Origin of the sequence: Vibrio sp. T3Y01 (assembly GCF_013114525.1) — a bacterium.
Classification (GTDB): Bacteria; Pseudomonadota; Gammaproteobacteria; order Enterobacterales; family Vibrionaceae; genus Vibrio; species Vibrio chagasii_B.
This window is the reverse complement of sequence record NZ_VTXJ01000007.1, coordinates 1-230,686: the sequence shown is the minus strand read 5'-3', so window position 1 is coordinate 230,686 and position 230,686 is coordinate 1. Positions and strand designations below refer to the sequence as shown.

181 protein-coding genes, 2 tRNA genes, 1 other RNA gene, 1 pseudogene, 1 riboswitch and 1 other annotated feature (1 of these 187 cut by a window edge) are annotated in these 230,686 nt (G+C 45.2%); of the genes and pseudogenes, 64 read left to right on the top strand and 121 right to left on the bottom strand.

The features are described from left to right. The 5 genes from lysS to xerD all read right to left on the bottom strand — a co-directional run. Window positions 1-431, bottom strand: the 5' portion of a protein-coding gene (gene lysS, locus F0232_RS10090) for a lysine--tRNA ligase (protein WP_061033349.1). It extends 1,087 nt beyond the left edge of the window; 431 of the gene's 1,518 nt are visible here — the first part of the coding sequence; it begins with the start codon at window positions 429-431; its stop codon lies beyond the left edge, outside the window. A gap of 64 nt (window positions 432-495) precedes the next feature. Continuing rightward, window positions 496-1,594, bottom strand: a protein-coding gene (prfB, locus tag F0232_RS10085; protein WP_171750749.1) for a peptide chain release factor 2 whose coding sequence is annotated in 2 segments (ribosomal slippage) — window positions 496-1,518 and window positions 1,520-1,594 — 1,098 coding nt in all. Because the reading frame shifts where the segments join, the coding sequence is not laid out codon by codon here. Between the two features lie 236 nt (window positions 1,595-1,830). Then, a complete protein-coding gene (gene recJ, locus F0232_RS10080) occupies window positions 1,831-3,567 on the bottom strand; it encodes a single-stranded-DNA-specific exonuclease RecJ (protein WP_171750748.1) in 1,737 nt (578 codons plus the stop codon). Window positions 3,568-3,686: 119 nt separating this feature from the next. Further along, complete coding sequence (locus F0232_RS10075) at window positions 3,687-4,466, bottom strand: thioredoxin fold domain-containing protein (protein WP_105058975.1); 780 nt, start codon at window positions 4,464-4,466, stop codon at window positions 3,687-3,689. 26 nt (window positions 4,467-4,492) lie between these two features. Then, a complete protein-coding gene (xerD, locus tag F0232_RS10070) occupies window positions 4,493-5,407 on the bottom strand; it encodes a site-specific tyrosine recombinase XerD (protein ID WP_008224436.1) in 915 nt (304 codons plus the stop codon). A gap of 150 nt (window positions 5,408-5,557) precedes the next feature. Here xerD and fldB point away from each other — a divergent pair, with 150 nt between their 5' ends. Next, window positions 5,558-6,079 carry a flavodoxin FldB gene (gene fldB, locus F0232_RS10065; RefSeq protein ID WP_061033352.1) on the top strand — a complete coding sequence of 174 codons (522 nt, stop codon included), beginning with the start codon at window positions 5,558-5,560 and terminating at the stop codon, window positions 6,077-6,079. Between the two features lie 124 nt (window positions 6,080-6,203). Here the strand turns inward: fldB and brnQ are convergent, their stop codons facing one another. After that, on the bottom strand, window positions 6,204-7,517 hold the full coding sequence (gene brnQ / locus F0232_RS10060; protein WP_105058976.1) for a branched-chain amino acid transport system II carrier protein: 1,314 nt from the start codon (window positions 7,515-7,517) through the stop codon (window positions 6,204-6,206). A gap of 314 nt (window positions 7,518-7,831) precedes the next feature. Between brnQ and F0232_RS10055 the strand changes: the two genes are divergently transcribed. Beyond that, on the top strand, window positions 7,832-8,560 hold the full coding sequence (locus F0232_RS10055) for a tRNA1(Val) (adenine(37)-N6)-methyltransferase (protein WP_105058977.1): 729 nt from the start codon (window positions 7,832-7,834) through the stop codon (window positions 8,558-8,560). 107 nt (window positions 8,561-8,667) lie between these two features. After that, window positions 8,668-9,933: an ATP-dependent RNA helicase SrmB gene (gene srmB, locus F0232_RS10050; RefSeq protein ID WP_061033355.1), complete on the top strand. Its 1,266-nt coding sequence runs from the start codon at window positions 8,668-8,670 to the stop codon at window positions 9,931-9,933. Window positions 9,934-10,046: 113 nt separating this feature from the next. Here srmB and yaaA read toward each other — a convergent pair whose 3' ends face one another. Both yaaA and F0232_RS10040 read right to left on the bottom strand, forming a co-directional pair. Further along, complete coding sequence (gene yaaA / locus F0232_RS10045; RefSeq protein ID WP_105058978.1) at window positions 10,047-10,823, bottom strand: peroxide stress protein YaaA; 777 nt, start codon at window positions 10,821-10,823, stop codon at window positions 10,047-10,049. Window positions 10,824-11,045: 222 nt separating this feature from the next. Further along, window positions 11,046-12,473, bottom strand: coding sequence for a sodium:alanine symporter family protein (locus F0232_RS10040; protein WP_105059060.1), 1,428 nt, complete (start codon window positions 12,471-12,473; stop codon window positions 11,046-11,048). 712 nt (window positions 12,474-13,185) lie between these two features. On the opposite strand from F0232_RS10040, the gene F0232_RS10035 reads away from it, so the two are divergent. Next, window positions 13,186-13,374 (top strand): DUF3545 family protein, encoded by a 189-nt coding sequence (locus F0232_RS10035; RefSeq protein ID WP_004739567.1) that lies wholly within the window; start codon window positions 13,186-13,188, stop codon window positions 13,372-13,374. Between the two features lie 145 nt (window positions 13,375-13,519). Here F0232_RS10035 and F0232_RS10030 read toward each other — a convergent pair whose 3' ends face one another. From F0232_RS10030 to nfo, 3 genes are all read right to left on the bottom strand, one after another. After that, window positions 13,520-14,071 (bottom strand): hemerythrin domain-containing protein, encoded by a 552-nt coding sequence (locus F0232_RS10030; RefSeq protein WP_105058979.1) that lies wholly within the window; start codon window positions 14,069-14,071, stop codon window positions 13,520-13,522. 86 nt (window positions 14,072-14,157) lie between these two features. Next, complete coding sequence (gene ung / locus F0232_RS10025) at window positions 14,158-14,838, bottom strand: uracil-DNA glycosylase (protein WP_105058980.1); 681 nt, start codon at window positions 14,836-14,838, stop codon at window positions 14,158-14,160. 393 nt (window positions 14,839-15,231) lie between these two features. Next, window positions 15,232-16,140: a deoxyribonuclease IV gene (nfo, locus tag F0232_RS10020; protein WP_171750747.1), complete on the bottom strand. Its 909-nt coding sequence runs from the start codon at window positions 16,138-16,140 to the stop codon at window positions 15,232-15,234. Window positions 16,141-16,466: 326 nt separating this feature from the next. Here nfo and grcA point away from each other — a divergent pair, with 326 nt between their 5' ends. Next, window positions 16,467-16,844: an autonomous glycyl radical cofactor GrcA gene (gene grcA / locus F0232_RS10015; protein ID WP_004739575.1), complete on the top strand. Its 378-nt coding sequence runs from the start codon at window positions 16,467-16,469 to the stop codon at window positions 16,842-16,844. Window positions 16,845-16,939: 95 nt separating this feature from the next. Here grcA and F0232_RS10010 read toward each other — a convergent pair whose 3' ends face one another. From F0232_RS10010 to thrA, 4 genes are all read right to left on the bottom strand, one after another. Next, window positions 16,940-17,599 (bottom strand): NADPH-dependent FMN reductase, encoded by a 660-nt coding sequence (locus F0232_RS10010; protein ID WP_105058981.1) that lies wholly within the window; start codon window positions 17,597-17,599, stop codon window positions 16,940-16,942. A gap of 173 nt (window positions 17,600-17,772) precedes the next feature. Further along, window positions 17,773-19,059, bottom strand: coding sequence for a threonine synthase (thrC, locus tag F0232_RS10005; RefSeq protein WP_105058982.1), 1,287 nt, complete (start codon window positions 19,057-19,059; stop codon window positions 17,773-17,775). Further along, window positions 19,056-20,012 carry a homoserine kinase gene (gene thrB / locus F0232_RS10000; protein ID WP_008224344.1) on the bottom strand — a complete coding sequence of 319 codons (957 nt, stop codon included), beginning with the start codon at window positions 20,010-20,012 and terminating at the stop codon, window positions 19,056-19,058. The genes thrC and thrB overlap by 4 nt, the downstream gene beginning before the upstream one ends. 17 nt (window positions 20,013-20,029) lie before the next feature. Beyond that, window positions 20,030-22,489 (bottom strand): bifunctional aspartate kinase/homoserine dehydrogenase I, encoded by a 2,460-nt coding sequence (gene thrA, locus F0232_RS09995; protein WP_008224342.1) that lies wholly within the window; start codon window positions 22,487-22,489, stop codon window positions 20,030-20,032. Window positions 22,490-22,518: 29 nt separating this feature from the next. Continuing rightward, window positions 22,519-22,637: a sequence feature (Thr leader region), on the bottom strand. 319 nt (window positions 22,638-22,956) lie between these two features. Here thrA and F0232_RS09990 point away from each other — a divergent pair. Then, window positions 22,957-23,415: a ribonuclease regulator gene (locus tag F0232_RS09990; RefSeq protein ID WP_032498815.1), complete on the top strand. Its 459-nt coding sequence runs from the start codon at window positions 22,957-22,959 to the stop codon at window positions 23,413-23,415. A gap of 64 nt (window positions 23,416-23,479) precedes the next feature. On the opposite strand, the gene F0232_RS09985 is transcribed toward F0232_RS09990, so the two are convergent. After that, complete coding sequence (locus F0232_RS09985) at window positions 23,480-23,965, bottom strand: putative 4-hydroxy-4-methyl-2-oxoglutarate aldolase (RefSeq protein ID WP_061033359.1); 486 nt, start codon at window positions 23,963-23,965, stop codon at window positions 23,480-23,482. A 578-nt stretch (window positions 23,966-24,543) separates the two neighbouring features. On the opposite strand from F0232_RS09985, the gene arcA reads away from it, so the two are divergent. Further along, complete coding sequence (arcA, locus tag F0232_RS09980) at window positions 24,544-25,260, top strand: two-component system response regulator ArcA (RefSeq protein ID WP_004741534.1); 717 nt, start codon at window positions 24,544-24,546, stop codon at window positions 25,258-25,260. Window positions 25,261-25,384: 124 nt separating this feature from the next. Here the strand turns inward: arcA and F0232_RS09975 are convergent, their stop codons facing one another. The 4 genes from F0232_RS09975 to F0232_RS09960 form a co-directional block, all read right to left on the bottom strand. Continuing rightward, window positions 25,385-25,828: a hypothetical protein gene (locus F0232_RS09975; RefSeq protein WP_008222882.1), complete on the bottom strand. Its 444-nt coding sequence runs from the start codon at window positions 25,826-25,828 to the stop codon at window positions 25,385-25,387. A 7-nt stretch (window positions 25,829-25,835) separates the two neighbouring features. Beyond that, the gene (gene arcB / locus F0232_RS09970; protein WP_105058983.1) at window positions 25,836-28,187 is read right to left on the bottom strand and encodes an aerobic respiration two-component sensor histidine kinase ArcB; all 2,352 of its coding nucleotides are present in this window, start codon (window positions 28,185-28,187) and stop codon (window positions 25,836-25,838) included. 150 nt (window positions 28,188-28,337) lie between these two features. Next, entirely contained in the window at window positions 28,338-30,089 is a 1,752-nt protein-coding gene (locus tag F0232_RS09965) for a diguanylate cyclase (RefSeq protein ID WP_105058984.1), read from the bottom strand. Between the two features lie 91 nt (window positions 30,090-30,180). Next, window positions 30,181-31,134, bottom strand: a complete 954-nt coding sequence (locus tag F0232_RS09960; protein ID WP_105058985.1) for a TIGR01212 family radical SAM protein — start codon at window positions 31,132-31,134, stop codon at window positions 30,181-30,183. A 530-nt stretch (window positions 31,135-31,664) separates the two neighbouring features. On the opposite strand from F0232_RS09960, the gene gltB (F0232_RS09955) reads away from it, so the two are divergent. From gltB (F0232_RS09955) to F0232_RS09905, 11 genes are all read left to right on the top strand, one after another. Beyond that, a complete protein-coding gene (gene gltB, locus F0232_RS09955) occupies window positions 31,665-36,212 on the top strand; it encodes a glutamate synthase large subunit (RefSeq protein WP_105058986.1) in 4,548 nt (1,515 codons plus the stop codon). Further along, entirely contained in the window at window positions 36,212-37,681 is a 1,470-nt protein-coding gene (locus tag F0232_RS09950; RefSeq protein WP_105058987.1) for a glutamate synthase subunit beta, read from the top strand. Before gltB (F0232_RS09955) ends, F0232_RS09950 begins: the two co-directional genes overlap by 1 nt. A 426-nt stretch (window positions 37,682-38,107) precedes the next feature. After that, complete coding sequence (gene gltB, locus F0232_RS09945; protein ID WP_105058988.1) at window positions 38,108-42,571, top strand: glutamate synthase large subunit; 4,464 nt, start codon at window positions 38,108-38,110, stop codon at window positions 42,569-42,571. 16 nt (window positions 42,572-42,587) lie between these two features. Beyond that, window positions 42,588-44,000: an FAD-dependent oxidoreductase gene (locus tag F0232_RS09940; RefSeq protein ID WP_105058989.1), complete on the top strand. Its 1,413-nt coding sequence runs from the start codon at window positions 42,588-42,590 to the stop codon at window positions 43,998-44,000. Window positions 44,001-44,170: 170 nt separating this feature from the next. Next, window positions 44,171-44,599 carry a DUF1499 domain-containing protein gene (locus F0232_RS09935; protein ID WP_008222873.1) on the top strand — a complete coding sequence of 143 codons (429 nt, stop codon included), beginning with the start codon at window positions 44,171-44,173 and terminating at the stop codon, window positions 44,597-44,599. Between the two features lie 127 nt (window positions 44,600-44,726). Then, on the top strand, window positions 44,727-45,422 hold the full coding sequence (mtnN, locus tag F0232_RS09930; protein ID WP_004741524.1) for a 5'-methylthioadenosine/S-adenosylhomocysteine nucleosidase: 696 nt from the start codon (window positions 44,727-44,729) through the stop codon (window positions 45,420-45,422). 10 nt (window positions 45,423-45,432) lie between these two features. Continuing rightward, window positions 45,433-46,386, top strand: a complete 954-nt coding sequence (locus F0232_RS09925; RefSeq protein WP_105058990.1) for a cobalamin biosynthesis family protein — start codon at window positions 45,433-45,435, stop codon at window positions 46,384-46,386. A gap of 1 nt (window position 46,387) precedes the next feature. Next, window positions 46,388-47,242 carry a vitamin B12 ABC transporter substrate-binding protein BtuF gene (gene btuF, locus F0232_RS09920; protein WP_008222870.1) on the top strand — a complete coding sequence of 285 codons (855 nt, stop codon included), beginning with the start codon at window positions 46,388-46,390 and terminating at the stop codon, window positions 47,240-47,242. A 74-nt stretch (window positions 47,243-47,316) separates the two neighbouring features. Further along, window positions 47,317-47,934, top strand: a complete 618-nt coding sequence (locus tag F0232_RS09915; protein WP_061033370.1) for a TRIC cation channel family protein — start codon at window positions 47,317-47,319, stop codon at window positions 47,932-47,934. A gap of 200 nt (window positions 47,935-48,134) precedes the next feature. Further along, window positions 48,135-48,716 (top strand): flavodoxin family protein, encoded by a 582-nt coding sequence (locus F0232_RS09910; protein ID WP_105058991.1) that lies wholly within the window; start codon window positions 48,135-48,137, stop codon window positions 48,714-48,716. Between the two features lie 62 nt (window positions 48,717-48,778). Next, a complete protein-coding gene (locus F0232_RS09905) occupies window positions 48,779-49,624 on the top strand; it encodes a LysR family transcriptional regulator (RefSeq protein ID WP_105058992.1) in 846 nt (281 codons plus the stop codon). Here F0232_RS09905 and F0232_RS09900 read toward each other — a convergent pair. From F0232_RS09900 to rsmI, 22 genes are all read right to left on the bottom strand, one after another. Beyond that, window positions 49,575-50,354: a TSUP family transporter gene (locus F0232_RS09900; protein ID WP_061033373.1), complete on the bottom strand. Its 780-nt coding sequence runs from the start codon at window positions 50,352-50,354 to the stop codon at window positions 49,575-49,577. The genes F0232_RS09905 and F0232_RS09900 overlap by 50 nt on opposite strands. A 203-nt stretch (window positions 50,355-50,557) precedes the next feature. Then, on the bottom strand, window positions 50,558-53,788 hold the full coding sequence (gene carB / locus F0232_RS09895) for a carbamoyl-phosphate synthase large subunit (protein ID WP_105058993.1): 3,231 nt from the start codon (window positions 53,786-53,788) through the stop codon (window positions 50,558-50,560). A gap of 16 nt (window positions 53,789-53,804) precedes the next feature. Beyond that, window positions 53,805-54,944 (bottom strand): glutamine-hydrolyzing carbamoyl-phosphate synthase small subunit, encoded by a 1,140-nt coding sequence (gene carA / locus F0232_RS09890; RefSeq protein WP_004740731.1) that lies wholly within the window; start codon window positions 54,942-54,944, stop codon window positions 53,805-53,807. A 502-nt stretch (window positions 54,945-55,446) separates the two neighbouring features. Continuing rightward, window positions 55,447-56,271, bottom strand: a complete 825-nt coding sequence (dapB, locus tag F0232_RS09885; RefSeq protein ID WP_081090357.1) for a 4-hydroxy-tetrahydrodipicolinate reductase — start codon at window positions 56,269-56,271, stop codon at window positions 55,447-55,449. Between the two features lie 92 nt (window positions 56,272-56,363). After that, window positions 56,364-56,762: an 8-oxo-dGTP diphosphatase MutT gene (gene mutT, locus F0232_RS09880; RefSeq protein WP_008222857.1), complete on the bottom strand. Its 399-nt coding sequence runs from the start codon at window positions 56,760-56,762 to the stop codon at window positions 56,364-56,366. A 309-nt stretch (window positions 56,763-57,071) separates the two neighbouring features. Further along, window positions 57,072-59,798 carry a preprotein translocase subunit SecA gene (gene secA, locus F0232_RS09875; protein WP_105058994.1) on the bottom strand — a complete coding sequence of 909 codons (2,727 nt, stop codon included), beginning with the start codon at window positions 59,796-59,798 and terminating at the stop codon, window positions 57,072-57,074. Window positions 59,799-60,186: 388 nt separating this feature from the next. Beyond that, on the bottom strand, window positions 60,187-61,104 hold the full coding sequence (gene lpxC, locus F0232_RS09870) for a UDP-3-O-acyl-N-acetylglucosamine deacetylase (RefSeq protein ID WP_004740735.1): 918 nt from the start codon (window positions 61,102-61,104) through the stop codon (window positions 60,187-60,189). Between the two features lie 96 nt (window positions 61,105-61,200). Continuing rightward, on the bottom strand, window positions 61,201-62,430 hold the full coding sequence (ftsZ, locus tag F0232_RS09865) for a cell division protein FtsZ (protein ID WP_061033376.1): 1,230 nt from the start codon (window positions 62,428-62,430) through the stop codon (window positions 61,201-61,203). A 31-nt stretch (window positions 62,431-62,461) separates the two neighbouring features. Beyond that, entirely contained in the window at window positions 62,462-63,730 is a 1,269-nt protein-coding gene (ftsA, locus tag F0232_RS09860; RefSeq protein WP_004740737.1) for a cell division protein FtsA, read from the bottom strand. Next, window positions 63,723-64,502 (bottom strand): cell division protein FtsQ/DivIB, encoded by a 780-nt coding sequence (locus F0232_RS09855; protein WP_032498757.1) that lies wholly within the window; start codon window positions 64,500-64,502, stop codon window positions 63,723-63,725. Before F0232_RS09855 ends, ftsA begins: the two co-directional genes overlap by 8 nt. Before the next feature lie 191 nt (window positions 64,503-64,693). Further along, on the bottom strand, window positions 64,694-66,154 hold the full coding sequence (murC, locus tag F0232_RS09850; RefSeq protein WP_008223697.1) for a UDP-N-acetylmuramate--L-alanine ligase: 1,461 nt from the start codon (window positions 66,152-66,154) through the stop codon (window positions 64,694-64,696). Window positions 66,155-66,167: 13 nt separating this feature from the next. Continuing rightward, window positions 66,168-67,229: an undecaprenyldiphospho-muramoylpentapeptide beta-N-acetylglucosaminyltransferase gene (murG, locus tag F0232_RS09845; protein WP_105058995.1), complete on the bottom strand. Its 1,062-nt coding sequence runs from the start codon at window positions 67,227-67,229 to the stop codon at window positions 66,168-66,170. A gap of 12 nt (window positions 67,230-67,241) precedes the next feature. Then, the gene (gene ftsW, locus F0232_RS09840; RefSeq protein ID WP_061033378.1) at window positions 67,242-68,438 is read right to left on the bottom strand and encodes a cell division protein FtsW; all 1,197 of its coding nucleotides are present in this window, start codon (window positions 68,436-68,438) and stop codon (window positions 67,242-67,244) included. 22 nt (window positions 68,439-68,460) lie between these two features. Continuing rightward, a complete protein-coding gene (gene murD, locus F0232_RS09835) occupies window positions 68,461-69,777 on the bottom strand; it encodes a UDP-N-acetylmuramoyl-L-alanine--D-glutamate ligase (protein WP_061033379.1) in 1,317 nt (438 codons plus the stop codon). 58 nt (window positions 69,778-69,835) lie between these two features. Next, complete coding sequence (gene mraY, locus F0232_RS09830; protein WP_008223690.1) at window positions 69,836-70,918, bottom strand: phospho-N-acetylmuramoyl-pentapeptide-transferase; 1,083 nt, start codon at window positions 70,916-70,918, stop codon at window positions 69,836-69,838. Further along, window positions 70,915-72,288 carry a UDP-N-acetylmuramoyl-tripeptide--D-alanyl-D-alanine ligase gene (murF, locus tag F0232_RS09825; protein ID WP_171750746.1) on the bottom strand — a complete coding sequence of 458 codons (1,374 nt, stop codon included), beginning with the start codon at window positions 72,286-72,288 and terminating at the stop codon, window positions 70,915-70,917. The genes mraY and murF overlap by 4 nt, the downstream gene beginning before the upstream one ends. Continuing rightward, window positions 72,288-73,772, bottom strand: coding sequence for a UDP-N-acetylmuramoyl-L-alanyl-D-glutamate--2,6-diaminopimelate ligase (murE, locus tag F0232_RS09820; RefSeq protein ID WP_105058997.1), 1,485 nt, complete (start codon window positions 73,770-73,772; stop codon window positions 72,288-72,290). Before murE ends, murF begins: the two co-directional genes overlap by 1 nt. An 18-nt stretch (window positions 73,773-73,790) precedes the next feature. Beyond that, window positions 73,791-75,548 carry a peptidoglycan glycosyltransferase FtsI gene (locus F0232_RS09815; RefSeq protein WP_008223684.1) on the bottom strand — a complete coding sequence of 586 codons (1,758 nt, stop codon included), beginning with the start codon at window positions 75,546-75,548 and terminating at the stop codon, window positions 73,791-73,793. Beyond that, window positions 75,545-75,862, bottom strand: coding sequence for a cell division protein FtsL (gene ftsL, locus F0232_RS09810; RefSeq protein ID WP_017062901.1), 318 nt, complete (start codon window positions 75,860-75,862; stop codon window positions 75,545-75,547). The genes F0232_RS09815 and ftsL overlap by 4 nt, the downstream gene beginning before the upstream one ends. A 3-nt stretch (window positions 75,863-75,865) precedes the next feature. Continuing rightward, complete coding sequence (gene rsmH, locus F0232_RS09805) at window positions 75,866-76,816, bottom strand: 16S rRNA (cytosine(1402)-N(4))-methyltransferase RsmH (RefSeq protein WP_008223680.1); 951 nt, start codon at window positions 76,814-76,816, stop codon at window positions 75,866-75,868. A 228-nt stretch (window positions 76,817-77,044) separates the two neighbouring features. Further along, window positions 77,045-77,484: RNase P RNA component class A (gene rnpB, locus F0232_RS09800), an RNA gene on the bottom strand. Window positions 77,485-77,697: 213 nt separating this feature from the next. After that, window positions 77,698-78,564: a 16S rRNA (cytidine(1402)-2'-O)-methyltransferase gene (gene rsmI, locus F0232_RS09795; RefSeq protein WP_105058998.1), complete on the bottom strand. Its 867-nt coding sequence runs from the start codon at window positions 78,562-78,564 to the stop codon at window positions 77,698-77,700. 61 nt (window positions 78,565-78,625) lie between these two features. On the opposite strand from rsmI, the gene F0232_RS09790 reads away from it, so the two are divergent. Genes F0232_RS09790 through F0232_RS09775 form a run of 4 tightly spaced genes read left to right on the top strand, consistent with a single transcriptional unit; the run spans window position 78,626 to window position 82,043 of the window. Continuing rightward, window positions 78,626-80,443: a penicillin-binding protein activator gene (locus tag F0232_RS09790; RefSeq protein ID WP_105058999.1), complete on the top strand. Its 1,818-nt coding sequence runs from the start codon at window positions 78,626-78,628 to the stop codon at window positions 80,441-80,443. Next, window positions 80,430-80,828, top strand: a complete 399-nt coding sequence (locus tag F0232_RS09785; protein WP_061033384.1) for a YraN family protein — start codon at window positions 80,430-80,432, stop codon at window positions 80,826-80,828. The genes F0232_RS09790 and F0232_RS09785 overlap by 14 nt, the downstream gene beginning before the upstream one ends. 2 nt (window positions 80,829-80,830) lie before the next feature. After that, window positions 80,831-81,421: a phosphoheptose isomerase gene (locus F0232_RS09780; protein WP_004729817.1), complete on the top strand. Its 591-nt coding sequence runs from the start codon at window positions 80,831-80,833 to the stop codon at window positions 81,419-81,421. A gap of 16 nt (window positions 81,422-81,437) precedes the next feature. Continuing rightward, window positions 81,438-82,043 (top strand): BON domain-containing protein, encoded by a 606-nt coding sequence (locus F0232_RS09775; protein WP_061033385.1) that lies wholly within the window; start codon window positions 81,438-81,440, stop codon window positions 82,041-82,043. Between the two features lie 98 nt (window positions 82,044-82,141). Here the strand turns inward: F0232_RS09775 and sspB are convergent, their stop codons facing one another. The 8 genes from sspB to zapE all read right to left on the bottom strand — a co-directional run bounded on the left by sspB (window position 82,142) and on the right by zapE (window position 88,483). Continuing rightward, the gene (gene sspB / locus F0232_RS09770; RefSeq protein ID WP_061033386.1) at window positions 82,142-82,636 is read right to left on the bottom strand and encodes a ClpXP protease specificity-enhancing factor; all 495 of its coding nucleotides are present in this window, start codon (window positions 82,634-82,636) and stop codon (window positions 82,142-82,144) included. 5 nt (window positions 82,637-82,641) lie between these two features. Then, on the bottom strand, window positions 82,642-83,277 hold the full coding sequence (sspA, locus tag F0232_RS09765; RefSeq protein WP_004740754.1) for a stringent starvation protein SspA: 636 nt from the start codon (window positions 83,275-83,277) through the stop codon (window positions 82,642-82,644). 97 nt (window positions 83,278-83,374) lie between these two features. After that, on the bottom strand, window positions 83,375-84,112 hold the full coding sequence (locus tag F0232_RS09760) for a cytochrome c1 (protein WP_061033387.1): 738 nt from the start codon (window positions 84,110-84,112) through the stop codon (window positions 83,375-83,377). Further along, window positions 84,109-85,374 (bottom strand): cytochrome bc complex cytochrome b subunit, encoded by a 1,266-nt coding sequence (locus tag F0232_RS09755; protein ID WP_008223666.1) that lies wholly within the window; start codon window positions 85,372-85,374, stop codon window positions 84,109-84,111. The genes F0232_RS09760 and F0232_RS09755 overlap by 4 nt, the downstream gene beginning before the upstream one ends. After that, on the bottom strand, window positions 85,374-85,964 hold the full coding sequence (gene petA / locus F0232_RS09750) for a ubiquinol-cytochrome c reductase iron-sulfur subunit (RefSeq protein ID WP_004740757.1): 591 nt from the start codon (window positions 85,962-85,964) through the stop codon (window positions 85,374-85,376). The genes F0232_RS09755 and petA overlap by 1 nt, the downstream gene beginning before the upstream one ends. A gap of 331 nt (window positions 85,965-86,295) precedes the next feature. Next, window positions 86,296-86,688, bottom strand: coding sequence for a 30S ribosomal protein S9 (rpsI, locus tag F0232_RS09745; RefSeq protein WP_004740758.1), 393 nt, complete (start codon window positions 86,686-86,688; stop codon window positions 86,296-86,298). Window positions 86,689-86,703: 15 nt separating this feature from the next. Continuing rightward, window positions 86,704-87,132 carry a 50S ribosomal protein L13 gene (gene rplM, locus F0232_RS09740; RefSeq protein WP_004740759.1) on the bottom strand — a complete coding sequence of 143 codons (429 nt, stop codon included), beginning with the start codon at window positions 87,130-87,132 and terminating at the stop codon, window positions 86,704-86,706. Between the two features lie 247 nt (window positions 87,133-87,379). Further along, entirely contained in the window at window positions 87,380-88,483 is a 1,104-nt protein-coding gene (gene zapE / locus F0232_RS09735) for a cell division protein ZapE (RefSeq protein ID WP_061033388.1), read from the bottom strand. A 219-nt stretch (window positions 88,484-88,702) separates the two neighbouring features. Here zapE and zapG point away from each other — a divergent pair, with 219 nt between their 5' ends. The 3 genes from zapG (at window position 88,703) to degS (ending at window position 91,865) form a co-directional block, all read left to right on the top strand. Then, complete coding sequence (gene zapG, locus F0232_RS09730) at window positions 88,703-89,158, top strand: Z-ring associated protein ZapG (protein ID WP_105059000.1); 456 nt, start codon at window positions 88,703-88,705, stop codon at window positions 89,156-89,158. Window positions 89,159-89,285: 127 nt separating this feature from the next. Beyond that, window positions 89,286-90,641, top strand: coding sequence for a DegQ family serine endoprotease (locus F0232_RS09725; RefSeq protein ID WP_105059001.1), 1,356 nt, complete (start codon window positions 89,286-89,288; stop codon window positions 90,639-90,641). 159 nt (window positions 90,642-90,800) lie between these two features. Continuing rightward, window positions 90,801-91,865 (top strand): outer membrane-stress sensor serine endopeptidase DegS, encoded by a 1,065-nt coding sequence (gene degS / locus F0232_RS09720; protein WP_105059002.1) that lies wholly within the window; start codon window positions 90,801-90,803, stop codon window positions 91,863-91,865. A 104-nt stretch (window positions 91,866-91,969) separates the two neighbouring features. On the opposite strand, the gene parC is transcribed toward degS, so the two are convergent. From parC to nudF, 6 genes are all read right to left on the bottom strand, one after another. After that, on the bottom strand, window positions 91,970-94,228 hold the full coding sequence (gene parC, locus F0232_RS09715; RefSeq protein WP_105059003.1) for a DNA topoisomerase IV subunit A: 2,259 nt from the start codon (window positions 94,226-94,228) through the stop codon (window positions 91,970-91,972). Between the two features lie 3 nt (window positions 94,229-94,231). Continuing rightward, window positions 94,232-96,112 carry a DNA topoisomerase IV subunit B gene (gene parE, locus F0232_RS09710; protein WP_008222567.1) on the bottom strand — a complete coding sequence of 627 codons (1,881 nt, stop codon included), beginning with the start codon at window positions 96,110-96,112 and terminating at the stop codon, window positions 94,232-94,234. 239 nt (window positions 96,113-96,351) lie between these two features. Further along, window positions 96,352-96,957: an esterase YqiA gene (gene yqiA / locus F0232_RS09705; protein WP_061033393.1), complete on the bottom strand. Its 606-nt coding sequence runs from the start codon at window positions 96,955-96,957 to the stop codon at window positions 96,352-96,354. A gap of 15 nt (window positions 96,958-96,972) precedes the next feature. After that, window positions 96,973-97,797 carry a 3',5'-cyclic-AMP phosphodiesterase gene (cpdA, locus tag F0232_RS09700; RefSeq protein WP_061033394.1) on the bottom strand — a complete coding sequence of 275 codons (825 nt, stop codon included), beginning with the start codon at window positions 97,795-97,797 and terminating at the stop codon, window positions 96,973-96,975. Window positions 97,798-97,856: 59 nt separating this feature from the next. Next, a complete protein-coding gene (locus tag F0232_RS09695) occupies window positions 97,857-98,297 on the bottom strand; it encodes a DUF1249 family protein (RefSeq protein ID WP_008222561.1) in 441 nt (146 codons plus the stop codon). Between the two features lie 4 nt (window positions 98,298-98,301). Continuing rightward, a complete protein-coding gene (gene nudF / locus F0232_RS09690) occupies window positions 98,302-98,931 on the bottom strand; it encodes an ADP-ribose diphosphatase (RefSeq protein ID WP_061033395.1) in 630 nt (209 codons plus the stop codon). A 227-nt stretch (window positions 98,932-99,158) separates the two neighbouring features. Here nudF and tolC point away from each other — a divergent pair, with 227 nt between their 5' ends. Then, the gene (gene tolC / locus F0232_RS09685) at window positions 99,159-100,478 is read left to right on the top strand and encodes an outer membrane channel protein TolC (protein WP_061033396.1); all 1,320 of its coding nucleotides are present in this window, start codon (window positions 99,159-99,161) and stop codon (window positions 100,476-100,478) included. A 110-nt stretch (window positions 100,479-100,588) separates the two neighbouring features. On the opposite strand, the gene hldE is transcribed toward tolC, so the two are convergent. The 3 genes from hldE to F0232_RS09670 all read right to left on the bottom strand — a co-directional run bounded on the left by hldE (window position 100,589) and on the right by F0232_RS09670 (window position 106,456). Further along, a complete protein-coding gene (hldE, locus tag F0232_RS09680; protein WP_048658013.1) occupies window positions 100,589-102,019 on the bottom strand; it encodes a bifunctional D-glycero-beta-D-manno-heptose-7-phosphate kinase/D-glycero-beta-D-manno-heptose 1-phosphate adenylyltransferase HldE in 1,431 nt (476 codons plus the stop codon). Between the two features lie 120 nt (window positions 102,020-102,139). Next, on the bottom strand, window positions 102,140-104,989 hold the full coding sequence (gene glnE, locus F0232_RS09675; protein ID WP_105059005.1) for a bifunctional [glutamate--ammonia ligase]-adenylyl-L-tyrosine phosphorylase/[glutamate--ammonia-ligase] adenylyltransferase: 2,850 nt from the start codon (window positions 104,987-104,989) through the stop codon (window positions 102,140-102,142). Between the two features lie 210 nt (window positions 104,990-105,199). Further along, on the bottom strand, window positions 105,200-106,456 hold the full coding sequence (locus F0232_RS09670; RefSeq protein ID WP_105059006.1) for a methyl-accepting chemotaxis protein: 1,257 nt from the start codon (window positions 106,454-106,456) through the stop codon (window positions 105,200-105,202). 96 nt (window positions 106,457-106,552) lie between these two features. Between F0232_RS09670 and F0232_RS09665 the strand changes: the two genes are divergently transcribed. Next, window positions 106,553-107,302 (top strand): potassium channel family protein, encoded by a 750-nt coding sequence (locus F0232_RS09665; protein ID WP_105059007.1) that lies wholly within the window; start codon window positions 106,553-106,555, stop codon window positions 107,300-107,302. 39 nt (window positions 107,303-107,341) lie between these two features. Here F0232_RS09665 and F0232_RS09660 read toward each other — a convergent pair whose 3' ends face one another. Further along, window positions 107,342-108,859 carry an inorganic triphosphatase gene (locus F0232_RS09660; RefSeq protein ID WP_061033574.1) on the bottom strand — a complete coding sequence of 506 codons (1,518 nt, stop codon included), beginning with the start codon at window positions 108,857-108,859 and terminating at the stop codon, window positions 107,342-107,344. Between the two features lie 207 nt (window positions 108,860-109,066). Between F0232_RS09660 and F0232_RS09655 the strand changes: the two genes are divergently transcribed. The 3 genes from F0232_RS09655 (at window position 109,067) to F0232_RS09645 (ending at window position 111,955) form a co-directional block, all read left to right on the top strand. Continuing rightward, window positions 109,067-109,747 carry a TIGR00153 family protein gene (locus tag F0232_RS09655; RefSeq protein WP_008222549.1) on the top strand — a complete coding sequence of 227 codons (681 nt, stop codon included), beginning with the start codon at window positions 109,067-109,069 and terminating at the stop codon, window positions 109,745-109,747. A gap of 128 nt (window positions 109,748-109,875) precedes the next feature. Next, window positions 109,876-111,138: an inorganic phosphate transporter gene (locus F0232_RS09650; RefSeq protein ID WP_061033573.1), complete on the top strand. Its 1,263-nt coding sequence runs from the start codon at window positions 109,876-109,878 to the stop codon at window positions 111,136-111,138. A 205-nt stretch (window positions 111,139-111,343) separates the two neighbouring features. Next, the gene (locus F0232_RS09645) at window positions 111,344-111,955 is read left to right on the top strand and encodes a TIGR04211 family SH3 domain-containing protein (protein ID WP_008222545.1); all 612 of its coding nucleotides are present in this window, start codon (window positions 111,344-111,346) and stop codon (window positions 111,953-111,955) included. A gap of 124 nt (window positions 111,956-112,079) precedes the next feature. Here the strand turns inward: F0232_RS09645 and F0232_RS09640 are convergent, their stop codons facing one another. Both F0232_RS09640 and F0232_RS09635 read right to left on the bottom strand, forming a co-directional pair. After that, entirely contained in the window at window positions 112,080-113,000 is a 921-nt protein-coding gene (locus F0232_RS09640) for a general secretion pathway protein GspB (RefSeq protein ID WP_105059008.1), read from the bottom strand. Continuing rightward, window positions 113,000-114,670: an ExeA family protein gene (locus F0232_RS09635; RefSeq protein ID WP_171730862.1), complete on the bottom strand. Its 1,671-nt coding sequence runs from the start codon at window positions 114,668-114,670 to the stop codon at window positions 113,000-113,002. Before F0232_RS09635 ends, F0232_RS09640 begins: the two co-directional genes overlap by 1 nt. Window positions 114,671-114,706: 36 nt before the next feature. On the opposite strand from F0232_RS09635, the gene F0232_RS09630 reads away from it, so the two are divergent. Further along, window positions 114,707-116,023, top strand: coding sequence for a multifunctional CCA addition/repair protein (locus F0232_RS09630; protein ID WP_061033570.1), 1,317 nt, complete (start codon window positions 114,707-114,709; stop codon window positions 116,021-116,023). 87 nt (window positions 116,024-116,110) lie between these two features. Here F0232_RS09630 and F0232_RS09625 read toward each other — a convergent pair whose 3' ends face one another. Genes F0232_RS09625 through folB form a run of 3 tightly spaced genes read right to left on the bottom strand, consistent with a single transcriptional unit; the run spans window position 116,111 to window position 117,768 of the window. Further along, the gene (locus tag F0232_RS09625) at window positions 116,111-116,914 is read right to left on the bottom strand and encodes an undecaprenyl-diphosphate phosphatase (protein ID WP_061033569.1); all 804 of its coding nucleotides are present in this window, start codon (window positions 116,912-116,914) and stop codon (window positions 116,111-116,113) included. 15 nt (window positions 116,915-116,929) lie between these two features. Continuing rightward, window positions 116,930-117,412: a 2-amino-4-hydroxy-6-hydroxymethyldihydropteridine diphosphokinase gene (gene folK / locus F0232_RS09620; protein ID WP_061033568.1), complete on the bottom strand. Its 483-nt coding sequence runs from the start codon at window positions 117,410-117,412 to the stop codon at window positions 116,930-116,932. After that, window positions 117,409-117,768 carry a dihydroneopterin aldolase gene (folB, locus tag F0232_RS09615; protein WP_105059010.1) on the bottom strand — a complete coding sequence of 120 codons (360 nt, stop codon included), beginning with the start codon at window positions 117,766-117,768 and terminating at the stop codon, window positions 117,409-117,411. Before folB ends, folK begins: the two co-directional genes overlap by 4 nt. Window positions 117,769-117,906: 138 nt before the next feature. Between folB and plsY the strand changes: the two genes are divergently transcribed. Continuing rightward, complete coding sequence (gene plsY / locus F0232_RS09610) at window positions 117,907-118,503, top strand: glycerol-3-phosphate 1-O-acyltransferase PlsY (RefSeq protein WP_061033566.1); 597 nt, start codon at window positions 117,907-117,909, stop codon at window positions 118,501-118,503. 44 nt (window positions 118,504-118,547) lie between these two features. Here the strand turns inward: plsY and F0232_RS09605 are convergent, their stop codons facing one another. Continuing rightward, a complete protein-coding gene (locus tag F0232_RS09605; protein WP_061033565.1) occupies window positions 118,548-119,363 on the bottom strand; it encodes an alpha/beta fold hydrolase in 816 nt (271 codons plus the stop codon). Between the two features lie 106 nt (window positions 119,364-119,469). Continuing rightward, complete coding sequence (tsaD, locus tag F0232_RS09600) at window positions 119,470-120,486, bottom strand: tRNA (adenosine(37)-N6)-threonylcarbamoyltransferase complex transferase subunit TsaD (protein ID WP_004740786.1); 1,017 nt, start codon at window positions 120,484-120,486, stop codon at window positions 119,470-119,472. Between the two features lie 255 nt (window positions 120,487-120,741). Between tsaD and rpsU the strand changes: the two genes are divergently transcribed. The 6 genes from rpsU (at window position 120,742) to F0232_RS09570 (ending at window position 126,964) form a co-directional block, all read left to right on the top strand. Then, window positions 120,742-120,957, top strand: a complete 216-nt coding sequence (gene rpsU, locus F0232_RS09595) for a 30S ribosomal protein S21 (protein WP_004396009.1) — start codon at window positions 120,742-120,744, stop codon at window positions 120,955-120,957. A gap of 25 nt (window positions 120,958-120,982) precedes the next feature. Continuing rightward, window positions 120,983-121,426: a GatB/YqeY domain-containing protein gene (locus F0232_RS09590; protein WP_008222517.1), complete on the top strand. Its 444-nt coding sequence runs from the start codon at window positions 120,983-120,985 to the stop codon at window positions 121,424-121,426. Between the two features lie 119 nt (window positions 121,427-121,545). Beyond that, entirely contained in the window at window positions 121,546-123,297 is a 1,752-nt protein-coding gene (gene dnaG, locus F0232_RS09585) for a DNA primase (RefSeq protein ID WP_061033564.1), read from the top strand. A gap of 99 nt (window positions 123,298-123,396) precedes the next feature. Beyond that, window positions 123,397-125,241 (top strand): RNA polymerase sigma factor RpoD, encoded by a 1,845-nt coding sequence (gene rpoD / locus F0232_RS09580; RefSeq protein ID WP_008222514.1) that lies wholly within the window; start codon window positions 123,397-123,399, stop codon window positions 125,239-125,241. A 163-nt stretch (window positions 125,242-125,404) separates the two neighbouring features. After that, window positions 125,405-125,480 (top strand) — tRNA-Ile (locus F0232_RS09575). A 215-nt stretch (window positions 125,481-125,695) separates the two neighbouring features. After that, on the top strand, window positions 125,696-126,964 hold the full coding sequence (locus F0232_RS09570; RefSeq protein WP_105059011.1) for an O-acetylhomoserine aminocarboxypropyltransferase/cysteine synthase family protein: 1,269 nt from the start codon (window positions 125,696-125,698) through the stop codon (window positions 126,962-126,964). Window positions 126,965-127,057: 93 nt separating this feature from the next. Here F0232_RS09570 and glmS read toward each other — a convergent pair whose 3' ends face one another. Beyond that, window positions 127,058-128,890 (bottom strand): glutamine--fructose-6-phosphate transaminase (isomerizing), encoded by a 1,833-nt coding sequence (gene glmS / locus F0232_RS09565; RefSeq protein WP_105059012.1) that lies wholly within the window; start codon window positions 128,888-128,890, stop codon window positions 127,058-127,060. 107 nt (window positions 128,891-128,997) lie between these two features. Then, the gene (locus tag F0232_RS09560) at window positions 128,998-129,768 is read right to left on the bottom strand and encodes a DeoR/GlpR family DNA-binding transcription regulator (RefSeq protein WP_061033552.1); all 771 of its coding nucleotides are present in this window, start codon (window positions 129,766-129,768) and stop codon (window positions 128,998-129,000) included. A 429-nt stretch (window positions 129,769-130,197) separates the two neighbouring features. On the opposite strand from F0232_RS09560, the gene pykF reads away from it, so the two are divergent. Then, complete coding sequence (gene pykF / locus F0232_RS09555) at window positions 130,198-131,610, top strand: pyruvate kinase PykF (protein ID WP_008219975.1); 1,413 nt, start codon at window positions 130,198-130,200, stop codon at window positions 131,608-131,610. 176 nt (window positions 131,611-131,786) lie between these two features. Then, entirely contained in the window at window positions 131,787-132,458 is a 672-nt protein-coding gene (locus F0232_RS09550; protein WP_081090364.1) for a GntR family transcriptional regulator, read from the top strand. 604 nt (window positions 132,459-133,062) lie between these two features. Here F0232_RS09550 and F0232_RS09545 read toward each other — a convergent pair. From F0232_RS09545 to F0232_RS09500, 10 genes are all read right to left on the bottom strand, one after another. Continuing rightward, a complete protein-coding gene (locus F0232_RS09545) occupies window positions 133,063-134,946 on the bottom strand; it encodes a diguanylate cyclase (protein ID WP_105059013.1) in 1,884 nt (627 codons plus the stop codon). A gap of 115 nt (window positions 134,947-135,061) precedes the next feature. Continuing rightward, window positions 135,062-135,556: an acetolactate synthase small subunit gene (ilvN, locus tag F0232_RS09540; protein ID WP_008219984.1), complete on the bottom strand. Its 495-nt coding sequence runs from the start codon at window positions 135,554-135,556 to the stop codon at window positions 135,062-135,064. Between the two features lies 1 nt (window position 135,557). After that, window positions 135,558-137,297 carry an acetolactate synthase 3 large subunit gene (locus F0232_RS09535; protein ID WP_008219987.1) on the bottom strand — a complete coding sequence of 580 codons (1,740 nt, stop codon included), beginning with the start codon at window positions 137,295-137,297 and terminating at the stop codon, window positions 135,558-135,560. Window positions 137,298-137,757: 460 nt separating this feature from the next. Next, a complete protein-coding gene (locus tag F0232_RS09530) occupies window positions 137,758-139,566 on the bottom strand; it encodes a long-chain fatty acid--CoA ligase (RefSeq protein ID WP_105059014.1) in 1,809 nt (602 codons plus the stop codon). Window positions 139,567-139,767: 201 nt separating this feature from the next. Next, a complete protein-coding gene (leuO, locus tag F0232_RS09525; protein ID WP_061033548.1) occupies window positions 139,768-140,727 on the bottom strand; it encodes a transcriptional regulator LeuO in 960 nt (319 codons plus the stop codon). Between the two features lie 346 nt (window positions 140,728-141,073). Further along, entirely contained in the window at window positions 141,074-142,129 is a 1,056-nt protein-coding gene (locus F0232_RS09520; protein WP_105059015.1) for an MJ1255/VC2487 family glycosyltransferase, read from the bottom strand. A gap of 54 nt (window positions 142,130-142,183) precedes the next feature. Then, entirely contained in the window at window positions 142,184-142,708 is a 525-nt protein-coding gene (locus tag F0232_RS09515; protein WP_105059016.1) for a phosphatase PAP2 family protein, read from the bottom strand. A gap of 207 nt (window positions 142,709-142,915) precedes the next feature. Next, on the bottom strand, window positions 142,916-146,023 hold the full coding sequence (locus F0232_RS09510; protein WP_105059017.1) for an efflux RND transporter permease subunit: 3,108 nt from the start codon (window positions 146,021-146,023) through the stop codon (window positions 142,916-142,918). Then, the gene (locus F0232_RS09505) at window positions 146,020-147,357 is read right to left on the bottom strand and encodes an efflux RND transporter periplasmic adaptor subunit (RefSeq protein ID WP_105059018.1); all 1,338 of its coding nucleotides are present in this window, start codon (window positions 147,355-147,357) and stop codon (window positions 146,020-146,022) included. Before F0232_RS09505 ends, F0232_RS09510 begins: the two co-directional genes overlap by 4 nt. Next, window positions 147,357-148,016: a TetR/AcrR family transcriptional regulator gene (locus tag F0232_RS09500; RefSeq protein WP_048609655.1), complete on the bottom strand. Its 660-nt coding sequence runs from the start codon at window positions 148,014-148,016 to the stop codon at window positions 147,357-147,359. Before F0232_RS09500 ends, F0232_RS09505 begins: the two co-directional genes overlap by 1 nt. Window positions 148,017-148,584: 568 nt before the next feature. Here F0232_RS09500 and leuA point away from each other — a divergent pair. From leuA to F0232_RS09475, 5 genes are all read left to right on the top strand, one after another. Next, a complete protein-coding gene (gene leuA / locus F0232_RS09495) occupies window positions 148,585-150,132 on the top strand; it encodes a 2-isopropylmalate synthase (RefSeq protein WP_008219998.1) in 1,548 nt (515 codons plus the stop codon). 95 nt (window positions 150,133-150,227) lie between these two features. Continuing rightward, on the top strand, window positions 150,228-151,319 hold the full coding sequence (leuB, locus tag F0232_RS09490; RefSeq protein WP_004740807.1) for a 3-isopropylmalate dehydrogenase: 1,092 nt from the start codon (window positions 150,228-150,230) through the stop codon (window positions 151,317-151,319). 111 nt (window positions 151,320-151,430) lie between these two features. Next, on the top strand, window positions 151,431-152,843 hold the full coding sequence (leuC, locus tag F0232_RS09485; protein WP_105059019.1) for a 3-isopropylmalate dehydratase large subunit: 1,413 nt from the start codon (window positions 151,431-151,433) through the stop codon (window positions 152,841-152,843). Window positions 152,844-152,857: 14 nt separating this feature from the next. Next, complete coding sequence (gene leuD / locus F0232_RS09480; RefSeq protein ID WP_105059020.1) at window positions 152,858-153,460, top strand: 3-isopropylmalate dehydratase small subunit; 603 nt, start codon at window positions 152,858-152,860, stop codon at window positions 153,458-153,460. Between the two features lie 183 nt (window positions 153,461-153,643). Further along, window positions 153,644-154,426 carry a DUF547 domain-containing protein gene (locus F0232_RS09475; protein WP_105059021.1) on the top strand — a complete coding sequence of 261 codons (783 nt, stop codon included), beginning with the start codon at window positions 153,644-153,646 and terminating at the stop codon, window positions 154,424-154,426. Between the two features lie 92 nt (window positions 154,427-154,518). Here F0232_RS09475 and F0232_RS09470 read toward each other — a convergent pair whose 3' ends face one another. Beyond that, complete coding sequence (locus F0232_RS09470) at window positions 154,519-155,064, bottom strand: DUF924 family protein (protein ID WP_061033541.1); 546 nt, start codon at window positions 155,062-155,064, stop codon at window positions 154,519-154,521. Between the two features lie 61 nt (window positions 155,065-155,125). Next, entirely contained in the window at window positions 155,126-155,980 is an 855-nt protein-coding gene (gene djlA, locus F0232_RS09465) for a co-chaperone DjlA (protein ID WP_105059022.1), read from the bottom strand. A gap of 149 nt (window positions 155,981-156,129) precedes the next feature. Here djlA and lptD point away from each other — a divergent pair, with 149 nt between their 5' ends. From lptD to F0232_RS09435, 6 genes and pseudogenes are all read left to right on the top strand, one after another. Next, window positions 156,130-158,463, top strand: coding sequence for an LPS assembly protein LptD (gene lptD / locus F0232_RS09460; protein WP_105059023.1), 2,334 nt, complete (start codon window positions 156,130-156,132; stop codon window positions 158,461-158,463). A 43-nt stretch (window positions 158,464-158,506) separates the two neighbouring features. Beyond that, a complete protein-coding gene (gene surA / locus F0232_RS09455) occupies window positions 158,507-159,802 on the top strand; it encodes a peptidylprolyl isomerase SurA (RefSeq protein ID WP_102424511.1) in 1,296 nt (431 codons plus the stop codon). Next, entirely contained in the window at window positions 159,792-160,781 is a 990-nt protein-coding gene (gene pdxA, locus F0232_RS09450) for a 4-hydroxythreonine-4-phosphate dehydrogenase PdxA (RefSeq protein ID WP_061033537.1), read from the top strand. The genes surA and pdxA overlap by 11 nt, the downstream gene beginning before the upstream one ends. Next, window positions 160,778-161,593, top strand: coding sequence for a 16S rRNA (adenine(1518)-N(6)/adenine(1519)-N(6))-dimethyltransferase RsmA (rsmA, locus tag F0232_RS09445; protein WP_105059024.1), 816 nt, complete (start codon window positions 160,778-160,780; stop codon window positions 161,591-161,593). The genes pdxA and rsmA overlap by 4 nt, the downstream gene beginning before the upstream one ends. An 89-nt stretch (window positions 161,594-161,682) precedes the next feature. After that, window positions 161,683-162,063 carry a Co2+/Mg2+ efflux protein ApaG gene (apaG, locus tag F0232_RS09440; RefSeq protein ID WP_004740817.1) on the top strand — a complete coding sequence of 127 codons (381 nt, stop codon included), beginning with the start codon at window positions 161,683-161,685 and terminating at the stop codon, window positions 162,061-162,063. 27 nt (window positions 162,064-162,090) lie between these two features. Beyond that, window positions 162,091-162,777, top strand: a pseudogene (locus F0232_RS09435) (symmetrical bis(5'-nucleosyl)-tetraphosphatase); the annotation flags it as partial. Between the two features lie 167 nt (window positions 162,778-162,944). Here the strand turns inward: F0232_RS09435 and folA are convergent. The 6 genes from folA to rplU all read right to left on the bottom strand — a co-directional run bounded on the left by folA (window position 162,945) and on the right by rplU (window position 166,849). Continuing rightward, window positions 162,945-163,424 (bottom strand): type 3 dihydrofolate reductase, encoded by a 480-nt coding sequence (folA, locus tag F0232_RS09430; protein ID WP_105059027.1) that lies wholly within the window; start codon window positions 163,422-163,424, stop codon window positions 162,945-162,947. A gap of 37 nt (window positions 163,425-163,461) precedes the next feature. Then, window positions 163,462-163,935, bottom strand: a complete 474-nt coding sequence (locus F0232_RS09425; protein ID WP_008220023.1) for a threonine/serine exporter family protein — start codon at window positions 163,933-163,935, stop codon at window positions 163,462-163,464. After that, window positions 163,935-164,702 (bottom strand): threonine/serine exporter ThrE family protein, encoded by a 768-nt coding sequence (locus tag F0232_RS09420; protein WP_008220033.1) that lies wholly within the window; start codon window positions 164,700-164,702, stop codon window positions 163,935-163,937. Before F0232_RS09420 ends, F0232_RS09425 begins: the two co-directional genes overlap by 1 nt. 123 nt (window positions 164,703-164,825) lie before the next feature. Beyond that, window positions 164,826-165,995, bottom strand: coding sequence for an Obg family GTPase CgtA (gene cgtA, locus F0232_RS09415; protein ID WP_105059028.1), 1,170 nt, complete (start codon window positions 165,993-165,995; stop codon window positions 164,826-164,828). Window positions 165,996-166,260: 265 nt separating this feature from the next. Continuing rightward, window positions 166,261-166,518 carry a 50S ribosomal protein L27 gene (gene rpmA / locus F0232_RS09410; protein WP_004735905.1) on the bottom strand — a complete coding sequence of 86 codons (258 nt, stop codon included), beginning with the start codon at window positions 166,516-166,518 and terminating at the stop codon, window positions 166,261-166,263. A gap of 19 nt (window positions 166,519-166,537) precedes the next feature. Continuing rightward, complete coding sequence (gene rplU / locus F0232_RS09405; protein ID WP_004740823.1) at window positions 166,538-166,849, bottom strand: 50S ribosomal protein L21; 312 nt, start codon at window positions 166,847-166,849, stop codon at window positions 166,538-166,540. Between the two features lie 267 nt (window positions 166,850-167,116). Between rplU and ispB the strand changes: the two genes are divergently transcribed. Beyond that, a complete protein-coding gene (gene ispB / locus F0232_RS09400; RefSeq protein ID WP_017061376.1) occupies window positions 167,117-168,088 on the top strand; it encodes an octaprenyl diphosphate synthase in 972 nt (323 codons plus the stop codon). 93 nt (window positions 168,089-168,181) lie between these two features. Here the strand turns inward: ispB and F0232_RS09395 are convergent, their stop codons facing one another. Together F0232_RS09395 and mdh are read right to left on the bottom strand one after the other, a co-directional pair. Beyond that, a complete protein-coding gene (locus F0232_RS09395; protein WP_017061375.1) occupies window positions 168,182-168,373 on the bottom strand; it encodes a hypothetical protein in 192 nt (63 codons plus the stop codon). Window positions 168,374-168,497: 124 nt separating this feature from the next. After that, window positions 168,498-169,433, bottom strand: a complete 936-nt coding sequence (mdh, locus tag F0232_RS09390; protein WP_004740826.1) for a malate dehydrogenase — start codon at window positions 169,431-169,433, stop codon at window positions 168,498-168,500. A gap of 332 nt (window positions 169,434-169,765) precedes the next feature. Here mdh and argR point away from each other — a divergent pair, with 332 nt between their 5' ends. The 4 genes from argR to F0232_RS09370 all read left to right on the top strand — a co-directional run bounded on the left by argR (window position 169,766) and on the right by F0232_RS09370 (window position 174,924). Beyond that, on the top strand, window positions 169,766-170,236 hold the full coding sequence (gene argR / locus F0232_RS09385; RefSeq protein ID WP_004740827.1) for a transcriptional regulator ArgR: 471 nt from the start codon (window positions 169,766-169,768) through the stop codon (window positions 170,234-170,236). Between the two features lie 343 nt (window positions 170,237-170,579). Continuing rightward, entirely contained in the window at window positions 170,580-171,548 is a 969-nt protein-coding gene (locus F0232_RS09380) for a TAXI family TRAP transporter solute-binding subunit (RefSeq protein ID WP_008220541.1), read from the top strand. Window positions 171,549-171,802: 254 nt separating this feature from the next. After that, a complete protein-coding gene (locus tag F0232_RS09375; protein WP_019826930.1) occupies window positions 171,803-174,382 on the top strand; it encodes a TRAP transporter permease in 2,580 nt (859 codons plus the stop codon). Window positions 174,383-174,486: 104 nt separating this feature from the next. Continuing rightward, window positions 174,487-174,924: a universal stress protein gene (locus F0232_RS09370; RefSeq protein WP_004740830.1), complete on the top strand. Its 438-nt coding sequence runs from the start codon at window positions 174,487-174,489 to the stop codon at window positions 174,922-174,924. Between the two features lie 84 nt (window positions 174,925-175,008). On the opposite strand, the gene F0232_RS09365 is transcribed toward F0232_RS09370, so the two are convergent. Continuing rightward, complete coding sequence (locus F0232_RS09365) at window positions 175,009-175,971, bottom strand: D-2-hydroxyacid dehydrogenase (RefSeq protein WP_105059029.1); 963 nt, start codon at window positions 175,969-175,971, stop codon at window positions 175,009-175,011. A 36-nt stretch (window positions 175,972-176,007) separates the two neighbouring features. After that, window positions 176,008-176,742 (bottom strand): pseudouridine synthase, encoded by a 735-nt coding sequence (locus F0232_RS09360; RefSeq protein WP_105059030.1) that lies wholly within the window; start codon window positions 176,740-176,742, stop codon window positions 176,008-176,010. 158 nt (window positions 176,743-176,900) lie between these two features. Here F0232_RS09360 and F0232_RS09355 point away from each other — a divergent pair, with 158 nt between their 5' ends. Continuing rightward, window positions 176,901-178,172: an NRAMP family divalent metal transporter gene (locus F0232_RS09355; RefSeq protein WP_105059031.1), complete on the top strand. Its 1,272-nt coding sequence runs from the start codon at window positions 176,901-176,903 to the stop codon at window positions 178,170-178,172. A gap of 88 nt (window positions 178,173-178,260) precedes the next feature. Here F0232_RS09355 and rapA read toward each other — a convergent pair whose 3' ends face one another. Continuing rightward, window positions 178,261-181,170, bottom strand: coding sequence for an RNA polymerase-associated protein RapA (rapA, locus tag F0232_RS09350; protein ID WP_171750745.1), 2,910 nt, complete (start codon window positions 181,168-181,170; stop codon window positions 178,261-178,263). A 464-nt stretch (window positions 181,171-181,634) separates the two neighbouring features. On the opposite strand from rapA, the gene F0232_RS09345 reads away from it, so the two are divergent. Beyond that, on the top strand, window positions 181,635-183,014 hold the full coding sequence (locus F0232_RS09345) for a PhoH family protein (RefSeq protein WP_019826941.1): 1,380 nt from the start codon (window positions 181,635-181,637) through the stop codon (window positions 183,012-183,014). A 101-nt stretch (window positions 183,015-183,115) separates the two neighbouring features. Here the strand turns inward: F0232_RS09345 and tldD are convergent, their stop codons facing one another. From tldD to F0232_RS09215, 26 genes are all read right to left on the bottom strand, one after another. Continuing rightward, window positions 183,116-184,561, bottom strand: a complete 1,446-nt coding sequence (gene tldD / locus F0232_RS09340; protein ID WP_052880149.1) for a metalloprotease TldD — start codon at window positions 184,559-184,561, stop codon at window positions 183,116-183,118. A 19-nt stretch (window positions 184,562-184,580) separates the two neighbouring features. Beyond that, a complete protein-coding gene (locus F0232_RS09335; protein WP_019826945.1) occupies window positions 184,581-185,393 on the bottom strand; it encodes a carbon-nitrogen hydrolase family protein in 813 nt (270 codons plus the stop codon). A gap of 65 nt (window positions 185,394-185,458) precedes the next feature. Beyond that, the gene (locus F0232_RS09330) at window positions 185,459-189,331 is read right to left on the bottom strand and encodes a YhdP family protein (RefSeq protein WP_105059033.1); all 3,873 of its coding nucleotides are present in this window, start codon (window positions 189,329-189,331) and stop codon (window positions 185,459-185,461) included. A gap of 10 nt (window positions 189,332-189,341) precedes the next feature. Further along, window positions 189,342-190,811: a ribonuclease G gene (gene rng / locus F0232_RS09325; protein WP_004740839.1), complete on the bottom strand. Its 1,470-nt coding sequence runs from the start codon at window positions 190,809-190,811 to the stop codon at window positions 189,342-189,344. Window positions 190,812-190,831: 20 nt separating this feature from the next. Beyond that, window positions 190,832-191,434, bottom strand: a complete 603-nt coding sequence (locus tag F0232_RS09320) for a nucleoside triphosphate pyrophosphatase (RefSeq protein WP_061033575.1) — start codon at window positions 191,432-191,434, stop codon at window positions 190,832-190,834. Window positions 191,435-191,441: 7 nt separating this feature from the next. Beyond that, window positions 191,442-191,930: a rod shape-determining protein MreD gene (gene mreD / locus F0232_RS09315; RefSeq protein WP_019826951.1), complete on the bottom strand. Its 489-nt coding sequence runs from the start codon at window positions 191,928-191,930 to the stop codon at window positions 191,442-191,444. After that, window positions 191,920-192,807 (bottom strand): rod shape-determining protein MreC, encoded by an 888-nt coding sequence (gene mreC, locus F0232_RS09310; protein WP_008220573.1) that lies wholly within the window; start codon window positions 192,805-192,807, stop codon window positions 191,920-191,922. The genes mreD and mreC overlap by 11 nt, the downstream gene beginning before the upstream one ends. Window positions 192,808-192,901: 94 nt before the next feature. Next, window positions 192,902-193,945, bottom strand: a complete 1,044-nt coding sequence (locus F0232_RS09305) for a rod shape-determining protein (protein WP_004740843.1) — start codon at window positions 193,943-193,945, stop codon at window positions 192,902-192,904. A gap of 150 nt (window positions 193,946-194,095) precedes the next feature. Further along, window positions 194,096-198,751 carry a DUF6701 domain-containing protein gene (locus F0232_RS09300; protein ID WP_105059034.1) on the bottom strand — a complete coding sequence of 1,552 codons (4,656 nt, stop codon included), beginning with the start codon at window positions 198,749-198,751 and terminating at the stop codon, window positions 194,096-194,098. A 211-nt stretch (window positions 198,752-198,962) separates the two neighbouring features. Further along, the gene (locus tag F0232_RS09295) at window positions 198,963-199,391 is read right to left on the bottom strand and encodes an MSHA biogenesis protein MshP (RefSeq protein WP_105059035.1); all 429 of its coding nucleotides are present in this window, start codon (window positions 199,389-199,391) and stop codon (window positions 198,963-198,965) included. Further along, window positions 199,381-200,121, bottom strand: coding sequence for a prepilin-type N-terminal cleavage/methylation domain-containing protein (locus tag F0232_RS09290; RefSeq protein ID WP_061033522.1), 741 nt, complete (start codon window positions 200,119-200,121; stop codon window positions 199,381-199,383). The genes F0232_RS09295 and F0232_RS09290 overlap by 11 nt, the downstream gene beginning before the upstream one ends. Then, window positions 200,121-200,690 carry a prepilin-type N-terminal cleavage/methylation domain-containing protein gene (locus F0232_RS09285; protein WP_061033521.1) on the bottom strand — a complete coding sequence of 190 codons (570 nt, stop codon included), beginning with the start codon at window positions 200,688-200,690 and terminating at the stop codon, window positions 200,121-200,123. Before F0232_RS09285 ends, F0232_RS09290 begins: the two co-directional genes overlap by 1 nt. Continuing rightward, window positions 200,687-201,178, bottom strand: coding sequence for a prepilin-type N-terminal cleavage/methylation domain-containing protein (locus F0232_RS09280; protein WP_105059036.1), 492 nt, complete (start codon window positions 201,176-201,178; stop codon window positions 200,687-200,689). The genes F0232_RS09285 and F0232_RS09280 overlap by 4 nt, the downstream gene beginning before the upstream one ends. Before the next feature lie 142 nt (window positions 201,179-201,320). After that, a complete protein-coding gene (locus F0232_RS25180; RefSeq protein WP_105059037.1) occupies window positions 201,321-201,773 on the bottom strand; it encodes a type II secretion system protein in 453 nt (150 codons plus the stop codon). A 35-nt stretch (window positions 201,774-201,808) separates the two neighbouring features. Continuing rightward, complete coding sequence (locus F0232_RS09270) at window positions 201,809-202,384, bottom strand: prepilin-type N-terminal cleavage/methylation domain-containing protein (RefSeq protein ID WP_019826964.1); 576 nt, start codon at window positions 202,382-202,384, stop codon at window positions 201,809-201,811. A 79-nt stretch (window positions 202,385-202,463) separates the two neighbouring features. Beyond that, window positions 202,464-202,919, bottom strand: coding sequence for a hypothetical protein (locus F0232_RS09265; RefSeq protein ID WP_061033518.1), 456 nt, complete (start codon window positions 202,917-202,919; stop codon window positions 202,464-202,466). A gap of 3 nt (window positions 202,920-202,922) precedes the next feature. Continuing rightward, entirely contained in the window at window positions 202,923-204,146 is a 1,224-nt protein-coding gene (locus F0232_RS09260; RefSeq protein ID WP_061033517.1) for a type II secretion system F family protein, read from the bottom strand. A gap of 12 nt (window positions 204,147-204,158) precedes the next feature. Next, a complete protein-coding gene (locus tag F0232_RS09255; RefSeq protein ID WP_105059038.1) occupies window positions 204,159-205,883 on the bottom strand; it encodes a GspE/PulE family protein in 1,725 nt (574 codons plus the stop codon). After that, window positions 205,873-207,018 (bottom strand): lipopolysaccharide assembly protein LapB, encoded by a 1,146-nt coding sequence (locus F0232_RS09250; RefSeq protein ID WP_105059039.1) that lies wholly within the window; start codon window positions 207,016-207,018, stop codon window positions 205,873-205,875. The genes F0232_RS09255 and F0232_RS09250 overlap by 11 nt, the downstream gene beginning before the upstream one ends. A gap of 2 nt (window positions 207,019-207,020) precedes the next feature. Further along, the gene (locus F0232_RS09245; RefSeq protein ID WP_061033514.1) at window positions 207,021-207,860 is read right to left on the bottom strand and encodes an ExeA family protein; all 840 of its coding nucleotides are present in this window, start codon (window positions 207,858-207,860) and stop codon (window positions 207,021-207,023) included. 47 nt (window positions 207,861-207,907) lie between these two features. Continuing rightward, on the bottom strand, window positions 207,908-209,575 hold the full coding sequence (gene mshL, locus F0232_RS09240) for a pilus (MSHA type) biogenesis protein MshL (RefSeq protein ID WP_105059040.1): 1,668 nt from the start codon (window positions 209,573-209,575) through the stop codon (window positions 207,908-207,910). Between the two features lie 15 nt (window positions 209,576-209,590). After that, on the bottom strand, window positions 209,591-209,923 hold the full coding sequence (locus F0232_RS09235) for a hypothetical protein (RefSeq protein ID WP_061033512.1): 333 nt from the start codon (window positions 209,921-209,923) through the stop codon (window positions 209,591-209,593). After that, the gene (gene pilO, locus F0232_RS09230) at window positions 209,916-210,563 is read right to left on the bottom strand and encodes a type 4a pilus biogenesis protein PilO (protein ID WP_019826979.1); all 648 of its coding nucleotides are present in this window, start codon (window positions 210,561-210,563) and stop codon (window positions 209,916-209,918) included. Before pilO ends, F0232_RS09235 begins: the two co-directional genes overlap by 8 nt. Then, the gene (locus F0232_RS09225) at window positions 210,563-212,005 is read right to left on the bottom strand and encodes an MSHA biogenesis protein MshI (protein ID WP_105059041.1); all 1,443 of its coding nucleotides are present in this window, start codon (window positions 212,003-212,005) and stop codon (window positions 210,563-210,565) included. Before F0232_RS09225 ends, pilO begins: the two co-directional genes overlap by 1 nt. 2 nt (window positions 212,006-212,007) lie before the next feature. After that, window positions 212,008-214,023, bottom strand: a complete 2,016-nt coding sequence (gene csrD, locus F0232_RS09220) for an RNase E specificity factor CsrD (RefSeq protein ID WP_105059042.1) — start codon at window positions 214,021-214,023, stop codon at window positions 212,008-212,010. 161 nt (window positions 214,024-214,184) lie between these two features. Beyond that, the gene (locus F0232_RS09215; protein WP_061033509.1) at window positions 214,185-214,739 is read right to left on the bottom strand and encodes a single-stranded DNA-binding protein; all 555 of its coding nucleotides are present in this window, start codon (window positions 214,737-214,739) and stop codon (window positions 214,185-214,187) included. Window positions 214,740-215,018: 279 nt separating this feature from the next. Between F0232_RS09215 and F0232_RS09210 the strand changes: the two genes are divergently transcribed. The 4 genes from F0232_RS09210 to F0232_RS09195 all read left to right on the top strand — a co-directional run bounded on the left by F0232_RS09210 (window position 215,019) and on the right by F0232_RS09195 (window position 221,537). Beyond that, window positions 215,019-215,666, top strand: a complete 648-nt coding sequence (locus F0232_RS09210) for a LuxR C-terminal-related transcriptional regulator (protein WP_061033508.1) — start codon at window positions 215,019-215,021, stop codon at window positions 215,664-215,666. A gap of 157 nt (window positions 215,667-215,823) precedes the next feature. Then, window positions 215,824-216,696 (top strand): UTP--glucose-1-phosphate uridylyltransferase GalU, encoded by an 873-nt coding sequence (gene galU / locus F0232_RS09205; protein ID WP_019826989.1) that lies wholly within the window; start codon window positions 215,824-215,826, stop codon window positions 216,694-216,696. A gap of 149 nt (window positions 216,697-216,845) precedes the next feature. Continuing rightward, window positions 216,846-219,677, top strand: coding sequence for an excinuclease ABC subunit UvrA (gene uvrA / locus F0232_RS09200; RefSeq protein WP_105059043.1), 2,832 nt, complete (start codon window positions 216,846-216,848; stop codon window positions 219,675-219,677). A gap of 96 nt (window positions 219,678-219,773) precedes the next feature. Then, window positions 219,774-221,537 carry a PglL family O-oligosaccharyltransferase gene (locus F0232_RS09195; protein WP_105059044.1) on the top strand — a complete coding sequence of 588 codons (1,764 nt, stop codon included), beginning with the start codon at window positions 219,774-219,776 and terminating at the stop codon, window positions 221,535-221,537. Window positions 221,538-221,638: 101 nt separating this feature from the next. On the opposite strand, the gene F0232_RS09190 is transcribed toward F0232_RS09195, so the two are convergent. After that, window positions 221,639-222,778, bottom strand: a complete 1,140-nt coding sequence (locus F0232_RS09190; RefSeq protein WP_105059045.1) for an alanine--glyoxylate aminotransferase family protein — start codon at window positions 222,776-222,778, stop codon at window positions 221,639-221,641. Window positions 222,779-222,954: 176 nt separating this feature from the next. Further along, window positions 222,955-223,132, top strand: a riboswitch (Lysine riboswitch). 106 nt (window positions 223,133-223,238) lie between these two features. Here F0232_RS09190 and lysC point away from each other — a divergent pair. Then, window positions 223,239-224,606: a lysine-sensitive aspartokinase 3 gene (gene lysC, locus F0232_RS09185; RefSeq protein ID WP_105059046.1), complete on the top strand. Its 1,368-nt coding sequence runs from the start codon at window positions 223,239-223,241 to the stop codon at window positions 224,604-224,606. A gap of 105 nt (window positions 224,607-224,711) precedes the next feature. Here lysC and metH read toward each other — a convergent pair whose 3' ends face one another. Next, entirely contained in the window at window positions 224,712-228,389 is a 3,678-nt protein-coding gene (metH, locus tag F0232_RS09180) for a methionine synthase (RefSeq protein ID WP_105059047.1), read from the bottom strand. Window positions 228,390-228,557: 168 nt separating this feature from the next. Here metH and F0232_RS09175 point away from each other — a divergent pair, with 168 nt between their 5' ends. Continuing rightward, complete coding sequence (locus F0232_RS09175; RefSeq protein WP_004740869.1) at window positions 228,558-229,838, top strand: sodium:proton antiporter; 1,281 nt, start codon at window positions 228,558-228,560, stop codon at window positions 229,836-229,838. A gap of 744 nt (window positions 229,839-230,582) precedes the next feature. Here the strand turns inward: F0232_RS09175 and F0232_RS09170 are convergent. After that, window positions 230,583-230,659: transfer RNA gene (locus F0232_RS09170), tRNA-Trp, on the bottom strand. Between the last annotated feature and the right edge of the window lie 27 nt (window positions 230,660-230,686).

Below are 230,686 nucleotides of genomic sequence, written 5' to 3'. Positions count from 1 at the left end.
AGAGCTTTAGTCAGCAGTTCAAACTCTTCCATGTTCACGTAAAGATCGCCTTTACCTGACTTATGAAGTGCACCTTTAACACCGATGATGTCACCGATATCTAGGCCTTGGTACTTCTCTTTCAGTACTTTTTGTACGTCTTTCGCTGCGTATGCTTGGATACGACCAGAAGTTTCTTGAATCGCAAGGAATGGACCACGCTTCGCCATTACACGACCAGCGATCGCAACGATGTGGTTAAGCTCTTCTAGCTCTTCCTTAGTCTTCTCACCGAATTCCGCTTGAAGATCGCCAGCTAGGTGCTCACGGCGGAAATCATTTGGGTGACCATTTGCTTTGCAGCTTTGGCGGATGTGATCCAGCTTGCTACGGCGCTCAGCAATTAGTTTGTTTTCTTCTTGTACGTTTTCGTTTTGAACAGCATCAGTCATTGAGATGTACCCTGCTTGTATAATTTGAACAGCTATATTTTCGCAAATATAGTCGGTAAAAAGCTTACAGACCTGATTTCAGGCTAGCTTCAATAAATTTGTCTAAGTCACCGTCAAGAACCGCTTGAGTATTACGGTTTTCAATGCCGGTGCGTAAATCTTTGATACGTGAATCATCCAGTACGTAAGAGCGGATTTGGCTGCCCCAACCGATGTCTGATTTAGTATCTTCATTCGCTTGTTTTTCAGCATTTTGTTTTTGAATCTCAAGTTCAAAAAGCTTAGCACGTAGCTGCTTCATCGCTTGATCTTTGTTCTTATGCTGCGAACGGTCATTCTGACATTGAACCACAGTGTTGGTAGGAACGTGAGTAATACGTACCGCTGATTCCGTGGTGTTTACGTGCTGACCACCAGCGCCCGAAGCACGGTATACGTCAATACGTAAGTCAGAAGGGTTAATGTCGATCGTAATGTTGTCATCAATCTCTGGATAGATAAACGCAGATGCAAATGAAGTATGACGACGGCCACTTGAATCAAATGGTGATTTACGAACTAGACGGTGAACACCTGTCTCTGTACGCAGCCAACCGTACGCGTACTCACCAGAGATACGTACCGTTGCACCTTTCAAACCAGCAACTTCACCTTCAGATACTTCGATAACTTCCGTTTTGAAGCCCTTCGCTTCCGCCCAACGCAAGTACATGCGTAGCATCATTGAAGTCCAGTCTTGTGCTTCAGTACCACCTGAACCCGACTGTAGATCGATATAACAATCTGAAGCGTCATGCTCACCAGAGAACATACGACGGAACTCAAGTTTACCTAACTTAGCTTCAAGCTCCGCTAGTTCTGGTTCAATTTCGTCGAACGTTTCTTGATCATCTTCTTCAACCGCTAGCTCTAGTAGGCCATCAACATCCTCAACACCTTGGTCAAGTTGGTCAATCGTTTCTACTACCGCTTCCAGTGCAGAACGCTCTTTACCTAGCGCTTGAGCACGCTCAGGTTCGTTCCATACATCCGGTTGTTCTAACTCTGCGTTTACTTCTTCTAGACGCTCTTTCTTAGCGTCATAGTCAAAGGTACCCCCTCAGGATATTTGTGCGCTCAGACACATCCTGCAGACGGTTTTTTATAGGATTGATTTCAAACATTTTAGCTCATCATTTATGAGTAGAATTTAACCGGAGAATTGTACTCAAAAGTGTGACGGAGATACAGAAATTTTTAGAGGGCAAACCAATATTCAGTCACTTACAACAATATAAAGTTTTAAGCTCAGAAATTGGTGCCGTTGCGGGCGATTTAGGAATGAAAACAAGCCCGAATTTCACATCCGAGCTTGTTGTTTTGATAAGGCGAAAGAAGCCGTAATCTTATTGAAGTTAGGCTATTTTGCTTCGATGTGGTCAACCATTAACTGCAATGACTGGTTACCACGAAACTCGTTAATATCCAGCTTATAGGCAAGATGTACCGTTTTCACTGAGGCATCTGGCCAGCGGCGCAAATCAACATTGAAAGCGATGCCATCAATCATCACATTGGTTGGGTGGCCTTTGTATAATGGCTCTAACATTAACTTAAGGTGTTTTTCTCCCACCAGCTTTTGGTGCAACACTTTAAACTCACCATCGAAGATAGGCTCTGGGAATGCTTGCCCCCAAGGGCCACCCGCGCGTAGCGTTTCAGCGGTGTGCATAGAGAACTCTTCAGGCAGCAACTCTCCGTCAGACAAGATAATGCCCTTAAGTGCCGTTTCTCCGAGTTCTTGTTTCACTACATCGTTAAACAGTTTACTAAAGCGTTCAAAATCCTTTTCCATGATCGTTAAGCCAGCCGCCATTGCGTGGCCACCAAACTTAAGAATCAAACCTGGGTTTTGAGTGTCGATACGGTCTAGCGCATCGCGCATGTGCAAACCCGGAATCGAGCGGCACGAGCCTTTAATGCTCCCCTCTCCACCATCGGCGAACGCAATCACAGGGCGATGGTATTTGTCTTTGATACGGGAAGCCAAAATACCAATCACACCTTGGTGCCAATCACGTTGAAATAATGCCAAGCCGGAAGGCAAGTCGTCTTTACCAAACTCAAGGCGTTCACAGAAAGCCATCGCTTCTTGTTTCATGCCCTCTTCGATCTCTTTGCGAGTCTGGTTCAAACCATCAAGTTCACTCGCCATGCGACGTGCAGCGTGGATGTTGTTACTCATCAGTAGCTCAACACCAAACGACATGTCGTCAAGTCGGCCGGCGGCATTGATACGAGGACCCAATGCAAAACCAAAATCCGAAGCGACCAAACGTTTCGCATCTCGTTTTGCAATCTCAATCAAGGCTTGAATACCCGGACGAGCTTTACCCGCTCGAATACGTTGCAAGCCTTGGTGCACCAAGATTCGGTTGTTTTCATCAAGTGGCACCACGTCCGCAACGGTGCCTAGAGCGACAAGGTCAATCAGCTCCATTAGCTTAGGTTCTGTCATGCCACGTTCAGCAAACCAATTCAGTTTACGCATGTGAACACACAGTGCCATCATCAGATAGAAAGCCACGCCAACACCAGCGAGGGCTTTAGACGGAAATGCACAGCTCTCTAAGTTAGGGTTCACCATCGCATCAACCATAGGCAATTCACTGCCCGGTAAGTGATGATCAGTGACCAGAACTTCTAACCCTTTCTCTTTGGCAAAACGCCCCCCTTCAATCGAAGAGACACCGTTATCAACCGTCATGATCACTTCCGCACCAATCTCGATTGCTTGCTCCACCACTTCAGGGCTAAGACCGTAACCATCTTCAAAACGGTTGGGAACTAGGTAATCAACATTTGAACTGCCTAGCATACGCAGCGCAAGTACCGACAACGCAGAGCTAGTTGCACCATCGGCATCAAAGTCGCCAACCACAATAATGCGTTTTTGATGCTGAATCGCCTTAAACAACAATTCGACAGCGGCATCAATACCCCCTAGCTTTTGATAGGAGTGTAGACCTTTCGCTGCAGTCTCAAGTTGGTCTGCACTGTTAACTCCGCGGCTCACATAGATGCGTTTTAACAAATCTGGTAAATGAGCAGGTAAAACGGAAATGTCGACCTCAGGACGGCGTTGAATCTCTATCATATAAAAATGGGCCTGATATCAATCAGGCCACTCCTTAAATCAAAAACGTGGGATATAAATAAGTCATACAGTCGCCATATTATCTGATGACGACTGTGACAGCTCTGCTAAAGACGAAACTACTGCTCTAGACGCTGAAGCAGCTGTGCTGGCGGTAAGTAACCACTCACCAACTCACCACTTGCTAATACGATTGCAGGAGTGCCATTGATGCCAAGCTCACGACCCAGTTGGTACTGCTTAGCGATGATCTGTTTCTTCTCCTCAAGGTCTTTACTTGAAGCTGGCATCTTACGCTCTACCTTAGCATTGTGCATTGCGGCTTTTGGATCGTCAGAAGCCCAGATAGCCGCCATTTGATCGGCCACTTGGCCCGTAGCCCCCTGACGTGGGTATGCCATGTAACGTACTGTGATACCTAAGTCGTTGTAGCCTTGCATTTGGCTGTGAAGACGAACGCAGTAACCGCAAGTAATGTCAGTAAACACGGTCACAACGTATTTTTCGTTATCTGCTTTATATTCGATAACCGTATCAGACAATGCCGCTACTTTCTCAGCATTGATTGGCGCTTGACGCTCTGCCAATACGTCGCTGAATTTGCCGTTTTCATCCAGAGAGTAAAGTGTGCCTGCTAGAAAATGATCGCCCGCTGGAGAAGAGAAAATAATGCCACTGTTGGTTTGAATCTCTAAAAGACCATCAATATCCGAAGGAACAATCTTGTTCACCTTGATACCGATTTTTTCAAAACGCTTGGTGAGCGCCGCAGTATCAATATCTTGAGCTGAAGCAACCTCTGCGGCTGTTGTGGTTTGTTCTACTTTCGCTTCTGATGCATTACATGCAGTGATCATCAGCGGCAGCGCTAATAGAGGAAGACGGCGTAATACGCTCATTAAGTTCACCTTAAAAATAAATGGATTTAAGCACGAGGGTGATGCTGAGTATGAATTTGCTTCAGCCTTTCAGTCGCCACGTGAGTATAAATTTGGGTTGTCGATAAGTCACTATGCCCAAGTAACATCTGTACGACCCTAAGATCGGCACCATAGTTCAGTAAATGAGTGGCAAAAGCGTGTCTCAAAACGTGCGGGGACAGCAATTCTGTGTCAATACCTGCGATAACCGCGTAATGCTTAATACGATACCAGAACGTCTGACGGGTCATTTGTTTAGCACGTTTGCTTGGAAAAACCACATCTGAACTGTTTTCACCAAGCAGTTGCGGGCGCCCTTGTTCAATAAAACTCTCAATCCAGTCCACAGCGTTTTCGCCCATTGGCACCAAGCGCTCTTTACCGCCCTTACCAATAACACGTACCACGCCCTGTCTCAGGCTGATGTTCTCCATCGTTAGGCTAACCAGCTCCGTCACGCGCAAACCGGTTGCATATAATAACTCAAGCATCGCCTTATCGCGAAGTTCAATCGGGTCATTCGGATCGGGCGCATCGAGCAAAGCATCCACTTGCTCTTCACTCAAATCTTTTGGCAGACGTTGTGGCAGCTTAGGGCTAATCAACAACGCACTCGGATCATCAGCTCTGACTTTCTCACGATGTAAGTATTGGAACAAACGACGAATTGCCGACAACATACGTGCACGGGAAGTCTGCTTAAAATCCGCGTCAACCAACCAGCTTTGGTAGTCCTGTAATCCCGATAGACTAATAAAGTCGAGGCGATAATTATTCTGTTCCATCCACGTTAATAGTTTGGATAAATCAGTACGATACGAGACAAGAGTATTCTCTGATAATCCTCGCTCCATCCACATAGCATCTAAAAACTGTTCAACGAGACCGTGGTCTGCGCTCTGCCCTTGAGGCGACTGCATAGTGTTACTCACAATATTGGAAACTGTTTTGAGAGTATGCCAGAGCAAATATGAATGCCATAAAAATTACAGCTTGAGCGGATAATCGCTGCAATCGAAGTCGATTTATGGTTAGAATTCGCCATCTGAAATTAAAATCGAACGTTTGCTATGAAAATTGGATTATTTTACGGCTCAACCACCTGCTACACAGAAATGGCAGCAGAAAAGATTCGCGGCATTATTGGTGAAGACCTAGTTGATATCCATAACGTGAAAGAGACTCCGCTTTCATTGATGGCAGATTACGACCTGTTACTGCTAGGTATCTCTACGTGGGACTTTGGCGAAATCCAAGAAGATTGGAATGAGCTGTGGGACGACATCGCGACAACACCAGTAAAAGGTAAGGTTGTAGCACTGTTTGGCTTAGGTGACCAAGAAGGTTACGGTGAGTGGTTCCTAGATGCGATGGGTCTATTGCATGACGAGCTAAAAACGGCCGGAGCTCAATTTGTTGGCTTCTGGCCAAACGACGACAGCTACGAGTTCGAAGCGTCTAAAGCGCTCACAGAAGATCAATCACAATTCGTCGGCTTAGCGCTGGATGAAGACTCACAATACGAACTCAGCGACGACCGTATCGCAAGCTGGGTAGAACAAGTTCTGGTTGAGTACAGCGAGAAGCTATAAGCCATGTAAGCTCTCGAACAGCTGTTCATATCAAAGCACACAGCATACAAAAAGGCCTCATTACTGCGAAGTAATGAGGCCTTTTCTATGTCATCTAGAATGACTATCTAATCTCAATCAGAGATTAAACCGTCTCTTCTGCCATCTCTTGCTCTGCTGACTTACCAACAAAGAACATACAGATGATTGCTGCCGCAGTTGGAAGTAACCAACCCATGCCGATCTCAAACAGAGGAAGCATCTTCAATGCAGATACATCAACACCCGCTACTTTCGCACCATCGATAAGAGCGAACAGTAGTGACACTAATACCACAACGCGGTACGCCGCTTTTGGATTAGGGAAACGGCTACGCAAGAACGTCAGTGCTACCAATGCGATCGCTACTGGGTAAAGTGCAAACAATACAGGAACAGACAGAGAAATAAGCTGAGAAAGACCAACGTTCGCTACCGTAGCACAAGCAACACCGTTGATGATTACCCAAGTCTTGTAAGACAGCGGCGTTAATGAGCTGAAGTAGTCAGAACACGCAGACACAAGGCCAATCGCTGTTGTTAGACACGCTAGTAGTACGATAACAGAAAGTACTAGCTGACCTGAAGGACCAAACAGTGATTGAACGTATAGGCTTAAGATCGCACCGCCATTGTCAGCGCCTGCAGCAACCGTTGAGCTTGTCGCGCCAAGGAAGAACAGAGAGATGTAAACAAACGCTAGACCAGCCGCTGCAATACAACCTGCACTGATCAGGTACTTAGTTGTCGCCGCACGGTCAGTGATGCCTTTGCTGCGGATAGAATCCACAATCAGCATACCAAACATCAGTGAAGCAAAAGTATCCATGGTGTTGTAACCTTCAAGGAAACCTTTTGTCAGCGGTTGAGTAATGTATTCACCGTGAGCAGCAAGAATGTCACCTTGAGGATTAACGAATACAGCGATAGCCAGTACAACCAAACCCACAAATAGAGCCGGTGTCAGTACCTTACCGATGACGTCAATAAGCTTACCTTGAGACCATGAGAAGAACATGGCAACCACAAAAAACGCGATAGAAAAGAAAGTTAGGTGGGCTTGAGAGGCATCGATGAAGAACGGTTTCACCGCCATCTCATAAGCAACAAGGCCGGTACGTGGTGCAGCAAATGCAGGACCAATGATAATGAAGATCAACACAGCCATGATGGTTGCTGCTTTCTTAGGAAGATCTTTAGTCAGGTGACCCCAAGAACCACCCGCAAGTGCAACAGCTACGATAGTGATTAACGGCAGACCAACGGCAGTCAGCAGGAAACCAGACATCGCTGGAAGGAAATGATCACCAGCCAATTGACCAGCTAGAGGTGGGAAGATGATGTTACCCGCACCCAAGAAAAACGCAAAAAGCATAAAGCCCAATGCCATTATATCTGTTAGTTTTAGACTCTGTTTCACAGATAATCCTTAATTATATTTATGAATTTATGTTGTGCTTACGTGAATGTTACAGCGAAAAGCTGCCATTCAATCTATAAAATAGTCGCGCATAATGACGAAACAACTGGCTAGCTGCAAGTCACGACACAAAAACACCATATAAATTTGCATATACAAACAAAAAGCAGTGGATTCCACTAGATATGAAAAAATAGCCACAATTATAAACTAACCATAATTCACAACAATAGTTTCTCAAACAGAACATTGATCCATACAAGTGGTTAACATTAGAGCTAATCACTTAAAATATCTCGATACTCAGAACATTCATGAAAGACAAAATCGTGCAGACTAAAAGCTTCAATTTTAAGCAATTCTCAATTTACGGTGGGCAAAGCGGTATGCCAGTCAGCACCGATGGTGTACTCCTTGGCGCATGGGTAAGCATTACACCCAAGTCCTCGGCACTCGATATTGGAACTGGCACCGGGCTTTTGGCCTTGATGGCCGCGCAGCGTTCTACAGACGTCTCGATCTCCGCGATCGATATTGATCCACATGCGATTGAGGCTGCGACCATTAATATTGAGCAGTCGCCATGGCAAGATCGCATCACTCTGTATAATGGCAGTGTACTCACCACCGACTTTCCGAAAAAGTTTGACGCGATAATCTGCAACCCACCCTACTTCAACTCTGGGGAACAGGCACAGCAGAGCCAAAGAGCCACCGCCAGACATACCGGCAGCTTGGATCACCTGCAACTTGCTAAACGATGTTTCGAGATAACAACCGAAACTGCAACCGCCAGTTTTATACTGCCAACGCCTGAGGGAGAAGGTTTTATCAAGCTTGCCAAACAGTGCGGTTGGCACCTAGCTAAGCGTCTCGATGTCAAAACCACAGACAAGAAGCCTGCGAGTCGAATTCTTTTTGAGTTATCGAAAGATCCTACGTGTGAGGCCGATTTGCAGCGTGAATCGCTTACCATTCATCATCAAAATGGTTATAGCGAGGCATTTATAGCGCTCACCAAAGATTTTTATCTCAAGATGTAGCAAATACCATGTGATCCTAATCACTAATGCTTCTATAATGTCCGACTACTCTTTTTTATCGTCTGCTTTTTGAGGCAGAAACATTTATTGCTTGTGGAGAAACAACAGTGATCAGAACCTTTGCAGAACTCGATCTAAACCAAGAGCTGCTTAAAGCAATTGACGAAATGGGCTACGAACGCCCAACACAGATACAAGCTGAAGCAATCCCACAAGCGTTAGATGGAAGAGACGTTTTGGCTTCTGCGCCAACAGGTACTGGTAAAACAGCCTCATTCGTACTGCCAGCACTGCAGTACCTTCAGGATTTCCCACGTAAGAAAGCGGGCCCTGCTCGTATGCTTATCCTGACGCCGACCCGTGAACTAGCAATGCAGATCACTGACCAAGCTCGTGAGCTTGCGAAATACACTGCGCTAAACATCTTCACCATCACAGGTGGTGTGATGTACCAAGAGCACGCTGATATTCTTGGCACCACCCAAGACATCGTTGTTGCAACTCCAGGTCGCCTTATGGAATACATCGAAGCTGAACGCTTTGATTGCCGCGCGATCGAATGGCTGATCCTAGACGAAGCAGACCGCATGTTAGACATGGGCTTTGGTCCTGTTGTTGATCGCCTATCTGCAGAGTGTCGCTGGCGTAAGCAAACTTTACTTTTCTCAGCAACGCTAGAAGGTAAAGGTGTTGAAGGTTTCACTGAAGACCTACTGAACAACCCAGCAGAGATCGACGCAAAGTCATCACTACGTGAGCGTAAAAAGATCACTCAGTGGTACCACCGTGCAGACACAGCTGAGCACAAACTTGAGCTGCTAAAACACATCATTACTAAAGAAGCTGAGCGTAGCATCGTCTTCTTGAAAACTCGTGAGCGTTTAGGTGACCTGCGTGCACTGCTAGAGAGCGCTCAGATTCCATGTGCTTGGATTCAAGGCGAAATGCCTCAAGATCGTCGTAACAATGCAATTGCTCGTTTCCGTGATGGCACAGTAAACGTACTGCTAGCAACTGACGTAGCGGCTCGTGGTATCGACCTTCCAGACGTAAGCCACGTAATCAACTACGACATGCCACGCACGGCTGATGTTTACCTACACCGAATCGGCCGTACCGCTCGTGCAGGTAAAAAAGGCAATGCGGTTTCTCTAATCGAAGCGCACGATCAACTGATGATTGAACGTGTTGCTCGTTACACCAAAGAAGCTATCAAAGAGCGCTTTGTTGAAGGTATGCGCCCAACACACAAGAAAGCGGCTGTAACCAAGAAAAAGAAACCAAAGAAAGAAGATAAGAAAGCAGTAGAGAAACAAAAAATCGCGAAGAAGAAAAAAATCGCGAAGAAAAAGAAAGCAGCTAAGAAGAAGTAATTTGACTGCTTCAACGATTCAATAAAAAAGCCCCATGCAGTTCGCTGCACGGGGCTTTTCTCTATCTGGCTGGTGTCTCGCCATAGAGCGCGACTACCTTGAACCGATAACGTCTAGTTTTGCTCTTCACGCTTGAAGACCAACTCTTTCGCATTCGACTCTTCTTCTACGAAGTAATAACCCGCAGTATCAAACTGCGTCAGCGCTTCAATTGAGTCCACTTTATTCTCAATGATGTAGCGAGCCATCATGCCACGCGCCTTTTTCGCGTAGAAACTGATCACCTTGTATTGACCATTCTTACAGTCTTTAAATACCGGTGTAATCACTTGGCCATCCAAGTTCTTTGGTTTTACCGCTTTGAAGTACTCGTTAGATGCTAGGTTGATCAGCACATTGTCGCCTTGAGCGTTCAGCGCTTCATTCAGCTTGTCTGTGATGATGTTGCCCCAGAACTGGTACAAGTTAGTACCACGAGCATTCGCTAAACGCGTGCCCATTTCTAAACGGTAAGGTTGCATCAAATCAAGTGGCTTTAGTAAGCCGTAAAGACCAGAAAGCATACGCAGATGATTCTGTGCATAGTCAAAATCTTCATCCGACAGTGTTTCAGCGTCTAGGCCTGTGTATACATCACCTTTGAAGGCAAGGATGGCTTGACGTGCATTCTCTTGGGTAAAAGTTTCGCTCCACTGCTCAAAGCGCGCTACGTTCAGCCCAGCGATCTTATCGCTCACTTTCATCAATGCAGAAACATCTGCAGGTGTCAGCTTGCGGCACTCTTCAATCAGTTCAGCAGAGTGTTCAACAAACTCCGGCTGACTAAAGCGTTCTGTCGCTAGTGGTGATTCGTAATCAAGTGTTTTGGCTGGAGAGACGACAACTAACATAACTTTACCCTAATCGGTTATCTAACTGGATGCTGCTAGAGTATAGAAAAAACATCAACTTGTCTTTATGACTCTTCCTATTACTTTGATAGATGACTCTAACCACCCACTTTCAATCACCAAAACCGCAAAATAACAAACGGTAGACAAAGAAAAAGGCTAAGGTCGAAACCTTAGCCTTTCTAATCGTTTTAGGATGAGCGGTTTATCGCTCCAACAAAATTACTTCTTGTTGTTGTCCCAAATACCGTCTTCTAGTTGAGACTTAAGCTCAGGGAAGTCATTTGCATCAAATGTCGGTACTTTACCTGCGTCTAGTTGACGGTTGTAATCTTTCGCTAGCTTAATCACGATGCCTGATAGCAGGATAATCGCCACCAAGTTAACAATCGCCATTAGACCCATCGATACATCAGCCAGTGCCCATACCGTTGGTAGCGTTGCTAGAGAACCAAACATAACCATACCCAGCACAATAATACGGAACAGCACTAGGCCTTTCTTGTTGTTGTGCTCTAGGAAGATCAGGTTCGTTTCAGCGTACGAGTAGTTTGCAATGATTGAAGTGAAAGCGAAGAAGAAAATCGCTACCGCTACAAAGATGCCACCCCATGAACCCACTTGTGCTGTTAGTGCACGTTGAGTCAATTCGATACCCGTTACTTCACCGTGTGGTACATACTCGCCCGACATCAGGATGATTGCTACTGTCGCAGAACAGATAACGATCGTATCCATGAACACACCTAGCATTTGCACATAACCTTGTGATGCTGGATGCGGTGGGTAAGGCGTAGCAGAAGCTGCTGCGTTTGGCGCAGAACCCATACCCGCTTCGTTCGAGAACAAACCACGTTTGATGCCGTTAATCATCGCTTGTGCGATTGCGTAACCTAGGCCACCCGCAGCCGCTTCTTGCAGACCGAATGCACTCTTGAAGATAAGAGCGATCACTTCAGGCACTTTCTCGATGTTCGCAAACATGATGAACAATGCGATAGCAAGGTAAGCCAACGCCATGATTGGAACGATGATTTCAGCAGTACGAGCGATCTTACGGATACCACCGAAGATAACGAATGCAGAGATAATTACGATTGCTACACCTGTGTAGCTACGCTCAAAGTCAAACGCAGTATTCATCGCGCTTGCGATTGCGTTCGCTTGAACCGCGTTGAATACAAGACCAAATGCGATGATTAGGAAGATAGAGAATAGAACCCCCATCCAACGCATGCCTAGGCCTTTCTCCATGTAGTATGCAGGGCCACCACGGTAGTTACCGTCGTTGTCGCGTGTTTTGTATAGCTGTGCCAGTGTGCTCTCTGCAAACGATGTTGCCATACCTAGCATTGCAATTAGCCACATCCAGAAGATAGCACCAGGGCCACCAGCAGTAAGTGCAACAGCAACACCTGCCATGTTACCCGTACCTACACGAGCAGCGAGACTAGTACAAAGAGCTTGGAAAGAAGAGATACCAGCACTGTCTGCTTTACGGCTGTTCTTTAGAACTGAGAACATGTGGCCGAAATGGCGGAATTGAATGAAGCCTAGTCGTACGGTGAAGTAGATACCCACACCAACCAGTAAATAAACTAAGATAGATCCCCAAAGGAGATCGTTCATCAAATTGATTAAGTCTGTCACGTGAACCTCGTAATTGAGTTTAAGCACCGATCATGCTTCCAAGCCTTCCCCTAGATCACCTATGCCAGTGTCAATAGTTGTGTCGGCATTAGTTTTATATTTATTTGTTGCGATCTAGATTGTAAATGTCGCTTCATGCATCCATTTTACGTATCGGTGTATTTTTTGACGGGCGGATAATGCAGCGAGACGACCTAAAAATCAATATGCAAATGAATTTATATTAAAATGACATTTCACTAATAACACACCTTTTGTTAACACATTTTTCAACAATCCAGCCCAATAAAAGTCACATTATCGGGACATAATCTCAACATCAACAACCGACCCCACCGAATAAGAACGGCACACTGTAAAGGTAACGTCAGCCTAGGTTTTACAAGGTATAGTGAAGATCTGTGTTTTTTTCTAGAGTAATAAGATCCCCGTCTCGTACAGTACAATACGCACTTAAATGCATTATCACTAAAATACTATTCCTTTCGCACAATGAATTAACATTCAATAACCTTTAATTTAATCGTTTACTTCGGTTTGTTTGCTCGTTTTTTGCACATAAAAATCACCACAATGTGTGAGCATGCATAAAAAACGAGAACAAAAGCTTCATAGTTTTGAAACAAATGAGAAACAAATCAAGGTTATGGTGAACCTAAATATGATATTTAATAGTTCGTAAGAACTAGTCCCACGGAAGGAGATATGGCTTATGGATAACTTTCAATTCGATGAAATATCAGAACTAGAAATGCCACGTGCAACTCAGAAAACACGCTCTAAACCACTCAAGCGTAAGTGGCGTGAAATTGAGGCAATCAATGACCGTAGACAGCTTGAGAAAGAGCTGCGAGAGATGAACCTAGGACTTGATTTCAGCCTTGACGATATAAAGCTTTAATCAGCACGATAAGAAAACAGATAGCAAAAGGCACCTATGAAGGTGCCTTTTTTATTTCATTTGGTGATATCGTACGCTGCGAGTCATTTTGAAATTTCCGTTGTGAGGGAAAGTCCCCTTTAATATAGAGGGGAATACTGACTCGCTAAACACACTCTTGTTCATTTTGTCGCACGCGCGCCGCGAGTTGACGATACTGATCAGCAATCGTATCCCCAAACACGGGGTCATCTTCAGGTTGAAGCCATTGCGATTCAACCTCTTGCCAATCCTTCACTGTAAATGCTTGCACGATCATAGGTAACACATGCTTCTCTTCATACTCCATATGCTTTCGCTGCGCTTTAACAAAGCTTTCGAGTTGATCGATGAACACCTGCTGTGGCACCACGGCATCTTGGAGGATCATGTCTACCACACCTAAAAAGTCAGCCGTTTTCTCAGATAGCAATTGATGCTCGAGTTCCAAGTCCTCAATTGCTTGGTCACTGCCATATTGCTTAAGGTAATAGCGATAAATGACGTCTTCTTTAGGGTGATGTACTTTGTCTGAATGGTTCATCAAGTAGTGAACCACCTCAGCGATAAGGCTATAGTTTATCTCTCGCTCCTGTTTTAGAAACTCTAACTTATTGTTGAGTATCGCGAGTAATCGAGCCATATAGCCATGCTCTCGTCTTATCCTTTCAATCATCATAGTATTGCACTCCATTACACCTACTATTTATAAGTGTATACGAAGATGCCGAGTTATGATTTGACCCTGCTCAGAAAACAACCAACCTACACTTCTGCAGGTAGGCGCCAGTCGATAGGTTGCAGATCCATAGAAGAAAGCAGTTTGTTAGCCGTTGAAAAATGCTGACAACCAAAGAAACCGCGACGTGCAGATAATGGTGAAGGGTGAGGCGCGGCTAACACATGGTGCTTCTGGGTATCAATTGCTTGGCCTTTCTTCTGGGCATGCGCGCCCCACAACAAGAAAATAATCGGCTCAGAACGCTGGTTCAGCTCTGCAATAATGGCATCGGTAAAGGTTTCCCAGCCACATTTGGCATGTGAGTGTGCTTGTGCCTCTTCTACTGTTAAAACAGTATTCAACATCAACACCCCTTGTGATGCCCAAGCTTCAAGGTAACCATGGCTAGGCGCTTCAAAACCTTCGATATCTTGTGCCAGTTCTTTGTACATATTGCGTAGAGAAGGCGGGATTTTAACGCCGGGCAATACAGAGAAAGCTAAACCGTGTGCTTGATTAGCACCGTGATAAGGGTCTTGTCCTAGGATAACCACTCGCACAGACTCAAAGGGCGTCATATCAAAAGCGCTGAATACCTGCTCTTGAGGTGGGTAAATGGTTTTCCCACTATTACGTTGCTGTTCGACGAAAGCGAGAACACTTTGGAAGTACTCTTTCTCACGTTCGTCATTAATAATGGATTCCCAAGTCTTTGGTGTGCTCATCGTTTTACTTCCCAATCATCATGGTTTCTAGGTTTCGCCAGTCAAAAAATAGCTGTATCGGCTAACTGTCCTAAATAAGGCTTTAGTTATACCTCATACAGCTATCAATAAACATGATGTGTAGGGTTCACTTGTTAATGAATCATAATAATCAGTTCAAGTTGTGTTGATCTCGATTAACCGCTTTTCTGCTGAGTACGATGGTGACCATGGCTATGCACGTGACGATTTGGAGTCGGTAAACGACGAGCGGCAGAAACAGTTGAAGTTTGGGCTTTTGAATACATAAAGGCACCTCCTATAAGACATCGTGAACTACATATTCACTTAGTAGCTATGAAATAAAGGTGCCAATTCTTATAAAAAGAAGAAAATTAATTTCCCCCTCTATTATTACGCCTCTTCCGTCGCTAGCGTTGCTGAGCGATGAAACATTCTAAGCTGTTGAATTTCCTCTTTCCAAATCGTCGAATCAATCGTTTCTAGGATAAGAGGGATTCCGTTAAAGCGGGAATCTGAGGCAATATACTCAAAACAATCCCAGCCAATTTCGCCTTTTCCTAAAGAATGGTGTCTATCAACTCGGCTCGCGAACTCAGCTTTTGAATCATTGATGTGCATTGCTCTTAGATAGTGCATACCCACGATGCGGTCAAATTCAGCGAAAGTGTGTTCGCACGCTTCTTTTGTTCTTAGGTCATAACCCGCTGTAAAGGTGTGGCAGGTGTCTAAACACACGCCAACACGCGATTTATCTTCTACTTGCTCGATAATCTCTGCTAGGTGCTCAAACTTCCAACCCAAGTTAGTGCCTTGGCCTGACGTATTCTCGATCACCGCAATCACATCTGGAACCGCTTGATGGGCGAGGTTAATCGACTCAGCGATCTTAGCCAAGCATTCACTTTCTGAGATTTTCTTTAAATGACTCCCAGGGTGAAAATTCAGTAGCGTTAGACCAAGCTGATTACAACGCTCCATTTCGTCAATAAAGGCAGCGCGTGATTTCTCTAGTTTCTCTTCTTCTGGTGCGCCGAGGTTAATCAAGTAGGAGTCGTGAGGAAGAATGTGCTCCGCTGAAAAGCCCAACATTTTGCAGTTGGCTTTAAAGGCGCTAATAGTTTTCGCCTCTAACGGCTTTGCAGCCCATTGCCTCTGGTTTTTAGTAAACAGTGCAAACGCATTAGCACCTATCTCTCGAGCTCTCATTGGAGCCTGATCAACACCACCGGCTGCCGACACATGAGCGCCAATAAACTTAATATTTGTTTCAGGTTTTGACGATGAAATTTTGTTTGTCATTAAATCACTTCACACTTTCAGAATGCATAATAAATAAAGGGCTGTATCGGTTATCGCTCAATAAAAGCGCAACAAATGTAGTAAAATTACAACAAATATAACCGTTAAATATTTTTTATAGTTTAAAATATTTTGTAATTAATTTGTTTTCAAAGGTTTTATTGATTTACCTCAAAATAATCACCTTTGTAAAAATATGGTTTTTGGTTGTTTTTTGACTTAAATCAATGTTAACCTCACAAATATTAGGTATATATTACCCAGCTCAATAAAAATCGAAAGTTAACACCATAATCAAACCACATTCAGTGGACTAGGAGATAGTTATGATCCAAGGTATTCAAATTACTAAAGCAGCAAACGACGACCTACTAAACTCAATCTGGCTACTAGACAGCGAAAAGAATGAAGCTCGTTGTGTTGCAGCTACTGCTGGTTTCGAAGCTGACCAAGTTATCCCAGCTGCAGACCTAGGTGAATACGAGAGCCGTGAAGTTGCTATCGAAGCAGCACCACGTATCGAAGGTGGTCAACACCTCAACGTTAACGTTCTTAAGCGTGAAACACTAGAAGACGCAGTTGCTCACCCAGAGAACTACCCACAGCTAACTATCCGTGTATCGGGTTACGCTGTACGTTTCAACTCTCTAACAACTGAACAGCAACGTGACGTTATCGCACGTACGTTCACTGAGTCTCTATAATCTCAGAAACTAGAGTGTTAAAGATTTAAAAAGCTTGGTCAGAGATGACCAAGCTTTTTTCGTTTTTATGCTGCTCACATTTACCTATACACCGGCTACGGCGCATTTCGCTGAGAAGGATCTTTAGTAAAGGCCTTAGCTAACGTTGTAGGATCCACTTTGTCTCTCTGTAACGCTGCACCTTGTGCCCACCACATCAATTGATGGAAGGTTCGGTTCATGTATTCATCCCATTGATCTTGCTCTGACTCTTGGGCAACACAACCCTCTTCATCAAAGACTTCTTGTGCTTTAGGCAGATGAATCATCGCAGAAACCGGTAAACAACCGAGTTCAGATAAGAAGGTTCGCATCGAAACCGACGCTCTTGCCCCGCCCCACTGCCCTGCAGAATACGTCACAATCGCACTCGGTTTATATGAGAATAACGAGCTACCAAAATGGTTAAGAATATTGGCCAGTGCTGGGCTCATTGAATGATTATATTCCGGGCTTACCATCACGTAGCCATCAGCTTTGGCAATCTTATCGGCTAACTCCGCAAGATGTGCAGGTACTTTGGAACGATGGTAAGAAAACTCAGGCTTAAATACGTCACCAAAGTCGTAATCCAGTGGGTCGATAATCTCAACCGTATGATCTGAGTGTTTATTCGTTAGTAGTTTTGCACACGCCTTGCTGACTCTCATCCCTAATCGGGCTGGTCTTGGTGGGGTGCTCTCACGTACAGAGCCAAGAAAAATCAAAAAATTCATACTATCCCTTTCTATTTTACTTTGGTCAGTTCACTGCCGAGCTTGAGCTAACCTCAAGCTTAAGAAAATACTTCATTAGAGCTTACTGGTTAAAAGCCATCAGGCAATAAAAAAGGTGAATGATTGCTCATTCACCTTTCTCTTAACCATCAGGTTCTACACGCAAATAAAAATTACGCTGGTTGAACTCGACGAAGTACTGCTTTTAGTGCTTCAAAATCATTATCTAAATCTTCAGATAACAACTCCATTGCAGCGTGTTTAGCTAGCGGACCTGGCAATTCAATGTCTGAACCTAGGATATCATCAACCACTTCTTTGAACTTCGCTGGGTGCGCTGTACATAGGAACAAGCCAGTTTCATTCTCTTGAAGCTGCTCTTCCAGCAGGCGATAAGCAATCGCACCATGCGGTTCACATAGGTAACCTTGTGCTTTTAGGTCACGTACTGATTCAGCGCTCTGCTCGTCAGATACTTTACCTTTGCCCAGTGTATCCAAGCCCCAGCCTTTCAGTTGGCAAAGCTCTTCGATACGTGGCCAGTTGTTTGGTTGGCTCACATCCATTGCGTTCGATGTTGTCGCAACTGTCGGTTTTGGAGCCCACTCGCCAGTTTCTAAGTAACGAGGAACCGTGTCATTTTCATTGGTAGCGGCGATAAAACGCTTCACTGGTAGGCCAAGCGCTTTCGCTAATAGACCCGCAGTTAGATTGCCGAAGTTACCACTTGGTACCGAGATAACCAGGTTTTCACGTTGCTCTTTGGTTAGCTGAGAAGCCGCTTCAAAGTAGTAACAGATCTGAGCCATCAAGCGGCTGATGTTAATAGAGTTTGCTGAGTTAAGACCAATCTCTTCACGCAGTGCTGCGTCATCAAATGCATCTTTTACTAGCGCCTGACACGCGTCAAAGTCGCCATCAATCGCTACCGTGTGGATGTTCTTACCCAGCGTACAGAATAGTTTTTCTTGTAGCGGGCTGATCTTGCCTTTCGGGTAAAGAATCACAACGTTGATGTCTTCCATGCCGTAGAAAGCATGCGCAACTGCTGCACCAGTATCACCTGATGTTGCTGTCAAAATAGTGATTTGACCACCATCTGAAACCGCCGCTAGAGATTGCGCCATAAAGCGGCCACCGAAATCTTTAAATGCCAGTGTTGGACCATGGAAAAGCTCAAGTGCGTAAACACCATCTTTTACTTGGTTGATTGGTGCAGGGAATTGGAACGCTGCATCCACCATTTGATCGATCTGCTCTTTCGGTAGTTCATCACCGATAAGCGCCGACAAAATCTTTGAGCTACGAGGGACAAAATCCTCTGCTAGTAGCGCATCGATATCATCAAACTTTGGCAGCTCAGATGGGAAAAATAGACCTTGATTGCGACCTAAGCCTTGACGAACGGCTTGGCCAAAAGAGACTTGTTCATCATTTTCTTTGATGTTGTACAGTTTCATAACTCACTTCCTGTAACGATCGAACCTTGCTTATCTAGGCGACAAACGTGAACGAATCCTTCTTCATTTTGTACGTAATTTTGTTCTAACCAGCGTGCAACACGCTCGGCGACATCTTGTTCTTTGCAAATGCTAAATAGAGTTGGGCCACTACCAGAAATACCAGTAGCTAATGCACCTGCCGACAGCGCGTATTTACGTGCGTCAGCAAACCCTGGAAGCAGTTTCTCACGATATGGTTCAGCGATCACGTCTTTGATCATCTTCGCTGCCAGTTCAGGTTGGCCAGAGTGACACGCGTGGATAAAGCCCGCTAAGTGGCGACCATGAGCAATGATATCCTGACGACGGTATTGAGATGGTAAGATCTCTCTCGCTTCAGCCGTAGATACTTTAATGCCCGGATAAGCCATCACCCAGTACCAGTCATCAAAGCACGGCACTTCTTGGCTAATGATGCCTAGCTCTTCAAGCATTAGTTGCACACCACCAAGGTAGCACGGTGCTACGTTGTCGTAATGCACACCACCTGAAATTTTACCTTCCATCTCACCCATTAGGGCAAGCAGTTCAGTTTCATTCAGTGGCTGACCATGAAAACGGTTTAGCGCATCAAGCGCCGCTACGATTGAACATGCACTTGAACCTAAACCGGAACCGATAGGCATGTTCTTTTCTAGCGTCATTTCCAGTGGCTTAAGCGCAACGCCTTTTTTATCTAGCTCTCTAGAGAACACCACCCAGCAGTCGTAGACGATGTTTTCTTTGGCTTCAGTTGGCAGCTTAGAAACAAAGCTACCTGCTGTTTTAAGTGAGAATGGTTCATCACCTGCTTTAACCATAACTCGGTCACCCAGCAGTGTGCCATCTACTGGAGACACAGCGGCCCCCAGCACATCAAACCCTACACTGACATTACCGATTGATGCAGGAGCATAAACGACAACATCCATATCATTTGAACTCATTCCTAAACTCCTAATTTCCAACCAAGAGTACGCATCACATCAGAGAATACGCCTGCTGCTGTTACTTCAGTACCAGCGCCGTAGCCACGAAGTACTAGCGGGATTGGTTGGTAGTAACGGCTGTAGAATGCTAGAGCGTTCTCGCCATCTTTAATCTTGAACATTGGGTCGTCGCCATCAACAGCTGCGATACGAACCTTACATTTACCATCGGCGATCTCACCAACATAACGAAGTACTTTGCCTTCTTCTGCTGCGATAGCTGATTGCTCTTGGAAGTAAGCGTCCGCTTCAGGCAAGCGAGCCATGAACTCTTCAACCGTACCTGAATCATCAAAACCTGGTGGTAGAGCTTGGTCAACTTCAACGTCTTCAAGCTCAAGCGCCATGCCTGCTTCACGAGCAAGAATAAGTAGCTTACGCGCCACATCCATACCAGATAGATCATCACGTGGGTCAGGTTCTGTGAAGCCGTTGTCTTTCGCAATGTTGGTTGCTTGGCTTAACGTCATACCTTCATCAAGCTTACCGAAGATGTAAGAAAGAGAACCAGACAGAATGCCGTTGAATTTCTCAAGCTCATCACCTGCAGAGATTAGGTTCTGTAGGTTTTCGATTACAGGTAGACCTGCACCAACCGTTGTCTCGTACATCAGTTTACGACGTGAGTTACGTGCGACTTCACGCAGCTGATGGTAGTAAGCCATACTAGCTGTATTTGCTTTCTTGTTTGGTGTTACTACGTGGAAACCTGCTGCTAGGAAATCAGCATACTGCGCCGCAATATCTTCGCTAGACGTACAGTCAACCAATACAGGGTTGATGATATGGTTACGTTGAACAAGAGCGGCTAAGCGAGCGAGGCTGAACTCTTCTGTCGCACTCGACATGCGATCACGCCACTGTTCTAGTGGTAAGCCTTCACTGTCTAGCAATAAACCTTTGCTGTTGGCTAAACCACATACGCGAATCACGATGCCCTTTTCAGCCAGTTTGCCTTGCTGACGTTGGATCTGGTCAACAAGTTCGCCACCAACACCGCCAACACCAACAACGAATACGTCAAGGAAGTGCTTAGAGTTAAATAGGTTCTCGTGACACGCTTTGATTGCTTCTGAAATTTTATCTTCAGGGATAACCGCAGAGATAGCGCGCTCAGATGAGCCTTGTGCAATCGCAACAATGTTCACGTTCACTTCAGCTAAAGAAGAGAAGAACTGAGAAGCAACACCGCGTGAAGTACGCATGCCATCGCCCACCAAGGTCACGATAGCAACGTCATCCATGAACTCAACTGGCTCTAGCAGACCATCTTTAAGCTCAAGTTCAAACGCTTCTGATAGCACTTGCTTAGCTTTTAACTTATCAGCCGACTCGATACAGAAGCTGATGCTGTACTCAGAAGACGATTGAGTAATAAGAACAATAGATACGCCAGCCGAAGACATCGCGCCGAATACGCGGCTCGCCATACCAACCATACCCTTCATGCCTGGGCCTGATACGTTAACCATCGTTAGGTCACTTAGTGTCGTGATGCCTTTGATCGCTAGGTTATCTTCGCCAGTGTCTTGACCAATCAAAGTACCAGCACCTTGTGGGTTAAAGCTGTTTTTGATCAGACAAGGAATGTGGAATTGTGCGATAGGAGCAATAGTTTTCGGGTGTAGAACCGAAGCACCAAAGTAAGAAAGCTCCATTGCTTCTTGGTAGCTAAGTGATTTAAGCAGACGAGCATCATCAACTAAGCGCGGGTCACAGTTGTAAACGCCATCGACATCAGTCCAGATTTCACAGCAATCCGCACGTAGACACGCCGCTAGCACAGCTGCTGAGTAGTCAGAGCCATTACGACCAAGCGTGACTAGCTCACCTTTTTCATTACCAGCAGTAAAGCCCGGCATGATGTTAACGTGGCCTTTCGGAAGTGGTGATTGTTGGAAGTTCTGTGTAGAGACATCCACATCAACCATAGCTTCAAGGTGATCGCCTTTAGCATATAGGTATTGAACAGGGTCAATCAGGCTTGCTGGTTGGCCTTTCGCTTCCAACACTGCTTTCATTAACTGGATAGAGATTCGCTCACCTTTACTGATGATGCGAGCGTTGACGTGGTTTGGGCACATACCAAGTAGGTTGATGCCATTCACGAACTGCTTTAGCTGAGCAAGAGAAGTATCCACCTGCTCTTGGAACGCAGAACCATCAATTGAAGGTACGACCGCTTTGATCTCTGCAAATAGTGCATTAAATGAAGATTCGATCTCTGTAATCTGTGCGTCAGCTTCACCATTTTTTAGTGCAGCTTCAATAACAGCGACCAACTTATTGGTTGTTTTTCCTGGAGCCGATAGTACAACGGCTAGCTCTTCTTGCTGGGCATTATTAGCGATGATATCAGCCGCTCGTAAAAAACGATCTGCATCAGCTAATGATGAACCTCCAAACTTTAAAACGCGCATCCCTTTCTCCATAAGTCATAAAAATGGTACAAAAAAAGGCCTGTATCTTGTTGGATACAGGCCTTTTTTTTTAAATCCGTTACTTAGCAGCCTGCCCCAACAATGTTAATGTCGGTAATAATAATGGTTGTGGTCATTACTAGGTGGCTTACGTGCTGCATATCAAATTCTCTGCTTGTGCTTTACTCTACGTGTATCAATTTTTACCACTAGACGTCAATGAAAAGTTGCGTTTTTTTTACATTCAGACCGTTTTTCAGAGCAAACCGTCATTTCAGTGATAAAACATCCAGTGCGCACCGACAATTCAGAGGTACGGTTTGATAAACGAACAGATATTAGCAAATCAATTTCATATAAGGTCATAACAAAATGCTATATCGATTGTTCAGCAAGCATACAAGAACTGTGCTTTAATTGAACGATAACGTTCGCTGAACAATAATAAATAACATCAGGAGTGGGAAGTGAAGAGATTACTTATTCTTTTAGCCTTTGCTATGCCTGTTGTATGTTCAGCGAATAGCTTGCCTTTATTGCCGAGTCAAATTGATCGTTCGGCCCACAAGTTCTTTATTTCATCTCAAAACGCATCCAACGAAAGTTTCGATACTTGGAAAGTCGACAGCGGTTACGCGTACAGCTTATTCGATGACGTGGATGTTTACGTCGGTACACGAATCAACAATGCGTCATTGAAACATGAAAGTGGATTCTTGAGCGGTGTCAGTTACCAGTTTTCAGAAAGGGTCTCGTTCAACAGTTCTTTGCACACCTATAAAGATGAAACAGAAGACAGTGACAAATCTGTTGCGGCTGAGGTGTCGAGCCGAGTGCAACTGACCGACAACTTGGATTTGCATGCCACCCTTGATTACGAAGAGTGGCAGCAAGGTGTCGAAGTAGGACTAGGGTTTCGCTTCTAATCCATAAGCTTAATATCGATGGACAAAGTTATGATCCAAACCTCATCTGAAGATCACACACCACTTATGATTCAAGCAGCAACTCAGATGAAATTAGCACGCCATTCCAATCGGCATAAATGTAATCTCCAGGCTGAATCAATTGGTTATGCACCGTCAGTGTCACATTCACTTGGCCTACGCCACGCTTCTCGGTTTTGAATGGTGATGCACCTAGCGCCTGAACACCCAAGTCCATTTGTGACATCATTCCAACATCACGTACAGCACCGTTTACAATCACGCCTTCCCAACCATTCTCTATGGCAAGAATCGCGAGTTGGTCACCAAGCAGTGCTTTTTGACACGAGCCATTTCCGTCAACAACCAATACTTTGCCGCTGCCGTCAGTCTCTAAAACTTCGCGAACCTTCGAATTATCGTGATAACAACGAACTGTTACAATTTTTCCCCAGAACGCACCACGTTGACCGAAGTTCTGTAATGGAAGGTTAAGTAGGGTGACTTTGCTTTCAAACTCATCACACAAGTCGGGTGTTATATCGTGCATATATCCTCCGTGAGTAAGGCGTACCTGAAAATCAGGCGAGCCCCTATGCTTTTATATTGTTATTAAAAATTATTCCTTTGTTTTCATTGTTCTATGCTCAATTTAATACTGAATCAAGGTTGATTGAACATATTTATCTACTAGACTCTAAGGACAGCGTTCAGCTTCCTTGGTTCATAATCAGGTCTTTAGCGGGCGAGATGTGATCACTATCTCGAATAATCATTCTGGTTTTCCTGCTAAATAGTCACCATAACACTGGTTAAGTTGTAGCCATACTATTAAAGTTTGTTGCGATACGGCAATTGATGTAAATCAACAAAGTGAATGGAATTAACATTCTCGCGTTGTTAGCATGCTGTTAACATTATAGAATCCGTTGCAATCACTAAAAGAATGATTGAAAGGCGTACTGGATCTACGTTATTGGGCAATACTTCAAGGAAGGCAGATAGCTGGAAGTAAGTGTTTTTTTGAAAACTTTAAGTTATCATCAAAAATACATTACCTGTATGTTATGTTTTTGCCTAGAATTTATTCTATTAGCACAGTTTCGTCACAAATTTAGGTACCGCCAAATGCAAACCCCGCAGATTCTTATCGTTGAAGATGAGCAAGTAACTCGTAACACTCTAAAGAGTATTTTTGAAGCAGAGGGATATGCTGTTTTTGAGGCTAGCGACGGTGAAGAGATGCACCAAGTGCTATCTGACAACCAAGTTAACCTTGTAATTATGGACATCAACCTTCCAGGTAAGAATGGCCTACTACTTGCGCGTGAACTACGTGAGCAAGCAAATGTAGCGCTTATGTTCTTAACTGGTCGTGATAATGAAGTTGATAAGATCCTTGGCCTAGAGATCGGCGCTGATGATTACATCACTAAGCCTTTTAACCCTCGTGAACTGACTATTCGTGCACGCAACCTTCTTAACCGTTCAATGAGCACAAGCTCTGTTCAAGAAGAGAAGCGCAGCGTTGAGAAGTACGAGTTCAACGGTTGGGTACTAGATATCAACAGTCGTTCTCTGGTTAGCCCAGATGGCGAAGGCTACAAGCTACCTCGTTCAGAGTTCCGTGCTCTACTTCACTTCTGTGAGAACCCAGGTAAGATCCAAACACGTGCAGACCTTCTTAAGAAGATGACTGGCCGTGAGCTTAAGCCACACGATCGTACTGTAGACGTAACAATCCGTCGTATTCGTAAGCACTTTGAATCTGTTTCTGGTACTCCAGAAATCATCGCAACGATTCACGGTGAAGGCTACCGCTTTTGTGGTGACCTAGAAGACTAATTCGATTCGCGTTTCTAGTCGTTTAGCACATAGTGTTTAAACAGTTGAAGCGCAATCAATGGTTATTAAAAAGGGAGAATGCCAACGCATTCTCCCTTTTTTGTTGTTCTGAGTTGAATAAGGGTTAGTAAACCGTATCAACCTTAACGTCTTTCTCCACCAGCCATTTCACCGTTTCACCGTCTTTCAGTTCAACCGCAACATCAACCGGCTTTTCGCTGTCGATCTCTAGCTGCCATACAAACGCGACTTCCCACTGAGTCTCGCTGTGCGTTCTTAAATCAAGATCGTCAGCCGTTACTAACAAGGTATCTGCGCCTTGCTTAACGGTCACGCTTTCCACCGCCAGTGTTGCTGGTAATTCTGAATCTGACTCTAGGTAGATAGCGCCATGCAGAGTCTTGTCTTGAGTCTCTCCGATCGTTGGCATCTTGTTGTGCCAAAGGTTGCTTTTCATTGTGACTGTCGCTGCAGATACTTCAACTTGGTTGTCCTGCTGCCACTCAACTTGTGGTGCAGCACAGCCCGCTAATGCCACTACGCATGCGGCGAATGCTAATTTTTTCATTATTCTTCTACCTTTGGTTTAACCAACTCTTTAAGACTTCAATGTCATTCTGGTATTCGTTATTAATCTCATCGACCCAATCTGAAATATTTTCCCACCAAGCTGGTAGGTCTGGGGATTGGGCTTTTTGAGCTACTTGCTGGATGCGCTTCAAACCAATTGAACCTGCAGCGCCTTTTATCTTGTGCGCCTCAGAAACGATACTGGCTTGGTCTTTCGCGACCATATTGGAGTTCAATATTTCCATATACTCCGGCATCATATCTTCAAACATCACGATGCTATCTAAAACCGGCTTCGGTCCAACAATGTCAACATAAGACTCTAGCATATCAATATCAAGCAAACTGGTGTCAATCGAAGAAATCGTCGGCTTACTCTCCTCTACCTTTTCGGTCGCTCCGGCTTCTTTCACAGCCTCTGGTGCATCCTCGATAAGTTCGCTGATCACATCTTGAATCGCTCTCACGGATAGCGGTTTACTGATCGCTTCATCCATACCTTTCTGGAAATACTCTTGCTTGTTACTTAGTACATTCGCAGTCAATGCCACTAACGGCGGTAATTGGGGGTATTTCTCACGGTAGTACTGGGCAATATCGAAACCTGTCATATCTGGTAGCTGGATATCCAACAATACCAAGTCATAGTCTTCTGGGTTGAAGGCAATTTGCGCCTCTTTACCCGTCATCACCACCGTCACTTCATGACCTAGGCTCTCCAACAGAGAGCGCGCAACCGTGATATTGAGTTCGATATCTTCAACCATAAAGATCTTAAGGTTCGACTGTTTTCGAGGTGTCTTAATCAAGGCTTGAGTATCATGATTAACAGGCACACGAATCGAAACCGTGAAGGTACTACCAAAGCCCTCTTCACTGGTTACCTCAATGTCACCATCCATCATGTTGATCAACTGTTTAGAGACAGCAAGGCCAATACCTGTTCCCACTGCATGTAAGTTATCGGTGCCTGATTTCACCTGATAGTACATCGCGAAGATTTTCTCGAGCTCACTTTCAGGGATACCAATACCCGTATCTTCGACTTCCATGGTGATGTTGGCAAAGTCACCATCAATATCGGCGCTAACAGTCATCACCACGCCACCATCTTTGGTGAACTTCATCGCGTTACTAACTAGATTCCACAGTACCTGTCTTAGACGAGTACCATCAACTTCAACAGCCACAGGAAGATCAGACAATCGTTCTAAGTCGAACCTCAAACCTTTCTGTTCAGCCATCAGTGCCGAGATACTTTCGATCTCCACAACAAAGTCTTCAAAGTTGATCGGGGTTGGGAATAGCTCAAGCTTGCGACGGTCGAACTTATCCATGTCGATAATATCGTTGAAGATGTTACCCAGTGTTACCGCGCTCACCTTGATAGTTTGCATCTGTTTGCGCTGCTCACTGGTCAGTTGGCTATCAAGCAACATGCGGCTTAAGCCAATAATGCCGTTAAGCGGTGTTCTTAACTCGTGGCTGATAGTAGAAATAAAGGTGGTCTTATCACGGCTAGCTTTCTCAATGGACTCTTGATGCTCTTTACGCTCGGTAATATCACGACCGAAGCCCACCAAACCAAGATGACGACCATCTTTGCTGTAGAAAGGCACTTTACGCAGTTCGAAGTAGCTCTTACGTCCATCTGGGTACTCAAGCCATTGATCGTAGGTGAGAGCCTGGTTGTCAGCAAAAACTTTCTTATCTGTTTCAACAACTTGCTGAGCGATTTCTTTGCTGTAGACATCCCACGGCGTCAAACCCACCAAGTCTTTTTCTGTCTTGCCAGTGAGCTCCTCAACTGCACGGTTACAACCCGAGAACACGCCGTCCTCATTACGGTAGTAAATAAGGTCAGGCGAGGCATCGATAAACGAGCGCAGCAGTGCCGTTCGCTCTGCAAGTTCAAGCTGAGTGCGCTCACGCTGAAATACTTCATTCTCGAGGTCATGCATCGCTTCAGCACGCGCCTCTTCGGCCTTTTCACGCTCTTCAATTTCTTGATTAAGCTTCTCGATATTAAGCTGCAACTTATTATTCAGCTCTTGGTCGCGCTCTCGCATGTCGCCAAGTTTAGAGACTAACTTAGCTAAACGCTGACGAGACTCTTCCAGCTGATCAACAACCACTGACAGAAAGTAAACGGCCCAAGGTGTGATCACTAAACCGAAGAATACTGAGCGGACAATGTCGATGTCATCAACATTACCTTTAAGTGCGAGAGTGATGCCGACTTGCACGACAACAGCGAGGGCAACAAGCGCTAAGGCGAGTAAGATAGAAAAGCGGACAATCCCCAGCTTTACGAGTAGATCTACGTAATACTGGGCGAGATTTTTCATGGGTTTCATTTAGCGCTCCATGCGATAAGACTAGCAACATTCTACCCTGTTTGAAGATAGGAGGTAAGCTAGCTACATCACATGCAGCAAGAGAGCTGGGTTATATTGTTTAAAACAGATAACCCAAGTAAATAAAGGCTAAGTCAGTGATAAATTTATTTAGCGAATCGACGATGGATGCACGCTAGAACGATTTCGCCCATCAGACTTCGCTTGATAAAGCGCACTGTCAGCTAACGCTACCGCAGACTCCATCTCATCTTCAGGAGTCGGTACATAAGAGATAACACCAATACTGACGGTAATAAACTCAGAAACGGTCGATTTTTCATGGATCAGCCCCAGCTTTAGCACTTCATCATGAATTCGCTGTGCGACCATCAATGCTCCGTCCGCGGTTGTGTTTGGCAGAATAAAACCAAACTCTTCACCACCATAACGAGCCACACAATCTGACGAACGGTTAAGTACCTTCTTAAACGCCTGAGAGACTTGAATCAGCGCATCATCACCTTGTTGGTGACCGTAGTAGTCGTTGTAGCCTTTAAAGAAGTCGATATCGCACAACATAATAGTAAGTGGTAACTTCTCACGTACATGGTAATGCCACAGGGTCGACAGTTGTTCATCAAAGCGGCGTCGGTTAGAAACCTGAGTCAGACTGTCCATAAAGCTGAGACGCTCAAGCTCAAGGTTCGCCTCTTCCAATTTCTGCTCAGCAAGGTAACGCTCGGTGATATCGCGAGCCATGATCAACACACCATTCGTGCTAGACGCTGGATCTCTAAATGGCGACTTCACCACGTCATACCAAGTGTATTCACCATCACTAGAGATCACCTTGTCGATATAACGCAGTGATTTCCCTTGATGAAGCACCTGATGATCGGACTCTGAGATACGCATATACATGCTATTTGGCACCACATCCTGAAGGCGCTTACCGACCAAGTCACTGACCTCAGAAATACCAAGCGCTGCCACAAACGGCTTATTACAGGCTTGGTAAACCATGTTTTCATTAAAGATACCGATCGAGTCAGGGCTGGCTTCTAAGATGTTTTGTAAGATGGTGTCACGCTGAGCAAGGGCGACTTCGGTATCTTTACGTTTTTCCATCTCACCACGCAGTTTCTGCTGCATATCGTGCCAGTCGGTTACATCATGGCTAATAGAAAGCGTGCCGATGTTTTCCCCATCCTGAGATAACAACACACTTTGGTAGGTTTCAAGTAGGCAGCTTTTACCATCTTGGTCAGTCGTCCATGAACGTTCACTGACGCGGCCTTTTAAGGCTCCACCCGAAACGCTCAAAGTGCCCTCTTCCGGGCGACCATGCCAAAACTTCTTGAAGGAGCGGTTGCTTGCTAGCAATTCACCTTTTTGGTCCTTTACATAAATCAACTCAGACAGGGAGTCCAAAGCGGTACGGGCGACATTCAGTTCACGCAGCTCTTGGGATTGCTCTTCATTCGTGTTTTTGTAAGGTGATGCGTGAATCATCCACGCTTTTTTGTTTCTAAAGTGGATCTTACGCCCCACAAGATTGATCTTGAAGGACTCAAATTCAGACAGTGCCCAAAGCGAGTTCTGAGCAAATGATCGAGAGTTGATGTGATTGGTTAAGTATTGACGGAAACTATTTTCGCTTTCCACGGTAGGAAAACGAAAGTTTACGCCAATCTGGCGGATACCAAGCAACTGCATTGCCTGACGGTTGGAATACAAGATCTCGCCGGTCCGGACATCAACGAAAAATAGAGGGGATGGCGTCGAGAGAAGTAACTTTTCAATATGAGACTGATAACGTGAATAAAGATGCCAGCAGATCAGAGCAATCAGCAACATGAAAACGATATAAACACCGTAGCCATACGCTCTGTCCCACAACCAAGTCATTACCAGTTCCATCTACTCTCAATCTATACCATAAAATCTGTGAGGGAAATGTTACCACTATTTACTGGTTTTATCTGCTGTTACCTACTTTCACCCATTTCTATCAATTCGTTATGTTTAAAACAGGTAATGTGTACTCGAACGCAGAACCTGTTTTAATGCCTTGAGCACCGGTTTTATCTAATGAACGACCTATCTCTGTCATCGCCAACCAACGGTTCTCACACCATAACGGAGATAGTAACGTAGGGCGTCTTGCCGCAGATGAAACACGATGGTAAACCACGTCCGCTGGCGTACGCTGAATGATATCGGTAGCAATGTCGATGTACTCTTCAAGGCTTGGAGCTTCTAGCTTGCCTGCTTTCCATGCCTTGGCCATGGTACTTCCCTCTACGATATGAAGGCCATGAAGTTTGATGCCATCCGTTCCTACCGCTAATACCTTATCTAGTGTTTCCAGGTTATCCGCTTTAGTTTCTTTTGGCAGGCCAACAATCAGGTGAGTACACACCTTGATTCCGAGAGCACGAGCACGTTGGGTGATCGTTTCATACACAGCAAAATCATGACCACGATTAACGCGTTTGAGCGTGCTGTTATTGGCCGTTTGCAAACCGAGTTCCAACCAGATCTCATACCCCTTTTCTACGTATCCAGCCAATAATTCTAAAACAGAATCAGGTACGCAGTCGGGTCTTGTGCCCACGCAAAGACCAACGATATCGGCACCAGGTGCTTTTAGCGCCTCTTCATACATATTCTTGAGCACTTGCACCTCAGCATAAGTGCTGGTGTAGGCCTGAAAATAAGCCAGATACTTCTTAGCACGAGCAATTTCACCCGCACGATCTTTTAGTTGTTCTGCAATACTCTGAACCTGAGTTTGTTCATCGGCAAAAGACGCCACATTACAAAAAGTGCAGCCTCCACGGCCAATGGTTCCATCTCGGTTTGGACAACTGAAACCACCATGCAGTGTTAGTTTGTGAACCTTTTCGCCATAACGACGTTGAAGATCTTGGCCGATAGTATTGACCAACTCATGTAATTGCATATTTTCAAAGCGCTCAAGTAAATAAGAATGAATATCAGTCTTTTTTTGAAAAAAAATTACATCCCTGCAAAATTCGACCAATTAGTTTACTCAAGGCTTTTTGCGAGCAACCTATCAAATATCAATAAACATGCAAAAAATCGGCTCTATTTGCCTAATGTTGCACATTTGTTAGACAAAAAATTCAAAATAAAACGAAAAAAATGGTCTACATGGTTCAACTTTCATTGCAATTCGCCTAAACAAAATTGTAGGATACTTACACATATTGGCTATTTTTGAGTATTTACTTACAACAAAAACTTGCTAATAAGTCGGTGATATCTAACTCCCACCTATATAAACCACTAGTTTGTGGCTAAAAATAAACGGATATCACCAAGGATTGTTTTTCTCGCAATACTTTTCCTGCGAGATACGGAAAGGATTCAAACCGCCAACATAGGCAGGTTTAGACTCATAAATATAAAAGGACAAGGCTGACTTTATACAAAGAAGTTGCGCCTAGATTTAACTGGAAGGATGTATCTATGGTAGATCAAGAGCAGAACTCACAGGGTCTGTATACTCCTGAACTGGAGCATGACGCTTGTGGTATCGGTTTTGTTGCGCATCTCAAGAATCGCAAATCTCATGATGTAGTAACTCAAGCACTCGATATGCTTGCACGTATGGAACACCGTGGTGGCCAAGGCTGCGATCCGTGTTCTGGTGATGGTGCAGGTATCCTGCTACAGAAGCCGCACGAATTCTTACTAGAAGAAGCCGTAAAGCTTGGAATTAAACTGCCATCTTTTGAAAAATATGGTGTTGGTGTTGTACTTTTCCCTAAAGATGAACACAAACGTGCACAATGTCGTGACATTCTAGAACGCAATGCACAACGCCTAGAGCTAGAAGTTATCGGCTACCGTGAACTTCCAACTGACAACTCAATGATTGGTGCTGACCCACTAAGCACTGAACCTCAATTTGAACACGTATTTGTCTCTGGCGGTCCTGGTATTACTCCAGAAGAGCTTGAGCGCAAACTGTACGTTCTACGTAACTACACCGTTCGCGTGTGTCTAGAAAGCGTTTCAAATATCGGTGATGACTTCTACATTAACTCTATGTCTTACAAGACATTGGTGTACAAAGGTCAGCTAACAACAGAACAAGTTCCTCAGTACTTCCTAGATCTGCAAAACCCAACCATGGTGACAGCTCTAGCACTTGTACACTCTCGCTTCTCTACCAATACATTCCCACGTTGGCGTCTAGCTCAGCCTTTCCGTTACATCGCGCACAATGGCGAAATCAATACGGTTCGCGGCAACCTAAACTGGATGAAAGCGCGTGAAGCGATCCTTGAATCGGATCTATTCACACAAGCTGAAATCGATATGCTACTGCCTATCTGTCAGGAAGGTAGCTCGGATTCATCAAACTTCGATATGGCACTGGAGCTTCTGGTTCTGTCTGGTCGTACTCTGCCACACGCATTGATGATGATGATCCCAGAAGCATGGCAAGAAAACAAAAACATGGACCCAACTCGTCGTGCGTTCTACCAGTACCACGCGAACGTAATGGAACCATGGGATGGCCCAGCTTCGGTATGTTTCACTGATGGTGTTCAAGTAGGTGCAACCCTTGACCGAAACGGTCTGCGCCCTTCTCGCTACACAGTTACCAAAGACGACTTCCTAGTGATGGCGTCTGAATCAGGTGTTGTTGAAATTGCACCAGAAAACGTTGAATACCGTGGTCGTCTACAACCAGGTCGTATCTTCGTTGCTGACTTAGAGCAAGGCCGCATCATTTCTGATGAAGAAGTGAAAGATAGCATCGCGAAATCTCAACCATACGAAAAGTGGGTTGAAGAGAACCTTCTGAGCTTGAAAAAGCTACCAGATGCGAGCAACGAATTTAGCCAACCTTCTCCAGAGAAACTTCTCCACAAACAACAATCGTTTGGTGTGAGCTCTGAAGAAGTAAACGAAATCATTCTACCTCTTGCGAAGACTGGCTATGAGCCGCTTTCTGCAATGGGTGCTGACTGGCCGCTAGCGATTCTTTCTCACCAATCGCAGCACCTTTCAAACTACTTCAAACAGCTATTTGCTCAAGTAACTAACCCGCCAATCGACCCGATTCGTGAGCGAATGGTTATGTCTCTGAACACTTACCTAGGTAAAGATCAGAACCTACTCGCTGAAACACCTGAGCACTGTCAAAAGGTAGAGCTTGAGTCTCCAGTACTGTCTAACTCTGAGTTAGAAAAGCTGCGTGCTATCGATAACGAGCACCTTCAAGCGAAGACGTTGGATATCGTATTCCAAGCAAACGGAGACCAAGGTAAGTTAGAGCGTGCTCTGAAACGTATTTGCCAATACGCAGAAGATGCCGTGATTGATGGTTACTCAATCATCCTACTAACTGACCGTGCGGTTAACTCTAACCACGCTGCTATTCCAGCAATGCTGGCTGTTGGCGCTGTGCACCACCACCTAATCCGTAAAGGCCTACGTGCTAAGTGTGACATCGTGGTTGAAACGGGTGATGCACGTGAAACACACCACTTCGCAACGCTTCTTGGCTATGGTGCAAACGCAGTTAACCCATACCTAGTAATTGAAACGATTGTTGAACTACAACGTACTAAAAAACTAGACCCGAACGTTCACCCACGTGAGTTCTTCGATAACTACCGTAAAGGTGTTAACGGCGGTCTACTGAAGATTTTCTCTAAGATGGGGATCTCGACACTGCAGTCTTACCACGGTGCACAAATCTTTGAAGCACTTGGTATCAGCAAGTCAGTGGTTGAAAAATACTTCACTGGTACGGTTTCTCGTATCCAAGGTCTAACGATCGATGACATCGCTCGTGAAGTGCTTGTTCGTCACCGTGTTGGTTACCCAGCTCGTGAAATCCCAGCTCAAATCCTTGATGTTGGTGGTGTTTACCAGTGGAAACAACGTGGTGAGAAACACTTATTCAACCCAGAAACGATTTCTCTACTTCAAGAGTCGACGCGTAACAAAGATTACGGTCAGTTCAAGAAGTACGCAAAAGCAGTTGATGACCAAGGCGACAACGCAGCAACGCTACGTAGCCAACTGGATTTCATCAAGAACCCTGCAGGCTCTATTCCTCTAGCAGAAGTAGAACCAATCGAGAATATCCTTAAGCGTTTCGCTACTGGCGCAATGAGCTTTGGTTCTATCTCGCATGAGGCTCACTCAACACTGGCTGTTGCAATGAACCGCATTGGCGCGAAATCAAACTCAGGTGAAGGTGGTGAAGACCCAGCACGTTTCGAACGTAAAGAAAACGGTGACTGGGAACGTTCAGCTATCAAACAGGTGGCTTCTGGTCGCTTTGGTGTAACGTCTTACTACCTATCTAACGCTGATGAGCTACAAATCAAGATGGCTCAAGGTGCGAAACCTGGTGAAGGTGGTCAACTACCTGGTGATAAGGTTGATGACTGGATCGGCGCGACGCGTCACTCGACTCCAGGCGTAGGTCTAATCTCACCACCGCCACACCACGATATCTACTCAATCGAAGATTTGGCTCAGCTGATCTACGATCTGAAAAACGCGAACCGTAACGGCCGTGTCAACGTGAAGCTAGTATCAGAAGCTGGTGTAGGTACGATTGCATCAGGTGTAGCAAAAGCGAAAGCTGACGTAGTACTTATCGCAGGTTTCGATGGTGGTACGGGTGCATCTCCGATGTCTTCTATCCGTCACACTGGTCTGCCTTGGGAACTAGGTCTAGCAGAAACGCACCAAACACTACTGAAAAACGGCCTACGTAACCGTATCGTTGTTCAGTCTGATGGTCAGATGAAAACACCACGTGACCTTGCAGTAGCAACGTTACTTGGCGCGGAAGAATGGGGCGTAGCAACAGCAGCATTGGTTGTTGAAGGCTGTATCATGATGCGTAAGTGTCACAAGAATACCTGTCCTGTTGGTATCGCAACACAAAACAAAACTCTGCGTGAGCGTTTCGACGGCCGCGTAGAAGACGTAGTGACTTTCTTCCAATACATGGCTGAAGGTCTACGTGAAGTAATGGCTGAACTTGGCTTCCGCTCTATCGATGAGATGGTAGGTCAATCGCACAAACTTAAAGTTCGTGACGACATCGGCCACTGGAAATACAAGAACCTAGATCTAACACCTGTACTGCACATTGAGCAGGCTCGTGAAGAAGATGGTATCTACAACCAGACACAACAAAACCACAACCTAGAAGACGTTCTAGACCGCAAGTTGATTCAAGCGGCAATTCCAGCGCTTGAGAAAGGTGAAGCAGTGAATGCGACCTTCCCTATCATCAACACAGACCGCTCTGCGGGTACCATGCTGTCGAACGAAATCTCGAAGGTTTACAAAGACCAAGGTTTACCACAGCCAATGAACGTTAAGTTCCACGGTAGTGCTGGCCAATCTTTCGGTGCGTTCCTTGCGAAAGGCGTTAAGTTCGAAGTAGAAGGCGACGCGAACGATTACTGGGGTAAAGGTCTGTCTGGCGGTACTTTGGTACTGTACCCTGATGCGAAGTCTTCTATCGTTGCTGAAGATAATATCGTGGTTGGTAACGTATGTTTCTACGGTGCAACCTCAGGTGAATCTTTCATTCGCGGTATGGCTGGTGAACGTTTCTGTGTTCGTAACTCAGGTGCGAAGGTTGTTGTTGAGGGCGTTGGTGACCACGGTTGTGAATACATGACTGGCGGTGTTGCCGTTATCCTTGGCTCAACAGGTCGTAACTTTGCTGCGGGTATGAGTGGCGGTGTCGCTTATGTTTGGGACAAAGCAGGTGACTTCGAAACCAAGCTTAACCCAGAACTTGTAGACCTAGATCCAATTGAACAAGAAGATAAAGATCTTCTACTAGATATGCTAACCAAGCACGTTGAATTCACAGGAAGTGAAGTTGCTCAGTCTTTCCTAGACAACTTTGAAGCAAGTGTTGCATCACTGATTAAAGTTATGCCACGCGACTACAAAGCAGTTCTTGAGAAGCGTAAAGCTGAAGCACAACAGGCACAAACGGAAGAAGTGGAGGCAGTATAATGGGTAAGCCTACTGGATTTTTAGAACACGGTCGCGAGCTTCCAAAGAAGCTCGACCCATCGGTTCGTATCGAAGACAACAAAGAGTTCGTACTTAACGAAGAGTTTGGTGACAAGATCAATACTCAAGCATCTCGTTGTATGGACTGTGGCGTACCTTTCTGTCACAGCGGTTGTCCGATTGGTAACATCATCCCAGAATTCAATGACGCGGTTTACCGTGACAGCTGGGAAGAGGCTTGGAACATCCTAAGCTCTACCAATAACTTCCCTGAGTTTACGGGTCGTGTGTGTCCTTCTCCTTGTGAGAGTGCTTGTGTACTAGGTATTAACCAAGACCCAATCACTATCTGTAATATCGAGAAAACGATTGTAGAAACTGCGTACCGTGAAGGGTACGCAAAACCAAAAACACCTCGCTCTCGCACGGGTAAAACCGTAGCGATTGTTGGCTCTGGCCCTGCAGGTCTAGCCGCAGCCGAGCAGCTAAACAGCGCTGGTCACTCAGTGACGGTATTTGAACGTGACGAAAAAGTTGGCGGTCTACTGCGTTTCGGTATCCCAGATTTCAAACTGGGTATGGACGTGATTGATCGTAAGATCAACCTAATGGCTGAAGCAGGCGTAGAGTTTAAAGTTAACCAACACATAGGTGTTGATGTTAACGCTCAGCAACTACGCCAAGAGTTTGATGTGGTATTGCTAACTGGTGGTTCTACGGTTCCACGTGACTTGCCAATCCCAGGTCGTGAGTTGAAAGGCGTTCACTTTGCCATGGAGTTCCTTGGTCAAAACAACCGCCGAGCTAACAACCTAGCTCTTAAAACAGAAGAGATTCACGCTAAAGATAAGCACGTTGTGGTTATCGGTGGTGGTGATACTGGCTCTGACTGTGTGGGTACATCAAACCGTCACAAAGCAGCGAGCATTACTCAGGTTGAGATCATGCCGATCCCACCAGAGAAGCGCCCAGCAAACATGCCATGGCCTCAATACCCAATGATCATGAAGACCACGACTTCTCACGAAGAAGGTTGTGAGCGTCACTGGAACATCTTAACCAAAGAGTTCATCGGTAACGATCAAGGTCAAGTGACGGGTCTACGTATCGCAGACATCGTATGGAAAGACGCAGCTCCTGGTGAGCGCCCTACTTTTGATGAAGTAGCAAACTCAGAGCGTGTTATTCCTTGTGACCAAGCATTCCTAGCGATGGGTTTCTTACACCCAGAGCCAACAGGTGTACTTGCTCAGCTTGATATCAAACTGGATGAGCGCGGTAACGTTGCTTCTGAAGGTTACGCAACCAACCAGAAAGGTGTTTTCGCTGCTGGTGATATGCGTACCGGTCAATCTCTAGTAGTACGTTGTATTAATGAAGGTCGTGAATGTGCGATTGCCATTGATGACTTCTTAATGGGTAACTCAAACTTAGAAGCGAAAGCTGATTCACTCATGCTTTCCGCATAATATTTCTCGGGCTAACGTCAATGACGTTAGCCTAGAGGAAAAGCAACACCCTTCCTAACTTTTATATTTGGCTAGCACTCGATGCTAGCCTTTTTTCTATCTAGCCTTTCCCTCTCACAACTACTCCGCCACTATAAATGTTAAATATCATTAACATTTACCACTCATATCTAACTGATATCAATCGACTATTTTAGATTATTACGTGGTTAATCGCGTTTACGCATGATAATTAACCATGAACTTGACCTTAAACACAATTAGCTATACGTTGTAAAACTGGTGAAAATAAAACCACTGAGTTTTGTTAACACAAGGGATAACGTTGAACTAGCTAAAAGACTATAAGTTCATAAAAAATAACAAGTACATGAATAGTTAGTCATTTACTGTCTGGATGACAGAGAAGCAAAAGGGAGAATTGCAATGGCTCTATATGATCCTAGTCTTGAAAAAGACAACTGTGGATTTGGTTTAATAGCGCAAATGGAAGGCCAACCTAGTCATAAGTTGGTAAGAACTGCTATTTCAGCCCTAGATCGCATGACACACCGTGGTGGTATCGCCGCGGATGGTAAAACCGGAGATGGCTGTGGCTTACTACTACAGAAGCCTGACTCCTATTTAAGAATTATTGCAGAAGAGAATAATTTTAACCTCGGCAAGCAATACGCTGTCGGCATGATTTTCTTCAGCCAAGACCCAGTTAAAGCACAATCCGCACAAGAGATCGTCAATAAAGAACTCGCTCAAGAGACATTGACTATTGCAGGTTGGCGCGAAGTTCCGACTAATACCGAGGTATTAGGTCCTATCGCAAAAGATTCTGTTCCAAACATTCAGCAAGTGTTTATCTCTGCTCCTGCCGGTTGGCGTGAGCGCGATATCGAACGCCGCTTATACATCGCGCGTCGCAGAATTGAAAAACAGATCACCGAAGACAAAGATTTCTATATCTGTAGCCTTTCAACACAAGTGATGGTCTACAAAGGCTTGTGTATGCCTGCCGATCTTCCGCGATTTTACCTCGATCTTGCAGACTTACGCATGGAATCAGCAATATGTCTGTTCCACCAGCGTTTCTCAACCAACACACAACCGCGCTGGCCGCTGGCTCAACCATTCCGCTATTTGGCGCACAATGGTGAAATCAATACCATAGAAGGTAACCGACAGTGGGCTAAAGCTCGTGCCTATAAATTCTCCTCACCACTGCTGCCAGATTTGCAAACCGCGGCCCCTTTCGTGAATGAAACCGGCTCTGACTCCTCAAGCCTAGATAACATGCTCGACCTATTCCTAGCCGGTGGTATGGATGTGTTTCGAGCGATGCGCATGCTTGTGCCGCCCGCTTGGCAGAATCACCCAGACATGGATCCAGACCTGCGTGCCTTTTACGACTTCAACTCCAAGCACATGGAACCGTGGGATGGCCCTGCTGGTATCGTTCTATCTGACGGTCGTTACGCGGCATGTAACCTCGATAGAAATGGCCTGCGTCCTGCGCGTTATGTCATTACCAAAGACAACCTAATCACACTGGCATCAGAAGTTGGTATTTGGAACTACGCGCCAGATGAAGTAGCAGAAAAAGGTCGTGTTGGGCCAGGTGAACTACTGGTTATAGATACTCGCCGTGGCAAGCTATGGCAATCTAACGAGATCGATAATGACCTCAAAAGTCGCCACCCTTACAAAGAGTGGATGGAAAAGAACGTTCACAAGCTAACACAATTTTCTGAGCTCGATGATGACCAAGTGGGTAAACGTAGCTTCGACGATGACAGGCTCAAAACCTACCAAAAACAGTTTGCAATGAGCAACGAAGAGTCCGATCAGGTATTACGCGTGCTTGGTGACATGGGACAGGAAGCGGTCGGCTCAATGGGCGACGACACGCCAATGGCGGTACTCTCTTCAAAAGAGCGACTAGTCACTGATTATTTCCGTCAGAAGTTTGCCCAAGTCACCAACCCACCGATTGATCCTCTGCGTGAAAAGCATGTGATGTCGCTCGCCACCAGTATTGGCCAAGAGATGAACGTGTTCTGTGAAACAGATGGACACGCCTACCGTGTGACATTTGATTCTCCTGTTCTACTTTACTCAGACATGCAGCAACTTTTGCAACTGAACCAAAAACACTACCGCCATGCGATCCTAAGCATGCACTACGATCCAGCGCAGCAAGACCTTGAACAAGCGATCAAAGCGGTATGTGATAGCGCCGAACAAGAAGTCCGCGAAGGTGCCGTTTTGGTTGTGTTATCGGACAAAGGTTTAGAGAAAGACAAACTGCCAATTCCAGCAGCAATGGCGGTGGGTGCAGTACAGACTCGCCTTGCTGATACCAACCTGCGTTGTGATGCCAACATCGTAGTGGAAACAGCAACCGCTCGCGATCCACACCAATTCGCGGTGCTACTTGGCTTTGGTGCGACTGCGGTTTATCCGTACCTTGCTTATGAAGCGTTAGGCAAGATGCTCGATGATGGATCTTTAGATAAAGACTATCGTACCGCGATGCAGAACTACCAAAACGGCATCAACAAAGGTCTGTATAAGATCATGTCGAAGATGGGTATTTCAACCATTGCTTCTTACCGCTGTTCACAGCTTTTCGAAGCCGTTGGCTTGCATTCCGATGTCGTTGAGCTCTGTTTCCGCGGAGTAACTACTCGAATTCAAGGCGCAAGCTTTAGCGATTTCCAGCAAGATATTTACAACCTGTCTCGTAAGGCGTGGACAAAGCGTAAGCCTATCGAGCACGGTGGTTTACTGAAATACGTCCATGGTGGTGAATACCACGCCTATAACCCAGATGTAGTCGGTACACTGCAAACCGCAGTAAAAACTGGCGAAACGTCGGATTACCTCTCTTTTGCTAAGCAGGTAAATGCTCGCCCTGCGGCTATGTTACGTGACTTGATGAGCCTAAAAAAAGCCGATAAACCATTAGCCCTTGAGCAAGTAGAACCAAGCAGTGAACTCTTTAAACGCTTTGACTCAGCGGCGATGTCGATTGGTGCCCTTAGCCCAGAAGCGCATGAAGCGCTGGCAATGGCGATGAACCGCTTGGGTGGTTACTCAAACTCAGGCGAAGGCGGTGAAGATCCACGACGTTTTGGCACCGACCGTAACTCACGCATCAAACAAATTGCGTCTGGCCGATTTGGCGTAACACCACATTACCTAACCAATGCGGATGTTCTGCAAATCAAGGTCGCACAAGGAGCGAAGCCCGGAGAAGGTGGTCAGCTGCCAGGTCATAAGGTCACAGCAGAGATCGCTAAACTGAGATATTCGGTTCAGGGTGTCACTCTGATTTCCCCGCCTCCACATCACGATATTTACTCGATCGAGGATCTAGCGCAGCTGATTTTCGACCTCAAGCAAGTGAACCCTAACGCATTAGTTTCAGTGAAGTTAGTGTCGGAACCGGGTGTTGGTACTATCGCGACTGGTGTAGCAAAAGCCTACGCCGATCTGATCACCATTTCTGGTTACGATGGCGGTACCGCAGCGAGCCCACTAACCTCGGTGAAATACGCAGGTTGCCCTTGGGAGCTTGGCTTAGCCGAAACTCAGCAAGCACTGGTTGCTAACGGGCTTCGTCATAAGATCCGCCTGCAAGTCGACGGTGGATTGAAAACCGGTCTCGATGTGATTAAAGGCGCGATTCTCGGTGCAGAAAGCTTTGGCTTTGGTACCGCACCAATGGTGGCAATGGGTTGTAAATTCTTACGAATCTGCCACCTCAATAACTGTGCGACAGGCGTTGCAACTCAAGATGAAACATTGCGCCGCGAATATTTCAAAGGCTTGCCTGATATGGTGGTGAACTACTTTACTGGCTTAGCCGATGAAGTTCGCCAACACCTTGCTGACCTTGGTGTAGAAAAACTCACTGATCTAATTGGACGCACAGATTTACTGGAGGCCGTTGAAGGCCTGACTGCAAAACAGAGTAAGTTGGATCTCTCATCGATACTGGAAGCTCCAGTATCACCAGAGGGTCACCCTCTGTATTGGACCGAACCAAACGCGCCATTTGATAAGGCTCAGCTCAACCAGCAGATCCTGGATGATGCACTCGATGCGATTGAGAAAAGACAATCCACCAGCCTTTACTACAACGTGATTAATACAGACCGCTCGATAGGCGCACGTATCTCTGGCGAAATTGCTAAGCGATATGGCAACCAAGGCATGGCTGGTTCACCAATCAAATTGTATCTCGATGGTACCGCAGGCCAATCCTTTGCTGTTTGGAACGCAGGCGGCGTAGAGCTTTACCTAACGGGTGATGCTAATGACTATGTTGGTAAAGGCATGGCTGGCGGTAAGGTGGTTATCAAACCTCACCAAGGCACCGCATTTACTTGTAACGAAGCAACCATCATAGGTAACACCTGTTTGTATGGTGCAACCGGAGGCAAGTTATTTGCTGCAGGTACGGCTGGCGAACGATTTGGCGTACGTAACTCAGGCACGGTTGCAGTGATTGAGGGTGCGGGTGACAACGCCTGTGAATACATGACGGGCGGTATTGTTGCCATTCTTGGCGCAACTGGCGTTAACTTCGGTGCAGGTATGACGGGTGGCTTCGCTTATGTCATGGACAAGAACGAAGACTTCCAAGGCCGAGTGAACAACGAGTCGGTTGAGGCGCTTTCTCTATCTGACTTATATATCCACCAAGAACATCTGCGTGGCTTAATTGCAGAGCACTTAGAAGAGACGGGCTCAGTACACGCTGAAGCTATTCTGGCGAACTTTGATGAATGGATTCCGAAGTTCTACCTAGTGAAACCAAAGACGGCGGATCTCAACACCTTGCTCGGCCACCAAAGCCGCAGCTCAGCTGAACTTCGTGTTCAAGCGCAATAATTGGAAGGAGCCAATAATGAGCCAGAATGTATACCAATTTATTGATGTGAATCGCGTAGACCCAGCGAAGAAACCAATCAAGATACGTAAGATTGAGTTTGTAGAGATCTACGAACCTTTCACTAAACAGCAAGCGAAAGCGCAAGCAGACCGTTGTTTAGACTGTGGTAACCCATACTGTGAATGGAAATGTCCTGTTCACAACTACATCCCTCAGTGGCTTAAGCTTGCCAATGAAGGGCGTATTATCGAAGCCGCTGAACTGTCTCACCAAACCAACAGCCTGCCTGAGGTTTGCGGTCGAGTTTGCCCTCAAGACCGCTTGTGTGAGGGCTCTTGTACCCTCAATGACGATTTCGGTGCAGTAACCATTGGCAATATTGAAAAGTACATTACCGACAAAGCCTTTGAGATGGGTTGGAAGCCTGACATGTCTCACGTTGAATGGACCGATAAAAAGGTCGCGATCATCGGTGCAGGGCCGGCAGGTCTAGCGGCGGCTGATATCTTGGTACGCAATGGCGTAAAAGCTGTTGTGTTTGACCGCTATCCGGAGATCGGCGGTCTACTGACGTTTGGTATTCCATCGTTCAAGCTTGAGAAAGGTATCATGGAGAATCGCCGCCGCATCTTTAGCGAGATGGGTGTTGAGTTCCGAATGAATATCGAAGTTGGCAAAGACATTCAACTTCAAGAGCTGGTCGATGATTACGACGCTGTTTTCCTTGGTGTCGGCACTTATAAGAACATGCGTGCAGGTCTAGATAATGAAGATGCTCCGGGTGTTTATGACGCTCTGCCATTCTTGATTTCTAATACCTACAAGGTCATGGAACTGGACAACCCAACCCCATTTATCGATATGCAAGGTAAGAAAGTCGTCGTGCTGGGTGGTGGTGATACCGCGATGGATTGCGTTCGAACCTCTATTCGTCAGAATGCGGCAGATGTGGTGTGTGCTTACCGTCGAGATGAAGCCAACATGCCGGGCTCTCGCCGTGAGGTGAAGAATGCACGTGAAGAAGGCGTGAAGTTCAAGTTTAACCTCCAGCCTATCGGCTTAGAGCTTGATAGTTCTGGGCATGTTGCTGGCGTTAAAGTCGTGAAAACCGCATTAGGTGAACCTGATGAAGCAGGCCGTCGCCGCCCAGAACCTGTTGAAGGCAGTGAGCACATTCTTGAAGCCGATGCCGTGATCATGGCATTTGGTTTCCAACCTCACGCTATGGAATGGTTAGAACCTTTCGGTGTCGAGCTTGATCAATGGGGCCGCATTAAAGCGCCTGGTCAGCAAGAGTTTCAGTACCAAACCACCAACAGCAAAATATTTGCCGGTGGCGATGCGGTTCGCGGCTCAGATTTAGTGGTGACCGCTATCGATGAAGGCCGCAAAGCCGCTGAAGGGATATTGGATTATCTAGAAGTGTGATTAGGTTTCCTTTATTACTCAGTTCGTTACTATAAAAAAGGATCCGCATATGGATCCTTTTTTAAGTTCGATACGTTTACTAACGGCATAATAAAAAATACGTAAAACAATCGAAAATTAACCAATACCGAGAACTACAATTAAAACTAAAATTCGCCATAGGAAACACTATGAAAAAAGCCGCTCTCCTCTCGCTATCACTTTTAACTTTAACCGCTTGCAGCCAAGGGATTACGGACATGAAAGACAGAACTTCATCACCTTGTGGTGACAAACCAAATTGCGTATCAACACAAGATGACCGTGAACAACACGCTTTGGCTGCATACGAGCTATCCGATTCAGCAAGCCTTGATGCCATTGAGCAAGTCGCTTTGACTTTGCCGGGCGCGAAAACGGCCAACAAAACCGATGATTACCTGCGTGTTGAGTGCACATCACGCATCATGCGCTTTGTCGATGACCTTGAGTTAAAAGTCGATGGAGACAAGCTCATCGTTCGTTCAGAGTCCCGCACTGGCTACTCTGACTTTGGTGTGAACCGTAAACGAGCAGAACAACTTCGTGCTAGCTTGCAAAGCGAAGGTCTAATCAAATAGACAAAGAATACTGGAGTAAATCCACACTATTCGGATGAGAAGTGCTTCTGGGCAGTCGCTCGACGCTTCTTATCCATGCTACAATTTCGCTCTACTGTTTAAATATTTTTTAATTAAGAGACTACACATGAAAATCGGCATCATTGGCGCAATGGAGCAAGAAGTTGCGATCCTAAAAGCAGCTATTTCAGACATTACTGAAGTTAATAAAGGCGGTTGTACCTTTTTCTCTGGTCAGCTAAATGGTGTTGACGTTGTTTTGCTTCAATCAGGCATTGGTAAAGTAGCTGCGGCTGTTGGTACCTCTATCCTACTAAGCGAATACCAACCAGATGTCGTTCTAAACACGGGCTCTGCTGGCGGTTTTGATTCAACTCTAAACCTTGGCGATGTAGTTATCTCTACAGAAGTACGTCACCACGACGCAGACGTAACAGCTTTCGGTTACGAAATCGGCCAGATGGCAGGTCAACCAGCTGCATTCAAAGCTGACGAGAACCTGATGAAAGTAGCTGAGCAAGCGCTAGCTCAAATGGAAGACAAGCACGCGGTTCGTGGCCTTATCTGTACTGGCGACGCATTTGTTTGCACAGCAGAACGCCAAGAGTTCATCCGTAAACACTTCCCATCTGTGGTTGCTGTAGAAATGGAAGCTTCTGCGATTGCTCAAGCTTGTCACCAGTTCCAAGTACCATTTGTGGTTGTTCGTGCAATCTCTGACGTTGCAGACAAAGAATCGCCAATGAGTTTTGAAGAGTTCCTGCCACTAGCAGCACAAAGCTCTTCTGAAATGGTTATCAAAATGGTTGCCCTACTAAAGTAAGCGACTAAGCATGCAAACACTGTTTGATCAGGTATTTGCAAATGGCGTGCTCCTTGTAATGTGGGGAGCACTGCTTTTTCATTTGATTCTACCTATCCCTCATGCCGCACACCCCACGACCTTATGGCATAAGTTTGCTGAGCTTTTAGCAAGCAAGGTTAATAACAACCAAAACTATTCCCAAAGCCTGATTTCTGGCACCTTAGCCTGGGGATTAATGGTACTTCCAACTCTGATTCTTCTCTTGGCACTGCAACCTCTGGTTTGGCAAACTCAACTATTCCAACTGGCTTTGTTACTGCTCGCCATTGATTGGCGTAATAATGAAAAGCTGGCAAACCAGCTCATCAAAACACTTAGCCGAGAAGATAAAGTGACAGCGCGCCAATTGCTGGCTCCGATTGTCAATCGCCAAACAGATTCACTATCATCATTAGGGCTCGGGAAAGCTGGGGCTGAAACCATCATTATGGGCTACGGTCGCAATGTGGTTTGTGTGCTGTTTTGGTACGCCATCGGAGGCGGAATCGCGGCGTTGATGTATCGCCTGATTATCGAATTAGCTCGAGCTTGGTCACCAAGTCGCAAGCAGTTCTCTCCTTTTGGCTCAACAGCCATCAAAATCGTCGCGATCCTTGAATTTATCCCAATGCGTTTATTTGCTTTGATGATCGTATGCGGTGATAAAGCGTCTCACACACTTAAGATGATGCTAACTCAAAGTCGCTCTTGGCCTCTGCCAGGCCCTGCGTGGTTGATTACAGCAGTAGGCAATAAGCTTGATCTATCACTCGGTGGTCCGGCTATTTACAACGATACCAAAGCCATTCGCGCAAAATTAGGCGGAAGAATCGCCCCATCCGCACTGCACTTATCACAGGTTCAAAAGCTGCTATTTGGACGCATCGCTATTTGGATATTCTTACAAAGCTTAGCCTTACTCATTATTCACCAAGGGATTTAAAGTGAAACCCTCTCAACTTGTTACATCATGTGCAACTTTCGCGATCAGCTTTAGCTTATGGATACCAAGCACGCTTGCAACCGAAGTAACTAAGGCAAAACGCGTGGTCAGCTTAGCCCCTCACGCCACAGAGCTCGCATACAGTGCGGGTTTAGGCGATAACTTAGTTGCTGTGAGTGAACGAAGTGATTACCCACCACAAGCCGATAAGCTAGAAAAAGTGGCAAACTATCAAGGTATCAAGGTTGAGAAAATCATCGCGCTTCAGCCAGATCTTATCCTTGCTTGGCCAGCGGGTAACCCACCGAGAGAACTGGCGAAACTGGAGCAGTTTGGCTTTAATATTTATTACTCGAAAACCAAAAGCCTAGACAGCATCGCGACCAATATAGAGCAACTTAGCCAATACGCCAGCGATCCGAGTATCGGTGAGAATAATGCTAAGCAATACAAAGAGCAGCTCAACGCATTAAGGCTAAAATACAAAGATGCGGAGCCTGTCAGCTACTTCTACCAGCTAAGTGAAAAACCTATTATCACCGTGGCACAAGGACACTGGCCAAGTGAAGTATTTGAGTTTTGTGGCGGCCGAAATATTTTTGAAGACAGCGCTTCACCCTACCCGCAAGTCGGTATTGAGCAAGTTGTGCTGAATAAACCGCAAGTGATCTTCACTTCTCAGCACGCTATTGAGAATGGAACCATGTGGCAATCGTGGGCGGAAGAGATCCCAGCCGTCGCTAAAAATCAGATATGGTCGCTCAATTCAGACTGGATTAACCGACCAACCACAAGAACTTTGCAAGCTATCCAGCAAGTGTGCGATTACTTCGATAGAGTCCGAGAAAATCACTAACTTTTTAGTCTGTTTTTTCGTACAATTCGCCACCGACCTGTCCCTACAATTTTAACAATAAGAGCACCAGTATCATGGACTCCATGCTGCTTTATATTATCGATTTATTTGGCACTGCCATCTTTGCTATCTCAGGCGTATTTGTTGCTGGACGCCTAAAAATGGACCCTTTTGGTGTCGCCGTTCTCGGCAGTGTAACCGCTATCGGCGGAGGTACAATTCGAGACATGGCACTGGGTGCTACTCCTGTTTTTTGGATAACCGATACCACCTACCTTTGGGTCATTATCGTTACCTGTTTATTAACGATGATCATCGTGAGACGCCCCAAGCGTTTGGCATGGTGGATCCTACCCGTCTGTGACGCCATAGGTTTAGCTGTGTTCGTTGGTATTGGTGTTGAAAAAGCATTGGCTTATCAAGATTCAGCATTGGTTGCCATCATCATGGGCGTAATTACAGGCTGTGGCGGCGGCATTATTCGTGACGTACTTGCCCGAGAAGTACCGATGATCCTGCGAAGCGAAGTCTACGCGACCGCTTGTATCATCGGCGGTGCATTCCACACTATGGCTATTCGCATGGGCCACGATTCAGAGACCGCATTCCTAGCCGGCGTATTCTCTACATTGTTGATCAGACTTGGCGCCATTCGATGGCACTTATCGTTACCAACTTTCGCGATTAAATAAGCTATCGCTAAAAATAAAAGGGCTCCACTTAGGGGCCTTTTTTAATCTTGCCACCTCAGACTCCTGCTCTGCTTCTCCGCCTCAAGTCACTTCCGCCCCAGCTTAGTAATGTTTTATATTTACTTAATCAATTGACGAGCTATATTAGTAAACGAATGACTTTATAAACATATTCATTTACTAACAATGAGGGCTCTAGGATGAGCAGTAATAAAATTGGAATTGTTTTCTTCTCTAAATGCGGCGCAACTAAGCAGGTCGCCGAACTACTCGCAGAGGGTGTAAACACACAGCTACCTGACTCAGCCCTACTCATCGAAGTGCTGCCTTCGGAGATCATTGAAGGCCGATATGACAATGACGAAAAGCTCAAACTCCTAGACAGTTGTGATGCGATCGTTTTTGGGGCTCCAACCTACATGGGTTCACCTGCCGCTCAGTTTAAAAGCTTTATGGATGCGAGCAGTGACAACTACTGCAAGAAATTATGGCGCAACAAGCTCGCTGCTGGCTTCACCACTGGAGGCAGTCTTAACGGAGAGCAACAACAAACCCTGCTTAGCTTTTTCACTCTAGCTTGTCAGCACGGCATGATTTGGGTTGGCTTAGACGCCTCAAGACACACAGATAATTTAGGGTTAAACCGCACTGGTTCAAATATTGGTTTGGTGTCTAGTATCGATGATGGTGAAGATAGCGTTAACCACAATGACTTACTCACGGCTCAATACTACGGTTCAAGAATCGCCAGCTTGGTTCAAGAACTCGTAAACAAAAGCTAGAGCAGCAGCCTTGATTGAGATAAGTTGGACGTATCATTCCCAACTTTCATGAATATCATCAAATGCTACTCGAAGGAATCGAAACTCTCTTAGTTTTGAGTAAAGCCAAAACCATGAGCCGCACTGGCAGCCTGCTGTATATCAGCCAATCAGCGGTAAGCAAACGGATTGCTAACTTAGAAAAGAAGTTGGGGAAAAAGCTGATTGAGCCGAGCGGTCGTCAGATAAAACTCACGCCAGACGCCATAGCACTGATCGAGAGTATTGGTCCTACGTTCAATGAACTTCGTGGTCTTATTTATGAACAGCAAGAGTTAGAAGATACGACTCTCATTACCTTAGACAGCTCTAAGTCTCTGATAGCCGGCTATTTAGGTGAAATGATGGGACAGTTTATCCAACAAGATAAATACATCACGATAACCACCAACCACACGCCCAGAATCATCGAGCGAGTTCAGTCCGGCAAGGCAACCCTAGGGTTATGCGCAGGCTTGTTGCCGCCGCATCATGGATTGATGACGTTTCATCTGTTCGACGAGCCCTTTTTCATTGTAAGTAAATTGCCGTTAAACGGGCTTCCACCCAAAGTCATCACTAATGATATGACTAACCCCGCCAACTCTTACCAACTCTCAGTATTAGAAAAATTTGGTATCAAACCTTTGATGGAGATGGATGCCTACACTGCCGCAGCGCAACTTGCACTAGGTGGAACTGGTCCTGCTTTAATTCCGCTCTCTATCGTAAAAACACTCAATATTGAGTCTCAATATCTGTATAGCTTCCAGGAATTAGCGGGCTTAATCCGGCCGATTCATGTCTGTGTAAGACCAAATAGCTACCAGTCTCCACGAGTTAAAACACTGATAGAATCCATTGTTGATGCTGTTCCCAGAGCAGTTTAGACGCCATGAGCATCGACATCACGATCACAAGGGGGCGGATCCACTTCTGCCCTTTTGTCACCACCACTTTCGCGCCCAGCTGAGCCCCCATAAAGCCGCCAATTGCCATCACTAAGCCGAGCTCCCAGATTGGCAAGCCTGCCAAAATAAAGAAGATCAGTGCAGCGATGTTAGAGGTAAAGTTCAACACCTTAGTGCGTGCCGTAGCATCGACTAAAGAGAAGTGACCAATTGCAACAAAGCAGACAGTAAAGATAGAGCCAGTACCTGGTCCAAAGAAGCCATCGTAAAAGCCAACACCACCACCAACGCACAAAGCAAACATCGCTTCAGAGATCTTCTGTTTACCTTCAGAGGTCTTGGTTTGTGGCGCTAATAGGAAGTAGAGTGAGATAGCGATCAGCAGCAGAGGGATCACACTAGTCAACAAGCTCGCATCAATGAACTGAACGAGTTCTGCCCCAATCGCCGAGCCAATGAAGGTACACAAAATGGCGAGGCGCATCTCCTTAATACTAACGATCCCGTTACGCACGAAGTACCAACTTGCGGAAAAACTGCCGAAAGAGCTTTGAAGCTTGTTAGTTGCTAGGGCTTGTGTCGGTGGAACTCCCGCTGCGAGTAGTGCTGGCAAAGTCAGTAGCCCGCCACCGCCAGCCATCGCATCGATAAAGCCCGCTGCTGTTGCGACAACAAACAAAATAGCCAATATTTCCAGAGTGATTTCCATATACCCAACGCCTCAAAGTCTCGTGTAGCGACAACTTACCATCCTGAGCTGGTGATCAATAACGAAACACAAGATTCTAACCTATTCCAAATATTCATCATTTAACTAACGCTGTATCACGGACATAAAAAGCCCACTCCGAAGAGTGGGCTTTGAGCATTTATATCCGCTAACTTCAGTTCAGTTAGCTGAGCTAAGACAAATTAAGCTTGAGAAGCTTTCACCTGTGCGTGTAGCTCTTGAACAGAAGTTACTGTCGTCTTCGCGTCTGCAGTGTGCGCCATACATGTCGCAAATGCTGCGTTTAGCGTAGTCGTGTAGTTTACCTTCTCAGCAAGTGCACCACGACGAAGAACTTTAGAGTCTTCAATCGCTTGACGGCCAGCTGCAGTGTTCACGATGTAGGTATACTCGTTGTTCTTGATACGGTCAAGAATGTGAGGACGGCCTTCGTGTACCTTGTTTACTAGACGTGGGTTGATGCCCGCTTCGCCAAGAATCACTGCTGTACCGTGTGTTGCGTCTAGCTGGTAACCAAGCTTAGATAGCTTAGATGCTAGGTCTACAACGCGTTCTTTGTCGCCTTCGCGAACAGAAAGAAGTGCACGACCGCCTTCTGGGTAAATGTTGCCACAACCCAATTCAGCTTTAGAGTATGCTTCTGCGAACGTTGCACCAACACCCATAACTTCACCAGTAGAGCGCATTTCTGGGCCTAATAGTGGGTCAACTCCAGGGAACTTGTTGAATGGAAGTACCACTTCCTTCACTGAGTAGTACGGTGGGATGATTTCTTTGGTAAAGCCTTGAGACTCTAACGATTGACCCGCCATTACACGTGCTGCAATCTTAGCGATTGGTGCACCCGTTGCTTTAGATACGAACGGTACCGTACGTGCTGCACGAGGGTTAACCTCGATTAGGTACACTTGGTTGTTCTTAACAGCAAATTGCGTGTTCATCAGACCACGAACACCCAACTCGAACGCTAGCTTTTCAACTTGCTCACGCATTACGTCTTGGATTTCTTGGCTTAGCGTGTATGCAGGAAGAGAACATGCTGAGTCACCTGAGTGAACACCCGCTTGTTCGATGTGCTCCATGATACCGCCGATAACTACGCGCTCACCGTCACAGATAGCATCGATATCCACTTCAACCGCGTCGTCTAGGAAGCTATCAAGAAGAACTGGAGATTCGTTCGACACGCTTACTGCTTCGTTGAAGTAGCGACGTAAGTCTTGCTCATCGTATACGATTTCCATCGCACGACCACCAAGTACGTAAGAAGGACGTACAACCAATGGGAAGCCGATTTCGCGAGATTTCTCTACCGCTTGTTCCATTGTTGTTACTGTCGCGTTCTCTGGCTGTAGAAGACCTAGACGGTCAACAGCAACTTGGAAACGCTCACGGTCTTCTGCACGGTCGATTGCGTCAGGGCTAGTACCGATGATTGGCACGCCAGCCGCTTCAAGTGCGCGAGCCAGTTTCAGTGGTGTTTGACCACCGTACTGAACGATAACGCCTTTTGGCTTCTCAACACGAGCGATTGCTAGTACGTCTTCCAGTGTTACTGGTTCGAAGTACAGACGGTCAGATGTGTCGTAATCCGTTGAAACAGTCTCAGGGTTACAGTTAACCATGATAGTTTCGTAGCCATCTTCACGTAGAGCTAGTGATGCGTGTACACAACAGTAGTCAAATTCAATACCTTGGCCGATACGGTTTGGACCGCCACCAAGAATCATGATCTTGTCTTTGTTTGTTGGGTTCGCTTCACACTCGTCATCGTAAGATGAGTACATGTAAGCCGTGTCTGAAGAGAACTCAGCCGCACACGTATCAACGCGCTTGTAAACTGGGTGGATATCGTATTGGTCACGTAGACGACGGATTTCGCTTTCCGCTACACCTAGAATCTTAGATAGGCGTGCATCCGCAAAACCTTTACGCTTAAGCTTGTTTAGCTCGTCTTTGTTCAAGCCAGCAAAGCCTTTCGCTTTAAGTTCTTGCTCAAGCTTAACGATGTCTTCGATTTGAACTAGGAACCAACGGTCGATTTGCGTTAGGTTAAATACGCCATCTACAGACATACCCGCACGGAATGCATCCGCGATGTACCAAATACGCTCTGCGCCAGCTTCTTTTAGTTCGTGACGAATTGTTGTTAGTGCGTCTGGCGCATCTAGGTCAACCATTTCGTCAAAGCCAGTCGCGCCAACTTCTAGGCCGCGAAGTGCTTTTTGTAGAGATTCTTGTTGGTTACGACCGATAGCCATAACTTCACCAACAGACTTCATCTGCGTCGTTAGACGGTCGTTAGCACCTGCAAATTTCTCGAAGTTAAAACGAGGGATCTTAGTTACTACGTAGTCGATTGTTGGTTCGAATGATGCTGGTGTTGCTCCACCCGTGATGTCATTTTGCAGTTCATCTAATGTGTAACCCACAGCCAGTTTCGCTGCAATCTTAGCGATTGGGAAACCTGTCGCTTTAGACGCTAGAGCAGAAGAACGAGATACACGTGGGTTCATCTCGATGATAACCATACGGCCATCTTTCGGGTTGATACCAAACTGTACGTTAGAACCACCCGTTTCAACACCAATCTCACGCAGTACCGCTAGAGAAGCGTTACGCATTAATTGGTATTCTTTGTCTGTTAGCGTCTGTGCTGGTGCAACTGTGATTGAATCACCGGTGTGGATGCCCATTGGGTCAAAGTTTTCAATCGCACATACGATGATACAGTTGTCCGCTTTGTCACGAACGACTTCCATCTCGTACTCTTTCCAACCGATAAGAGATTCATCGATTAGAAGCTCGTTGGTTGGAGATAGGTCCAGACCACGACGACAGATTTCTTCAAATTCTTCTTTGTTGTATGCGATACCACCGCCAGTACCACCCATAGTGAATGATGGACGGATGATACATGGGAAGCCAACCATATCTAGAACGCCGTAAGCTTCTTCCATGGTTTTCGCAGTATCCGCACGTGGACACTCAAGGCCGATAGACTTCATCGCTTTATCGAAACGAGAACGGTCTTCTGCTTTATCGATAGCGTCAGCCGTTGCACCAATCATCTCTACACCGAACTCTTCAAGAACACCGTGTTTCTCTAGGTCTAGTGCACAGTTTAGTGCTGTTTGGCCACCCATTGTAGGTAGAACTGCATCTGGCTTCTCTTTCGCAATGATGTTGCGAACAACTTCCCATTGGATAGGCTCGATGTAAGTTGCATCAGCCATATCAGGGTCAGTCATGATGGTCGCTGGGTTCGAGTTTACAAGAATAACTCGGTAACCTTCTTCGCGAAGCGCTTTACAAGCTTGAGCACCAGAGTAATCGAACTCACATGCTTGGCCGATAACGATCGGGCCAGCACCTAGAATTAGAATACTTTTAATGTCAGTACGTTTTGGCATTGTCTACTACTCCGAATTACGCTGTGTGCTTTTTAATTAGTTCAATGAAGTGGTCGAATAACGGCGCTGCGTCTTCTGGACCTGGGCTTGCTTCTGGGTGACCTTGGAAGCTAAATGCTGGTTTGTCTGTACGGTGGATACCTTGTAGAGAACCATCAAATAGCGACTTGTGCGTTGCACGTAGGTTTTCAGGTAGTGTGTCTTCGTCAGCAGCAAAGCCGTGGTTTTGTGAAGTAATCATCACAACATCACGATCTAAATCTTTAACTGGATGGTTTGCACCGTGGTGACCAAACTTCATCTTCACTGTCTTAGCGCCTGACGCAAGAGCAAGAATTTGGTGGCCTAGACAGATACCAAAGATTGGTAAGCCTTTTTCTAGAAACACTTTTGTCGCTTCAATTGCGTAAGTACATGGTTCTGGGTCACCAGGGCCATTTGAAAGGAATACACCGTCTGGGTTTAGTGCAAGCACTTCTTCAGCAGAAGTTTCAGCTGGAACAACCGTTAGGCGGCAGCCGCGGTCAACGAGCATTCGTAGGATGTTTCGTTTTGCACCGAAGTCATAAGCAACAACGTGGTATGGCAATTCTGAGTCTGCTTTCGCTTCAGGAAGTCCACCCGTAAGCGTCCACGAACCTTGTTTCCATTGATACGCTTCTTTTGTTGTAACTTCTTTCGCAAGGTCCATACCTTTCAGGCCAGGGAATTCTTTTGCCTTAGCTAGAGCCAAAGCTTCGTCTAAGTTGTTACCCGCTACAATACAACCGTTCTGAGCGCCTTTTTCACGAAGAATACGCGTCAGCTTACGAGTATCGATATCAGCGATACCAACAACGTTTTGCGACTTAAGGTAATCAGAAAGGGATTGTTCATTACGGAAGTTAGAAGCGATAAGAGGGAGATCGCGAATCACAAGGCCTTGAGCGTGGATTGAAGAGGATTCTTCGTCTTCGGAATTGGTTCCGGTATTGCCAATGTGAGGGTAAGTAAGGGTAACGATTTGTTGAGAATAGGAAGGATCAGTGAGGATTTCTTGGTACCCCGTCATCGAGGTATTAAAAACGACTTCACCAACTGCAGAACCTACTGCGCCAATGGCTTCACCGTGAAATACTGTCCCATCTTCTAGGACAAGTAGTGCTGACTTTTTCAAGACAACCTCCAGAAATAAATATGCATTAAAATTGATTTAATTTGCAAATCTACCTTCCTGCAACACTTAAAAGTGAGTGTTTATGGAAATTAGACAAATTGGCGGTATTTTAGTGATGTGCGTGATACGTGTCAACATTTAACGCAAAAGAAATTAAAGATTTGTACGCACTAATTCAATTTACCCTTCCAAAGCTCCAAAAGTTCAACTTTCATGGTCAATTAAGCACGATATTGAGATTTTCCAATTTTATCCCATTACTTTTGTCTGCCTTTAAGTACTAAAAACATCACCAACAAAAAGCAATCGATAAATACAAACAGAAAACATGAAGATTTAAAGATCTAATCCAAAAATAAGACCAAGACAACAAAACAACAAGAAAAGTGAGGTGAAAACGATGTTAAAAGGTAGGTTTAAGAGATAGGTGATAAACAAGGATACAGCGTCAAAGGTAGCAAATAAAGAAAGCGCCGGCAATTGCCAGCGCATAATTATCTATTTACAGATCATTCAAACCAAGGACATCTGTCATGGTATAAAAGCCCGCTGGCTTGTCATTGAGCCAAACAGCAGCTTTGATCGCACCGTTGGCAAAGGTCATTCGGTCAGTCGCTTTATGAGTAATCTCCACTCGTTCGCCGATATCTGCAAACATAGCAGTGTGTTCTCCAATGATGTCACCGGCACGAATCGTTGCGAAACCAATCTCATCTTTCGTACGTTCGCCAGTGATGCCTTCACGTGACCATACCGCCACATCGTTCAGCTCATTACCCATAGCACCGGCGATCGCTTCACCCATACCAATTGCAGTACCTGATGGTGCATCCACTTTATGACGGTGGTGGGCTTCAACGATTTCAACATCACAGTAATCACCCATCACTTTAGCGGCTTTTTCTAGTAGCTTAAATACGAGGTTAACACCTACACTGTAGTTTGGTGCCATTACGATAGGCATCTCTTTTGCAGCAGCGTCAATCACCTGCTTCTCCTCTTCTGAGAAGCCTGTCGTACCGATGATAAGTTTTTTGCCGTGACGTTTACAAAGTTCAATATTCGCTAATGTGCTAACAGGTGCGGTAAAGTCGACAATCACATCAAACTCTTCGATGGCTTTAGACAAATCATCCACTAGAGCAACATCAAAGCGACCTTCCCCACATAGCTCGCCAACATCAACGCCAACTAATGATGACTCGGGACGTTCCGAGCCAGCGCCAACACTAGCTTCTGAATTATGATGAGCGGCTTTCACCAAGTTGCGGCCCATACGACCCGCTGCTCCTGCTATTGCAATTCTTACCACTGCGAATATCTCCATTGTTTTGGTTACTGTTGCCGCAGTTCTCTTGCAGCAACGTTCATTCGATTAATCTCTTTAAACTAACAACAATCTCAAACTCAGGCTAGCAATTAAGAAAACTCTTTTACCACTCGCTCTAAAATTGGCACATTTGCTTCAGGAAAGGCGTATTGATTCAATGATTCAAGGCTTACCCATTCACCTTGCTGACCTTCTTTACCATAAGGTTGCTCTTCAAAATCAGTCACGAGAATGAAATCGAACTTAAGTGACTTATCCGTGTAATCAAATTCAAGATGCTCAAACAGAGACTGCTCGGTCACCTTGATACCGATCTCTTCATCAAGCTCGCGAGTCATCGCTTGCTCAATAGTTTCGCCCTCTTCAACCTTGCCACCAGGAAACTCCCAAAAGCCGCCTTTGTGCTTGTCATCTGGGCGCTTTGTAATAAATACCTGTGACTTATCTTGATTGAAGATAATACCCGCTACTATATGGATTCTTTTCATTGATGGTGTTCCTTCTATGTCTCTACCGTCATTCCCTACAATGAGGAACGAATTAGATAGGGAATCTGCTCTTTGGTTAGTTCGAAAGATCCCCGACTCGCTCGTCCCTCACTCTCGAGGATGACGCAATCGAAACCGTATTATTTTCACATACAAAAAGAGCCGCCTAAGCGACTCTTTATATTCTATTTGTCAGTTTCATGAAGCTAAGCTGTAGTACTTGAGAGTAAGGCGGTGGCACGGAGCTTACGATAGTAAGTGAGTACCACCAACGCAGCTATCATGCGCTACAGCAACGATTCATTAAACTTACGCGATTTTACCGTGACACTGTTTGTACTTCTTACCGCTACCACATGGGCAAGGCTCGTTACGGCCAACTTTACGCTCATCACGTACTACAGTTTGTGGCGACGCTGCTTCTGCTTCATCATCACCTAGCTGGTTTTCTGCTGTTGCGTGTTGCGCTTGTGCACGACGCGCTGCTTCTTCAGCTTGAGCTTGACGCTGCGCTTCCATCTTTTCTACTTCTTCTTGTTGCTGAACGCGAACTTTCGAAAGGATAGTAATAACGTCTGACTTCAGTACATCCAGTAGACCTTCAAACAGTTCAAACGACTCTCGCTTGTACTCTTGTTTCGGGTTCTTCTGAGCGTAACCACGTAGGTGGATACCTTGACGAAGGTGATCCATCGCAGCCAAGTGCTCTTTCCATAGACCATCTAGCGTTTGCAGCATTACAGACTTCTCGAAGTTGCGTAGCACTTGTGCACCAACCACTTCTTCTTTCTGTTTGTAAGCATCAACAGCCATGCCTAAGATGCGTTCACGTAGTGCTTCTTCGTAAAGCTTGTCGTCTTCGTCCAACCAGCCTTGAATATCAAAGTCTAGGTCGAAGTCGTTCTTCAGACGATCTTGTAGACCAGCGATGTCCCACATATCTTCTAGCGATTGCGGAGCAATGTACTCATCGATAACCGACGTAAACACGTCTTCACGGTTGTGTTCGATCATTTCGCTGATGTCGTCAGAGCCCATTAGCTCGTCACGCAGCTCGTAAACCACCTTACGTTGGTCATTGGCTACATCATCGTACTCTAGAAGTTGCTTACGGATATCGAAGTTACGGCCTTCAACTTTACGTTGTGCTTTTTCGATAGAGCGAGATAGCATCTTAGATTCGATCGCTTCACCTTCATCCATACCGCTCTGGATAAGACCAGCCATACGATCAGATGTGAAGATACGTAGTAGTGAGTCTTCCATTGATAGGTAGAAACGTGAAGAACCTGCATCACCTTGACGACCAGAACGACCACGTAGCTGGTTATCGATACGACGAGATTCGTGACGCTCTGTACCAATGATGTGTAGACCACCTGACTCTAGTACTTTGTCGTGAACCACTTTCCAATCCGCTTTGATCTTGTCGATCTGCTCTTGAGTTGGATTTTGTAGTTTCTCAACTTCAGACTGCCAGCTACCACCTAACACGATATCGGTACCACGACCGGCCATGTTAGTTGCGATGGTTACTGCACCAGGTGTACCTGCTTGCGCTACGATTTCCGCTTCTTTCTCGTGGAATTTCGCGTTGAGTACGTTGTGCTTAATTTTTGCTTTTTTCAGTGCGTTAGACAGTAGCTCTGATTTCTCGATAGAAACCGTACCAACCAGTGATGGCTGTCCTGCAGCAACACGGTCTTTAATGTCTTCAATGATCGCATTGAATTTGTCTTCTTCTGTACGATAAACCACATCTGGCATATCGTTACGAACCATAGGTTTGTTAGTTGGGATAACAACCGTTTCTAGGCCATAGATAGACTGGAATTCGAAAGCTTCAGTATCGGCTGTACCTGTCATACCTGACAGTTTCTCGTACAGACGGAAGAAGTTTTGGAAGGTAATCGAAGCTAGCGTTTGGTTTTCATTCTGAATCTTCACACCTTCTTTTGCTTCAACAGCTTGGTGTAAACCTTCAGACCAACGACGACCTGGCATTGTACGGCCAGTATGTTCATCAACGATAACCACTTCGCCTTCTTCAGTTACGATGTAGTCTACGTTCTTCTCAAACAATACGTGAGCACGCAACGCAGCATTAACATGGTGTAGTAGGCTGATGTTTGTTGGAGAGTAAAGCGTATCGCCCTCTTCCATCAGACCATTTTTCACCATTAGCTCTTCAACAAATTCTTGACCGTTTTCAGTCAGGTGAACCTGCTTAGATTTTTCGTCCATGGTGTAGTGACCTTCACCACGGTACTCTTCAGAATCTTCTTTATCTTGACGCTCAAGATGAGGAATCAATGTGTTAATACGCGTGTAAAGATCTGAGCTATCTTCAGCCGGGCCAGAGATAATAAGAGGTGTACGCGCTTCATCGATTAAGATTGAGTCAACCTCATCGACTACAGCAAAGAAGCGTTCGCGTTGAACACGGTCTTCAGCACGGAAAGCCATGTTGTCACGTAGGTAATCGAAACCAAACTCGTTGTTTGTTCCGTATAGGATATCCGCTTGGTATGCTTCTTTTTTCTCTGGTGGAGCCATGTTTGGCACGTTCACGCCAACAGTCATACCAAGGAATTCAAATAATGGGCGGTTAGTTTCCGCATCACGCTTAGCTAGGTAGTCGTTCACCGTTACTACGTGAACACCTTTACTAGGTAGGGCGTTAAGATAAGCAGGTAGAGTTGCTGTAAGAGTCTTACCCTCACCAGTACGCATCTCTGCAATTTGGCCAGCATTTAGAACCATGCCACCAATCATTTGCACGTCAAAGTGACGCATGCCGTAAACACGCTTAGACGCTTCACGTACCGTAGCAAATGCTTCAGGTAGGAGTTGGTCTAGCGATTCACCTTTGTCTAAGCGCTCACGAAACTCAACAGTTTTCGCTTTTAGCTCTTCGTCAGAAAGCGCTTCAAACGTTGGCTCGTAGTTATTAATTTCTTTTACAATTTTTCTAAGGCGGCGCAGTGTTCTGTCATTGCGACTGCCAATTACCTTTGTCAGCAGCTTAGTAATCATGTGCTTGGAATCTCTTCGTTCTCAGATCGTCCGCGATCTATTTTAAATGCCGTCAGTCTCTACTAGCGATGAACCAGTCTTCAGTTACTAACCAAGGATACTGAGATAAATCTAGTATTTCTGATATTGTACTTGAGAGTAGAGTTTTCAAGGCTTGAGTTAAAATTAATGCCCCTTAGTGTAAGTAATTTTCACACCAACGACCATTTATAACCCCATTTGTTTGATGTGCTTGGAACTTTTCTTTCTAATTGCTGATGGATTAGCCAGACTGGCGACCATTAGTCGATGACTTTCGGATGTTGATGACACTGTATCTGGAAAATAGATACAAAAAAACCAGGCCGATAGCCTGGTTTTCGAAATCTTACATTGTTGAAAACAACAATTACGCTAGAACCATTCCTGGTTCAGCAAAAGCCACTGGCGAGCCAGCTTCTTCTTCGAATGTTGCCCATTCCCAAGCTTCTGCGTCAGCAAGCACTGCACGTAGTAGTTGGTTGTTTAGGCCGTGACCTGATTTGTATGCACGGAATTCACCGATAATAGCGTGTCCACACATATAAAGGTCACCAATCGCATCTAGCACTTTATGAGTTACAAACTCATTGTCAAAACGTAGACCTTCTTCATTAAGAATTCGGTATTCGTCTAGTACGATTGCACAGTCAAAGCTACCACCCAAACACAAGTTTTGTGATTGAAGGTATTCGATATCACGCATGAAGCCGAAAGTACGAGCTCGAGAGATCTCTTTCACAAAGCCTTGAGAAGAGAAATCAAACAATAGATGCTGTTCGTCAGACTCAATTGCAGGGTGGTTGAACTCGATTTCAAAGTCCATACGGAAGCCGTTAAATGGAACAAACTCTGCCCACTTATCACCGTCTTCAAAACGAACTGGCTTTTTGATGCGAATGAAACGTTTTGGTGCATTCAGTGTTTCAACACCCGCTTGCTGTAGCAAGTATACGAATGGGCTTGCGCTACCATCCATAATTGGGATCTCTGGTGCATCTACTTCAACAATAATATTGTCGATGCCCATGCCCGCTAGAGCCGCGTTAAGGTGTTCCACTGTAGAGATACGTACGCCTTCGTCATTCACAAGAGCAGTACATAACATAGTGTCACGAACTGATGCTGGATCAGCTGGAAAATCTACAGGTGGATTTACATCAGTACGACGGTAAACAATACCTGTATTTGCAGCTGCCGGGCGAAGAGTAAGTGTGACTTTACGACCAGAGTGGAGACCCACACCAGTTGTTTTCACAATTTCTTTCAGAGTACGTTGTCTGATCATCTGCTTGCCTCGTTATCAGTGCTACAAATCACGGTCAGTATTTACCGACCGCGAATTTTACCATTAATTCGACGATAGTCAAATTTTGGGTAATTGTTAATCAGCCTGACGTCGTAAGAATGCTGGAATATCTAAGTATCCGCTCTCTTTCTCAGCCTTAGGTGCTGCACTTTGGCTAGCGCCTGTACCTGAAGAAACAGGCGACGTTGTTGGCTGCGGCTTAACTTGAGGTTTTACCTCAGTTTTTTCTTGCAATGGTTGTGCCACTTTCTCTTCCACTTTTGGTGCAGCTTGTGCCGCTACTTGTGGTTGAGGAGTTGCTGCAACCTTAGCTTTACCACCAGCAACTAGTGTAATGTCTGGTTTTCTCTCTGTACCGATACCTGTTGCAACAACAGTTACACGGATTTCGTCCGTCATATCAGGGTCTAGAGAAGTACCAATCACAACAGTTGCGTTATCAGAAGCGAATGCCTTAACTGTGTTACCTACTGTTTCGAACTCATCTAGACGCATATCTAGGCCTGCTGTGATGTTCACAAGAACGCCACGCGCACCAGCTAGGTCGATGTCTTCTAGTAGTGGGCTAGAAATTGCCGTTTCAGCAGCTTCTTCAGCACGGTCTTCACCTTTCGCGATACCGCTACCCATCATTGCATGACCCATTTCCGACATTACGGTGCGAACATCCGCGAAGTCGACGTTGATCATACCAGGGCGAGTAATTAGCTCAGCGATACCTTGTACAGCGTTTTTAAGTACATCATTTGCACTTGCGAAAGCTTCTAGCAGTGTAACGCCACGGCCTAGTACTTTAAGTAGCTTTTCATTTGGAATCGTAATTAATGAATCCACATGTTTAGAAAGCTCTTCGATACCTTGCTCAGCAAACGCTAAACGCTTTTTGCCTTCAAAGCTAAATGGCTTAGTTACAACAGCAACGGTTAGCACACCCAGCTCTTTCGCAACTTCAGCAATAACTGGAGCAGCACCTGTACCAGTACCACCGCCCATACCAGCTGCGATAAATACCATATCGGCGCCAGTTAGAACTTCTTTAATTCTTTCTCGATCTTCGAGAGCTGCATCACGGCCTACTTGTGGATTTGCACCAGCACCAAGACCTTTAGTGATATCACCACCAATTTGGATCACGCTGCTCACGCTTGTTTTACGAAGTGCTTGTGCATCAGTATTAACACTGATGAATTCTACGCCTTCGATTGATTCACGTACCATGTGCTCAACAGCGTTACCGCCACCGCCACCAACTCCAACGACTTTAATTACTGCATCGTCAGACATTTCCATCATCGGTTCAAACATGTGTTATCTCCGTTTTTTCCTGCAACTCAGGTTAAAACTCTTTTTGTATCCAATTACGCAATTTACCAAATAAACCAGACATCGAAGGTGCTGAACGCTTAGGTTCGCTGTAATCACCTTCATCACTGATCTGACAATCTCTTGCGTAATGAAGTAAACCAACCGCCGTAGAATGATACGGCTCTTTAACATAATCAGTTAAGCCACTAACTTCTAATGGCTTACCAACTCGAACTTGATTGCGGAAAACACGTTCCGCACACTCTACCAATCCGTCAATTTGTGCCGCTCCACCAGTGAGGACGACGCCAGCTGCAAGGTGGTGTTTAATACCTTCGTCTCGTAGCTGTAATTGAACCGTATCGATAGTTTGGTTAACGAGGCCCATAAGTTCAGTGTAACGTGGTTCAATCACTTCCGACAAAGTTTGTCGTTGCAAACTTCTTGACGGGCGACCACCAACACTTGGGACGTTAACAGAGTCATCCTTGCTAACGAGTTCACTCAGAGCGCAACCATGGTTTACTTTTATCTCTTCAGCATCGCTCACTGGCGTACCGAAAGCGAAGGCAATATCACTGGTTACTGCATTTCCAGCATAGGAAAAGACTTCTGTGTGTCGTAGCGCGCCGCCAGTCCAAATGGAAATATCCATTGTACCTGCACCGATATCAACCACACACACTCCGAGCTCTCTCTCGTCTTCAGTAATTACCGCATTACTTGAGGCAAGTCCTGAAAACACGATTTGTTCTACTGTGAGACCACATCGTTCAACAGCTTTAATAATGTTTCTCGCCATGTCGCTATGGCAAGAAATTAGATGAACGCTCACTTCCATTCGAACACCAGACAGACCAAGTGGGTTCTTAATCCCTTCTTGATAATCAATGGTAAATTCTTGTGGGATCACGTGCAGAATTCTCTGCTCTTCACCTATTTTAATTGATTTCGCAGTATGGATCGCTCGATCCATATCGTCTTGAGACACCTCTTCATCAGAGATAGTGCCCATGCCTTTTTCAATTCGGCTTGCGATATGTTTGCCTGATAGCGAGATAAACACATTGCTGATTTGGCATTCCGCCATCAACTCTGCTTGATCAATTGCTCGCTGAACTGACTTAACTACCGACTCTAGGTCGTTCACACCACCTTTATCCATACCTCTGGATGGGCTTTGCCCAGAGCCAATGATATTGATTTGACCATCAGGCAGTATTTCACCAACCAGAGCTGATATGGTCGCAGTGCCTATATCAAGACCAACGATTATGTTGTCATCTGCGGTCTTAGTCATCTGTGCTCTCTTCTAACTCTTGCTCTGGAAACCAGCCTACAGCGGCTCCCGTATCATACCTGAGGTCGATGTAGCTCACTTGATTCGCCTTACTACCGAGTTCGTTGTAAAGCGAAATGAAGCGTTCAACACGCTCATCTAAAGAATCTTTACCTAGTTCTAAACGGATACCGTTATCTAGGATTATTTGCCAAGCGCGACGTTCGTTGAGAACAAGTGAGGTAACCGTTAACCCTAGACTGTTAATCAAAGGGGTTATCTTTCTCCACTTTTCGATCACTTCTTGGCTGGTGCCATCTGGGCCGTAAAGCTTAACTCTATCGCCTTTCAGAAGGCCGATATCGCCATTAAACACCTGACCATCATCATTCAACAGCATGTTGCCGTTCCAGATTGCTGCAGCATGATACTCAGTCAAAAATACTTTTATTGTGTCTGGCCACTGCTTACGAATAGAGACAACAGACACCCAAGGCAATGCTTCTAAACTGTCTTGCAACACACCAATGTCTTGTGACATGAATGTACCAATATGCTCGAGTCTTCCAAAAGCATGTTGAACATCACCAGCGGTTACATAAGTTAAGTCACCTTGAATGACTATTTTGGAGAGAGGCAATCGTTGATCGTCCCACATCCAAGTCAGTGTGGTGTAGAAAAGAAACCCAATGAATAGCAATACCATGACAAAAAAGGACCCGCCTAGGGCGTGTTTCTTTAACGATGGTAAACTGAATAGGTGGCGGTTTTCGCTAAAAGTACTTTCTACCAAAGCCCGCTTTCCCTGTCGTTGGTTCGCAATTCTATTCCCTATCTTCGTAATAGAGGTAAAAGCACTTACTTTAACCTATGAATTATACTGAGCAAAATCAAACTATCAAACGTTGATAATAAGATTTTTGGTCAATTTTAGGTCAATCGCAAGAAGTGAGCGATTGACCACAGTATGTAGACAGTATTCTGCTACACGTTCTGCATTTTATTAATGTCTAACTGTAACGATTCTAGTTGCTTAGCAACGCGGCCAACATCGCCTGCACCCTGCGTCAATACAAGGTCGCCGCCTTGAATCACGTTAGCTAAAACCGATGGCAGCGTGTTGATATCAGCAACAAAGATTGGGTCAATCTTACCACGCCCGCGAATAGTTCGACTTAATGAGCGCCCGTCTGCACCTGCAATAGGTTTCTCACCCGCAGAATAAACATCTAATAAGATTAAGACATCAACCTGCTCAAGAACGTTCGCAAAATCATCATATAAATCACGTGTTCGGCTGTAACGGTGCGGCTGGAAAATCATCACGAGACGCTTATCAGCCCAACCACTTCGAGCAGCCTGAATCGTTACATCAACTTCGGTTGGGTGATGACCATAATCATCAACCAGCATTGCGACACCATTACCCGTCTCGTACTCACCAAGATGGTCGAAACGACGCCCAGTACCTTCGGTACCTGCCATCGCTTTTAGGATCGCTTCATCGCTGATGTCATCTTCCGTTGCCACTGCAATCGCCGCAGAGGCATTCAGTGCATTGTGACGACCTGGAATGTTCAACGTGATATCCAGATTAGCTTTACCTTCACGTACAACAGTGAACTTGCCTTGCTGGCCTTCTTGTACGTAGTTTTCAATACGGATGTCCGCATCTTCTGAGAAACCGTAAGTGATCACTTGGCGACTAACCTGAGGAATCAGCTCTCGTACAACAGGATCATCCACACACATCACAGCCTGACCATAAAATGGCAGGTTGTGTAAGAAATCGATAAACGTCTGCTTTAGTGTTTCGAAGTCACCGCCATAGGTATCCATATGGTCCGCTTCGATATTGGTTACGATACTCACCATAGGTTGCAAGTGTAAGAATGATGCATCACTCTCATCAGCTTCAGCAATCAAGATACGGCTCGAACCTAAGCGTGCATTAGTACCTGCACTTTTCACTAAACCACCGTTTACAAACGTTGGATCTAAACCTGCTTCAGAGTAAATCTGTGTAACCAAAGCAGTCGTAGTTGTCTTACCGTGCGTACCTGCCACAGCAATACCGTGACGAAAACGCATCAGCTCAGCCAGCATTTCTGCACGACGAACGATAGGCGTACGCGCTTCACGAGCGGCAATAATCTCTGGGTTCTCTTCGTTGATAGCGGTTGATACCACCACGACACTTGCATCAGCAACGTTACTCGCCTGGTGGCCAATGTAAACAGTCGCACCCTTGCTAACTAAACGCTCTGTCACTGGATTTTGAGCGATATCAGAACCAGTGATCTGGTAGCCTTCATTAAGCAAGACTTCAGCAATCCCGCTCATTCCAGCACCACCAATACCAATGAAGTGGATAGATTTAACACGGCGCATCTCTGGCACCATTGCACGGATTTGCGCTAAGTCTTGGGTATGTTCAATCGTCATCAATTCAGTCTCATTATTTTGCTAAAGCTTTAATCGCTTCAGCGACAGTAACGTCGGCATCAAGCTTGGCTGCTTGACGCGCTTTTGTTGCCATCATTTTTAATTCATTTCTATCAAGCTCAGCGATGGTGTTCGCTAGCTTTTCAGCCGTCAGTTGTGGCTGTTCAATCATTAACGCCGCACCACATTCAACTAAATGGTCGGCATTCAGTGCTTGCTGTCTGTCTTTGTGCATAAACGGAACAAAAATTGAACCGACACCGGCTGCTGATACCTCTGATACAGTTAACGCGCCGGAGCGACACACTAGTAGATCTGCCCACTCATAAGCTTGCGCCACATCATCAATAAATTCAGTTACTTGAACATTATCTACAGAATGTGATTTGTATTGTTCAATCACTTGCTGTTGATTGTTCTTACCCGCTTGGTGCATCACAGTGAAGCCTTCTCCAAGCTGTGCCATCGCAACAGGTAAAGTATCGTTGAGGATTTTAGCCCCTTGGCTGCCACCCATAACTAAAATGCGGATATCGCCATCACGCTCAGCCATGCGCTGTTCTGGCTCCGGCAAAGCAACCACATCCTCACGAACTGGGTTCCCCACTACCTCTGCTGTTGGAAACGCTCCAGGGAAGGCTTGAAAAACCTTTTTCGCAATCTTAGATAGCCACTGGTTAGTTAGACCCGCCACTGCATTTTGTTCATGCAAAACCACAGGAATGCCTGATAACCATGCCGCAATGCCACCAGGACCACTCACATAACCACCCATGCCAAGCACGACATCTGGCTGCCATGCTTTAATGTGCTGCCTTGCTTGAAGTATGGCATTAATAATTTGGAATGGTGCTTTAATTAGCTTGCTAATGCCTTGACCACGCAGGCCTTTCACTTTAATGAAGTCGATCTCAATGCCATGTTTTGGCACTAAATCCGCTTCCATTCTGTCTGCTGTGCCTAACCAGCGAATTTCCCAACCTTGCTGCTGAAGCTTTTTAGCCACCGCTAGCCCTGGGAAAACGTGACCGCCAGTACCACCAGCCATCACTAAAAGTTTTTTGTTTTGTTTCATCGCTTTAGATTCTTATTCTACTAATTCGTTTTGACTATCAGCTTGTTCTTTTTGTTGCATTCGGCATTCGTGGTCAATGCGCAGCAGCATTGATACCGCCACAGACATAACAATTAAACTTGAACCACCGTAACTGATTAGCGGGAGGGTTAGACCTTTGGTCGGAACAATGCCAGATGCGGCACCTACGTTAACAAGCGTCTGAAACGCAAACCAAATACCAATACCAAAAGCCAGATAGCCACTGAACACTTGATCATGTTCAAAGGCTTTTTTGCCGATAAGAATGGCTTTTAACACCAAGCTGAAGATCAACATTAATACTAAGGTAACACCGACAAAGCCAAGCTCTTCAGCCAAGACCGCAAATACGAAGTCAGTATGTGCTTCCGGTAGGTATTCGAGTTTCTGAATCGAGTTACCAAGCCCTTGTCCCATCCAATCACCACGGCCGAACGCCATCAATGATTGAGTTAATTGGTAGCCGCTACCAAATGGATCATTCCATGGTTCCCAGAATGAAGTCACACGTCGAACACGGTAAGGTTCTATGACAATCAAACCAACGACGGCAGCAATACCAGCGACCATCAAGGCAATAAACTGTGACAGTTTGGCACCAGCAATGAACAGCATGCCAAACAGCGTTACTAACATTACAACTACGGTACCTAAGTCGGGTTGACCAAGTAGCAAGACGGCAAAAGCACCAAACACCATGATGGGTTTTGCAAAACCGCCGAAGAAGGTTTTTCTCACTTCGTCTTGCTTACGAACCAAGTAGCCCGCCATAAAGATAAACAAGGAAAGCTTAGCGACCTCGGCAGGCTGTAAGTTGAATAGCCCAAGAGGAATCCAACGAGATGCACCGTTAACTGACTTACCGACGGCTAATACTACGACCAGCAAGAAGAAGGATAAGCCCAAAAGGTACATGCTGTATTGAAACCAGCGCTTCATCGGAATTTGCAATATCACACTGGAGACGCCCAATGCGAGCAACAGGAAGATCGCGTGACGGAACATAAAGTGAAACGGCTGATCGGTTAAACGAGCACTGATGGGGAACGAAGCAGACGTCACCATCACCAAACCTGTCAGCATTAGCCCAAGAGCAATCCACACCAATTGACGATCGTAAAGCGCCTCAGGAGTAGCACGGTTTAGCCACTGCCAGATGGATTGATTGATCTCTTTGACTCTTTGCACTGAATGTTAGTCCTTCAACACGTTAAGCATACTCATGAGCAAGCTCAGTGAACGCGTCACCTCTTGCCATGAAATTATTAAATTGATCGAAGCTTGCGCACGCCGGAGACAGCATCACCATATCTCCAGCCACCAGCAGTGGCGAGATAGATTCGATTATCTGCTGCATAGTGTCGAACTTTTGTGCCGATGGGTGCAGAGGCATGAATTGATCCGCATCTTCACCGAAACAACACAGCTGAACACGCTCAAGTTGCGCCAATACTGGTTCAAGCTCACTAAAGTCAGCACCTTTACCAACGCCACCAACCAAGAGATACAAAGTACCTTGATACTCCAACCCAGACAGGGCTGCCAATGTGCTGGCTACGTTGGTTGCTTTGGAGTCATTAACCCATTTGATTTCGCGCTTGTCAGCCACGACTTGGCAACGATGCGTCAAACCGTTATAGGCCTTCAAAGCATCAAGACTTTTGCAGTAGTCGATACCAACTTGCTTCAATAGTGCAAGTGAGACTAACGCATTCGCCACATTGTGACGTCCAACCAATGTTAAATCTTGGGTAGCAAGGACAGGTTTACCGTGATCGACCAACCACTCAGTACTATCAATCGTTGATACACCAAACTCTTGGTTATCTAGGCCAAAAGTCAACAATGGCATTGTCTGGTCAGGGTAAGTCTCTTTGTCTTCACGATTAACAATCGCAAACTGCGCGTTATTAAAGATTCTTAACTTGGCCTCACGGTAATCAGCCATGCCTTGATAGCGATCCATATGATCTTCAGACAGGTTTAAGAATGCCGCAGCGGCAAGTTTTAAATTCGATGTCGTCTCTAGCTGAAAACTTGAAAGTTCAAGGACATATAAATCCGCATCAAGTTCTAGAAGGTCTAGGGCAGGAATGCCAATATTTCCGCCAACGCCAACATTAAGCCCAGCAGCCTTAGCAAGCACACCAGTCAGATCCGTCACGGTACTCTTACCGTTTGAACCAGTAATCGCCACAACAGGCTTATCTACAGCCCAACCAAACAACTCGATGTCGCCAACGACAGGCGTACCCGCTTGAAGCACATCTTGAATTTCAGGTGTCGCTAAAGCAATGCCTGGGTTAGCAACCACCAGATCAGCCTCAGCTAACCATTGGCTATTCCAGCTTCCAGAATGCAGCTCAACCGACTCAGGCAAAGATTCTTTTCCTGGTGGTAGATCTCGCGTATCAATGACCTTCACATGCGTATGAGGTTGATATTTTACGAGATGTTTAACGACAGAGAGCCCGGTAATACCGAGCCCCACAACCACTACATTTTGAATATTTTGCCAACGTTCCATTTAAACAAGATGCTCTTAATAGTTTTAAAGAGCCTCTAATACAGAGGCTCGCATAGGATTAACGAACTTTCAGTGTCGCTAGGCCAATCAGTACCAATACCATTGAGATGATCCAAAAGCGCACGATAACACGCGGTTCTGGCCAGCCTTTCAGCTCATAGTGGTGGTGAATCGGTGCCATACGGAAAATACGCTGGCCACGTAATTTGTAAGAGCCCACCTGCAGGATTACTGACAAGGTCTCCATTACAAACACACCACCCATGATCACTAGTACCAACTCTTGACGAACGAGTACCGCAATCACACCTAGCGCACCACCCAGTGCTAGAGAGCCAACATCGCCCATGAATACTTGTGCTGGGTAAGTGTTAAACCATAGGAAGCCAAGGCCTGCACCAACGATAGCAGTACATACCACAACCAGTTCAGAGGTGTATGGGATGTATGGAATGTGTAGGTATGCTGCAAAGTTAACGTTACCTGTCGCCCAAGCGATAACAGCAAAACCCGCTGCAACCATAACCGTTGGCATAATCGCCAAGCCATCTAGGCCGTCGGTTAGGTTTACGGCGTTACTGGTACCCACAATAACAAAGTAAGTTAGAACAATGTACAGTAAACCAAGTTGTGGCATCACATCTTTAAAGAAAGGCACCACTAATTGTGTTGCTGCAGTGTCTTGCCCGTGAGCATACAGAGCAAATGCCACTACCAAAGCAATTGCCGACTGCCAAAAGTACTTCCAACGAGCAATCAGACCATCAGTGTTCTTACGAACAACTTTACGATAATCATCAACAAAACCAACTGCACCGTAACCGCCTAGCACGACAAGCACCGCCCAAACGTAAGGGTTTGATAAGTCAGCCCAAAGCAAGACTGTAATAATGATCGCAGCAAGGATCATCACACCACCCATAGTTGGTGTGCCACGCTTACTAAAGTGAGACTCTGGGCCGTCGTTACGAACAACTTGGCCAATTTGCAGCATTTGCAGACGCTCAATTAAACGAGGTCCCATCCACAGCGACAGACATAAAGCCGTCAAAATACTCGCGATTGCACGAAACGATAAGTATTCGAACAAACGGAAAAAAGAAAAGTGTGGCTGTAGTAGCTCTGCAAGCCAAATTATCATGAAAAGTTCTCCTTTAAAGCAGCGGCTATTTTACTCATTCCTGCACTATTAGCGCCTTTTACCAACAAGGTATGTGGCACGTTTTCTGGCAAGCTCAAGTGCTGCTCTATGTGCGCGATCATCGCTTCATGCGTTGCAAAGTGAGTGCCGTTACACACTTCACTAATCACCTTGATATCATCACCGTAAGTGAGTACATGCTCAAAAGCGAATGGGGCAGCATATTCACCGACTTGACGGTGAAGTGCAAGGCTTTCATCGCCTAATTCAGCCATATTGCCTAAAATCAACCAGCGCTGACCTTTAAAGCTCGACAGCAATTTAGCTGCGGCCTTCATTGCCGGTACGCTGGCGTTGTAACTGTCATCTATCAGCTTGATATTCTGACTTAATTGTTGAACCTCAACTCGGCCTTTAACTGAGATAAGATTCGCTAAACCGCTTTTAATTTCTGCAAGCGTGGCACCGAATTGAATGCTCAGTGCAGCTGCCGCTAATGCGTTTGCTACATTGTGCTGACCAATAATGCCAAGTTCGACATCGATGGCACCTTGCGGGGTCTGCATATCAAAGCAAGCTTCACCCTGCTCGTTGATGCGAATATTCGTCGCAAAGTAATCCGCCGTGTCATCACTTTCAGAAAAGGTCAGTACGTTTTTGTCTGCAAGGACATCTTTCCAGAAGTCACCACCATTGCTCTCTAGGTTAACAATAGCAGTATCACCAGTAGCAAGCCCCTGAAAAATTTCGCCTTTCGCTTGCTTCACACCATCGATAGAGCCAAAACCTTCTAAGTGTGCCGCCGCGACATTGTTCACCAAAGCAACCTGTGGTTTCACAAGCTGGGTAGTGTAAGCAATTTCACCGATGTGATTGGCGCCTAGTTCGATCACTGCGTAGTCGTCGCTTGACTCACTACGCAGCAGGGTTAACGGTACCCCAATATCATTATTGAAGTTGCCTGCTGTAAACAGCACCTTGCCACGTTGCTGCAAAATGCTCGCAACCATCTCTTTTACAGTTGTCTTGCCGCAGCTGCCTGTAATCGCCATAGTTGGAACGTTACATTGCTCATGAATCCAAGCACTTAGCTGACCTAAAGCAAGTTTAGTGTCTTCAACAACAACTTGAGTAATATTTAGGTCAAGTTTTCGTTGAACTAATAACGCACTCGCATTGGCCTCAACAGCCTGACCGCAAAAATCATGCGCATCAAAACGTTCACCTACGAGAGCAACAAACAGCGCACCTTGTTCAACGGTGCGAGTGTCGGTAGAAACCGCATTGATCAAACTATTGCTCGATTTGCCAGCCTCTATCAGCTGACCGTTCACCGCTGAGCAGATCTGCTCGAGTGATACATCAATCATTATGAAATACCTAAAAGTTGTAGCGCAGACTCTCGATCCGAATAGTGGATCGTTTTGTCTTTCAATACTTGGTAATCCTCATGGCCTTTACCTGCCAGAAGAATAATGTCGTTATTACCCGCCTGCTCTAGAGCAAACTTAACCGCCTGAAAGCGATCGTGTTCAACAAAGGCGACTTCAGGCTCACTTAAACCTGCCAGCATGTCTTTAACAATCAATGCCGGATCTTCGCTGCGAGGATTGTCATCTGAAATAATAATTTTGTCGGCGAACTGCTCTGCGGTCACCGCCATCATAGGGCGCTTGCCGGTATCTCGATCACCACCGCAGCCAAAGATTGCCCATAGCTTTCCAGAGCAGTGAACTCGCAGTGCTGCTAGTGCTTTCTCTAGTGCGTCTGGTGTATGCGCGTAATCAACCACTACTTTTGCTTTATTTGGTACTTGGAACAATTCCATGCGACCAATAACTGGTTGTAGTTGAGGTGCTGTGTCGATCAAGGTTTGCTTGTCGATGCCTAGTGAGAGTAATGTCGCGAAAGCAACCAATACATTTGAGGCGTTGAACTGACCAATTAAAGGAACAGACAGTTGTCCCTGCCCCCAGCTACCATCAAAAGCGAGTTTGATACCTGTCTCTGCATAAGCAACATCCGATGCCCATACTGACTGCTGGTAGCCCGATAACGGAAGTAATGAAACCGCTACTGCATTAGACAGATCTGCCATCCAAGCTTTACCGACTTCATCGTCGACATTAATCACAGCGTGCTTACACTTATGCTGAGTAAACAAGCTCTTCTTAGCTAGAGCGTACTCTTCCATCGTGCCGTGGTAATCCAAGTGGTCACGGCTCAAGTTGGTAAATACACCAACCTCAAAGTTCAACGCCTTAACTCGACCTTGAACCAAACCATGAGACGAGATTTCCATCGCGGTATAAGCAGCGTTTTCTTCAGCCAACTCACTCAGTGTACGTTGTATTTCAATCGCACTACCGGTCGTATTAGCCGCCGTTTTAAGGTTGTCTAGAAAGCCATTACCCGTTGTGCCCATTACCGCAGAGCGTTGGCCGACTAGGTCTAGCCACTGAGCAATCAATTGAGTGATAGTGGTTTTTCCATTGGTGCCAGTAACGCCAATCAATTTAGTCGCTTGAGAAGAGTAAATACGACCCGCCAGTTCTGAGAGGATTACATTCAGCTCAGATACATAAATCACCGGCACTGCATCTAACCATTCAACCAAACCATGCGTTTTGTCATCGCTAGCTTGTGCAATAACCGCCTTTGCGCCCTGAGCAACGGCTTTGTCGATAAAGCGGCGACCATCGACAGCATGCCCTACAATGGCAACAAAGATATCACCGTCCTTGATGGCACGACTGTCTAGCACCAATTGCTCAACCGCAATCGACGCTAACTCGGGAGCACTAAAATCTCCCCAAGGAGAAAGTAAAGATGACAGCGTGAGGCTATTACTCATATTGAATCCTGATTAGATCTATTCTTGAAACTTGTTTTCATCAGCAGGGACATTCAGTATTTGCAGTGCGCCCTTCATGATTTCAGAAAAAACAGGGGCTGCGACCGAGCCACCATAGTAAAGGTCACCTTGAGGTTCATTGATCATCACAACCAAAGAGACTCTTGGGTCACTCACTGGAGCAACACCAGCGGTATAGGCGAAGTACTCGTCTCCATAACCACCGGAAATCGCTTTTCTAGATGTACCTGTTTTTGCTGCTACTCGGTAACCCGGCACGGCAGCTCTTGTCGCTGTACCGCCCTTTTGGGTTACGCCTTCTAACATGTTCAAAACCAACTCAGCATTTTCGCGCTTGATGATCTGTTTTGAGAAATCTTGGTCGTTGCTTTTAACGATATGAATAGGCTCGTAAACACCGTGATTCGCTAACGTCGCATAGGCATGAGCCAATTGAAGCGGAGTAATCGCTAGGCCATAACCAAATGATAAGGTAGCAATTTCAAACTTAGACCAGCGTCGACGGTTAGGGAAAATACCGGCAGTTTCACCGACTAGGTTCAGTCCAGACATCTCACCAAGGCCTACTGAACTGTACATACCCAGTAGCGCTTCAAGCGGCATATCCAGGGCTAATTTCGCCACACCGATGTTACTCGACTTCTTAAGGATTAACGCTAAGTCTGCCTTACCAACTTTGGAAGTATCACGTACACGACTACCACCGATTTGCATGATGCCGTTGCCCGTATCAATCACGGTATCAGCATCTGCGGTGCCATTTTCGAGAGCCGCTAGCACGACAAAAGGCTTAACCGTCGAACCTGGCTCAAAAGCATCGGTGATCACGCGGTTACGCATCTTAAAGCTTTGTAAGTCAGCACGATTGTTTGGGTTGTAAGACGGCGCGTTGACCATGGCCAAAACCGCCCCCGTTTTTACGTCTAATAAGATAGCAGAGCCAGACGTCGCTTTGTGATCGGCTACCGCCTGTTTAATCGCTCGATAAGCGATGGCTTGTAGGCGCTGATCGATGGTTAATTCGAGTGGTTTGCCTTCTTCACGCTCTTCTAGTGCAATGTTTTCCACTACTCGCCCGTAACGGTCTTTACGGATTGTACGTTTACCGGCTTCACCCGTTAGCCACTTATCGTAGCTGCGCTCAACACCCTCTAGCCCGTGTCCGTCAATTCCGGTCACACCTATCAGATGCGCACTGACTTCGCCGGCTGGGTAATAACGACGTGATTCTGCTTTAAGACCAATACCCACCAGCTTTAAGTCGCGGATGTATTTCGCCATTGCTGGGCTAACTTGTCTTTGTAGGTAGATAAAACGACGAGATTTGTCACTGGAGATCTTGTTGATCATTGATTGTCGATCTAAGCCAAGTACATCAGCTAGCGCATACCAACGATCAATTTGGGCCATGCCATTTTTATCGAAGATGGTTTTCGGGTCAGCCCATACCGCCTCAACAGGCACACTGACGGCAAGTGGTTCGCCATTGCGGTCTGAAATAATCCCGCGGGCAGAAGGAATAGCCTTAACACGTACAGAACGAAGGTCGCCCTGACGAATTAAGTTATCTGGTTCAATGACTTGGATGTAAGCCACACGACCTACTAGTACAGAAAAGGCAACCAACACAAAAGCAATAACGACGTTGAAACGCCATTTAATCAGAATTGGATCCGAGTCCTTTTCGCTCTTCACTCGCTCTTTCGTTGGTTTCTTAACGGCTTTCGCGGGTGCTTTTTCCTTTTTTCCGGTCATTTCAGTGTGATCACAACTTCTTTGTCGGAGTCTGGACGTTTCATGTCTAGCTCTCGTTTTGCCGATGCTTGAACGCGACTATGTTCAGCCAGAGCTGTCTCTTCAAGCATTAAATTTCGCCATTCATTATCAAGCTGTTCACGCTCACTCAATGCCATGTCTTTTTGCGTGATTGCCTGACGTGACATGTGTGTCGTGAGAACGACCCCCATCGCGCTCGCGAAGATACAGATAAGCAACACCAATGGGACTTTACCCACGGAGATCAAATCAAAAAATATTATCTTGGCTAAGTTCGGCTTGGAGGTCTTCATTGACTATAGCTTTTCTGCGATTCGTAATACTGAGCTACGTGAACGAGTGTTCTCATCCACTTCGCCTTTCGATGGTTTGATCGCTTTACCGACAGGCTTAAGATCAGCACTGCCTAGTGCTTTGATCTGCTCTTCCGTTAACGGAAGGCCGTGAGGTACTTGCGGGCCTTGGCTCTCTTTACGAATAAAGCGCTTCACCATACGGTCTTCAAGTGAGTGGAAGCTAATAACAGACAGGCGACCTTCTGGAGCAAGAATGCTTGCCGCGCCTTTTAGTGCCGTGTCGATCTCTTCCAGTTCACTGTTAATGTAGATACGGAATGCTTGGAAAGCACGCGTTGCTGGGTGCTTTTTCTCTTTGAAGCTTTTTGGTGCTACATCAGAGATAAGCTTAGCTAACTGACCAGTGCGAGTTAGCGGCTCATTCTCTTCGTTTTCTTGATAAGCAATGATGCCTTTCGCGATACGACGAGCGTGCTTGTCTTCACCGAACTCACGAATCACCCAAGTGATGTCATCAAGATCTGCTTCTAGTAGCCACTGAGATACTGGGATGCCCGAAGTTGGGTCCATACGCATATCCAACGGGCCATCTTTCATGAAACTAAAGCCACGTTCAGCGTCATCAAGTTGAGGAGAAGAAACACCTAAATCCAGCAGAACTCCGTCTACTTTACCCACTAAATCATAACGCTCAGCGTACTCAGCCATACCAGAGAATGGGCCGTGGATGATAGTAAAGCGAGGGTCATCAATTTTTTGTGCTTCTGCAATCGCTTGTGGATCGCGGTCGATACTAAATAGTCGTCCATTCTCGCCCAGTTTAGACAGGATTGTACGGCTGTGACCACCACGGCCAAAAGTACCATCGATGTAGGTACCGTCAGGTTTGATCGCAAGTCCGTCAATAGATTCGTTAAGCAATACTGAAATATGTTTGAATGCTTCTGTCATAGTCTTCTCAGTGAGTGGATTGAGCCATTAGTTCGGCAATAATTTGTTCTGTTAACGTTTTAGTGTACTGATTTCACGCTGTATCTCCACCATATTGTGTACAGGCTTTGGGAATTTTTGACCCAAGCTCATACCAAGGTGACGGATTTTAAGGAAATCTAAATAATTTACGTCAATATAAAGCAAAAAACCCATCACTACCGTTAAGTAATGATGGGTTCTTAAAATGGGTGGAGTTGACACATACGCCGGGTTCTGTTCCGCTTGCGCGGCGGTAACCATTCGTCTAGGCCTGCAATCGCTCACAGGCTCAAGCAATCTACCCGCCCCCATACGCGAGCAACGCAATGTGAGGGCCTATTTGATCTTGCTCCGGGTGGAGTTTACCTTGCTACGAACTGTTACCAGTCGCACGGTGCGCTCTTACCGCACCCTTTCAGCCTTACCTGTGCCCCTTCCGAAGAAATGAGGCCATCGGCGGTCTTCTCTCTGCTGCACTTGTCGTGGGCTCGCGCCCCCCAGACGTTATCTGGCACCCTGCTCTATGGAGCCCGGACGTTCCTCCCCTCTGCCAGTCTCCCGAAGGACTTCAACGTCAGTTTCCCGAAGGACCTCAACGTCAGTCTCCCGAAGGACATCAGCAAAGCAGCGATTACCCGTTCAACTCCGAGGGCGGATTGTATAGAGATTAGTGTGCAGTGTCTAGCGAGATCACAAATATGGTGCAAACCAATGATTAACTGATGGGGAATTGACCTAAAAGCGGATGCGAGTGGCGGGATGAGAGATGAGAAAAGAACTAAGAGCAGATTAGAGATACAGATAAAAAGATGGTTGGGTTTCTTGTTTATCTGTATCTGAATTGTGTAACTAAAGAAGCATTAGTTGTCTAGGTGCTCTAGGCCCCATTTGTACAGCGCGTTCTTTTTCAGGTTGTAGATTTCTGCTGTCATTGCCGCCGCTTTTTTAAGAGGCAGTTCTTTGGTCAGAATACCCAGCGTGCGAGTCGCTTCATCTGGTAGTTCAGTGCTCGCTTCTTCGCGGTGACCATGAATCAGTAATACCATCTCACCGCGCTTGCGGTTCGCGTCCTCTTCAATCCATTCAATCAGTTCACCAAGAGGCAGGCCTTGAATGGTTTCGAAAGTCTTAGTTAGCTCACGCGCCAATACAACTTCACGGTCAGGGCCTAAAATCTCAAGCATATCTTGCAAAGAGTCAGAAATGCGGTGCGGTGATTCGTAGAAGATGCACGTGCGCTCAGCTTTCGCGATCTCTAGGAACTTATCTTTACGACCTTTACTCTTAGGCGGTAAGAAGCCTTCAAAGCTGAAACGATCCGATGGTAAACCTGACGCACTTAACGCGGTAATCACAGCACAAGCACCAGGAAGTGGCACAACTCTCACACCCGCTTGACGACATTGTGATACAAGATGGTAACCTGGATCACTGATTAAAGGTGTACCCGCATCAGAGACTAATGCGATAGACTGACCTTCTAATAGCTTTTCGACTAGAACTTGAGCTTTAGTTTGTTCATTATGATCATGTAAAGCGAACGTTCTGGTTGATATATTGAAGTGAGCAAGCAGCTTACCCGTGTGGCGTGTGTCTTCGGCTGCAATAACATCGACACTTGATAAGATTTCAATTGCTCTTTGAGTGATATCTCCCAAATTTCCGATTGGGGTTGGCACAATGTAGAGAGTTGGGCTCTCTGTGAGCAAGGTTTTGTTATCTGTCATTTGTTTACCATCACTTCAACGATTAATATAGATACAAATTTATACGGAATTTAAAGAACTCATGGCAACGATGAACCATAAGAGACTCAGTGTACCACGCTTACTAACTCCAATTGCATTAGCAATTACATTGGCGGCTTGTTCTTCAGGTCCACAAGCACCAACAAGCGTAGATATTACACTAGATCCAGTGCAATCCACTGAAAGTTACATGATGCAGGCGGACAGTAGCAAAGGAAGCCTACAAAACGACTGGTTAATCATGGCGCTTAAAGCTTCTGTGCAAGCTGGCAAAACCGACCAAGCGACACTGCTTATCAAACGCTTAGCAAAACAAGAGCTCACTGAAGTTCAGCAAGCAGAATGGCAACTCGCTCGAGCTCAACTGTTGGTGAATAACTCACAGCCGGATCAAGCGTACAGCCAACTGAACTTCCAGCCCTGGTGGAAACTGCCAAACGAGCAGTGGAAAGATTACCACGAGCTGCGTGCGAATATTTCAGAGATGCGAAGCGAGTATTTCGAGGCGAGTCGTGAACTTGTTCTTTATTCTGAGTACGCGAAAGATAACGACGAGATCCAACAACAAGCTGCAGATCGAATTTGGCAAAATCTAAATAGCTACTCTCAATATGAAATTCTGGAACTGAAAACGTCACCGACGGAAGACGTTTTAGCCGGTTGGTTACAACTCGCTATTTACATGAAGACACTCAACTCGAACCTGCCAAACCTACAAGAAACCTTGTCTGATTGGTTAGCCGAGAACCCTCAGCACCCTGCTGCTACTTATACACCGCAAGCGATCACTGACATCTTAGCCTTAGAGATCAGCAAGCCAACCAGCACTGCATTGCTACTACCGCTAACGGGGAAATATGGTAAGCAAGCACAACTGGTACGTGATGGTTTCATCTTTGCGATGATGAATGACAAAGAGCGCGAAGAAGATGCAACGCTGACGGTTATGGACACCAATGTTCAAAGTGCCGCTGAAATTAAAGCGACACTTGAAGAGAACAATGTTGATTTCATCGTTGGCCCGCTGATTAAGAGCAACATCACTAAGCTTCAGCAAGCGCAGAAAAATCACGAGAACGCGATTCCAGCTTTAGCTTTGAATATTCCAACTCAGCTAGAACCTGACACCAATATTTGTTACCTCGCTCTATCTCCTGAGCAAGAGGTTGCTCAAGCAGCGAAACACCTGTTTGCTCAAGGCTACAAATACCCACTGATTCTGGCTCCGAAGGGACGCCTTGGTGATCGTGTTGAGCAAGCGTTTAAAGAAGAGTGGAAGAAATACAGCAATAACGATGTGGCAATCAGCTTCTTCTCGGACAAACGCCAACTTCAACGCAACGTGAATCAAGTATTCGGTCTACAAGAGAGCCAACAGCGCATCGCGCAAATGGATAACCTACTTGACCTAGACCTAGAAACCGAGCCACGCAGTCGTCGTGATATCGATTCTGTCTACATCGTGGCGAAGAACTCCGAGCTAACGCTGATCAAGCCTTTCATTGAAGTTGCGATCAACCCAGATGCTAGCCAGCCTGCTCTGTTCTCTAACTCACGCAGTAATAGCGGCGACAAGCAGTATGAAGACCTAACAGGTGTATTCTACAGCGATATCCCACTGCTAGTTGAAAACAAAGGTGAGCTGAACAAAGAGCTTAACGAACTATGGCCAGCACATTCAAACGGCCAGAAACGCCTACAAGCGTTAGGTATGGATGCATACTACCTAATGGATGCGCTACCACAGATGAAAGCCGTACAGGGTTACAGTATTCCGGGTGAAACTGGCGTGTTAACCATCGACAACAACTGTGTTGTACAACGTGAAATCAGCTGGGCAGAGCATGGGGCTTTTTAGCCGAACGTTCTTGTCCAAAGCAACGGTCACCCATAAACAAGTGGGTGATCAATACGAGGCCGTGGCAAAGGCCTATTTGACTCGCCACGGTTTATCGTTAATTCAACAAAACTTCATAGCAAAATGTGGCGAGATTGATCTTATAATGCGCCATAACAATACGATTGTGTTTGCCGAGGTAAAATACCGTAAGCAAACTCGCTACGGACATGCCGCTGAGATGGTGACAGCGAAGAAGTCACAAAGGCTACTCAAAACAGCCCAAGTGTGGCTGATGCAGCAAGGCTTGTCGGTACATTCCACAGATTTCAGGTTTGATATCATTGCCATTGAAGGGCCAGATGATCATATCAACTGGATTCAAAACGCGATTACCCAAGGATAAACATGCTAGACAGCATTAAAGAAAGTTTTACAGAAAGTATTCAAATCCAAATTGCGGCTGCAGAAGCACTACCAGATGCAATCACGCACGCCGCTCAAGCTATGGTTGCTACCTTGCTCAACGGAAACAAAATCCTATGTTGTGGTAATGGTGGATCCGCATCAAACGCTCAGCAATTTGTATCATGCCTACTTAACCGTTTTGAAACCGAGCGCCCTAGCCTACCAGCAATGGCCCTTACCGCTGATAACACCACGCTTACTGCGGTTGCAAACGACTACCACTACGAAGAGATCTTCTCTAAACAGGTGCGTGCGTTTGGTCAAACGGGTGATATTTTACTGGCTATCTCGACTAGCGGTAACAGCAAGAACATCATTAAAGCGATGGAAGCAGCGGTAACTCGTGACATGACTATCATCGCCTTTACCGGTAAAGATGGTGGTGAAATGGCAGGTTTGCTTGGTGAGCACGATGTAGAAATTCGTATCCCGTCACACCGCACAGCACGCATTCATGAAGTGCACATGGTGACACTACACTGCCTATGTGACCTAATCGATCAAGTACTCTTCCCTGCTCACGAAGAGTGATATACGGAGCATCACAATGAAATCATTTACCTCTAAGACGCTATTGAAGCTGATTAGTGTTTCGCTACTTACACTATCTTTGTCTGGTTGTGCTGGCATTTTCATTGCTGGTGCAGCAACCACTGCAAACATTGTCACTGACACGCGAACCACTAAAGAGATTTGGAACGACAACAATATCGAATTTGAAGTCGCAGCCATCACTAATAAACAGCCATACCGTGGTAGCGTTCGTGTCACAGCAAGCTCTTACCGCGGCTCGGTGGTATTAATGGGCCAAGCAACAACAGATGCTGAACGCCGCTCTTTTGAGAGCCAAGCGAAAGATGTACCTGGCGTCGACACGATTCACAATCAGATTCGCGTGAAAGAACCTCTCTCTGTTAGCGCTATCAGTAAAGACAGCTGGATTACCACGAAAGTGAAATCGGCTCTGCTGGCTAATTCTGAGCTGAACGGCATCAAGGTGAAAGTCATCACTGAAGATTCAGAAGTATTCTTACTGGGCTTAGTATCTCGTGAACACGCAGATATCGCGACGGAAGTTGCACGCAACATTTCCGGTGTGAAGCAGGTAATCCGAGCATTTGAATATGGTGAAGAAGAGACAGCCGTTAACTAGCGATTAAGCTAAAACTGCAAAGAAATCAGCAGGTAACAGAAAAGAAAAAAGCAGCGATGAGTCGCTGCTTTTTATTGAGTCGTTACTTATAAATAACGTTATTTGATAACACGAAGGCTTGGACGACCTTTCGCCGGGCGAGGTGGCTCAGGATCTGAGTCTGGCTCTTCAGCTTCTGGTTCAACCGTTGCAACACTCAAAGATGGGCCTTTTTCTGGCTCTTCGAAAGGACTTTCTTCAATCCCTTCTTCGAACGACTCCATGTAAGCCTCTTCAGGTTCAAACATGGTACCAGCACCATTCTCACGAGCGTAAATCGCTTGTACAGCATAAAGTGGAACGATCACAGAGTGAGGACGACCACTAAAACGAGCGCTAAACGTCACAGCTTCGTTACCCAGCTCAAGCTGTCCAACTGCACGAGGTGCGATGTTCAGAATGATCTGACCATCTTGAACAAACTCTTCTGGAACTCGCACGCCTGGCAGTGTTGCTTCAACTACAAGGTGTGGAGTCAATTCGTTATCAACCAGCCAATCATAGAATGCACGAAGCATGTATGGTCGGCGTGGTGTCATATTTGAGATATCCATAACGCTTAGCGAACTAGTCGCATCTCGCGCTCAGCTTCCGTTAAAGAAGCTAGGAATGAATCACGTTCAAATACGCGGTTCATGTAAACTTTAAGCTCTTTAGAACCAGGGCCAATTAGCTCGATACCAAGCTCAGGTAAACGCCATAGTAGCGGAGCAAGGTAGCAATCGATTAGGCTGAATTCTTCGCTCATGAAGTACTCGTACTCTGCGAAGATAGGAGCTAGAGTCAGTAGATCGTTACGTAGTTTAGTACGTGCTGCTTCAGATTCTTCAGCATTGCCTTTAACGATCTTCTCTGCAACTGAGTACCAGTTGCGCTCAATACGGTACATCATTAGACGGCTATTACCACGAGCAACCGGGTATACAGGCATCAATGGTGGATGAGGAAAACGCTCATCTAGGTATTCCATGATGATCTTAGAGTCGTAAAGAGCAAGCTCACGATCAACAAGAGTTGGTACTGATTTGTACGGGTTCAGTTCAACAAGCTCTGCTGGAAGATTTTTTTCATCAACCAACTCAACTTCAACACTTACGCCTTTTTCAGCAAGAACGATGCGCACCTGATGGCTATACATATCAGAAGCACTTGAGAAAAGAGTCATTACAGAACGTTTATTGGCAGCTACAGCCATGGAGCCCTCCAGTACACTTTAAATAAAAACAATGGAGGCCTAAAGCCTCCATTGAACATTAACATAATTTGGGAATTAGCACGGTATTATAGCACAATTAGTGCACATCACGCCAATACTCTTTCTTCAGCAGAATCACAATGATAGTGAAGATTACTAAGAAAGCCATTACCCACCAACCTAGAGCATGACGCTCAAGTTGAACAGGATCGCCCGAGTAAACTAGGAAGTTAACTAGGTCGCGAACCGCTTCATCGTATTCACCAGCACTTAGTTCACCAGAGCCATCAGTCTCAGTACCAACAACCACTGTTACTTCTTCGCCATCTACAATGTGAGTATCGTAGATTGGTGTAGGGATACCTTGCAGCTCTTCAAGAACGTGCGGCATACCAACACTTGGGAAAACAATGTTGTTCACGCCAAATGGACGAGACGGGTCTTCGTAGAAAGTGCGAAGGTACGTGTATAGCCAGTCAGCACCACGAACACGAGCAACCAAAGTTAGGTCCGGTGGCGGAGCACCAAACCAGCTTGCCGCTTGCTCAGAAGGCATCGCATTAACCATTAGGTCACCAATTTTCGCTTCAGGGTCGAAAATCAGGTTTTCCTTCATTAGATCAACTGGGATCTCTAAGTCATTCGCAACACGCTCATAGCGTTGGTATTGCGTTGAGTGACAAGCAAAACAGTAGTTCATGAACATCTTAGCGCCATTTTGCAATGAAGCTTTGTCCGTTAAGTCATTGTTCGCTTTGTCTAATGGTACGTTTGCACCCGCTGCCATCGCCAGTGACGGCAACATAGCAAATAAAATTACAATCCACTTTTTCATTTGAATGTCACCCTTTCTGGTAATGGTTTCGTCGCTTCATTTTTACTGTAGAACCACAGCAGAACGAAGAACATGAAGTAACCTAAGCTAAAGATTTGAGCTAGTAGCGTGTATGTTGGTGTTGCTGGAAGCGCACCAAGTACACCAAGCGCAATAAAGCTTATTGTGAATTGGATGATGTTAATCAAATGCAGTTTGCTACGGTAACGGTAAGAACGCACTTTACAACGGTCGAACCATGGCAGTAGGAATAGCACAACAATCGATGCACCCATTGCTACAACACCTAGCAGCTTATCAGGAACCGCACGTAGGATTGCGTAGAACGGCGTGAAGTACCATACAGGAGCAATGTGCTCAGGTGTCTTCAGCGGGTTCGCAGCTTCAAAGTTTGGCGGCTCAAGGAAGAAACCACCCATCTCTGGGTTAAAGAACAGCACATAACAGAAGAAGAATAGGAAACCAGCAACACCAACCATATCTTTCACTGTCCCGTATGGGTGGAAAGGAATAGAGTCAATGATGTCGTATTTCTTCGTGTAATCTTTATGGAATGGGAACTGAGTTTTGTAGTCGTCGCCCATTGTGCCTTTAGGAAGCTTAGTCTCGATACCGTCTGGGTTGTTCGAACCCACTTCGTGCAGCGCTAGTACGTGAAGCACGATAAGCAGCAGAAGTACGATTGGTAGCGCGATAACGTGCAGTGCGAAGAAACGGTTCAACGTTGCACCAGAGATGATGTAATCACCACGGATCCAAAGCGTTAGGTCATCACCGATAACAGGAATCGCACCAAACAGAGAAATGATTACCTGAGCACCCCAGTAAGACATTTGACCCCATGGTAGTAGGTAACCCATGAAAGCCTCGGCCATAAGCACCAAGAAGATCAACATACCGAAGATCCAAAGTAGCTCACGAGGTTTTTGGTAAGAACCGTAGATTAGACCACGGAACATGTGCAGGTAGATAACAACGAAGAATGCCGAAGCACCTGTCGAGTGCATGTAACGTAGTAGCCAACCGTATTCCACATCACGCATGATGTATTCAACAGAAGCAAACGCACCCTCACCAGACGGTACGTAGTTCATTGTTAGCCAAATACCCGTAAGGATTTGGTTAACCAATACCAACATTGCCAAAGAACCGAAAAGGTACCAAAAGTTAAAGTTCTTAGGCATTGGGTATTCAGATAAGTGCTTTTTGTAAGCATTCATCGCGGGTATACGTTTTTCAACCCAGTCTAGTAGTCCTTGCATTATGCATCTCCCTCGTCAATACCGATCAGGATCTTGGTGTCGCTTAAATACATATGCTTTGGCACAACAAGGTTCAATGGTGCAGGTACGCCTTGGAATACTCGACCAGCCATATCAAATTTCGAACCATGACACGGACAGAAGAAACCAGACTTAACACCTTGTACTTGTTCTGCGAAAGAATCAGGTAGGTAAGTCGGAGAACAACCTAAGTGCGTACAGAAACCAACAGCAACGAAGAATTCCGGCTTAATTGAACGGAATTCGTTCTGTGCGTATTCTGGCTGTTGTTCAGCTTCAGATTGAGGATCACGAAGTTGACCACCGATAGATTTTAGGTTTTCTAGTACCGACTCAGCACGACGTACAACCCATACAGGTTTACCTTGCCACTCGACACGAACCATTTGTCCCGGTTCTAACTTGCTGACTTCCACTTCAACCGGTGCACCCGCAGCTTTCGCCTTGGCACTCGGATTCCATGATTTAATAAAAGGCACGGCTACAGCAGCAGCTCCCAAACCACCAACAACGGCTGTTGTTGCGGTTAAGAAACGCCTGCGACCGTTATTTAAAGGCGCGTTGCTCATCCAAACATTCTCCCATTTGCTCCTTGTGGATTGAAATTATTCCGATTAAAGAGCATGGCTAACAAAATATGTATTTAGTTCTATTTATTGACGGCAAATGATAAATAAAACCCTACTTTTTGACAAGATAAAGCTACCTTTTTGTAACAATCATGAGGCAAAGCGCACATTGAGTTACAAAAGCTTTCAAAATACAAGAATTTGGAAATAAAACGAGAGGGGAAAAGCATTTAGCAGGGGGGAGAAAAACAAAAAGCCCGGCATATAGCCGAGCTTTGAACCACAATTCCAGTAATAAAACTGGGAGCGTGTACTTTTTCGTAAAGAAAAATTAACGCTTAGAGAATTGAGGTTTACGACGTGCTTTACGTAGACCAACTTTCTTACGTTCAACGCAACGAGCGTCACGAGTAACGTAGCCAGCTGCACGTAGAGCAGGACGTAGAGTTTCATCGTACTCCATAAGAGCGCGAGTGATACCGTGGCGGATTGCGCCAGCTTGACCAGAAATACCACCACCAGAAACAGTGATGTAAAGGTCAAGTTTCTCAGTTAGTTCAACTAGCTCAAGAGGTTGCTTAACAACCATACGAGAAGTTGGACGACCGAAGTAAACATCAAGGCTACGCTTGTTGATTACGATCTCACCAGAACCTGGTTTGATGAAAACACGAGCTGCTGAGCTTTTGCGACGACCAGTGCCGTAGTATTGATTCTCTGCCATTTTCATAATCCCCAATTAGATGTCTAGTACTTGTGGTTGTTGAGCAACATGGTTGTGCTCAGCACCAGCGTATACTTTTAGCTTACGGTACATAGCGCGGCCTAGAGGACCACGTGGAAGCATACCTTTAACAGCTAGTTCTAGAACCATTTCTGGTTTCTTGTCGATCAGCTTTTCGAAAGTGATAGACTTAAGACCACCTGGGAACTCAGAGTGACGGTAGTAAACCTTACCCTTAGCTTTGTTACCAGTTACAGCAACTTTCTCAGCGTTAACAACGATGATGTAATCACCAGTGTCTACGTGAGGAGTGTATTCTGCTTTGTGCTTACCACGAAGGCGAGAAGCGATTTCACTTGCTAGACGACCAAGAGTTTTACCTTCAGCGTCTACAACATACCAGTCGCGTTTTACAGTTTCTGGTTTAGCAACGAAAGTTTTCATGCTAATAATTACCTATTTAAAAAATTTACACTTAAGGAATACTCGCGTATTCCCACTGTCTAAGAGTCACCATTCATCACCCCTTCGAGTGTTGGAAAACTCTTGGCATAACGTGATTTAACTCATCGTTAGAGGCCCGCAGTAACGGTAGGTCGCAGGATTATAGAGAAGAGCGAAGAAAAAATCACCTCTTTTTGAACAAAATCACGATTTTTTTATTTCTACTTCTCAATCGAGATAATCCTAGCTAACTCAAGTGCTCTTTTGCTAAATATTCATGACTCTGCATTTCAATTAAACGCGACTGACAACGTTTAAATTCGAACTCTAGCTGGCCGTGGGTATATAAATTTTCAAGCTCTACTTCCGCAGAAATAATCAGCTTTACATTGCGCTCATAGAACTCGTCCACTAGTGCGATAAAACGTCTTGCTGCGTCATCGGAAGTCGCGCCCATTTGTAGTACATCAGCCAAGAGAACCGTGTGGTAAACGCGCGACAGTTCAATATAATCATTCTGGCTTCGAGCCGACTGACAAAGCTGAGCAAAAGTACCATGCAACACACCATCGCTTGCTTCAATAACGTCTAACTGACGATGATTCACTTCAATTTGCTTGAGTCTCTCTTTATCTTCACCAACCAGTTGGTTGTAGTACTTCTCAAGATTGATGTTCGCTTGGCTATCGAGTGGATAGTGGTATATCTCAGCCTGCTCTAGGGTACGTAGACGATAATCAATGCCGCTGTCCACATTAAGAATATGGCAGTTGTCTTGAATCAGCTTAATCGCGGGCAAGAAACGCGCACGCTGCAGACCATTACGATACAGGTCAGCAGGCGGAATGTTCGAGGTTGCAACCAAGATAACCTTTCGTGCGAACAACTCTTGGAATAAGGTACCTAAGATCATCGCATCGGTGATATCGGAAACGAAAAACTCATCGAAACAGATAATATCGGCCTCTTGCTTCAATTTATCAGCAACCAAAGGCAGTGGATCGCTGACATTGCCCAACGCCTTTAATTCATCATGTACTCGATACATAAAGCGGTGAAAGTGAACTCGCATTTTTTTAGTGGTCGGTAAGGCATCGTAGAACGTATCCATAAGGTAAGTTTTACCGCGCCCTACGCCACCCCAAAAGTAGAGACCTTTCGGTGGTGTCGGTAGCTCTGGCTTCTTACCGAGCAATTTCTGGAATCGAGTCAATTGAGGAATGGGAGTATTTACGTAATCTTGGAACTGATGAAAGAGTTCATCTAAAGATTTTACGGCTTGCTCTTGCGCTGGATCTCTTTGAAATCCATGCTCTTTTATATCTTGTTCGTATTTTTGGACGGGATTCATGACGACATTTCCACAATGAAAGCGATATCAGACAGCGAATAAAATTAAGTTCAAACAGTAAGAGACGTGACATTAAGCGGTGAATAATGCAGCATTAAACTGCTAAGTAGCGCACATGCATTTCTCTTTATACTGCGGCTTTCTCATAGTACCATGGAGCCGTAGCACGTGTAACTAAGCAGTAACAAACATGTTAAAAAACAATAATAAGGAGCTGTTATGCCTTGGATGTATGCCATTGCCGGTTTACTAGTCGGAGTTATTTTAGGGGTCGCTATTTCTCGTCTTATGACGCCTGAATACAAGAAGCAAAAGAACGTACAGAAAGAATTGGATAGCGCAAAGTTTGCCCTTGAGCAGCAGCGACAAGAGCTGGCTGATCACTTTGCGAAATCAGCAGAGATGTTGGACACCTTAGGTAAGGACTACACAAAACTGTACCAACACATGGAAAAAACCAGCTCAGAGCTAATCCCTAATTTGCCAGAGCAAGACAACCCATTTGTGAAGACAGCGGCTGCCCATTCAGAAAAGCCACAAGAAAAATCGTCAACCAAAGAAGCAGCACTGGAAGAGCAACCTAAAGATTACGCCAATGGTGCAACCGGTTTGTTTACTGAACACAAGAAAGAAATCATTGATGCTCCAGATGTAGTCACAGCAAAAGCATCATAAACATTTAACACTTAGGTGAACTTTACAAAGGTTTTTGAGTCATAACTTTCACTCAGGTCATTTGAAACTTCTCATACGTATCACACGTAATGAGAGGGGTAAGACCTTAACTAGAGAGGAGTTTATGATGAAAAAACCTTTGCTTGCTTTATCAGTACTGACCTTAAGCTTAAGTTCAATCATCACCCCGATTCAAGCAACCGCCGCACTACCATTAAGTGTAGGTAATGAACAATTACCAAGCCTTGCACCTATGCTTGAACAAGTGACCCCCGCTGTGGTTAGTATTGCCGTTGAAGGCAAACAGGTACAACGTCAGCAAATCCCTGAACAATTCCAATTCTTTTTTGGCCCGGAACAAACTCGTGAGCGTCCATTTCGCGGGTTAGGCTCTGGCGTGATCATTGACGCCCAAAAAGGCCATATCGTCACCAACTACCATGTAATTGATGGTGCTGACAATATCAAAGTAAGACTTTATGACGGTCGAGAATACGATGCCGAGCTTATCGGCGGTGACCAGATGTCCGATATTGCCCTCTTAAAACTCGAAAAAGCCAAGAACCTAACTCAGATAAAGCTCGCAGACTCAGACAAGTTGAGAGTCGGTGATTTCACTGTCGCGATTGGTAACCCGTTTGGACTTGGCCAGACCGTAACATCTGGCATCGTTTCTGCACTTGGCCGAAGCGGCCTCAACCTCGAGAACTTTGAGAACTTCATTCAAACCGATGCAGCTATCAACAGCGGTAACTCAGGTGGTGCGCTAGTCAACCTCAACGGTGAGCTAATTGGTATCAACACTGCCATCCTTGGCCCTAGCGGAGGTAATGTCGGTATCGGCTTTGCAATCCCATCCAACATGATGAAAAACCTGACAGAACAGATTATCGATTTCGGTGAAGTAAAACGCGGCATGCTTGGTGTACAAGGTGGCGAGATCACCTCAGAACTGGCAGAAGCTCTAGGTTATGAGTCCAGTAAAGGCGCCTTTGTTAGCCAAGTCGTGCCAGATAGTGCAGCCGATGATGCTGGCTTAAAAGCGGGTGACATTATTGTCTCTATTAATGGTAAACGCATCGATACCTTCAGTGAGCTGAGAGCGAAAGTAGCAACGCTCGGTGCAGGTAAAGAGATCGAGTTAGGTGTCGTTCGCGACGGCAAGAATAAGACGTTTGATGTAACGCTTGGAGAATCGACTAATAATAAAACCAAAGCCGAGAAGCTTCATGAAGGGCTAACTGGCGCAGAGCTTACCAACACCACTGGTAATGACTCTGCAACAGGCGTCAAAGTATCCAGCGTCGCTCAAGGCTCACCGGCGGAAGCTTATCAACTTCTAAAAGATGACATCATCATCGGAGTGAACCGTCAGCCGGTTAAGAACCTCGCTGAATTTAGAGCGATTGTTGAAAAACAACCCGGCGTATTAGCACTCAATATCCAGCGAGGCGATAGAACCATCTACCTCGTAATTCGATAGCTACTTCGCCGACATAAACACAGGGAGACTTTGTAAGTTTGCTTTAAACTTACTCTGTCTCCCTTTTCTTTAGATGAATCAAAATGCTATGCTTCACTAGTAATCAAGTCAGTCATCCATCTACGGAGGCTTCACACCTTACTTGTTGAAGAGGGAAACATGCTGTCCTTTCTATTTCGTTCTATTTCCCTTGGACTTGTTTCAGCGGCGCTGATTCTTCTAGCCTTCCCTAGCTTAAGGCCAGCAATTGTCGCAGATGTGACTAATCCCAAAGTAGATAATATTGGCTCTCTTCAGATTTCATTTAATCAAGCGGTACGCCGCGCTGCACCTGCTGTGGTGAATATTTACAGCCGTAAATACGCAGAAAGTGATCGTAACAAACTACTGACTCAAGGTTTGGGTTCGGGGGTTATTGTCAGCGAAAAAGGCTATATCATTACCAACTTCCACGTGGTTGCTCAAGCTGACCAAATCGTAGTGGCACTTCAAGATGGCCGAGTCGCTGCTGCACAACTTGTCGGCTCAGACAAGCGCACCGATATCGCGATACTGAGGGTTAGCGGTGACAACCTACCAGTAATCCCATTAAACCCAAGCTACAAAGCCAATGTCGGTGATGTGGTGCTGGCGATCGGTAACCCATATAACCTAGGCCAAACGACCACCTTTGGCATCATCTCGGCAACGGGTCGCTCTTCGATCAGTGCAGATGGGCATCAAGCCTTTATCCAAACCGATGCGGCGATCAATGAAGGTAACTCTGGTGGTGCACTGGTTAACTCACAAGGTGAGTTAGTTGGCATCAACACCGCTTCTTTCCAGCAAGCTACGGATATGGAAACCTACGGAATCTCATTTGCTATCCCTTACCCGCTGGCTAATAAAATCATGGAGAAGATCATTGCTGATGGTCGTGTGATTCGCGGTTATATCGGTATCGATGGGCAAGATATCAACTCAGTCACCTCTCGCATGTTGGGTACTAAGAATATCGGTGGGATTGTGGTGTTGGGTATCGATCCAAATGGCCCGGCTGCGGATGCAGGTTTTGAAGCTCAAGATATTATTGTCAGCATCAACAATAATCAGGTGAATGGTCGCCAGAGCGTGATGGATATCGTTACCGATCTACGCCCAGGTACGGTGATCGATGTCGGCATCTTGCGCCAAGGTGAAAACAAGACTCTCAAAGTGACGATTGCTGAAGATACTCGCCTGTAGAGCAAACGCTAAAAGTAAGCGATTCAAAACAACTGACAGACAAATACAAAAAACCCAGCTCACAGGCTGGGTTTTCTTTTATCCGAAGATAGCATCAAATGTCTTTACGGTTCACTTGGCTCTTCGATATCAATGCGAGTCACACGCTGTAGGCCTCTTGGCAGTAGACCGCCACGACGACCACGTTCACCACGGAAGTTTTCAAGGTCAGCTGGTTTCAAGCCAAGCTTACGTTTACCCGCGTAGATGGTTAGCGTTGCATTCTCAGGAATAGCCATCAGGTGCGATACAAACTCTTCACGCTCTTTAGCCTTCGCAGAAGGAATGTTGATGATCTTGTTACCCTTACCTTTGCTCAATTGAGGTAGATCTTTTATTGGGAACAACAACATGCGGCCTTGGTTGGTAATCGCTAGAATCTGGTTACTTTCCAAATCAGCAATCGGACTAGGCGCCATCACTTCTGAAGATTGCGGCAGGTTAACCAGAGCTTTACCGCTCTTGTTCTTAGACAGCAGATCGCTACCCTTACAAACAAAGCCGTAACCAGCATCAGAGCCAACTAACCATAGCTGTTCATCTTCTCCCATCACCACTTGGCGAATAGAGGTGCCTGCGCTTATGTTCAAGCGACCGGTAATCGGCTCACCTTGACTTCGCGCAGATGGTAATGAATGAGACTCAAGGGAGTAACTTCGGCCATCACTGCCAAGGAACACCGCTTGTTGATTACTCTTACCCTTAGCGCTCGCTAGGAATTTATCACCCGATTTGTAGTTCAAGCCTTCAGCGTCAACCTCATGCCCTTTCGCATGACGAATCCAACCTTTCTCAGACAGCACAACAGTAATTGGTTCGCTAGGTACCAAATCACGCTCAGTCATCGCTTTTGCTTCGGCACGTTCAACTAATGGAGAACGACGGTCGTCACCGTATTTATCGGCGTCAGCTTGAATTTCTTTCTTGATAAGTGTGTTTAGACGACGCTCAGAGCCCAGCAGCTTCTCTAGCTTCTCACGCTCTTTCTCTAGTTCATCTTGCTCGCCGCGGATTTTCATCTCTTCCAGCTTAGCAAGGTGACGAAGTTTAGTATCAAGGATAGCGTCAGCTTGAATTTCCGTAATACCAAAGCGCTCCATCAGAACCGCTTTAGGGTCATCCTCAGTTCGGATGATCTCAATCACTTCATCAAGGTTGAGGTAAGCAACCAGCAAACCTTCCAAGATGTGTAGACGAGCTAGTACTTTATCTAAACGGTGTTGCAGACGACGGCGAACCGTTGTGCGACGGAACTCAATCCACTCTTTCAGAATTTGAACCAGGCCTTTAACTTGAGGGCGATTGTCTAAGCCAATCATGTTCAAGTTAACACGGAAGTTCTTCTCAAGATCTGTCGAAGCAAATAGGTGACTCATCAGTTGATCACAATCGATACGATTCGAACGAGGCACCACTACGATACGTGTTGGGTTCTCGTGATCGGATTCATCGCGCAAATCATCAACCATTGGCAGCTTCTTAGCACGCATCTGGTTCGCAATTTGCTCAAGTAGCTTAGCACCTGACACTTGGTGAGGCAGAGCTGTGATAACAATATCAGAGCCTTCTTTGTGCCAAACCGCACGCATCTTGATGCTGCCACGACCCGTTTTGTAGATCTTTTCGATATCCGACTTCGGAGAAATAATCTCAGCTTCTGTTGGATAGTCAGGGCCTTGGACGCTTTCCATGATGTCTGATAGCTCAGCTTTCGGGCTATCGATTAGCTTAATCGTCGCATCAGCAATCTCACGCACGTTATGTGGTGGGATATCTGTCGCCATACCTACCGCGATACCAGTAATACCGTTAAGTAGGATATGAGGCAGACGCGCTGGCAACATTTGTGGCTCTTTCATGGTGCCATCAAAGTTTGGTTGCCACTCAACTGTGCCTTGGCCTAATTCACCAAGCAATACCTCAGCAAACTTAGACAGTTTCGCTTCGGTATAACGCATCGCTGCGAATGATTTCGGGTCATCGGGAGCACCCCAGTTACCTTGACCATCTACCAATGGGTAGCGGTAAGAGAACGGCTGTGCCATCAGTACCATGGCTTCGTAACAAGCAGAGTCACCGTGCGGGTGATACTTACCTAGTACGTCACCAACGGTACGTGCTGATTTTTTATATTTCGAAGAGGCAGATAAACCAAGCTCAGACATCGCATAGATAATACGACGCTGTACAGGCTTAAGGCCGTCACCGATATAAGGCAATGCACGATCCATGATTACGTACATTGAGTAGTTTAAGTAGGCGTCTTCGGTGAACTTGCGCATTGGCAATTGTTCAACGCCATCAAATGTAATTTCGTTAGACATCCATTATACCTCGGCCATATCACCGTTAGTCTGTAGCCATGTACGGCGATCATCAGCGCGTTTTTTACCTAGCAGCATGTCCATCATCTCAAGTGTCGCTTCGTTATCGTCAATGGTTAATTGAACAAGGCGACGAGTATTTGGATCCATGGTGGTTTCACGTAGCTGAAGTGGGTTCATCTCACCCAGACCTTTGAATCGTTGTACGTTGATTTTGGATTTCTTCTTAGACAAGCGCTCAAGTACGCCATCTTTCTCATCGTCATCCAATGCGTAGAACACCTCTTTACCACAGTCGATACGATACAGTGGCGGCATTGCTACATAGATATGACCCGCTTCAACAAGTGCGCTGAAGTGACGAGTGAATAGTGCACATAGTAGTGTCGCGATATGAAGTCCATCCGAGTCCGCATCGGCAAGGATACAGATCTTACCGTAACGCAGGCCTGATAAATCGTCGTTGTCTGGGTCAATACCCAAAGCCACTGAGATATCGTGAACTTCTTGAGACGCCAATACTTGGTCTGCAGACACTTCCCATGTATTTAGGATTTTACCGCGCAATGGCATTACTGCTTGGAACTCACGATCGCGAGCTTGCTTAGCAGAACCACCCGCCGAGTCCCCTTCCACGAAGAAGATTTCAGTGCGATTCAAATCTTGTACCGAGCAGTCGGTTAGCTTACCTGGTAGTGCAGGGCCAGACGCGACTTTCTTACGCACAACCTTTTTGCTGGCACGCATACGACGGTGCGCATTCGCAATACAAGCTTCAGCTAGCTGTTCTGCCAGTTGTGGTTTTTCATTCAACCATAGGCTGAAGGCATCTTTTACGACACCAGAAACAAATGCTGCGGTTTGACGAGAAGATAAACGCTCTTTTGTTTGACCTGCAAACTGAGGATCTTGCATCTTCACCGATAGCACGTATGAACAGCGGTCGAAGATGTCATCACCCGTTAGCTTAACGCCACGTGGTAATAAATTACGGAATTCACAGAACTCACGCATTGCATCCAATAGACCTTGGCGCAGACCATTTACGTGCGTACCACCTTGCTTAGTCGGTACCAGGTTCACGTAACTCTCAGTGATCATGTCGCCGCCTTCTGGCTGCCAAATGATCGCCCAGTTAGCCATTTCCGTTTCAGCAACAAATTCGCCAACATAAGGTTCTTCAGGCAATAAGGTATAACCTTTTACGCCTTCAGCAAGATAGTCTTTTAGGCCATCTTCATAGAACCATTTGTGTTCTTCGTTGTTCACTTTGTCGCTGAAGGTAATTTCTAACCCCGGGCAAAGTACCGCTTTCGCACGTAAATTGTTGATCAGGCGAAGCGTTGAAAACTTAGAGCTATCGAAGTATTTAGGATCAGGCCAGAAGTGTACTGATGTACCACTGTTGCGATGACCACAAGTGCCTGTAACCGTCAGTTCAGTAACCGCTTTACCATGCTCTAGAGCGATTTCATGAACTTGACCTTCACGGCGAACCGTAACCTCAACACGCTTAGACAGGGCGTTTACTACCGAGATACCTACACCGTGCAAACCACCAGAAAACTTGTAGTTGTTGTTCGAGAACTTACCACCAGAGTGGAGCTTGGTTAGGATCAGCTCGACACCTGAGATACCTTTCTCAGGGTGGATATCGACAGGCATACCACGGCCATCATCGGTAACTTCTAATGATTGGTCTGCATGAAGCACAACTTTGATTTTCTTAGCGTGTCCCGCTAGAGCTTCATCGACCGAGTTATCAATGACTTCTTGGGCAAGGTGGTTCGGTCTTTCTGTCTCGGTATACATACCTGGGCGGTGTCGCACAGGGTCGAGACCTTCAAGTACCTCGAGGTCTTTTGCATTATATTGTTCAGTCATAATACGGAGTTTACTCAAAAAGTTTGCGTCAGTTCGCTGGCTCCAGTTTCACTAAAGCAGAATCATTACTATGAACCGTCATAGCAGAGCGAACGAGCGAAGTATTGGGGAATATAGTCTGGAAGCTGAGTAATGATGTCAAGCTAGTTCAAAAACTAAGACATCAAACTATGATATTTCACCATTGATAGATGAAATAACAAGCAAAAGAGAGATATCTACTCAGTGAATAAAATAGGTTATAGCTGTAGAAAGGTGATGATTTGTTGTGGGTAGCGTTCAAAATCAACAAAGCTATGATCTCCGCCCTCTTCTACAGTTTGTGTTGCACCTTGATACTTCTCAACCGCTTGTCGGTAATCCAGAACTTCATCTTCCGTTTGTTGAAGTAACCAGAAATCGCTTGGCTTTGCTACATCTGGCACATCTAACGCCTTTAATTCATCAATATGCTTTGTTTCCAGTACATATCGTTCATCTGTGTATGGGTTTACTTGCTCACCTAAATAGTCCACAAGCAGTTCATACGGTTTCACCGCGGGATTAACCACAACTGCCTTAAAGCCATAATGACTGTTGAGCCAAGTTGAAAGGTAGCCGCCTAATGAGCTGCCGACCAGTGCAATCTGATATTGATCTTTGTGTTGTTCCACGAGCTGCTGCAGGAAAAGGGCAGCTTGTTGTGGGAAACTCGGCAGTTGCGGTATTAGCACCTTAATATCCGCGCGATGCTCCGCGCAATACTCGGCCATCACCATCGCTTTGTGAGAACGTGATGAACTGTTAAAACCATGGATATAGAGAAGCAGTGATGGCTTTATAGTTTGATTGATAGAATCAGACATCGGTAGCAACCTTTATTAATAACCCGCAGCCTTAAAATCAGGCAAGAACTGCCCATGAGGCAAGCGACGAACTTGAGTGCTGACCGTACCATCTTGATGCAATTCGATCTCTCTCCACCCCGGAGATAAGGTATCTACGGCGAAGTCATCTGAATTTGGCTTGAACTGAACGCAAGTCGACGGAGTTGCCATGACTTGTACACCATGATGTTCTCGATTCATGTCTTGGTGAACATGGCCACACAACACAGCTTTCACGTTAGAATGCTGTTGGACGACGTCCCAGAACTGGTCGGCATCTTTAAGGTTGTGCTGATCGAGCCAAGCACTGCCCACCAACAACGGATGATGATGAAGCAAAACCAAGGTATTACGTTCAGGAAATTCCGCTAACTTTTGTTCAAGCAGATCGAGTTGTTGATCGCTCAGACGCCCGTGAGGTACGCCAACCACTTGAGAGTCCAACATGATCATTTGCCAACGCTCGCCCAGCAATACATGTTCGACACATTGAATCTGTGGTGATGGTAAAACACTGCCCATATTAGGCTTAAAATCATGGTTTCCAGGTAGCCAGTAACACGGTTTTTCTAAGGGTTGAATCCCTGATTCAAATTTCTGGTATGACTCAGCGCTGTGATCTTGAGAAATGTCACCAGTCGCTAAGATCGCTTGATAGTCAAAGCCCTGACTAACAATGCCATCGACTACAGCACGAAAGCTATCTTGAGTGTTGATGCTTAATAAGCTGCCATTGCTCGGCGCAAACAAATGCGTATCCGTTAGCTGCACAAGCTTAATACTGCTCTCATCAAATTTTGAAGTGTGTGATAATTCCAAAATAACAAATCCAGATACGTTACTGTTTAGACTTTAAAAATGTTTTTAAATTAGCTCAATTAAAAGGCAATTGGAGTTCGGCTGATACCAGTTTTTAAACAAAACGTTAACCATTCCCCAAGAAATTTATTCAATTGAAATTTCTCATCCTTTTGCAGAAGCTTAGTGTTGGGATAGTCATATTTCGCTTTGACTCGCGAAAAATCCCCGCTAGCGCACACTTCTGCAACTCGAGCGTCGTGATATAGCCTGACAGACATTTTTGGCAAAGGAAACACTGGCATCGCGTCACTCTGACATATATCTATTAATGTGGTGTATTTTGTGACCTCATTCACTGTCAATTGATACACCATATTAACGGCTTGGTAACAGCGGACATCACCAACCTCATGCCCAACCGGTAACAAAGCGTTAAGTTTGGCATAATTCGTCTCATAGACTCGCATCAATTCAGCAAGATCAACATGATACGGTTTTTTGACCGCTATATTTGGCATAACGTTAAGCCACCCACTCTGACTGTAATTCTTGGTAGTTCAATTGTAGCCATTGCAGCGCAATGATTGTGGCTCCATTTTCAAACACACCGTCTTTCACTAACTGATAAGCGGCTTCACGGCTCATCACTTGTACACGAATATCCTCACCTTCGTAATCCAATCCGTGCACCCCTTTGGCCGTGGTGGCATCCACACAGCCAACAAAAACATCCAGCTTTTCTGAGCAACCACCTGATGAAGGGTAATATGAAGTAATGGGCAACACAGTTCCGACTTCGACTCCGGCTTCTTCCATCGCTTCACGACGAGCCACATCTTGAGGCGACTCATCGGTATCAATGATCCCAGCAACAATTTCGTATTGCCAAGGGTTCTCATGCTCTAAAGCACCAACGCGGATCTGTTCAACGATCACCACTTCATCGCGCACAGGATCATAAGGTAGCAAAGCGGCAGCATGACCACGCTCAAACATTTCACGTTCTATCGGTTGGCTCCAGCCTCCCTCAAACAGCTTGTGCTTAAATGTGTACTTAACCATTTTGAAAAAACCACGAAACAGCGTCTCTTTTGAGACTATTTCCACATCTTGCGGAGTAAACTCATGTCGTTGATTGTCAGACTGTTGCATTTGGTACCTCACTAAGTGATCTTTATAGTTTACTCATTGTCCGAGTTAACTACCAAGGATAAGGTTCAACTTTTTATATAAAACTTATAATTAAAGTTAAGTTTTAAAAAATAAATATTGCACAAGTGGACAGTTAAATGTAAAAAAGTGCAAAGTTTCGAGTAAATTACCACCAAACTGGGTTAAACTCTTTTAAAGAAAATTCCATAAAAGGCAGGAATAGGAAAATGAAAAAACTGCTTCCACTATTTATCAGTGCAGCAATTGGCAGCCTGAGTTCGTCAGCTTTTGCTGATACGCTAGCTGAAGTTTACGACCAAGCAAAACAGAACGATCCACAACTTCTTCGTTCAGCAGCGCAGCGCGATGCCGCTTTTGAAGCAGTAACGTCAAGCCGTAGCTCTTTGTTACCGCAAATTAATCTAACAGCAAACTACGATATCAATCGTGGTGATCGAAGTGATATGAGCAATGACAACAACCAATGGGGTGTTGGCATCGGTTTCAGCCAAGAGCTATACCAACGCTCTTCGTGGATCACTCTAGACACGGCAGAGAAATCGGCTCGTCAAGCAGATTCAGCATACGCGGCAGAGCAACAAGCTTTGATTCTGCGTACAGCAACAGCTTACTTCGACGTACTTCGTGCTCAAGATAACCTAGAATTTGTTCGTGCTGAAAAAGCAGCGGTAGCTCGTCAGCTTGAGCAAACTAAGCAACGTTTCGAAGTGGGTCTTTCTGCTATTACCGATGTACATGATGCGCAAGCTCAGTACGATGGCGTTTTAGCTGATGAAGTATTAGCAGAGAACGATCTGACTAACAGCTATGAAGGTCTACGTGAGATTACAGGTCAAGAACACTCTAACCTAAGCATCCTAGATACTGACCGCTTCTCAGCGAGCAAATCTTCTGAGTCGGCAACCGCTCTTGTTGAACAAGCCGAGCAAAAGAACCTTAGCCTACTAGCTGCGCGTATCTCTCAAGACGTAGCAAAAGACAACATCTCTCTAGCAAGCTCTGGTCACCTGCCAAGCCTAACGCTAGATGGTAGCTATGGTCTCTCAGAGCAAACTGACAGCTCTAACAGCCAAAACGATTACGATGCAGATAACCTAAACATTGGTTTGAACTTAGTTGTTCCTCTATACACGGGTGGTAACACAACTTCTTTGACTAAACAGGCTGAGTACAACTACGTTGCAGCAAGTGAAGATCTAGAAGCGACTTACCGAAGCGTTGTAAAAGACGTACGTGCATTCAACAACAACATCAGCGCTTCAATTGGTGCGCTACGCGCTTACGAGCAATCTGTTGTTTCTGCTCAGTCAGCTCTAGAAGCAACAGAAGCAGGTTTCGATGTGGGTACTCGTACTATCGTTGACGTACTAGATTCAACTCGTCGTCTGTACGATGCAAACAAAAACCTTTCAGACGCTCGTTACAACTACATCCTAAGTGTCCTTCAGCTTCGTCAAGCAGTTGGTACGCTAAGCGAGCAAGACATCGTTGATGTAAACGCAGGTCTAAAAGTAGCAAGTAAGTAATTCTTAATTGCTATACTTAAGCTATAGGTACAAAAATGCCGCTCAATGAGCGGCATTTTTATTATCTGTTCTAAAGCTAGCTGAGAAGTTTCGAGCTAAAAGGCAAAACGTTAACCTCGACCGCCTTTGATCGCTTTAATGATTTCAGTAGTCGAGCAACCATCTTCAAAGTTAAGTACTTTAACTTCACCACCAGCAGCAATCACTTCCGCACCACCAGCGATCTCTTCAGGCTTGTAATCACCGCCTTTCACTAAGATGCTTGGTAGTACTTCAGAGATCAAACGTTGAGGTGTGTCTTCAGAGAAAGGCACCACCCAGTCAACTGCGCCTAAGCCCGCCAATACCGCCATACGACGATCAGTTGGGTTCACAGGACGACCAGGGCCTTTCAAACGCTTAACAGATTCGTCGGTATTAACGGCAACGATCAAACGGTCGCCAAGTTCAGCCGCGTGGTTCATGTAAGAAACATGCCCCGCATGCAGAATATCAAAGCAGCCATTAGTCATAACGACCTTCTCGCCTTTCGCGCGAGCGCGCTTCACCGCTTCTACCAGTGCTGCTTCAGAGATCACACCGTAGTCTGTATCTTGACTACCGTGAATCGCTTCCGCTAATTCAATTGTCGACAAGGTTGATGTACCTAGCTTACCAACCACAACACCAGCTGCCGCGTTCGCTAATGCACACGCTTCATCCAATGGTTTACCGGCAGCAACAGAAGCAGCAAGAACGGAGATAACCGTATCACCAGCACCTGTCACGTCGTAAACTTCTTTCGCTTGAGTTGGCAAGTGGAATGGTGCCTGACCTTTACGTAGTAACGTCATACCATTTTCACTGCGAGTCACCAATAAAGCTTCAAAGTCATACTTCTCGATCAAGGCAATACCCTTCTCGATAAGATCTTCTTCTGATTTCACTTTACCTGCAACCAGCTCAAACTCTGCCATGTTTGGTGTCAGTAATGTCGCACCACGGTAGCGCTCTAAATCCGCACCTTTGGGATCGATGAATACAGGAACATTGGCTGCGCGTGCTTTTTGAATGAAACTCTGTACATGCTCTAATGCACCTTTCGCGTAATCCGACAAGATAACCGAACGTACATTTGGTAGGGCTTGCTCCATGCGAGACAAAATAAGCTCTGGATTGGTGTTTTCAAACTTGTCTTCAAAATCAAGACGTATCAACTGCTGACCACGGCTCATCACTCGTAGTTTGGTGATGGTTGGATAGTCTTCTAACTCAACAAAATCACACTTAACCTTCAGCGCACCCAAGGTGTTTTTCAACACCTCAGCTGGTTCATCTTTACCAGTTAAACCAACAACATGAGCATGACCGCCAAGCGAGGCAATATTCATTGCTACGTTGGCAGCACCACCTGGACGCTCTTCGTTATTTTCTACTTTTACCACGGGCACAGGGGCTTCTGGTGAAATACGGCCAGTTGGACCATACCAGTAACGATCAAGCATGACGTCACCGACAATAAGAACACCTGATTGGCTGTAGTCAGGTAGAATTGGTTTCATTGTTGAGCTCCAAAAATCGAATCTGGCTAGAGTCTAGCACACTGATTACAGTGGCTAAACCATAGAAAAATGAGTAAAGCCTATCTCGATAGGCACTGTGCTAGCTAAGCGAAAGACAAGTTACACTTCCATCCATTGCTTCCATGCGTGAACCACATGTTCTCTTTCCATTTCGAACTTATTAATTGCAACATCAGCATCAAGATTAAGTAGGTTACGATGGTGTATTTCATCGCGTAGCGTTGTGTATGCATTGGTCAATGCCATGCCTTGTTGCTCGTCCATGATTCCTTGTGACATCAGACTCTCAAAGATTCTGACATTGTCACACCAACGTGTCAGCTTTGGCTTCTCGTGGCTGTATCGTAACACTAAGTATTGCGCTAAAAACTCAACATCAGTGATGCCACCAGCATCCTGTTTGAGCATGAATCGTTCGGCTTTTTTACCGCCAAGGTGATCACGCATTTTTTCTCGCATATCTACCACTGCTTTTTTCAAAGTTGCTTCATCACGTGATAGACACAACACCTCATGACGTGTTTTGTTGAATGCGGAAGCCAATTGCTCATCACCGTAGATCATACGAGCTCGAGTCAGCGCTTGATGCTCCCATGTCCATGCGTCGTTGTGTTGATACTCATCAAAGGCATCAGTTGGACTAACCAACAAACCCGAAGCACCCGATGGACGCAAGCGAGTATCGACTTCATACAGGATTCCCGACGCGGTTCTGGTCGAGAAGATATGAATAATACGCTGCGCCAACCTTAGATAAAATTGGCGTCCATCGATCTCTTTCTTACCATCAGTATAGATGTGTACCGGGCAGTCGTGCATAAACACAATATCGAGGTCTGAGTTGTAACCAAGCTCCCAGCCGCCGACTTTGCCATAACCGACAACCGCAAAACCGCGGCCTTCACGGTCTTTAACATGAGTGGGCTCACCAAACTTAGCCGACACTTGTAACCAAGCTTGGTTAACACCGGCTTCAACAATCGCTTCTGCTAAGTAAGTCAGGTGATCACTCACCTTCATCACCGGCAGCACACCCGCTATATCCGCCGCAGCAATCCTTAGGATACAAGTCTGCTTAAACTGACGCAGACCTTCCATCTGCTGTTCCATGTCGTCTTCAGGAATACGAGCAAGGTAATCACGCAATTCTGTCTTGTAAGACTCAAGCGGCACCGGGTTATAGAGCTGCTGAGGGTCGATAAGTTCGTCTAACAGAATTGGGTAACGTCCAAGCTGTTCTGAGATCATCGGGCTCGCGGTACACAAACGAACAAGTTGAGTCAATGCAGCGGGGTGCTCATCGAGCAACTCTAGATAAGTGGTACGCGTGACAATTTTATGCAGTAAATGCAGTACACGCGATAAACCAAACTCAGCGTCTTTAGCTGTGTACAGGGCCTGAAAGACTTTCGGCATCAGTCGATTGAGAACTTCACGCCCACGCGGACCAAGGGTTTTCTTAGCGATATCCGCTTTAAATTGAATAATGGTTTTCGCTGCTTCTGGCGGATTGGCGATAGCAATATCATGCTCCAATACATGCTCGATAACATCCGGCTTATGGGCCATATCCCACAGCTCACTGAAGTGACTCGCGATTGGGTTAGCGTCCTCTTCGTCAATCCCGATCAGCTCTTCGAACACGTTATGTACGTTTGCCATATGGGCACGAGTTGCAGTAATCAAACTATCCCAATCACTGAATTGCATGGCAACAGCAAGCTGAAGTTGTTCAAACTCACCATCCGGCAACGTCTGAGTTTGCTTGTCAGCCATCGCTTGTAGTAGGTTTTCTAGGCGACGTAAAAACAGGTAAGCATCGCGCAGATCAGTCACTTCTCCGGCTTCTAGCAGATGCAGAGAGTCAATGGCGGTTAACGTCTCTAAAAGCCCTCGTCCACGTAGGCTAGGCTCACGGCCACCACGAATCAGTTGGAAGACTTGTGCAATGAACTCAACCTCACGAATACCGCCTGAGCCGAGCTTGATGTTATTGGATAAGCCACGACGACGCACTTCACTGCTGATCATCGATTTCATGCGGCGCAAAGATTGAATTGCACTGAAATCGATATAGCGACGGAAGACAAACGGACGTAGCATCTTGCGCAACTCTTGATACTCTGGGTACATTTCACTGCCCATTACGCGCGCCTTAACCATCGCGTAACGTTCCCAGTCTCGCCCTTGTTCTTGGTAGTAATCTTCCAGAGCGGCGTAACTCATCACCAATGGTCCACTCTCGCCAAAAGGACGCAGACGCATATCGACGCGATAACAGAACCCATCAAAGGTTTGTTGATCCAGCGCCTTGATAATACGCTGCCCTAAGCGGGTAAAGAACTGCGCATTGGCGATACTGCGTCTTGCTCCTTGGGTTTCGCCATTCTCAGGATAAGTAAAGATCAAATCGATATCAGAAGAAAAGTTGAGTTCACCGCCACCAAGCTTACCCATGCCAATGATAAGCATCGGCTGTGCTTCACCCTGTTCATTACAAGGTGTGCCCCACTCTTTACAGCAAATGTCGTACTGCCATTGATAAGTCTCGAAGATCATCGCTTCGGCCAACATAGAGAGATGACTTAGGCTCTGTTCAAGCTCCCAAGAGCCCATAAAGTCACGCCATGCAATATAGGTCATTTCTCGATTGCGGAATTGACGTAGCACTCGCTGACCGCTCATTTCGTCCGTACAATCAGAAAGCAGCTCAGCCAATCGTCCACGATACCCTTCAGCACGCTCCTCACATTCCAACATATCCGGTAGAGTCGTCGATAAAACCGTGTCACGTTGTAAGCAATCACCAATAAAGCAGCTTAATCCTAAGACGCGTTTAAGGTCTTCAATTAGCGGCTCAGGCCAAGCATTAATGGCTTCACTTTGGTGCTCTAATAATTGCTTAAAAGCTGACTGCGAATGAGTGACGAGTTGAGGAGGCAATGGCATGTTTCTTCCTTGTATAAGCTGCGCGCGAACAATCAATTTGTTGGGTCAGTTTTTCAATAACGAGTTTTCATAACTAAAGATAGTTATACCAAAGTTACGCCAATAAAAAACGCCCACATCAGCAATGTGGGCGTTTTATCAGTGAACTTATCAAGTTAGACCTTTCTCTCTAGAAAAAAAGGCTCTATCAATAGGGTTTAGAGAACAAGGTTATACCTTAAACTGCTTAATCTTACCGTCGAGTTCTTGCGCGTTGCTTTCCATAAGCTGAGAGGTTTCTAGAAGCTCACCGACCACGACAACAGAAGCTTCCACCAGCTCACGAACATTGGTCAGGTTAACACTCATCTCTTCCGCAACGCTGCTCTGCTGGCCTGCAGCCGTCGCAATCTGGAAGTTCATGTCATTGATTTGGTTAACTTGGCTCACGATGCCATCAAGTTCGGAGCCAGCATTAGTCACAAGATCGACACCTTCAGCCGCTTCAACAACACTCTTTTCCATTAGCTCTACCGCAGAGTTAGCACTGCTTTGTAGATGGCTGATCATATCTTGAATTTCGACGGTTGCTTGCTGAGTACGTTGTGCAAGGTTACGAACCTCATCAGCAACTACAGCAAAACCACGACCGGCCTCACCTGCACGCGCCGCTTCAATCGCTGCGTTTAGTGCCAGTAAGTTGGTTTGTTCTGAAATACCTTGGATAGTGCCTACAACGCTGCCGATTGAATCAACACGCTCTTCAACTTGGTTTACCGCTGCCGCTGATGCTGCGATATCAGAAGAGAGTTCACTCATCTTAGAAACAGACCCTTGAACGAACTTCTGACCAGTAAGAGCTTGGCCTGATGCCTGTTCCGTCAATGAAGAAGCGCTTTGCGCATGCTCAGCCACCGTTTGAACGGTCGAAGTCATTTCGCTCATTGCCGTTGCTAACTGATCGATCTCGTTAAACTCTTCTTGAGCAGACTCTTTGGTCTCCGACATGCTGATGGTCATCACTTCTGTTAGAGCAAATAGCTCATCAGAAGAAGCCAATTGAGCCTTCACCATGTCATGCAGCTGAAGTCGTGTTTTTTCTAGCTCACGAGCTACATCGCCGTATTCATCTTTACAGTCCATGTGAATCGGCACTGATAGGTTCTTGTCTGCCATCGTTTTAATGGCATCGCTGAGGTATTGAGTTTGACGCAGCATAACGCGAGCTGCCGCTAATAAAAGAACCACAAACACAATGATCATTAAGCCTGTCTGCCAAGCCACTTGAACTAAGTAAGTCTCATAATGCTGCTGCGCGACTTGTGCATTATTCGTTGCAGCGAGCAATGAATCGTAAAACGTGCTCGCGTCCCATAGCTGCTTAGAAATGATCAAGATGGTACTGAACACCATCAGCATGATCATTTTCGGAACGAGACGAACGTCAGAGATTACCCTTTCCCACGGCTTGAATGACAGTTTAGTCATTGTCAGTTCTCCATTAACTCTTATATATTGATGGCTTCTATACCCGCGAGATGGCTGATTGAGTCAGGTTCGCGATTTATTTTGAGCCTCGTATGAATGTTAAATAGTATCAAAGACACACCTAAGCCGATGAGCTTATTATCACTGATTCTCTCTTTCTTAGCGTTATTTGTGATCTCAGGCTTGTTGTTTGCGCCGATTGATAAAGAATCGAAACAAGTCCTTATCGGCCTCGATTTTATAATCTGTAGTGTTTTTCTTTTTCAGCTCACGATTGATCTATTCAGATCACAAAACAAGAAAGAATACCTCAAAGTACACTGGATCGATTTCTTGGCAAGTATCCCAATGATCGAGCCACTCCGTTTCGCTCGTATTTTTCAAATTCTGCGAGTCATCTTGGTTCTACGTTCAAGTAAACGTATTTTCAGAGAGCTGTTTCGTAACAGAAAAGAGACCACTTTCGCTTCCATCATTCTGCTTTTGGTGATCTTACTGACCATCGGTGCTGGCACGATCCTGCTATTGGAACACAAAGATCCTAATGCCAATATCACGACTGGTCATGATGCGTTGTGGTGGGCTTTCGTGACCATCAGTACCGTTGGCTATGGCGACCATTATCCAGTAACCACCGCTGGTCAGTTAATCGCATCGATTGTGATCATCTGTGGGGTTGGTGTATTTGGTATGATCTCAGGTCTAATTACCTCGCTGATTACTGAGCCTACCGACCTCCAGAATCAACAATTGGAAAACAAAGAGCGTAAACTGGACAAGATTCTAGAGCAGCAGCAACAGATACTAGAGCGGCTCGAGTTGCTTGAACGACAGACAAAAAAATAGGGCCAAGGCCCTATTTAAAAATGGATGTTAGTGTAGATACTAGTCTTGCCAGTATGGCTCAACTTCAACACTGATTTGGCGAGTCTGCTCCATCGCATGCAAAATGGAAACTTCTTGACGAGCAAGCCAACGCTCTAGCTGATCTTTCTCATCACCTTCTAACTTCTCAGTGAGTGGCTGTAAGGTTCGTAGCATCAACAAATCGTCGATACCTTGTACCATGTCCGCCCAAGGCAAACGGAAGCTATTACGCTCATCGTCATCGTACAAGCTCGCAAAGCCAACACCAGAATACAGGTTACGCATCAAACGATACTGCTGGTCGATATAGGCTTGGCTTGTCATCACGCGCTCTGGTGGAAAGGCTTCCATCAGCTCCGCCCAAGTGCGATCAAGCTGCTTCACAGAGAACCACTCTATTCCGCGCTCCATTTGCTCACGCGCTTTATCGTCCAAGAATGGCTGCCAACCTCGAGTAAGTATCCAGCGGCTTAAATCAAGCAGAAGACCGGTGTAGCGGGCTGAACTCAAGAGAGTCAGTAACTCTTCACGATCTGGCAATTGCTCTTGCATCTCTTTTAGCTCAGCCACTAGGAACTTACGAGCATCAAGCTTACGCAGAACGTGGCCTTTATCTTCTAGCAAATCCTCAAAGTGGTCATAGCTTTTTAGCCAATCCAACTCTTGTTCTAGCCATTTCAGCTCTTGGCGTAAAATAGCGCTAGCGCGTCTCGGTACGATGCCACCGTATATAGTGAAAGTCTGGCGGATAAAGCTCAGTGAATGGCTGATCTCGTGCAGAGCTTCAATCGATTGGCGCTCGGTGAAAATTTGCTCGTGGTAATGCCAATGAGCGAGAGCATGCTCTAAAGATTGAATGAAACACGATTCAACGGTGTCACTTTTGTCAGTATCAACTAAGGTCAAAGGAGTTACTTCATCGCCTTGATAACCTTGAGCAAGTCGGTAACCCTTAGCAGCTTTGCTTAAGTTACCTAAGCGCATACCACCTTGTTCGCAGAATTGGCGAGACAGTGTAAACAGAGCATCCGTTTGGCCGGATTTAAGTTCAAGCTCAACTTCGCAAATCGGTTCTTGCAGATCGCCGGATTCAACGAAACCTTGGTCAAAGGCAACCTCGACTTGGCTACCGTCAGGCATGCCAATCAGCCACTGTTCACGCGTGAAGTTAGTCGAGAACAGAGGAGTAAGCTCAGCTTGCAATGTTTCAATGTCCTTACCTTCAGGCCAAATATCTTCTGGATGTAAGGCAAGTTTTGGCTCATTGCTATCGTGTTCTGCATTGTATTCCGGCCTTTGATGCAGGCCAGCAACAACGCGACCCGCTGTCTTTACCGTTTGTACAAATACGTCATCAAAGCGTCGAATGCGCAAGCCGGTATCGTGCTTGCGTAGCCAGTTGTCAGGGGTGTCAAAGTAGATGTTACCTAGCTCACGACAACTGTGCTGAAGTACTTTAGTTTCAGCAATTTTATTGCGTAAAGTCTCTGAAAAATCAGGAGAAACAAAAAACTTCAGTTCTATCTCGGTTTCCATAGTTATACCTTTCTGTGAAGATAGGGACAGGATATTGCCAATTTTCAAAGTCGGCAAGTCAGAAATATCGCCCTTATGATGATCTAAAACAGTTTTAATGAGAGATTGATTAGGTTAACATGCGCGACTTTGTAGCCATCGCTTAACATTTCACCATGAATATGGTGTATGTTGTTTTAAGGTTATTATTTATTAGGTTGGATGACCATGCCAGTAAATACAATTATGGGGTTATTTGCAAAGTCCCCAATTAAACCTTTGCAGCGTCACGTAGTATGCGTGAACGAATGTTGTTCTCACCTAGTTAATTTCTTTGAAGTTTCTTCAAAGGGTGACTGGGAAAAAGCAGCTGAAATTCGAGCTCAGATTTCTCACCTTGAGAAAGAAGCTGACGTACTAAAACGTGAAATTCGCCTTAAACTTCCTCGTGGTTTGTTTATGCCTGTTGATCGCACCGACATGTTGGAGCTATTAACTCAGCAAGACAAACTAGCAAACCTAGCGAAAGACATTGCTGGCCGTGTATATGGTCGTCAACTTGTCATTCCTGCTCCTCTACAAGAAAACTTCATCGCTTACGTTAAACGTTGTCTAGATGCAGCGAACCAAGCACAAAACGTAATCAATGAACTAGACGAATTACTTGAGACTGGCTTTAAGGGCCGTGAAGTAACACTCGTTGCTGAAATGATTCATCAATTAGATGTAATTGAAGATGACACGGACGCGATGCAGATCGAACTACGCCAACAACTAATGGCGATTGAAGGCGATCTGAATCCAGTTGATATCATGTTCTTATACAAAATTCTTGAATGGGTTGGTGGTATTGCAGATCAAGCACAGCGTGTAGGCGCTCGTCTTGAAGTAATGCTTTCTCGATCTTAAATCATACGTTAACCATATAACGAAGAGCATTTTTTGAACAAACCACTTATGCGTTGAGTATTTCTCTCGCTGAGCGGTTTTTTGCGTCTAAATTTGTTCCGCTTGTTATCAAACAACTAGGTATTACGATGGATATCCTTGCTAACTACGGCACTGTCCTGATTATTGTTGCAGCAGCTTTCGGTTTCTTGATGGCTATTGGTATTGGTGCAAATGACGTTGCGAACGCAATGGGCACCTCAGTAGGCTCTAAAGCTCTAACCGTTAAACAAGCGATCATTATCGCAATGATCTTTGAATTCGCTGGTGCATATCTTGCCGGTGGCGAAGTTACCGATACGATCCGTAAAGGTGTTATCGAAACATCTCTATTCGCACATCAACCAGACGTTCTTGTATTCGGTATGATGTCTGCACTTCTTGCTGCAGGTACATGGCTACTTCTAGCTTCGTACATGGGCTGGCCTGTTTCTACTACTCACTCAATCATCGGTGCAATCATCGGTTTCGCTTGTGTGTCTGTAGGTACTGAAGCGGTAGACTGGAACAGCGTTCAAGGCATTGTGGGCAGTTGGATTATTACTCCTGTCATCTCTGGTTTCTTCGCCTACGTGATATTCGTAAGTGCTCAGCGACTGATTTTTGATACAGAGAACCCGCTATTCAACGCGAAGCGCTTTGTACCGGTATACATGTTCATCACAACGATGGTAATTGCACTGGTAACAATCAAGAAAGGTCTTAAGCACGTTGGTCTTCACCTAAGCAACACTGAAGCATGGGTTTGGGCTGCAGCAGTATCAGCAATTGTAATGATTGGTGGTTACTTATACATCCAGAAGAAATTCGCTAACCGCGAAGAAGACCACGGCTTTGCTGGTGTTGAAGGTATCTTCTCTGTACTAATGGTTATCACAGCTTGTGCTATGGCATTCGCACACGGTTCAAACGACGTTGCAAACGCGATTGGTCCACTGTCTGCTGTTGTATCAACGGTTGAGCACATGGGCGAAATCACAGGTAAGAGCACTATCGCATGGTGGATTCTTCCTCTAGGTGGTTTTGGTATCGTGGTTGGTCTTGCGACTCTTGGTCATAAAGTAATGGCAACCGTAGGTACTGGTATTACAGAACTAACACCGAGCCGTGGCTTTGCAGCACAACTTGCTACAGCATGTACGGTTGTTCTAGCGTCAGGTACTGGTCTTCCAATCTCAACTACACAAACACTGGTTGGTGCGGTATTGGGTGTTGGTTTTGCTCGTGGTATCGCAGCACTGAACTTAGGCGTTGTACGTAATATCGTGGCTTCGTGGATTGTGACACTGCCAGCAGGTGCTCTACTTGCTGTTGTGTTCTTCTACGGTATTCAGGCTATGTTTAGCATGTAATTGCCACTGCGTTAGTCGATGCTAGCGTCAGAATTATGTGAGCTTCAGTAACGATATGTAAATGCCATGTCATTATTGACTCAAACGCACAGAAAGGGAGGCTTTGCCTCCCTTCTTTGTTGCACCGCATAAAGAAACTAAATATTATTTGCTAATTGAGGCTGACTCATCCGCCTACCCAATTAGAATCGTTAAGGGATTTACTGTGAAAAAACTGATTAGCTTAGTTTTGTTCGCAATGCTTGCGGCTCCAGCTGCCTTTGCACAAGACCGTTATATTGCTGACAAACTATTTACTTATATGCATTCTGGCCCAAACAACACCTTCCGTATTATCGGCAGTGTTGACGCTGGTGAGAAGATTACCTACCTGCAAGCAAACAAGAGCACGGGTTACACACAAATCCAAGACAACCGTGGCCGTAAAGGTTGGGTTGAAAGCAAGTTTGTAAGTACTAAAGAGAGTATGGCTCTGCGTATGCCTAAGCTTGAAAAAGAACTGACAGAAGTGAAAACCAAGCTGGCTAACGCACGTCAAACGGCTGACAGTGAAAAAGCAGGCCTAGCAAGTTCTCTAGATTCTCGTAATAAGCAGATTGCTGAACTAGAACAGAACTACAGCGAGATTAGCCAACAGCTAACAAGCTCTCAAACAGAAAACCGTGAACTACGCGCTAAGCTAGACACGCAGAAAGATGACCTACTATTGAAGTACTTCATGTACGGTGGTGGTGTTGCTGGTATTGGTCTACTTCTTGGCCTTGTTCTACCACACATCATCCCTCGTCGTAAGAAATCACCAAACGGCTGGGCGTAAGCTGATCGTTTGACTGTTTTGCATTACGCAAAGTAAATTCAATATCGGATACCAAAAAGGAGCACCTAAGTGCTCCTTTTTATTTATCTCAACATGTTATCAAAGCGCTTGTAGCAGCTTTAGGTTAGCCCTTCCACTCATACAAAGCAGGAATCTCAATCTTCTGCTGATTAAACTCAACAACCACAGATTGCGGCTTGATCTCTAGCAGTTGAACATCATTACCGATCCAATCGCCCTGTGACATCTCTTGCCCATTCACTTTGACCCAACGCTTGTTCTCACTACTTGAGTACATATGGGTTTGTAAGTCAAGCTTAGGTAATACGCCAGACAAACTGTTAACGTGATTTTCGAGCTCAATCACTTGAGGTTCCATCTGGCCTGCTGGTCGCGAGTCCATCGGCTCAGGTGCACTTGGCTGCTCATCCATAATCGCTTCTAGCTTCAATGCCAAATCAGGCGGTAACTCGGTCAAATCCAAGCCTTGTAGCAGGTCGCTATCTGATTGCTGATAATTGCTTTCGTCGTTCACACCAGGTCCAACTTCAGGCTCAGCTAATGACAGCTCTGAATCATCCACTGTTCGCGCAGTGCTCTCTGCTTTGGTTACCGGCACAATTACCCCAGCAGACAGTTGAGTGCTATCAGAGTTAACTTGAGCATAAACCTCTTGGCGAGGTAACGATTTTAACGTCTTGCTTGTCGGCGCTGGACGCACCACAAACAGAGGCTCATCTTCGACTTCTTCTTCGACATTCAAACCAGCCGTTTCGATATCCTTGGCTTGAACAGGCTGGGTTTCTGATTCTGAATTCGATCTAATAGCAGCTTGGTTAGCCGTTTGCTGTTGATGGTAAGATTGATACACCAAGGCACCACCTACCAACAGAGAAGGCACAAGTAAAACAAGCAACCCCATAGCCAACGACGAACCGCGTTTGTTGCTGATACCCTTTGCAGAACTCGGCACTTGATGGTTTTGGTAACCCTTGAAGCTAGATTTGTCTGAGGACTGATTCAACTCATGCATAATGCGTGACATTAGCTCGCTCCTCCGCTTAATGACATTAACTTCGGAGAATCTAGCTGAGCTAGTCTTTGTAGCCTCGCTAAAGTTCGTTGACCAGCAATACCGTCGACCGACATGCCCTGCCATGTTTGAAACGCTTCGACTTTCATTTTTAATTCGTAATCAAATACATCACTACCGGACACAACCTCTCCAAGAACCTCAGAAAGCAACAAATCAAGCAAAGCGACAGCTTCACCCTGATATCCCTCTTTTAACGTTTCTCGCAATGGCTGTTTCCAAATCGCGACATAATCACCATGCCAGACCTTCTCTAAAGATTGCTTCGGCATGACTAACAGTTTTTCGTTCACCAGTAACTCGACAGCGTCTTGTGATGCGCCATAAAGCACAGCAAACACAGGCTCTTGCTCTACATTTAAGTTCAATACCACAGGGACGCCTAACCCTAGAAGGTCATCTAGACTTGCTTGTTGTTGTTCACATACGAACACGCTTTGTGGCTCACTTAAGCATAAACCGTCACGCAGAGAGGATTGGTAGCCCCAAAGCGTATATAAGTCCTTGATCGCCAGCGAACGGTTAGTCCCTTGCATCAAGTGTTGCTGAATATGTGTTGGCAGTGCGAACTTGTCTATCTCAGACTCAACAACCAGCTTAGGCGTATCTGCGACTAACGACCGCTGCATCCTTACTGAGCTTAATGTTTGGGCTTCATTCGAAGGTTGGGTTGTTAGCCATGAGTCAATGTAGCCTGGCGCAAAGTGAAAGGTCGCCATCGCAAGTGCGACACTCAAGGTAGCAGCACTCGCATATTGAACTAACTTTGGTAGCGTGCTCGCTGCACGAGGTTTTTCGACATGGTAAACCTCAGCTTGAAACGCCATGATCTGCTGGCACGCTCTGTTGACCGTGTCATTGCTCGGTGTTTGCTCTCCATCATGAAAAGCTAGCTGAAGCGCCTTATCACACACCAAGTTAATCAACCGTGGAATACCATGTGTATATTGGGCGATCAGCTTAACGGAACGATTCGAAAACAGCATCTGCTCGCCACCCGCTGTCTCTAGACGAAACGCGATGTACTTGCCGGTCTCTTGAATATTGAGAGGCAACAAATGGTAACGCCCTGTAATACGCTGAGCTAATTGACGCAGTTGCGTGGTCTGCAAATGCTGTTGTAATTCAGGTTGGCCAACCAGTAATACTTTTAATAACTTGCGACTGTCGGTTTCCAAATTCGTCAAGAGGCGTAGCTGTTCCAACACATCGGCAGCTAAGTGTTGAGCTTCATCTATCACCAATAAGGTTTGAATACCTTCCGCATGGCTATCCAGTAAGAAATAGTGAATCGCCTGACTCAGCTGCTTGAGTGATGCCTGCTGTGGATAGTCGATCTCGAACTCATCACAGATAGCTTCAAGCAAATCAGTGTTGGAAAACGTAGGGTTGAGTATAAGGCCAGCTTGAGTGTGGCTATCAAGAGAGGACAACATCGCCTTAGCGACCGTTGTTTTACCGGTTCCCACCTCACCAGTAAGCATTGCAAAGCCCCCACCCTCACCTAAACCGGCTTGTAGGTTCTGCATCGCCTCTTGGTGGCGCTGACTCAAAAACAAGTAGCGAGAATTTGGTACAATCGAAAATGGCATCTCAACGAAGCCAAAATATTCCTTATACATGTGCTGCCCTATAATTACGATTAATGGAAAGTACCATTGCTTGCCGTAAAGTCCAGCAGTGATAAAACATTTCGAGGTGATAAGTTGCAAATATACGATAGCCTACCAAAAGAGAATGGGCTACAGCGCTATCTAGTCGGTGGAGCGGTGCGCGATAAACTACTCAATATTGATAGTTATGATAAAGATTGGGTGGTGGTCGGCAGTACCCCTCAAGAGATGGAAAGCCTTGGCTTCACTGCAGTGGGTAAAGACTTCCCAGTATTCTTGCACCCAAAAACCAAGGAAGAACACGCACTGGCTCGCACTGAGAGAAAATCAGGCTCTGGTTACACAGGCTTCGAATGTTACTTCGCGCCAGATGTTAGCCTGGAAGAAGACCTCATGCGCCGCGATCTAACGATCAACGCCATCGCTCAAGATGATGCAGGCAACCTTCACGATCCTTACCACGGCCAGCAAGATCTCTCCGATCGTATTCTTCGACACGTATCCGATGCCTTTGTCGAAGATCCACTTCGAGTGCTGCGAGTGGCGCGCTTCGCTGCCAAACTTCACCATCTCGGTTTTAGCGTCGCCCCTGAAACTATGTTGATGATGAGTGAGATCGTTGAATCTGGTGAACTCGCCCATCTTACTGCAGAACGAGTATGGCAAGAGTGGCACAAATCACTCAGCACACCACACCCAGAAGTCTTTCTTTCCGTATTGAGAGAGTGCGGAGCACTAGCGGTTGTTTTGCCAGAGATTGACGCTCTGTTTGGTGTCCCTCAACCCGAGAAATGGCACCCTGAAATCGACACAGGTATCCATACTATGATGGTGGCTCAGCAAGCAGCGCTATTAAGCCCATCGCTGCCCGTACGCTTTGCCGCTCAAGTGCATGACTTAGGTAAAGGCGTGACACCACAAGCTGAATGGCCAAGCCATAAAATGCACTGCCACACAGGTGTTAAGATCATCAAGAAACTGTGTGAGCGAGTGAGAGTGCCTAATGAATTCAGAGACCTCGCACTATTAGTGTGTGAGCAACACTCAAACATTCATCGTGCAGGCGAGCTCAAGCCGACAACTTTCCTTAAAGTTCTCAACAAGTTCGATGTTTGGCGCAAACCAGATCGCCTTAACGACATCTTGCTATGCTGCCAAGCTGACCACGCTGGTCGCAAAGGGTTAGAAGATCAGCCTTACCCTCAAAAGGCTCGTTTTGAAGCAGCCTATCAGGCAGCACTTCAAGTTGAAGTAAAAGTGATCATTGCTGATGGCTTTAAAGGTAAAGATATTCGAGAAGAGCAAGAGAAGCGCAGAGCGGTGGCTATTGAAAGCGCGTTATCAGAACTCACTGATAGTTAATCTTCAATCTGTTAGTAAGCACGCATTAAAAAGCCCGCAGTTAAGCGGGCTTTTTCAATTTTACGACGAGGCTGTTATCAGCGTCTGTTATTGCATCATTAAGAAAGCAAACAGACCACAACCTAGAATTAGGCGGTAGATAACAAACGGCGTCATGCCCATACGAGAGATAAGCTTCAAGAAGAAATGAATACAGATGTAAGCACTGATGAAAGACACCGCAACGCCGGTTAGCAGTGTACCAACGTGGATTGGATCGCCACTGGTCACAAGCTTAAGGCCTAAGTAACCACCAGCTAAAGTGATGATTGGGATAGACATTAGGAAAGAGAATCGAGCTGCCGCTTCACGAGTAAAGCCAAGGTAAAGTGCTGCTGTAATCGTAGCACCTGAGCGAGAAGTACCAGGAATAATTGCCATAGCTTGAGCAAGACCAATAAACAACGCTTTTTTCCAGCCCGCTTGGTACTCATCATCACGTAGGCTTGAGTTCTTATCCACCCACCACAACAACAAACCAAAGACGATGGTCGTTGTCGCAATTACCCATGCACTGCGCAGGTAAAGTTCAACAATGTCCTTCATCAGCAGGCCAAAGATACATGCCGGAATCGTCGCAAGGATAATCATCCACGCCAATTTCGCTTCTTTGCTGCGGTCGCCCTTAAACACTGAGCCGAAGAATGCGCTCAACAACGAAATCACTTCTTTACGGAAATAGATCACGACTGCGGCCAAAGTACCGACATGGACCGCGACATCAAAAGCCAAACCCTGATCTTCCCAGCCTAAAACCGCTGATGGAAGGATCAAGTGTGCCGAACTGGAAATAGGTAAAAACTCAGTAAAGCCTTGCACCAACGCCAATATAAACGCTTCAAAATAACTCATTACTTACCTTTAAAATTATAGTTTTATATCTACGACAGAGAGCGAGTCTAGTTGCTGCATCTTCTGCCATATTTCACTGACGGTTCTTCCGTCTTGCGGGATCACTCTCGCAGGACAAAGATCATAAAGTGGTTGTGTTACAAAAGGATATTTATAGATATCACTGCGTGGTAACTCTGGAGCAGACTCAGATATCTCATCGCCAAACAGCACAATATCAAGATCCAAATTTCGATCCTGAAGCTTGTGTGCATCTTGCGCACGCCCCCATTTGTACTCAATTTTACGAAGTTCTTGTGAAAATTCAGTCAATGAAAGTGGCGTGTCGAGCTCTATCACAAAGTTATAAAATGGATGGCTATCAAAACCGACAGGCTCACAGTGATAGATTTTAGAGCATTTAAGGTTAGTCCCTAACGATTGAAGCTCTGTCCATGCCACCCTTGCATGCTTGTCGCGGTCTATGTTCGTGCCAACACCAACATAGGCGATGGTCATGCTTGACCTCGTTCGATGATCACACCCACCGCTTTTGCTTGAGGAACCGCACCAGGCTTCGCTAGGTGAATTTTAACCCAAGGAACAGAGAACTGAGTCATAATTAGCTCTGCGACTTCTTCAGCAACACGTTCTACGAGTAGAAAACGGCCATTCGTAATGTGATCGAGTACTGCAGTGCTTACTTTCGAATAATCCAAAGCATCAACCACATCATCACTCTGGCCTGCTGGGCGGTTGTCATGAGCCATTTCAATATCAAGAACCAGTTTCTGTTTGATCTCTTGTTCCCAATCGTAAACACCGATCGTTGTAATTACTTCTAGCTGCTCAATGAAAACTTTATCCAGTGCCATGACTTGTCCTTTTAGAGGTCGGATACCCAAATTTGGGAAAAAAACGTATTATTTGCGTAATTCGAGATATGATATCAATTACTCTTGGATTGAGCATTATTTTCCCATCGTTAAGCGTATAACCGTTAAAGGACAGACATGACCCCATTGGCACTTATCATGATCATTGCTGCCTATTTGCTAGGTTCAATCTCTAGTGCGGTCTTGATATGCCGAGTCTTAAGGCTTCCAGATCCTAGAACGGTGGGCTCAAACAACCCAGGCGCAACCAATGTGTTACGTGTCGGTGGCAAAGGTGCCGCAGCAGCAGTATTACTCTGTGATATGTTAAAAGGCACCATTCCAGTCTGGCTTGGCTACTTTCTCGGTATCGACTCAATTATTTTAGGTATCGTTGCGATTGCAGCTTGTCTTGGTCATATGTATCCGATCTTCTTCCACTTTAAGGGTGGTAAAGGCGTCGCAACGGCACTGGGTGCCATCGCCCCAATTGGATTCGACCTAACCGGTATGATCATGGCAACTTGGCTCGTGGTCGCGCTTTTATTTCGTTACTCCTCTTTGGCAGCATTGGTGACAGTGCTACTTGCCCCTTTCTACGCTTGGTTAGTCAAACCGCAATACACCCTGCCCGTGGCTATGCTGTGTTGCTTGATCGTGCTGCGTCACCATCAAAACATCCGCCGCCTACTGGACGGCAGTGAGCCAAAACTCGGACAAAAAAAATCGGCTTAACCTTATATTCAAGATTAAACCGATCATTTCAAACGATAGAAAGTCTACAGCAGGTGCTTACCTAAAAACTCTTTCAGCATAGTGTTTACAAATTCTGGCTGCTCTAGCGAGCTAATATGTCCTGCGCCAGGAATTACCACTAATTCACTACCAGAAATGCAATCATGCATCAGGTAAGATTCAAGTACCGGGCGTGGTTTATCTTCTTGGCCGACAGCGACCAACACAGGTAGAGCAAAGTTCTCTATCGTTTCAATCATGTCACGACGTCCAAACACCATACGACCAATTCGAGCTACTTGCTCTGCTTGCTCGCCCTGTAGTGCCGACAACTGCTGAGTAAAACCTTCTACCAAAGCTGGCGTGTTAGTTTGTGCGTCATTAGCAAAGAACAACGGCACAACCGCTTCTACAATCGGTTGAGGAACCATCTTCGTTTGAGAGATGGTGTCTAGCATGCTGAAGTATTTCGCGTGTGCAACTTCTGGCTCTAGACCGACAAAAGTGTCCATCAGTACCAAAGATTTGATACGTGCTGGTGCCAGCTCTGCAAGCTCAGTACCCCACATACCACCAACCGATAAGCCCACCACAGAAAACTCTTCAATGTTTAAATGGTCAAGCAGTGCCAGAACATGTTGAGCGTAGTCTTTTAGGTTGCCCATTCTATTCGGTGCCGCTTGAGACTCACCATGAGACCAAAGCTCAGGCACAATACAACGGTACTGAGATTTTAACGCTTCAACCTGTGGCTTCCACATCGCACTATCCCAAAGGTAGCTGTGTCCAAGTACAACAACCGGGCCTTCGCCTTCGTCTAGGTACGCCATCGATTGATTATCTACAGTGAACTTATTCATCTTCTTCCCTAATCTCTATCAGCAATTTTTTATCGACATATCGTCGGTAAGCTAAGATATAAAAACGGCCGCACTAGGCGACCGTTTATCGAAACATTTTGATGTATTACGCAATTGGCTCTAATTGGTCGATCGGCCAACGCGGTGTGGCTTGAACTGAAAGATCAGCAGTCTCACCATTTTTCAGGCGCTGCATACCGGCATAAGCGATCATCGCACCATTATCAGTACAGAACTCAGTACGCGGGTAGTAAACCTCGCCACCAATTTTCTTAGCAAGTGCTTCAAGCTCAACACGTAGTTGTTTGTTTGCACTTACACCACCAGCAATCACTATACGTTTCATGCCTGTCTGTTCCAAGGCACGCTTACACTTGATTACCAAGGTACCACAAACCGCCTCTTGGAATGCATATGCGATATCGGCACGGGTTTGCTCACTATCGTCATTGTCACGAATCGTGTTCGCTGCAAAGGTTTTTAGGCCAGAGAAGCTCATATCCAAGCCCGGACGATCCGTCATTGGACGTGGGAACTTAAAACGACCCGGTGTGCCTTTTTCTGCTAGTCGAGATAGTAATGGACCACCAGGGTAATCTAAGCCCATTAACTTAGCCGTTTTATCGAAGGCTTCACCTGCCGCATCATCAATCGATTCACCAAGGATCTTGTATTCACCAATGCCTTTCACTTCGACCATCATGGTGTGCCCCCCCGAAACCAGCAGAGCAACAAATGGGAACGGAGGTGGGTTATCTTCTAACATAGGCGCAAGAAGGTGACCTTCCATATGGTGAACAGGCACAGCTGGTACACCCCAAGCGTAAGCAATACTGCGACCAATGGTTGCACCAACAAGCAGCGCACCAACAAGGCCAGGGCCAGCAGTGTAAGCGACACCGTCGATGTCTTTAGAGGTCAGATTTGCCTCTTTTAGAGCCGCTTTAATTAGCGGAATAGTTTTCTTCACGTGATCACGTGATGCGAGCTCAGGTACCACACCACCGTAATCGGCGTGCAGTTTTACTTGGCTGTATAATTGATGAGAAAGCAGGCCCTGCTCATCATCATAAATTGCGATTCCTGTTTCATCACAAGAGGTTTCAATACCAATAATGCGCATAATTTTCTCGGCACGCTTTCGTCTAAAATGGGAAATTAGCGCAATATTACCCTGCCTAAGCTCTTCAAACAAATATTGTACAGACTATAATCGACAAAGTGCTTTACAAAGCCACTCTGATCGGATTAAAATTCCGCACCATTTTTGATCAAGCTGGTTAGAGACCACACTTAATCGAAAGTTGTCTACGGATAATTTTTCTGATTTGGTCATCAGTAGCCAGCGATAATGAATAACCCCTGAGGTGAAAGGCATATGCCAATAGTTAAAGTACGTGAAAACGAACCGTTCGACGTTGCACTACGTCGTTTCAAGCGCTCTTGTGAAAAAGCAGGTATCCTTTCTGAAGTTCGCCGTCGCGAGCACTACGAAAAGCCAACTACAGTTCGCAAACGCGCTAAAGCAGCAGCTCAAAAGCGTCACGCTAAGAAGCTAGCTCGCGAAAACGCACGTCGCGTTCGCCTGTACTAATAACTTAATCCATAAGGACTGAGTTATGGCTCTTATTGAACAACTCAAAGAAGAGCAAAAATTAGCGATGAAAGCCAAGGACAAACCGCGCCTTGGCACTATCCGTTTAGCTCTTGCTGCTGTAAAGCAACGTGAAGTCGACGAACAGATTACTCTGAGCGATGACGACATTCTTGCTGTGCTAGTAAAAATGGTTAAACAACGTCGCGATTCTGTTGCTCAATATGAATCAGCTGGTCGTCAAGATCTTGCTGACGTGGAACAAGCAGAAATTGCTGTACTTGAAGGCTTTATGCCTCAACCGCTTACTGAAGAAGAAGTAATCGCACTACTTGATAGCGCAATTGCAGAAGCTCAACCTGCGGGCATGCAAGACATGGGTAAAGTAATGGCTATCTTGAAACCACAAATTCAAGGGCGTGCAGATATGGGTAAAGTTAGTGGTTTAGTTCGCTCTAAACTCGCTTAATCCCAAATCAAATTGCAACAAGCCGTGCAATCCTTCGGAACGCACGGCTTGTTTGTATCTGTAACCTATTCAAACTATTATTATCCACACTCTCAGTTAGTGCATTTTTCTAAGGTTTTATGGCAGGACACATCCCGCGTAGTTTCATCGATGATCTCCTAGCGCGTCTCGACATTGTCGACATTGTAGACGCACGCGTGAAACTTAAGAAAAAAGGCAAAAACTACGGTGCTTGTTGCCCATTCCACAACGAAAAGACGCCCTCTTTTAGCGTAAGCCAAGAGAAACAGTTTTATCACTGCTTTGGTTGTGGCGTACACGGCAATGCCATCGACTTCATTATGGAGTTCGAGCGCCTCGAATTCGTTGAAGCCATTGAAGAGCTCGCCTCTTTCTTAGGGCTCGATGTTCCAAGAGAACAACGCAGCGGTGAGATCTCTACCGCACCAAGAGCCAACACTGAACAAAAACGTAACCTCTATGATTTGATGGGCGGCATCAGCCAGTTCTATCGCTCACAGCTAAAAATAGCAGCCAATAAGCCCGCGATTGAGTACCTAAAAAATCGTGGTTTATCGGGCGAGATTGTTCAGAAGTTTGGCATTGGTTATGTGGCCGATGAGTGGGACTTAGTTCGTAAGAACTTTGGCCAACAAAAAGAAGCTCAAGACATGCTGGTAACAGGCGGCATGTTGATCGAAAACGATAAGGGTAATCGATACGACCGATTCCGTGGTCGTGTTATGTTCCCGATTCGCGATCGTCGTGGTCGTGTGATTGGTTTTGGTGGACGTGTCTTAGAAGATGGCACACCAAAATACCTAAACTCACCAGAGACACCTATCTTCCATAAAGGCAAAGAGCTATATGGCCTTTATGAAGTATTACAGGCATACCGTGAACCGCCTCAAGTACTTGTGGTTGAAGGCTACATGGATGTCGTGGCTCTTGCGCAGTATGGTGTAGATTACTCGGTGGCATCACTAGGCACCTCAACAACTGGCGACCACATTCAAATGCTGTTTAGACAAACCAGCACTGTGGTTTGTTGTTACGATGGTGACCGAGCGGGTAAAGAAGCAGCATGGCGCGCTCTAGAAAATGCACTTGAGTACCTGAAAACAGGTAATACACTCAAGTTTCTGTTCTTGCCCGATGGTGAAGACCCAGATAGCTATATAAGAGAACACGGTAAGGCCGCTTTTGAGCAACTCGTCCAAAATGCGACCCCGCTGTCGACCTATTTGTTCGACAACCTGATAGAAATACACAAACTGAACTTGGGAACAACCGAAGGAAAATCGGCACTGCGTGCGCACGCAAGCGCCTTGATTAATAAAATTCCTGACAGCTATTTCCAAGAACTGCTCGAAAAATTACTGGATGAGCGAACTGGATTTGATAACCAACTGAGACGTGCTCGTGTTCATACACAAAACCCGACACCTCAGCCGCACAAAGAGCTCAAGCGAACTCCAATGCGTGAAGTTATCGCTTTGCTTATCCAAAATCCGAGCTATGCTGATATGGTACCGGATTTATCAAGTGTCAAAGGCTTACCGTTGCCTGGGCTAAGTTTATTCGTTGAAGTACTTGATAAATGCCATGCGCATCCCCATATCAACACCGGCCAGTTATTAGAGCACTGGCGAGATAATAAACATGAGGCTCTTCTGTCTCGTCTCGCGAGCTGGGAAATCCCCCTCGACGAAGACAATCAAGAAGACATATTTTTAGACTCATTGGACAAAATACTTGCCCAGTGCGTTGAAAAACAAATTGAAAACCTGCAGGCCAAAGCAAGAAGTGTCGGTTTATCAGCCGAAGAAAAAAGGGAGCTACTAGCTTTAATGCTAGATCTAAAAGCGTAACCCTGTTTGATTAGTCAGCATTTAATAAATTTGTTAACATAATTGGTTTGCATTTGAGAATGCAACGTCCTTCACCAGACCTGAAGTTGGATATCATCTATGGATCAAAATCCGCAGTCACAGCTTAAATTACTTGTTATTAAAGGCAAGGAACAAGGCTATCTGACCTACGCCGAAGTAAACGACCACCTACCTGCAGAAATCGTGGATTCTGAACAGGTAGAAGACATCATTCAAATGATTAACGACATGGGCATCAAAGTAGTTGAAACTGCACCTGATGCTGATGATCTAGCGCTTAATGATGACGATGCCAATATAGATGAAGACGCAGCCGAAGCTGCAGCTGCTGCGCTTTCAAGCGTAGAAAGCGAGATTGGCCGTACTACTGACCCAGTTCGCATGTACATGCGTGAAATGGGTACGGTTGAGCTACTGACTCGTGAAGGCGAAATCGACATTGCTAAACGTATTGAAGATGGTATCAATACAGTTCAGCTATCTGTTGCTGAGTACCCAGGTACTATTCCATACATCTTGGAACAGTTTGACCGCGTACAAGCAGAAGAGATTCGCTTAACAGACCTAATTAATGGCTTTGTTGACCCAGATGACGATGGCACAGCTGCACCAACAGCGACTCACATCGGTTCAGAACTTGCTGAAACAGATCTGGATGACGAAGACGCAGAAGACGTTGATGACGATGAAGAAGAGGAAGAAGAAGATACAGGTATCGATCCTGAGCTTGCTCTTGAGAAATTCACAGCGCTTCGTACTAGCTACCAAAACCGTCAGCTAGCGATCAACGAGTACGGCCATGAAAGCCCGAAAGCAATGCTTGCAACGACAATGATGCAAGACGTATTCAAAGAGTTCCGTCTAACACCAAAACAGTTTGATTACCTAGTAAACGAACTGCGTAACTCTATGGATCGTGTACGTACTCAAGAACGCCTGATCATGCGTCAAACGGTTGAGTACGGCAAAATGCCGAAGAAATCTTTCATTGCTCTATTTACTGGCAACGAATCTAGCGAAGCATGGTTAGATGAAGTACTTGCTTCAGACAAACCATACGCAGAAAAGATCAAACGTCACGAGAACGATATCCGTCGCTCAATCCAAAAACTGGATATGATCGAGAAAGAGACCTCTCTGACTGTTCAAAGCATTAAAGACATCAGCCGTCGTATGTCTATCGGTGAAGCAAAAGCTCGTCGTGCGAAGAAAGAGATGGTTGAAGCGAACTTACGTCTAGTAATCTCGATTGCTAAGAAGTACACAAACCGTGGTCTACAATTCTTGGATCTAATCCAAGAAGGTAACATCGGTCTGATGAAAGCGGTTGATAAGTTTGAATACCGTCGTGGTTACAAGTTCTCTACTTACGCTACATGGTGGATCCGTCAAGCAATCACTCGTTCGATTGCCGACCAAGCTCGTACTATCCGTATTCCGGTTCACATGATCGAAACGATCAACAAACTAAACCGTATCTCTCGTCAAATGCTACAAGAGATGGGTCGTGAACCACTTCCGGAAGAGCTGGCTGAGCGCATGCAAATGCCTGAAGACAAGATCCGTAAAGTACTGAAAATCGCTAAAGAGCCTATCTCAATGGAGACACCAATCGGTGACGACGAAGATTCGCATCTAGGTGATTTCATCGAGGATACAACGCTAGAACTACCTCTAGACTCTGCAACGGCAACCAGCCTACGCGGTGCAACTAAAGACGTTCTTGCTGGCCTAACACCTCGTGAAGCGAAAGTACTGCGCATGCGTTTCGGTATCGACATGAACACTGACCACACTCTAGAAGAGGTTGGTAAGCAGTTCGACGTAACTCGTGAGCGTATCCGTCAGATCGAAGCAAAAGCACTACGTAAACTTCGTCACCCAAGCCGTTCAGAAACTCTGCGCAGCTTCCTAGACGAGTAATCACACACATTGATGTGATTAGCTTTTAAGCATAATTAACAAAAGGTGAGCTATGGCTCACCTTTTTTGTAGCTGTGTGATTTAAGTGGCTAAGATGTAAGCGGAATTGCCCCTTATAGTGTCTAGACACCACTGAATGCTTCCCCTATAATCTATGCCCTACGGCCCCTTAGCTCAGTGGTTAGAGCGCACGACTCATAATCGTTCGGTCCCCAGTTCAAATCTGGGAGGGGCCACCAAATTAGAAAAGCCAGAACAGTTTATGCTGCTCTGGCTTTTTGCTTTTCTAAGCTCGCTATTTATTTACGCCCTACTCGTATCAATACATCCCTGAATGAGTGAACTCCACAGTACACAATGCTAATAGCCTCTCTGTGACTGAGCTTACTTTTCTTTTATAAAAAAATCGGCAATATGAGTGTACATAAATCGCTCAATAGTTCAGGGAAGAAACATGAAAGACGAAACACTCTCGATTCACTTCGGATACGAAACCGATCCTACCACTAAATCCGTTGCTACTCCTATCTACCAAACCGTTGCCTATGAATTTGACGATGCTCAGCATGGTGCTGATCTGTTCAACCTAGAAGTTCCAGGCAATATCTACACTCGCATAATGAACCCAACCAATGATGTGCTAGAAAAGCGCATGGCCGCCTTAGAAGGAGGTATTGCAGGCTTAGTGGTAAGTGCAGGCAGCGCGGCAATCAACTACGCGATTCAGACATTGGCACAAATCGGTGACAACATTGTCTCAACACCTCAGCTTTACGGTGGTACTTACACCTTGTTTGCTCACATGCTGCCAAACCAAGGGATTGAAGTTCGTTTTGCTAAAGACGATAAACCGGAGAGCCTAGCAGAGCTTATCGATGAAAAAACCAAAGCGGTTTACTGTGAGAGTATCGGTAACCCTGCGGGTAATATCATCGACCTAGAGCGTGTCGCCGAACTTGCCCACGCGCAAGGTGTCCCTGTGATTGTCGATAATACCGTCGCGACTCCAGTGCTGTGTAAACCCATTGAGTTTGGTGCTGACATTGTAGTCCATTCACTAACAAAGTACGTGGGTGGTCACGGTACAACCTTGGGTGGTGTGATTGTCGATTCAGGTAAATTCCCATGGGCAGAACACAAAGAGCGCTTCCCGGTATTTAATCAACCTGAGCCCTCTTATCACGGTGTGGTTTATACCGAAGCCTTTGGTGAGGCTGCATTTATTGGTCGCGCTAGAACGGTTCCACTACGCAATACAGGCGCAGCTTTGTCGCCAATGAATGCCTTCATGCTGATGCAAGGTTTAGAGACGCTGTCGTTACGTATGGAGCGCCATACAGAGAACGCGTTGAAAGTAGCTGAATACCTCAGCCAACATGAGAAAGTCAGCTGGGTAAGCTACGCTGGTCTACCAAGTTCAGAATTTTACCCGCTTGCTGAAAAGTACATGCAAGGTAAGCCATCGGCGATTTTATCTTTTGGCTTAAAGGATGGTTACGAAGCGGGTGTTCGCTTTTATGACGCGCTACAAATCTTTAAGCGCTTGGTAAATATTGGCGATGCAAAATCTCTTGCTTGTCACCCAGCGTCGACAACGCACCGTCAACTAAGCGAAGCTGAACAGAAACAAGCCGGTGTATCACCAGAGATGATTCGCCTATCAGTCGGTATTGAACACATCGAAGATATCCTTGCAGACCTAGAGCAAGCTCTTAACGCTTAACGACTATAAGCTGAATATAGATTTACTAAATAGCATGCACAAAAAAGCCCATCATGATGATGGGCTTTCGTCTATTTAAGGGTTTAAGTTAACTTACTCTACCGTTACCGCTTTCGCTAGGTTACGAGGTTGGTCAACGTCAGTACCTTTGATTAGTGCTACGTGGTAAGACAGTAGCTGCATTGGAACTGTGTAGTAGATAGGTGCAGTGACTTCACTCACGTGCGGCATCTTGATGATCTTCATGTTCTCATCGCTTTCAAAGCCTGCATCTTGGTCTGCGAATACATAAAGTAGACCACCACGTGCACGCACTTCCTCAACGTTTGATTTCAGTTTCTCTAGTAGGTCGTTACTTGGTGCAATAACCACTACAGGCATATCGGCATCAATCAGAGCTAGAGGACCGTGCTTAAGCTCACCCGCAGCGTATGCTTCAGCGTGAATGTAAGAGATCTCTTTCAGTTTTAGGGACGCTTCCATTGCGATTGGGTAGTATTCGCCACGACCTAAGAAAAGCGTGTGATGCTTGTCTGCGAAGTCTGTCGCTAGTGCTTCGATCTCTTTATCAAACGCCAGTGCTTTCTCAATGTCAGTCGGCAGTTGGTGAAGCGCTTGCACGATTTCTGCTTCTTTTTCTTCATTGATACGGCCTTGTAGACGACCAATTGAAGTCACCATCATCAGCATTGCTGCAAGTTGAGTTGTGAAAGCCTTAGTTGAAGCTACACCGATCTCGGTGCCTGCACGAGTCATGAATGCGAAGTCAGATTCACGAACCAGTGAAGATCCAGCAACGTTACAGATTGTCATCGCTGACATGTAGCCTTTCTCTTTCGCAAGGCGAAGTGCTGCTAGTGTATCTGCTGTCTCACCAGATTGAGACAGAGTAACCAGTAGGCTATTCGGGCGAACGACGAAGTCACGGTAACGGAACTCAGAAGCGATCTCTACGTCACAGCTTACGCCTGCTAGAGACTCAAACCAGTAGCGAGCAGCCATACCAGAGTTGTAAGACGTACCACATGCGATGATCTGCACGTGTTCAACCTTACTTAGGATCTCTTCGGCTTTAACACCAATCGCGTTAGTGATAACAGAAGTATCTGAGATGCGGCCTTCCATTGTGTTGATCAGCGCCGTTGGCTGTTCGAAGATCTCTTTCTGCATGAAATGACGGTACTTACCTTTGTCACCTGCATCATGCTCTGCATTTGATTCAACGATTTCACGCTCAACACGCTCACCTGCAACGTCAAATACGGTCACATCACGACGAGTTACTTCAGCAACATCACCCTCTTCTAGGTACATGAAGCGGCGAGTTACGCTTAGTAGTGCAAGTTGGTCTGATGCTAGGAAGTTTTCACCCACACCAAAACCGATAACGATAGGGCTACCAGAGCGAGCCACAACAATACGGCTAGGATCTTTACGATCAACCACAACGGTACCGTAGGCGCCGTCCAACTGTTTTGCTGTTTTCTGCAGTGCTTCAACCAAAGAAGCTGAAGTGCGAAATTCCCACTCCACTAGATGAGCGATAACTTCAGTATCCGTTTGAGAAGAAAATACGTAGCCACGCTCTTGCAGCATTGCACGCAGTGCTTCATGATTTTCGATAATACCATTATGCACTACCGCAATGTCACCAGACATGTGTGGGTGCGCGTTTGCTTCAGACGGCTCGCCGTGTGTTGCCCAACGAGTGTGAGCGATACCTGTACCACCAATCACTTGTTGCTCTTCTACCGCGTCTGCTAGCTCTTGTACTTTACCTAGGCGACGTACGCGAGTTAGATTTGATTCGGTATCAACCACAGCGACACCCGCTGAGTCGTAGCCACGGTACTCTAGGCGGCGAAGGCCTTCTACTAAAATCTCGGCTACATCACGCTGTGCTACTGCACCAACAATTCCACACATAGTTTGACTCCATCAATTTCGTTTATTCCTATTGGCAGCAAGCAAAGGCCATGTCTTTATTAAGAACAATTATAGGAAGTTAAATGCATAATAGTTAAAATAAGTTGTTAAGCTGGATCCGTTAAGATCACTCGAACATCATGTGATTCAATACTTGCCTGAGATTCTTTGCTCAAGTCTGTATCTGTAATTAAGATGTCGATGTGATCCCATGCCAACTCTAGATTAGGGATCTTTCGTCCCACTTTTTCTGACTCAACCATCACGATCACTTCTCGTGACACTTCAGCCATCACTTTACTTAAGCCAACCAGTTCGTTGAACGTGGTTGTGCCTCTGTCGAGGTCGATACCATCAGCCCCGATAAATAGTTGGTCAAAATCGTAAGCACGCAAAACTGACTCTGCAACTTTGCCTTGAAAAGAATCCGAATGGGTATCCCAAGTGCCGCCGGTCATGAGTAGCGTTGGTTCACTTTCCAGCTCATTGAGCGCGTTAGCCACATGCAACGAGTTGGTCATGACAACCAAACCACGCTTACTGTTTAGTTGCTGAATTAGGGCACCTGTTGTGCTGCCGCTGTCGATCACGATTCGATTATGGTCGCGAATTAAATCTGCAGCTGCTTTCGCTAACGAAACCTTTCGAGTCGAAACTTTTTGACCCAATTCCTCGTTCACAACCTCTTTCGGTAGCGAAATCGCACCACCATAACGGCGTAAAAGCTGACCGTTTTTCTCTAAAGACGCTAAGTCCTTTCTAATAGTGACCTCTGAGGTTTCGAACTTAGCGGACAATTCATCAACACTAACCTCCCCTTTTTCGTTCACTAGGTTAGAAATTGCATGTCTTCTGAGCTGAGTGTTTCGTTTCGACATTTAAAAAAGACCAGTAAGTTTCGATATGAAACATATTATAGTTACAACGAAACTATTTAGTCCATTTATTTTGATCCAAAAAATTAATAAATAGCGATAAAACCTTGTCCTAAGACAATTGTTAAGCAGTGATATTGAATTGATTAGGTGGTAGAATCCGCACCCGAAAAGAAAAAAAATTACAAAACTGACCGTTATTTTTTTGCAACTTTCACCTGATATATTGGTGTAAGTCACAGAAACCCGATGTTGAATCAAAATCTTTTGGTCATAAAATGACTAAAATTGATGAAAGACTTACAACTCTGAAGGACATATTGGAAGTCCCGCGATTTTACTCAACAGGCACAAAATGTTGATGTAGCGGACCAATCTTCAGAACTTAAATAAATTTCAAATTGTAACAATACTTACCGGAGAGTACCTTCCATGAAAAAGACCAAAATCGTATGTACGATTGGCCCTAAAACTGAATCTGTAGAGAAGCTAACTGAACTAGTAGATGCTGGCATGAACGTTATGCGTCTTAACTTCTCTCACGGTGATTTCGCAGAGCACGGCACTCGTATTGCGAACTTCCGCGAAGTAATGGACAAAGTAGGTAAGCAACTTGCTATCCTTCTTGATACTAAAGGCCCTGAGATCCGTACTATCAAGCTAGAAGGCGGTAACGACGTAGATCTAGTAGCTGGTCAAGAATTCACTTTCACAACTGATACTTCAGTTGTAGGTAACAAAGAGACTGTAGCGGTAACTTACGCTGGTTTCGCAGCTGACCTAAACGCTGGTAACACAATCCTAGTAGATGACGGCCTAATCGAAATGGAAGTTATCTCTACTACTGAAACTGAAGTTAAGTGTAAAGTTCTTAACAACGGCGCACTAGGCGAAAACAAAGGTGTTAACCTTCCTGGCGTTTCTGTTCAACTTCCAGCTCTTTCTGAGAAAGACAAAGCTGACCTTAAGTTTGGTTGTGAGCAAGGCGTTGATTTCGTAGCAGCATCTTTCATCCGTAAAGCATCTGACGTTAAAGAGATCCGTGAGATCCTAGACGCAAACGGCGGCAACGATATCCACATCATCTCTAAGATTGAGAACCAAGAAGGTGTAGATAACTTCGACGAAATCCTTGAGCTTTCTGACGGTATCATGGTTGCTCGTGGTGACCTAGGTGTTGAAATCCCAGCTGAAGAAGTAATCTTCGCTCAGAAAATGATGATCGAGAAGTGTAACCGTGCACGTAAGATGGTTATCACAGCAACTCAAATGCTTGATTCTATGATCAACAACCCACGTCCAACTCGTGCAGAAGCGGGTGACGTTGCGAACGCAATCATGGATGGTACTGACGCAGTAATGCTTTCTGGCGAAACGGCTAAAGGTAAGTACCCAGTTGAAGCTGTTACTATCATGGCTCAAATCGCGAACCGTACTGATTCAGCTCTTAAAGCTGAGCTAGGTTCTCGTCTAGACAGCCCACGTCTACGCATCACTGAAGCAGTATGTAAAGGCGCAGTAGACACAGCGGAGAAGCTAGCTGCTCCTCTAATCATCGTTGCTACTGAAGGCGGCAAGTCTGCACGTTCAGTACGTAAGTACTTCCCAACTGCAAACATCATTGCACTGACAACTAACCAAAAGACAGCTGCTCAGCTTGTTCTTACTAAAGGTGTTCGTCCAGTTCTTGTTGAGTCTATCGACAGCACTGATGCTTTCTACAAAATGGGTAAAGAATACGCACTTGAAGCTGAGTTCGGCAGCAAAGGCGACATCGTTGTAATGGTTTCTGGTGCTCTAGTAGCTTCAGGCACTACAAACACGGCATCTGTTCACGTTCTATAAGAATGAACCGATTCGCATAAAATATAAAAGAGGGCTTCGGCCCTCTTTTTTTATGAAACAAAATCTTGCCTAACTTTTCAGTACGCTGTATTATCAATCACAATAGAACTACGTACTGTTAACTTCCAATGGACTCTTTCTAAGAGACGGATTAGCAGACTAGAAATCAAATATACATGAGGTTTGTAATGTCTAGTCCTACTCTCACTGACAAAGTATCAAAGATGATTCGCCAAGATATTCTTAATGGTGAGTTAGCCCCAGGCCAAAAGCTCGTTGTTGCTGATCTAAAGAACAGATACAACGTTGGCGCATCTCCGATTCGTGAAGCCCTAGTACAGTTATCTTGGAGCAAATACGTGAAGCTCGAGCCGCAAAAAGGCTGCTGGGTATCGCCAGTGTCAAAGAAAGAGCTGAATGATCTTTATGAAAGCTTACGTGTCGTGTCTTCAGTTCTACTAAAAAAAGCCATTTCTGCGGGGGATGAAACTTGGGAACTGGATGTACTGACTTCTTACCATAAACTTTCGCGAGTACAGCACGTATCTGAAGAGTTTGATTGTGTGGAATGGGAAGAACGTCACCAACAATTCCACGTTGCGCTACTTGAAGGTGCGGATTCAGAGAACATGTTTAGCTTCTTTGAAGATTTGATCAATCAAGTAAAACGTTACCGCTTCCTAGCGATGTCGGCGGAAAGTGCATCAGATGATCTGTTCAATATTGATGAGCACGAAATGATCATGAAACTCGTGCTGTCAAAAAACGTAGAACAAGCGACAGAGTTGCTTGATCAACACCTACTAGGTTCAATGAAGCGAATTGAAGAAGTTATCGAAGCGGCTTAATGCAGCGATAAATTTTGAACAAATAAAAACGGAGCCTAGCAGCTCCGTTTTTTGTTTTTCAGCATCAAGCTGGCTACCACCCAAAAAACTCTTTGTGATGAGTATTGAGCAGCAAAACCATAGGTAAGAAATACAAAGCACTCAGCTTAAAACCAAGAATGACCAATGTACCTATGGTTAATCTCACTAAAAAATCGACAAACATACCACGCCTCTTTCAACCAGACTGTATGATCCCCAAACTCTTGCTCCAGCTAACCTAATTCTACTGCTGCTTTTCAACTCTTTGAAAAAGCTAGCTAACCAGCTGAATTAAGTTAACGGTGTCATCCCTTTAATATCTGGTAAACACTCTATTTATCACACCGCTTAACACGATGTAATCTGAAGCAAGGTAGTTTACTCATTGTTCATTTTAGCTCAAATTTTCGCCAACATTAGACTTTAGTCTAACCGTATAGAATTTGTGACATAGATCGCTCAAAAATGAGATTCCTCATATATACACAGAAGAAACGGCTTCATCACTTACTGAGTTGCAAGCTATATAAAGAGTACTCGATGGGAAAGCGGGAGGATATTTAGGAGTAAATAGAGCCTGTAGCTAAGCAACATCCGCATAGCTAGGACAAATCGAGACGGTATTTCGTCCAGAGGATTTCGATTCGTAAAGGCCGACGTCTGCGCATTTGTATGAACGGGTACTGTTACTCGTCAAATCAGTGAAACCGACGCTGACGGTTACCTTGGTGCCCGCAGATAACTCAATCTCGATTCGCAGCCGGTCCAATACACGCTTCGCTTCTGATAAAGAGGTGTGCGGCATCAACAGTGCAAACTCTTCCCCACCAACACGCGCCACAAAATCGGTACTACGGAGGCTGTCTTGTAGAAGCTTAGCTACTCTTGCAATCACACGATCGCCCTCATCATGACCAAGCTCGTCATTAATTCGCTTAAAGTTATCGATATCGACTAAAGCTAAACAAGTAGTCGCCTCATTTGGGTAACGCTCAACCAAACGAGAATAATAAGCTAACTGCTCTTCAAACTTTCGACGGTTCCAAAGGTTACTCAAAGCGTCTCGCTCACTCAGAAAACGCAGACGAACTTCGAGCTCTTTCCTTACTGATATATCCACCAGCGAAGTAATGTAGTAGCTTACTTTCCCTGAACTGTTCTTGACCGCATGGACACGCATAATAGCGGTAAAAGGGATGCGCAGTTTGTTTTTACACAGCACTTCCCCTTCCCACACTTCTTCGTTGTCTAGGTGTCGCCAGATGGATTCGCTGGTGATCTGCTGCTCTGTATTTTCCAACAGAAGTTGCAGCGCATTATGACCGATAACTTGTGCTTCGCTGTAACCGGTCATATTTTCAAACTCGTTGTTGATCATCATAGTACGATGCTGCTTATCAGTGATCATCACGGCAGACATGCCATTCAACGCTGCGCGTGCTAACTTACTCTCTAAGCTACGACGTCGATAATGCGTCACCAGATAAGCAAATGGGAACGCGAACAGCAACACAGTGAAAAGCACTATGATCTCTTCATGGGCAAGATCATTTAGATCACGTTCAGCTCTAGCGAGCAGTTGTTTTTGATTCAATTGAATCACAAGGTGCATCTTTTGATTATTAGCTAACTGAACCGTGTTAAACGCGAACAAGTTACCATCTTCAAACACAGTGCCCATTTGTTGTCGAGAGAGGGCTTCCCATGTTTGAGGTGCGATATTTTTTAGGTTGAAGCCTTTCCTTTCAGGAACAGAATCGCCAAACAATTTACTGTTGTTTGGACTCGCAATGTAATAACCCTCACCATTGACGACTTCAGCTCTAAAATCATAATCAGGTGCGAAATTAAGACGTGAAGACAACCCCCAGACATCCAGATTGATCACCAAATAACCGACTCGCTTCTCCGGAGTTTCAACAGGCGTGAAGACTCTAAACACCGGTTTATAAGGATATGCCAATTCACCATGTTCGGTTTCAAGCTCAATTCCCCAACCACCAATATCTTCATGCTCTAAGCTCTTAGCAAAATGATAGTAGCTAGAGTCAGACCTATCTTGTAATTGCTGAGGTATTGTCACAGCGCCCGTGGCAGAGGAATAATTAACTCGGACCAGCTCTTTACCCTCAACATCGATAAGATGAATTTGTGTATACCATTTTTGGTTCACTAACACAGACTGCCATACCTCTTCGAGGAGGCTTTTGGTTTGTTCAGAGGGGGAGGAAGCGAAATTAACAAGGCTTTGACTATGACTCAGTAGTTTCATCACCGAAACCAACTGAGATTTTAAGAGCTTGTAATCTCGTTCTGCGTAAACCAACTGATGAAGGGCTTGTTTCGCAGAGTAATCAAAACTTTGTTGTTTTACTTCTTGGTAACGTTGTAAATAGTAAAGACCCACTGCAGCAGACAGTGTTATCGAAATAATCAGCAATGTAATTATCGATTTACTATTTCTCATTGATAACTCGAGTAAAAGAAGGCGTGAAGCGCAGGATTATAGCACTCTATAAAATTAACAAAATAAAAGCCGCTTAAAAAAGCGGCTATAAAACTATTTTTTAAGTGCTTGTTGTTTAAGCTTTCAGCGCGCGTTCGCCACGGGCGATGCCCACAACGCCACTGCGTGCCACTTCAAGTACTTCAGTCACTTCAGACAACGCTTGAATGAAAGCATCCAGCTTTTCGCTCGTACCCGCCATTTGCACTGTATATTGAGAAGCCGTCACATCAACGATCTGACCACGGAAGATATCCGCTGTGCGTTTCACTTCTGCACGAGCAAAACCGCTCGCACGTACTTTAACCATCAAGAGCTCACGCTCGATGTGTTCAAGCTCAGACACCTCTTGCACTTTTAGTACATCGATCAGCTTGTGCAGTTGCTTTTGAATCTGTTCAAGCTGCATTTCGCTCGAGTTGGTCGTCACGTTCAAACGAGAAAGCGTTGGATCATCGGTTGGCGATACGTTCAACGACTCAATGTTGTAGCCACGTTGAGAAAACAAACCAACCACACGAGAAAGCGCACCCGGTTGGTTTTCCATTAGTAGTGAAATAATGTGTCTCATATTATGTTCTCTCCGTTTTGCTTAGCCACATGTTATCCATACCCTCGCCCTTAATCTGCATTGGGTATACGTGCTCGGTGTCATCCACACTGATATCGACAAATACCAAACGGTCTTTCATCGCCAGTGCTTTTTCCAAACCTGATTCAAGTTCATCCGGAGATGAAATGCGCATACCTACGTGACCGTAAGCCTCCGCGATTGCAGCAAAATCAGGAACAGAGTCCATATATGAGTTAGAGTGGCGACCTTGATAAACAATGTCTTGCCACTGTTTAACCATTCCTAAGAAACGGTTGTTTAGGTTAATAATCTTAACTGGGATATTGTATTGCAGCGCCGTAGACAACTCTTGGATATTCATTTGAATACTGCCGTCACCGGTTACCACTACAACTTCTTCATCTGGTTTAGCAAACTTAACGCCCATTCCAGCAGGCAGACCAAAGCCCATAGTGCCTAGACCACCAGAGTTAATCCAACGGCGCGGTTTATTAAATGGGTAATATAACGCTGCAAACATTTGGTGTTGGCCAACATCAGAAGCAACGTAAGCATCACCATTGGTTACTTTGTGCAGAGCTTCAATAACTTGCTGCGGCTTAATGCACTCAGAAGACTTTTCATACGCTAAGCAGTTGCGATCTTGCCACTGCTTGATTTCACTCCACCAGCTTTCCAGAGCTTCAGCATCATTGCTGCCGCCTTGCTCAACCAGTAGGTTAACCATGCTCTCTAGTACTTTTTCCGCAGAACCTACGATTGGCAGATCCACTTTCACGTTCTTAGAGATCGACGACGGGTCGATATCAATATGCATGATCTTTGCGTTCGGGCAGTACTTATCTAGGTTGTTGGTTGTACGATCATCAAAACGTACACCGACACCAAAAATAAGATCGGCGTTGTGCATCGCCATATTGGCTTCGTACAAACCGTGCATGCCAAGCATGCCTAGAGAGTTCTTGTGCGTGCCCGGGAAGGCACCAAGCCCCATTAAAGTGCTTACTACAGGTAAATTCAGTGCTTCAGCCAATTTGATCAGCTGTTGATCGGCCTCAGAGATAACCGCACCGCCACCGACATAAAGTACTGGCTTTTTCGCTTCAAGAAGTGCTTTTAGTGCCTTCTTAATCTGACCTTTATGACCCGTAACCGTTGGGTTGTACGAACGCATTTTGATCGTTTCTGGGTATTGATAAGGAAGCTTAATTTGCGGATTTAATACATCTTTTGGCAAGTCGATAACGACAGGACCAGGACGTCCTGTCGTTGAAATATAGAATGCTTTTTTTAGAACTTCAGGGATATCTTCCGCTTTCTTAACAAGAAAGCTGTGTTTAACGATCGGGCGAGATACACCGACGATATCACACTCTTGGAAGGCATCATTACCAATGAGATTGTTTGGTACGTTACCAGAGATAACGATCATTGGAATCGAATCCATGTACGCCGTTGCGATACCCGTTACGGTATTGGTTGCGCCAGGACCCGAACATACCAGTACTACGCCCGGTTTACCGGTAGAACGAGTGTAGCCATCTGCCATATGAGTAGCGGCTTGTTCGTGTCGTACTAATACGTGTTTGATTTCGTCTGTTTTCGCATGCAGCGCATCATAGATATCAAGTACAGAACCACCTGGGTAACCAAAGATTTGTTCTACACCCTCTTCAATAAGAGACTGCACCACCATCTCAGCGCCGGATAACATTGCTGTTTCAGGTTTTGTTGTCATATTGCTCTCCTCACCAGTTTCCAAGCACATTTGGTGAACATGTTGGGCTGGTTTTTCATAGTCTAGGGCTTATTCGTAGCCTAATTCGAAATACTTCCACTTTTTCGGCTATGGCTGTCTGTCGTGATAACAACAAACAGTAATACGAAACAACTTTAACGCTTTATTATCATCTGGTCTAACACCCGTGACCCGGCGATCATGTAAAAAAACCAACCATAAGCTTAAAACATCAAATAAACACTAGCCCAAACCAAGTAACCAGTCATAAAAACCACATTTGAACTAAAAAAAAGCACTTAATATTTATATAAATGACTAATTATCGATAAATGAAGCGCTTTTCTGTGTGCGCATTCGCACATTCTGCCAAGTCTTGAGCCATAAAAAATCCCCCTAAAAATGCAATCACATTCGTAGGGGGATTTTTAAACAACTGAAAATTTATCTCAGTAGAAAACTACTTATCTTTCGACTTTTCAGTGTACATTTCTTCGATTTCGTCTTGATACTTGTCGTTGATAACTTTACGACGCAATTTCTGAGTTGGCGTCAGTTCGCCATCATCCATCGAAAATGCTTTTGGTAATAGCTTGAACTTCTTCACTTGTTCAAACTTAGCCAATTCTTGCTGCAAGTCATTCACACGCTTCTCAAGCATCTCAACGATCTGATGGTGCTTAATCAATTCAACGCGGTCGTGGTACTTGATATTCAATTCTTTAGCGTACTCTTCAAGAGAGTCGTAACACGGAACAATCAGTGCAGAAACGAATTTACGCGTATCAGCAATAACGGCAATCTGTTCAATGAAGTGGTCTTTACCGATCGCGCCCTCTACTACTTGCGGTGCAATGTACTTGCCACCTGAGGTTTTCATCAGCTCTTTGATACGGTCGGTAATAAACAGGTTACCATTTTCATCAAAATGACCCGCATCTCCGGTTTTCAAGAAACCATGCTCGTCGAACGTTTTCGCTGTCTCTTCTGGCATTTTGTAGTAACCACGCATTACCATTGGGCCGCGAACAAGAATCTCATTCTGCGCACCAATTTTTACTTCAGCGCCCGGCATAGCCATACCAATCGAGTCAGGATTAAAACAGCGGTCATCCCAGCACGAAACCGTTGCGGTGGTTTCTGTCATACCGTAGCCAAGTTTCACGTTAATGCCGATAGCATGGAAGAAACGACCAATGGTTTCATCCAGCTTCGCGCCACCACATGGCATAAAGTTGATGTTACCGCCTAACAGTGCTCGCAGCTTAGATAACACAAGCTTATCGGCTAACGCATGACTCTTCTTCAGCATCAGTGATGGTGTGCGACCTTCTTGGTGACAAACCGACAGCTTCGCGCCCATATTTACTGCCCAAGTAAATAGCACTTTACGGATAAACGGCGCTTTCGAAACCTTCTCGTGAATCGCTGAGAAGATTTTCTCGTAGAAACGTGGAACCGCACACATCACGGTCGGCTTCACGTCGCTCAGCGCGTCACGCACCTGCATAGTATCTTGCAGGTAACAGTTGGTTGCACCTTTGTAGAGCACGTAGAAAGTCCACGCACGCTCAAATACGTGAGATAGAGGTAGGAAACACAACGAGACATCGTCTTTCGTTAAGCTCAAGCGCTCATCGTGCCCTTCTAGCTGATAGCCAACATTGGTGTAATCAAGCATTACGCCCTTAGGTTGACCTGTAGTACCAGAGGTATAGATAAGGGTCAGCAAGTCATCCATATTTGCGTCAGAAAGACGAGTATCAAGTTCAGCTTGCTGAGCCTCAACACCGCGCGCCATGAAATCAGTCCAAGATACCGCAAAGCTATGGCCTTGAAGATCGATATCATCAGACATCGCGACAACCACTTCTAGCTGTTCGCACTCTTCAAATAGGCTCACGGCCGCGTCAAATTGGACTTGCTCACCAACGAATAAGATCTTCACATCCGCATTTTGGATGATGTAAGACGACTGCGCTGCTGTGTTGGTTGGATAAATCGGCACAGTCACAAGACGAGCTTGTAAAGATGCAAAATCTGCCACGGTCCATTGAGGCATATTGTTTGAATAGATACCGATCTTATCTTGAACTCTCAGTCCCTGAGCCAATAGTGCTAATGAAAGCGTATCGATTTGTTGTCCAAACTGCTGCCAGCTAATACCTTGCCATACATTATCTACTTTGTGCTTCAAAGCTGTACGGTTGCCGCCTTGGGCAATTTGGTCACGAAGTCTTTTTACGATATGAAAATCTAAATTGGCCATCTCTTTACCTTTGGCTTACACCTGTAAGCTTTTTTGAGCGCACAAGTGTACCTCTGCTCATGGAAAAGGCAACTGATGAAGCTCAAAGTTATAAGTAATAGTACGTATCACGCTAAGTTTTCTATCAACAAAAATAGCAGGTACAAAAAAGCCCCAAGCCAGACTCCCAGCTTAGGGCTTATAAATCATAGAGTTTAGTGCTTAGTTAAGCGCCACTACTTCGCCACAGATCATCATCAGCTGATCTCGTAACCAAATGTGTCCCTTATCTTTTTCACTTGATTCGTGCCAGCTTAGGTAGCCAGAGATTGCCGCATTATCGAATGGGAAATCTAGAATCTGTAGGTTCTCTTTGTTTGCTGCGTGCTCTACCATCCAGCGAGGTGCAATCGTCACTAACTCTGATTGACCAACAACGTAAAGTACGTTGCTTAGGCTCGTACCTTCGTAGAAAGGCATGCAATCTAGGTCACGGTAAGCTTGCTCAGAGAAGCTGCGTTGGCCGTGAATGCGAGACAGTTTAGCGTGCTTCTCGTTCAATAGCTCTTCAGCTGTCACTTCACCGTTAATGCGTGGGTGAGAAGACGAAGCAACCACAACCAATTCGTCTTGGAAGATCTCAGTACTTGAGAAACCTTGCTCATCAAAGCGAGCGTAATCGATCACGAAGTCGATTTCTTGGTAGCGCATACGCTCAGAAAGTTGACGATCAAATTCAGCATCCATGTGCAGTTTAACGCTAGGTGCTTGCTCGTTGATAGTCGACATAATCTTAGGTGCAAAACGCATGTCACAAGGGCTGCAAATCGCAAGCTTGAACAAGCGAGAAGACGACTCTGGAGAGAACACAGAGCTTGGTAATTCGTTGCGTACTAGTTGAAGCGCTTGGCGGATAGGACCGAACAACTGACGTGCACGTTGAGTCGGTTGAATACCACGACCCTGGCGCATAAATAGTTCGTCGTTAAACATCACTTTCAAGCGAGCCACAGCGTTACTTACTGCCGGCTGAGACATACCTAAATTGTGAGCTGCACGTGTAATGTTTTGCTCTTGCATTACTGCATCAAATACAGTCAAAAGGTTTAAGTCTACTCCACGAAGTGTGCTTTCCATTCTGTAGCTAGCAATAGCACTCATTGCGTCTTTTTTATCTAACATTCAAGTTGCCTCTTGTCGGTACGACAGCGTTAAATTTGTAATGGTATGGGAATAGATAACCACTAGTTCTTATATTTATCAGACCGATGTGTTTCGGATTACCACTACTATTAACCAATACATCCCTAGCTACCAACAAGATTGATAAAGAATAATTTTATTTTACCTTAATGATTAATTATCACTTAAAAATCAAAAACTTACATAGTTATAAAAAAACATAAAATGCGCTAATTATGAGTTTCATTTCGACTTATTTAGCTGTTCTATCGTTTGGTTACATTTGTTACAAATTATTGAATCGATGAATTGATTAACCATTCGATTCAAAAACACCACTTATGGATTAGGTGAGTGATGCATAGCTTGGAAAATCCACCTTGTCCCAAAGTTGTTTTCTTAGGTCATCTTGGTTGGACCAATTTCCGGCTAAAACCCACTCAACCAGTGCACTAGCGACGTCTGGATAAGAGACAACCTCAGCCTGTTTTTCGTTGAGCCAACCACGCAAGATTGCTGGGTCAAGAAAGCTCATCGTTTGGGCTAATCCAAGCGCCTCAAGTGTTGCCACATTACTCTGCTGCTCAAACTGCCCATCAAGTGGTTTAAGCAGTAGTTTCTTACCCAAAGTTAGAGCTTCAGATGGCAGTTCAAACCCACCATTAGCCACCACACCAGAGCACTGATTTAGGTCGAATTGGAAACCCGCATGACTGAGTGGTTTGAAGGCAATGTTTTCGACTTGGCTACGCTCAATCACATTCGGGTGATAACAGACAAAATTGTGTGAAACAAACTTCATTAATAGCTCTGAAATCGCTTCAAGGTCTTCAAACGGCAAATAGACTAATGTGAAGTCCTGGGGCGCTTTAGTCTGCTCGTTGTGAGCTAAGGTGTGAACGATAGGAGGCAATATTGGTTGCTCGAAATGATACCAATGCAAACCAATCGAGTGCTCTGTCGGCGCAAAATGTTGAATAACAGAGTGCTCAATCCAGTTCCCCCCTTCTTTAGGAACATCATAGCGAAACGCATTCTGGTGACTGATTCCGATACAAGGGACTCCCTGCCTTTTGGCTGCCCAAGCTGTTACAGGTTCAAAGTCATTGAGCACCAAGTCATAGGGTGTAAGGTCCATCTGTTTAACCTCATTAAGAAAGCGCCAGATATTATTCTTAATGAATGTCTTTCCATATTTGACCTGCCCTTGTTCACTATAAAAGGTTAAGCCGTTACGAACTTGGTAGTTGCCAAACTCTTCCATCGAAAAGTACTTGCTTGCTTCTCGGCCTGAAAAGAGAAAATCAACATCGATGTTTTGTTGACGAAACGCGACAGCCATTGCCCTTGCACGTGCAATATGACCATTTCCAGTGCCTTGTACGCCGTATAAAATTTTCATGAAACTTCCTTTCGATTCGCTGGTTTAGCGCTTGGTGATGTGGTCATTCGATAATTAAAGAATGAAGCTAATAGCAAGGCTGGTACAAGCTATGCCCAAAGCAGCACCAATGAGTACGTCCGTTAAAAAGTGCACGCCGAGTAATATTCGAGATCCAGCAATCGCTGCAGCCCAAGTCAAACTAAAGAGATATAAGCTCGGATAGAAATGCCCGATCAAAGTCGCCATTACAAAAGCCGCTGCGGCATGCCCAGATGGCAGGCTGTACTTATCTGATGGCACAATATGAGAGTGAAGCAAAGAGGAAAATTCGGCTGGTCGACGGCGCTTTAGAGTATTTTTAGCAAGCCAATAGATTGGCAGCTCAATCGCGAAGGCAGTTAAGCCCACCAACAGAAAATCACTGCCTGTTTTGCTATCGGCGAGCAATGCAATCAAAGCAATCAATATATAGAGGTGACCATCCCCCGTATGAGAGACCGCCTTACTTAACGTCGCATGTTGGCCACTAAAACGGTTCTTTAAACAGAAAACAGAAAATGCCACATCCCAGCGGACAATAGGTTCGATAGTACGCATACGTTCTCCTTAACAATCCTTATTCAGTTAAGGGTCAAGTTATGCCCAACAAATGACAGTTAAGTGACGTTTTGAATGAACTAAAATGAAATTTTCCACGGTTGAGAAGCCGATGATTCAACTGTATCAGAGGCTCATTCACCTCATAAAAAAATAAAGCGACCCTAGGCCGCTTTATTATTCATTTCTAATTTCTGACTTAAAACTCTATAGCGAAAGGGGCTCGTGCTTTTTCACTAAACCGAAGTCAGCCAAGATTGCGTAAGCCGCAGGGATCATAAACAGCACCAGCAGGGTTGAAGCAAAGATGCCAAATACGATCGAGATAACCAAAGGCTGAATAACCTGAGCCTGTAAACTGGTTTCGGTGAGCAGAGGCAATAAACCAGCTGCCGTCGTCATCGAGGTTAAGAACACGGCACGGAAACGCTCACGACTCGCTTTCACTACCGAGTCATGCACGCTATCTCCTTCATCAACGTGATGACGAATGTATTGAACGAGTAAGATAGAGTCGTTAACTACAATCCCTGCAAGCGACACAAAGCCCATCATACTTGGCATACTTAAGGAATGACCAAGCACCCAGTGACCAACTACAACTCCGATAAAGGCTAATGGAATCGCGAGCATCACAACTACAGGCTCTAAATAGCTTCTGAATTGATAACTCAGAATCGCAAACACACCAAACAGACCGAGCAAGAAGCCTTTGCCCATCGAGGCGCCCGTCTTGGCAGCATCCTTCGCTTCCCCTTCAAAATCAAAGCGTAAACCTGGGTACTTCTGGATGAGTTTAGGCGCTTCATCTTTTTGGAACTGAGCCAAGATTGCAGAAGAGCTCGCTTTCTTATTATCAATATCACCAAAGATACTAATGGTTCTCAGCCCATCAATACGTTGTATACGTACATAATTACGCTGGAAATCGAGCGTCGCCAGCGTAGCTAGCGGAATTTGGCTACCATCCGCGGTAATGATTGGGAAGTTAGCAAGTTGCTGTATATCGCCCGCTTGCTCTTTATCAAGACGCACCTCTATCGAGATATTCTCAACACCGATTTGAATCTCGTCCGCTGTCTGGCCAAAGAAGGCGGCACGCAGTTGAGATGCAATCATCTGCCCGTTCACATTGTAGGTTTCAGCACCTGGGCGAAGCTTAACCAAGATCTCTTCTTTACCCATCCGCATGTCATCAAGTACGCCATGAACACCATCAAACTCATTCAGGTAAGCCTGAATATCCAGAGAAGCAGCTTTCAATGCATTAAGGTCATCATGCTTGGCACGGATCTCAATCGCTCGTCCACCCGGCCCCATGGTTGGTTGCTTGAAAACCAGTGAGATTGGATCCGCAAGTTCACCGATGTCTTCTCGCCATGCATCGATGAAATCATCGATCACCGTATTACGGCTCTCTGCACCACGAAGATCTAAGCGCACGGTAGCCAAGTGTGGGCCAGATTCGTTGGCATCGGCATTGGCATTGAACTGGCTAGTAATATGTTCGACGAGCGTGTTGCCCTCTTCAACTTCTTCGCTCCACTGCTCATTCAAACGCTCAGCAGACGCCACAATCTTATCGACCACTCTCTCGGTTTGAGAAAGTGATGCCCCAGGAGGAAGAATAATGCGAGCCTCGGCAATATCGCCATCCAACTCTGGGAACGGTTGGAATTTGACAATACCACCAGCAATCAAAGCGATAGACAGAAGTAGTAAGGTCAACACTCCGCCCATGAAGGCATAGCGGAAGGTCACCACTTTCTCGACCATATTCATCAAAGTGGTATTACGGAAGTTCTCAAACTTCAATAGCAGCACAGTTTTGAAGCGCAGCGCTGGCTTATCGTTTTTCTCTTTGTGTAACGAATGCGACAAGTGATTCGGCAGAATTAAGAAAGCTTCGATCAAGCTCAACGACAGCACCAAAATCAGCACCTGAGGAACGGCCTTGAGTACCGCGCCCATTTCCCCATCGAGAAATAACAAGCTACCGAAGATACACACTGTGGTTAAGAAGGAAGACAACACGCCGGGAAGCACTTTCTTAACACCGTTATACACCGCGTCATCGACATTTTGTCCCCGATCGAGGTGGGAGGCTATCGACTCGGCGATCACGATGGCGTCATCCATCATAATACCGATCGCCATCAACAAACCCACCAGTGACATAATGTTAATCGACAGTCCTAAATTGGCCATTAAGAACAATCCGCCAAGAAAGGCTACCGGCAGGCCTGCAGCAACCCAAAAGGAATAACGTAAGCTGAAGAATAGCCACATGGTTGCGAATACCAGCACAATTCCTTGCCAGCCATTACGCACCATCATGGTCAGACGATCCCACAATACAGAAGAGAGATCATTGGTCATTTGCAGAGTCACGCCATCAGGTGCAATTGCACGCTGGTCCTCGACAAACTGAGTGACACGCTCTTTGATTCTCAGTGCGTCATCTTCTTTGTTCTTGCTGATCTTGAGCAGCGCAGAAGGTTTACCATCAAACAACACCTTCTGTTCATCGAGCTCAAAGCGGTCAGTGATCTTGGCAATATCTCGTAAACGGATCACAGAGCCATTTGGCGCAGAACCCACTACAATGCTTTCCAATTCTACGGGTGTGATACGCCTTTCATCGAAGCGAATCAGGAAGTTTTTGTCTGGCGTTTCAACGTTACCACTCGGCAGTTTCACGTTCTGGCGACCAATTTGATCGGCAATATCACCGACACTCAAACCGAGTTGGCGAATCGCTTGGGTATCAAGTTCAACACGATATTGGTGATCAGAGAATCCGCTGACATCAACCAGTGAAACATCGTAATCGAGCTTCATTGTGCGTTTCAGATCTTCAGCGTATGCCTTCAGCTCAGGCCATGAGGTGTCCGCCGTAATCGCAATATCAACGACTGGCTCATTCCAATCTAGCTCTTGTACGACCGGTGATTCAATCTCTGTAGGAAAATCGTTGATCGAATTGATCTGAGTTTGTACATCCACCAGCATTCGACCGATATCCGCTTTCTCATTGAGCTTGAGAATTAGACGTGCGCTACCTTCTATCGCCTCACATTGGGTTTCTTCAATGTTAGCTAAACCATCGACCGCATCCTCCATTCGCACACACAGGCTTTCTTCGACCTCCTGTGGTGAAGCACCCGGATAAACAATCGCTGCCATAATGTAAGGCGGATCGTAAGCAGGGAAGGTTTCACGTTTGATGGTGGATAACGAACTCAAACCCAATATCAACAACCCAAGCATCAACAAGTTGGCTGCGGTTGGGTGTCTTGAGAAGAACTTAATCATGAAGCGCTCCCGTCACTGTCTGCGGTAAGTTCATCACCATTTGAACCAGACTCTTTCAGCAGCATGCCTTCAATGGCAGGCAGAACGTCGTTGAGAACCAATTTGTCTCCCGTCTGCAACTCGCCACTAATCACCACTTGATTCTCTCGGCGGTAAAGTACTTCGACATTCACAACTTTCAAGCGCTGGTTCTCATCCATCAAATAGATCTTATCACCATGCAGAGCACGTTCAGGTACAACCCAACTTAGATTGGCTAAGCCTTCAATCTCCGCTTTGACGAACATACCATTCACTAAAGGCGTAGCACTGTTTGGCTGAAGCGCAGAATAATCTTGATTGATTTCAAGGATGATGCCCGCTGTCGCTTGGTTTTCATCCACCGTTTCACTGATTCGTGCAACCTTGGCTGGCCAAGTCAGATTTAAGCTACCACTGTTCAGCTGAATGCTCGCTTTAGCTGGCGTTTGATATGGGTTTGGGATGCCAGCAGCATCGCGAGGGAATTGAGTAAAGCTTGAGGCTAAAGTTTGCATATCGTGAATAGAGAGTTGTGCCTCAACCTCCATAACGTCAATTCCATGAGCAATGAACATCTCTTGCTGGAGATTAACTACTTGGTTCTGTTCAATATCAACCTGAGCGATTCGCATCGCTCGTGGCAAAGTGATAGTGGTCTTATCGAGAGAGCGTTGTGCCTCTTTCACTTTGGATACGTTGACCTTAATCACCGCTTGTGCGACACGCTTTTCATCTGGTATTAAGGCGATTTGGTTCTGTATATCTAACACCAGCTTCTGTTGGGAGAGTGCGCTCTGCTGTTGAAGATCGACATCGGACTGAGAGGTCAGCCCTTTCTTACGCAGATCTTGTTTACGTTGTAGCTCTTTATTACTGATCACTAAACGATTTTTTTCGATCTTCAGTGTCTGTTTCAGGTTGTCTTCTTCTTGATTCAATTTCGCTAATGAGGTTTGGCTTGATTTTAGATCCGCCTCTGCTTGTATCAGTTTCAATTCGTAATCCAATGGATCAACCTTGAGCACGACCGTTCCCGCAGGGATCACCTGGCCTTTTTCAAGATCTGGATGTCGATACACGATTTGTCCTGTCACCTCAGCAATCGCTTTCCATTGAACTTTCGGCACCACTTTGCCAAAGCCGACCGCTAGCGGTGCTATCAGTTGTTGTTCTAGGCTCACTGTATCAACTAAGCGGGCTCTATCACCCGCAGGTTTGGTTGGAAGATCTGGCTTCAAGTTAATCGCGGCGACAAGGCCAATAACACCAACCGCAAGTGCTGGAAAGAAGAGTAGTTTTTTATTTATTTTCATTATCTTTGGTCCTGCACGGAAGAAGGGCTCGGTGCGTTGATAAAGCCTTCAGTCATCAGTTGAATGTTGTGTTCGATTAAACGATTAAGAAATTCTTCATTAATCTCAATACCATGGATTGCCAATAAAGGCGGCGGAGCGATGAAAGGAAACACCATCAAGCTTACATACGAAACACGGCACAATTTTGGATCCATGTTCTGTTTTAAGATGCCTTGTTCAACCAACTTTTCAAAAATGACATCTTGGGCTGGCTTGGCAACATCGAGGAAAACCTTTTCGAGCAACTCTCTTTGCACTTCAGAGGGAGGCATATTCATCACTTGGGCTATCAAGCGCGGAAACTTCGGCACCTTGACCATCTCTTTGTAGTAAGTCCGCATTAAATCAAGAAAGTTCTCATGACTGCTTTCTTCAACCAATCTCTGCATCTGCAATTGCATCGGTCGTAGCGTTTCACGCAGCATAGCTTCAAACAGCCCGGCCTTACTGCCAAAGTAATAGCGGATCATCGCAATGTTCACACCCGCGCGCTCAGCAATCAGGCGCGTCGAGACCTTGTCGTATGGCTGAACGACAAACAGATCACGAGCATGCTCAATCAATAACTGTCGAACATCTAAGTTCTTTTGAGGTCGCCCCGCTTTTCGTGCCGTCATGGCAAAAATCCATCTCTATAATTAATCATCTGATTAATTATAGAGATAAACAGGCGTAACAGTAGAAGATTAATTACTCACTATTTAATCAAGTGATTAATTAATTTGGTCACGCTTGTGATTTTTTTGATGAATCGTTCCATCAAAAAGATTTACTACAAAGTTTTAACCTACACATAAGCCAAACGATAAACTAACCGCCCAACCTAAAAACCCCAAGCAGATGATAAAACCAATAAATACAACCCTAGCAGCACAAACCAAACCAAAACGCCGCTAATGTATGCTGATATTGGATTTTCTTGTTTGACGCTCAGAATAAATTACGGTACATATGGTGTTAACAGTTTATTTACGGATATTTGTGTAATGATTTTTTCTTCTTCTCGACTGCTGAAACTTCTCCTTATCGTGAACCAATCGCGCGGGTAAGTTGTGGGTCAAGAACTACACAAATATTAAAACCCGCGCTGAGCGGGTTTTTTTGTAACTGGCACTTTTAAAAGAACATCATTCTCAATAATAATTTGGATAGCAATCGATACAATATCGATATAAGGAAGCACCCATGAACGATCAAGTGATAATTTTTGATACGACTTTACGTGACGGCGAGCAGGCTCTAGCTGCAAGCCTGACAGTAAAAGAGAAGTTACAAATTGCTTATGCACTTGAAAGACTGGGTGTGGACGTAATCGAAGCTGGCTTCCCAGTATCATCTCCGGGTGATTTTGAATCAGTACAAACTATCGCAAAGAACATTAAAGATAGCCGTATCTGTGCGCTTTCTCGTGCGGTAGCGAAAGATATCGATGCAGCAGCAGAAGCGTTAAAAGTGGCTGAGCAGTTCCGTATTCACACCTTTATTTCTACATCGACGGTTCACGTTCAAGATAAATTGCGTCGCAGCTACGATGACGTGGTAGAGATGGCAGTCAAAGCCGTTAAACACGCACGTAACTACACAGACGATGTTGAATTTTCTTGTGAAGATGCAGGTCGTACACCTATCGATAATCTATGCCGTATGGTTGAAGCTGCCATCAACGCAGGTGCAAAAACCATCAACATTCCAGACACAGTGGGCTACACGGTACCTAACGAGTTTGGCGGTATTATCAAAACGCTATTTGACCGCGTACCAAACATCGACCAAGCAATCATCTCAGTTCACTGTCACGATGACTTAGGCATGTCGGTTGCTAACTCAATCGCAGCGGTACAAGCTGGTGCTCGCCAAGTAGAAGGTACCATTAACGGCATTGGTGAACGCGCGGGTAACTGTTCTTTAGAAGAGATCGCAATGATCATCAAAACTCGTCAAGAGTTATTAGGTGTTCATACTGGCCTTGATCACCAAGAGATCCACCGCACCAGTAAATTGGTGAGCCAACTTTGCCACATGCCGATTCAAGACAACAAAGCGATCGTTGGTGCTAACGCATTCAGCCACTCTTCAGGTATCCACCAAGATGGCATGCTAAAGAACAAAAACACTTACGAGATCATGACTCCTGAGTCTATTGGCTTGAAAAACAAGGCGTTGAACTTAACCAGCCGTAGTGGTCGAGCTGCTGTTAAGAGCCATATGGACGCGATGGGTTACAAAGACAACGAGTACAGCCTAGATTCATTGTACGAAGACTTCTTGAAGCTTGCTGACCGTAAAGGCCAAGTCTTCGATTACGACTTAGAAGCATTAATGCACTTCGCGAATCTACGTGACGAAGATGACTTCTACAAACTTAACTACCTAAGCGTACAATCTGGTAGTGTAATGTCTACAACCAGCATCAAGCTGCAATGTGGTGACGAAGAGAAGTGCGAAGCCGCTGTCGGTAACGGTCCTGTTGACGCGCTATACCAGTGTATCTACCGCTTAACTGGCTACGAAATCGTACTAGATAAGTTCGACCTAACCGCGAAAGGTGAAGGTGAAGATGGTTTAGGCCAAGCTGACATCATTGCTAACTATAAAGGTCGTAAGTACCACGGCACAGGCGTTTCAACGGATATCGTTGAAGCTTCTGGTCAGGCGCTATTACACGTTATCAACAGCATTCAACGCGCTGACACGATTGCTGAAATGAAACAGCAAAAAATCGCGACAGTTTAAGAACCTAATAACAGAGCCCTAGAGCCGATGTTATTGGCTTTAGGGACAAAATTTAAAACGAGCTCATGCTCAGTAACAAGAATTAAAGGATTAACATGACTGATAAATCATACAAAATTGCCGTACTACCTGGTGATGGCATTGGCCCAGAAGTAATGCAGCAAGCACATAAGGTGCTAGACGCGATCGAAAAGAAGCATGCGATTAGCTTTTCTCGCGAAGAGTATGATGTTGGTGGTATTGCAATTGATAACCACGGTTGCCCACTACCAGAGTCAACAGTGAAAGGTTGTGAAGAGTCTGACGCAGTACTTTTCGGCTCAGTTGGTGGTCCTAAGTGGGAGCACCTTCCACCAAATGACCAACCTGAGCGTGGCGCCCTACTTCCTCTACGTAAACACTTCCAACTGTTCTGTAACCTTCGTCCTGCGCAAATTCACAAAGGTTTAGAGTCTTTCTCTCCACTTCGTGCTGATATCTCCGAGCGCGGTTTTGACATCGTGGTAGTACGTGAGCTAACAGGCGGTATTTACTTCGGTCAACCTAAAGGTCGTGAAGGCGAAGGCGCAACTGAAAAAGCGTTTGATACCGAGGTTTATCACCGCTACGAAATCGAACGTATCGCAAAGATTGCTTTTGAATCGGCACGTCTACGTAACAAAAACGTTTACTCCATTGATAAAGCGAACGTTCTACAGAGCTCTATCTTATGGCGCGAAGTTGTCGAAGAGATCGCAAAAGATTACCCAGATGTCACGCTAAACCACATGTACATCGACAACGCGACCATGCAGTTAATCAAAGACCCGTCTCAGTTTGACGTCATGCTATGTTCAAACATCTTCGGCGACATCATCTCTGATGAGTGTGCAATGATCACAGGCTCTATGGGTATGCTTCCTTCTGCAAGCTTGAACGAAAGTAACTTCGGCCTATACGAACCAGCAGGCGGCAGTGCACCAGATATCGCAGGCAAGAATATCGCAAACCCAGTTGCACAAATTCTTTCTGCAGCGCTAATGCTTCGTTACAGCCTAGGCGAAGAAGCGGCAGCACAAGACATTGAGACAGCGGTATCTAAAGCGCTTTCAGCAGGCGAGCTAACAGCAGACCTAGCAGGCGATAAACAAGCGCTAACCACCTCTGAAATGGGTGACAAGATTGCAGAGTACATCTTAGCTTCATAAGCGTAACGATCTAAAGTAAGTACATAAGAATAATATCCAGCCAAGTCATCCAAAGTGCCTGACTTGGCTAGAAACAAACACTGGGACTGATGCTCCCAAGGAAGAAAAGCTATGTCGACAAACCAGCAAGCCAAAACCTTATACGAAAAAGTTTACGACGCGCACGTTGCAGTAGCAGCAGAAGGCGAAAACCCGATCCTTTACATCGACCGTCACTTAGTCCACGAAGTAACGTCACCTCAAGCATTTGATGGTTTACGTGAAAAAGGCCGTAAAGTTCGCCAAGTCGGCAAAACTTTCGCGACCATGGATCACAACGTATCAACCCAAACCAAAGACATTAATGCTTCTGGCGAGATGGCGCGTATCCAAATGGAAACGCTATCAAAAAACTGTGAAGAGTTTGGTGTAACGCTTTACGACCTAAACCACAAATACCAAGGTATTGTGCACGTTATGGGCCCTGAGCTAGGTATTACTCTGCCGGGTATGACTATCGTTTGTGGTGACTCGCACACTGCAACACACGGTGCATTTGGTTCTCTTGCATTCGGTATCGGTACTTCAGAAGTTGAGCACGTTCTAGCAACCCAAACGCTAAAACAAGCTCGCGCTAAAACCATGAAGATCGAAGTAAAAGGTAAGGTAGCTCCGGGCATTACTGCCAAAGACATCGTGCTGGCGATCATCGGTAAAACAACAGCGGCTGGCGGTACTGGCTATGTGGTTGAATTCTGTGGTGAGGCGATTACCGACCTTACAATGGAAGGCCGTATGACAGTATGTAACATGGCTATCGAGTTGGGTGCTAAAGCGGGTCTGATTGCACCGGATGAAACCACCTACGAATACATCAAGGGTCGCAAGTTCTCTCCAGAAGGTAAAGAGTTTGACGAAGCCGTTGAATACTGGAACACACTAAAAACCGATGCTGACGCTGAATTTGATGCTGTCGTAACTCTAGAAGCGGCAGACATCAAACCACAAGTGACTTGGGGTACTAACCCTGGTCAGGTAATTTCTGTTGATGCGCCAATTCCTGCCCCAGAGAGCTTCGCAGACCCTGTTGAAAAAGCATCAGCTGAAAAAGCATTGGCATACATGGGCCTAGAAGCGGGTAAATCTCTATCAGATTACAACGTAGATAAAGTGTTTGTTGGCTCTTGTACTAACTCTCGCATCGAAGACATGCGTGCAGCAGCAGCGGTAGCGAAAGGTCGCCAAGTGGCTAAACATGTACAAGCGCTTATCGTTCCGGGCTCTGAGCAAGTAAAAGCGCAAGCTGAAGCTGAAGGTTTGGATGTTATCTTCAAAGAAGCAGGTTTTGAGTGGCGCCTACCAGGTTGTTCTATGTGTCTTGCAATGAACAACGACCGCCTTGGTCCACAAGAGCGCTGCGCTTCTACATCAAACCGTAACTTTGAAGGTCGCCAAGGCCGTGATGGTCGTACGCACCTAGTTAGCCCTGCAATGGCAGCCGCAGCCGCTATCGCAGGTCACTTCGTCGATATTCGTGAACTTTAATTAGAGGATTTAACATGTCAGGTTTTCAACAACACACCGGATTAGTCGTTCCTCTAGATACGGCCAACATTGATACTGATGCGATCATTCCAAAGCAGTTCCTACAGAAAGTGAACCGCATTGGTTTTGGTAAGCACTTATTCCATGACTGGCGCTTCCTAGACGATGCTGGCGAACAGCCAAACCCAGAATTCGTGATGAATGCTCCGCGTTACCAAGGCGCTTCAATCCTGCTTGCTCGTGAAAACTTTGGTTGTGGTTCATCTCGTGAACACGCACCTTGGGCACTTGCTGATTACGGCATCCAAGTGATGATTGCACCAAGCTTTGCAGATATCTTCTACGGTAACTCAATCAACAACCAAATGGTTCCTGTTCGATTGACTGAGCAAGAAGTAGATGAGATTTTCCAGTTCGTAGAAGCAAACGAAGGCGCAGAAGTTACCGTTGATCTAGAAGCAATGAAAGTAAGCGCAAATGGTAAAGAGTACTCGTTTGAAATTGATGAGTTCCGTCGTCATTGTCTACTGAACGGTTTAGACAACATCGGCCTAACGCTGCAGCACGCTGATAAGATTTCTGCGTATGAAGAGAAGATTCCAAGCTTCCTAAAATAAAGAAGTCTTGCAATAGAAAAGCAGTTTCAAAGTTCGAAAAGGTTGGCTTAGCGCCAACCTTTTTTATTTGGTTCAGCTTTAGCTTAAAGTACCTATCAAACTCAGATCTATTATTTAGATGAAAAGCCATGAAAGAAAACCGTAAAGCATAAGGTCTTAGTAGTTAGCTATCAGGAGAATGCCATGAAACAACTACTCATTATTATCAGCCTACTTTTTTCAACCTTAGCTTGGTCGGCACCTAAGTCTGAACTGTGGCCGTACTGGAATCAAAGTAATGAGACCAACTCAGAACAAGTTTCTCATCGAAGCTGGCAGCAATTCCTCGATAGCTACTTGGTTGAACAGGGGCAAAATACTTTAGTTCGTTATCAAGCAGTGACCGCTACAGATAAATCAAAGTTAAAGCAATACATCAAGCAATTAGAACAATTAAACCCACTCGAGCACTCAAAAGCAGAGCAATACGCGTACTGGGTCAACCTATACAATGCCGCGACTGTTGATTTGATTCTCGATGCCTACCCAGTTAAATCTATCACTAAGCTCGGCGGTCTGTTTAGTTTTGGCCCATGGGGAGATGATGTCGTATCAGTAAATGGAAAGTCACTGACACTCAACGACATTGAGCACCGAATCCTAAGACCGATATGGCAAGACCCACGTACACACTACGCTGTAAATTGTGCCAGCCTAGGGTGCCCAAACCTCCAGTCTCAAGCCTTTACGTCTGACAACACCGAAACTCTACTGGAACAAGCGGCCTCTGAGTTTGTTAATAGTGATAAAGGTGTTCTGATTAAAGGTAATAAGACCCAACTATCATCGATTTATGAGTGGTTCGCAGTGGACTTTGGTAGCCAACAGCAGCTCATTCAACACCTAAACCAATATCGAGTTGAGCCTGTAAAGAATACCGACAAAATCAGCTATGACTACGACTGGTCACTAAACCAAACAAAATAGCTTACTGCCAGTCGCTCACAGCTAAAACAAAAAAGAGGCTAGTGGTATATCACCCACTAGCCTCTTTTCATCTATTTCACTTTGTTCTAGAGCTAGAAACTTGAACCAGGCTGCTGCAAGAATTCAACCTCTTCTGGTGTTGATGCTCTTCCTAACACATCATTGCGATGTGGATAGCGACCAAAACGCTCAATGATAACCTTGTGCTTAAACTCAAAATCAAGATTATTTTCTAAGCCAGTTTGAGAAAACAACTCAACCGCCTGCTCATGAATTAACAGTGACTCACTGTGCATGTAAGGCATATACAGAAAGCTTTTCTGTTGTTGGCTAAGTTGATGGTCAAAACCACCGGCTACCGCTTCCTGCGCCAATGCTAGCGCCATGGGGTCAGCTGAAAATGCAGCAGGGCTATTTCTGCCGATGTTTCTTGAAAACTGGTCCAGTACAATAATCTCAGCTAAGCGCCCTTGTGCCGTTTGGCGCCATTCAAACAGCTCCCCCTGAGTTGCAGCTTGATGTAAATCGGAGAATCGCTCTTTAATCAAAGCATCAATGTGTTCACCGCCAGTAAACCAATCTTTTGGTGTTAACTCATCAAACCAAAAGTCCAGAACGTCTAGATAACTGATAGTCATATTTATTCCTTTAAATAAAAAAGCCGAGTAACGTCTTATCATTACTCGGCTTTATGTTCGATTACTTAAACCCTTTGACCTTCTTAATTAGGTCGTAAGCATTTTGAATTTCTTGCGATTTCTCTTTTGCAACGTTCATCATTTCTGGCGGGAGACCTTTCGCCATCAGTTTATCTGGGTGGTGCTCATTCATCAGCTTACGGTAGGCCTTTTTCACTTCCTTGCCATCCGCACTTTCACTTACACCTAGCACCTTAAATGCATCGCCAAGTTGGTTTTGTTGTGATGCTTGTTGCCAACCAGACGACTGCCCTTGGTGATGACCGCCGCCGAAGCTTCCGTCCTGCTGTTGAAAACGGAATGCCGCCTCTTGCATCTGTAAACGGCGCTCAAGTTGCTCTGCAGAAAAGCCAAGACCTTGAGCAATCTTATGAAGAACCTGACGTTCACTTGGGTGCAGGCTTCCATCAGCGAATGCTGCTGATACTTGAAGCTCTAAAAAAAACTGAAGGAGGTCAAAACGTCCACCCGATGAGATTTTTACACGCTCAAGGACGTCACTAAGCGGAAAGTCGCTCTCTTTTCCTTCGCGGAATGCATCTTGTGCCGCTCTGCGCTGTTCACCATGAAGATTCATACGCTCCATCATAGTAGAAGCCAGTTGAATCTCTTCGCGAGTCACTTGGCCTTTCGCTTTAGCAACATGCCCCATAACCGCAAATGCAGATTTGAAAAACTCGTTTTGTCTTTCAGCTTGGTTTGGGCCACGCCCAAAACCAGAGGTGTTGAACCCAGATTGGTTCAATCGGCGAGCTTTATCGAATTGGTGTCCCAAAAATAGACCAAAAACTAAACCAAGTGGCCCTCCAAATAGAAAGCCAAAGAAAGCGCCCAAAATTTTGCCAAATATTTGCATTATGTGTTCTCTATCTATGAATTTTATCTGAGTAATGCTGTCTGATGATGCTGAATGCTAATATTTCCTTTATCATAAGGAAAATGCTTTATTAATTGGATTGATACTAGATCAACCCTTCATCTAGTGACACAGGATAGTTCAACTTCATGCAATCTTTTTCCCGCACCTTGTTAGCCGCGTCTATAAGTACGGCGTTATACGTGTCGACAACTCAAGCTGAAACAATAACCGATAGTAGTGTGCAGGAAATGCCCTCTATAGATCAATGCTTGATCGAGCCCGCTGCAGAAAACGAGACTCAACTACCCGCTCATGTTGAGTCAGATCGCTTAGAGGCTATCAATGGTGACAAGGCAATATATTCAGGTGACGTAAGAGTTACGCAAGGAAACAAGACCATCCTTGCTGATAATGTAACCCTTCACCAACAAGAAAACATCGTTGTAGCTGAAGGCAACGTAAACTTTAGTGATGGTCAAATTAAATCAATATCAGACAGAGCAACTAATAATCTGACGACTGATGAAATGACACTAGAAAACACCGACTACGAATTTCTTTGTGAACCAGGCCGTGGCGATGCCGTTTATATCGCAAAAACAGGTAAAGCGGTTTATGAGATCGAAGATGGCTCGATTACCTCTTGTCCTATCGGTGATAACGCTTGGCGCCTGAGAGCATCAAGCATCGATGTCGATCAAGATGAAGAACAAGCCACTTTTTATAACCCACGCTTTGAAATTCAAAGTGTCCCTGTCTTTTACCTACCATACCTGACTGTTCCTATTGGTGACACACGTAAGACAGGTTTCCTATACCCAACCGTATCATACGGTTCAAGTGACGGTTTTGAAGCTGAGATCCCGGTGTATTGGAACTTGGCACCAAACTACGACTTGGAAACAACGTTTAAGTACATGCAAGAGCGTGGAACGCAACTGAACAGTAAATTCCGTTACTTGAGCGATTTCGGCTCCGGTAGCATTAAGTCTGAATACCTACCAGATGATAAAAAATTCAAAGACAAAGGTGACCGCTGGGGGGCACAACTAGAGCACAGAGGGATATTCCAACAATCTTGGTTATTTGAGATTGATTACTCTAAAGTCAGCGATATTGACTACTTCACTGACGTTAGCGGAAGCAGCATTGGTAACCGTGAAGATGGCCAACTATTGCAGGAAGGCCAAGCGACTTACCGTTCTCACAATTGGGATGCGTCAGTGCTTGTCCGAGACTTCCAAGTCCTAACAACCAGTAACAACCTACCTTACCGCCTAATGCCGCAGCTTGAATATAACTACTACGCGCCTGAGGTAATGGAATATTTAGATTTCGATATGGTCAGTCATGTATCGGCATTTGATACTGACGCCAAAGGCAAGCCATCTGCGACTCGTGTCCATATCGAACCGGGTATTACTATACCTGTTGGAAATACTTGGGGAACGTGGACAACTGAAGCTCGACTACTTGGTACATACTACCAGCAAGATCTTGATGGCGTTGATACAACAAGTGACGAGTACAAAGATTTAGAAGAATCGGTAAGTCGAGTTATCCCTGAATTTCGAAGCCATGCCGGTATCGTTCTTGAGCGTGATACCGTTATCGTTGGCAACTACACTCAAACACTCGAGCCACAGGTTCAGTATTTGTATGTACCAGAGCAAGATCAAAGTGATATTGGCTTGTACGACACTACACTATTACAAACAGATTATTACGGCTTATTTAGAAGTCGTAAATATAGTGGCGTAGACCGTATTGCTTCAGCAAACCAAATCAGCTATGGCGCCTCATCTCGTTTCTTTGATGATGAATATAAAGAGCGCCTTAATATCTCTTTCGGTCAAATTTTTTATATCGACAAAGATACAAAACAGACTTTAGACAACGACGATTCAGGCAAAAAAACTAATTATTCGTCTTGGGCTATTGAAATGGATTTCAACTATGATGACTACCTGTTCTACCATGGTGGCGTGCAATACGATATCGATACTACTGCAATGCAACTTGCAAACAGCACATTAGAATATCGCTTCGCAGACGGTTACATACAAACCAACTACCGCTATGTAACAGAAGAGTACATAAATGAAACTGTAGATTTTGACGTATCATCCATAACAAGAGATGGTATTTCGCAAGCGGGTTTACTTGGTTCCTACCAAATTTCACCGAAATGGAGCACCAGTGCTCAATATTTCTATGACTTAACCACACAAGAAGATCTAGAGTGGTTAGCTCGTTTAAACTATAGATCGGATTGTTGGTACATCGGCTTTACCTATAGTAACCGTTTGACAAATAACATTAGTGACCCAAATACCACACCTGAATACGAAAACAACTTCAGTGTGAACTTCGGTATTGTTGGCTTTGGTACCAATATCGGATCTGATTCCGGCGCTATTGGTGATAGCAGTTCAGATAACTCTTTGAGCTACGGTCGCCCATTCTTTTTAAATAACTAATTTTCTTTATTGATAACACATCAGTAAATTTAAAGGATTACACATGACATTGTGGAAACGCACATTAATCGCTATCGCAGCAGCTTGCACTGTATCAACAAGCTTTGCTGCGCCAGTTGAACTCGACAGCGTAAGAGTGATCGTCAACGAGGGCGTGATCTTGCAGAGCGACATCGATACGTCGATGAAAACGCTACGAGCAAATGCGAAGAAAAGCGGTCAGACATTACCCTCTCAAGACGTGCTTGATGAACAAGTACTTGAAAAGCTGATCATCGATACCATCCAAACTCAAGAAGCAGAACGAATCGGTGTTCGTATTGATGATGCTCGACTTGATCAAGCGATTGAGGGCATCGCCAAAGATAACAACCAAACCGTAGAGCAACTCACCGCATCGGTTGCAGAAGAAGGCCTGAGCTACAACGCATTCCGTGAACAAGTAAGAAAAGAGATCGCGGCAAGTGAAGCCCGTAATGCTCTTGTTCGTCGTCGTATCAACATTCTTCCAGCAGAAGTAGACAACCTAGCGGATATTCTTGCTCAAGAGACGAATGCGACAGTTCAATACAAGATTGGGCACATTCAACTTCGTTTCAACGATGACCAAACCAAAGAAGAGCTAGAAGCTCAAGCTAAAGAACTTGTAGAAGAGCTTAACTCTGGTAAAGACTTCAGCACCATGGCTTATACTTACTCTAAAGGCCCTAAAGCATTACAAGGTGGCGATTGGGGTTGGATGCGCAAAGAAGAGATGCCAACCATCTTTGCAGACCAAATCAAAATGCAAAATAAAGGCAGCATCATTGGCCCTTTCCGCAGCGGAGTCGGCTTCCACATTCTAAAAATTGAAGATGTCAAAGGCTTAGAGACAGTAGCAGTTACTGAAGTGAATGCTCGTCATATCCTGATTAAACCAACCGTAATCTTAAGCGATGACGGTGCTAAAGAGCAGCTTGAAGAGATTACTCGTCGTGTAAATGCAGGCGAAGCAAGCTTTGGTGACCTAGCTCAGCAATACAGCCAAGACCCGGGCTCAGCGGTTCAAGATGGCGAACTAGGCTACCAAACACCGGATTTGTATGTTCCTGAATTCAAACACCAAGTAGAAACACTACCGGAAGGTAAAATTAGTGCGCCATTTAAAACCGTTCATGGCTGGCACATTGTCGAAGTACTGGACCGCCGTGAAGTCGACCGCACTGATTCAGCGTTGAAAAACAAAGCTTACCAAATTTTGTTTAACCGTAAGTTCAACGAAGAAGCAGGAGCTTGGCTGCAAGAAGTACGAGCGAGTGCCTTTGTTGAAATGGTTGAGGACGACCAAGATGACAACTAAACGTATTGTCATTACCGCGGGTGAACCCGCAGGGATAGGACCAGACTTAACTCTGGCGCTATCTCAAGAAAGCTGGCCTCACCAACTTGTGGTTTGTGCAGATAAAAACCTACTCGCGGAACGTGCTGAACTGCTGGGTATTGAAGTAGAACTACTGGATTACGACGCTGCTGCACCTAAGCAGCCACAACGCTCTGGCACGCTGGTTGTGAAACACATTCCACTTGCTGAAAGCGCTGTTGCAGGCCAACTTAACGAAGCCAATGGTCATTACGTATTAAATACTTTAGAAACCGCAGCAATTGGCTGTATGAATGATGAATTTGATGCTATTGTCACCGGCCCCGTTCACAAGGGTGTAATTAACCGAGCTGGCGTTGCTTTTAGCGGCCATACCGAGTTCTTTGCAGAGAAGTCCAACACGCCACTTGTGGTGATGATGTTGGCAACAGAAGGGCTGCGTGTTGCATTAGTAACAACACATATCCCACTAGCTAATGTATCTCAAGCAGTGACTGAAGACAGATTAGAGCAAATCATTGCGATTCTGAATAAAGATTTGGTCGAAAAGTTTGCGATTGAGAGACCAACTATCTACGTATGTGGTTTGAATCCACATGCCGGTGAAGATGGTTGTTTAGGACGTGAAGAAATTGAAACCATCACCCCTACGCTAGAAAAAATTCGTCAAAAAGATGGGATTAATTTGGTTGGCCCATTGCCAGCAGACACCATCTTTAATGAAAAATATTTGCAAGATGCAGATGCTGTTTTAGGTATGTATCACGACCAAGTACTCCCGGTATTGAAATACAAAGGGTTTGGTCGCTCAGTGAACATCACGCTTGGCTTACCGTTTATTCGCACATCAGTCGACCACGGTACCGCCTTAGACTTGGCCGGGAAAGGCCAAGCCGATACAGGGAGCTTTAGAACAGCGCTCACGCACGCCATTGAATTAGTAGAGAAAAAGCAATGAGAAATGATGTCCACTTAGGACACAAAGCGCGTAAACGTTTTGGTCAAAACTTCCTTAACGATCCATACATTATTGATGGTATCGTATCGAGCATTAACCCACTACCAGGTCAAAACCTTGTAGAGATCGGCCCAGGCCTTGGCGCAATTACTGAGCCGGTAGGTAAGCTTGTCGATAAATTTACTGTTATCGAATTGGATAGAGACCTTGCAGAACGTCTTCGTAACCACCCGGACCTAGCTGATAAGCTGACGATCCACGAAGGTGATGCGATGAAGTTCGACTTCGAGCAACTTGTTAAACCAAACAATAAGCTTCGTATCTTTGGTAACTTGCCATACAACATCTCGACACCGCTGATGTTCCACCTTTTTGAATTCCATAAAGACATTAAAGACATGCACTTTATGCTACAAAAAGAAGTGGTGAACCGCCTAGCAGCAGGTCCTGGTAGCAAAGCATACGGTCGTCTAACCGTAATGGCTCAATACTACTGTAAAGTCACACCAGTACTGGAAGTACCACCAACGGCTTTCGTTCCGCCACCGAAGGTAGATTCTGCAGTTGTGCGTCTTCAGCCATATGAAGTGCTGCCTTACCCGGCTAAAGACCTAAAATGGCTAGATCGTGTATGTCGTGAAGGCTTTAACCAACGTCGTAAGACAGTTCGTAACTGCTACAAGAGTTTGATTGATAAGGACGTACTAGAAGAGCTTGGCATCAACCCAAGCATGCGCCCTGAGAACCTAACACTCGAACAGTTTGTCGATATGGCGAACTGGTTGCACGACAGCCACAACGCTGACAAATAAAATAAAAAAGGCTCCTACACTTCGGTTAGGAGCCTTTTTTATGTAATACTTTAATTACATTAAGTATATCAACAACAAAAGGTGCGAATATGGATATATCTACGCCTTGTATCAAATGCCAGGTTCACTCTAAGTACATAGAAGAGCAGTCTGAACCTACGAAGAATCGTTACGTCTTCGCCTACATCATTACTATCAAAAACCTAAGTAAAAGCACGGTTCAACTAATGTCACGTCGTTGGTTAATTACCGACTCTAACGGTAAGCAACTGACGATTGAAGGCGATGGCGTGGTTGGTCAGCAACCGATTATCGAGTCCAATGACGAATACACTTACACCAGTGGTACTGTTATCGAAACACCCGTTGGCGTTATGCAAGGTCACTATGTCATGACCGATCATAAGGGCATCGATTTTATTGCCGAAGTCGACCCATTCAGACTCGCCATTCCTAATATTCTTAACTAACTACCTTTGCAGCTACAGGAAAATACTGTGTCGAATTATATTGTCGGAGACATCCAAGGATGCTTCGACGAACTTCAGTTATTGCTCGAAACCATCAACTTTAATCAACAACACGATACCTTGTGGGTCGCTGGTGACTTAGTTGCCCGAGGCCCTAAATCTCTAGAAACACTGCGTTTTATTCGCAGTTTAGGCGATTCCGCAAAGGTGGTATTGGGCAATCACGATCTACACCTGCTCGCAGTTTCGCTTGGTCTTTTTCCAGCAAAACCAAAAGACAAGACTCAAGCTATCCTAGATGCTGAAGATCGTGAGTCGCTACTCGAATGGTTGAGGCAGCAACCGTTAATTCAAGAGCATCCTGAGTTCATAATGTCTCACGCAGGTATTTCGCCACAATGGGACCTTGAACGAGCTCGCATAGAGAATCAAGAAGTCGTCGCCCTATTACAATCGGACAAGTGGCAGTGGCTCATCGAGAATATGTATAGCAATACACCAGACCTATGGGACGCAAATTTGCACGATATTGAACGTTATCGTTATGCGATCAATAGCCTCACTAGAATGCGATTCTGCTTTACCGATGCTCGACTCGACATGGCATGTAAGCTACCACCAAGCGAAATCACCAATGAACCATTAGTGCCATGGTTTGACCTACCACAGCGCATCAAATTAGATAAAACGGTTGTTTTTGGCCACTGGGCTGCACGAGATACGAGATACGAGATACGAGATACGAGATACGAGATACGAGATACGAGATACGAGATACGAGATACGAGATACGAGATACGAGATACGAGATACGAGAAGCTTGCGCTACCTTGATACAGTAACGCAAGCGTTTTTCTGAGACTAGCTATTGATAACCACGGTTAACGTTCGAGGATCACAAACTCCATATTGTGTTTGTTTTTCTCATCCGCCTGATACGTATCGCTAAAGCTCTGCTTCCAACCTTCTCCCCAATCTGGGAATTGAGTATCACCATCAACATCAAAATCGATATAAGTCAGGTACAGCTTACCTGCTTTAGGTAGGCAGGTTTCATAGATTGAACCACCACCTATAATCATCACCTCTTCAACATCGCTGACTAGATCCAGAGCTTTTTCAATCGAAGTTACCGTGGTCACACCTTCAATTTCCAAGTTAGCATCACGGCTGATCACAATATTTAATCGACCAGGTAAAGGACGTCCAATCGAATCATAGGTTTTACGGCCCATGACTACAGGTTTACCCATCGTTGAGCGCTTGAACCATGCGAAGTCCGCAGGCAAGTGCCAAGGCATCTGATTATCTTTACCTATTACACGGTTATTGGCCATTGCTGCAATCATACTGATGATCATAAATCGAAAGTCCTGTCCTTAACTGAAAGAATTGATGCTAGACGATAGGTCTACGTCGGTAGAATAACAGCCCTGGTACTGCTAAGCCAACCGCCAGCCCTGCGATAATGAACATCGATTTCAAAAAATTCTCCATCAACATCGCTAACAATTCGGGGCTATACCCAGCCCTATTAATCTCAACCATGGCAATCATTGCTTTAAAGGCAAAGACACCCGGAACCATAGGAATCAAAGCCGCAACTGTAAATACCTTAGGGTGAGCCAACAGTTTATGCGACCAATGCACACCAATCATGCCGACCACAGTCGCAGCGAAGAAGGTTGCCCATTCAATTGGAATCCCAAAGTGCATCATCAAATAACGGCTACCGTGACCGATAGAGCCGCCAAGTGCACAATAAATCAAAGCGCGTTGCGGAACGTTAAACACCAATGCGAATCCGACAGCCGGAATCGCTGCGAAAAACATATCGTTGAGTAAGCCTAAAAACAGTTCGAAGATACTCATTAACTCGCCCACCCCCAAACTCCAGACAGACTCATTGCAGCAACAATGCCTAAGCTAGTCGCCAAAGTAAGCAAGCTTGCCATGGTAAAGCGAGCCAACCCCATATTGATGTGCCCTTTGAGCATGTCTGCAACGGAATTAATCAGTGGGAAACCCGGTACGAGCATCAATACTGATGAAGCCATTACGATGGTTGGTTGGCCACCAATATTGTAAAGGACGGCTTGAGCAGAGATAGTCGTGGTGACAAAAGCTGTGATTGCAAAGTTTAACAGTGGGTTAAAGTGGCGATGACCAATTTCCTGCCTGACGATCATGCCACAAGCAGACGCAATAAAGGTCATCATGAAAACCTGCCAATCTCCGCCAGCAAGACGACTAAAAGAAGCGCAAGATAGGCCAATCATTACGACCACTAACCAGCGGTTGTAGCGCTCAGGGCTGATATTTTGGATCTTTTTATATGCCAGACCATAATCGAGGATCCCTTTCTCCATCATGATACACACGCGTTGAATGTCGGTGATCACCTGCATGTTGATACCACGATCTGCACAACTTCGAGTGGTCGTAATACAGTGATCATTCATTACTGTGGTCACAACAAGCGCATTGGCAGACAGCGCAACCTCGACCTCATCGACTCCACAAGCAATACCGATACGACGCATAATGTCGCCAACTAAAGTGCTTTCCGCGCCGTGCGCTAATAACATTTGCCCTGACTGAGCAACGAGCCTTGAAATCGCTCTTTGTTTTGATGCCATGATTTCCTTCCCATTGGCGTTAATACTTAAGAGGTAAATTTTGCCTTAACAATAAAACTCTGTTCATGATTTAGATACAAAAAAACCGCAATATTAATTGCGGTTTTTATCTAATTGGCTCAATTAGTCACGAACGTAGATAACATGACCGTCATCTTCTTCGTCATCCCAATCATCCCAGTCGTCATCTTCGGTAACGACATTTTTGCCGCTCATCGCATCTTTATGGTAGTCATCCCACATAAAGTCGACTTTTTCTTCTTCTGCAACTTCTTCTACTTCACGTGGTAGGTTCTCCATGAACTCACCAAGCTTGAAGCAAAGATCTTTAGTGCCCATCTTGTTCACTGCAGAGATCTTGAAGTACTCATCTTCCCAGCCTAAAGCATCGATGATTTCTTGAATCTTTTCGTCAGCTTCTTCTTCCGGCATTAGGTCAACTTTATTGAACACCAACCAACGAGGTTTTTGTGCCACTTTTTCACTGTACTGCTCAAGCTCATCAATGATCGTTAGTGCATTCTGAATAGGATCAGAGCCGTCGATCGGCATGATATCGATCATGTGTAGAAGAACACGACAACGCTCAAGGTGTTTCAGGAAGCGAATACCAAGACCAGCGCCGTCAGCCGCACCTTCGATCAGGCCTGGGATATCGGCAACAACAAAGCTCTTCTCAGGAACCACACTCACAACACCCAAGCTTGGGATCAAGGTTGTGAACGGGTAATCAGCTACTTTTGGCTTCGCTGCAGAAACAGAGCGGATAAAGGTCGACTTACCCGCATTTGGTAGGCCAAGCATACCAACGTCAGCTAATAGAAGAAGTTCTAAACGCAGTTCACGAACTTCACCTTTAGTACCCATTGTCTTTTGACGAGGAGCGCGGTTAACAGACGATTTGAAACGCGTGTTACCAAGACCGTGCCAGCCGCCTTTACCAACCATCACCTTCTTGCCGTGCTCAGCAACTTCGGCAACGATTTCATTAGTATGGATATCAACAGCGCGAGTACCTACAGGCACTTTCAACGTGATGTCTTTACCACGTTTACCAGTACAGTTACCGCCGCGACCGTTCTCACCACGCTCTGCGTTGTAAAAGCGTTGGAAACGGTAATCGATCAATGTGTTTAGGTTTTCATCGGCTTGGATGTAAACATCACCGCCATCACCGCCATCACCACCGTCAGGACCGCCTTTAGCAACGAATTTCTCGCGCCAAAAGCTCACTGTACCATTACCGCCATCACCGGCTTCTATTTTTACTACCGCTTCATCAACGAATTTCATTTTTTAACTCCGCACTTACGTTGCGTTACCACTCATCAAGGAGTGATATAAATTCTAGCAGATCCGAGTTTAGATCGATCACCTAAGATCTAGGCCGACCTGCAACCAAGGAACAAATAAGGAGAGGTTCTTTGCTTGAAACTTGTTAAAGCTTAAACAAGAGCGTCTACTTTTTTATTCTCGTTATAAATAAAAAACCCTGCCGAATCGGCAGGGCTTTTGAATTCAGCTTGAAAGCTATAATAAAATCTAATTAAAGATTAAATTACTCAGCTTCGATGCTTACGAACTTACGGTTTTTAGGACCTTTAACAGCAAATTTCACTTTACCTTCAGTAAGAGCGAAAAGAGTGTGGTCTTTACCGATGCCAACGTTTGTGCCAGCGTGGAACTTAGTACCACGTTGACGTACGATGATGTTACCTGCAAGAACAGATTCGCCACCGAAACGCTTAACACCAAGACGTTTGCTTTCTGAATCGCGGCCGTTATTAGTAGAACCGCCAGCTTTTTTATGTGCCATTGTTAAACTCTCCTAATACTTAAGCGTTAATGCCAGTGATTTTCACTTCTGTGAACCACTGACGGTGACCAGCTTGCTTACGAGAGTGCTTACGACGACGGAACTTAACGATTTTTACTTTATCGCCACGACCGTGTTGTACTACTTCCGCAGTAACCTTACCACCTTCAACAAGAGGTGCACCAACAGCGATTTCTTCGCCGTTAGCAACAAGAAGAACTTTATCAAATTCTACAGTTGCACCAGTTTCAACGTCTAATTTCTCTAAACGAAGTGTTTGACCTTCGCTTACTCGGTGTTGTTTGCCACCAGATTGGAAAACAGCGTACATATTTTACTCCGCTTTTTCCGCACAGCCTATGGTTGTTATTTGTACAACTCGGGTGTGCGCTAAACTAATCAATAGGGCGCAGATTCTACGGGAATCATGGCGCTATGACAAGCCATATTTTTAAAAAATTGGCGAAAACCTGTTCGCCAAAGAAAAGTGCGGCAATCATGCCCTTAAGCGATGTATTAATCAACGTTTTTTAGTGTATTATTCAACAATTAATACAACGTATAAACCTTACAGGGTCTAACTTCAGCCGGATGAACAATGGATTTTAAAGCTATCCAAACGCTTACTGCCAATGATATGGCAAAAGTGAATGAAACAATTCAAGCCCAACTTAATTCTGACGTAAGTTTAATCAACCAGCTTGGTTTTTATATCGTTAGCGGCGGCGGCAAACGCCTGCGCCCTTTGCTTGCTCTTTTATCTGCTCGTGCTCTTGGTTACCAAGGCGAAGCACATATTACCTCTGCAGCCTTTATTGAGTTTATTCATACCGCGACTCTGCTTCATGACGATGTTGTCGACGAATCAGACATGAGACGTGGTAAGGCAACCGCCAACGCAGCCTTTGGTAATGCTGCAAGTGTTTTGGTGGGTGACTTTATTTACACGCGCTCATTCCAAATGATGACGACGCTAGGATCTTTAAAGATCCTCGAGTTAATGAGTGAAGCGGTAAACGTGATTGCCGAGGGTGAAGTTCAGCAATTAATGAACTGCAACAACCCTGACACCACCGAAGAAAGCTACATGCAAGTTATCTATTCTAAGACAGCTCGCTTGTTTGAAGCAGCCACTCAGATTGGCGCAATTCTAACTGAGTCGTCACCAGAGATCGAAACGGCAATGCAAAACTATGGTAAATACCTAGGTACTGCATTCCAGCTGATTGATGATGTGATGGATTACACCGCAGATGGCAAAGAGATGGGTAAGAACGTTGGTGATGACCTAGCAGAAGGCAAACCGACCTTGCCTCTTTTATACGCAATGCACAATGGCTCTCCAGAGCAAGCAAGCATGATTCGTGAGGCGATTGAAAAAGCCAACGGCATGGAACGTCTCGACGACATTATGGCTGTGATGAAAGAGACAGGCTCTTTAGAGTACACAACAAATAAAGCCTACGAAGAGGCCGATAAAGCCATCGCTGAGCTTTCTGTACTTCCTGACTCTGAATATAAACAAGCGCTAACCACTCTCGCACACTTAGCTGTTAAACGCAGCAAGTAAGAAGGTTAATAGACAAGCTTCTATATAAATAACAAAAAAGAGCCTCTGGGCTCTTTTTTTAGTTTTGAACAAATATTTGTAAAGCAACTAAGTTCAATATCGACTAGCTTCCAATGATAGTGGCAGTTGAGCTTCAATTTCTTCAAGCTCTTCCATTGGCACTGCATATTGCTCATGCCCATTGTAAGTCTCTACTAAGGCATACTGCTCTTGCTCATCAATTACCAATACTTTTCCTAAGTGCCCCAAATATTCGACATTCATACCTTTCTGAACAGTAGCCATAACATTTCCCTTCAACTTAGTGTTAAAAGCGAATACGAGTAGCTTGAACTCTAGGATCAAAAAAGCCGATCATAATGACCGGCTCTTATTAATTAGCTTTAGGCTGAATTAAATAGCGTCTCGCTTACTTAGCGAATTCAACACCAATCTCGATATCGCCATTTAGCGTTTCAAGCATGCTGTCTAAAGCATTACGTTCGAAATCGCTCAATTCACCGTAGCTAAGGATAGCTTCTGCGCCCTCTTTACCTAGCTTAACTGGTTGAGCAAAGAATGGTGCGTGCTCGCCTTCACCTTCAACGTATGCACACTCGATGACGTTCTCTTCACCTTGTAGAGCTTTCACTAGAGCAAGACCGAAACGACAAGCTGCTTGGCCCATAGATAGTGTTGCACTACCGCCGCCCGCTTTAGCTTCTACAACTTCAGTACCTGCATTTTGGATACGAGTCGTTAATGCTGCGATTTCTTCGTCAGTGAACTCTACGCCTTCAACTTGAGAAAGAAGAGGAAGAATAGTCACACCAGAATGACCACCGATAACAGGAACGCGAATGTCGCCTGGATCTTTGTCTTTTAGCTCAGCAACAAAAGTTTCAGAACGAATCACATCCAGAGTAGTAACGCCGAATAGACGACGCTTGTCGTAAACGCCCGCTTTCTTAAGAACTTCAGCAGCGATTGGCACAGTCGTGTTTACAGGGTTAGTAATGATACCAACACAAGCTTTTGGACATACGACCGCAATTTTCTCTGCAAGAGACTTAACAATGCCAGCGTTCACATTGAAAAGATCCGCACGATCCATACCAGGCTTACGAGCAACGCCCGCAGAGATAAGTACAACATCCGCACCTTCTAGTGCAGGTGTTGGATCTTCACCCGCGTAACCTTTGATCGAAACAGGTGTTGGGATGTGGCTAAGATCGGCAGCAACACCCGGAGTTACCGGTGCGATGTCGTAAAGTGCAAGATCTGAACCAGCAGGTAGGCGATTCTTAAGTAGTAGGGCTAGGGCTTGACCGATGCCACCAGCGGCACCAATAACAGCTACTTTCATTGTTATTCTCCTTGAGAGCTTTCTCTTATAAATTCTTGGTAGGGTAATTCTTGAGCTAAATTAAAGTTAAAAAACTATATTAATCACAAAGTGATTACAATCAATTAACGCCAGCTTTGCGACTTCGCGCAAGTCAGTAAAACCGTGCTACACAGCAAGTTCGCATTATGGCGATAATCGACTGAAATAACAAAATAAGTCGTCGCAAATAACACATTATTCTATTAAATATTTACAGTGATATGACTAACAAATTACCGGGTTGTTTTGGCTAAAATTGAATATGTATGCGAGAATATGCAAACATCTTTGTTAATGAATAAGAATGACATATGCGCAATACAGAAAAACAAGACAACTTGGTTCGTGCTTTTAAAGCGCTGCTAAAAGAAGAACGTTTTGGTTCACAAGGCGAAATTGTTGATGCCCTTAAGCATGAAGGCTTTGAAAGCATCAACCAGTCTAAAGTCTCGCGTATGTTAACCAAGTTTGGCGCGGTTCGAACTCGTAACGCTAAAATGGAGATGGTTTACTGTCTTCCTGCTGAACTGGGTGTTCCTACAGTTTCAAGTTCTTTGAGAGAACTTGTCTTAGATATTGACCACAACAATGCATTAGTTGTGATACACACAGGCCCTGGCGCTGCTCAACTGATTGCTCGCTTGCTAGACTCACTAGGTAAGTCAGAAGGCATACTGGGAGTAGTCGCAGGTGATGACACTATCTTTATCACCCCAACCCTTTCAGTTACGACTAAACAGCTATTTGACTCAGTCTGTGAACTGTTTGAATACGCTGGATAATTGCTCATAGTTTCATAATTATCAGCCATATAAATGGATCGCGAACATCTATTGACTTCGTGATCCAAATCACATCCTAGAATATCTCCCCTCCTCTCTACCCAGCAACACTAAACCGTTGATTTTAAAAAAGTCAGTAGCAAATTAAACACAAGATCTAGGCATCATTTGTTAGATTTTTTAGCTATATCTTTTAACATTCGAGTAATTTTCTGCCAATTTTTGATATTATTCAGACACTTTTTCATCACATGGATTGAAAAAGGTGCCGTTTCCAAATAGGAAACTCCAGAAACAACTACACTTGTTTTTGGGTTAATAATGAATAAAGGAAGGGAAATTCATGGCATTTACCAAACTTATCAAAGTTGGTGCTATTGCAGCTGCTGTAATGGGCGCTGGCGCTGTTAACGCTCAAGAGTTCATCACAATTGGTACTGGTTCAGTAACAGGTGTTTACTACCCAACTGGTGGTGCGATTTGTAAGCTAGTGAACAAGGGCCGCAAAGACCACAACATTCGTTGTTCTGTAGAGTCTACTGGTGGTTCAATCTACAACGTTAACACCATCCGTGCTGGTGAACTAGATTTCGGTGTTGTTCAGTCTGACTGGCAGTACCATGGCTACAACGGTACAAGTAAGTTCAAAGATCAGGGCGAGTACAAAAAACTACGCGCTATGTTCTCTCTACACACAGAACCGTTCAACATCATCGCTCGTACCGATGCTGGTATTAACAATGTTGCAGACCTAGCTGGTAAGCGTGTAAACATTGGTAACCCGGGCTCTGGTGACCGTGCAACTATGGGTGTTGTAATGGACGCGATGGGTTGGACTAACGACAGCTTCAAGCTTGCTTCTGAACTTAAAGGTTCTGAGCGTTCACAAGCGCTTTGTGACAACAAGATTGATGCATTCATCTACATGGTTGGTCACCCGAACGGATCAATCAAAGAAGCAACAACATCTTGTGACGCAAAACTGGTTTCAGCAACAGGTCCACAGATCGACAAGATCGTAGCTGAAAACCCATACTACGCATACAGCACAGTTCCTGCTGGTATGTACCGTGGTACAGACGCTGACGTAAACAGCTTCGGTGTTGCAGCAACTATGGTAACCACTTCAGACGTTTCTGATGAAGTTGCATACAACGTTGCTAAGGCAGTATTTGAAAACTTTGACACTTTCAAACGCCTACACCCAGCATTTGCTAACCTGAAAAAAGAAGACATGGTTAAAGCGGGTATCTCTATCCCTCTTCACCCAGGTGCAGAAAAATACTACAAAGAAGTGGGCCTTCTAAAGTAATTCTACTTTAAGCCTACTACACCAATAAGGAGGCTGGTCCTCCTTATTGGCTTTTTACGTTTTATAAAAATAACTTAAGTGAAAAGAGCAAACCTTTAAGTTTCTCCAATTTGGCGAACTTACCTTCGTATCAAGCCTAAGACAAAGACGAACAAAAAACGCATTTCCCTATCCATTCACTACACTAGATAGGAAAGAAATAACGTCTCGTTGTTCGTAATAAAGGCAGACCATCAATAATAAGGATAAAGTACATGACGCAGACAACATCACCGTCTCCAGATGTGCAAGAAATGGTGGCACAATCAGACACTGGTGCGCGTAGCCCTCGCGGTATCCAAGGCCGTATTTTATGGTTTGTGCCTCTATGTTGGTCACTGTTCCAACTTTGGTATGCATCTCCGCTGCCGTTCATTTTTAACTTCGGAATTTTAAACGATACTGAAGCTCGAGCAATTCACCTTACCTTTGCTATTTTCCTAGCATTTACCGCTTATCCAGCTATGAAGAACTCGCCGCGGGACCATATCCCGGCAGTCGACTGGGTATTAGCGCTTGTTGGTAGTTTTTCAGCTTCTTATATTTACATTTTCTACACCGAACTTGCTGGCCGTTCTGGTGCTCCAACAACATTCGATATTGTTGCAGCCGTCTTCGGTATGATTCTACTGCTTGAGGCAACACGACGCGCTTTAGGTCCACCTCTTATGGTTGTGGCAGCAGTATTCCTACTTTACACCTTTGGTGGACCACACATGCCAGACGTTATCGCCCACAAAGGTGCGAGCCTGAACAAGGCAATGTCTCACTTGTGGCTAACAACTGAGGGTGTATTCGGTGTAGCACTGGGCGTTTCAACGTCATTCGTATTCTTGTTTGTACTGTTTGGTGCAATGCTTGAACGTGCGGGCGCAGGTGCTTACTTCATCAAGGTCGCATTCTCACTGCTTGGTCACATGAAAGGCGGCCCTGCAAAAGCAGCCGTTGTGGCTTCTGGCTTATCTGGCCTGGTTTCTGGCTCTTCGATTGCTAACGTAGTAACCACTGGTACCTTCACCATTCCACTGATGAAGCGTGTTGGTTTCCCTGGTACAAAAGCAGGCGCGGTAGAAGTTGCGGCTTCAACCAATGGTCAGCTTACACCGCCTATCATGGGTGCTGCCGCATTCCTGATGGTGGAATATGTGGGTATTTCGTATGTGGAAGTTATCAAGGCGGCGCTACTGCCAGCTCTGATCTCTTACGTCGCTCTGATTTACATTGTTCACCTAGAAGCATGTAAAGCAGGCATGACTGGCCTACCTCGTCGTCACACACCAACTATTGTACAAAGCCTACTCTCTTTCACTGGGACCATTTTAGGTCTATGCGTTATCAGTGCCGCGGTTTACTACGGTGTCGGTTGGACGAAAGATGTATTTGGCGAAGCAGCAACACCAATCGTTACTGTGGCGCTATTAATCGCTTATGTTGCTCTGGTTCGCGTATCAGCAAAATACGCAGCTGAAGGCGGCATGGAGATCGATGCGGATCTAAAGGAAGTTCCAGATCCAGGCCCAACGATTAAATCAGGTTTACACTTCCTACTGCCTATCGTAGTGCTAGTTTGGTGTCTGACGGTTGAACGTTTCTCACCTGGTTTATCTGCCTTCTGGGCAACAGTGTTCATGATCTTCATCTTGATCACCCAGCGTCCTTTGATGACTCTGATGAACAAATCAGACGATCTTGCAGAGCAAACCAAAGCTGGTTTCGTTGACCTAGCAGAGAGCTTAGTTTCAGGCGCGCGTAACATGATCGGTATCGGTGTGGCGACAGCAGCTGCTGGTACTGTTGTAGGTGTGGTGACGCTAACGGGTATCGGTCTTGTAATGACTGACTTCGTTGAGTTTATCTCAGGCGGTAGCATCATCCTTATGCTGCTCTTCACTGCGGTAATCAGCTTGATCCTGGGCATGGGCTTGCCAACCACAGCAAACTACATCGTTGTATCAACGCTGATGGCTCCGGTAATCGTTACTCTGGGCGCAGCGCACGGTTTGATCATTCCACTGATTGCGGTGCACTTATTCGTGTTCTATTTCGGTATTCTTGCGGATGATACACCTCCAGTAGGTCTCGCGGCGTTTGCAGCAGCGGCAATTGCGAAATCAGATCCGATTCGTACTGGTATCCAAGGCTTCACCTACGATATCCGTACCGCAATTCTACCTTTCATGTTCATCTTCAATACTCAGCTACTGCTGATGGGCATTGATTCTTGGTGGCACTTAGCACTGACTATCTTCTCATCTGTAACTGCAGTACTTATCTTTGCAGCTGCAACACAAGGTTGGTGGTTCACTAAGAACAAATGGTGGGAAACGGTGCTGCTTATTGCATTAACCTTCACTTTCTTCCGCCCTGGCTTCTGGTGGGACATGATTTACCCAGAGAAAGTTCTTTCGCCTGGAGTTGAGATTGCTCAAATCACAGAAAACCTAGATGTGGGACAATCACTTGAACTTAGAGTGGGTGGCGAAAACTTAGAAGGTGACTATTCTGAAAAGACAGTTCGCCTACCGTTTGAAGATTCTGCGACCTCAAGTGAAGATCGTATTGCCTCTATGGGTCTAATGCTGACTGAATCAGAAGGCAAGATGATTGTTGATATGGTTGAGTTCGGTAGCCCAGCAGAAGCGGCTGGTATTGATTTCGATTGGGAAATCAAATCCGTTATCCAAGATGCAGATCGACCAATGAAAGAGTGGGTATTCTTACCAGCTCTGATCATTTTAATTGGTTTAGCGATGAACCAAAGAAGACGTGCTCGTAAGGATGAGATTAGCGCGTAATGGATAAGGCTGAGTAGTGCTTAGCGCTATTTGGCTTTATTACATGGAAAGGATAATTACAGTGCTAAGTGAAAGCTTAGCGCTGATTAAAAAGAGACGAATACATGTATAAACAAATCCTTGTTCCTGTTGATCTTAATGACAAAGGCTTTTCTGATAAGGCAGTCGAACTGGCGGTATGGCACGCAAAACACAGCAATGCTGAAATCCACATTCTGAACGTACTACCAGGCATTCACATGTCGATGGTGGCGTCTTACTTCCCGAAAGATGCAGCGAACCAAATGAAGCTTGATGTTAAAAATCAGCTGAAAGAGTTTGCCGACAAACACATCGACGATGAAGTGGTTTACAAAGTTCATGTTGCTGAGGGTAAAACCTACGCGACGATTCTTGATTACGCAGAAAAGCTTGGCGCCGACCTTATCGTGATGCCTAGCCATAAGCGTTCGAAAATCGACAAAGTGGTACTTGGCTCGGTTGCAAGCAAAGTAGTACAGAACTCACCAATCAATGTATTGGTGGTTAAACCGCAAGGTTAAGTCATTTAATCGACACACAATCTAAAAAGGTTGGCCTACAGGTCAACCTTTTTTGTTTTTAACTCATGTAACATAGCTTTAGAATCAACTCACTATGTTTTGTGGACGACCCGCAATAAAGCCATCAATATTATCCATTAAGATATCAGACAGTTTTTGAATCGAGCTGTCGCTGCCCCACGCCACATGTGGAGTGAGTAATAAGTTCGGTAAATGGCTATTAGCCAATAGTGGGTTTGAGTTGTCGGCTGGCTCTTGTGTAAACACATCCATACCTGCGCCTGCAATCTCATGTTTTTTCAAAGCCTCAACTAGGGCTTGTTCATCTACTAGACCTCCGCGCCCGGCATTAATTAATACCGCGCTCGATTTCATCATAGTCAGCTCTTGCTCTGAAATCAGATTTTGGGTCGCATCAGTCAATGGGCAATGTAGACTGATCACATCCGCTTGCTTCAATACCGTATCAAAAGGCAGATACCCTTCTCGACAAGACTCTGCTCCTTTTCGCTCGGCAAACATCACCTTCATACCAATCGCTTTGGCTAACATTGCGGTGGCTTGACCTAAGCTGCCACTGCCCATTAAACCCAATGTACTGCCAGCCACATCTTGAATCGGATGAGTAAAGAAGCAGAACTGCTTGTCCTTTTGCCACTCACCCCCCTCAATGTCTTTGTGATAACCAACAAGGTTTCGTTTAAGAGCGAATAGCATTGCGATGACATGCTCAGGAACCGATTGAGTCGCGTAGCCTTGTACGTTTGCCACTGCAATGTTTTTAGATTTGCAGTATTCCACATCGACATTGTTGACTCCGGTCGCCGAAACCGCGATCAACTTGAGTTTTTTCGCACTAGCTAGGTTCGACTCATTGAGCACCACCTTGTTAGTGATCACCACATCAGCTTCTTCAACTCGCTCAGACACTTGCTCAGGAGTGGTGAAGTCATACTCCACCCACTCATGTTCAAAGCTCAGAGGTTTTAAATGAATTTGAGATGGGATGGTTGCTCTGTCGAGAAACACAACTTTCAACGTTGGCATTCTTCTTCCTTGGTTAAACCTATGAATCCATCCATTCTAAGCTTTTAGCTTACTGTAGTCTGGAAGCTCAGGCGCAATTTCAAAGTGCCGTTCGATTTGTGGGGTTGCGTGAGGATAAAAGTCACAGGGAACAAAGGCTTTGAACAACTGATTATTCGCTGGATGATAAAAGCTCAACTCACACGCATGCAAAGCCAACCTATCACTGTATTCAAACGCTTCTGGTGTCGCGTAAAACTCGTCGCCCACAATTGGATTACCTATTTCCATACAATGCACACGCAACTGATGAGATCGTCCCGTGATTGGCAGTAGCTTCAACAAGGTGGTTTGAGTATCTGTTTGCTCTACCACATAACGTGTCTGTGAAGGCTTGCCATTATCCAAACACACTTTCTGCCGAGGGCGGTTCAGCCAATCACAGATGAGTGGCAGATCGATCAATCCTGCTTTTTGTTCAACCGCTCCCCATACGCGTGCGTAATACAGTTTGTGTGTCAGGCGATATTGGAACTGCTTCTTCAAGTGACGTTCTGCCTGCTTGTGCTTAGCCAGCAACATCAAGCCTGAGGTCGACATATCCAAACGGTGCACCACTTGAATATCAGCAAACTCCTCTACCAAGCGACTCCACATGCTGTCGTAATGCTCTGGCAATCTGCCCGGTACTGAAAGTAGGCCCGCAGGCTTATTCACCACCAGAATGTCGTCATCTTGATAAACAATATCAATCCAAGGTTCGCGTGGTGGTGTGTACTGTTCTAGCGCCATTGAAGCCTCTTATTTACTAGTGAACAAATAATTCACAGTTAATTCGTTTATTAATAAATACAATTTTTGATGTTTTCGTACATAAAAGTTGACGCATTTACAAAACATGGTATTGATAGGGTAACGGAAAATAACAAGCCAACATCAAAGGAACAATGATGGACAGTACGGTTAAAACAACCACAACAAAAACCTCAGCTCCCCTATCCAGTTTAATTAAATCTCTTGGCCCGGGTATTATGATGGCTGCAGCGGCAGTCGGCGGTTCACACTTAGTTGCCTCAACCAAAGCCGGAGCCATCTATGGTTGGCAGCTCGCTGCATTGATCATCTTAGTAAACCTATTCAAGTACCCATTCTTTCGTGCCGGCATCCAATATACGCTTGGTACAGGACAAAGCTTGGTTGAGGGTTACTCAAACCTAGGCCGCCCTTACCTAGTGATCTTTTCGATACTAAGCGCTATTTCAGCCGTCGTAAACACAGCCGCACTACTGCTGTTTAGTGCGAGTTTGCTTAGCTACTTCATTCCTTTTGAGCTAGCAACCAGCACGCTTTGTATGATCGTACTCGCGACCTGCTTAATCATCTTATTTGCAGGACACTATCGTGCTCTGGACACTCTTTCCAAAGCGATCATGGCGATCCTTACGATTACCACTCTAGCCGCTGTCGCCATTGCTATCGGTTCACCTGTCGAACCGGATGCTGCTTTTGTTCCTCCATCACCTTGGTCATTAGCAGCTATTGGCTTTATCGTGGTGACCATGGGTTGGATGCCGGCGCCTATCGAGATTTCAAGCATCACCTCTATGTGGCTAAAAAGCCAAAAAGAGAAACAAGAAGTCACTGCTCAATCTGCCTTATTCGATTTCAACGTCGGCTACATTGGTACGGCACTGCTTGCTTTAGTATTCGTCGCTTTAGGTGCGCTGGTACTTCACGGTTCAGGCGTGGAACTGTCTCGCTCTGGTGTAGGCTTTACTCACCAGTTAGTTGGTATTTACGCCTCAACGATTGGCGAATGGTCACGACCACTCATCGCCATTATCGCTTTCTTCTGTATCTTTGGTAGCACGATTACGGTTATCGACGGCTACTCTCGTGTACTCGCGGAATCACAACGTCTGTTATTCAACAAAGAGTCGAGCCCGCGCATGCTACAAGGCTGGATTATCATTGTCTCTATCGCCGCACTCGCGATTGTGATGTTCTTCAGCGCTGCGTTAATGCCAATGCTGGATTTCGCAATGGTACTTGCTTTCGCAACGACGCCATTCTTCGCGCTGCTTAACTTCATCTTGGTGAACAAAGCTAAGCTTCCAGAAGCGCTAGCCATTGGTAGCAAACTAAAATGGTTGTCTGTCGCAGGCCTAGTTTACTTATTCGGTTTCTTAGCCGTATTTGTTTGGTGGAAATGGTTAATGTAACCCTCTAATCACCACCATCTACAAACTCGAGATAAAAATAAGGCCTTCATGATGAAGGCCCTATTTATTGTTCACTGGCTAGCTAATATTAATTGTGAGAAACCACAATCAGGCGCAGCGAGTCTAGTTGAACCTGAGCTTTGCTGATATAGCCGGTCAGTTCGTTAATCTGAGCTTCGATTACCTCTAACTCTTCATCACGAATGTTTGGGTTCACCGCTTTAAGTGCTTGTAGACGCTCTAATTCACCGTTTAGGTTAGTCTGCATGTCTCGTTGAGCTTGTTGACGCACTTCTTCCACTTTAGGAAGTACGTGCGTCTCACCCGCTTCGATTAGCTTATGAATCTCACCTTGTACCGAGTTAACTAACTTACTTGCTAGATGACGGTTCACCGGACTCAACTGGCGGTTAAAGCTATCAAATTCAACCTGAGAAGATAGGTCGTTACCACGGCCATCCATCATCAAGCGAATCGGAGTCTTAGGTAAGAACTGGCTGATACCACTGCGTTTTGGAGCTTGTGCATCCACCAGGTAAACCAATTCAAGCAGGATAGTGCCTACCGGTAGCGCTTTGTTCTTAAGTAGTGATACAGCAGAAGTACCCACCCCTTCGCTAAGTAGTAAATCAATACCACCCTGAATCATTGGGTGTTCCCAGCTAATGAAGTTCATGTCTTCACGAGAAAGTGCGGTATCACGGTCAAATGTGATAGTTGCACCTTCATAAGGTAGGCCTGGGTAGCTTGGTACCATCATGTGCTCAGATGGCGTAACGACTAGCGCATTTTCACCTTTGTCGTCTTGGTTCAAACCAATGGTGTCGAACAAGCTCAACGCAAAAGTAACTAGGTTAGTGTCACCATCGGTCGATGCGATCTTCTCTGCTATTTCATGTGCTTTGTCGCCGCCGTTTGAGTGCATCTCTAGTAGGCGATCGCGACCTTTTTCTAGATCCGCTTTTAGGCTTTGGTTTAGCTTAGCTGACTCTTCGATCACTTCATCAAGCTGTTCTGTGTTGCCAGAAGCCAGCATTTCGATAAGTACATCTGAGTACTTGTCGTAAACCGTGCGACCAGTAGGGCAAGTTTCCGCAAATGCATTCAGACCTTCATCAAACCAACGCGCTAGGATCGCCTGTGATGTGCCTTTCAGATAAGGAACATGAATATCGACATCACGCTGTTGACCGATACGATCCAGACGACCGATACGCTGCTCGAGCAAGTCAGGGTTGAATGGAAGGTCAAACATCACTAGTTGGTTAGCAAACTGGAAGTTACGGCCTTCAGAGCCGATTTCACTACAGATAAGCACCTGAGCACCGCCCTCTTCTTGAGCAAAATAAGCCGCCGCTTTGTCACGCTCTAGAATCGACATGCCTTCGTGGAATACAGTTGCACGTACACCTTCACGCTCGCGCAGTGCCTGCTCTAGTTGCAGAGCCGTACTTGCACGCGATGCGATCACCAGGATCTTTTCGCTACGCTTGTCTTGGATCTTTTCAATCAGCCAGTTAACACGCGAGTCGAACTGCCACCAGCTTGAGTCTTCACCTTCAAACTCTTGGAAGATCTCTTCTGGATAAAGCATCTTCATCGCACGAGCTTCTGGTGCCATCTTGCCACCGATCATGCCTGATACACGCATCGACGTGGTGTACTGCGTTGGAATGTCCATCGGCAGTAGGTTTACGTTACGCTTAGGGAAGCCTTTGATAGCGGCACGTGTGTTTCTGAATAAAACACGACCTGTACCATGGCGATCCATAAGGTTGTCAATCAGTTCTTGGCGAGCTAATGCTTGCTCCTCTTCGCTGCTATCGCCTTCGATAACGCGGAATAGAGGCTCAACATCTTGCTCAGAAAGCAGCTCAGTAATCTGATTCTTAGCGCTGTCTTCAAGCTTCACGCCTGAGAATAGTGCGGTGACAGCATCAGCAACCGGCGCGTATTGGTCTTCTTCTTCAACGAAGGCTTCGTAATCGTAGAAGCGGTCAGGGTCCAATAGGCGTAGACGTGCAAAGTGGCTCTCACGACCCAGTTGCTCTGGAGTCGCTGTCAGCAAAAGTACACCAGGAGTATTTTCAGCTAAGCCTTCTACCACTTGGTATTCACGGCTTGGCTTGTCTTGGCTCCACTCAAGGTGGTGCGCTTCATCGACAACCAAAAGATCCCACTCGCCTTCAAGTGCTTGCTCGTAGCGCTTGCGGCTCTTACGTAGGAAATCTAACGAACAAAGAACGTATTGCTGCGTATCAAATGGGTTGTCTGACTCTGCAAAGGCTTCAATACAACGCTCTTCATCAAAGATAGAAAAATGAAGATTGAAACGGCGCATCATCTCTACTAACCATTGGTGTTGTAGAGTTTCAGGAACCACAATCAGGATACGCTCCGCACGACCAGACAACACTTGTTGGTGGATGATCATACCCGCTTCGATGGTTTTACCTAGGCCAACTTCATCAGCGAGTAAAACACGTGGCGCATGACGGCGACCCACTTCATGAGCGATGTATAACTGGTGAGGAATTAGGCCAGCACGCATACCACACAAACCACGCATTGGGCTCTTGTGTTGTTGATATTGGTTACTTAGCGCGCGGTAACGCAGCACAAAGTTATCCATACGATCGATTTGACCTGCGTACAGTTTGTCTTGTGGCTTGTTAAATCGGATCTGATTGCTTAAGAAGATTTCACGCAGAGCCACTTCTGATTCTTGGGTATCTTCGCGTGTACCTAGATAGGTTAGTAGCCCTTTATCTTCGATAACTTCTTCAACAGATAGAGACCAGCCTTCTTGGCATTCGATGACATCGCCTACATTAAACGTTACTCGGGTTACGGGAGCATCCGTACGTGCATACACACGGTTTTCTTCTGATGCTGCAAACATTAGTGTCACTGTGCGAGCATCCATTGCTACAACGGTACCTAAACCTAAATCGCTCTCCGTATCGCTTATCCAGCGTTGCCCCAAAGCAAATGTCATGAATCGACTACCTCAATCTTATAGTTGGAATTTGGTCTTTTTAGCTGATATTTCAAACAAGAACATTCCTGCTCTTGAACTAAAAATATAGCCAAAACTGCCTAGTTTGCAGCCACTTTTTAAGTGCGCTCTAAATAATAAATATCTCGAGAAAATGGTGCAGAAAAAGGTCGCTAATCTTACTCGATGCTGTGATTTAGGTCACGTCTAAAGGAGATGATTTCATGCTTTTTTTCTGTTTTCGCCAATGCAATCAAACTGTCAAAAAGTCATGGCTAATCTATTGGTAGCAGATTGCTGCTGTTAATGAATGCGCCATATTCACTCATCACAATATGACGATATTCCTCTCGATGAAGTTTAGGTGAGTAGTTGACTATCACCAGAATGAGATACTAATCTTTAAGTGAGCTTTATCTACGTTCAATGAATGCAAGGCAAGCCGTACGCGGCAAGGAGATGCTATGGGCGAGACCAACCGGAAGCTATTTGTTTTAGACACCAATATCCTACTTCACGAACCCTTCGCTATATTTTCTTTCCAAGAGCACGATGTCGTTATCCCCATGACAGTGCTAGAAGAACTAGACAGAATCAAAGACAGTAAGAGAGACGTTGCCCGAGATGCGAGAATTGCGATACGAACTCTCGAAGATCTATTCAGGGAAGCTACACCAGACCAAATATCGGAAGGTATCCCTTTCACCAAAGACATTAAAGCCTCAGGCAGTATTTCAATACTCGCCGATTACGAACTTCAAGAAAGCATCAAAGCCTTTGCCGACGATAAGGCAGGCGATAACCGAATCCTCAACGCTGTACTCTACCTTCAAAACAAACGCGCGCCACGCGAAGTGGTTCTCATCACCAAAGACATCAACATGCGCTTACGCGCAAAAGGCGCGGGCGTACGTTTCGTTGAAGATTATCAAACCGACCAACTCATCGATGATATCCAATACCTCACTAAAGGTTTCCAACAACTTGAGGGCGCATTTTGGGACGGTATCGACAACGTCGAAAGCAAAAACCTCGGCGGAAAAACCTTACACACGTTAGCAAGAGAGCCTTTCGAGCCGACCTTCCTCAACCAATATGTGATTGATGAAGAGAGCGACTTTGCAGCAAGAGTTGAAGAGATTGATACTGAAACCATCACACTCAGGGACTTAAGCCGTGAACGCTTAATGAACCGAAGAGCTTGGGATATCACGCCAAAAAACATTTATCAGGGAATGGCGATTGATGCGCTACTCGACCCAGATATTGACCTGGTGATCCTAACTGGTGCGGCAGGTAGTGGTAAAACGCTGCTCGCCATGGCTGCTGCACTTGAACAAACCATAGAGCGCAAACAGTTCGATAAGATCATCGTAACCCGAAACACGCCCGATATTGGAGAGTCGATAGGTTTCCTTCCTGGTTCCGAAGAAGAGAAGATGCTGCCTTGGTTGGCTGCTGTGACTGATACACTGGAAGCGCTGCACAAAAACGACCACTGTACCGAAGGGTCAATGAAATACATCTGTGACAAAGCCAATATCCAGTTCAAGTCGATCAACTTTATGCGTGGCCGTTCCATCCAAAATGCGTTTGTGCTTCTCGATGAGTGTCAGAACCTCACTGCATCGCAAATCAAAACCATCATCACCCGCTGTGGTGAAGGGACCAAGATTGTCTGCTCAGGTAACCTAGCGCAGATAGATTCTTCTTACTTAACCCCTGTTACTTCAGGTTTAACCTACATGGTTGAGCGTTTTAAAAACTTCGAAGGCAGTGCCAATATCCACCTCAATGGCGTGGTACGTAGCCGACTGGCAGAGTTTGCCGAAGAGAACATGTAATCGCTTTCTACTACTAACCCTTCCTCAAAGACAAAAAGCGCCTCACGATGGAGGCGCTTTTCACTTTAACTTTGCAGTCATTTTGCTGAGACTAGACTGATTTACTCAGTACCACCAACGGTCAGAGAGTCTAGTTTCAATGTTGGCTGACCAACACCCACCGGCACGCTTTGGCCAGCCTTACCACAAACACCAACACCACGGTCGATACTTAGATCGTTACCCACCATAGACACCTGCTGCATCGCTTCGATACCAGAGCCGATCAGTGTTGCGCCCTTCACTGGGTGAGTGATCTTACCGTTCTCAATCATGTAGGCTTCAGAAGCCGAGAACACAAACTTACCAGACGTAATATCAACCTGACCGCCGCCGAAGTTTGGTGCGTAGATACCTTTATCGACTGTCGCAATAATCTCTTCTGGTGTGTGCTCACCCGGTAGCATGTAGGTGTTCGTCATACGCGGCATTGGAAGATGCGCGTAAGACTCACGACGACCGTTACCGGTTGGTGCTACACCCATTAGACGAGCATTAAGCTTGTCTTGCATGTAACCTTTTAAGATACCGTTTTCGATCAACGTGTTGTACTGACCGTTAACACCTTCATCATCCACGTTCAGTGAACCACGAAGGTCAGTCAATGTACCGTCATCGACAATCGTACATAGGCTTGAAGTAACTTGTTCGCCAACTTTTCCAGAGAATACTGAAGACTCTTTACGGTTGAAGTCGCCCTCTAAACCGTGACCTACGGCTTCGTGCAGCAGAACGCCCGGCCAACCAGAGCCGAGAACGACAGGCATTGCCCCAGCAGGCGCAGCAACTGCTTCAAGGTTAACAAGCGCTTGGCGAATCGCTTCATCAGCAAACTGATAAGCTACTTGAGTGCCTTTATCATCGCTTAGGAAGAAGTCGTAACCAAAACGGCCACCACCACCAGCACTACCACGCTCACGGCGATCGCCTTTCTGAGCAAGAACACTAATAGATAAACGAACCAGCGGACGAATATCGCCAGCGTACGTACCATCAGTCGCGGCAACCAGCATCTGCTCATGCACACCGCTTAGGCTTACCGATACTTCCGTCACCATTGGCTCTTTAGTACGAATGTAAGCGTCCAATGACTTAAGAAGTTCTGTTTTTTGCTGCTTTTCCCAGCTTGCTAACGGGTTGACTGCATCATAATACGTTTGGTTAGCGTTGCGCTTGAAGGCTTGTACCTTGCCGTTTTGACCTTGCTTCGCAATACCACGAGCTGCAATTGCGCTCTGCTTAAGACCATCCAGTTGGATTTGGTCAGAGTAAGCAAAACCGGTCTTTTCACCAGATACTGCACGAACGCCCACACCGCAATCGATATTGAAAGAGCCGTCTTTAATAATGCTGTCTTCTAGCACTAAAGATTCGTGCCAGCTTGACTGAAAGTAGATATCAGCATAATCAATTTGGCGGGTAGCAATGCTCGCCAATGTATCTGCGATATTTTGCTCCGTAAGCCCTGTCGGGTTCAGTAGCGCTTCTTCAATTTGATTAATGCTCATAGATGGCTCTTGTTTGTAATTAAAATTGATTGGTAAATCGAGTGTGTTGTGTGATGGGCATATTTTGCCTAATGGATTCACAACTGGATGTGTCTATCTCGACCACCATACTTTTAGGGTCTTGGTCTAACTGTGCGACCACTCTCCCCCAGGGATCAACCACCATAGAGTGTCCCCATGTTTCTCTTTGGCAAGGGTGCTTACCACCTTGCCCTACCGCAACAATCCACGACTGTGTTTCGATTGCCCGGCATCTTAACAGTGCTTCCCAGTGCGCCTGACCGGTTACCGCAGTAAACGCAGCTGGTACCACGATGATCTGCGCGCCTTGCTGGCGTAACTCTGAATACAAGTGAGGAAAGCGCACATCATAGCAAATACTTAACCCTAAGTGACCAAAAGGCGTTTCCGTTGTCACAACTCGGTCACCCGGTGTGAAAATATCGGACTCTCGATAGCACTTGTGGGCATCGGCGACATCCACATCGAACATATGTAGCTTGTCATAGTGAGCCACTAAGCTGCCAAAGTCATCAATCACCAGAGTCGTTGTAGTGACACCCTTCGCTGTACTTATCGGCATACTGCCCACAATGATCCAAATACGATGAAGCCTAGCTAACTCAGCCAGTTTTTTCTGTAGTGGACCACCATTCAATGGCTCGGCATACTGGTGATAATCCGCTTTGCTACCGAATACCAATGCATTCTCTGGGCAAACGACCCATTTAGCCCCTAACGCCTTACACTTGGCTACCTCTTTGGCGAGATAATCAAGGTTACTGTCAGGGTCAGGGCCCGAAGTCATTTGAATCAAACCAACACAATCCATGTGTACTGCTTCTCCATTCATTATGATTCAGAAATCACTATTTATCTGTATATTAGGGCTTACTTTTACTCAGCCAACTTTCTTAGATTTTCTGGAAGTTGGAACTCACCAGAGCTACGAGAAAGCTCACTTACCGTTGGTGAATCCAGAGGGCCTTTCACCGAGTAATTAACCTGAGTAAAGACCTCAACAACCGGTGAAATCACCGTGGTTACCGCCAATACATACAACGCAGTTTGAGGCGTTACCGCAAACGCTGTTAGCACTGGAATACCCGATGTGATATCTGGCGTAAAGTTTACTTCTGCATCTACCTGACGAGTATTTAGGTTAGCGATGCCTTTGATCTTCATCTCACCCGCCACGGCATCCATGTTCAGATCGTTGGTCAGGAAGATACCATTTTGCATCTTGCCCGTGCCTGTAATGCTGTTAAATGCCATGCCTTTATCAAACACATCAGAGAAATCGAGCTGCATCTTACGAATGATCGAATCTAAACTGAACAAACCAAGCAAGCGAGCTGCCCCGCTCACATCTGAGATAATACCTTTACCGAACTTGGTTTTTACGTCGCCATCTAAAGTATCCATCTTGATACCCCAAGGTGAACCGTCCCAGTCAAGTTGAGCTTCTAGCTCAAACGGTGCTTTTTGAATCCCCGAGGTGATACCAAAGCGCTCCATCAACTCACTGTTGTTTTCACCTTCAACGTCAACTTTCAGCGATGAATGACTCTGGTCACCATTCAATTCCCACCAGCCACTAACATCCGCTTTGTTGCCGCCGCTGCGTACCTGAATTTTCTTCCACGCAATGCGATTGTCTTCTCTAGCCAGTTCAACATCTACCTTGCCAACCTTATAGCCTTGTAGCCAGAAGTCGTTCAGGGTTAACTTGAGATTCGGCATCACATCATGGATCTTTCTATCCAACTCAGAGATCAACGGTGCTTCTTGCTCTTTGCGTTGCAGCAATGGTTCCTGGTTTGATTTGTCGCTCCATTCAGGAACAAACAGATGCAAGCGATCCAACGACACGGTTAAATCATAAGGAGGCAGATAATTAATATCCCCTTCTAGCTCTTGGCTCGATACTTCCATTTGCCAAGCTTGTTTATTCTTGCGTGCACTGAAATCAACATCATTCCAAGCAATACCACCAAGAATCAGCTCTTTACTTTCAAAAGTCACACGACTTGGCGCTGGAATCGTTGGTGTGTTCATTTGGCTTAGAACAGCCGTTGATGGCTGTACCGGCTCCATGATCACCGAAAGCCAATCATCAGCATTAAACTTATCCGTGCGAATCAACGCATGGTGACCAACTACCGGGCTAATCTTGTAGCCACCTCGACCTAATACTAGGTTGGTCGCGGTTAACTCAGGCACATCACCCGTGATATCAATTTCAGCTTGGTACTTGGTATTCGGCAACTGCAAACGCGCAGTAATCGCTTCTTGGTTACCCGATGCTTGTAGCCTTGCTGAACCACTCTCTAATGACTTTTTCGCCAGTGGGTATGGGTAATCGCTCGCGAGATATTTTAGGTCAGACTGTAAATCTAATTGGTAAGTAAAACCGATATCATTGAGTTGAATATCAATCTGACTTTGCCATTGTGCATGACCAGATAGACGACTCAACCATTGCTCACCAATATAAGGCTCTAAAGGTTTCACATCCCAATCGCCCAGAACGTCAATATCAACTGCATAGCCAGGGCCATCATTCTGCCCTTTAAAATCAATAGAGATGCCTTGTTTAAGCAAGTCTGCCGCTAAACCATTCGCTGTCACAACATCATTATCAAACTCGATACGACCCGTGGTGTTTTCTAACACCATTGGTGGCGCTTCAATTTCAACATGGTTGCCGCTTAGGTCAGCGTAACCCCACGCTCTGGCTTCTTTATCAGAGTCGAATGGGATATTAAGCTGGAATTCGGAAGAGACATCACCGCTAACTTGCAGTGCGGTTAACGCAGCACCCACGGAGTCAACCAGTGGCGAAGCCGTCATGTAATCACGTACCGCATTACCTGATGCGGTAGCCTTAGCTTCTATCTCGATATGACCGCCTTCACCTAAGTAAGGAATACGGCCTGTGATTCGATCGGCAGTCACATCCATTAATTGTGCAGAGCGAGAGTCGAGATGCATCGCATCATTCTCAAACAGTAGATCAAGTTGCAGGTCTGTAATCAGCGGCCACGCAGTATCAAAACTAAACTTAGCATCTTCTAATCCAACCCAAATTTGGAAAATACCATCGTGATTCGCGTATGGGTATTTAGCCAACTCGCCATGCCACAACAGTTTTACAGTATCAGCCTTACCCGCTTGAATCGCTGTGGACAGGTAATCGGTCAGGTCCTGCCCAAGTGCTAAGGTCGGCAGGTAACGCCATGTTTCGCCGACATTGTAAGCGTCTGCTTCACCATAAAATGATAAGTAAGGACTCGCATCTTTAGGGAAATCTAAGCGAAATGCACCGAGCACCTGTAAATCTGGTGTGGCTGCCGTGACTTTATCTGACCAAAGCTTCCAACCGTTCTCATCTTGCTGCCATACAATATCAACCTGACCTTGCTTGATGTTTAAAGGCGCTTGGAAAACGTCGCCATACGGGAATACATCGTCAATAACATGTAGGCTGGCTTTTGCTTCTGTCATAGAGCCGAACACGCTACCAGAAACTTGGCTAAAGCCCGGCACTAAATCCCACTGCTCAATCGCAAGATCAGAAAAGCTCGCTGAGTAACGTAAACTCTCGATACCAGATTCCATCGATAGACGAATATCAGAGACCATACCGCCCGGAGACAGCACATTTATCATCTTGGTTGACTCTTCTGAGTCTGGCAGCAACTTAATAAGTGGTGTGATGGTCGAAATATCGAGCTCAGATACGTTAAGCTGCCAAGGGCCTTGTTGCCATTTAAATGCGACATCGAGTTCAGGCCACGGCGTGTCATCGGTTCTCAAGTTAAGTGAGTGACCATTCACTTGCCAGCCATCATCGATTGGAGACAACTTAAACACGCCTGATTCAAGCATCAAGTCATGCTTGCCATCTTCGTTCCAGGTCAATTCTGAAGGCAGCACTTCGACGTAGGCACTTACTGGCTTGCTATTACGTAGCGTGAGCCAGCTATTTAGGCTCACAGTCCCCGTTTCAATACCGGACTCCGCCTGCATGTAACGGGTTAACCAAGGTTTAATCGAGATGTTATCTGCACTGACATAAAACTCGCCAGTCACATCTGTAAGTGAGCCACCATCAATAAAGTTAGCGCTTACTGACAAAGAGTTGAGGTTGGCGTCTTTGATGCTCACCACACCTTCTGCGAGGTGGTGTTTACCAGAGTTCTGCCACTTTAAGGTTTCGATATCAAGCTGACGCTCTTCATCAGAGACAGCACGATACAAAATGGTGGAATCTTTCGCGGTGACGTCGACCAATGTTTTCAGCAGCAGGTTATCGAGCTCATTCATCACTCGCTTAGAAGAGCCAGAATCTTTGGGTTTATCTGTCTCGTTTTGCCCAGCAAATAGGTCAATAGATCGGATATCAAGATACATCTGGTTCATAACCAGATCAGCTACAACCGGACGCATTTGAACGAGCGATTGAATCAAGTCAAACTCGACTTCGACACGCTCAACAGAGAAAGTCACATCTTCTGCATTAGGAAGGCTAGCTTTTACACCTTGCAGCGCGATGGAGGGGTGAGTGTTACGCCAAAAACCACCCACGTCTTGAATAGAAAACTCAAAACCAGAATGTTGATTTACCCAAAGCTCAATTTCAGATTGATACTTATTTAAATTGGGTAAGGCTACACGCAGTGTAGTAACAGCAATGGCTAGCGTTACTAAGAGAGTAACCACTAACCATAAGCATGCACGTAGAATCAGAGTAACGCTTGAGCTCACAAAATTTCCATTACATCATAACAACATCAAACTGCTCTTGTATGTACAGAGGCTCAGCCTGGATTTTAACTTGTTTACCAATAAACACTTCAAGCTCAGCAAGCGCATGAGACTCATCGCCCTCTAACGCTTCAGCAACCGCAGCTGCAGCATAAACCACAAACTTGTCAGCGTCGTAGGCACGGTTGACACGAGTGATCTCTCGAAGTATCTCATAACAGACGGTTTCAACTGTCTTCACGCTGCCACGACCTTCACAAGCAGGACAACTCGAACACAGAATATGCTCAATACTTTCACGAGTGCGCTTACGCGTCATCTCTACTAAACCAAGCTGTGTGAAGCCATTAATGTTGGTCTTTACACGATCTTTGTCTAGCGCACTTTCTAGGGAAGTTAGTACTCGCTTACGATGGTCTTCAGACAGCATATCGATAAAGTCGATTATGATGATGCCACCTAAGTTACGTAAACGCAGTTGACGAGCAATCGCTTGTGTCGCCTCTACATTGGTGTTGAAAATCGTCTCTTCTAGGTTACGACGACCAACAAACGCGCCGGTGTTGATATCAACCGTAGTCATTGCTTCCGTTTGGTCGATGATCAGATAACCACCAGACTTGAGCTCGACTTTACGATCTAGAGAGCGCTGAATTTCATTCTCAGTATCGTACATATCAAAGATAGGCTTATCACCTTCATACAGCTCAAGCTTATCAGTCAGCTCTGGCACGTATTCAGAAGTAAACTCTTTAAGGTTTTCATACTCAAGGCGAGAATCGACCTGAATCTTGCTCAGTTCCGTTCCCACGAAATCACGTAAGATACGCTGACTTAAACACAACTCACCGTACAAACGAGTGCGCGCTTTATGCTTGCCACGGCGTTCCAATACTTTGAGCCATAGACGCTTCAAGAATGCCGCGTCTTGTGCAAGTTCGTTTGAATCAGCGCCTTCTGCAGCAGTACGGATAATAAAGCCACCATGCTCATCACAGTAATGAGAGACGACCTTCTTAAGACGATTACGCTCTGATTCGCTATCGATACGTTGAGAAACACCAACGTGACTCGCCCCTGGCATAAACACGAGGTAACGAGATGGCAGAGTGATATCAGTGGTTAGGCGGGCACCCTTGGTACCAAGCGGGTCTTTTACGACTTGAACCACAATGTCTTGCCCTTGACGAACAAGCTCTGAAATATCGCGAACCTGAAATTGCTTCTTTTCATTTTCAGCGACACATTCAGTGTGTGGGACAATATCAGAGGCGTGTAGAAAAGCTGCTTTCTCAAGACCGATATCCACAAACGCAGCCTGCATTCCCGGAAGAACACGACTAACGCGACCTTTATAGATATTTCCTACGATTCCGCGTCGAGCGTCTCGTTCGATATGGATCTCTTGAAGAGTTCCCCCTTCAATCATGGCCACGCGAGTTTCACTCGGGGTCACGTTCAGCAACAATTCAGCACTCATGGTGCACCTCAGATTAGTAATTATAAGAATTCTTGCAGTAGCTGGTCCGTTTCAAATAAAGGTAAGCCGACAACGGCGTAATAACTACCTTCGATTCGGGTGACAAAGCGCCCCCCCAAACCTTGGATCCCATAGCTACCGGCTTTATCGCATGGCTCCCCTGTTTGCCAGTATTGTTCTATTTCTTTTTCACTGAGGGGTTTAAACCATACGTCGGTAATAACGATTTCTGTTTTTTGTTTTTCTTGTGAAACCACTGACACAGCCGTCATCACTTGGTGACGTCCATTAGCTAACTGAAGCAGCATACGCTTAGAGTCAGAAAAATCCGCGGGTTTCTCGAGCACTTGCCCTTGGCTAACGACAACCGTATCAGAACCAAGCACTACAGTATCAGAACCAGAAGCGCCCTGCTGCTCTTCAGAAGGTTTCGCAGCCAATAAAGACAACGCGGCTAAGGCTTTATCTAAAGATAGTCGCTTAACGTACTCTTCGGCGGTTTCTTGAGTGTGTTTACACTCTTCAACATCGGTGACTAAGACAGAAAACTCATAGCCGAGTTGAGATAATAATTCTTTGCGGCGCGGCGAACCGGATGCCAAAACTAAATGTTTCTTTTGCATTGTCATGTTACCTCACATGCCAATGGCGACGCACACGTCTCATTAACAAGAACATCCAAGGCCAAAGTATACAGTTTATCAATGCACTCCATAACGATAATGGATTGAAAACGACATCTTGGATCAAATATTCACCGAAGAATATCAGCACCTCAAACAATACCGTTAACGCCGCAATGATCATGGCTTGTTGCCACAGCGCCATATTACGAATTACGAGGAAGTTTAACGCAACAATGTACATCACGATTGCCATCATCATGCCTCGAATACCTAATGTAGAACCAATCAAAAGGTCCCACAATAGGCCAAGAATCAAAGCGCTGCCCACGTTAACACGATGCGGCAAAGCCAGAACCCAGTAACAAGTAACCAGCAATAACCAAGACGGTCTGAACAAGTCTAAACTGCCTGGCCATGGAATGGTTTGCAGAATAAGGGCGATCAATAATGAACAGCCAATTACTATCTTGCTTCTTAAAACGCTATTGGCCATTTTCATCCTCTAACATTGCTTGCTCTATGTTGGATTGATCGGTTTGTTTCTGTTTGTTTTCGTCAGGCCACACAAGCAGCAGATATCTAAGCTTATCAAACTCAACCACAGGTTCCGCTTTGATTACCGCAAACTCACGTTTCGGATCGTAATCAACCTTAGAGACATAAGCGACTGGGTAACCTTCTGGATAAACACCACCAAGCCCTGACGTTACCAAGAGGTCTTCTTCCTGAATGTCAGTACTGGTTGGAATGTGCTCTAGCTGGATTTCATCAATCATGCCATTGCCAGAAGCAATCACACGGATATCGTTACGGATAACCTGGACGGGAATCGCATTGTTTGCATCCGTCAGTAGCAAGACTCGACTATTGTGAGCCGCAACAAAGGTCACTTGACCAACAATACCTTTCTCGTTGATCACCGGCTGACCTTCATACACCCCATCAATCTGACCTTTATCGATCACGACTTGATGACGGTATGGAGAGGTATCAACGGCCATAACTTCAGTAACGACTTTCTTTTCATCACGGATAAACGGAGAGCCTAATAGCTTACGAAGGCGCTTATTTTCTTCTTGATATTGCTCAAGCAGAATTAGTTCACTCTTCAGTCGCAAGACTTCTCGCTTCATATTATGGTTTGATTCGATCAGTCCTTTACGAGTGCTAAAACGGTCGTATACACCGTCAAACATCGTGCGAGGTAGGTTAGCTGCATATTGAATTGGGGCAACCATGCTGTTCAATAGATAGCGGACATTTGAGAAAGCATCTAAACGACTATCAGCCAGCATAAGGCTGGCTGATAAAATTACAGCAAAAAACAGGCGCAATTGTAGAGAGGGACCTCTACCAAAAATTGGCTTCATTCTATATTTGATCCTAGAGCTACATTTGATCCTATAGACAAGGTCCTAGGCTCTTTACATAAAACTAGATAATAAAAGAGCCTAACACTAGATATTATTCTTCGCTGAACAGATCGCCGCCGTGCATGTCGATCATCTCTAGGGCTTTACCGCCACCTAGAGCAACACACGTTAGTGGCTCTTCTGCAACAACAACAGGGATACCTGTCTCTTCTGTTAGCAGACGATCAAGGTCTTTAAGCAGTGCACCACCACCTGTTAGTACCATACCGTTTTCTGAGATGTCAGAAGCAAGCTCTGGTGGACACTGTTCAAGTGCAACCATCACTGCCGATACGATTCCAGATAGAGGTTCTTGAAGTGCTTCAAGGATCTCATTTGAATTTAGGCTAAAGCTACGAGGCACACCTTCAGCAAGGTTACGGCCACGTACTTCGATCTCTTCTACTTCATCACCAGGGTAAGCTGAACCGATTTCGTGTTTAATCTTCTCTGCCGTCGCTTCACCGATCAAGCTGCCGTAGTTACGACGAACGTAGTTGATGATAGCTTCATCAAAACGGTCACCACCGATACGAACAGAAGATGAGTAAACCACACCGTTTAGAGAGATAACCGCAACTTCAGTAGTACCACCACCGATATCAACAACCATAGAACCCGTTGGTTCTGATACGCGTAGGCCAGCACCAATCGCTGCAGCCATTGGCTCATCGATTAAGTAAACTTCACGAGCACCAGCACCTAGCGCAGATTCACGGATAGCACGACGCTCAACTTGCGTTGAACCACAAGGTACACAAACCAAAACGCGAGGGCTTGGTTTAAGCACACTGTTGTCATGCACTTGTTTAATGAAGTGCTGAAGCATTTTTTCCGTTACGTAGAAATCAGCAATTACGCCATCTTTCATTGGACGGATCGCTGAAATGTTACCAGGCGTACGACCAAGCATTTGCTTAGCAGCGTGGCCCACAGCAGCGACACTTTTTGCAGAACCCACACGATCTTGGCGAATAGCTACAACTGAAGGCTCATCAAGAACAATGCCTTGGCCTTTTACATATATAAGGGTATTGGCAGTACCTAAGTCAATCGATAGGTCGTTTGAAAACATGCCACGAAGTTTTTTAAACATATTCTTCGCTCATCCTGCAAGAATTAGAAGACAAAAATTGCACTAAATGTACCAATGCCTTGCTGTCACGGCAAGGCATTGAAGTATAAACATGGACTGAAATCCGCAATTTCTTACAGATTCCTAACTTAACCATCAAAAATTATATTATTACTGACCTGTTAAGCCGCTTTCACCTCGGTAAATAACGCGATCGTTACCACGGTAGATGCCAAATGTGACGACGGTGGAGGGATCTTCATCGCCTAGTTGGCGCCAATTGTATTGCAACCAAGGTTGATCTTCGTAATCTGTCGAACATGATATGTCATTTTCGCCCGTCTTCTTGCTTGGTTTCGAATCACCCATTCTTAACCATAGACGGACTTGCTCACGCGGCGTATCTGTACCTGCAGGCGTATTTTGATTCGCGGTGACCTCTTCCTCACCATCATCTACGCTGCCACTGCCGTTAAGCGAAGCTAACGTGGTTATCGCCCCGTCACTGTGCCAAATCACTTGTTTACAAGCTTTTGAACCATCAAAGGCGCTGCGACTATCATCATCGTTGACGACAAATTCGCTGCCATCCCAGAACTCAGCTCGCAATGGAATAGTTAGAGTAGTACCGGAATTACCACCAATATCATCCAGTGCCATTCGACCATATCGAGCAGGAGGTTGAACCAGAAACTCTGCAGAGTCTGTCAAAGTATCAGAATCAGTAAATGACACAGGATCAACGCCGTCTATCGTTAAGCCGAAATGGGTAACTGTAGAATTAGCATCCGATGTATTAAAAGGATTATCCTTGCGGCTAACCCCATCAGAATCGGTGACTCGCTTAAGAACAGCTGCACCATCGTTCAACAACCAATGCTTGCGATCAGTAGACCAAGTGCCTGCCCCTGTATCCAGTAAGAACTCATTATCGATAGCAGTGTCATCTAGAACACCAAATTTCGCCTGTAAGTCTGAATGGAAGAAACGATAATTGTTAAGCGCGTTGCCGACACCGCTTTCACCTGATGCCATTGGATACACTTGATGAACGCTTGAGTCATAAGACTGACTCAAATAAGCAATATCGTTTTGATTCGCGACATTCCATTCAGGGTTCTCTTGCAGGAAGTATTTAGGATAGAAGCGGCCAATGGATTTACTTCCCTTAAAGCCACCTAAAATGGAGCTGTAAAAGCTCCCGGTTTCAGTTGCAATAAAGTTAAAACTACCTACTTCTGAATATCTCAGACCATCAAATTTATAGCCTTTGTTGCTGCGGTCATTCGGTGAAATCTGTTTAGTTAATCGCGCTTCAGGGGTTAGCTCACCCAGTTCTGCATCAGGATAATCCGTAGCTGAAGGGGTATCTAGAGTTGTTGTAACTTTCACGCTTGCCGTCGATTCAAAGTAATTATTCGTCAACAATCCATCATCAGAACAAACATCAGATGAATCGGTATACTTTATCGGACGAGCATAAACATCGAATGCCTCTCTAGCGCCAGTGAAACTGTCTGAGTCTTTATCTTTGCTGTTTCCATCCGATCCCTTATTCGTGCAAATCGCAAATTTCCACGGGCGAGAATAGATAGCAAAGCTCCCCTCCACATCGTAGCTCCCATCTTCAGGGCAACCAGCGAAGCCTGTACAATCAAAGCTACTGTCTTTTAAAGTTACGTTGAAGAGCCCTGATTCAGAGATCGTTAAATCAGTAGTTGCGCTGCCTTCTTTGAACTCAGGTAAGTAAGTCAGCGAGCCATCAGAGCCACTCCAAGAACTATCAAGTTCGTGAGCAATGGTAACTTCATCCCCAGCTTCGCCGGTATAGTTTTCAGCAACAACAATTGAGTCGCCAGAATCACATGCTAGAACTTTAGTTACTGTTGGCGTAGCCTGTCCTGCAATAACATCCAAACGATTTGTCGGATTATCTCCATCCATTAAAGAGAACTTAAACGGCACGAATTTGAATTGGCTTTCAACTTCTTTTCCTGAATCGTCGACCAATATCGCCGTTAACTTATATCCGGTATCAAAATCAATATTAGCAGTATTGTTAGCGACAACTTTTAAGGTTAATTGGCCATCGTCATTTGAAACATAATTAGGATAAGTGCCAGAACCTTTTAGCACCGAAACGTCGAATTCATTAGCGTTTGGCGTAATACCTACAGTAACGCCTAGACTTTCCGCCACACCGTTATTAGAGGTATTAATGGTAAATTGAGGAGAGTCATCACCACACATCAAAGCTAAATCGGTAGCAGGAGAAATATCTATTTCATAGTCATCAACTGGTACGATACAACTGGTCTCAGCATGAATTAAAGCGTTTGATGACATATTCACAGATTTGGCAGAGACTGCACCATACACCCTAGCATTTCCACTCATATCCACGTTTTGTTCACTGTAAAGTAAACCTACAAAGGTTCCATTTCCATTTAGGCTTACAAATGGACTGCCACTTGTTAATACGTTCACCCTAAAATGAGTGTCTCCCACAAGAACTGGCTTATCACCATTCCAACGAATGATTGGGACTCCCACATAACCATCATTATTTACTGATAAGTTTTTAGTGAAAACGGTCACCGTATCGCCACTCTTGACGCGTAATTCCCCCGTGCCATTGATATTGAGCGAGCCAATCTTATACTTACCAGACTCTATTTCGACCACAGCACCAGTACCAATTGAGATACTGTCATATTCGTAGATCTTCACACCACCAACAGTGATAGGTAAGGAAGTGACATTGTGGGTATAAGGGATATCTAACGAATTGCCTAAATTATCTGGTACATCTTCTAATGCTTCTTTATCAATAAGTAAATCATCTAAGCCAAAACATTGCTGGCCTTCACAAGCAGCAAGTGTTCTATCATTCGTTTTTGAGTCTAAAAAGCCGACATAACGATTTCCACCATCCCTCAATGCACCGACAATTTTAGGAGATCCATTAATTTCCAAACTACCATTTGAACCTTTCCAGGTTTGTACTGGACTTTTATTATTAAAGCCTTCACAAATGCCTATATCATTAGGTCTATCAAACATAAAGAAGCCCACATCCTCTTTAACGTGACCACGCTCTTTATCTTTATCCATGTCTTCTTCAACGACAAAATAAACTTTATTCTTAGTCACATCACAGCGACGCAGCCAACCACCATTGCTTCCGTCGCGAGAATTTTTATTGGCAACTAAAATAGGAGGAGCATCAAACCCTGCAAACGAAATATCCGTTGACTCCAAGCACCCTTGCTCTATCGGAGAGATAACTTTCTCGTTTAATTCAGTTGTTTTTAAGGTTTGCCCATCACCAAGCCAAAAGCGTGCACCTTGAATAAAGCCGTTGCCTTCACCTGCTACGAAACCCACAGTCTCTCTCTGGGACAGGTAATTGTTACTCGTCACCTCAGACTTTTCTAATGATAGAAAGAACTTGTCTTTTCGGACTTCTCGCGCCATACCCGTAAACCATTTAGAACTGTTTCTTTTAGTTTGAGGTTGGACAAGGACACCAGGGGTATTAGAGAAGTTAGAAGGTAAGCCATAATCCTGGTAGTTAATTGTAACTTTGTTATTTCGTTCACTTTGAATATGTGAGGCTGCCACCTTGGTTTCAATTGTTCCCGCCACAATCTTAGCTTTGCTGCCCAAGGTAATAACACCAGGCTCAATAACGAAATAATCGATATTGTGCATTTGAGCATTACGCACAAAATTAACGTTATTAGCAGCATTTCGATGAGGAGCAACCTCTTGGACAATGGTTGCGGTTAATCTTGTTGTATCCGTAACGGAGGCTGTTGAAGGTAATTCGGTTTGGTTAAGAGATAACTTCGACAAATTTGCATCGATTGTAGGCATCACGAAAACCAATGGCTTGGGTTTTGCCGAGTCGTAAGTATTATCAAAAGTAATCGTACAGGTACGTTTACCATTCTGTGCTGTTGTACATTCAGAATCAGTTAACGTCCCAAACTCGAATTGGGGGTTTTGATTAATAGGGGGAATTCCAGAGCATGCGTCTACTGGATCTGTTCTATATAAACAAGTTCCATGAACCACACTATCATCATCTTTAAAGTATATCGTTGCCCAATTATTATTAGCAGCCGTAGCATCTCCGAGAATAATAGCATCATCATCTAAGTTAATATTATGATTAGTACTATCAATATTCCCCGAAACCTCTGAATCCGAAACACTTAACTGCCCAACAGCAACAACACTACCACTGATACGAGAGTCATCACTAATTATTATCTCGTTATTATTCCGATTAGATACATCTCCTACGACTTCAGAATCATTAATGGTAATTTTGGTCCCTCCGTCGACATCTCCCTGCACTATAGAACCATTTTTTATTTCTATTTCATTTAAAGTGCGATTCGATATACCACCACTAATAGTTGAATCATCAACAGTAATTTTGGATCCAGCATTGACATTCCCCCAAACAACAGATTCATCCTTTATTTCTATCTCATTATTCGTTCTATTAGTAACCCTGCCATTAACTTGAGAATCAGAGATAGTAATTTTAGTACCGCCATCAACGTTTCCAGAGACCCATGAGTCAGACTCTAAAACGATCTCGTGGCTACTAACGTTAGATACTGAACCTCTAATGATCGAGTTTTTCGTTGTTACCTTGTTGTTTACAGCTATATCAGCACGTAAGTCTGAGTTTTCAAAATAACTATCACCGCTAGAGCCGCCTTCTAAGAAAACTTTATTGTTATTGTGTGTGAAATCACTGTTAATCAGTTTAAATCCACCACTAGCCCACAATGTTGAACCACTGTTCATTTTTATATATGCGTTATCCGCGTCAAATACTCCGTTACAGGAATAAGTTTTGGAATTACCACCACTAACACTTGTACTACCAGAACATAGGGAGTCGAAGTGCCTCCAGTTATTTAAGTTGTAATTAGTCTGTGCATAAGAATCAAAAGACCAGCACGAAAATAAAAAAAGTAGGGGAAGGGTTCTTAGAAAATTTATACTATTCATGTCACTATTCCCTCACCCAAACTTCTTGAATACGCTGTACTTGGTTTATACCCGAACCACAGATTGCTGTTGATTCAATTTTGAAAAAGCCAACACCATCTAGCACACCGATTTGTCGACAAGTTAATTGCTCTACGGTACAGATAGTCGACATCCCACCACTCACTTGGTTTGAGTTTAAGTTGCTACACACAGTGCTCACACTGGTTGAGACCGCAGGCGAAACGGCTAATGGATAAACTTGAGTGAGTGCCCACTCATTAGCGGAATGTGCTAATAACCAAGCCTGTGTTCCAAGCTGTTTGCGAGTCAATGTATCGTGGTTTGACCATTGTACTTGCACTAAAGAAGTCGCAAGAAAGCCCATCACCACAATAACAAATACTGCGACGACCAAAACACTACCTTGTTGGGATGATTTTCTATGGCGCATTGAGTACCTGCACATCTTGTTGGTAAACGCTCACTTCACTATTTTGCTCAAGCACAAGGTCAATATGAATCACACCGCCTCTTTGCAAGCTTGGCTCTTCGTAACGAAAATTACTTTCAGCATAATTTATGCTATCCGCCACAGTGATTCCGTTACGTTGAATTAACCCTTGGTTCTGAATAGTATCGCTCACTAAGCAGTAACTCACCGAGGCGCTCCCATCATAAATATAATGGCGCTGAGCAATAGACTGGCTGCTAAGACTAACCGATGGAGCTGTGAAGACATTATCCGTGGAAACTAACCCTGAGACCGAAATCCGCTTAGTCGAACCAGCCCCTAGCTCCGAGTAATTGGTTGGGTTAATAATTAAAAAATCGTCAGCGTCGAGTATTGGAGAGTTTTGCCCGATAATAAAGTTCAAGTTATCTGTCGCTTCATCAAGGTGGTAGAAACCAGAATATTTAATAGCGTAAAAGGTAAGACATTTCTGAGCAAAAGCCGAAGCAGGCATAATGCTCGAATCAAAACTGTTAGGAACTGCGTGGCTTATCTCGCGCGACATTTTCTCTACAACAAACTGCCCTTTTACTTGCACCTTTTGTCTATCAATTGTGTCGACGTAACCTTTCATGCCGTACTCAACAAAACCTGCGATCGCTAAACCAATCACACCAACAACGACAATCGTTACAATCATCTCAATTAAGGTGAAACCACGTTGCTTCATTAGTAGTTCCCCTTGTAAGCGATAACGCTGTAGCGATTGTTACCACCAAAGATCTGTATCTCAATACGCTTCATCGTGCCAATCGAATTATCATTAATTCCGTCCATGTTTTGATCATAAAACACCGATACTTCGACTCTGAAATTAGCATAACTGCCTTCAATATTTTCATCTAGGATATTAGCTAGCGGATACTTAATTGATGAGACACAAGCTGATTCCGTGGTATCTGTGTACCAACAACCGATATAGTCATCGACATCGTTAAAAGCTGCGGGCGTTGCCTCTGAGCCATCAACGCCAAGTTCATTAGAGGCAGAACAAGCAGTCGCACCCGCATCCCCGCAACGCACCAGACCACCATCAAAATCACTATGTTCATCAAAACCACGTGCCAATATTTGGTTCATCAAACTTTGCCCTAACGCGACTGAGCGGTTTTGATACTGTGGATCAGCTGAACTTGCCACTTGTGGTGTTAAAAAGCTGGTAATTGTGACCATCGCAATGCCTAGGACGATAATCACAACAATACTTTCAATCAGAGTAAATCCACGTGAGCGAATCATAAGCAAGTTCCCTCTCGTACATAGCCCTGAGAATTAATACAGACTTGGGCGCTATTGCTCGAAGTGGTTGAGTTAATCGTAATATTAACGCCAGCGCTTACTGAAGGGTTCCCTAATAGATCAAAATCGATAATCGTATTGTCAGGAGAAAATGTTATATCTGACTCACGCACATAATCACTACGAGCATCGGCTTGTGATTTTTGAGCACTATTCGATAAATTTAAACTACATGCCGAAACCGAACCTAAGCAGTCACTATTGATCGCAAGACGGAAACTATCATTAGCAGAAGAAACGTTTGATTGCATTCGATTAACTTGGATTTGACGAATGACGGAGATGGCTTGCTCTTGCGCAGAAAAAATAGAGAAGCTAGAAGTACCAACGAAGCGGCTCGCGGCAAAAGTGGAAACAATACCGAGAATAATAATAACGATGATCAGCTCTACCAGAGTAAAGCCTTTAGATATGGAGCTGCTATCCATTATTAGCCTCTAACTGCCTAGCGAATACCAATTATATAAGATAACGAAGTTTACGATCTTATGTATATGAATAGTTTTAATATTTATGTGCTATAGATAGAAAAAAGGCCAGCAGGTGCTGGCCTTCAATAGCTAGAACTAACTAGTCATTACAGTTACGAATAGTAATAACAGGCTCAGCAGAGCTGCTTGCTGCAGCCTCATAAGTAAGGTGACAATCTGTGTTGCTATTGGTAAATCCATAGCCAACACCTGCAGTTGCACCACTAACTAGAGTCCAATCTGCAGTTAAACCAGATACAACTTGAGTCAGAGCGGCAGAGGTCGCTTCAGGGTAACCAAAAACAACTGTAATATCAGTGCCTGTACCTACATCAAGAGATGAAGATGCAGCAGTCTCCACGCCTGCAATAGCCGCTTTGCCATAAACAATACCAGCCGCACCATTAATAGCACCTTTTAGTCCCTGTACTGCGGATGCACGAGCATCATCTTGCAGGTTAAGGAAACGTGGTGCCGCAGTTACAGCAAGAATACCTAGAATAACAATTACAACCACTAGTTCGATTAGGGTGAAACCGCCTTGTCTTTTCATAGTTAAGCTCTCTCTATGTTTCATTTTACGCAGACTTACTGCAAAGTTACGGTCACACGACCAGTTTTAATTTCGTAAACAAATTCATGCTCGGTACTACCCTCTAATTGAACGTAGGTACAGGTTGCATCACCAGAATTTGCTTGCGCTGAATACTTGTAGTTTGAGTTGTTCGCTACATCTGCAACAGGGCCCACTTTCGGTGGGTTTTGCAGCAAGTTTTCCATCAACTCAGAACATGTTTGGTCTGAAATATCTTGTGGCGCAGTGCCAGAATTGTTGTTCAGGGTCCATGGATAACCATCTCGAAAATCAGTATCCACATTGCTACTGTTCTTTGATCTTGTTAACCAAAAATCAACACCATCATAATTTACAGTATTGTATGTTTCAACACCTATCTTCTCTGACGGCCTTGCTTCTGCTTCCCATTGTGCTCTTGCTGACAGAACTGCCGTTGCAAAGCCACCAGCGACACCTTCAATGCTTGATTTCTTGGCTTCATCCGTCACGTCGAGAAAACGAGGTAACGCAGCGACCGCCAATAAACCAACGACTACGATCACTATCACTAATTCGACAAGGGAGAAACCCTTTTGATTCTTAAGCATTTTCTACCTACTCATCTAATTATTAACGCGCATTATACATTCGCGCTCGTATAAAACCATACTAAAACTGTCAATATTTTCACAAAGCCAAAATATTGGCTTTCACGCTAAACCTTTCGCTCTTGAGTAATATATCTATCTGATATTTATCACCATAATGATAACTACAATAAAACTGTTTGTTATCACTTTGGTCTTCAACTCTTGGAGAGTTTAGCCCTAGAATGCTCTTCGGTGGATACAATTCATCCAGCCAATAATTACAGTCAACCTCCGAGTCTTGAATGGGCATTATCCACCCAGTTCTGCTGTAGCTTTTTGGGTATTCAGAGTTGCTTTTTTGTTCTGCACCTTTAAGCAAATATTGCTGTTTGAACAGGTTTGCTTGTTCAAGGATACGCTTACTTGCCACGATTAATGCCGTATTGGTCGCATCTTCTTCTACTGACTCCCATGCAGAAAGTAGCCCTATAGTTAGAAAAAGAATAACCACAGTCCAAATCACAAAACGTGAGCGTTGTAGGTTATTTAGCATTCCTTAACCTTTGATTGCATCCAGCATTCCCCACATAGGTAAGAAAATACCGAGAGCAAGAATCAACACCATGCCTGCTACTATGGTCAACAAGATCGGTTCTATTCTTGCGGTCAAGGTTTTAAGATCATAATCGACTTCTCGATCATAATAGTCAGCCACTTCGAGTAATAGCTCATCGATACGACCCGTCTCTTCACCTACCGAGATCATTTGTATCACCAGCGGTGTGAAAATTTCGCTGTTAATCGCCGTCGAAGAAACCGTACTGCCCGCTTCGATAGCCGACTTCATGGCTTGTACCCGCAGCTCTAAAAAGCGGTTATCCAAGGCTTCAGCAGATAGTGCTAACGATTGGTTCAGCGGCACACCCGCTTTCAGCATCAAAGCAAAGGTACGCGAAAAACGTGACAGTAATGCTCGGTTCACGACCCCACCGATGACAGGTATCTTTAAGCGAATCCTGTCCCACTTCTCTAGGCCTTTGTCCGTCTTAACCCAGGCTTTAAAAGCAAAGATAAGACCAAAAATCACGCCGAGCATAATTCCCCAGTAATTAACAAAGAACTCAGACATGCCTATTAAGATACGGGTCGGCAGTGGCAAATCGACGCCAAACCGAGCGAACATGCTGGAGAACTGTGGAATAACCTTGATGTTAAGTATGAACATCGCGATCAAAATAAAGCTGATCACGAAGGTTGGATAGCGCATCGCGGTCTTGATTCGCTTTCGAGTCTCGACTTCTTGTTCGTAGTAACCCGCTAATTGCAACAAAGCCTGATCAAGACGACCTGTATTTTCACCAACACCGATCATAGAAACAAACAGTGGGCTAAATACTTTAGGGTGCATCTGCATCGAAGCCGCCAGTCCACGACCATTGGTTAACTCTGCGACCACCTCTTCAAGAGCAGCCTTCAACTGCTTATTTTCGCAGTTTTGGGTCAGGCCTTTCATCGACCTTAATAGCGGAACCCCCGCTTTAGTTAAGCTGTATAACTGGCGGCAGAACAACACCAGGACTTCAAGTGGCACACTCGGTGAGAATAGAGCAGAGACGTCCATATCTAATACGGAACCACCACTTTTCCCGAGCTTAATCGAGGTTGGGATAATACCCTTACTCATCAAGCTTTCAGCGGCAAGATCTTCGTTATTCGCGTCTAATTGGCCACTGACTTGGCTGCCATCAGAGCTGCGACCTACATAACGATACGTTGGCATATCACTCTACCCCTACAGATAAATTGGGTCAGTTGAGCCTGATGCGTCACCTTCGCCGAGGTTCATTATCTCGTCGAGGCTCACTACGCCCTGCAAAGCCAACTCCATCGCAGAGGCTAATAGTGGTTTGTAGTTTTCAGACTGTCTTGCGGTTTGAGCAAAACCCACAGCATCGTTAGCTCTTAAAGCATCCATCATATTGTGCTCAAGCTCCAACATCTCAAATACACCGATACGCCCGCGATACCCGGTTAAGTTACAGTTCTGACAACCTCGCCCTTTCATGAAAGGAACATCGACCTGGTTAGGGAAACGAACGCTCAGCCACTGTTTGCGCGCCTCGTCCAGCTCGTCATCAACTTTACAGTCGGTACAAACTTTACGAACCAATCGCTGCGCCACTACCGCACGAACTGCACTAGCTACCAAATAACCTGGTGCGCCCATATCCATCATACGCAGTGCACTGTCTACCGCATCGTTGGTGTGAAGGGTACTTAGCACTAAGTGACCGGTAAGTGCAGCTCTCAAACCAATCTCGACCGTCTCATGGTCACGCATCTCACCAATAAGAATGATATCGGGATCCTGACGTAAAAAGGTTCTTAAGATCGTAGAGAAGTCGAGATTGATTTTAGGATTAACCTGCACTTGGTTGATTCTAGGCAGGCGGTATTCCACCGGGTCTTCCGCAGTAATAATTTTTTTACCCGGTTCATTCAACTCACTTAGCGCACCATAAAGGGTGGTTGTTTTACCCGAGCCCGTAGGACCAGTGACTAGAATCATTCCGTGCGGGCGACGCAACTGTTTACGAAGACGAACCAGTAAATCACTCGGGATGCCCGACGCTTCCAGTTTTCGTAAGCCGGCAGATTGGTTCAGCAGACGCATAACCACTGACTCACCGTGCTGCACAGGCATCGTCGACATACGAATATCGACAGATTGACCTTTCGCTCGAATATTGAAACGACCATCTTGCGGCAGACGCTTCTCTGAGATATCGAGGTTTGCCATCAGCTTTAAACGTAATACCAACGCAGAAGCGATATTCACTTCGTTAAGGAGAGTTTCGTGTAAGACGCCATCAATACGCTGACGAAGACGCAACACATTAGAATCAGGTTCAATATGGATATCGGAAGCGCCTACTTGAATCGCATCTTCAAACAGCGAGTTGATCAGCTTAACCACTGTCACTTCATCACTGTCTTCTTCAGCAATATCAAAGTCAAAGGCTTCATTCACTTGGTGTTCAGCATGGAGCTGCTCAGCGAATGAGGCGATCTCTTTGGTTCTACGGTAGTAGCGATCAAACCCATCAACCAATTGCCTTTCTGGCGCCACAACAAACTCAAGTGCGTAATCACCCAACTGACCAAGCAGCGATTCCTGAGCAAACAGATCCGCAGGATCACTCATCGCAACACGCAGCGTGTCACCTTGTCGACCAATAACCAATGCGCGAAGACGGCGGGCATGCACTTCAGGTAAAAGCTGAACCGCTTCAACATCAACGTTCGCTCGACTTAGATCGATAAGAGGAATAGCAAGCTGTTGCGACAAAAAACTCAGCATTTGTTGCTCAGACAAGAAGCCAAGTTCAATCAGTGCATCACCTAACTTACGACCGGTACTCTTTTGAGAGGCAAGCGCTTGTTCAACTTGAGCCTCAGTGATGATGCCTTCTTCAACAAGCAAATCACCAAGCCTTTTTCTTAATCTAATTTGCATTGCTGCTCTCCTCTAAAGCACTGATTATTTTCAATCGGTCACGCACAAAGCTTTGTGATTGAGATGAGATACCGACTCGGGTTAACGCACCTTGGTATGATTGCTTTGCAGCAGCAAAGTCTAATTGTCGCTCCTGCTGTATCGCTAAACCTAGCCACCAGCGAGCATTCTCAGAATCAATCTCGACCAGCTTTTGGTAACTCTCCAGTGCAATCTCTTCTTGCTGTGACTTTTGGCTCAGCGCAGCACGCATTGCTAGATATTCTTGAGTTGGATGCGGAGGCATATGTACCAAAGGGCTTAACGCTGCTTCTGCTTGGTCCGCTTTTACCAACAGTTTTGATAAACCCAAACGTAGCTTTTCACTATTGATGTTGAGCTTAATACCCGACTGAAAAAGCTCGTAAGCTTTACGAGTATCACCCTTGCCGAAATAGAGAATAGCGAGCTTTTGACGAACATCCTCATTTCTTGGCGTATAACGAAGTGCTTCGTTGTACCCCTTCAATGCACCAGTAAGATCATTTGCATCTAGCGCCTTCTGAGCTCGCCCTTGAGCATTTACAGAAAGTTGCTCTGGGGTCAGTTCTACTTGTTCAATCAGTATTCCACTATTTTCTGAGTCTTTTGGCTCATTAGAAATAGAAGCTGGGCTGCTCTTCGCAACACTCGCAATCAAGGTCGGCTCAGGAACTTGTGTCGTATTTACTTTTGTTGTTGCTGTCGGTTTCGCTTGTACCTGAGGTTTTGTTATTTGTGGCGTTTTAACCGCTGAATCCACAACTAGCGCCTGATTTCGAGAGCTTTTTTCTGGGGTTACTTGAGTTAGATAGGAAGCATCGACCGTCACTAACTTCTTAGTTGGCGATGACGGAGCTTGAGTAACAATTGCAGGTACTTCTGCCGAGCTATCTACAACAGAAACCTGAACCTGCCTATCTTGAGTCGATATTGAGTTATCTACCGTTGGGCCCTGTGATATCGCCCAACCGCCCATGGCCAAGCTCAGAGTAAAACCTGCAGCTACCCACACAAATGGTGAGCGCGTTTTTACCTTAGGCACGACCGCAGCTTCTATTGCTGTCGCTGATTTTTTCTTTGCCAATTCAGACAAGGCGTTATTAATGACGCTCATAATTAATTCCAACCCCACAGTATTGGCGTTTTAAATTTGGGCTTACACACATCGTAAGTTTCATGCATCGCAGAAAACAGATGTTGGTTATCGATACTTTTTTTGCTTTCACTGAACGACAACAGTAAAGCCTTGTGGCATAGCTGATTTATCAGCCTTGGGATACCTAGTGAAGAACGACAGATCGCCTTTTTTTGATTCAAACTGAACAGTTCTGGGTTGCCACCAGATTTAGCAATTCGGTTATCAATATAAGCCACCGTCTCATCAAGAGTTAGCGCCCTTAATGTCGAACTAAAAGTGATTCTTTGACGAAATTGTCTTAGATGATAAGCCTCTAAACGAGCGTCTAGTTCTGGCTGTCCAAGTAACACTATCTGAAGTAATTTCTTGTCTTCAGTTTCCAGATTGCCGAACAGTCTCAATGTCTCTAGTGCTTCGTCAGAGAGAGCTTGTGCCTCATCAATAATCGCAACCACTCTTAAGCCTGAATTATGCAGTTCAATCAACTTATGTTGAATGTTATCCACCAGCGAGGCTTCGTTCTCAACCTTTAAATCAAGCTCTTTGGCGACAGCATGACGTAAGTCAGCTCCGGACAACACTGGGTTTGGCAAGTAAATTAATGCAGTACAGTTTTTTAGGTGATTGACCAACATCCGACAAACCATAGTCTTACCGGTGCCTACTTCTCCAGTCACCTTGATGACGCCCTCTCCCATCTCTAACGCCGAAATGACCGTTTGAATCGCCTCAAAATGCGGGGCTAATCCGTAAAACAAATCGGTATTCGGCGTTAAAGTAAATGGCAGCTGTTCAAAACCAAAATGAGCTTGATACATAGGTTCACCCGGCTTAGTGAAGCGCTGCCAATTGAGAAAGTAAGCATTTACTCTTCATCAGGGAACCATTGCTGAAGCAGATCACGAGAACGTTCAAGCTCAGTTTGCCAAGTATTCACACCCACAACCGTCGGTTTAAGCAAAATCACGAGCTCGGTCTTTTGCGTCAACTGATTGGTGTTGCGGAACAAGTGACCCAAAGCCGGAATGTCGCCTAAGAATGGAACCTTAGAAGTCACGTCACTGGTATTTGATTTCATCAGGCCACCAATAACAACCACATCACCATCTTGTGCACGAATCACTGAATCAGACTCACGAATAGAGCTTTTCGCTAAAGGAAGCTGTACGACACCCGTTGTTGAGCCGAGGTTAAGCTCTTTAACTTCTTCTTCTACCTCGATAACCGCAGGATGGACATGCAAGAATACGCTGCCTTTATCATCAATTTGAGGGGTCACATCTAATGAGATACCAGAGAAAAACGGCGTTAATTCCACTTCAGGTGCTACGTTGGCATTATCACCACTGCCAACCGCACTTGATAAATCTGTGACGTAATACTCGTCTGTGCCGACTTTGATCACCGCTTTTTGGTTATTTGCAGCTGTGACTCTTGGGCTAGAAAGCACATTGAGGTCGCCTTGAGTATCCATAAAGCTCAATACCGCCTCGAAGCTGCTCCCCGATACAACAATATTGGATTGACCACCAAGTGCTGCACCTATAGGGTCCATCCCAGGTAATGTGCCCGGAATAATAGCTCCTGTCGCATCTTTGACTATAGAACCCATGCCAACAGTGTAATTAGTTCCGTTTGACGAGAACATTTTCGTCCAGTTAATGCCCTGTTGGTAACCATCGCTCAACGTCACTTCCATGATTTTGGCTTCAAGGATAACTTGACGTTGCAAGCGCTGCTGGGAAACACCTAAGAACTCGCGAACCTCACGAATTTCATCAGGAAATGCACGCACGGTAATCACACTCGCTTGTGGCGTCACGACAACACTTTGCCCATTTCCAGAACCAATTAGGTGTGCAACCGCAGCCTCAAGCTGTGGCCAGAAATCACTTTCAGAAGTGGTCTCAATCTCAGTGCCACCGTTCGAGGTAGAGTTTGAATTGTTTGAAGAGTTCGATGAATTCGACGAATTTGAGTCAGAACTTGAAGAGCTCGATGAACTGTTGTCTGAATTAGAGATCGTACCCGTCGTTATCGTAGTCAATGAGCGACCCGCGCGCTTAACTTGTAAGTAATCGACTGGGATCGTCACAGTGCGAAGGCCTGCAGGGTAGACTTGAATCACTTTGCCGCGCTTTTCAATATCGTAGCCATACATATCCTGAGCTACAGCCAGCACTTCATCTAGCGTCACATCCGTTAAGTTCAGCGTAAGCTTTCCAGACACGCTAGGATGAATCGCTGCACTGTATTCTGTGCCTTTTACTAAACTGGCAAAGAAGGTTCTCGCTTCGACACCTTTTGCTTGAATACGAAAACGCTTCACTGTCTCCATTCCCGGAGACATAACATCGGAATTAAGTTGAGGCATAAGATCATCTTGTACAGACGAAGGCAACTCATGAAGCGCCTTGCTGTTCGCTTCATTAATAGATTCGTTTAAAGACTCTTTTATCTCAACAGGATCACGATGCCCCATCGAACAGCCGACCAAAGATGACACTAGGATTGCTACTACAAGTTTACGCATGTCTTCACTCAAACCTTAATTATTCTTAATATCTAAAGAGAACATCTCTAATTTCCACTGCTTAGAGCTTCTCTGCAGAGTGACGTATTCTGAATCTATTTTCTTAACTCGATACCCTCTTATCGTCTCTCCTTGAGCAACAATTTCACCATTGAGAATGGCGTAGCAAGGCGTATCCGCTTTACACACGATGCTTTCTAAAGACGGTAAACGATAATGAGTTGGCGCTTTCTTTGCCGGCGCTGTTTTCTGTTGAGGCGTCATCCACCCCAAAGGTGCCGTTGGATCTTGCTCAGCCGACGCCAGTGAACTGGCAAACAGTAATGACAACAATAGAGTCCTAACCACCGATAAACTCCTGTCTGGTACCTAGTGTGTAAACCTCGAATACAAGTCGAGCTTTCGGGTATTCTTCTACCGTGTATTCAAATGTACGCCAGTAGTAACTCACAGGAAGAGATTCAAGAGCCTGAAGGTAAGCTGCAATGTCAAAGTAACTACCAGTTAGCTCCATTCTCACCGGGTGAAGAAAATAACCGGAATATTCACTGGTCTCTTTGTTGTTCGAAATCGCTTCTGGCTTAAGTGATTCCAGCGATTCTAATTGCAGCCCAGTACCTGCATTGAGGACACTTTCGAGCAATTGCGACATTTGGGATGGAGAGATCAGCCCATCGACCATCTCGGCTAATTCAAGTGACAGTTCTTGGCTCTCTCGCATCAATTTTTTGTATTCGAGATTGATCTCTTTGTCTGGGTCTTTGTTCAATTTGGCTTGCAGAACAAGTAGCTCACCTTGCTGCCTCTGATTTGATTGAGTCAGGCTGGTCATCTTGGCATTTTTTGCTTGCAGATCGAGGTACACCGGCTCCACCAGTAAGGTAAAAAGCAGCATAAAGATACCAACAAAACCGCACACGAAAAGCAGCCACTTTTCTCTTGGGCTTAATGCAAGAAACTTATCGCTAAGTTGATTCCATTGCTGCATTACTTGCTCTCCCTACGAGTACTTAACTCAAAGGTCACCACATCTTGATCATTACGACCTATTTTCAGTTTTTCAAAAGAGCGGCCAACAAGATTAAGCTCATTTTTGAATTGACCAATCCAGTTAGGGACAACATTGGCATTGCGAGCTAACCCACTCATATCTAACGTGTCATAGGTCATATAGATGTGCGAAAGAGAGATGTCATTTCGGCCTAATTGAGCTAAGGAATTCATGACGCCAGAATACCCGACTTGCTGAGACTCGTCGTATTGTCCAACCGCCTTTAGCGCCTCTTTTTTTGCTTGAGTCTCACGTTTGAGACGCTCAACTGCCGCAACTTTATCAGGGGAAGGTTTATGTTGAGTTAACTTACTATTCAATTGGTTAACCTGCTTGTTAAGCTGGTTCGACTCTTGTTGCAGAGCTGTTAATTCAGTATCTAAATTGGAAGCTTGGTAGTTCATGACAAAGTAGCTGCCAAGTAACAATGCACCAACCACTCCCCAACTCGCAGCGACATTCGCTAAAGTAAAATACTCTTTTTTAGGTTTTAAATGCTCAGGGTAAAGATTGACGTTGAACGTCTCTCTTTTAGCCGCAAGTTGAACCAACAAGCTTTCAGAGTTTTCACGCTCTCCTTCAACGAGCAAAGAGACCGTTGAACTCAACGTGTTGTTTAACGCAGTTTGTAATTCAGCTTCATCCTCTTCATCACAACAGATTTTTAGTTGATGAAGTTGCGTACCTTTAATTTGAGAAGACAGATAATCAATAGAACGTTGAAGCTCCAAGGCAAGACCATCTAATTGCAGAGCACTTGACGCCACTCCAGTTAAAGGGGGCACAACACTACGAATGGTTCTTTGGAAACAAACGGTATGTTCAACAAACGCACCCAGCTTGAAGTGCGAATTAGTACTGCGTTGCAAAAGGATAAAATTCGACAGTTCACCAGCACTATAACCCCAGATTTCATCTTCTGGCGCCACACCTTTTAGCTCAACTTGCGCCGAGCTCGTAATATTAACCAGCTTATCTAGCAGTTTTTTGGGCAATACATACACTTGTAACTTATTCGACGTTGGTAGAGCGACCGCACTCGCGGTGATCTCCGTAACTCTCTCCGCAACAAGGTCTTTGAGTAGAAATGGCAAGGCAACCGACCATTCACTTTCTGGGATGTCCGGCTTATCAAGCTGATAGGTTTGGTAATAGTTGGCGCAAACAATAAGTTGAAGGCTATTGCTGGTAAACGCCTCACTATTCAACGATTTTTTCAGCGCACTTTCCCAGTCACCATTAACTAAAGGAATACTGGTTACTTGGGATTCTTGTTCCGTCGATGAAATATAGACAGCATCGTTACCCAGCATGACAACTTGAGTGTTGCCATTGCTTTTGCTTGGCTTTAATTTGTCTACAATCGCTTTAAAATTCATACTTAGCTACTACTCTTACGCCATCGATTTCTTCGACCAACTTTTACTACAGACTCAGCTTTCACTGACTTTGAACCTTTATTAGGTAAAGGGATAATTTGTTGTTCTTCGTCGAAATACCTTCCTTGATAGCCATTAATACCTAACTCTATCAAGGTGTTCTTTTCTTGTTTTGTCTCGACCCCCACCGCAATCACTTGAGTTGGAGAGTCACCACACGCGCCGATTAAACTGCGGACGAACAGCTGGTTTTCATGTCTTTGGTCGATTTTCTTAATCAAGCTTCGATGAAGCTTTATATAGTTAACCTTCAAATCCTTAATGTAGTGAGTGCTGACAATAGTTCGCCCAGCTTGGCCAACAATCACTTTACACCCTAGTCCTCGCAGCATCTTTGCCACCGGTCTCATATAATCAAGATGAGCGATAAGGTGCCCCTCAGGAAACTCAAAAGCGAGTTGTGACCGGTGCTGTGCAGAAAGCTGCAACAATTCACTCCTAAACCACTTAAAGTGCTGCTTACTCGCAAAAGGCGTGACGTTAAGGTTCACTGAATAATGAATAGGTTGAGTCGATTCTTTCAGTGACTTCAACAACACCCTCAACACCGATTGATCCATTTGAGCTTGGTAACCCACTTGCTCCACCGCAGGCATGAAGCGAGAGGACTTCAATAAACCCTTCTCAGGATCCTGAATTCTAGTGAATATTTCTCTATGTAATTCATTAGCTTGACCTAATTCAGACATAAGATAACACCGCTGAGCAAAGATTACTAAATTATCAGGAAGCAGTGCTGTATCAAGTAGTGTTCTCCAGCGAACACTTCCTCTATCGAGCTCATTTTTATTTTGTTTAGGGAAACGACTCCAGTTATTAATACGCTCCAATTGCGCACTTTTTAATGCGGTTTCCGTTTCATCCATGATCTGACTATGACGTTCACCTTCGGTGTACATGGTCACGCCGATATGGCACCAATTATCCGACTCTAAAGGCTCTGGTGGTGTTAACTTATCAAGTTGTCTTAAACACTGAGCCGCCAGCGTCGCAATATCTTTGGCACCTTGGTGCGGGATAAATACAGCAAAGTCGGCTTCATAATAACGAGAGAAAATAACATCTGGGTAGCGCTGTACGATATTCGATAATACTTCGCCGACCTCAATAATAAAGTTATCTGTAACTTGCTTGTCATTATCATCACGTACCTCCTCCCACTCATCAATACGTATTAACAACACACCGCCACGAGCACCACTTTCATGCAGTGCCGATTCAAGCTTGTTATCGAATAGCACTCTGTTGGCAGTGCCAGTGAGTTTATCTAAGAAGGTATGGGTACGAATAAAGGTATCGAAGCGACTACGCTCTTGCCGAGCGTCTTTTAACTCTTCAATAAGAACATCAAGAGCTTCACTCGCGGTAAAAGGCCACTCTCGCTCATCACCTTTGGCATGAGCCTCAACCTGACCAGCAAGAATCATCCTTCCACGCTCTTCCAGCATTTCAGAGCCCATCAATTGCTCTTTTAGCCATCGAACGCCACGAGCTAGGCAAAATATAATCAAAGCGACCGCTAAAGTAATCGACCACATTGCTTCCAATGAGTAGCTGTATCCAATGTAAGGAGGCAGAGCCTTAAACTCGATTCGATAACCGGTATTTCGTTCTAATACAAAGCTCTTTTCATAAAGGCGGCTAGGATCAATCTGTGGTGAAGTATCTTTGAAGCGATAAACAATGCCGGTCTTATTCGAGAGTTTCATCTCAACAATGTTGCTTGCTTGCAACATCTTAGGCATCCAACGTTGCATTGAATATGCAGCGTCTGGGTCTTCCATTTCCTTATCTACAACGTCGACAATACCCACCAAATAATGGTCTAAATACTCTTGCCCGATACGCTTAAATGAGAGGGTGCCACCGATAAAAAGAATGAACATCGCACTGATAACTATCACGGTTACAAATGCGACCAATCGGGTGCTCAATTTTAGTGTGGGGGTATATCTCATGAATAACGAAATCCTTTTCAACTCACATTATACCGTATTGCTACTTATACTATAAATTGACGTTGTAAATAAAGCGTTAAGAATTCTAGGTAACAAAAAGCCGCGATAATCGCGGCTCTTTCCAAATTAATACTGTCTTTATAATATATTAAAAACAGGGCTTAAAATGGGATGTCATCATCAAAATCCATCGGTGGCTCATTATATTGAGGTTGAGCCTGCTGAGGAGCTTGTTGAGGTGCTTTCGGCTGCTGTTGAGCTGGAGCACTGTATTGCTGCTGTTGTTGCGGCTGCTGAGGTTGACCCCAACCACCTTGCTGTTGTTGGCCACCCATGCCGCCTTGAGCTGGTGCGCCACCTTGAGCACGACCGCCTAGCATTTGCATAACGCCGTTAAAGCCTTGAACCACAACTTCAGTCGTGTAGCGATCTTGACCGCTTTGATCTTGCCATTTACGAGTTTGAAGTTGACCTTCAATGTAAACTTGAGAACCTTTACGTAGGTACTCACCAGCAACTTCAGCTAGCTTGCCAAACAGAGCAACACGGTGCCATTCTGTTTTTTCACGCTGTTCGCCAGTTGCTTTATCACGCCATGACTCTGACGTTGCAATGGTAATGTTCGCTACTGCGCCGCCATTTGGCATGTAACGAATTTCTGGGTCATTACCTAGGTTACCCACTAATATAACTTTGTTAACTCCACGGCTAGCCATGATTTGCTCCGTCTAAATTCATAGTCTCAGAAAATTTTTAGCGCACAAGAATAGCATGCTTTTCTGCTGTGATAAATCGCATTCCTATTCTCTCCTCACGACAAAGAATAAAAACGTAACAAATCATGATATTCAGAGCGATGTTGCTTTTTTCTCCACTTACAAACCACTCATTTACTTTGAGAATTGATATTCAACGCAAGTCACAACGATGATGCTAGAGAAGCCAAAGTCTGCATGACACCGTGAAATCTCATACTTCATAAATAAGGAACTTCAATGAGAAAATCTCGCTATGCTCGCACTTTACACTTTATGTGCATCGACCCAAGCGACACCTACTTACACGTAAAAGAAATAGAGAAACACCTATCAATTATGTTGTACAAGATGACGCCAGACGACTTAATGTTAGTTGATAGAAAGCAGAGCAATCGAATTCTTCTTGTCGACTATAAAGAAGTGCCAAAGCTATTGGCTATCTGCCCTAATTTGACCGTAATGTGGAAAAACCATGAGATCATTTTGTTTAATGTCCCCCAGCAACTGCCAACGTCAGAGCTTTTGACTTATGGTGTATTAAAAGGGTTATTTTATAACACCGATAAAAAAAACAAGATTGCTCATGGTTTACAAGAGGTAATCGATGGCGAAAACTGGCTGCCAAGAAAAGTAACCAATCAACTGCTGTTTTACTATCGCAATATGGTCAATACCAACACAACGCCTACGAATGTTGATCTCACCATTCGCGAGATCCAGGTTATTCGTTGCCTCCAATCCGGCTCGTCGAACACACAAATAGCCGATGATCTTTTTATCAGCGAGTTCACGGTGAAGTCTCACCTCTATCAAATATTCCGTAAATTGGCGGTAAAAAATAGAGTCCAAGCAATTGCATGGGCCAACCAGAATCTGCTTGCATAATTGATCCACTTCTTAAAGTCGCGATAATTTTGAGGGAAGCTCTGGTTAGCCATACGGATTGTTGCTGAATTTTCGACAAAATTTGTGCTAGAGTTGCCCTCAGAAATATCAACCACTCAGGTTGAATCGATAATTATTATAGATAAAGGGTCTTACGATGATCAAAAAGTGCCTTTTCCCGGCAGCAGGCTACGGTACACGCTTCTTACCAGCAACCAAATCAATGCCGAAAGAAATGATGCCAGTAGTAAACAAACCACTGATTGAATACGGTGTTGAAGAAGCAATCGAAGCCGGTATGGACGGAATGTGTATCGTAACGGGTCGTGGTAAGCACTCGATCATGGATCACTTCGACAAGAACTACGAGCTGGAACATCAGATCAGTGGCACAAACAAAGAAGACCTGCTGGTTAATATCCGTGAAACGATTGAAGCTGCAAACTTTACCTATATTCGTCAACGCGAAATGAAAGGCTTAGGTCACGCAATCCTGACTGGTCGTGAGCTTGTGGGTGACGAACCATTCGCAGTGGTACTTGCCGATGACCTATGTGTAAATGAACAACAAGGCGTGTTGGCACAAATGGTTGCGCTATACAAACAGTTCCGCTGTTCTATCGTAGCTGTTCAAGAAGTTCCTGAAGAAGAGACACATAAGTACGGTGTTATCTCAGGTGAAATGATCAAAGACGACCTGTTCCGTGTTGATGACATGGTGGAAAAGCCAGAGCAAGGCACAGCACCAAGCAACCTAGCGATCATTGGCCGTTATATTCTGACTCCGGATATCTTCGAACTGATCGAGCAAACGGAACCAGGTAAAGGTGGTGAGATCCAAATCACTGATGCACTGCTTAAACAAGCAAAAGCAGGTTGTGTATTGGCATACAAATTTAAAGGCCAGCGTTTTGACTGCGGTAGCGTAGAAGGCTACATCGAAGCAACAAACTACTGCTTTGAAAACCTATACAAGAAAGACCAGCAGCAAGTTGAGTTAGGCAAACACTCAACACAGAAAGAAGCATAACTGCTGACTGGTAAGTAACAATTCACACAATGTAATGGGCGGCTCTTGGAGTCGCCCTTTTTAATTACTGTTTTTTTATCCAGTAAAACTTTGCACAAATCTCACTCTATGTAATACTTTAGCCACTAAAAATTACATGGTCTGTTGAGATGGATAAAATAGAAATTAGAGGCGCTCGTACGCATAACCTCAAAGACGTAAACCTTACCATCCCTCGTGATAAGCTGATTGTTATCACAGGTCTTTCTGGTTCAGGTAAGTCATCACTTGCGTTTGATACCCTCTACGCAGAAGGGCAACGCCGTTATGTTGAGTCTTTGTCTGCCTATGCTCGTCAATTTCTATCCCTTATGGAAAAGCCTGATGTCGACCACATCGAAGGCTTATCTCCCGCTATCTCGATAGAACAGAAATCGACGTCTCACAACCCTCGCTCAACGGTCGGTACTATTACCGAAGTTTATGATTACCTGAGGCTTCTTTACGCACGAGTCGGGGAACCTCGCTGTCCAGAACACAACACACCACTTGCCGCACAAACCATCAGCCAAATGGTGGATAAGGTACTTGAACTACCTGTTGGATCAAAGATGATGCTGTTAGCACCAATCGTTAAAGAGCGTAAAGGTGAGCATGTCAAAACACTGGAAAACTTAGCGGCTCAGGGCTTTATCCGCGCGCGTATTGATGGTGAGACATGCGACCTATCCGATCCACCAGCACTAGAACTGCACAAGAAACACACGATAGAAGTAGTGGTTGACCGATTTAAGGTACGCCCTGATCTTCAACAACGCTTAGCCGAATCTTTCGAGACCACATTAGAGCTCTCTGGTGGTATTGCTGTCGTTGGTTGGATGGATGAAACAGACCAAGAAGAGATAGTATTTTCTGCTAACTTCGCTTGTCCAAAGTGTGGTTACAGCATGCAAGAGCTTGAACCTCGCCTATTCTCATTCAACAACCCTGCAGGTGCATGTGGTACGTGTGATGGTCTTGGGGTTCAGCAGTACTTTGATCCGAGTCGAGTGATCTTAGATGAGAATCTGAGTATTGCCGACGGAGCAATTAAGGGCTGGGATCAAAAGAACTACTACTATTTCCAGATGCTAACATCGCTCTCTGAACACTATGGTTTCGATCTGTTTGCACCATTTAATTCTCTACCGAAGAAGACTCAAGAGATTATTCTGAAAGGTTCAGGTTGCACTGAAGTTGAGTTCAAATACATCAATGATCGTGGTGATATTCGAGTCAAACGTCACCCATTTGAAGGTATTTTGAATACGCTGGAGCGCCGTTACCGTGATACAGAATCAAACGCAGTCCGTGAAGACCTTGCTAAATACATTTCAACGAAATCATGCTCAAGCTGTGACGGTACTCGTTTAAGATTAGAAGCTCGTAATGTCTTCATTGGCGATACAACTTTGCCTGAAATTGTTGAACTCAGCATTGCTGACGCCCTACAATTTTTCCAAGAGTTAAAGTTAGACGGTCAGCGCGGACAAATCGCCGATAAGGTGATGAAAGAGATCAATGATCGCCTGCACTTCTTGGTTAATGTCGGTTTGAACTACCTCAACCTATCACGCAGTGCTGAAACCCTATCTGGTGGTGAAGCGCAACGAATTCGTCTCGCAAGTCAGATCGGTGCAGGCTTAGTGGGAGTTATGTATGTCTTGGATGAACCATCGATTGGCCTCCACCAGCGTGACAACGAACGACTACTGCAAACCTTGGTTCATCTGAGAGACTTAGGCAATACAGTACTTGTCGTTGAGCATGATGAAGACGCGATTCGTTGTGCAGATCATGTTATCGATATCGGCCCTGGTGCTGGTGTGCACGGCGGCCACGTCGTCGCAGAAGGTACTATGCAAGATATCATCGACAATCCAAATTCGTTGACTGGTCAGTACTTAAGTGGCGTAAAAGAGATTGAAGTACCAAAACAACGAACGCCGATCGACAAAAAGAAAGTCGTCGAGATCATTGGGGCTACCGGTAATAACCTGAAAAATGTCACAGCGACTATCCCAGTTGGCCTATTCAGTTGTATTACAGGTGTATCGGGGTCAGGAAAGTCGACACTGATTAATGACACCTTCTTTAAAATTGCTCACACCCAACTCAACGGCGCAACGACAGCAGTACCTGCGCCACATAAGAAAATTAAAGGATTAGAGCATTTCGATAAGGTCATCGATATTGACCAAAGCCCTATCGGTCGAACGCCAAGATCAAACCCTGCAACCTACACAGGGATCTTTACACCTATTCGTGAGTTATTTGCGGGTACACAGGAGTCACGTTCGCGCGGTTACAAACCGGGACGCTTCAGCTTTAACGTGCGTGGCGGACGCTGTGAAGCCTGTCAGGGCGATGGTGTTATCAAGGTAGAAATGCACTTCTTACCGGACGTTTATGTACCTTGTGATGTGTGTAAGGGCAAACGCTACAACCGTGAAACACTAGAAGTTCGCTACAAAGGTAAAACCATCGACGAAGTACTGGAAATGACCGTAGAAGACGCACGTGAGTTCTTTAATCCGGTTCCAGTGATCGCTCGCAAACTGCAAACTCTCATGGATGTCGGCCTTTCTTATATTCGTTTGGGCCAAGCCGCAACTACCCTATCTGGTGGTGAGGCTCAACGTGTTAAATTAGCGCGCGAGCTGTCTAAACGAGATACAGGAAAGACGTTATACATTCTGGATGAGCCAACAACAGGCCTTCACTTCCACGATATCCAACAGCTATTAACCGTATTGCATCGCCTACGTGATCACGGTAATACCGTTGTGGTAATTGAACACAACTTGGATGTCGTTAAAACTGCAGACTGGATACTCGATCTCGGCCCTGAGGGTGGTCAAGGTGGTGGTGAAATTGTTGCAGAAGGCACACCAGAAGATGTGGCACTAGTCGAAGGTTCACATACCGCACGCTTCCTTAAGCCTATGTTAAATTTGAACTAGGTATAAAATAGCGTCCTGCGGGCGGACAGAAAAATGTTAAAGTAACGGAGCTTGTTTCAAAAGGAACAAGCTCCGTTTTTATAAGGTTAGGGATTTATGGCAACAATACACACTAGCGGAACCCAGCTAGAGCATCAGGTCACTCAGCTACCTCTCAACAAAGCATTCCTTGCTTCACTAGCTGTTGTATTCTTACTCGCCATGCACTTTTTCATGCCTAACCCAGGTGGTTCAGGCCTTGCCCTATCCTTTAACCCGACCACTTGGCTGGCTCTAAGCTTCTCTTTAGCCATTGGCTTTTATCAACTGGCGACCAATCGAGTACTCAAGTATTCCAAGTTAACCATAGGCTTGCTGATAAGCTGCGTGATACTCACATTGCCTATTCTATACAGCAATGCTTCGCCGCAAGGGGCTTCTGGTCGATTACTTGGGTTATGGGCTGGCTTTGCCTTATTCGTGGTTCTTCAACAATTCAAATTCAGTAATAAACATAAACAGCGCATGCTGTGGTTCATCGTACTTGCTGTCGTCATACAGGCATTGTTTGGCTATGTGCAATATTTTTTGTTGGAGCCTGGTAACCTATTTGGTTACAACACTGAAGCTAATCGTCCTTATGGAATCTTCCAACAACCTAACGTGATGGCTAGCTTTTTAGCGACGGGTTTTGTCCTTTCTGCTTACCTACTGGCGAGGCAGCCAGCCAAGTACAACCATAAGATTAGCGAATCATTTTTACTCTACCTAACACCAACGTTAACGGTACCACTGCTGATCATCATCGCATCACGCACAGGTTGGTTAGCCGCACTCATTGGCTTCATATGTATTCTGCCTTACCTCTACAAGTTCTCGACCAAGAAACGATTCTACGGATGGTGTGCATCCGTTGTTGTCGGTATCGTAGTTGCATTTTCAGTAATCAGCCTTAGCACTACAGATAGTATAGCGAGTAAAAAAGCGAACCTAGAGAGTCCTCGAGCTTACACCTTCCCGCAAACATTAGACATGTTGGTAGAGAAACCATTTACTGGTTACGGCTACGGAAGATTTGAATCAGAGTACACCCTGTATACCGCTCGTCAGCATCAACTCAATTCAAACTATCATCCGGGGCTTCCAGCAATGGATCACCCCCACAATGAGTTTCTATTCTGGGGAGTTGAGGGCGGTATTGTACCTATCATAGGAATATTGATTGCCGCAGTATTAGTATTGTCGCGTATCTCGAGCTCAGCGAAAGGAACACGCTTAGCTTTACTGGCGCTATTCATACCGATACTTTTACACTCTCAGTTGGAGTACCCGTTCTATCACTCGGCAATACACTGGATAACCTTTATCATATTGATTTATTGGGTCGACCAGCGCGCTTCGCGTCATTATCAGCAGCAGTTCAGCTTTATCAGTAAAACCTTATTTAGAGTGACCAGCCTAGTGTTACCAATTCTGGTGAGTGTTTACATGTTGAGTGCACTGCATACCAACTATGTACTGACCAAATTTGAGCTATCTAAACCTAAAAACCCAGATATTCTCAAACAAGTCACCAACCCTGTGGTTTGGAAAGATCGCTACGATTGGGATATATACAGCACTTACCTAAACATTGGTCTTTATAAAGGCGATCCTAGCCTTATTCAGCCCTATGTTGATTGGTCACTAGAGATCATAAAGAGTAAACCAAGACCAGCGTTTTACAGTAACTTGATCCTTGCTTATCAAGGTTTAGGGGAAGAGAGCAAAGCGGAACAGATCCGTAGCGAAGCCAAGTTTCTGTTTCCGGACAGAGACTTTTCACAGGTTCAGTACAAGAAAGTATCCCAAGCAGAAAACAATGTTTCATCCGCAGAGTAGCTAAGGACTAGCGAGATATGACTTTCGCATCTCACCTTTAGATCAAACACAAAAAAGCGCACGATCCTCGTGCGCTTTTCTTTAAAACTAACCTGATTTGACTATTTAAGTACGTCTTGCAGCGCTTTAAGACACAACGCGACATTCTCTTTGCGAGCACCGTAGCCCATCAAGCCAATACGCCATGCCTTACCAGCCAAAGAACCAAGGCCAGCACCAATCTCAAGGTTATACTCTTCTAAAAGCTGCGATCTGACTTTCGCTTCATCGATTCCTTCAGGGAAGTAAAGAGCATTAAGTTGTGGTAAACGGCTCTCCTCATCAACAACAAATTTCAGTCCTAATGCTTCCACGCCCTCTTTCAACTCTTGATGCATAGCGTGATGGCGAGACCAAGCATTATCTAAGCCTTCATTTTTCAATAGCACGAGAGACTCATGCAGCGCGTAAAGACTATTGACTGGTGCAGTATGGTGATAACTACGCTTACCTTCTCCGCTCCAGTAACCTAATACTAGGCTCTGATCCAAGAACCAGCTTTGTACCGGTGACTGACGCGCTTTCATTTTATCAACGGCACGCTGAGAGAAAGTCACTGGTGATAAACCAGGAACACAAGACAAGCACTTCTGACTCCCAGAATAAACCGCATCGAGCTGCCATTCGTCCACTAACAGTGGTACACCACCCAGTGAGGTCACAGCATCAACAATCGTCAATGCATCGAACTGTCGGGCAACCGCAGAGATAGCTTGAGCATCCGATAGCGCACCAGTAGAGGTCTCAGCATGCACAAACGCAACCGCGACAGCATCTGGGTTTTCTGATAATGCTTGTTGTACCTTTTCGACAGATACAGGCTTACCCCATTCGTCATCAACAAGAATTGCCTCGCCACCGCAGCGCACCACGTTTTCTCGCATACGTTCACCAAACACGCCATTTCGACAGACGATGACCTTTTCACCGGGTTCAATCAAGTTAACAAAACAAGTTTCCATACCGGCGCTGCCCGGCGCTGATACAGCAATCGTAAACTCATTATCTGTCTGAAATGCATACTTAAGAAGCTGTTTAACCTCATCCATCATTGCAATAAACAGCGGGTCTAGATGACCTATGGTTGGACGACTCAAAGCTTGCAGTACTTGAGGTGAGATATCAGAAGGCCCAGGCCCCATTAACGTTCGATGTGGTGGATAAAAACTATCGATAGTAGAAGTATTTGTTAAGTTAGACATGTAAATCCCTTACGTTAATGGTGTTGATATTCCACCCTAAAGCAAATCGAACATGTCAGCAATTAGCCTTAGGTCTTGAGGTCAAACCACTGTCACATAATTGTTAAAATTATTTTTAAATTATCTCAAGTTACCAATTGACATTGTGAGCGCAAACACGTTCAATGAAATGGCTATCTAGCAGAAGAGGAGCACTGCCCAGGCAGGTGTTTTGTGGAACCGCATTTCCGATACAAAGCATTTAGGGGGAGCAGTGCCGAGATAATAAAAGGATGCAGGACCTTTATTATCGGTTGAGCGGGCTGAATCCCGGCGACTGTCACCATTTCTATATGGTGAAGAGCTTCTGAGGTTACTATTCACATAATTCCTCTCTTTTTGCTCTAAAACTCTCTTCGAAAACAATGGACGTTGGATTACCCAACCGTAATTTTATTTAGGAAGTCGTGGGAGATATATCGTGAGTGCATCTAATGTAGCTGGTTCTTTTAATGTCGCTAAGTTTGGTGGTACAAGTGTTGCCAACTTTGAAGCAATGAGCCGTTGTGCTGCCATTATTGAAAACAACTCAAATACCAAGTTAGTCGTAAGTTCTGCGTGTTCAGGAGTAACTAATTTACTTGTTGAACTGGCAAACGGTGTTCAAGACAGAGCTCGTCGTCAAGAGGTGATGACCCAATTAACGGACATCCACAATGCAATTCTTGATCAACTTGCTGATCCAATCAGCGTCGAAAAAGAAGTTCACTCCATTCTTGATGACATTGCGAGCGCTGCCGAGGCTGCATCGTTTCAAACAAGCACTAAGTTAACCGATCACTTGGTCGCGTGCGGTGAATTGATGTCGACACACCTTCTTGCTCAAATCCTTCGCGAACGTGGTACATCCGCGGTTCGCTTCGATATAAGAGAAGTGATGCGCACCAATGATGATTTCGGCAAAGCTGAACCTCAGCTTGAAGAGATTTCAGTGCTAGCGAAAGAGAAACTGATTCCACTGTGCCAACAACAAGTTGTCGTCACACAAGGTTTTATTGGTGCAGACAATGACGGCAATACAACAACCTTAGGCCGTGGTGGTAGTGATTACTCAGCAGCGCTTATTGCAGAGTCAGTACAAGCGATTGGCTTAGAGATTTGGACAGATGTTCCAGGTATCTACACCACAGATCCTCGCATCGCACCTAAAGCTTCTCCAATCCCAGAAATCAGCTTCAGTGAAGCCTCTGAGATGGCAAACTTTGGAGCGAAGATCCTGCACCCATCGACTCTCGTGCCAGCACTACGTCACCAAATTCCGGTATTTGTCGGCTCTTCAAAAGCACCAGAATTGGGTGGAACTTGGATTCGCCAGCAGGTGGAAAGCTCTCCACTATTCAGAGCCCTTGCCCTTCGCTGCAACCAAACCATGGTTACGCTTCGTAGCGCTAATATGTTCCATGCTTACGGCTTTCTCGCGAAAGTATTCGAGATCCTTGCTAAACATAAGATCTCGGTCGATCTTATCACCACCTCAGAGATCAGTGTTTCACTCACCCTAGATCAAACTGATACATCTGGTGGTGCACCTGAGTTACCAGAAGCAGCACGTCTTGAGCTAGAAGAACTTTGTTCAGTCGATGTGGAACATGACCTGTGTTTAGTGGCATTGATTGGTAATAACATGAGTGAAAGCAAAGGCTACGCTAAGCAAGTATTCAGCACCCTTGAAGATTTCAACTTGCGCATGATTTGTTACGGAGCAAGCCCTCATAACTTATGCTTCCTGCTCAATGAGTCAGTCTCTAAACAGGCTATTCAAAAGCTGCATCAAGAGCTATTCGAATAAGGCGATAGTGAATTAATAAGAGTTCAACGCTCAAAGTACAGATACAAAAAGGGTTGCAATTAAGCAACCCTTTCTATTTTTACAAGTAACTCGCGGATTTAATAGCTAGTTAATATTTGGACCTAGCCACTTCTCAGCTTCCAACATATCCCAACCCTTACGGTCAGCATAGCTGTCTACTTGATCCTGTTGAATCTGAGCAATCGCAAAGTATCGAGAATCAGGGTGAGAGAAGTACATCCCAGAAACTGAAGCACCAGGCCACATCGCGTAGCTGGACGTCAGTGACATATCGATGCTCTTCTCAACATCCATCAACTCCCACAACGTGCCCTTCTCTGTATGCTCAGGGCAAGCAGGATAACCAGGAGCAGGACGAATACCTTGGTATTTCTCTCGAATCAGATCATCGTTAGATAAGTCTTCATCTGGAGCGTAACCCCAAATGTCCTTTCGCACCTCTTGGTGTAGGTATTCAGCAAACGCTTCAGCTAGTCGATCAGCCACAGCCTGAATCATGATGGCATTGTAGTCATCACCATTGGCCTTGTATTCATCCGCTAACTCACGCTCACCAATACCACCTGTCACTGCAAAGCCACCAATCCAGTCCGCTTTACCGCTTTCTTTTGGAGCAATGTAATCTGACAAACAGTAGTTAAAGCCTTTAGGCTTCTCAGTCTGTTGGCGAAGGTTATGTAGAACTTTGAGAACCTCGGTACGAGACTCATCGGTATACACCTCAATGTCATCACCAACACTGTTGGCTGGGAACATCGCACACATACCACGGGCTTCAAGTAGCTTCTCTTTCTCTAAACGATCCAGTAACTCGTTCGCATCTTTGAATAAACGTTTTGCCTCTTCACCCACTTCTTCATGGTCAAGAATAGCTGGGTACTTACCGACCAATGACCATGTCATGAAGAATGGTGTCCAGTCGATGTAGTTGCGCAGTGTTGCCACATCAAAATCATTGAATACATGCACACCCGGTTTAGCTGGTGCTGGCGGAGTATATGCGTCCCAATCAATCGCCACTTTATTTGCGCGAGCTTGCTCGAGTGTCACTGGCTTAGTGCGAGGCTTCTTACGATTATGCTGATCGCGAACGCGCTCGTAATCTAAGTCCAACTTCTCAACGAAGGCAGGTTTTAGCTCTTCAGAAAGTAATGAGGTACATACGCCAACTGCACGAGAAGCGTTATTAACGTAAACCACTGGTTCTGAGTAATTCTGTTCAATTTTAACAGCAGTATGCGCCTTGGATGTCGTCGCACCACCAATCAATAGTGGTAACTTAAAGCCTTGTCGTTCCATTTCTTTGGCAACATGCACCATTTCATCAAGGGATGGAGTAATCAGGCCAGAAAGACCAATAATATCGACGTTTTCTTCTTTCGCGACTTTGAGAATTTTTTCACATGAAACCATCACGCCTAGGTCGATGATGTCATAGTTATTACATTGAAGAACGACGCCAACAATGTTCTTACCAATATCATGAACATCGCCCTTAACTGTCGCGAGAAGGATCTTACCGTTACTCGCACCAACTTCTTTGGATGCATTAATGAACGGCTCCAAGTGGGCTACAGCTTGCTTCATTACACGGGCCGATTTAACAACTTGAGGGAGGAACATCTTACCTGCACCAAACAAATCGCCGACCACGTTCATGCCGTCCATTAACGGACCTTCAATTACCTCAATAGGACGAGTTGAATTGACACGCGCTTCTTCAGTATCTTCAACGATGAAGTCAGTAATACCTTTGACCAAAGAGTGCTCTAAACGCTTCTCTACAGGCCAAGTACGCCACTCGAGTGCTGATTTATCTTCAACTTTACCAACCGCTCGCTCTAGATACTCGGTTGCCATATCAAGCAAACGTTCCGTCGAATCATCACGACGGTTTAGTACGACATCTTCAACAGCATCGCGCAGATCTTCTGGCACGTTATCGTAAATTTCCAGCTGACCAGCGTTTACGATACCCATATCCATACCATTTTTAAAACAGTGGTATAAGAATACAGCGTGGATTGCCTCACGAACGTAGTTATTACCTCGGAATGAGAATGACACGTTCGAGACACCACCTGAGATCATCGCATGAGGTAGGTCGCGCTTGATATCGCCTACCGCTTCAATGAAATCAACCGCATAGTTGTTATGCTCTTCAATACCAGTCGCAACCGCGAAGATGTTTGGGTCAAAAATAATGTCTTCAGGTGGAAAGCCAACCTCATCAACAAGAATGTTGTAAGCATTGGTACAGATCTCGACTTTACGTTCACGTGTATCTGCCTGACCGACTTCATCGAACGCCATCACGATCACGGCTGCACCATAGCGACGAACCAACTTGGCTTGCTCGACGAACTTCTCTTTACCTTCTTTTAGAGAAATGGAGTTAACGATGCCTTTACCCTGAATACATTTCAGGCCGGCTTCAATAACCTCCCATTTTGATGAATCGACCATCACTGGGACTTTTGAAATCTCTGGCTCAGAGGCACATAGATTAAGGAATTTAACCATACACGCTTCAGCGTCTAGCATTCCTTCATCCATGTTGATATCGATGATCTGTGCACCATTTTCGACTTGCTCACGAGCAACACTCAATGCCTCATCGTAAAGCTCTTCTTTGATCAAACGTTTGAAGCGTGCAGAACCGGTCACGTTCGTTCGCTCACCCACGTTTACAAACAGAGACTCTTTAGCAATGGTCAGAGGTTCTAAACCGGATAAACGACACGACACAGGTAGGTCCGGCAATTGGCGAGGAGTTACATCTTCAACCGCTTCTGCCATTTGGCGAATATGTTCTGGCGTAGTACCACAACAGCCACCAATCAGGTTCAAGAAACCACTTTCAGCCCACTCTTTAACGTGTTCAGCCATGTCTTCCGGTGAAAGGTCATACTCGCCAAATGCGTTAGGTAAGCCAGCGTTAGGGTGAGCAGAAACATAACTCTCTGAGATACGAGACATCTCGCCAACATACTCACGCAGCTCATCAGGGCCTAATGCACAGTTCAAACCAAACGAGATAGGCTTAACATGACGAAGGGCGTTATAGAAAGCTTCGGTCGTCTGCCCTGAAAGCGTACGACCTGATGCATCAGTAATAGTGCCGGAGATCATGACCGGTAAAGTGATGCCTACTTCTTCGAAAACAGATTCAACTGCAAAAGCACACGCTTTAGCATTGAGTGTATCGAAGATGGTTTCGATAAGAATAAGGTCTGAGCCACCTTTGATCAGCGCGCGAGTCGATTCAGAGTAGGCCTCGACTAACTCATCAAAACTCACATTACGATAACCCGGATCATTAACATCTGGAGAGATAGAACAAGTGCGGTTTGTTGGGCCTAAGACGCCGGCAACGAAACGAGGTTTTTCAGGAGTCTTTGCAGTCCATTCGTCAGCGGCTTCTCGTGCTAACTTGGCTGCTGCAAAGTTAATTTCTTCACTAAGGCTTTCCATATCGTAGTCGGCCATAGCAATGGTTGTAGCGTTAAAAGTATTGGTTTCAAGGATGTCTGCCCCAGCTTCCAAATATTGCGAATGAATATCTTTGATAAGCTTAGGTTGTGTAAGTACCAAAAGGTCATTGTTACCCTTTAAGTCACTATGCCAATCCGCAAAGCGTTCACCACGATAGTCTTGCTCTTCCAATTTATAGTCCTGAATCATGGTACCCATGCCACCATCAATCAGTAAAATTCGTTGCTTCAACAGAGCATCAATCTTTTGCCTTACATTACTTCCCACGGTACAACCTCATTCCTTTAATTATGCTTCCATCCTATCACACATTAAAAAGGAGTCTAGACGTCTAAAAGAGGAAATTGATTACCGAGTCCTGACAAAAAGTGTTTGCTATTTGAGCATGAGACAACGAAAATTCATATTCATACTTTGTTACATGTTGGTACCCCAATGTCGGTCTATTACACCTTATGCTTCTTGTCTGCTGCAGCCATGCTCATTGCCTTTGTTAATAGCAAAATTGGTAAAATGCAAACAACCATCGCCATCACAGCAGGCTCAATGATGCTGTCTCTTTTAATTATCATTGCGGGCCAAAACAACTGGTTTCAATTAGCCGACATTGCTTCTGAAACGGTTGCCAGTATTAATTTTGAAGACTTCCTACTTAAAGGGATATTAGGCTTCCTACTATTTGCTGGCGGCTTAGGGATCAAACTCCCAAACCTTAAAGACCAAAAATGGGAAATCACAGTACTCGCACTCGGTGCGACTCTATTCTCGACCTTCTTTATTGGTTTTGTTCTTTATGGATTCTGTCAGTTCATCGGCATCCAATTCGATCTCATTTACTGCTTACTGTTCGGTTCTCTTATCTCACCAACCGATCCAATCGCTGTTTTAGCCATTGTAAAGAAACTCGATGCCCCAAAACGAATCTCGACTCAGATTGAAGGTGAGTCGCTATTTAACGATGGTTTTGGCTTGGTAATCTTCGTCACTCTATTCACCATTGCATTTGGTACAGAAGCACCGACAGTTGGCAGTGTGACTATGCTATTTGTCCAAGAGGCTATTGGCGGTATCGTTTATGGTTTTGCATTAGGTCTTATATTCCACTACCTAATCAGTAATACTGATGACCACTCAATGGAATTGCTACTAACTATTGGTGTCCCTACTGCGGGTTATGCTTTTGCTGAAGTCCTCCACGTATCAGGTCCATTAGCTATGGTGGTATCAGGCATCATGATTGGTAACTGGACTCGCTTTATAGGCTTCTCAAAAGAGAGTGAAGACCACTTAGACCACTTCTGGGAACTGATAGATGAGTTCTTAAATGGCGTGCTGTTCTTATTGATTGGTATGTCGATGCTGCTATTCAAATTCCACCAAGAAGACTGGATCTTAATGGCATTCGCAGTTCCTCTAGTATTGAGTGCACGCTACCTGAGTGTTTTCTTGTCCTACATTGGATTTAAGCGCTTTAGAACTTACAACCCATGGTCGATTAAGATTCTAACTTGGGGCGGCTTACGTGGAGGCTTAGCACTAGCAATGGCTCTATCAATCCCTTCCGGTATCTGGGTAATTGAAGACAAGGCAATAGATGTTAAAGAGATAATCCTTGTCATGACATACGCCGTAGTTGTGTTCTCTATTCTAGTTCAAGGCTCAACAATCACTCCTATGATAGAGAAAGCAAAACAAGCAGAGAAAGAGCTAGATTAACACCTAGATAGATTAACCAAGGCCACCTACTTTAGGTGGCCTTTTTTATACCTAATGAAAGTCAAACTCACCAATTCCCACACTGAAGCTATCGCTGAAAGGTATGCGTAGAACATAGAAGCTTATATAGATATTTGATACCACTATTATTGGAGTAATCGAAAGCCTTAATTGGGGGGAGTACTAAATTTGGCCGGAACTCTTTCAGGAAGTTAAGTAATACAGAGAACTCATTGTTCTGCACACTCACTAGCCTCCCCAGTAACCCACTCTCAAGTTATATTAGCTTCAATCGAAAGGCTTCAGCTTTCACCTGGAAACACAAAGAACGGGAATCAATGTCTCGCTAGAATAGCGTTAGTTATTAACTAGCAGAACTATAGAGCAAAATGAGTATTGAGTAGATAGAGATAACTTGGTGTCTCTAGCGTTACTTCTAAAAATGACAGGAATAATAAAGGCTCTAGCATTTTGCTGGGACGCGCAGTCTAAAGACTTAAATATGGCAGGAATGGAGAGATTAGACTGAGCTGGCGAGCTAGGGGAACGCGTAATTATTCCAACTTTGCTTCGCGAAAAAAACATCAGCATTTCTGCTGAGGCTTAGTATATAGCAAGAGTTGAGGCATAGACTCCCAACACGCACAGTTTTGGTAAGTAGGGGAATCCGCGGCTTTGCCAATAGAGTATTATTAGATTCAGAAAGCAAAAAGGCTCTAGCATTTCTGCTAGAGCCTTTTAATGTGGCAGGGGTGGAGAGATTCGAACTCCCAACACGCGGATTTGGAATCCGCTGCTCTGCCAATTGGAGCTACACCCCTAAAACTTTTTGTACTTTAGATTCGAAA

Excerpts from the sequence above, each read along its gene's own strand:
- recJ (WP_171750748.1), bottom strand. The coding sequence starts at position 3,567 with ATGATAGAGATTCAACGCCGTCCTGAGGTCGACATTTCCGTTTTACCT.
- F0232_RS10075 (WP_105058975.1), bottom strand. The coding sequence starts at position 4,466 with ATGAGCGTATTACGCCGTCTTCCTCTATTAGCGCTGCCGCTGATGATC.
- xerD (WP_008224436.1), bottom strand. The coding sequence starts at position 5,407 with ATGCAGTCGCCTCAAGGGCAGAGCGCAGACCACGGTCTCGTTGAACAG.
- fldB (WP_061033352.1), top strand. The coding sequence starts at position 5,558 with ATGAAAATTGGATTATTTTACGGCTCAACCACCTGCTACACAGAAATG.
- F0232_RS10055 (WP_105058977.1), top strand. The coding sequence starts at position 7,832 with ATGAAAGACAAAATCGTGCAGACTAAAAGCTTCAATTTTAAGCAATTC.
- yaaA (WP_105058978.1), bottom strand. The coding sequence starts at position 10,823 with ATGTTAGTTGTCGTCTCTCCAGCCAAAACACTTGATTACGAATCACCA.
- F0232_RS10035 (WP_004739567.1), top strand. The coding sequence starts at position 13,186 with ATGGATAACTTTCAATTCGATGAAATATCAGAACTAGAAATGCCACGT.
- F0232_RS10030 (WP_105058979.1), bottom strand. The coding sequence starts at position 14,071 with ATGATGATTGAAAGGATAAGACGAGAGCATGGCTATATGGCTCGATTA.
- ung (WP_105058980.1), bottom strand. The coding sequence starts at position 14,838 with ATGAGCACACCAAAGACTTGGGAATCCATTATTAATGACGAACGTGAG.
- nfo (WP_171750747.1), bottom strand. The coding sequence starts at position 16,140 with ATGACAAACAAAATTTCATCGTCAAAACCTGAAACAAATATTAAGTTT.
- grcA (WP_004739575.1), top strand. The coding sequence starts at position 16,467 with ATGATCCAAGGTATTCAAATTACTAAAGCAGCAAACGACGACCTACTA.
- F0232_RS10010 (WP_105058981.1), bottom strand. The coding sequence starts at position 17,599 with ATGAATTTTTTGATTTTTCTTGGCTCTGTACGTGAGAGCACCCCACCA.
- thrC (WP_105058982.1), bottom strand. The coding sequence starts at position 19,059 with ATGAAACTGTACAACATCAAAGAAAATGATGAACAAGTCTCTTTTGGC.
- thrB (WP_008224344.1), bottom strand. The coding sequence starts at position 20,012 with ATGGATGTTGTCGTTTATGCTCCTGCATCAATCGGTAATGTCAGTGTA.
- thrA (WP_008224342.1), bottom strand. The coding sequence starts at position 22,489 with ATGCGCGTTTTAAAGTTTGGAGGTTCATCATTAGCTGATGCAGATCGT.
- F0232_RS09985 (WP_061033359.1), bottom strand. The coding sequence starts at position 23,965 with ATGCACGATATAACACCCGACTTGTGTGATGAGTTTGAAAGCAAAGTC.
- arcA (WP_004741534.1), top strand. The coding sequence starts at position 24,544 with ATGCAAACCCCGCAGATTCTTATCGTTGAAGATGAGCAAGTAACTCGT.
- F0232_RS09975 (WP_008222882.1), bottom strand. The coding sequence starts at position 25,828 with ATGAAAAAATTAGCATTCGCCGCATGCGTAGTGGCATTAGCGGGCTGT.
- arcB (WP_105058983.1), bottom strand. The coding sequence starts at position 28,187 with ATGAAACCCATGAAAAATCTCGCCCAGTATTACGTAGATCTACTCGTA.
- F0232_RS09965 (WP_105058984.1), bottom strand. The coding sequence starts at position 30,089 with ATGGAACTGGTAATGACTTGGTTGTGGGACAGAGCGTATGGCTACGGT.
- F0232_RS09960 (WP_105058985.1), bottom strand. The coding sequence starts at position 31,134 with ATGCAATTACATGAGTTGGTCAATACTATCGGCCAAGATCTTCAACGT.
- gltB (WP_105058986.1), top strand. The coding sequence starts at position 31,665 with ATGGTAGATCAAGAGCAGAACTCACAGGGTCTGTATACTCCTGAACTG.
- F0232_RS09950 (WP_105058987.1), top strand. The coding sequence starts at position 36,212 with ATGGGTAAGCCTACTGGATTTTTAGAACACGGTCGCGAGCTTCCAAAG.
- gltB (WP_105058988.1), top strand. The coding sequence starts at position 38,108 with ATGGCTCTATATGATCCTAGTCTTGAAAAAGACAACTGTGGATTTGGT.
- F0232_RS09940 (WP_105058989.1), top strand. The coding sequence starts at position 42,588 with ATGAGCCAGAATGTATACCAATTTATTGATGTGAATCGCGTAGACCCA.
- F0232_RS09935 (WP_008222873.1), top strand. The coding sequence starts at position 44,171 with ATGAAAAAAGCCGCTCTCCTCTCGCTATCACTTTTAACTTTAACCGCT.
- mtnN (WP_004741524.1), top strand. The coding sequence starts at position 44,727 with ATGAAAATCGGCATCATTGGCGCAATGGAGCAAGAAGTTGCGATCCTA.
- F0232_RS09925 (WP_105058990.1), top strand. The coding sequence starts at position 45,433 with ATGCAAACACTGTTTGATCAGGTATTTGCAAATGGCGTGCTCCTTGTA.
- F0232_RS09915 (WP_061033370.1), top strand. The coding sequence starts at position 47,317 with ATGGACTCCATGCTGCTTTATATTATCGATTTATTTGGCACTGCCATC.
- F0232_RS09910 (WP_105058991.1), top strand. The coding sequence starts at position 48,135 with ATGAGCAGTAATAAAATTGGAATTGTTTTCTTCTCTAAATGCGGCGCA.
- F0232_RS09905 (WP_105058992.1), top strand. The coding sequence starts at position 48,779 with ATGCTACTCGAAGGAATCGAAACTCTCTTAGTTTTGAGTAAAGCCAAA.
- F0232_RS09900 (WP_061033373.1), bottom strand. The coding sequence starts at position 50,354 with ATGGAAATCACTCTGGAAATATTGGCTATTTTGTTTGTTGTCGCAACA.
- carB (WP_105058993.1), bottom strand. The coding sequence starts at position 53,788 with ATGCCAAAACGTACTGACATTAAAAGTATTCTAATTCTAGGTGCTGGC.
- dapB (WP_081090357.1), bottom strand. The coding sequence starts at position 56,271 with ATGGAGATATTCGCAGTGGTAAGAATTGCAATAGCAGGAGCAGCGGGT.
- mutT (WP_008222857.1), bottom strand. The coding sequence starts at position 56,762 with ATGAAAAGAATCCATATAGTAGCGGGTATTATCTTCAATCAAGATAAG.
- secA (WP_105058994.1), bottom strand. The coding sequence starts at position 59,798 with ATGATTACTAAGCTGCTGACAAAGGTAATTGGCAGTCGCAATGACAGA.
- lpxC (WP_004740735.1), bottom strand. The coding sequence starts at position 61,104 with ATGATCAGACAACGTACTCTGAAAGAAATTGTGAAAACAACTGGTGTG.
- ftsZ (WP_061033376.1), bottom strand. The coding sequence starts at position 62,430 with ATGTTTGAACCGATGATGGAAATGTCTGACGATGCAGTAATTAAAGTC.
- ftsA (WP_004740737.1), bottom strand. The coding sequence starts at position 63,730 with ATGACTAAGACCGCAGATGACAACATAATCGTTGGTCTTGATATAGGC.
- murC (WP_008223697.1), bottom strand. The coding sequence starts at position 66,154 with ATGACGATTGAACATACCCAAGACTTAGCGCAAATCCGTGCAATGGTG.
- murG (WP_105058995.1), bottom strand. The coding sequence starts at position 67,229 with ATGAAACAAAACAAAAAACTTTTAGTGATGGCTGGTGGTACTGGCGGT.
- murD (WP_061033379.1), bottom strand. The coding sequence starts at position 69,777 with ATGGAACGTTGGCAAAATATTCAAAATGTAGTGGTTGTGGGGCTCGGT.
- mraY (WP_008223690.1), bottom strand. The coding sequence starts at position 70,918 with ATGATAATTTGGCTTGCAGAGCTACTACAGCCACACTTTTCTTTTTTC.
- murF (WP_171750746.1), bottom strand. The coding sequence starts at position 72,288 with ATGATTGATGTATCACTCGAGCAGATCTGCTCAGCGGTGAACGGTCAG.
- murE (WP_105058997.1), bottom strand. The coding sequence starts at position 73,772 with ATGAGTAATAGCCTCACGCTGTCATCTTTACTTTCTCCTTGGGGAGAT.
- F0232_RS09815 (WP_008223684.1), bottom strand. The coding sequence starts at position 75,548 with ATGACCGGAAAAAAGGAAAAAGCACCCGCGAAAGCCGTTAAGAAACCA.
- ftsL (WP_017062901.1), bottom strand. The coding sequence starts at position 75,862 with ATGAAGACCTCCAAGCCGAACTTAGCCAAGATAATATTTTTTGATTTG.
- rsmH (WP_008223680.1), bottom strand. The coding sequence starts at position 76,816 with ATGACAGAAGCATTCAAACATATTTCAGTATTGCTTAACGAATCTATT.
- rsmI (WP_105058998.1), bottom strand. The coding sequence starts at position 78,564 with ATGACAGATAACAAAACCTTGCTCACAGAGAGCCCAACTCTCTACATT.
- F0232_RS09790 (WP_105058999.1), top strand. The coding sequence starts at position 78,626 with ATGGCAACGATGAACCATAAGAGACTCAGTGTACCACGCTTACTAACT.
- F0232_RS09785 (WP_061033384.1), top strand. The coding sequence starts at position 80,430 with ATGGGGCTTTTTAGCCGAACGTTCTTGTCCAAAGCAACGGTCACCCAT.
- F0232_RS09780 (WP_004729817.1), top strand. The coding sequence starts at position 80,831 with ATGCTAGACAGCATTAAAGAAAGTTTTACAGAAAGTATTCAAATCCAA.
- F0232_RS09775 (WP_061033385.1), top strand. The coding sequence starts at position 81,438 with ATGAAATCATTTACCTCTAAGACGCTATTGAAGCTGATTAGTGTTTCG.
- sspB (WP_061033386.1), bottom strand. The coding sequence starts at position 82,636 with ATGGATATCTCAAATATGACACCACGCCGACCATACATGCTTCGTGCA.
- sspA (WP_004740754.1), bottom strand. The coding sequence starts at position 83,277 with ATGGCTGTAGCTGCCAATAAACGTTCTGTAATGACTCTTTTCTCAAGT.
- F0232_RS09760 (WP_061033387.1), bottom strand. The coding sequence starts at position 84,112 with ATGAAAAAGTGGATTGTAATTTTATTTGCTATGTTGCCGTCACTGGCG.
- F0232_RS09755 (WP_008223666.1), bottom strand. The coding sequence starts at position 85,374 with ATGCAAGGACTACTAGACTGGGTTGAAAAACGTATACCCGCGATGAAT.
- petA (WP_004740757.1), bottom strand. The coding sequence starts at position 85,964 with ATGAGCAACGCGCCTTTAAATAACGGTCGCAGGCGTTTCTTAACCGCA.
- rpsI (WP_004740758.1), bottom strand. The coding sequence starts at position 86,688 with ATGGCAGAGAATCAATACTACGGCACTGGTCGTCGCAAAAGCTCAGCA.
- rplM (WP_004740759.1), bottom strand. The coding sequence starts at position 87,132 with ATGAAAACTTTCGTTGCTAAACCAGAAACTGTAAAACGCGACTGGTAT.
- zapE (WP_061033388.1), bottom strand. The coding sequence starts at position 88,483 with ATGAATCCCGTCCAAAAATACGAACAAGATATAAAAGAGCATGGATTT.
- zapG (WP_105059000.1), top strand. The coding sequence starts at position 88,703 with ATGCCTTGGATGTATGCCATTGCCGGTTTACTAGTCGGAGTTATTTTA.
- F0232_RS09725 (WP_105059001.1), top strand. The coding sequence starts at position 89,286 with ATGAAAAAACCTTTGCTTGCTTTATCAGTACTGACCTTAAGCTTAAGT.
- degS (WP_105059002.1), top strand. The coding sequence starts at position 90,801 with ATGCTGTCCTTTCTATTTCGTTCTATTTCCCTTGGACTTGTTTCAGCG.
- parC (WP_105059003.1), bottom strand. The coding sequence starts at position 94,228 with ATGTCTAACGAAATTACATTTGATGGCGTTGAACAATTGCCAATGCGC.
- parE (WP_008222567.1), bottom strand. The coding sequence starts at position 96,112 with ATGACTGAACAATATAATGCAAAAGACCTCGAGGTACTTGAAGGTCTC.
- yqiA (WP_061033393.1), bottom strand. The coding sequence starts at position 96,957 with ATGTCTGATTCTATCAATCAAACTATAAAGCCATCACTGCTTCTCTAT.
- F0232_RS09695 (WP_008222561.1), bottom strand. The coding sequence starts at position 98,297 with ATGCCAAATATAGCGGTCAAAAAACCGTATCATGTTGATCTTGCTGAA.
- nudF (WP_061033395.1), bottom strand. The coding sequence starts at position 98,931 with ATGCAACAGTCTGACAATCAACGACATGAGTTTACTCCGCAAGATGTG.
- tolC (WP_061033396.1), top strand. The coding sequence starts at position 99,159 with ATGAAAAAACTGCTTCCACTATTTATCAGTGCAGCAATTGGCAGCCTG.
- hldE (WP_048658013.1), bottom strand. The coding sequence starts at position 102,019 with ATGAAACCAATTCTACCTGACTACAGCCAATCAGGTGTTCTTATTGTC.
- glnE (WP_105059005.1), bottom strand. The coding sequence starts at position 104,989 with ATGCCATTGCCTCCTCAACTCGTCACTCATTCGCAGTCAGCTTTTAAG.
- F0232_RS09670 (WP_105059006.1), bottom strand. The coding sequence starts at position 106,456 with ATGACTAAACTGTCATTCAAGCCGTGGGAAAGGGTAATCTCTGACGTT.
- F0232_RS09665 (WP_105059007.1), top strand. The coding sequence starts at position 106,553 with ATGTTAAATAGTATCAAAGACACACCTAAGCCGATGAGCTTATTATCA.
- F0232_RS09660 (WP_061033574.1), bottom strand. The coding sequence starts at position 108,859 with ATGGAAACCGAGATAGAACTGAAGTTTTTTGTTTCTCCTGATTTTTCA.
- F0232_RS09655 (WP_008222549.1), top strand. The coding sequence starts at position 109,067 with ATGCCAGTAAATACAATTATGGGGTTATTTGCAAAGTCCCCAATTAAA.
- F0232_RS09650 (WP_061033573.1), top strand. The coding sequence starts at position 109,876 with ATGGATATCCTTGCTAACTACGGCACTGTCCTGATTATTGTTGCAGCA.
- F0232_RS09640 (WP_105059008.1), bottom strand. The coding sequence starts at position 113,000 with ATGTCACGCATTATGCATGAGTTGAATCAGTCCTCAGACAAATCTAGC.
- F0232_RS09635 (WP_171730862.1), bottom strand. The coding sequence starts at position 114,670 with ATGTATAAGGAATATTTTGGCTTCGTTGAGATGCCATTTTCGATTGTA.
- F0232_RS09625 (WP_061033569.1), bottom strand. The coding sequence starts at position 116,914 with ATGAGTTATTTTGAAGCGTTTATATTGGCGTTGGTGCAAGGCTTTACT.
- folK (WP_061033568.1), bottom strand. The coding sequence starts at position 117,412 with ATGACCATCGCCTATGTTGGTGTTGGCACGAACATAGACCGCGACAAG.
- folB (WP_105059010.1), bottom strand. The coding sequence starts at position 117,768 with ATGGCACTGGATAAAGTTTTCATTGAGCAGCTAGAAGTAATTACAACG.
- plsY (WP_061033566.1), top strand. The coding sequence starts at position 117,907 with ATGACCCCATTGGCACTTATCATGATCATTGCTGCCTATTTGCTAGGT.
- F0232_RS09605 (WP_061033565.1), bottom strand. The coding sequence starts at position 119,363 with ATGAATAAGTTCACTGTAGATAATCAATCGATGGCGTACCTAGACGAA.
- tsaD (WP_004740786.1), bottom strand. The coding sequence starts at position 120,486 with ATGCGCATTATTGGTATTGAAACCTCTTGTGATGAAACAGGAATCGCA.
- rpsU (WP_004396009.1), top strand. The coding sequence starts at position 120,742 with ATGCCAATAGTTAAAGTACGTGAAAACGAACCGTTCGACGTTGCACTA.
- F0232_RS09590 (WP_008222517.1), top strand. The coding sequence starts at position 120,983 with ATGGCTCTTATTGAACAACTCAAAGAAGAGCAAAAATTAGCGATGAAA.
- dnaG (WP_061033564.1), top strand. The coding sequence starts at position 121,546 with ATGGCAGGACACATCCCGCGTAGTTTCATCGATGATCTCCTAGCGCGT.
- rpoD (WP_008222514.1), top strand. The coding sequence starts at position 123,397 with ATGGATCAAAATCCGCAGTCACAGCTTAAATTACTTGTTATTAAAGGC.
- F0232_RS09570 (WP_105059011.1), top strand. The coding sequence starts at position 125,696 with ATGAAAGACGAAACACTCTCGATTCACTTCGGATACGAAACCGATCCT.
- glmS (WP_105059012.1), bottom strand. The coding sequence starts at position 128,890 with ATGTGTGGAATTGTTGGTGCAGTAGCACAGCGTGATGTAGCCGAGATT.
- F0232_RS09560 (WP_061033552.1), bottom strand. The coding sequence starts at position 129,768 with ATGTCGAAACGAAACACTCAGCTCAGAAGACATGCAATTTCTAACCTA.
- pykF (WP_008219975.1), top strand. The coding sequence starts at position 130,198 with ATGAAAAAGACCAAAATCGTATGTACGATTGGCCCTAAAACTGAATCT.
- F0232_RS09550 (WP_081090364.1), top strand. The coding sequence starts at position 131,787 with ATGAGGTTTGTAATGTCTAGTCCTACTCTCACTGACAAAGTATCAAAG.
- F0232_RS09545 (WP_105059013.1), bottom strand. The coding sequence starts at position 134,946 with ATGAGAAATAGTAAATCGATAATTACATTGCTGATTATTTCGATAACA.
- ilvN (WP_008219984.1), bottom strand. The coding sequence starts at position 135,556 with ATGAGACACATTATTTCACTACTAATGGAAAACCAACCGGGTGCGCTT.
- F0232_RS09535 (WP_008219987.1), bottom strand. The coding sequence starts at position 137,297 with ATGACAACAAAACCTGAAACAGCAATGTTATCCGGCGCTGAGATGGTG.
- F0232_RS09530 (WP_105059014.1), bottom strand. The coding sequence starts at position 139,566 with ATGGCCAATTTAGATTTTCATATCGTAAAAAGACTTCGTGACCAAATT.
- leuO (WP_061033548.1), bottom strand. The coding sequence starts at position 140,727 with ATGTTAGATAAAAAAGACGCAATGAGTGCTATTGCTAGCTACAGAATG.
- F0232_RS09520 (WP_105059015.1), bottom strand. The coding sequence starts at position 142,129 with ATGAAAATTTTATACGGCGTACAAGGCACTGGAAATGGTCATATTGCA.
- F0232_RS09515 (WP_105059016.1), bottom strand. The coding sequence starts at position 142,708 with ATGCGTACTATCGAACCTATTGTCCGCTGGGATGTGGCATTTTCTGTT.
- F0232_RS09510 (WP_105059017.1), bottom strand. The coding sequence starts at position 146,023 with ATGATTAAGTTCTTCTCAAGACACCCAACCGCAGCCAACTTGTTGATG.
- F0232_RS09505 (WP_105059018.1), bottom strand. The coding sequence starts at position 147,357 with ATGAAAATAAATAAAAAACTACTCTTCTTTCCAGCACTTGCGGTTGGT.
- F0232_RS09500 (WP_048609655.1), bottom strand. The coding sequence starts at position 148,016 with ATGACGGCACGAAAAGCGGGGCGACCTCAAAAGAACTTAGATGTTCGA.
- leuA (WP_008219998.1), top strand. The coding sequence starts at position 148,585 with ATGAACGATCAAGTGATAATTTTTGATACGACTTTACGTGACGGCGAG.
- leuB (WP_004740807.1), top strand. The coding sequence starts at position 150,228 with ATGACTGATAAATCATACAAAATTGCCGTACTACCTGGTGATGGCATT.
- leuC (WP_105059019.1), top strand. The coding sequence starts at position 151,431 with ATGTCGACAAACCAGCAAGCCAAAACCTTATACGAAAAAGTTTACGAC.
- leuD (WP_105059020.1), top strand. The coding sequence starts at position 152,858 with ATGTCAGGTTTTCAACAACACACCGGATTAGTCGTTCCTCTAGATACG.
- F0232_RS09475 (WP_105059021.1), top strand. The coding sequence starts at position 153,644 with ATGAAACAACTACTCATTATTATCAGCCTACTTTTTTCAACCTTAGCT.
- F0232_RS09470 (WP_061033541.1), bottom strand. The coding sequence starts at position 155,064 with ATGACTATCAGTTATCTAGACGTTCTGGACTTTTGGTTTGATGAGTTA.
- djlA (WP_105059022.1), bottom strand. The coding sequence starts at position 155,980 with ATGCAAATATTTGGCAAAATTTTGGGCGCTTTCTTTGGCTTTCTATTT.
- lptD (WP_105059023.1), top strand. The coding sequence starts at position 156,130 with ATGCAATCTTTTTCCCGCACCTTGTTAGCCGCGTCTATAAGTACGGCG.
- surA (WP_102424511.1), top strand. The coding sequence starts at position 158,507 with ATGACATTGTGGAAACGCACATTAATCGCTATCGCAGCAGCTTGCACT.
- pdxA (WP_061033537.1), top strand. The coding sequence starts at position 159,792 with ATGACAACTAAACGTATTGTCATTACCGCGGGTGAACCCGCAGGGATA.
- rsmA (WP_105059024.1), top strand. The coding sequence starts at position 160,778 with ATGAGAAATGATGTCCACTTAGGACACAAAGCGCGTAAACGTTTTGGT.
- apaG (WP_004740817.1), top strand. The coding sequence starts at position 161,683 with ATGGATATATCTACGCCTTGTATCAAATGCCAGGTTCACTCTAAGTAC.
- folA (WP_105059027.1), bottom strand. The coding sequence starts at position 163,424 with ATGATCATCAGTATGATTGCAGCAATGGCCAATAACCGTGTAATAGGT.
- F0232_RS09425 (WP_008220023.1), bottom strand. The coding sequence starts at position 163,935 with ATGAGTATCTTCGAACTGTTTTTAGGCTTACTCAACGATATGTTTTTC.
- F0232_RS09420 (WP_008220033.1), bottom strand. The coding sequence starts at position 164,702 with ATGGCATCAAAACAAAGAGCGATTTCAAGGCTCGTTGCTCAGTCAGGG.
- cgtA (WP_105059028.1), bottom strand. The coding sequence starts at position 165,995 with ATGAAATTCGTTGATGAAGCGGTAGTAAAAATAGAAGCCGGTGATGGC.
- rpmA (WP_004735905.1), bottom strand. The coding sequence starts at position 166,518 with ATGGCACATAAAAAAGCTGGCGGTTCTACTAATAACGGCCGCGATTCA.
- rplU (WP_004740823.1), bottom strand. The coding sequence starts at position 166,849 with ATGTACGCTGTTTTCCAATCTGGTGGCAAACAACACCGAGTAAGCGAA.
- ispB (WP_017061376.1), top strand. The coding sequence starts at position 167,117 with ATGGATTTTAAAGCTATCCAAACGCTTACTGCCAATGATATGGCAAAA.
- F0232_RS09395 (WP_017061375.1), bottom strand. The coding sequence starts at position 168,373 with ATGGCTACTGTTCAGAAAGGTATGAATGTCGAATATTTGGGGCACTTA.
- mdh (WP_004740826.1), bottom strand. The coding sequence starts at position 169,433 with ATGAAAGTAGCTGTTATTGGTGCCGCTGGTGGCATCGGTCAAGCCCTA.
- argR (WP_004740827.1), top strand. The coding sequence starts at position 169,766 with ATGCGCAATACAGAAAAACAAGACAACTTGGTTCGTGCTTTTAAAGCG.
- F0232_RS09380 (WP_008220541.1), top strand. The coding sequence starts at position 170,580 with ATGGCATTTACCAAACTTATCAAAGTTGGTGCTATTGCAGCTGCTGTA.
- F0232_RS09375 (WP_019826930.1), top strand. The coding sequence starts at position 171,803 with ATGACGCAGACAACATCACCGTCTCCAGATGTGCAAGAAATGGTGGCA.
- F0232_RS09370 (WP_004740830.1), top strand. The coding sequence starts at position 174,487 with ATGTATAAACAAATCCTTGTTCCTGTTGATCTTAATGACAAAGGCTTT.
- F0232_RS09365 (WP_105059029.1), bottom strand. The coding sequence starts at position 175,971 with ATGCCAACGTTGAAAGTTGTGTTTCTCGACAGAGCAACCATCCCATCT.
- F0232_RS09360 (WP_105059030.1), bottom strand. The coding sequence starts at position 176,742 with ATGGCGCTAGAACAGTACACACCACCACGCGAACCTTGGATTGATATT.
- F0232_RS09355 (WP_105059031.1), top strand. The coding sequence starts at position 176,901 with ATGGACAGTACGGTTAAAACAACCACAACAAAAACCTCAGCTCCCCTA.
- rapA (WP_171750745.1), bottom strand. The coding sequence starts at position 181,170 with ATGACATTTGCTTTGGGGCAACGCTGGATAAGCGATACGGAGAGCGAT.
- F0232_RS09345 (WP_019826941.1), top strand. The coding sequence starts at position 181,635 with ATGGGCGAGACCAACCGGAAGCTATTTGTTTTAGACACCAATATCCTA.
- tldD (WP_052880149.1), bottom strand. The coding sequence starts at position 184,561 with ATGAGCATTAATCAAATTGAAGAAGCGCTACTGAACCCGACAGGGCTT.
- F0232_RS09335 (WP_019826945.1), bottom strand. The coding sequence starts at position 185,393 with ATGGATTGTGTTGGTTTGATTCAAATGACTTCGGGCCCTGACCCTGAC.
- rng (WP_004740839.1), bottom strand. The coding sequence starts at position 190,811 with ATGAGTGCTGAATTGTTGCTGAACGTGACCCCGAGTGAAACTCGCGTG.
- F0232_RS09320 (WP_061033575.1), bottom strand. The coding sequence starts at position 191,434 with ATGCAAAAGAAACATTTAGTTTTGGCATCCGGTTCGCCGCGCCGCAAA.
- mreD (WP_019826951.1), bottom strand. The coding sequence starts at position 191,930 with ATGGCCAATAGCGTTTTAAGAAGCAAGATAGTAATTGGCTGTTCATTA.
- mreC (WP_008220573.1), bottom strand. The coding sequence starts at position 192,807 with ATGAAGCCAATTTTTGGTAGAGGTCCCTCTCTACAATTGCGCCTGTTT.
- F0232_RS09305 (WP_004740843.1), bottom strand. The coding sequence starts at position 193,945 with ATGTTTAAAAAACTTCGTGGCATGTTTTCAAACGACCTATCGATTGAC.
- F0232_RS09300 (WP_105059034.1), bottom strand. The coding sequence starts at position 198,751 with ATGAACAGTGGTTCAACATTGTGGGCTAGTGGTGGATTTAAACTGATT.
- F0232_RS09295 (WP_105059035.1), bottom strand. The coding sequence starts at position 199,391 with ATGCGCCATAGAAAATCATCCCAACAAGGTAGTGTTTTGGTCGTCGCA.
- F0232_RS09290 (WP_061033522.1), bottom strand. The coding sequence starts at position 200,121 with ATGAAGCAACGTGGTTTCACCTTAATTGAGATGATTGTAACGATTGTC.
- F0232_RS09285 (WP_061033521.1), bottom strand. The coding sequence starts at position 200,690 with ATGATTCGCTCACGTGGATTTACTCTGATTGAAAGTATTGTTGTGATT.
- F0232_RS09280 (WP_105059036.1), bottom strand. The coding sequence starts at position 201,178 with ATGGATAGCAGCTCCATATCTAAAGGCTTTACTCTGGTAGAGCTGATC.
- F0232_RS25180 (WP_105059037.1), bottom strand. The coding sequence starts at position 201,773 with ATGAAAAGACAAGGCGGTTTCACCCTAATCGAACTAGTGGTTGTAATT.
- F0232_RS09270 (WP_019826964.1), bottom strand. The coding sequence starts at position 202,384 with ATGCTTAAGAATCAAAAGGGTTTCTCCCTTGTCGAATTAGTGATAGTG.
- F0232_RS09265 (WP_061033518.1), bottom strand. The coding sequence starts at position 202,919 with ATGCTAAATAACCTACAACGCTCACGTTTTGTGATTTGGACTGTGGTT.
- F0232_RS09260 (WP_061033517.1), bottom strand. The coding sequence starts at position 204,146 with ATGCCAACGTATCGTTATGTAGGTCGCAGCTCTGATGGCAGCCAAGTC.
- F0232_RS09255 (WP_105059038.1), bottom strand. The coding sequence starts at position 205,883 with ATGCAAATTAGATTAAGAAAAAGGCTTGGTGATTTGCTTGTTGAAGAA.
- F0232_RS09250 (WP_105059039.1), bottom strand. The coding sequence starts at position 207,018 with ATGAGCGTCATTAATAACGCCTTGTCTGAATTGGCAAAGAAAAAATCA.
- F0232_RS09245 (WP_061033514.1), bottom strand. The coding sequence starts at position 207,860 with ATGTATCAAGCTCATTTTGGTTTTGAACAGCTGCCATTTACTTTAACG.
- mshL (WP_105059040.1), bottom strand. The coding sequence starts at position 209,575 with ATGCGTAAACTTGTAGTAGCAATCCTAGTGTCATCTTTGGTCGGCTGT.
- pilO (WP_019826979.1), bottom strand. The coding sequence starts at position 210,563 with ATGCAGCAATGGAATCAACTTAGCGATAAGTTTCTTGCATTAAGCCCA.
- F0232_RS09225 (WP_105059041.1), bottom strand. The coding sequence starts at position 212,005 with ATGAATTTTAAAGCGATTGTAGACAAATTAAAGCCAAGCAAAAGCAAT.
- csrD (WP_105059042.1), bottom strand. The coding sequence starts at position 214,023 with ATGAGATATACCCCCACACTAAAATTGAGCACCCGATTGGTCGCATTT.
- F0232_RS09215 (WP_061033509.1), bottom strand. The coding sequence starts at position 214,739 with ATGGCTAGCCGTGGAGTTAACAAAGTTATATTAGTGGGTAACCTAGGT.
- F0232_RS09210 (WP_061033508.1), top strand. The coding sequence starts at position 215,019 with ATGAGAAAATCTCGCTATGCTCGCACTTTACACTTTATGTGCATCGAC.
- galU (WP_019826989.1), top strand. The coding sequence starts at position 215,824 with ATGATCAAAAAGTGCCTTTTCCCGGCAGCAGGCTACGGTACACGCTTC.
- uvrA (WP_105059043.1), top strand. The coding sequence starts at position 216,846 with ATGGATAAAATAGAAATTAGAGGCGCTCGTACGCATAACCTCAAAGAC.
- F0232_RS09195 (WP_105059044.1), top strand. The coding sequence starts at position 219,774 with ATGGCAACAATACACACTAGCGGAACCCAGCTAGAGCATCAGGTCACT.
- F0232_RS09190 (WP_105059045.1), bottom strand. The coding sequence starts at position 222,778 with ATGTCTAACTTAACAAATACTTCTACTATCGATAGTTTTTATCCACCA.
- F0232_RS09175 (WP_004740869.1), top strand. The coding sequence starts at position 228,558 with ATGTCGGTCTATTACACCTTATGCTTCTTGTCTGCTGCAGCCATGCTC.